The sequence below is a fragment of the Pseudomonas sp. TNT2022 ID642 genome (genome assembly GCF_028656995.1).
Classification (GTDB): Bacteria; Pseudomonadota; Gammaproteobacteria; order Pseudomonadales; family Pseudomonadaceae; genus Aquipseudomonas.
The window spans coordinates 1-230,686 of the sequence record NZ_JAMDGW010000001.1 but is presented as its reverse complement, the minus strand read 5'-3'; the positions used below and the strand labels follow the sequence as shown (position 1 = coordinate 230,686).

General features: G+C 59.2%; 204 protein-coding genes and 2 pseudogenes (1 of these 206 cut by a window edge). 104 read left to right on the top strand and 102 right to left on the bottom strand.

The genetic code is table 11. The features are described from left to right. Positions 1-3,490 carry the 5' portion of a phosphoribosylformylglycinamidine synthase gene (gene purL, locus M5G26_RS01030; protein ID WP_150691928.1) on the bottom strand. Its footprint begins 407 nt before the window's first position, so the window shows 3,490 of its 3,897 coding nt (coding positions 1-3,490); its start codon is at positions 3,488-3,490; the stop codon falls past the left edge of the window. Positions 3,491-3,775: 285 nt separating this feature from the next. Here purL and mltF point away from each other — a divergent pair, with 285 nt between their 5' ends. Then, positions 3,776-5,236 (top strand): membrane-bound lytic murein transglycosylase MltF, encoded by a 1,461-nt coding sequence (mltF, locus tag M5G26_RS01025; protein WP_134174774.1) that lies wholly within the window; start codon positions 3,776-3,778, stop codon positions 5,234-5,236. An 83-nt stretch (positions 5,237-5,319) separates the two neighbouring features. On the opposite strand, the gene pdxJ is transcribed toward mltF, so the two are convergent. From pdxJ to lptF, 8 genes are all read right to left on the bottom strand, one after another. Then, complete coding sequence (pdxJ, locus tag M5G26_RS01020; RefSeq protein WP_047292711.1) at positions 5,320-6,066, bottom strand: pyridoxine 5'-phosphate synthase; 747 nt, start codon at positions 6,064-6,066, stop codon at positions 5,320-5,322. A 207-nt stretch (positions 6,067-6,273) separates the two neighbouring features. Further along, positions 6,274-6,963, bottom strand: coding sequence for a DNA repair protein RecO (gene recO, locus M5G26_RS01015; protein WP_038357692.1), 690 nt, complete (start codon positions 6,961-6,963; stop codon positions 6,274-6,276). Between the two features lie 166 nt (positions 6,964-7,129). Then, positions 7,130-8,032, bottom strand: a complete 903-nt coding sequence (gene era, locus M5G26_RS01010) for a GTPase Era (RefSeq protein WP_007909024.1) — start codon at positions 8,030-8,032, stop codon at positions 7,130-7,132. Then, a complete protein-coding gene (gene rnc / locus M5G26_RS01005; RefSeq protein WP_016986099.1) occupies positions 8,025-8,714 on the bottom strand; it encodes a ribonuclease III in 690 nt (229 codons plus the stop codon). Before rnc ends, era begins: the two co-directional genes overlap by 8 nt. Positions 8,715-8,883: 169 nt before the next feature. Then, positions 8,884-9,738: a signal peptidase I gene (gene lepB, locus M5G26_RS01000; protein WP_038357688.1), complete on the bottom strand. Its 855-nt coding sequence runs from the start codon at positions 9,736-9,738 to the stop codon at positions 8,884-8,886. A gap of 5 nt (positions 9,739-9,743) precedes the next feature. Beyond that, the gene (gene lepA, locus M5G26_RS00995) at positions 9,744-11,543 is read right to left on the bottom strand and encodes a translation elongation factor 4 (RefSeq protein WP_038357686.1); all 1,800 of its coding nucleotides are present in this window, start codon (positions 11,541-11,543) and stop codon (positions 9,744-9,746) included. 172 nt (positions 11,544-11,715) lie between these two features. Then, on the bottom strand, positions 11,716-12,777 hold the full coding sequence (lptG, locus tag M5G26_RS00990) for an LPS export ABC transporter permease LptG (protein ID WP_273914233.1): 1,062 nt from the start codon (positions 12,775-12,777) through the stop codon (positions 11,716-11,718). Then, a complete protein-coding gene (gene lptF, locus M5G26_RS00985) occupies positions 12,770-13,891 on the bottom strand; it encodes an LPS export ABC transporter permease LptF (protein WP_007909044.1) in 1,122 nt (373 codons plus the stop codon). Before lptF ends, lptG begins: the two co-directional genes overlap by 8 nt. A 576-nt stretch (positions 13,892-14,467) precedes the next feature. On the opposite strand from lptF, the gene M5G26_RS00980 reads away from it, so the two are divergent. The 5 genes from M5G26_RS00980 to rlmF all read left to right on the top strand — a co-directional run bounded on the left by M5G26_RS00980 (position 14,468) and on the right by rlmF (position 21,133). Next, positions 14,468-15,958: a leucyl aminopeptidase gene (locus M5G26_RS00980; protein WP_077571238.1), complete on the top strand. Its 1,491-nt coding sequence runs from the start codon at positions 14,468-14,470 to the stop codon at positions 15,956-15,958. A gap of 57 nt (positions 15,959-16,015) precedes the next feature. Next, the gene (locus M5G26_RS00975; RefSeq protein WP_064118423.1) at positions 16,016-16,444 is read left to right on the top strand and encodes a DNA polymerase III subunit chi; all 429 of its coding nucleotides are present in this window, start codon (positions 16,016-16,018) and stop codon (positions 16,442-16,444) included. Between the two features lie 8 nt (positions 16,445-16,452). Continuing rightward, complete coding sequence (locus tag M5G26_RS00970) at positions 16,453-16,848, top strand: DNA polymerase III subunit chi (RefSeq protein ID WP_134174766.1); 396 nt, start codon at positions 16,453-16,455, stop codon at positions 16,846-16,848. A gap of 194 nt (positions 16,849-17,042) precedes the next feature. Further along, the gene (locus tag M5G26_RS00965; RefSeq protein ID WP_273914232.1) at positions 17,043-19,889 is read left to right on the top strand and encodes a valine--tRNA ligase; all 2,847 of its coding nucleotides are present in this window, start codon (positions 17,043-17,045) and stop codon (positions 19,887-19,889) included. A 224-nt stretch (positions 19,890-20,113) separates the two neighbouring features. Continuing rightward, complete coding sequence (gene rlmF / locus M5G26_RS00960) at positions 20,114-21,133, top strand: 23S rRNA (adenine(1618)-N(6))-methyltransferase RlmF (protein ID WP_007909052.1); 1,020 nt, start codon at positions 20,114-20,116, stop codon at positions 21,131-21,133. A 197-nt stretch (positions 21,134-21,330) separates the two neighbouring features. On the opposite strand, the gene M5G26_RS00955 is transcribed toward rlmF, so the two are convergent. Beyond that, on the bottom strand, positions 21,331-21,612 hold the full coding sequence (locus tag M5G26_RS00955; protein WP_003221909.1) for an HU family DNA-binding protein: 282 nt from the start codon (positions 21,610-21,612) through the stop codon (positions 21,331-21,333). A gap of 486 nt (positions 21,613-22,098) precedes the next feature. Here M5G26_RS00955 and yejK point away from each other — a divergent pair, with 486 nt between their 5' ends. Both yejK and M5G26_RS00945 read left to right on the top strand, forming a co-directional pair. Next, positions 22,099-23,103, top strand: coding sequence for a nucleoid-associated protein YejK (yejK, locus tag M5G26_RS00950; RefSeq protein WP_273914230.1), 1,005 nt, complete (start codon positions 22,099-22,101; stop codon positions 23,101-23,103). Continuing rightward, the gene (locus M5G26_RS00945; protein WP_008083649.1) at positions 23,103-23,453 is read left to right on the top strand and encodes a glutaredoxin family protein; all 351 of its coding nucleotides are present in this window, start codon (positions 23,103-23,105) and stop codon (positions 23,451-23,453) included. Before yejK ends, M5G26_RS00945 begins: the two co-directional genes overlap by 1 nt. A gap of 83 nt (positions 23,454-23,536) precedes the next feature. Here M5G26_RS00945 and M5G26_RS00940 read toward each other — a convergent pair whose 3' ends face one another. The 5 genes from M5G26_RS00940 to M5G26_RS00920 form a co-directional block, all read right to left on the bottom strand. Then, on the bottom strand, positions 23,537-24,472 hold the full coding sequence (locus tag M5G26_RS00940; RefSeq protein WP_273914229.1) for a glutathione S-transferase family protein: 936 nt from the start codon (positions 24,470-24,472) through the stop codon (positions 23,537-23,539). A gap of 84 nt (positions 24,473-24,556) precedes the next feature. After that, positions 24,557-24,859, bottom strand: a complete 303-nt coding sequence (locus tag M5G26_RS00935) for a GIY-YIG nuclease family protein (protein ID WP_008083651.1) — start codon at positions 24,857-24,859, stop codon at positions 24,557-24,559. Positions 24,860-24,898: 39 nt separating this feature from the next. Beyond that, positions 24,899-25,369 (bottom strand): nuclear transport factor 2 family protein, encoded by a 471-nt coding sequence (locus tag M5G26_RS00930; protein WP_134174760.1) that lies wholly within the window; start codon positions 25,367-25,369, stop codon positions 24,899-24,901. A gap of 207 nt (positions 25,370-25,576) precedes the next feature. After that, a complete protein-coding gene (locus tag M5G26_RS00925; protein WP_273914228.1) occupies positions 25,577-26,881 on the bottom strand; it encodes a CynX/NimT family MFS transporter in 1,305 nt (434 codons plus the stop codon). After that, positions 26,871-27,530 (bottom strand): FadR/GntR family transcriptional regulator, encoded by a 660-nt coding sequence (locus M5G26_RS00920; protein ID WP_273914227.1) that lies wholly within the window; start codon positions 27,528-27,530, stop codon positions 26,871-26,873. Before M5G26_RS00920 ends, M5G26_RS00925 begins: the two co-directional genes overlap by 11 nt. Positions 27,531-27,696: 166 nt before the next feature. Between M5G26_RS00920 and M5G26_RS00915 the strand changes: the two are divergent. Then, positions 27,697-28,007, top strand: a pseudogene (locus tag M5G26_RS00915) (type II toxin-antitoxin system MqsR family toxin). Next, a complete protein-coding gene (locus tag M5G26_RS00910) occupies positions 28,004-28,489 on the top strand; it encodes a type II TA system antitoxin MqsA family protein (RefSeq protein ID WP_134174754.1) in 486 nt (161 codons plus the stop codon). The pseudogene M5G26_RS00915 and the gene M5G26_RS00910 overlap by 4 nt, the downstream one beginning before the upstream one ends. A 52-nt stretch (positions 28,490-28,541) precedes the next feature. Here the strand turns inward: M5G26_RS00910 and M5G26_RS00905 are convergent, their stop codons facing one another. From M5G26_RS00905 to M5G26_RS00890, 4 genes are all read right to left on the bottom strand, one after another. Further along, entirely contained in the window at positions 28,542-29,306 is a 765-nt protein-coding gene (locus tag M5G26_RS00905; RefSeq protein ID WP_038357653.1) for an amino acid ABC transporter ATP-binding protein, read from the bottom strand. Positions 29,307-29,317: 11 nt separating this feature from the next. Further along, positions 29,318-30,412, bottom strand: coding sequence for an amino acid ABC transporter permease (locus M5G26_RS00900; RefSeq protein WP_273914226.1), 1,095 nt, complete (start codon positions 30,410-30,412; stop codon positions 29,318-29,320). A 10-nt stretch (positions 30,413-30,422) separates the two neighbouring features. Then, positions 30,423-31,604, bottom strand: coding sequence for an amino acid ABC transporter permease (locus tag M5G26_RS00895; protein WP_007914329.1), 1,182 nt, complete (start codon positions 31,602-31,604; stop codon positions 30,423-30,425). Positions 31,605-31,670: 66 nt separating this feature from the next. Then, complete coding sequence (locus M5G26_RS00890) at positions 31,671-32,702, bottom strand: amino acid ABC transporter substrate-binding protein (protein ID WP_007914328.1); 1,032 nt, start codon at positions 32,700-32,702, stop codon at positions 31,671-31,673. 468 nt (positions 32,703-33,170) lie between these two features. On the opposite strand from M5G26_RS00890, the gene M5G26_RS00885 reads away from it, so the two are divergent. The 5 genes from M5G26_RS00885 (at position 33,171) to M5G26_RS00865 (ending at position 38,437) form a co-directional block, all read left to right on the top strand. Continuing rightward, entirely contained in the window at positions 33,171-33,827 is a 657-nt protein-coding gene (locus M5G26_RS00885) for an alpha/beta hydrolase (RefSeq protein WP_273914225.1), read from the top strand. 97 nt (positions 33,828-33,924) lie between these two features. Further along, complete coding sequence (rhlB, locus tag M5G26_RS00880) at positions 33,925-35,403, top strand: ATP-dependent RNA helicase RhlB (RefSeq protein WP_150691920.1); 1,479 nt, start codon at positions 33,925-33,927, stop codon at positions 35,401-35,403. 134 nt (positions 35,404-35,537) lie between these two features. After that, positions 35,538-36,482, top strand: coding sequence for an ornithine cyclodeaminase family protein (locus M5G26_RS00875; protein WP_273914224.1), 945 nt, complete (start codon positions 35,538-35,540; stop codon positions 36,480-36,482). A 107-nt stretch (positions 36,483-36,589) separates the two neighbouring features. Beyond that, a complete protein-coding gene (locus tag M5G26_RS00870) occupies positions 36,590-37,717 on the top strand; it encodes an NAD(P)/FAD-dependent oxidoreductase (protein WP_273914223.1) in 1,128 nt (375 codons plus the stop codon). A gap of 93 nt (positions 37,718-37,810) precedes the next feature. Next, complete coding sequence (locus M5G26_RS00865; protein WP_007914317.1) at positions 37,811-38,437, top strand: helix-turn-helix transcriptional regulator; 627 nt, start codon at positions 37,811-37,813, stop codon at positions 38,435-38,437. Between the two features lie 84 nt (positions 38,438-38,521). On the opposite strand, the gene M5G26_RS00860 is transcribed toward M5G26_RS00865, so the two are convergent. From M5G26_RS00860 to M5G26_RS00835, 6 genes are all read right to left on the bottom strand, one after another. After that, positions 38,522-39,298 (bottom strand): ABC transporter substrate-binding protein, encoded by a 777-nt coding sequence (locus tag M5G26_RS00860; protein WP_095112611.1) that lies wholly within the window; start codon positions 39,296-39,298, stop codon positions 38,522-38,524. A gap of 301 nt (positions 39,299-39,599) precedes the next feature. Then, positions 39,600-40,052, bottom strand: coding sequence for a molybdopterin synthase catalytic subunit MoaE (moaE, locus tag M5G26_RS00855; RefSeq protein ID WP_038357637.1), 453 nt, complete (start codon positions 40,050-40,052; stop codon positions 39,600-39,602). Between the two features lie 3 nt (positions 40,053-40,055). Further along, on the bottom strand, positions 40,056-40,298 hold the full coding sequence (moaD, locus tag M5G26_RS00850; protein WP_134174740.1) for a molybdopterin converting factor subunit 1: 243 nt from the start codon (positions 40,296-40,298) through the stop codon (positions 40,056-40,058). After that, positions 40,295-40,768 carry a cyclic pyranopterin monophosphate synthase MoaC gene (moaC, locus tag M5G26_RS00845; protein ID WP_016985015.1) on the bottom strand — a complete coding sequence of 158 codons (474 nt, stop codon included), beginning with the start codon at positions 40,766-40,768 and terminating at the stop codon, positions 40,295-40,297. Before moaC ends, moaD begins: the two co-directional genes overlap by 4 nt. 228 nt (positions 40,769-40,996) lie before the next feature. Continuing rightward, positions 40,997-42,391, bottom strand: coding sequence for a PhoH family protein (locus M5G26_RS00840; RefSeq protein ID WP_007914309.1), 1,395 nt, complete (start codon positions 42,389-42,391; stop codon positions 40,997-40,999). A gap of 337 nt (positions 42,392-42,728) precedes the next feature. After that, the gene (locus M5G26_RS00835) at positions 42,729-43,868 is read right to left on the bottom strand and encodes a polysaccharide deacetylase family protein (RefSeq protein ID WP_443218370.1); all 1,140 of its coding nucleotides are present in this window, start codon (positions 43,866-43,868) and stop codon (positions 42,729-42,731) included. A 244-nt stretch (positions 43,869-44,112) separates the two neighbouring features. Here M5G26_RS00835 and yaaA point away from each other — a divergent pair, with 244 nt between their 5' ends. The 15 genes from yaaA to M5G26_RS00760 all read left to right on the top strand — a co-directional run bounded on the left by yaaA (position 44,113) and on the right by M5G26_RS00760 (position 64,164). Further along, positions 44,113-44,892, top strand: coding sequence for a peroxide stress protein YaaA (gene yaaA, locus M5G26_RS00830; RefSeq protein ID WP_273914221.1), 780 nt, complete (start codon positions 44,113-44,115; stop codon positions 44,890-44,892). Between the two features lie 810 nt (positions 44,893-45,702). Then, positions 45,703-47,019, top strand: coding sequence for a nucleotide sugar dehydrogenase (locus M5G26_RS00825; protein WP_273914220.1), 1,317 nt, complete (start codon positions 45,703-45,705; stop codon positions 47,017-47,019). Between the two features lie 178 nt (positions 47,020-47,197). Then, positions 47,198-48,679, top strand: coding sequence for a mannuronan synthase (gene alg8 / locus M5G26_RS00820; protein WP_443218369.1), 1,482 nt, complete (start codon positions 47,198-47,200; stop codon positions 48,677-48,679). A gap of 35 nt (positions 48,680-48,714) precedes the next feature. Then, a complete protein-coding gene (locus tag M5G26_RS00815) occupies positions 48,715-49,884 on the top strand; it encodes an alginate biosynthesis protein Alg44 (protein WP_273914219.1) in 1,170 nt (389 codons plus the stop codon). Positions 49,885-49,899: 15 nt separating this feature from the next. Further along, the gene (algK, locus tag M5G26_RS00810) at positions 49,900-51,405 is read left to right on the top strand and encodes an alginate biosynthesis TPR repeat lipoprotein AlgK (RefSeq protein ID WP_273914218.1); all 1,506 of its coding nucleotides are present in this window, start codon (positions 49,900-49,902) and stop codon (positions 51,403-51,405) included. Continuing rightward, the gene (locus M5G26_RS00805) at positions 51,402-52,883 is read left to right on the top strand and encodes an alginate export family protein (RefSeq protein WP_095119394.1); all 1,482 of its coding nucleotides are present in this window, start codon (positions 51,402-51,404) and stop codon (positions 52,881-52,883) included. Before algK ends, M5G26_RS00805 begins: the two co-directional genes overlap by 4 nt. Positions 52,884-52,909: 26 nt before the next feature. Next, entirely contained in the window at positions 52,910-54,481 is a 1,572-nt protein-coding gene (algG, locus tag M5G26_RS00800; protein WP_273914217.1) for a mannuronan 5-epimerase AlgG, read from the top strand. Between the two features lie 10 nt (positions 54,482-54,491). Continuing rightward, positions 54,492-55,952, top strand: a complete 1,461-nt coding sequence (locus M5G26_RS00795; RefSeq protein ID WP_273914216.1) for an alginate O-acetyltransferase — start codon at positions 54,492-54,494, stop codon at positions 55,950-55,952. An 8-nt stretch (positions 55,953-55,960) separates the two neighbouring features. Further along, positions 55,961-57,085: a mannuronate-specific alginate lyase gene (locus M5G26_RS00790; RefSeq protein ID WP_273914215.1), complete on the top strand. Its 1,125-nt coding sequence runs from the start codon at positions 55,961-55,963 to the stop codon at positions 57,083-57,085. 436 nt (positions 57,086-57,521) lie between these two features. Beyond that, entirely contained in the window at positions 57,522-59,087 is a 1,566-nt protein-coding gene (locus M5G26_RS00785; RefSeq protein ID WP_007914295.1) for an MBOAT family O-acyltransferase, read from the top strand. A gap of 10 nt (positions 59,088-59,097) precedes the next feature. Further along, positions 59,098-60,273, top strand: a complete 1,176-nt coding sequence (locus M5G26_RS00780; RefSeq protein WP_273914214.1) for an alginate O-acetyltransferase — start codon at positions 59,098-59,100, stop codon at positions 60,271-60,273. Positions 60,274-60,287: 14 nt separating this feature from the next. Next, a complete protein-coding gene (locus tag M5G26_RS00775; RefSeq protein ID WP_007914291.1) occupies positions 60,288-60,944 on the top strand; it encodes an alginate O-acetyltransferase AlgF in 657 nt (218 codons plus the stop codon). A 207-nt stretch (positions 60,945-61,151) separates the two neighbouring features. Then, the gene (locus tag M5G26_RS00770; RefSeq protein ID WP_007914094.1) at positions 61,152-62,603 is read left to right on the top strand and encodes a mannose-1-phosphate guanylyltransferase/mannose-6-phosphate isomerase; all 1,452 of its coding nucleotides are present in this window, start codon (positions 61,152-61,154) and stop codon (positions 62,601-62,603) included. 236 nt (positions 62,604-62,839) lie between these two features. Beyond that, a complete protein-coding gene (locus M5G26_RS00765) occupies positions 62,840-63,304 on the top strand; it encodes a multidrug transporter (protein WP_134174724.1) in 465 nt (154 codons plus the stop codon). Positions 63,305-63,339: 35 nt separating this feature from the next. Beyond that, entirely contained in the window at positions 63,340-64,164 is an 825-nt protein-coding gene (locus M5G26_RS00760; protein WP_273914213.1) for an SDR family oxidoreductase, read from the top strand. A 94-nt stretch (positions 64,165-64,258) separates the two neighbouring features. Here the strand turns inward: M5G26_RS00760 and M5G26_RS00755 are convergent, their stop codons facing one another. Next, positions 64,259-65,140 carry a LysR family transcriptional regulator gene (locus M5G26_RS00755; protein WP_273914447.1) on the bottom strand — a complete coding sequence of 294 codons (882 nt, stop codon included), beginning with the start codon at positions 65,138-65,140 and terminating at the stop codon, positions 64,259-64,261. Positions 65,141-65,249: 109 nt separating this feature from the next. On the opposite strand from M5G26_RS00755, the gene M5G26_RS00750 reads away from it, so the two are divergent. Together M5G26_RS00750 and M5G26_RS00745 are read left to right on the top strand one after the other, a co-directional pair. Further along, positions 65,250-66,620 (top strand): MFS transporter, encoded by a 1,371-nt coding sequence (locus M5G26_RS00750; RefSeq protein WP_273914212.1) that lies wholly within the window; start codon positions 65,250-65,252, stop codon positions 66,618-66,620. Continuing rightward, entirely contained in the window at positions 66,617-67,015 is a 399-nt protein-coding gene (locus tag M5G26_RS00745; protein WP_273914211.1) for a DUF4440 domain-containing protein, read from the top strand. Before M5G26_RS00750 ends, M5G26_RS00745 begins: the two co-directional genes overlap by 4 nt. Before the next feature lie 131 nt (positions 67,016-67,146). On the opposite strand, the gene M5G26_RS00740 is transcribed toward M5G26_RS00745, so the two are convergent. The 4 genes from M5G26_RS00740 to M5G26_RS00725 all read right to left on the bottom strand — a co-directional run bounded on the left by M5G26_RS00740 (position 67,147) and on the right by M5G26_RS00725 (position 72,048). Beyond that, positions 67,147-68,013 (bottom strand): efflux RND transporter periplasmic adaptor subunit, encoded by an 867-nt coding sequence (locus M5G26_RS00740; RefSeq protein WP_134174716.1) that lies wholly within the window; start codon positions 68,011-68,013, stop codon positions 67,147-67,149. 10 nt (positions 68,014-68,023) lie between these two features. After that, complete coding sequence (locus M5G26_RS00735; protein ID WP_007914106.1) at positions 68,024-68,224, bottom strand: DUF1656 domain-containing protein; 201 nt, start codon at positions 68,222-68,224, stop codon at positions 68,024-68,026. Next, a complete protein-coding gene (locus M5G26_RS00730; protein ID WP_273914210.1) occupies positions 68,214-70,406 on the bottom strand; it encodes an FUSC family protein in 2,193 nt (730 codons plus the stop codon). The genes M5G26_RS00735 and M5G26_RS00730 overlap by 11 nt, the downstream gene beginning before the upstream one ends. Positions 70,407-70,548: 142 nt before the next feature. Further along, a complete protein-coding gene (locus tag M5G26_RS00725; RefSeq protein ID WP_273914209.1) occupies positions 70,549-72,048 on the bottom strand; it encodes an efflux transporter outer membrane subunit in 1,500 nt (499 codons plus the stop codon). Between the two features lie 275 nt (positions 72,049-72,323). On the opposite strand from M5G26_RS00725, the gene M5G26_RS00720 reads away from it, so the two are divergent. The 4 genes from M5G26_RS00720 to M5G26_RS00705 all read left to right on the top strand — a co-directional run bounded on the left by M5G26_RS00720 (position 72,324) and on the right by M5G26_RS00705 (position 76,504). After that, positions 72,324-73,292 (top strand): LysR family transcriptional regulator, encoded by a 969-nt coding sequence (locus M5G26_RS00720; RefSeq protein ID WP_007914118.1) that lies wholly within the window; start codon positions 72,324-72,326, stop codon positions 73,290-73,292. Positions 73,293-73,699: 407 nt separating this feature from the next. Further along, positions 73,700-74,074: a DUF6124 family protein gene (locus M5G26_RS00715; RefSeq protein ID WP_273914208.1), complete on the top strand. Its 375-nt coding sequence runs from the start codon at positions 73,700-73,702 to the stop codon at positions 74,072-74,074. A gap of 797 nt (positions 74,075-74,871) precedes the next feature. Beyond that, positions 74,872-75,846, top strand: coding sequence for a 2-hydroxyacid dehydrogenase (locus M5G26_RS00710; protein ID WP_273914207.1), 975 nt, complete (start codon positions 74,872-74,874; stop codon positions 75,844-75,846). Positions 75,847-75,994: 148 nt separating this feature from the next. Next, the gene (locus M5G26_RS00705; RefSeq protein ID WP_122605946.1) at positions 75,995-76,504 is read left to right on the top strand and encodes a DUF2165 family protein; all 510 of its coding nucleotides are present in this window, start codon (positions 75,995-75,997) and stop codon (positions 76,502-76,504) included. Positions 76,505-76,523: 19 nt separating this feature from the next. Here M5G26_RS00705 and M5G26_RS00700 read toward each other — a convergent pair whose 3' ends face one another. Beyond that, positions 76,524-77,426 carry a DMT family transporter gene (locus M5G26_RS00700; protein ID WP_122605948.1) on the bottom strand — a complete coding sequence of 301 codons (903 nt, stop codon included), beginning with the start codon at positions 77,424-77,426 and terminating at the stop codon, positions 76,524-76,526. 139 nt (positions 77,427-77,565) lie between these two features. Here M5G26_RS00700 and M5G26_RS00695 point away from each other — a divergent pair, with 139 nt between their 5' ends. Further along, positions 77,566-78,441 (top strand): AraC family transcriptional regulator, encoded by an 876-nt coding sequence (locus M5G26_RS00695; protein ID WP_273914206.1) that lies wholly within the window; start codon positions 77,566-77,568, stop codon positions 78,439-78,441. A gap of 200 nt (positions 78,442-78,641) precedes the next feature. Here M5G26_RS00695 and M5G26_RS00690 read toward each other — a convergent pair whose 3' ends face one another. The 6 genes from M5G26_RS00690 to M5G26_RS00665 form a co-directional block, all read right to left on the bottom strand. Then, positions 78,642-81,071, bottom strand: a complete 2,430-nt coding sequence (locus M5G26_RS00690; RefSeq protein ID WP_273914205.1) for a TonB-dependent siderophore receptor — start codon at positions 81,069-81,071, stop codon at positions 78,642-78,644. Positions 81,072-81,269: 198 nt separating this feature from the next. Next, positions 81,270-82,259, bottom strand: a complete 990-nt coding sequence (locus M5G26_RS00685; RefSeq protein ID WP_273914204.1) for a FecR family protein — start codon at positions 82,257-82,259, stop codon at positions 81,270-81,272. Next, on the bottom strand, positions 82,256-82,822 hold the full coding sequence (locus M5G26_RS00680; RefSeq protein ID WP_093436192.1) for an RNA polymerase sigma factor: 567 nt from the start codon (positions 82,820-82,822) through the stop codon (positions 82,256-82,258). The genes M5G26_RS00685 and M5G26_RS00680 overlap by 4 nt, the downstream gene beginning before the upstream one ends. Position 82,823: 1 nt before the next feature. Continuing rightward, positions 82,824-83,150, bottom strand: a complete 327-nt coding sequence (locus M5G26_RS00675; protein WP_273914203.1) for a DUF3325 domain-containing protein — start codon at positions 83,148-83,150, stop codon at positions 82,824-82,826. After that, the gene (locus tag M5G26_RS00670) at positions 83,150-84,736 is read right to left on the bottom strand and encodes a PepSY-associated TM helix domain-containing protein (RefSeq protein ID WP_273914202.1); all 1,587 of its coding nucleotides are present in this window, start codon (positions 84,734-84,736) and stop codon (positions 83,150-83,152) included. Before M5G26_RS00670 ends, M5G26_RS00675 begins: the two co-directional genes overlap by 1 nt. Beyond that, positions 84,733-85,038, bottom strand: a complete 306-nt coding sequence (locus tag M5G26_RS00665) for a DUF3649 domain-containing protein (RefSeq protein ID WP_016986986.1) — start codon at positions 85,036-85,038, stop codon at positions 84,733-84,735. The genes M5G26_RS00670 and M5G26_RS00665 overlap by 4 nt, the downstream gene beginning before the upstream one ends. Before the next feature lie 190 nt (positions 85,039-85,228). Here M5G26_RS00665 and M5G26_RS00660 point away from each other — a divergent pair, with 190 nt between their 5' ends. From M5G26_RS00660 to M5G26_RS00645, 4 genes are all read left to right on the top strand, one after another. Continuing rightward, positions 85,229-85,717 carry a sigma-70 family RNA polymerase sigma factor gene (locus M5G26_RS00660; protein WP_273914201.1) on the top strand — a complete coding sequence of 163 codons (489 nt, stop codon included), beginning with the start codon at positions 85,229-85,231 and terminating at the stop codon, positions 85,715-85,717. Continuing rightward, a complete protein-coding gene (locus M5G26_RS00655) occupies positions 85,714-86,646 on the top strand; it encodes a FecR domain-containing protein (protein WP_273914200.1) in 933 nt (310 codons plus the stop codon). Before M5G26_RS00660 ends, M5G26_RS00655 begins: the two co-directional genes overlap by 4 nt. 121 nt (positions 86,647-86,767) lie before the next feature. Further along, the gene (fecA, locus tag M5G26_RS00650; protein WP_273914199.1) at positions 86,768-89,101 is read left to right on the top strand and encodes a TonB-dependent Fe(3+) dicitrate receptor FecA; all 2,334 of its coding nucleotides are present in this window, start codon (positions 86,768-86,770) and stop codon (positions 89,099-89,101) included. Between the two features lie 336 nt (positions 89,102-89,437). Continuing rightward, the gene (locus M5G26_RS00645; RefSeq protein ID WP_150730101.1) at positions 89,438-89,806 is read left to right on the top strand and encodes an endonuclease domain-containing protein; all 369 of its coding nucleotides are present in this window, start codon (positions 89,438-89,440) and stop codon (positions 89,804-89,806) included. Positions 89,807-90,290: 484 nt separating this feature from the next. Here the strand turns inward: M5G26_RS00645 and M5G26_RS00640 are convergent, their stop codons facing one another. Further along, the gene (locus tag M5G26_RS00640) at positions 90,291-90,695 is read right to left on the bottom strand and encodes an HPF/RaiA family ribosome-associated protein (RefSeq protein WP_116029519.1); all 405 of its coding nucleotides are present in this window, start codon (positions 90,693-90,695) and stop codon (positions 90,291-90,293) included. A 200-nt stretch (positions 90,696-90,895) separates the two neighbouring features. Beyond that, positions 90,896-91,843: a LysR substrate-binding domain-containing protein gene (locus tag M5G26_RS00635; protein WP_007914183.1), complete on the bottom strand. Its 948-nt coding sequence runs from the start codon at positions 91,841-91,843 to the stop codon at positions 90,896-90,898. A gap of 135 nt (positions 91,844-91,978) precedes the next feature. On the opposite strand from M5G26_RS00635, the gene M5G26_RS00630 reads away from it, so the two are divergent. From M5G26_RS00630 to M5G26_RS00620, 3 genes are all read left to right on the top strand, one after another. Then, entirely contained in the window at positions 91,979-93,355 is a 1,377-nt protein-coding gene (locus tag M5G26_RS00630) for an L-serine ammonia-lyase (protein ID WP_273914198.1), read from the top strand. Positions 93,356-93,441: 86 nt separating this feature from the next. After that, on the top strand, positions 93,442-94,743 hold the full coding sequence (locus M5G26_RS00625; RefSeq protein ID WP_273914197.1) for an HAAAP family serine/threonine permease: 1,302 nt from the start codon (positions 93,442-93,444) through the stop codon (positions 94,741-94,743). Between the two features lie 239 nt (positions 94,744-94,982). Beyond that, positions 94,983-95,300 carry a DUF3509 domain-containing protein gene (locus M5G26_RS00620; protein ID WP_134174680.1) on the top strand — a complete coding sequence of 106 codons (318 nt, stop codon included), beginning with the start codon at positions 94,983-94,985 and terminating at the stop codon, positions 95,298-95,300. Here the strand turns inward: M5G26_RS00620 and M5G26_RS00615 are convergent. After that, positions 95,297-95,797: a phosphate-starvation-inducible protein PsiE gene (locus M5G26_RS00615; protein WP_053117232.1), complete on the bottom strand. Its 501-nt coding sequence runs from the start codon at positions 95,795-95,797 to the stop codon at positions 95,297-95,299. The two genes, M5G26_RS00620 and M5G26_RS00615, sit on opposite strands and share 4 nt — an antisense overlap. A 327-nt stretch (positions 95,798-96,124) precedes the next feature. Here M5G26_RS00615 and M5G26_RS00610 point away from each other — a divergent pair. Next, a pseudogene (locus M5G26_RS00610) lies at positions 96,125-96,379 on the top strand (YebG family protein); the annotation flags it as partial. Between the two features lie 174 nt (positions 96,380-96,553). On the opposite strand, the gene M5G26_RS00605 reads toward M5G26_RS00610, so the two are convergent. Further along, positions 96,554-97,573 (bottom strand): Glu/Leu/Phe/Val dehydrogenase family protein, encoded by a 1,020-nt coding sequence (locus tag M5G26_RS00605; RefSeq protein WP_134174678.1) that lies wholly within the window; start codon positions 97,571-97,573, stop codon positions 96,554-96,556. A gap of 185 nt (positions 97,574-97,758) precedes the next feature. On the opposite strand from M5G26_RS00605, the gene M5G26_RS00600 reads away from it, so the two are divergent. Then, positions 97,759-98,562, top strand: a complete 804-nt coding sequence (locus M5G26_RS00600) for a SirB1 family protein (RefSeq protein ID WP_273914196.1) — start codon at positions 97,759-97,761, stop codon at positions 98,560-98,562. Positions 98,563-98,649: 87 nt separating this feature from the next. Here M5G26_RS00600 and M5G26_RS00595 read toward each other — a convergent pair whose 3' ends face one another. The 4 genes from M5G26_RS00595 to hmgA form a co-directional block, all read right to left on the bottom strand. Then, entirely contained in the window at positions 98,650-100,005 is a 1,356-nt protein-coding gene (locus tag M5G26_RS00595) for an MFS transporter (RefSeq protein ID WP_273914195.1), read from the bottom strand. A gap of 148 nt (positions 100,006-100,153) precedes the next feature. Next, positions 100,154-100,789 carry a maleylacetoacetate isomerase gene (gene maiA / locus M5G26_RS00590; RefSeq protein ID WP_134174672.1) on the bottom strand — a complete coding sequence of 212 codons (636 nt, stop codon included), beginning with the start codon at positions 100,787-100,789 and terminating at the stop codon, positions 100,154-100,156. Positions 100,790-100,801: 12 nt separating this feature from the next. Further along, positions 100,802-102,106, bottom strand: coding sequence for a fumarylacetoacetase (fahA, locus tag M5G26_RS00585; RefSeq protein ID WP_273914194.1), 1,305 nt, complete (start codon positions 102,104-102,106; stop codon positions 100,802-100,804). Positions 102,107-102,109: 3 nt separating this feature from the next. Beyond that, complete coding sequence (hmgA, locus tag M5G26_RS00580) at positions 102,110-103,414, bottom strand: homogentisate 1,2-dioxygenase (RefSeq protein ID WP_273914193.1); 1,305 nt, start codon at positions 103,412-103,414, stop codon at positions 102,110-102,112. A 164-nt stretch (positions 103,415-103,578) separates the two neighbouring features. On the opposite strand from hmgA, the gene M5G26_RS00575 reads away from it, so the two are divergent. Beyond that, the gene (locus M5G26_RS00575; protein ID WP_273914192.1) at positions 103,579-104,367 is read left to right on the top strand and encodes an IclR family transcriptional regulator; all 789 of its coding nucleotides are present in this window, start codon (positions 103,579-103,581) and stop codon (positions 104,365-104,367) included. Between the two features lie 52 nt (positions 104,368-104,419). Here M5G26_RS00575 and M5G26_RS00570 read toward each other — a convergent pair whose 3' ends face one another. The 4 genes from M5G26_RS00570 to M5G26_RS00555 all read right to left on the bottom strand — a co-directional run bounded on the left by M5G26_RS00570 (position 104,420) and on the right by M5G26_RS00555 (position 113,987). After that, positions 104,420-107,929, bottom strand: coding sequence for a dermonecrotic toxin domain-containing protein (locus tag M5G26_RS00570; protein WP_273914191.1), 3,510 nt, complete (start codon positions 107,927-107,929; stop codon positions 104,420-104,422). 175 nt (positions 107,930-108,104) lie between these two features. Next, on the bottom strand, positions 108,105-110,663 hold the full coding sequence (locus M5G26_RS00565) for a helix-turn-helix transcriptional regulator (RefSeq protein WP_273914190.1): 2,559 nt from the start codon (positions 110,661-110,663) through the stop codon (positions 108,105-108,107). Positions 110,664-110,802: 139 nt separating this feature from the next. Next, positions 110,803-112,170, bottom strand: a complete 1,368-nt coding sequence (locus M5G26_RS00560; protein WP_038357570.1) for a DUF1329 domain-containing protein — start codon at positions 112,168-112,170, stop codon at positions 110,803-110,805. 23 nt (positions 112,171-112,193) lie between these two features. Then, positions 112,194-113,987: a DUF1302 domain-containing protein gene (locus tag M5G26_RS00555; protein ID WP_134174660.1), complete on the bottom strand. Its 1,794-nt coding sequence runs from the start codon at positions 113,985-113,987 to the stop codon at positions 112,194-112,196. Between the two features lie 721 nt (positions 113,988-114,708). Here M5G26_RS00555 and M5G26_RS00550 point away from each other — a divergent pair. Together M5G26_RS00550 and M5G26_RS00545 are read left to right on the top strand one after the other, a co-directional pair. Then, positions 114,709-117,093 carry an S-type pyocin domain-containing protein gene (locus M5G26_RS00550; RefSeq protein ID WP_273914189.1) on the top strand — a complete coding sequence of 795 codons (2,385 nt, stop codon included), beginning with the start codon at positions 114,709-114,711 and terminating at the stop codon, positions 117,091-117,093. Then, the gene (locus M5G26_RS00545) at positions 117,086-117,355 is read left to right on the top strand and encodes a bacteriocin immunity protein (protein ID WP_038357567.1); all 270 of its coding nucleotides are present in this window, start codon (positions 117,086-117,088) and stop codon (positions 117,353-117,355) included. Before M5G26_RS00550 ends, M5G26_RS00545 begins: the two co-directional genes overlap by 8 nt. A 42-nt stretch (positions 117,356-117,397) precedes the next feature. On the opposite strand, the gene M5G26_RS00540 is transcribed toward M5G26_RS00545, so the two are convergent. From M5G26_RS00540 to M5G26_RS00520, 5 genes are all read right to left on the bottom strand, one after another. Next, positions 117,398-118,309 carry an SDR family oxidoreductase gene (locus M5G26_RS00540; RefSeq protein ID WP_134174656.1) on the bottom strand — a complete coding sequence of 304 codons (912 nt, stop codon included), beginning with the start codon at positions 118,307-118,309 and terminating at the stop codon, positions 117,398-117,400. A 200-nt stretch (positions 118,310-118,509) separates the two neighbouring features. After that, on the bottom strand, positions 118,510-119,412 hold the full coding sequence (locus tag M5G26_RS00535; RefSeq protein ID WP_134174654.1) for an alpha/beta fold hydrolase: 903 nt from the start codon (positions 119,410-119,412) through the stop codon (positions 118,510-118,512). Then, positions 119,412-120,194 (bottom strand): class II aldolase/adducin family protein, encoded by a 783-nt coding sequence (locus M5G26_RS00530; RefSeq protein ID WP_134174652.1) that lies wholly within the window; start codon positions 120,192-120,194, stop codon positions 119,412-119,414. Before M5G26_RS00530 ends, M5G26_RS00535 begins: the two co-directional genes overlap by 1 nt. Positions 120,195-120,325: 131 nt before the next feature. Continuing rightward, positions 120,326-121,012 (bottom strand): LrgB family protein, encoded by a 687-nt coding sequence (locus tag M5G26_RS00525; RefSeq protein WP_273914188.1) that lies wholly within the window; start codon positions 121,010-121,012, stop codon positions 120,326-120,328. Next, positions 121,002-121,388, bottom strand: coding sequence for a CidA/LrgA family protein (locus tag M5G26_RS00520; RefSeq protein WP_273914187.1), 387 nt, complete (start codon positions 121,386-121,388; stop codon positions 121,002-121,004). Before M5G26_RS00520 ends, M5G26_RS00525 begins: the two co-directional genes overlap by 11 nt. 95 nt (positions 121,389-121,483) lie before the next feature. Between M5G26_RS00520 and M5G26_RS00515 the strand changes: the two genes are divergently transcribed. Then, positions 121,484-122,371, top strand: a complete 888-nt coding sequence (locus M5G26_RS00515; protein WP_273914186.1) for a LysR family transcriptional regulator — start codon at positions 121,484-121,486, stop codon at positions 122,369-122,371. Here M5G26_RS00515 and M5G26_RS00510 read toward each other — a convergent pair. Continuing rightward, entirely contained in the window at positions 122,361-122,816 is a 456-nt protein-coding gene (locus tag M5G26_RS00510; RefSeq protein WP_102900668.1) for a flavodoxin, read from the bottom strand. The genes M5G26_RS00515 and M5G26_RS00510 overlap by 11 nt on opposite strands. Before the next feature lie 153 nt (positions 122,817-122,969). Here M5G26_RS00510 and M5G26_RS00505 point away from each other — a divergent pair, with 153 nt between their 5' ends. Further along, on the top strand, positions 122,970-123,446 hold the full coding sequence (locus M5G26_RS00505) for a PAS domain-containing protein (RefSeq protein ID WP_273914184.1): 477 nt from the start codon (positions 122,970-122,972) through the stop codon (positions 123,444-123,446). Positions 123,447-123,500: 54 nt separating this feature from the next. After that, entirely contained in the window at positions 123,501-124,106 is a 606-nt protein-coding gene (locus M5G26_RS00500; protein ID WP_016987019.1) for a hypothetical protein, read from the top strand. Positions 124,107-124,109: 3 nt separating this feature from the next. Here M5G26_RS00500 and M5G26_RS00495 read toward each other — a convergent pair whose 3' ends face one another. Further along, entirely contained in the window at positions 124,110-125,069 is a 960-nt protein-coding gene (locus M5G26_RS00495) for a MerR family transcriptional regulator (RefSeq protein WP_273914183.1), read from the bottom strand. Between the two features lie 213 nt (positions 125,070-125,282). On the opposite strand from M5G26_RS00495, the gene M5G26_RS00490 reads away from it, so the two are divergent. From M5G26_RS00490 to M5G26_RS00465, 6 genes are all read left to right on the top strand, one after another. Then, positions 125,283-125,849, top strand: coding sequence for an antibiotic biosynthesis monooxygenase (locus M5G26_RS00490; protein ID WP_038357558.1), 567 nt, complete (start codon positions 125,283-125,285; stop codon positions 125,847-125,849). A 133-nt stretch (positions 125,850-125,982) separates the two neighbouring features. Further along, entirely contained in the window at positions 125,983-126,693 is a 711-nt protein-coding gene (folM, locus tag M5G26_RS00485; RefSeq protein WP_273914182.1) for a dihydromonapterin reductase, read from the top strand. 20 nt (positions 126,694-126,713) lie between these two features. After that, a complete protein-coding gene (folE, locus tag M5G26_RS00480; protein WP_273914181.1) occupies positions 126,714-127,274 on the top strand; it encodes a GTP cyclohydrolase I FolE in 561 nt (186 codons plus the stop codon). Continuing rightward, positions 127,275-127,646, top strand: coding sequence for a dihydroneopterin triphosphate 2'-epimerase (folX, locus tag M5G26_RS00475; protein ID WP_103305134.1), 372 nt, complete (start codon positions 127,275-127,277; stop codon positions 127,644-127,646). Positions 127,647-127,766: 120 nt separating this feature from the next. Next, positions 127,767-128,063, top strand: coding sequence for a DUF1244 domain-containing protein (locus M5G26_RS00470; RefSeq protein ID WP_016987026.1), 297 nt, complete (start codon positions 127,767-127,769; stop codon positions 128,061-128,063). Next, positions 128,056-128,394: a HopJ type III effector protein gene (locus M5G26_RS00465; RefSeq protein WP_134174640.1), complete on the top strand. Its 339-nt coding sequence runs from the start codon at positions 128,056-128,058 to the stop codon at positions 128,392-128,394. The genes M5G26_RS00470 and M5G26_RS00465 overlap by 8 nt, the downstream gene beginning before the upstream one ends. Positions 128,395-128,585: 191 nt before the next feature. Here the strand turns inward: M5G26_RS00465 and trxB are convergent, their stop codons facing one another. Then, positions 128,586-129,548: a thioredoxin-disulfide reductase gene (trxB, locus tag M5G26_RS00460; protein ID WP_134174636.1), complete on the bottom strand. Its 963-nt coding sequence runs from the start codon at positions 129,546-129,548 to the stop codon at positions 128,586-128,588. Positions 129,549-129,859: 311 nt separating this feature from the next. Between trxB and cysZ the strand changes: the two genes are divergently transcribed. Both cysZ and M5G26_RS00450 read left to right on the top strand, forming a co-directional pair. Beyond that, on the top strand, positions 129,860-130,612 hold the full coding sequence (gene cysZ / locus M5G26_RS00455) for a sulfate transporter CysZ (RefSeq protein WP_038357552.1): 753 nt from the start codon (positions 129,860-129,862) through the stop codon (positions 130,610-130,612). A gap of 52 nt (positions 130,613-130,664) precedes the next feature. Beyond that, entirely contained in the window at positions 130,665-131,864 is a 1,200-nt protein-coding gene (locus M5G26_RS00450) for a glycosyltransferase family 4 protein (protein WP_273914180.1), read from the top strand. A 136-nt stretch (positions 131,865-132,000) separates the two neighbouring features. Here the strand turns inward: M5G26_RS00450 and M5G26_RS00445 are convergent, their stop codons facing one another. The 3 genes from M5G26_RS00445 to M5G26_RS00435 form a co-directional block, all read right to left on the bottom strand. After that, positions 132,001-133,104 carry an NADH:flavin oxidoreductase gene (locus M5G26_RS00445; protein ID WP_007912361.1) on the bottom strand — a complete coding sequence of 368 codons (1,104 nt, stop codon included), beginning with the start codon at positions 133,102-133,104 and terminating at the stop codon, positions 132,001-132,003. A 195-nt stretch (positions 133,105-133,299) separates the two neighbouring features. Then, positions 133,300-133,782: a glutathione peroxidase gene (locus M5G26_RS00440; protein WP_095119462.1), complete on the bottom strand. Its 483-nt coding sequence runs from the start codon at positions 133,780-133,782 to the stop codon at positions 133,300-133,302. A gap of 123 nt (positions 133,783-133,905) precedes the next feature. Further along, on the bottom strand, positions 133,906-134,391 hold the full coding sequence (locus M5G26_RS00435) for an FKBP-type peptidyl-prolyl cis-trans isomerase (RefSeq protein ID WP_007912368.1): 486 nt from the start codon (positions 134,389-134,391) through the stop codon (positions 133,906-133,908). Between M5G26_RS00435 and M5G26_RS00430 the strand changes: the two genes are divergently transcribed. Genes M5G26_RS00430 through M5G26_RS00420 form a run of 3 tightly spaced genes read left to right on the top strand, consistent with a single transcriptional unit; the run spans position 134,360 to position 137,749 of the window. Then, positions 134,360-134,686, top strand: a complete 327-nt coding sequence (locus M5G26_RS00430; RefSeq protein WP_080750706.1) for a DUF3565 domain-containing protein — start codon at positions 134,360-134,362, stop codon at positions 134,684-134,686. The genes M5G26_RS00435 and M5G26_RS00430 overlap by 32 nt on opposite strands. Before the next feature lie 60 nt (positions 134,687-134,746). Then, positions 134,747-136,846, top strand: coding sequence for a phosphate acetyltransferase (gene pta / locus M5G26_RS00425; protein ID WP_150730088.1), 2,100 nt, complete (start codon positions 134,747-134,749; stop codon positions 136,844-136,846). Then, on the top strand, positions 136,847-137,749 hold the full coding sequence (locus M5G26_RS00420; protein ID WP_034154496.1) for an acyltransferase: 903 nt from the start codon (positions 136,847-136,849) through the stop codon (positions 137,747-137,749). It begins immediately after the preceding gene. 250 nt (positions 137,750-137,999) lie between these two features. Here M5G26_RS00420 and cysN read toward each other — a convergent pair whose 3' ends face one another. The 3 genes from cysN to M5G26_RS00405 all read right to left on the bottom strand — a co-directional run bounded on the left by cysN (position 138,000) and on the right by M5G26_RS00405 (position 141,830). Further along, the gene (gene cysN, locus M5G26_RS00415; protein ID WP_122843151.1) at positions 138,000-139,898 is read right to left on the bottom strand and encodes a sulfate adenylyltransferase subunit CysN; all 1,899 of its coding nucleotides are present in this window, start codon (positions 139,896-139,898) and stop codon (positions 138,000-138,002) included. Positions 139,899-139,907: 9 nt separating this feature from the next. Continuing rightward, positions 139,908-140,825, bottom strand: a complete 918-nt coding sequence (cysD, locus tag M5G26_RS00410; RefSeq protein WP_007912374.1) for a sulfate adenylyltransferase subunit CysD — start codon at positions 140,823-140,825, stop codon at positions 139,908-139,910. 246 nt (positions 140,826-141,071) lie between these two features. Continuing rightward, on the bottom strand, positions 141,072-141,830 hold the full coding sequence (locus tag M5G26_RS00405; RefSeq protein ID WP_273914179.1) for a Nif3-like dinuclear metal center hexameric protein: 759 nt from the start codon (positions 141,828-141,830) through the stop codon (positions 141,072-141,074). 103 nt (positions 141,831-141,933) lie between these two features. Between M5G26_RS00405 and algW the strand changes: the two genes are divergently transcribed. The 3 genes from algW (at position 141,934) to M5G26_RS00390 (ending at position 146,017) form a co-directional block, all read left to right on the top strand. Continuing rightward, the gene (gene algW / locus M5G26_RS00400; protein ID WP_038357545.1) at positions 141,934-143,091 is read left to right on the top strand and encodes a Do family serine endopeptidase AlgW; all 1,158 of its coding nucleotides are present in this window, start codon (positions 141,934-141,936) and stop codon (positions 143,089-143,091) included. A gap of 88 nt (positions 143,092-143,179) precedes the next feature. Then, positions 143,180-145,285 (top strand): TonB-dependent siderophore receptor, encoded by a 2,106-nt coding sequence (locus M5G26_RS00395; RefSeq protein WP_273914178.1) that lies wholly within the window; start codon positions 143,180-143,182, stop codon positions 145,283-145,285. Between the two features lie 12 nt (positions 145,286-145,297). After that, a complete protein-coding gene (locus tag M5G26_RS00390; protein WP_273914177.1) occupies positions 145,298-146,017 on the top strand; it encodes a DUF4198 domain-containing protein in 720 nt (239 codons plus the stop codon). Positions 146,018-146,240: 223 nt separating this feature from the next. On the opposite strand, the gene hisC is transcribed toward M5G26_RS00390, so the two are convergent. The 10 genes from hisC to M5G26_RS00340 all read right to left on the bottom strand — a co-directional run bounded on the left by hisC (position 146,241) and on the right by M5G26_RS00340 (position 154,194). After that, on the bottom strand, positions 146,241-147,293 hold the full coding sequence (hisC, locus tag M5G26_RS00385) for a histidinol-phosphate transaminase (protein WP_273914176.1): 1,053 nt from the start codon (positions 147,291-147,293) through the stop codon (positions 146,241-146,243). 3 nt (positions 147,294-147,296) lie between these two features. Then, complete coding sequence (gene hisD, locus M5G26_RS00380; RefSeq protein ID WP_122597946.1) at positions 147,297-148,634, bottom strand: histidinol dehydrogenase; 1,338 nt, start codon at positions 148,632-148,634, stop codon at positions 147,297-147,299. A gap of 125 nt (positions 148,635-148,759) precedes the next feature. Beyond that, entirely contained in the window at positions 148,760-149,395 is a 636-nt protein-coding gene (gene hisG, locus M5G26_RS00375) for an ATP phosphoribosyltransferase (RefSeq protein ID WP_007912384.1), read from the bottom strand. A gap of 124 nt (positions 149,396-149,519) precedes the next feature. After that, the gene (murA, locus tag M5G26_RS00370) at positions 149,520-150,785 is read right to left on the bottom strand and encodes a UDP-N-acetylglucosamine 1-carboxyvinyltransferase (RefSeq protein WP_007912385.1); all 1,266 of its coding nucleotides are present in this window, start codon (positions 150,783-150,785) and stop codon (positions 149,520-149,522) included. Between the two features lie 22 nt (positions 150,786-150,807). Further along, positions 150,808-151,047, bottom strand: coding sequence for a BolA family protein (locus M5G26_RS00365; protein ID WP_007912386.1), 240 nt, complete (start codon positions 151,045-151,047; stop codon positions 150,808-150,810). A gap of 115 nt (positions 151,048-151,162) precedes the next feature. Continuing rightward, entirely contained in the window at positions 151,163-151,468 is a 306-nt protein-coding gene (locus tag M5G26_RS00360) for an STAS domain-containing protein (RefSeq protein WP_034154488.1), read from the bottom strand. Beyond that, positions 151,465-152,109, bottom strand: a complete 645-nt coding sequence (locus tag M5G26_RS00355; protein ID WP_150691865.1) for an MlaC/ttg2D family ABC transporter substrate-binding protein — start codon at positions 152,107-152,109, stop codon at positions 151,465-151,467. Before M5G26_RS00355 ends, M5G26_RS00360 begins: the two co-directional genes overlap by 4 nt. A gap of 11 nt (positions 152,110-152,120) precedes the next feature. Then, positions 152,121-152,588: an outer membrane lipid asymmetry maintenance protein MlaD gene (gene mlaD, locus M5G26_RS00350; protein ID WP_007912400.1), complete on the bottom strand. Its 468-nt coding sequence runs from the start codon at positions 152,586-152,588 to the stop codon at positions 152,121-152,123. Continuing rightward, entirely contained in the window at positions 152,588-153,385 is a 798-nt protein-coding gene (gene mlaE, locus M5G26_RS00345) for a lipid asymmetry maintenance ABC transporter permease subunit MlaE (RefSeq protein ID WP_007912402.1), read from the bottom strand. The genes mlaD and mlaE overlap by 1 nt, the downstream gene beginning before the upstream one ends. Continuing rightward, positions 153,385-154,194, bottom strand: a complete 810-nt coding sequence (locus M5G26_RS00340; RefSeq protein WP_007912403.1) for an ATP-binding cassette domain-containing protein — start codon at positions 154,192-154,194, stop codon at positions 153,385-153,387. The genes mlaE and M5G26_RS00340 overlap by 1 nt, the downstream gene beginning before the upstream one ends. A 275-nt stretch (positions 154,195-154,469) precedes the next feature. On the opposite strand from M5G26_RS00340, the gene M5G26_RS00335 reads away from it, so the two are divergent. The 10 genes from M5G26_RS00335 (at position 154,470) to M5G26_RS00290 (ending at position 161,494) form a co-directional block, all read left to right on the top strand. After that, positions 154,470-155,444: a KpsF/GutQ family sugar-phosphate isomerase gene (locus M5G26_RS00335; protein WP_016984151.1), complete on the top strand. Its 975-nt coding sequence runs from the start codon at positions 154,470-154,472 to the stop codon at positions 155,442-155,444. Further along, positions 155,444-155,968: a KdsC family phosphatase gene (locus M5G26_RS00330; RefSeq protein ID WP_038357538.1), complete on the top strand. Its 525-nt coding sequence runs from the start codon at positions 155,444-155,446 to the stop codon at positions 155,966-155,968. The genes M5G26_RS00335 and M5G26_RS00330 overlap by 1 nt, the downstream gene beginning before the upstream one ends. Before the next feature lie 8 nt (positions 155,969-155,976). Next, positions 155,977-156,549: an LPS export ABC transporter periplasmic protein LptC gene (gene lptC / locus M5G26_RS00325; protein ID WP_038357537.1), complete on the top strand. Its 573-nt coding sequence runs from the start codon at positions 155,977-155,979 to the stop codon at positions 156,547-156,549. After that, positions 156,536-157,081, top strand: a complete 546-nt coding sequence (gene lptA, locus M5G26_RS00320; RefSeq protein ID WP_134174608.1) for a lipopolysaccharide transport periplasmic protein LptA — start codon at positions 156,536-156,538, stop codon at positions 157,079-157,081. The genes lptC and lptA overlap by 14 nt, the downstream gene beginning before the upstream one ends. Continuing rightward, on the top strand, positions 157,081-157,806 hold the full coding sequence (lptB, locus tag M5G26_RS00315; protein ID WP_008085069.1) for an LPS export ABC transporter ATP-binding protein: 726 nt from the start codon (positions 157,081-157,083) through the stop codon (positions 157,804-157,806). Before lptA ends, lptB begins: the two co-directional genes overlap by 1 nt. 187 nt (positions 157,807-157,993) lie before the next feature. Next, complete coding sequence (locus M5G26_RS00310; RefSeq protein WP_150691864.1) at positions 157,994-159,484, top strand: RNA polymerase factor sigma-54; 1,491 nt, start codon at positions 157,994-157,996, stop codon at positions 159,482-159,484. A 73-nt stretch (positions 159,485-159,557) separates the two neighbouring features. Then, positions 159,558-159,866 carry a ribosome hibernation-promoting factor, HPF/YfiA family gene (hpf, locus tag M5G26_RS00305; protein WP_007912419.1) on the top strand — a complete coding sequence of 103 codons (309 nt, stop codon included), beginning with the start codon at positions 159,558-159,560 and terminating at the stop codon, positions 159,864-159,866. Between the two features lie 12 nt (positions 159,867-159,878). Beyond that, complete coding sequence (gene ptsN, locus M5G26_RS00300; protein WP_038357534.1) at positions 159,879-160,343, top strand: PTS IIA-like nitrogen regulatory protein PtsN; 465 nt, start codon at positions 159,879-159,881, stop codon at positions 160,341-160,343. 2 nt (positions 160,344-160,345) lie between these two features. Then, complete coding sequence (rapZ, locus tag M5G26_RS00295; RefSeq protein WP_273914175.1) at positions 160,346-161,203, top strand: RNase adapter RapZ; 858 nt, start codon at positions 160,346-160,348, stop codon at positions 161,201-161,203. A 15-nt stretch (positions 161,204-161,218) separates the two neighbouring features. Next, the gene (locus M5G26_RS00290; protein ID WP_134174602.1) at positions 161,219-161,494 is read left to right on the top strand and encodes an HPr family phosphocarrier protein; all 276 of its coding nucleotides are present in this window, start codon (positions 161,219-161,221) and stop codon (positions 161,492-161,494) included. Between the two features lie 79 nt (positions 161,495-161,573). On the opposite strand, the gene M5G26_RS00285 is transcribed toward M5G26_RS00290, so the two are convergent. From M5G26_RS00285 to pmbA, 6 genes are all read right to left on the bottom strand, one after another. Further along, complete coding sequence (locus M5G26_RS00285; protein ID WP_273914174.1) at positions 161,574-162,467, bottom strand: ZIP family metal transporter; 894 nt, start codon at positions 162,465-162,467, stop codon at positions 161,574-161,576. Between the two features lie 30 nt (positions 162,468-162,497). Continuing rightward, positions 162,498-163,109 carry a superoxide dismutase gene (locus M5G26_RS00280; protein WP_273914173.1) on the bottom strand — a complete coding sequence of 204 codons (612 nt, stop codon included), beginning with the start codon at positions 163,107-163,109 and terminating at the stop codon, positions 162,498-162,500. 1 nt (position 163,110) lies between these two features. Then, positions 163,111-163,551 carry a hypothetical protein gene (locus tag M5G26_RS00275; RefSeq protein WP_122606059.1) on the bottom strand — a complete coding sequence of 147 codons (441 nt, stop codon included), beginning with the start codon at positions 163,549-163,551 and terminating at the stop codon, positions 163,111-163,113. A gap of 27 nt (positions 163,552-163,578) precedes the next feature. Then, the gene (locus tag M5G26_RS00270) at positions 163,579-164,955 is read right to left on the bottom strand and encodes a class II fumarate hydratase (RefSeq protein WP_273914172.1); all 1,377 of its coding nucleotides are present in this window, start codon (positions 164,953-164,955) and stop codon (positions 163,579-163,581) included. Next, on the bottom strand, positions 164,936-165,343 hold the full coding sequence (locus M5G26_RS00265; protein ID WP_134174596.1) for a FagA protein: 408 nt from the start codon (positions 165,341-165,343) through the stop codon (positions 164,936-164,938). Before M5G26_RS00265 ends, M5G26_RS00270 begins: the two co-directional genes overlap by 20 nt. A gap of 249 nt (positions 165,344-165,592) precedes the next feature. Then, complete coding sequence (pmbA, locus tag M5G26_RS00260; protein ID WP_150691857.1) at positions 165,593-166,939, bottom strand: metalloprotease PmbA; 1,347 nt, start codon at positions 166,937-166,939, stop codon at positions 165,593-165,595. A gap of 108 nt (positions 166,940-167,047) precedes the next feature. Here pmbA and yjgA point away from each other — a divergent pair, with 108 nt between their 5' ends. Continuing rightward, a complete protein-coding gene (yjgA, locus tag M5G26_RS00255; protein WP_007915377.1) occupies positions 167,048-167,572 on the top strand; it encodes a ribosome biogenesis factor YjgA in 525 nt (174 codons plus the stop codon). A gap of 91 nt (positions 167,573-167,663) precedes the next feature. Here the strand turns inward: yjgA and tldD are convergent, their stop codons facing one another. The 8 genes from tldD to mreB form a co-directional block, all read right to left on the bottom strand. After that, positions 167,664-169,106: a metalloprotease TldD gene (gene tldD / locus M5G26_RS00250; protein WP_034154473.1), complete on the bottom strand. Its 1,443-nt coding sequence runs from the start codon at positions 169,104-169,106 to the stop codon at positions 167,664-167,666. A 4-nt stretch (positions 169,107-169,110) separates the two neighbouring features. Next, the gene (locus M5G26_RS00245) at positions 169,111-169,971 is read right to left on the bottom strand and encodes a carbon-nitrogen hydrolase family protein (RefSeq protein WP_273914171.1); all 861 of its coding nucleotides are present in this window, start codon (positions 169,969-169,971) and stop codon (positions 169,111-169,113) included. Between the two features lie 125 nt (positions 169,972-170,096). After that, positions 170,097-173,903, bottom strand: a complete 3,807-nt coding sequence (locus tag M5G26_RS00240; protein WP_273914170.1) for a YhdP family protein — start codon at positions 173,901-173,903, stop codon at positions 170,097-170,099. A gap of 75 nt (positions 173,904-173,978) precedes the next feature. After that, a complete protein-coding gene (rng, locus tag M5G26_RS00235) occupies positions 173,979-175,436 on the bottom strand; it encodes a ribonuclease G (RefSeq protein WP_034154470.1) in 1,458 nt (485 codons plus the stop codon). Between the two features lie 58 nt (positions 175,437-175,494). Then, positions 175,495-176,091, bottom strand: a complete 597-nt coding sequence (locus tag M5G26_RS00230) for a Maf family protein (protein ID WP_273914169.1) — start codon at positions 176,089-176,091, stop codon at positions 175,495-175,497. Positions 176,092-176,128: 37 nt separating this feature from the next. Further along, positions 176,129-176,620, bottom strand: coding sequence for a rod shape-determining protein MreD (gene mreD, locus M5G26_RS00225; protein WP_034154468.1), 492 nt, complete (start codon positions 176,618-176,620; stop codon positions 176,129-176,131). Further along, a complete protein-coding gene (mreC, locus tag M5G26_RS00220) occupies positions 176,620-177,762 on the bottom strand; it encodes a rod shape-determining protein MreC (protein WP_273914446.1) in 1,143 nt (380 codons plus the stop codon). Before mreC ends, mreD begins: the two co-directional genes overlap by 1 nt. 141 nt (positions 177,763-177,903) lie before the next feature. Further along, entirely contained in the window at positions 177,904-178,941 is a 1,038-nt protein-coding gene (gene mreB, locus M5G26_RS00215) for a rod shape-determining protein MreB (RefSeq protein WP_002555108.1), read from the bottom strand. A 211-nt stretch (positions 178,942-179,152) separates the two neighbouring features. Here mreB and gatC point away from each other — a divergent pair, with 211 nt between their 5' ends. The 6 genes from gatC to M5G26_RS00185 all read left to right on the top strand — a co-directional run bounded on the left by gatC (position 179,153) and on the right by M5G26_RS00185 (position 184,367). After that, complete coding sequence (gene gatC, locus M5G26_RS00210) at positions 179,153-179,440, top strand: Asp-tRNA(Asn)/Glu-tRNA(Gln) amidotransferase subunit GatC (protein WP_007901429.1); 288 nt, start codon at positions 179,153-179,155, stop codon at positions 179,438-179,440. Between the two features lie 16 nt (positions 179,441-179,456). Continuing rightward, the gene (gatA, locus tag M5G26_RS00205; RefSeq protein ID WP_273914168.1) at positions 179,457-180,908 is read left to right on the top strand and encodes an Asp-tRNA(Asn)/Glu-tRNA(Gln) amidotransferase subunit GatA; all 1,452 of its coding nucleotides are present in this window, start codon (positions 179,457-179,459) and stop codon (positions 180,906-180,908) included. 10 nt (positions 180,909-180,918) lie between these two features. Further along, positions 180,919-182,364 (top strand): Asp-tRNA(Asn)/Glu-tRNA(Gln) amidotransferase subunit GatB, encoded by a 1,446-nt coding sequence (gene gatB / locus M5G26_RS00200; protein ID WP_123451664.1) that lies wholly within the window; start codon positions 180,919-180,921, stop codon positions 182,362-182,364. A gap of 149 nt (positions 182,365-182,513) precedes the next feature. Further along, the gene (locus M5G26_RS00195; protein ID WP_150691853.1) at positions 182,514-182,885 is read left to right on the top strand and encodes a septal ring lytic transglycosylase RlpA family protein; all 372 of its coding nucleotides are present in this window, start codon (positions 182,514-182,516) and stop codon (positions 182,883-182,885) included. 46 nt (positions 182,886-182,931) lie between these two features. Then, on the top strand, positions 182,932-183,993 hold the full coding sequence (locus tag M5G26_RS00190; RefSeq protein WP_273914166.1) for a calcium/sodium antiporter: 1,062 nt from the start codon (positions 182,932-182,934) through the stop codon (positions 183,991-183,993). Then, a complete protein-coding gene (locus M5G26_RS00185) occupies positions 183,990-184,367 on the top strand; it encodes a carboxymuconolactone decarboxylase family protein (RefSeq protein WP_134174580.1) in 378 nt (125 codons plus the stop codon). Before M5G26_RS00190 ends, M5G26_RS00185 begins: the two co-directional genes overlap by 4 nt. 84 nt (positions 184,368-184,451) lie before the next feature. On the opposite strand, the gene M5G26_RS00180 is transcribed toward M5G26_RS00185, so the two are convergent. The 5 genes from M5G26_RS00180 to kdgD form a co-directional block, all read right to left on the bottom strand. Next, positions 184,452-185,393: an AEC family transporter gene (locus M5G26_RS00180; RefSeq protein ID WP_038357517.1), complete on the bottom strand. Its 942-nt coding sequence runs from the start codon at positions 185,391-185,393 to the stop codon at positions 184,452-184,454. 385 nt (positions 185,394-185,778) lie between these two features. Further along, positions 185,779-187,332, bottom strand: coding sequence for a galactarate dehydratase (gene garD / locus M5G26_RS00175; protein ID WP_273914164.1), 1,554 nt, complete (start codon positions 187,330-187,332; stop codon positions 185,779-185,781). Between the two features lie 11 nt (positions 187,333-187,343). Then, complete coding sequence (locus M5G26_RS00170) at positions 187,344-188,705, bottom strand: MFS transporter (protein WP_007915342.1); 1,362 nt, start codon at positions 188,703-188,705, stop codon at positions 187,344-187,346. 147 nt (positions 188,706-188,852) lie between these two features. Beyond that, positions 188,853-190,298, bottom strand: coding sequence for an aldehyde dehydrogenase family protein (locus M5G26_RS00165; RefSeq protein ID WP_273914163.1), 1,446 nt, complete (start codon positions 190,296-190,298; stop codon positions 188,853-188,855). A 75-nt stretch (positions 190,299-190,373) separates the two neighbouring features. Continuing rightward, positions 190,374-191,285: a 5-dehydro-4-deoxyglucarate dehydratase gene (gene kdgD / locus M5G26_RS00160; protein WP_273914162.1), complete on the bottom strand. Its 912-nt coding sequence runs from the start codon at positions 191,283-191,285 to the stop codon at positions 190,374-190,376. 297 nt (positions 191,286-191,582) lie between these two features. Between kdgD and M5G26_RS00155 the strand changes: the two genes are divergently transcribed. Together M5G26_RS00155 and M5G26_RS00150 are read left to right on the top strand one after the other, a co-directional pair. Next, on the top strand, positions 191,583-191,963 hold the full coding sequence (locus M5G26_RS00155; protein WP_273914161.1) for a hypothetical protein: 381 nt from the start codon (positions 191,583-191,585) through the stop codon (positions 191,961-191,963). Positions 191,964-192,115: 152 nt separating this feature from the next. Continuing rightward, positions 192,116-192,472, top strand: a complete 357-nt coding sequence (locus tag M5G26_RS00150) for a hypothetical protein (RefSeq protein WP_273914160.1) — start codon at positions 192,116-192,118, stop codon at positions 192,470-192,472. Between the two features lie 3 nt (positions 192,473-192,475). On the opposite strand, the gene M5G26_RS00145 is transcribed toward M5G26_RS00150, so the two are convergent. The 4 genes from M5G26_RS00145 to M5G26_RS00130 form a co-directional block, all read right to left on the bottom strand. Beyond that, positions 192,476-193,225, bottom strand: coding sequence for a FadR/GntR family transcriptional regulator (locus M5G26_RS00145; protein WP_273914159.1), 750 nt, complete (start codon positions 193,223-193,225; stop codon positions 192,476-192,478). Positions 193,226-193,400: 175 nt separating this feature from the next. Then, positions 193,401-195,128 carry an ABC transporter ATP-binding protein/permease gene (locus tag M5G26_RS00140; protein WP_273914157.1) on the bottom strand — a complete coding sequence of 576 codons (1,728 nt, stop codon included), beginning with the start codon at positions 195,126-195,128 and terminating at the stop codon, positions 193,401-193,403. 96 nt (positions 195,129-195,224) lie between these two features. Then, a complete protein-coding gene (locus tag M5G26_RS00135) occupies positions 195,225-195,785 on the bottom strand; it encodes a response regulator transcription factor (RefSeq protein ID WP_003221630.1) in 561 nt (186 codons plus the stop codon). Further along, complete coding sequence (locus M5G26_RS00130) at positions 195,778-197,040, bottom strand: ATP-binding protein (protein WP_134174566.1); 1,263 nt, start codon at positions 197,038-197,040, stop codon at positions 195,778-195,780. The genes M5G26_RS00135 and M5G26_RS00130 overlap by 8 nt, the downstream gene beginning before the upstream one ends. A 301-nt stretch (positions 197,041-197,341) precedes the next feature. Between M5G26_RS00130 and M5G26_RS00125 the strand changes: the two genes are divergently transcribed. After that, the gene (locus M5G26_RS00125; protein WP_137219250.1) at positions 197,342-198,058 is read left to right on the top strand and encodes an SIMPL domain-containing protein; all 717 of its coding nucleotides are present in this window, start codon (positions 197,342-197,344) and stop codon (positions 198,056-198,058) included. A gap of 172 nt (positions 198,059-198,230) precedes the next feature. Here M5G26_RS00125 and M5G26_RS00120 read toward each other — a convergent pair whose 3' ends face one another. Further along, a complete protein-coding gene (locus M5G26_RS00120; RefSeq protein WP_273914156.1) occupies positions 198,231-198,596 on the bottom strand; it encodes a DUF6124 family protein in 366 nt (121 codons plus the stop codon). 906 nt (positions 198,597-199,502) lie between these two features. Between M5G26_RS00120 and M5G26_RS00115 the strand changes: the two genes are divergently transcribed. The 9 genes from M5G26_RS00115 (at position 199,503) to M5G26_RS00075 (ending at position 212,152) form a co-directional block, all read left to right on the top strand. After that, positions 199,503-201,104 carry an ABC transporter substrate-binding protein gene (locus tag M5G26_RS00115; protein ID WP_273914155.1) on the top strand — a complete coding sequence of 534 codons (1,602 nt, stop codon included), beginning with the start codon at positions 199,503-199,505 and terminating at the stop codon, positions 201,102-201,104. A gap of 260 nt (positions 201,105-201,364) precedes the next feature. Next, positions 201,365-202,990 carry an ABC transporter substrate-binding protein gene (locus M5G26_RS00110; RefSeq protein ID WP_127925815.1) on the top strand — a complete coding sequence of 542 codons (1,626 nt, stop codon included), beginning with the start codon at positions 201,365-201,367 and terminating at the stop codon, positions 202,988-202,990. A 300-nt stretch (positions 202,991-203,290) separates the two neighbouring features. Next, positions 203,291-204,889, top strand: coding sequence for an ABC transporter substrate-binding protein (locus M5G26_RS00105; RefSeq protein WP_150691847.1), 1,599 nt, complete (start codon positions 203,291-203,293; stop codon positions 204,887-204,889). 176 nt (positions 204,890-205,065) lie between these two features. Continuing rightward, positions 205,066-206,502 (top strand): OprD family porin, encoded by a 1,437-nt coding sequence (locus M5G26_RS00100; protein WP_123594510.1) that lies wholly within the window; start codon positions 205,066-205,068, stop codon positions 206,500-206,502. A 77-nt stretch (positions 206,503-206,579) separates the two neighbouring features. After that, positions 206,580-208,175: an ABC transporter substrate-binding protein gene (locus M5G26_RS00095; protein WP_095049735.1), complete on the top strand. Its 1,596-nt coding sequence runs from the start codon at positions 206,580-206,582 to the stop codon at positions 208,173-208,175. Positions 208,176-208,248: 73 nt separating this feature from the next. After that, positions 208,249-209,259: an ABC transporter permease subunit gene (locus tag M5G26_RS00090; RefSeq protein ID WP_007917620.1), complete on the top strand. Its 1,011-nt coding sequence runs from the start codon at positions 208,249-208,251 to the stop codon at positions 209,257-209,259. 10 nt (positions 209,260-209,269) lie between these two features. Beyond that, entirely contained in the window at positions 209,270-210,193 is a 924-nt protein-coding gene (locus M5G26_RS00085; protein ID WP_134174556.1) for an ABC transporter permease subunit, read from the top strand. A 10-nt stretch (positions 210,194-210,203) separates the two neighbouring features. Further along, positions 210,204-211,172 carry an ABC transporter ATP-binding protein gene (locus tag M5G26_RS00080; protein ID WP_134174554.1) on the top strand — a complete coding sequence of 323 codons (969 nt, stop codon included), beginning with the start codon at positions 210,204-210,206 and terminating at the stop codon, positions 211,170-211,172. Continuing rightward, positions 211,172-212,152, top strand: a complete 981-nt coding sequence (locus M5G26_RS00075) for a peptide ABC transporter ATP-binding protein (protein ID WP_007917625.1) — start codon at positions 211,172-211,174, stop codon at positions 212,150-212,152. The genes M5G26_RS00080 and M5G26_RS00075 overlap by 1 nt, the downstream gene beginning before the upstream one ends. A 209-nt stretch (positions 212,153-212,361) precedes the next feature. On the opposite strand, the gene M5G26_RS00070 is transcribed toward M5G26_RS00075, so the two are convergent. Both M5G26_RS00070 and M5G26_RS00065 read right to left on the bottom strand, forming a co-directional pair. Next, positions 212,362-212,619, bottom strand: a complete 258-nt coding sequence (locus M5G26_RS00070; RefSeq protein ID WP_273914154.1) for a hypothetical protein — start codon at positions 212,617-212,619, stop codon at positions 212,362-212,364. Positions 212,620-212,775: 156 nt separating this feature from the next. Next, the gene (locus M5G26_RS00065) at positions 212,776-213,969 is read right to left on the bottom strand and encodes an MFS transporter (protein ID WP_273914153.1); all 1,194 of its coding nucleotides are present in this window, start codon (positions 213,967-213,969) and stop codon (positions 212,776-212,778) included. Positions 213,970-214,422: 453 nt separating this feature from the next. Between M5G26_RS00065 and M5G26_RS00060 the strand changes: the two genes are divergently transcribed. After that, positions 214,423-214,836 (top strand): helix-turn-helix transcriptional regulator, encoded by a 414-nt coding sequence (locus M5G26_RS00060; RefSeq protein WP_273914152.1) that lies wholly within the window; start codon positions 214,423-214,425, stop codon positions 214,834-214,836. 1 nt (position 214,837) lies between these two features. Further along, positions 214,838-216,163 (top strand): type II toxin-antitoxin system HipA family toxin, encoded by a 1,326-nt coding sequence (locus tag M5G26_RS00055; protein ID WP_273914151.1) that lies wholly within the window; start codon positions 214,838-214,840, stop codon positions 216,161-216,163. A gap of 114 nt (positions 216,164-216,277) precedes the next feature. On the opposite strand, the gene M5G26_RS00050 is transcribed toward M5G26_RS00055, so the two are convergent. Continuing rightward, complete coding sequence (locus tag M5G26_RS00050) at positions 216,278-217,861, bottom strand: peptide chain release factor 3 (RefSeq protein WP_007915312.1); 1,584 nt, start codon at positions 217,859-217,861, stop codon at positions 216,278-216,280. A 438-nt stretch (positions 217,862-218,299) separates the two neighbouring features. Here M5G26_RS00050 and M5G26_RS00045 point away from each other — a divergent pair, with 438 nt between their 5' ends. The 5 genes from M5G26_RS00045 to M5G26_RS00025 all read left to right on the top strand — a co-directional run bounded on the left by M5G26_RS00045 (position 218,300) and on the right by M5G26_RS00025 (position 223,521). Beyond that, a complete protein-coding gene (locus tag M5G26_RS00045) occupies positions 218,300-218,989 on the top strand; it encodes an ABC transporter permease (RefSeq protein ID WP_169844036.1) in 690 nt (229 codons plus the stop codon). 20 nt (positions 218,990-219,009) lie between these two features. Continuing rightward, entirely contained in the window at positions 219,010-219,903 is an 894-nt protein-coding gene (locus M5G26_RS00040) for a glycine betaine ABC transporter substrate-binding protein (RefSeq protein ID WP_273914150.1), read from the top strand. Between the two features lie 12 nt (positions 219,904-219,915). Beyond that, positions 219,916-220,569: an ABC transporter permease gene (locus tag M5G26_RS00035; protein WP_007915307.1), complete on the top strand. Its 654-nt coding sequence runs from the start codon at positions 219,916-219,918 to the stop codon at positions 220,567-220,569. Beyond that, the gene (locus M5G26_RS00030) at positions 220,566-221,723 is read left to right on the top strand and encodes an osmoprotectant ABC transporter ATP-binding protein OsmV (RefSeq protein WP_150691842.1); all 1,158 of its coding nucleotides are present in this window, start codon (positions 220,566-220,568) and stop codon (positions 221,721-221,723) included. The genes M5G26_RS00035 and M5G26_RS00030 overlap by 4 nt, the downstream gene beginning before the upstream one ends. Before the next feature lie 634 nt (positions 221,724-222,357). Then, positions 222,358-223,521 (top strand): type III PLP-dependent enzyme, encoded by a 1,164-nt coding sequence (locus M5G26_RS00025; RefSeq protein WP_007915304.1) that lies wholly within the window; start codon positions 222,358-222,360, stop codon positions 223,519-223,521. A 252-nt stretch (positions 223,522-223,773) separates the two neighbouring features. Here the strand turns inward: M5G26_RS00025 and M5G26_RS00020 are convergent, their stop codons facing one another. Then, positions 223,774-224,526: a tetratricopeptide repeat protein gene (locus M5G26_RS00020; RefSeq protein ID WP_273914149.1), complete on the bottom strand. Its 753-nt coding sequence runs from the start codon at positions 224,524-224,526 to the stop codon at positions 223,774-223,776. After that, the gene (locus tag M5G26_RS00015) at positions 224,523-225,203 is read right to left on the bottom strand and encodes a Fe2+-dependent dioxygenase (RefSeq protein ID WP_273914148.1); all 681 of its coding nucleotides are present in this window, start codon (positions 225,201-225,203) and stop codon (positions 224,523-224,525) included. The genes M5G26_RS00020 and M5G26_RS00015 overlap by 4 nt, the downstream gene beginning before the upstream one ends. 207 nt (positions 225,204-225,410) lie before the next feature. Here M5G26_RS00015 and M5G26_RS00010 point away from each other — a divergent pair, with 207 nt between their 5' ends. Together M5G26_RS00010 and M5G26_RS00005 are read left to right on the top strand one after the other, a co-directional pair. Further along, positions 225,411-227,720, top strand: coding sequence for a TonB-dependent receptor (locus M5G26_RS00010; protein WP_273914147.1), 2,310 nt, complete (start codon positions 225,411-225,413; stop codon positions 227,718-227,720). Between the two features lie 235 nt (positions 227,721-227,955). Next, entirely contained in the window at positions 227,956-230,484 is a 2,529-nt protein-coding gene (locus tag M5G26_RS00005; protein ID WP_273914445.1) for a sulfite reductase flavoprotein subunit alpha, read from the top strand. Positions 230,485-230,686 lie beyond the last annotated feature (202 nt).

The following is a 230,686-nucleotide window of genomic DNA, read 5'->3' as shown; positions in this document are numbered from 1 at the left end:
GGTTGCGCACGAAGTGCGGCCAGAACTCGCTACCCGGGATCAGCTCGTGCAGGTTGGACATCATCTGGCAACCGTTGCACACGCCGAGGGTGAAGCTGTCGTTACGCTCGAAGAAGCCCTGGAACGCATCGCGGGCGCGGCTGTTGAACAGTGCCGACTTGGCCCAGCCCTCACCGGCGCCGAGAACGTCGCCGTAGGAGAAACCACCGCACGCCACCAGACCTTTGAACTCGTTCAGGTCGACACGGCCAGCCAGAATGTCGCTCATGTGCACGTCGATCGCGTTGAAACCGGCGCGGTCGAACGCGGCAGCCATTTCCACCTGACCGTTGACGCCCTGCTCACGCAGCACGGCAACCTGAGGGCGGATGCCTTTCTTGATGTAAGGCGCGGCGATGTCCTGGTTGACGTCGTAGCTGAGCTTGACGCTCAGGCCCGGGTTGTCCTCTTCCAGCAGCACGTCGAACTCTTGCTCGGCGCAGTCGGCGTTGTCGCGCAGACGCTGGATCTGGTAGCTGGTTTCAGCCCAGGTACGTTGCAGCAGACGACGCTGGCCTTCGAACACGGTGTCACCGTTGAAGGTGATGTTGATCTGGCCATTGTTGATCGGCTGACCGATCACCGACACGCAGTCGCCCAGACCGGCCGCGCTGAATTGCGCGAGGATGTCTGGCGTGGCGTCCTGACGAACCTGGATCACTGCGCCCAGTTCTTCGTTGAACAGGATTGCAGCGATTTCCGCCGAGGACTCGGCAACGCTGTCCAGATTCAGGCTAAGACCGCAGTGACCGGCGAAGGCCATTTCCACTACAGAAGTCAGCAGACCACCGTCGGAACGGTCGTGGTAAGCCAGCAGGTGACCGTCGGCGTTGAGGCCCTGGATCACCGCGAAGAAGGCTTTCAGGTCTTCGGCGTCATCGACGTCCGGCGCGTGTTTGCCGAGTTTGCCGTGTGTCTGAGCAAGGATCGAAGCACCCATACGGTTCTGACCGCGACCGAGGTCGATCAGGATCAGGTCGGTGGTGCCCTTGTCCATGCGCAGTTCCGGGGTCAGGGTCTGACGGATGTCAGCCACTGGCGCGAAACCGGTCACGATCAGCGACATCGGCGAGGTCACGGTTTTTTCTTCGCCGTTATCGTTCCAGCGAGTGGCCATGGACATCGAGTCCTTGCCCACCGGAATGGTGATGCCCAGCTCAGGGCACAGTTCCATACCGACCGCTTTCACGGTGTCGTACAGACGCGCGTCTTCGCCCGGGTGCCCGGCAGCGGACATCCAGTTCGCCGACAGTTTGATGTCGGAGATCTTGTTGATGCGCGAAGCAGCAATGTTGGTCAGGGTTTCGCCGATGGCCATACGGCCCGACGCCGGAGCGTCCAGCAGTGCCAGCGGAGTGCGCTCGCCCATCGCCATTGCTTCACCGGTGTAAACGTCGAAGCTGGTGGCGGTGACGGCAACGTCGGCCACTGGAACCTGCCATGGGCCAACCATCTGGTCACGGGCCACAAGGCCGGTGATGGTGCGGTCGCCGATAGTGATCAGGAAGCTCTTGCTGGCCACGGCCGGGTGATGCAGAACGCGCTCGATGCTTTCGGTGATGTCGAGGTTCGACGGATCGAAGTCATCGCCCAGCTCGGCTTCGCGAACCACCGAACGGTGCATGCGCGGGGCTTTGCCCAGCAACACTTCCAGTGGCATGTCCACCGGGTTGTTGCCGAAGTGGCTGTCGGTCACGGTCAGTTGCGGCTCGGCGGTGGCTTCACCGACTACTGCAAACGGGCAACGCTCGCGTTCGCAGATCGCCTGGAAGCGCTCGAAGTCTTCAGGACCGACGGCCAGAACGTAACGTTCCTGGGATTCGTTGGACCAGATTTCGTGCGGGGCCATGCCCGGCTCGTCGTTTGGAATGTTGCGCAGTTCGAAACGGCCACCGCGGTCGCCGTCGTTGACCAGCTCAGGGAAGGCGTTGGACAGACCGCCCGCACCCACGTCGTGGATGAAGCTGATCGGGTTCTTGTCACCCAGTTGCCAGCAACGGTCGATGACTTCCTGGCAGCGACGCTCCATTTCAGGGTTTTCACGCTGTACGGAAGCGAAGTCGAGATCCGCCGAGCTGGTGCCGGTGGCCATCGAGGAAGCGGCGCCGCCGCCCAGACCGATGAGCATCGCCGGGCCGCCGAGGACGATCAGCTTGGAGCCGACCACGATCTCGCCCTTCTTGACGTGTTCTTCACGGATGTTGCCCATGCCGCCAGCCAGCATGATCGGCTTGTGGTAACCGCGAACTTCGTCACCGTGCGGGGTGGTGATCGACTGTTCGAAGGTACGGAAGTAGCCAGTCAGGGCCGGACGACCGAATTCGTTGTTGAACGCGGCGCCGCCGAGCGGGCCTTCGATCATGATGTCCAGCGCGGTGACGATGCGCTCAGGCTTGCCGTACGGCACTTCCCACGGCTGTTCGAAGCCCGGGATCTGCAGGTTGGAGACGGTGAAACCGGTCAGGCCAGCCTTTGGCTTGGCGCCGCGACCGGTTGCACCTTCGTCACGGATCTCGCCACCGGAACCGGTGGACGCGCCCGGGAACGGAGCGATCGCGGTCGGGTGGTTGTGGGTTTCAACCTTCATCAGGATGTGCACCGGCTCCTGCACCGCGCCGTACTGGCGGGTCTCAGGGTTCGGGAAGAAACGGCCGGCAACGTTGCCGACGATCACCGAGGCGTTGTCCTTATAAGCCGACAGAACGCCTTCGCTGTGCATCACGTAGGTGTTCTTGATCATGCCGAACAGGCTTTTTTCCTGGTTCTCGCCATCAATATCCCAACTGGCGTTGAAGATCTTGTGGCGGCAGTGCTCGGAGTTGGCCTGGGCGAACATCATCAGTTCGATGTCGTGCGGGTTGCGCTTGAGACCGTTGAAGGCGTTGACCAGATAGTCGATTTCGTCTTCAGCCAGGGCCAGGCCCAGCTCGGTGTTGGCTTTTTCCAGCGCGGCGCGACCGCCACCGAGGATGTCGATCGCGGTCAGCGGTTTCGGTTCGGCGTGGCTGAACAGACCGGCGGCCTGTTCGAGATTGGCCAGAACGATTTGCGTCATGCGGTCATGCAATACATCGGCAATCTGCTGGGCTTCGGCTTCGCTGAACTGACCGGCCACGTAGAACGCGATACCGCGCTCCAGACGCTGGATCTTGCTCAGGCCGCAGTTGCGGGCGATATCGCTGGCCTTGCTCGACCATGGCGAGATGGTGCCGAAACGCGGCAACACCAGAAACAGACGACCGGTCGGCTCTTGTACCGGAACGCTTGGACCGTACTTCAGAAGGCGCGCAAGCACCTGCTGTTCGTCGCCGGTCAGGACGCCGGTGACTTCGGCGAAGTGAGCGAATTCAGCATACAGGCCACTGACAGCTGGAACCTTCTGGCTCAGTTGCTCAAGGAGTTTGCTGTGGCGAAAGGCAGAAAGGGCAGGAGCGCCGCGCAGGATCAACATCTTCGGGACAGCCTCGGGAAGGGGTGTGCTTTGAGGCCGTGCATTCTAGCCTAAACCGCCCTCAACATCACCCGAAACGCTACGCACGGTTGCACTCGGACACCAATCTGTGTTTCTGCCTCGAGAGTCAGGTAAATCGACGATGTAACGACGGCTTATTTTTACTGTAACAAAAAGCCGCACAAGCCCATTCCTGTGGGGTTTCGCTCGGTTTTGTGATCTCTAGCAGACTCGTCCTGCGCTGTCGAGATATGGCGCCCGTGGCCGTTTGCGTATACTGCGCAGATGTTTTTTCCAACGGCTTTGCGTCCGCGGTACGCCAAATGGCTGATCGCAACCGGACTCTTCCTGATGCTCAGTGGCTGTGTTGATAAACCCAACACACTGGAGCGCATAAAGGAGGATGGTGTGCTGCGGGTGATTACCCGTAACAGCCCCGCCACCTACTTTCAGGATCGCAGCGGTGAAACCGGCTTCGAATACGAGCTGGTGAAGCGCTTCGCCGACGATTTGGGCGTAGAACTCAAGATCGAGACCGCCGACAACCTCGATGACCTTTTCGATCAGATCGGCAAACCCAACGGCCCGGTGTTGGCTGCCGCCGGTCTGGTCAGCAGCGATCAGCGCAAGCAGCAGGTGCGGTTCTCGCACTCCTACCTTGAAGTCACCCCGCAGATCATCTATCGCAACGGCCAGTCGCGGCCGACCGATCCTGGTGATCTGGTCGGCAAGAAGATCATGGTGCTCAAAGGCAGTACCCATGCCGAACAACTGGCGGAGCTGAAAAAGAAATTCCCCGGCATCGACTATGAAGAGTCCGATGCGGTTGAAGTGGTCGACCTGCTACGCATGGTCGATGAAGGTCAGATTGACCTGACCCTGGTCGACTCCAACGAAGTGGCGATGAACCAGGTTTACTTCACCAATATTCGCGTGGCCTTCGACCTTGGCGATGCGCGCAGCCAGAGCTGGGCGGTCGGCCCGGGCGAAGACAACAGCCTGCTCAACGAAATCAACGCGTATCTGGACAAGGTGCAGAAGAACGGCACCTTGCAACGCTTGAAGGATCGTTATTACGGTCACGTCGATGTGCTTGGCTATATGGGCGCTACGACCTTCGCCCAGCACTTGCAGCAGCGCCTGCCGAAATACGAACAGCACTTCAAGAACTACGCGAAGAAAGAGAAAGTCGACTGGCGCCTGCTGGCGGCGATCGGTTATCAGGAATCATTGTGGCAACCGACCGTCACCTCGAAAACCGGCGTGCGCGGGCTGATGATGCTGACCCAGAACACCGCGCAGGCGATGGGCGTATCCAACCGCCTCGACCCCAAGCAGAGCATCATGGGCGGCGCCAAGTACCTGGCTTACATGAAGGACCAGCTCGACGACTCGATCAAGGAGCCGGATCGCACCTGGTTCGCGCTGGCGGCGTACAACGTCGGCAGCGGCCATCTGGATGACGCGCGCAAGCTGACGGCCAAGGAAGGGTTGAACCCGGACAAATGGCTGGATGTGAAGAAGATCCTGCCGCGCCTGTCGCAAAAGCAGTGGTACAGCAAAACCCGTTATGGCTACGCCCGTGGCGGCGAGCCGGTGCACTTTGTGGCGAACATTCGTCGCTACTACGACATTTTGACCTGGGTGACCCAGCCGCAACTTGAGGGCGACCAGGTGGCTGAAGGCAATTTGCATGTGCCGGCCATCGACAAGTCAAAACCCGCTCAAGAACCTGCCCCGCTTTAAAGCAAAAGATCGCAGCCTTCGGCAGCTCCTACAGGGATACACATTCCAATGCAGGAGCTGCCGAAGGCTGCGATCTCTTGATCTTAACCCTTGAGAGCAGCCGCCAGAATCAGCGCTTTCATCTCGGACACGGCAGACTTGAAGCCGACGAACAACGCATGCGCCACCAGCGCATGGCCGATGTTCAGCTCGTTGATCCCCTTGATCGCCGCCACCGCCTCAACGTTGTGATAGTGCAGGCCATGACCGGCATTGACGATCAGACCTTGGGCCAGACCAAACGCCACACCGTCCGCCACACGCTTCAATTCTTCAGCCACTTCGGTCGGGGTTTCAGCATCGGCATAACGACCGGTGTGCAGCTCGATGGCTGGCGCACCAACACGCTTCGACGCAGCAATCTGGCGCTCGTCGGCATCGATGAACAGCGACACTTCGCTGCCGATCTTCGACAGACGCTCGACCGCTGCCTTGATGCGTTCCTCCTGCCCCGCTACATCCAGACCACCTTCAGTGGTCAGCTCCTGACGGGTTTCCGGTACCAGGCAAATGTGCGCCGGACGGATGCGTTCGGCGAACGCCATCATTTCTTCGGTGACGCCCATTTCGAAGTTCATGCGGGTTTGCAGCACGTCCTTGAGCAGCAGAACATCGCGCTCCTGAATGTGTCGGCGGTCTTCACGCAGGTGCACGGTGATGCCATCGGCGCCCGCCTCTTCCGCGTCCAGTGCAGCCTTGACCGGATCCGGATAGCGCGTGCCACGGGCCTGACGCAGGGTGGCGACGTGGTCGATGTTCACGCCAAGAAGAATGCGATTGCTGGTGGTCACGGATGCGCGCTCCTGAAGGAAAAGATTCGGCGCACAGCATACACGGTGAAGGGTCTGTTTACGTCTGGGCGCGGCGGCAACGGGATGCTGGCTGAGTGCAGGGCAAGGCGCGAGGAACGAAGTTTGGTTGCGCCAAATGAGTTCCGAGCAACGCGGCCCTGCGCGCAGCCAGCGCCCGTTGCGCCACGTCCAGACGTAAACAGACCCTTAGGGCTTGCGAAACAGCTCACGACTGACGAGAGGACGACCGCCCAAATGAACGGCCAATGCCTGGCGCATCAAGCGCTTGGCGGCGGACAGCGCACCGGGCGCGGTCCAGTCGGCTTCGGCCATGGCCAGTAGCTCAACGCCGTTGAACAGGCCCGGTTGCAGCAGGAAGACTCGCTCAAGACCGGCATCCACTTGCAGACGATAGAGACCGTCCGGCGCGACGGGTTCGCCATGGACATCAGTGTTCAACGAAAAGCCGTAACCAAGATCATCCAGCAGCCGCCATTCGAAGGAGCGCAGCAATGGCTCCAGCGGTCGCCCCTCGGCCAGTGCCAGCAAAGTCGCGGCGTAGTGATCAAAGACCCCCGGGTGCGGGTCTTCGGCAGGCAGCAGGCGAATCAGCAATTCATTCAGGTAGAGACCGCTGAACAGCGCCTCGCCATTGAGCCACGCCGAAGTGCCAGAACTCTCCATGCGCCCGACATTCTTCAACTCACCCTTGCCACGGAATTCGACTTCCAGCGACACGAACGGCCGCGCCAATGTCCCGGCCTTGCCCCGCGCACTGCGCAACACCGCCCGCAGCCGCCCTTGCGGCGTGAGGAAATCCACCAACGCACTGGTTTCGCGGTAGGCGCGACTGTGCAGGACGTAGGCGGGTTGGGCGGGAGGCGGGTTTTGCGACATTGAGTTCTCGATGAAGAAACGCAGATTTACACACAACCCAAAACCACTGTGGGAGCGAGTCTGCTCGCGAAAGCGGAGTGACAGTCAACATCAATGCTGAATGTTACATCCTCTTCGCGAGCAGGCTCGCTCCCACAGTGGGTATCGGTGTTCTCTGGAACGGTGATTACAGGTCGCCGTAACCCAGCGAACGCAGCGCACGCTCGTCGTCGGACCAGCCGCCCTTCACCTTGACCCACAGGTTGAGCATGATCTTGGAGTCGAACAGCAGCTCCATGTCCTTGCGCGCTTCGGTACCGATGCGTTTGATGCGCTCGCCCTTGTCGCCAATGATGATCTTCTTCTGGCCGTCACGTTCAACGAGGATCAAAGCGTGGATGTGCAGGGTTTTACCCTGCTGCTTGAACTCTTCGATCTCGACGGTGATCTGGTACGGCAGCTCGGCGCCCATCTGGCGCATGATTTTCTCGCGCACCAGCTCGGCGGCGAGGAAGCGGCTGCTGCGGTCAGTGATCTGGTCTTCCGGGAAGAAGTGATCGTTCTCCGGCAGATGGTCAGCGATGACCTTTTCCAGCGCGTCGAGGTTGTGCCCGTGCTGCGCGGAAATCGGAATGATCTGCGCGTTCGGCAGCTGTTCCTGCAACCAGCTCAGGTGCGGCATCAACTCGGCTTTGTCTTCGATGCGGTCGGTCTTGTTCAGCGCGACGATCAGCGGGCCAGTTACGTATTGCACGCGCTCGAGGACCATCTGGTCTTCGTCGGTCCACTTGGTGCGGTCAACGACGAAGATCACCACGTCGACGTCTTTCAACGCGGCCGAAGCGGTCTTGTTCATGTAACGGTTGAGGGCCTTTTCGCCACCCTTGTGCATGCCCGGGGTGTCGACGTAGATTGCTTGCACGTCACCCTCGGTTTTGATCCCGAGCATGTTGTGGCGAGTGGTCTGCGGCTTGCGCGAAGTGATCGCGAGCTTCTGGCCAAGGATGTGGTTCAGCAGCGTCGACTTACCGACGTTGGGACGGCCGACGATGGCAACATAGCCACAGCGAGTTGCGTTTGTATCAGTCATTGCCATTCTCCACGCCCAGGGCAATCAGTGCTGCGGCGGCCGCTACCTGTTCGGCAATACGACGGCTCACACCCTGACCTCGGCTTTTTTCATTCAGTAAGACAACTTCGCACTCGACGAAGAAGGTTCGGCAGTGCGGCTCGCCCTGGATATCCACCACTTCATAGCGTGGCAGATCGCAACCGCGCGATTGCAGGTGTTCCTGCAGACGGGTTTTCGGGTCCTTGTTGGTGTCGACCAGCGTCAAGCCTTCGAACTCACCAGCCAGCCAGGCCAGTACACGCTCGCGCGCCATATCCATGCCGGCGTCGAGATAGATCGCACCGATCAAGGCTTCGAGGGCATCGGCCAGAATCGATTCACGACGGAAACCGCCGCTCTTCAGCTCACCGGAACCCAGTCGCAAGTAATCACCAAGGTCAAAACCGCGCGCCAGTACGGCCAGCGTCTCACCTTTTACCAAACGTGCGCGCAAACGCGACAACTGGCCTTCGCGGGCCAGCGGGAAGCGATCGAACAGCGCCTCGCCAGCGACGAAGTTGAGGATGGCATCGCCGAGGAATTCCAGGCGTTCGTTGTTGCGCCCGGCAAAACTGCGGTGCGTCAGGGCCAGCAGCATCAGCTCCTGATCCTTGAAGGTGTAACCGAGCTGGCGCTCGAGACGGCTTAGAGAAACGCTCACGGTTTACCCACGCTGAGTTCGTGGCTGGATTCCACTGCCATCGCCGGGATGCGGCGCAGGCCTGGGACAATTAACGCTGTGTTCAAAAATTAAATCCTGGCGATTGCGAAGCCGATTGTGCCGGCTCCAGAAATGCATTCGGCGCTGTGGTCAACAGCGCCGTGTGTAATTACTTGATCAGGCCAACCCGCGAAAAATTCGGCAGGTGACTGAGTTTCGGTTCCGGCCAGCTCATCCAGACCGCGAAGGCCTTGCCGACGATATTCTGGTCGGGAACCATGCCCAGCAGATCCTTGGGAATGTTCGGATCATCCCAATAGCGACTGTCGTTCGAGTTGTCGCGGTTGTCGCCCATCATGAAATAGTGCCCGGCAGGCACTGTCCACGAGCGATCCGGCGTGGCGCGGTAGCGGCTCATTTCCTTGCGGATCAGATGCTCGGCGGCGCCCAGTTTCTCTTTGTACAGTTCGGCGCTGCCCAGTGTGCCCGGCTCGGCGCCGACCATTTGCTCGGCAATCGATTCGCCATTCACAAACAGACGCTTGTCAGCGGTGTAACGCACCGTGTCGCCCGGCAGGCCAACCACACGCTTGATGTAGTTGACGTTCGGATCGCTCGGGTAGCGGAACACCATCACATCGCCACGCTGTGGATCACCGACTTCGATGATTTTCTTGTCGATCACCGGCAGGCGGATCCCGTAAGAAAACTTGTTCACCAGAATGAAGTCGCCGACGTCCAGGGTTGGCTTCATCGAACCGGACGGGATCTGGAACGGTTCCACAAGGAACGAACGCAGCACCAGCACGATGAACAACACCGGGAAGAACGACTTGCCGTATTCAACCAGCAGCGGCTCTTTGTTCAGTTTCTCGACCACCACGACATCGGGCTGACTGACACTGCCTTGATAAGAGGCAATGGCAGCACGCCGACGCGGCGCCAGGATCAACAGATCAAGCAACGCCAACAGGCCGCAGACGAACACGGCGATGACCAGCAACAGCGGGAAATTTAGTGACATAGGACCTAACTATCCAACCTGAGCACTGCAAGGAAGGCTTCTTGTGGAATTTCCACGTTGCCGACCTGCTTCATGCGTTTCTTACCGGCCTTTTGCTTCTCGAGCAGTTTCTTCTTACGGCTGACGTCACCGCCGTAGCATTTGGCCAATACGTTCTTTCTGAGTGCCTTGACGGTGGTCCGGGCAACGATCTGACCACCAATGGCGGCCTGGATGGCTACGTCGAACATCTGACGAGGAATCAGTTCTTTCATTTTCTCGGTCAACTGGCGACCTTTGTAGTGCGAGTTGTCACGGTGCACGATCAACGCCAGGGCATCGACCTTGTCGCCGTTGATCAGCACGTCCAGTTTCACCAGATTAGCCGATTGGTAACGGTCGAAATGGTAATCCAGCGAAGCATAGCCACGGCTGGTGGATTTGAGACGGTCGAAGAAGTCCAGGACCACTTCGTTCATCGGCAGGTCGTAGGTGACTTGCACCTGATTGCCGAGGAACAGCATGTCGACTTGAACGCCGCGCTTCTCGATGCACAGGGTGATGACGTTGCCCAGGTGTTCCTGCGGCACCAGAATGTTGGCGCGCACGATCGGCTCGCGCATGTCTTCGATCGACGAGACATCCGGCAGCTTGGACGGGTTGTCGACGTAAATCGTTTCACCGGTTTTCAGCACCAGTTCGAAAATTACCGTCGGTGCCGTGGTGATCAGGTCCAGGTCGTACTCGCGCTCGAGACGTTCCTGGATGATTTCCATGTGCAGCATGCCGAGGAACCCGCAACGGAAGCCGAAGCCCAGTGCATCGGAGCTTTCCGGGGTGTATTGCAGCGACGAGTCGTTGAGGGTCAGCTTCTGCAGCGCTTCGCGGAAATCCTCGAAGTCGTCGGAGCTGACCGGGAACAGACCGGCGTAAACCTGTGGCTGGATGCGTTTGAAGCCGGGCAGCACTTCAACGTCCGGGGTCGAGCTCAGGGTCAGGGTGTCACCGACCGGTGCACCGTGAATGTCCTTGATGCTGGCGATGATAAAGCCCACTTCACCGGCCTTGAGGTCAGACGTGGCAGTGTGTTTCGGGTTGAACACGCCAACGCTGTCGACCAGATGGATCTTGCCGGTGGACTTGACGAGGATCTTGTCACCCTTCTTCACGCGACCATGACGCACGCGTACCAGGGAGACAACGCCCAGGTAGTTGTCGAACCAGGAGTCGATGATCAACGCTTGCAGCGGATCTTCGATATTGCCGGTCGGCGCAGGAATGGTGTGCACCAGACGCTCGAGCACTTCGTCGACACCCAGGCCGGTCTTGGCGCTGCAGGTGACGGCGTCGGTGGCATCGATGCCAATGATCTTCTCGATTTCGTCTTTGACGCGATCAGGGTCGGCCTGCGGCAGGTCGATCTTGTTCAGCACCGGCATGACCTCAAGGCCCTGCTCGATCGCGGTGTAGCAGTTGGCTACGGACTGAGCTTCAACGCCCTGACCGGCATCCACTACCAGCAAGGCACCTTCACACGCGGCCAGGGAACGGCTGACTTCGTAGGTGAAGTCGACGTGGCCCGGGGTGTCAATGAAGTTCAGCTGATACTTGATGCCATCTTTGGCCGTGTAATAAAGGGTGACGCTGTGGGCCTTGATGGTGATCCCGCGTTCACGCTCCAGATCCATGGAGTCCAGTACCTGGGCTTCCATTTCACGCTCGGCCAGGCCGCCGCACATCTGGATGAAGCGATCGGCCAGCGTCGACTTGCCATGGTCAATGTGGGCGATGATGGAGAAATTGCGGATATGACTCAAATCACTCACGGATCAACACTCAAAAAGGCTGCAGGCATGGCCCGCCGAAAAATAGCCGGGAATTGTACCTGATACACGGCGCAAGCGTCACGTTCGCCTGTCATCCGGATTGCATGCAAAAACGCCCCGATCTGTCGACCGGGGCGTTTTCAAGTTCAAAGCGCGGGTAAAAAAGCGCGCATCAACCGGCTCTTCGCAGCAGCCAGACACCCGCCAGCGCACAGACACCGGCCGGTACCAGCACCGCAAACAGCGGCGAGAAACCGAACACCAGGCTCGACGGGCCGAGCAAATCCTGGACGATACGGAAGGTGAAGCCCACCAGCACGCCGGTGAACACCCGCTGACCGAGGGTCACCGAACGCAGCGGGCCGAAGATGAAGGAGATCGCCATCAGAACCAGCGCGGCAGTGACCAGCGGTTGCAACACCTTGACCCAAAATGCCAGCCAGTAGCGACCATTGCTCAAGCCCTGCTCGGACAAATAGTGGATATAGCCCCACAGACCGCTGATCGACAGCGATTCCGGGGCCATGACCACGGTGCTGAGCAGTTGCGGGCTCAACGCCACGTCCCATTGCTCGCTCGGGGCATTGACGACTTCAGTACTGCGCTCATGGAACAGCGTGGTGGCAACGTCGGTGAGCTGCCATTTATTGCCATCGAATTCGGCCTTCTTGGCGAAGCTCGAACTCAGCAGGTGGCGCTCTTTATCGAAGTGATAGCGCGTCACACCATACAACAGGCCGTTCGGTTGCACGGCGTTGATGTGAATGAACTCTTCTCCCTGACGGTGCCACATACCGTGCTTGGCGCTTTGCGCGTCGCCGCTGCCCTGCGCCAGCGAGCGATTGGCCTGGGCCATGCTTTCGGTCGCTGGAGCGACGTATTCGCCGATCAGCACGCCGGCCAGCATCAGCACCAGCATTGGCTTCATTACAGCCCAGACGATACGGCCGATGGACACGCCCGCAGCGCGCATGACCGTCAGCTCACTGCTGCTGGCCAGACTGCCGAGGCCGATCAGGCAACCGATCAATGCGGCCATTGGCAACATTTCGTAGAGACGGCGCGGCGCGGTCAGCAACACAAAGCTCAGAACATCGACCAGCGTGTAGGTTTCGCTGACGTCACCCATCTCATCGATAAAGGCAAACAAGGTCGCCAGACCGAGAATGATTGCCAGCACAGCAATGATCGCCATGAACACGCTGCTGCCGATGTAGCGATCGAGTTTAACCACGGGCCACCTCCAGCGCTGCGGAGCGACGGCTGGCCATCTTCAGGCGTAGCGGCTCCCAATAGAGCAGGCCAAGGCCGATGAACAAGAAGATCGCATGCACCCACCACAGACCTAGGGCCGGCGGGATCTTGCCCTTCTCGAGGGCACCGCGGGCGGCAATCAGAATGGTCAGGTAAGCCATATAAAGGAGAATCGCCGGCAGCAACTTGAGGAAACGCCCTTGGCGCGGATTGACGCGCGACAGCGGCACCGCCATCAGGGTCACGATAAATACCAGCAGCGGCAGGGACAAACGCCATTGCAGTTCGGTTTTCGAGCGGATGTCATCGCTGCCCAGCAGAGACGAGGTCGGCATGGCGTCACGGTCGGTGACTTCTTCGCTGACGTCCGGCTTGGGCAACAGCACGCCGTAGGTTTCGTAATGAATGGCACGGTAATCGGCCTGACCCGGGCTGCCGTCGTAGCGGTAGCCGTTATCGAGGATCAAATAGCGGTTGCCGTCGGGGCGCACTTCCTGGCGACCGCTTTCGGCCACCAGCACGGAAATCCCGCGATCCTTTTGATCGGCACCGAGGTTCTTCTGCGAAATGAATACGCTGCCCAGATTGACGCGATCGTCACTCAGGGTTTCGGTGTAGGTCACCCGAGTACCGTCACGCAGGGCCTGGAAACGCCCCGGCTCGAGGGTATCGAATTCGGTCAGCGCGTCCTGCTTGTTCAGCAGTAACTGGAACTGGTTGGCGCCTTGCGGGGCCAGGCCCAGACTCAGCCACGCCACGACCAGCGCAACCAGGGTCGCTGGGAACAAGGTCATGCGAAACAGCTTCTGCTGGCTCATGCCGGTGGCCGAAAGCACTGTCATCTCGCTTTCCAGGTACAGGCGACCGTACGCCAGCAGGATCCCGAGGAACAGGCCGAGCGGCAGAATCAGTTGCAGGAAACCCGGCAGACGAAAGCCCATGATCAGGAACAGCGAGCCCGGATCGAGCTGGCCGGCAGCGGCCTGAGCCAGATATTTGATGAAGCGACCGCTCATGATGATGACCAACAGCACGGCACTCACGGCGCTGAGGGTCAACAGGACTTCGCGGGACAGATAACGGAAGACGATCAAACCAGACACTCCAGGGTTGTCAGGCTAAGGCGGCCAAACAAGCAAACACATCGACCGGCCCGCAACGCAGAGCCGTCGAAAAAAGATGCGGCATTATCCTGTGATTGGGGGCGCCTGTCACTGCGCACACTCATCCATGCATGCAATACGTTGAAGATCGTACAACCTAGGGGGAGTTCTCAATTAGTTTTCACACCGCGCCGGGTCTGCTGTTGTGCAGGGCAAGGCGCGAGAAGCGTGGTTTGGTCATTCCAAATAAGCTTCGAGCAACGCAGCCCTGCACAACAGCAGGCCCGGCCCTTCGGGTTGTGCCTTAAAGCCGGCCAGTCTGCGTTGCAGGCATTGGAAAGGGAACAACCATTCCCAGCGGCCTGCGCCTTGCCTGGCTGGCTTTAAGGCGACAACGCGGTGTGAAAACCAATTGAGAACGCCCCCTAGGGTTGTCAGGTGCGGGGAGCGGGGTTCAAACTGCGGCCCTTGTCGCAGGCTTTGGCCTGCGCCTCTTCTATCTATAAGCAGGCGACTGCGGACACCGTCGAACGCCTGCGTGTTGACCATTCATTCAGGGATCCGGACATGGAACTGGTTGTAAAAAGCGTTAGCCCAGAAACGTTGAAAACCGCCACCCTGGTGGTTGCTGTCGGCGAAGGCCGCAAACTCGGCGTCGCCGCCAAACAGGTCGACGAACTGAGCGGTGGCGCGATCAGCGCCGTACTCAAGCGTGGCGACCTGGCTGGTAAAGTCGGTCAAAGCCTGCTGCTGCACAGCCTGCCGAACCTGAAAGCCGAGCGCGTGCTGCTGGTCGGTGTGGGCAAGGATGAAGAACTGGGCGACCGTCCGTTCCGTAAAATCGTGGCCGGCATCCTCAACACCCTGAAGGGTCTGGGCGGCAGCGACGCCGTGCTGGCGCTGGATGAAGTTATTGTCAAAAACCGCGACAGCTACGGCAAAACCCGTCTGCTGGCAGAAACCCTGGTCGATGGCGAATACACCTTCGACCAGTTCAAGAGCCAGAAAGCCGAACCGCGCGCCCTGAAGAAAATCACCCTGCTGACCATCAAGGCCGCCCAGGCCGAAGTGCAACGCGCCGTGAACCACGCGACCGCGATTGCCAATGGTATGGCCTTCACCCGCGATCTGGGCAACCTGCCGCCGAACATCTGCCACCCGACCTTCCTCGGCGAACAAGCGAAGAACCTCGGCAAAGAGTTCAAGGATCTGAAAGTCGAAGTCCTCGACGAGAAGAAGATCAAATCCCTGGGCATGGGCTCGTTCTACGCCGTCGGCCAGGGCAGCGAGCAGCCGCCGCGCCTGATCGTCATGCAATACAACGGCGGCAAGAAATCCGAAAAGCCGTACGCACTGGTCGGTAAAGGCATCACCTTCGACACCGGCGGCATCAGCCTGAAGCCAGGCGCCGGCATGGACGAAATGAAATACGACATGGGCGGCGCTGCCTCCGTGTTCGGCACCCTGCGCGCCGTGCTTGAGCTGAAACTGCCGATCAATCTGGTGTGCATCCTCGCTTGCGCGGAAAACATGCCGAGCGGCAACGCGACCCGTCCGGGCGACATCGTCACCACCATGAGCGGCCAGACCGTGGAAATCCTCAACACCGACGCCGAAGGCCGTCTGGTGCTTTGCGATGCGCTGACCTACTCCGAGCGCTTCAAGCCACAAGCCGTGATCGACATCGCCACCCTGACCGGCGCATGCGTCGTTGCACTGGGCGCGCACACCTCGGGCCTGCTGGGCAACAATGACGAACTGATCGACCAACTGCTCAGCGCCGGTAAAGCCGCTGACGACCGCGCCTGGCAATTGCCGCTGTTCGACGAGTACCAGGAACAACTGGACAGCCCGTTCGCCGACATCGCCAACATTGGCGGGCCGAAAGCCGGCACCATCACGGCTGCATGCTTCCTGTCGCGCTTCACCAAGAACCTCAACTGGGCGCACCTGGACATCGCGGGCACCGCATGGACCAGCGGCGGCAAGGACAAGGGCGCCACTGGCCGTCCAGTACCGCTGCTGACCCAGTACCTGCTGGATCGTGCCAAAGCCTGAACCCGCTGATGGGCGGCGTCACTTTCGGGTGACGCCGCCTGCTGCTCTGGAACCGCAATGACCAAAGTCGACTTCTATATCCTGCCCAGCGCCGATCCGTCGGCTCGCCTGGACTTTGCCTGCAAGCTCACCGAGAAAGCCTGGCGCATGGGGCACCGCATCTACCTGCATTGCAGCGATGCAGCTCAGCGCGACGATCTCGATGCGCGCCTGTGGGCATTCAAGGGCGAAACGTTCGTGCCGCATGGCCCTGCCGACAGTGAGCCGGACGGTTTGATTGTTTTGGGCCTGGGTGACGACTGCGGTCAGCATCAGGATTTACTGGTCAATCTCGACCTGAAAGTCCCGGCCTTCGCCAACAAATTCGCCCGAGTGGCGGAAGTGGTGGTCGAGGACCCGACGATTCGAGCGGCCGCGCGGGAGAGTTTCCGTTTCTACCGCGAACAGGGCTATCCTCTGCAAGATCACCGTTTACAGCGACTCTGAGCATTCCAATGGACACTCCGAAACCGCAGCAAAAGCCAACTCACCTGCTGGACGATCTTGAATCGATCCGCCAGTTGCTCGGCGATGACAACCTGCAACCACCTCTGTTGACCGATACGGTCGACGATGGCGAACAGGAACAGATTCCGATGTTGTTCGATTCGGTTGGCAACGAGCCGGCCGCTGTCGAACCACCACCCGCGCCAGCCCCGACACCCGCCGCCCCCCCGGCTGCGACCGCCGCCAAAGGCCCGGACGCCCTGCTCCACCTCGACAGCGAACTGCGCGCCGCCGCGCAATTGATCATGCAGGACGTGATCGACGACTTCGCGCCGCACATCGAAACCGAAATCAAACGCCGCCTCGATGCACGGATGGAACGGCTGCTCAGCCAGTACGAATAACGCACCCCGTGTAGGAGCTGCCGCAGGCTGCGATCTTTTGACCTTTGTTTTTTAAAGACAAGATCAAAAGATCGCAGCCTGCGGCAGCTCCTACATTTAGATCTCCATCCGGCCCGCCCCGCTCGCCCTCGGCCCCATGCCCCGCTATACTTCCCGGCTTTTCCTGAATAAATGCCAATAGGGTCCCGCCGCGCATGGATAAGACCTACCAGCCGCACGCCATTGAAACTTCCTGGTACAACACCTGGGAGTCCGAGAACTACTTCGCCCCGCAAGGCGCGGGCGACTCCTACACCATCATGATCCCGCCGCCGAACGTCACCGGCAGCTTGCACATGGGTCACGGTTTCAACAACGCGATCATGGACGCCCTGATCCGTTTCCGCCGCATGCAGGGTCGCAACACCCTGTGGCAGCCGGGCACCGACCACGCCGGTATCGCCACGCAGATGCTGGTGGAGCGTCAACTCGAAGCCCAGGGCCAGAATCGCCACGATCTGGGCCGCGAAAAATTCCTCGAGAAAGTCTGGGAATGGAAGGATCAGTCCGGCGGCAACATCAGCCGTCAGATCCGCCGCCTCGGCTCGTCCGTTGACTGGAGCCGCGAGCGCTTCACCATGGACGACGGCCTCTCGGAAGCGGTTAAAGAAGCGTTCGTGCGCCTGCACGAAGACGGTCTGATCTATCGCGGCAAGCGTCTGGTCAACTGGGACACCAAGCTGCACACGGCGATTTCCGACCTCGAAGTGGAAAACCACGACGAGAAAGGTTTCCTGTGGAACCTGAAGTACCCGCTGGCTGACGGCGTGAAAACCGCTGAAGGCAACGATTTCCTGATCGTCGCGACCACCCGTCCGGAAACCATGCTCGGCGACTCCGCCGTTGCGGTGAACCCGAACGATGAGCGCTACCAGGCCCTGATCGGCAAGTTTGTCGAGCTGCCACTGGTTGGCCGCCGCATCCCGATCATCGCCGACGATTACTGCGATCCTGAATTCGGCACCGGTTGCGTGAAAATCACCCCGGCCCACGATTTCAACGACTACGAAGTCGGCAAGCGCCACAACCTGCCGCTGCTGAACATCTTCGACAAGAATGCCAACGTGCTGCCGGCAGCCCAGGTGTTCAACCTCGACGGCACGCTCAACGACAGCATCGACGGCGCGATTCCAGCTGAGTACGCCGGTCTCGAGCGTTTTGAAGCGCGTAAGCAAATCGTTGCTGCGTTCGACGCCGCCGGCCTGCTGGTCAGCGTCAACGACCACGGCCTGAAAGTACCGAAAGGCGATCGCTCCGGCACCATCATCGAGCCGTGGTTGACCGACCAGTGGTACGTGTCGACCAAGCCTTTGGCCGAGCCTGCGATTGCCGCGGTTGAAGACGGTCGTATCCAGTTCGTGCCGAAGCAGTACGAAAACATGTACTTCTCGTGGATGCGCGACATCCAGGACTGGTGCATCAGCCGTCAGCTGTGGTGGGGCCACCGGATTCCGGCCTGGTACGACGAGTCGGGCAAGGTCTACGTCGGTCGCGACGAAGCCGAAGTGCGTGCCAAGCACAACCTCGGTCCGGACGTTGCCCTGCTGCAGGACAACGACGTACTCGACACCTGGTTCAGCTCCGGCCTGTGGACCTTCTCCACCCTCGGCTGGCCTGAGCAGACCGAGTTTCTGAAGAAATTCCACTCCACCGACGTACTGGTGACGGGCTTCGACATCATTTTCTTCTGGGTTGCCCGGATGATCATGCTGACCATGCACCTGATCAAAAACGAGGACGGCACCCCGCAAGTGCCGTTCAAGACCGTTTACGTGCACGGCCTGGTGCGCGATGGCCAGGGCCAGAAGATGTCCAAGTCCAAGGGCAACGTCCTTGACCCGCTGGACATCATCGACGGTATCGAACTGGAAGAACTGGTGCAGAAGCGCACTTCCGGCATGATGCAGCCGAAACTGGCGAAGAAGATCGAGAAGCAGACCCGCGACGAGTTCGCCGACGGCATCGCCAGCTACGGCACCGACGCCCTGCGCTTCACCTTCTGCTCGCTGGCCTCGACCGGTCGCGACATCAAGTTCGACATGGGCCGCGTTGAAGGCTATCGCAACTTCTGCAACAAGATCTGGAACGCAGCGCGCTATGTTCTGGACAAGGGCGAAGACTGCGGCCAGAACGGCGAAGCCTACGAGCTGTCGCTGGCCGATCGCTGGATCATCTCGCAGCTGCAACGCACCGAAGCCGAAGTGACCCGTCAACTCGATCAGTTCCGGTTCGACCTCGCCGCGCAAGCGCTGTACGAATTCATCTGGAACCAGTACTGCGACTGGTACCTGGAACTGTCCAAGCCTGTGCTGTGGGACGAGAACGCACCGGTTGAACGTCAGCGCGGCACCCGCCGTACGCTGGTTCGCGTACTGGAAGTGGCGCTGCGTCTGGCGCATCCGTTCATGCCGTTCATCACTGAAGAAATCTGGCAGCGCATTGCGCCGCTGGCCGGTATTCAGGGCAAGACGATCATGCTGCAAGCGTGGCCAGTGGCCAACGAAGAGCGCATTGATCCGGCCGCCGAAGACGATATCGAATGGCTCAAGGAACTGATGCTCGGCACGCGTAACATCCGTGGCGAAATGAACATCGGCCCGGGCAAGCCGTTGCCGATCTACTTGAAGAACGTCAGCGCTGAAGACCAGCGCCGTCTGACCGAGAACGAAGCGCTGCTGAAGAAACTGGCGCGTCTGGAATCGATCACTGTTCTGAAGGCTGGCGAAGAAGCACCGCTGTCCGCCACCGCACTGGTTGGCGAGATGGAAGTGCTGGTGCCGATGGCCGGCCTGATCGACAAGGGTGCCGAACTGGCACGCCTGGACAAGGAAATCCTGCGTCTGCAGGGCGAAGTCCAGCGCGTTGGCGGCAAACTGTCCAACGCCGGTTTCGTCGACAAGGCCCCGGCCGAAGTCATCGAGAAGGAACGCGCCAAATTGGCCGAGGCGGAACAAGCCTTGGGCAAACTGGCCGAGCAGCACGCGCGGATTGCCAGCCTGTAAGGGCAAATCGCAATGAAAAAGGGAGGCCCCGATGGCCTCCCTTTTTTATGCCCACCACATTTCCCCTGTAGGAGCTGCCGAAGGCTGCGATCTTTTGATCCTGCTCTTGAAAAACAAGATCAAAAGATCGCAGCCTTCGGCAGCTCCTACATGGGTTCGGCGCATGGCCCATCAATGTGGGACAATACCCGCCACTTTCAGCCATACCCGAATCGACCACGCCCATGAACGCCCCCCGCACACCCAAACCTGCGCGCAAGAAGCCTGACTCCGCGACCCCGGCCAAAACCGTCGAGCCGCGTGAAAAGGCCAGCCTGCACCCGCGCAATCGCCACCAGGGTCGTTACGACTTCCCGGCGCTGATCAAGACCACGCCGGAACTGGCGAAGTTCGTGATCACCAACCCGTACGGCAAGGAAAGCATCGACTTCGCCAGCCCCGACGCGGTACGCGTGTTCAACCGGGCGCTGCTCAAGTCGTTTTATGGCATCCAGCATTGGGACATTCCGGCGGACTACCTCTGCCCACCAGTACCGGGCCGTGCCGATTATGTGCACTTCCTCGCTGACCTGCTGGCCAGCATGAACGACGGCAAGGTCCCGCGCGGCGCGATCGTCAACGTGCTGGACATCGGCATGGGTGCCAACTGCGTGTATCCGCTGATCGGTAACAGCGAATACCGCTGGCACTTCCTCGGTTCGGAGATCGATCCGACCGCCGTGGCCGCAGCCAAAGCCATCGTCCAGTCCAACGATCTGAGCAAGGTGATCCAGCTGCGCCAGCAGGAAAACCGCAAGCACATCCTGATCGGCTTGCTGGAGCCGGGCGAGCGCTTTGACCTGACCATGTGCAATCCGCCGTTCCACGCCTCGATGGACGAAGCGACCAAGGGCAGCGAGCGCAAATGGCGCGCACTGGGCAAGGCCGACCCGAAACGCAAACTGCCAGTGTTGAACTTCGGCGGGCAGTCGGCAGAGCTGTGGTGTGAAGGTGGCGAAGCGCGATTCGTGACGCAACTGATCGCCGAGAGCGCGAACTTTCAGCATAAGGTGCTGTGGTTCAGCACCTTGGTGTCGAAAGCGTCGAACCTGCCGGCCATCGAAACCGCGCTGAAAAAGGCCGGCGTGCTGGAGAGTCAGGTCGTGGAGATGTCTCAGGGCCAGAAGCAAAGCCGTTTCGTCGCCTGGACTTTCCAGACCAAGTCCGAGCAGCAGATCTGGCGCCGCGAGCGCTGGGTTCGCTGATAGCTGCGCAGATGCCCCTGTAGGAGCTGCGGCACGCTGCGATCTTTTGATCTTGATCCTGTGAAGAACAAGATCAAAAGATCGCAGCCTCGTTTCACTCGACAGCTCCTACAAGGCGGTGTTATTCCTCGCCAAATCGCAGACACAAAAAAACCGTGCCCGGATCGCTCCGGAGCACGGTTTTTTTTCGCAGCGTCTTACTTGTTCACAGCGTCGGTCAGGCCTTTGGCCACAACCAGCTTGATCACTTTCTTCGCAGGGATTTCGATGGCAGCGCCAGTCGAAGGGTTACGGCCAGTGCGGGCAGGACGCTCGGTCACTTTCAGCTTGCCGATACCTGGCAAGGTGATTTCGCCGCCGTTTTCCAGCTGATCGGCAACGATTTGGCCCAGTTGGTCCAGAGCGTTACGCGCGGTGGTTTTCGGCGCGTCGATAGCTTCAGCGATGTCGGCGATCAGTTGGTCTTTAGTAAGAGCCATGTAGTGTTCCTTCCCTATCAAATTCATATGGATTGCAGAGTGCAGTGTCAGCCATCGAGCCCGATCTTCTGGATCTGGCACCCTCGGCGATAACCACGACGAGTCGGGTTATAGATACCGAAATCAGGGTTTGGTTCGACCTGACAAATGCTGATTGCACGCTTAACGCAGTGACTTCGCGTAAGACCGGGCAAAACTAGCACAGAGACGGGGAAATATCCGCCTCTAGCTACCCATTTGGTCAGCTTTATTGCGCTAAATCGGTAAAAAACTGCATATGCGTCAGTGCGCGCCCCGGTTTTGCCCTACAACCCCCTGTAGGAGCTGCCGAAGGCTGCGATCTTTTGATCTGGCTTTTCAAGAAAACAAGTTCAAAAGATCGCAGCCTTCGGCAGCTCCTACGGAGAGTCTCGACCGGAGATTCGGGTACACTTAGCGCTTTTTCGGGGGAGCCTGCCCTCCTCCCTTCCAACAGCCGAGAAGCCCATGCCGATCCGTCATTGCATCGTCCACCTGATCGACAAAAAACCCGACGGCACACCCGCAGTTCTGCACGCCCGTGACACGGAACTGGCCGAGTCTGCAGCCATCGAGAACATGCTCGCCGACCTCAACGAGAGCTATAACGCCAAACAGGGCAAAGCCTGGGGCCTGTTCCATCCGGAATCCGGCGCGTTCCCGTTCAGCGGCTGGCTGAAGGAATACATGGAAGGCAGCAAGGATTTCACCGCGTTCAGCAAAGTCGCGGTCGAACATCTGCAAAAACTGATGGAAGAGTCGAATCTGTCGGTCGGCGGACACGTGCTGTTCGCTCACTATCAACAAGGCATGACCGATTACCTGGCGATCGCCCTGCTGCACCACAGCGAAGGCGTGGCAGTGACCGATGAGCTGGACGTGACCCCGTCGCGCCACCTCGACCTCGGCCAATTGCATCTGGCGGCGCGGATCAACGTTTCCGAGTGGCAGAACAACAAGCAATCCAAGCAGTACATCTCGTTCATCAAGGGCAAGAACGGTAAAAAGGTTTCGGAATACTTCCGCGACTTCATCGGCTGCCAGGAAGGCGTCGACGGCCCGGGCGAGACGCGCACGCTGCTCAAGGCTTTCAGCGACTTCGTAGAAAGCGAAGACCTGCCGGAAGAATCCGCCCGCGAAAAGACCAAGACCTTGGTGGATTACGCCAGCAGCCAGGCCAAACTCGGCGAGCCGATGGGTCTGGAAGAACTCTCGGAGCTGATCGACGAGGAGCGCCCGAAAGCCTTCTACGATCACATCCGCAACAAGGACTACGGCCTGTCGCCGGAAATTCCGGCGGACAAACGCACCCTCAACCAGTTCCGCCGCTTCACCGGACGCGCCGAAGGCCTGTCGATCAGCTTTGAAGCGCACCTGCTGGGTTCGAAGATCGAGTACGACGAAGAAGCTGGGACCTTGGTAATCAAAGGCCTGCCAACGTCGCTGACCGATCAGCTGAAGCGGCGCAACTGATGCTCGGCAATGTGCTGAAGAAGGTGGCGCTGGTTCTGCTGGTGGTCGTGGTCTATCAGAACTGGGGCAAGATCGAGCGGGTGTTCAATCCGTCGCAGATGGTTGCAGAGCAGACACGCGCGCAGGCGAATGTCGTGCTCTACGCCACCGACTGGTGCGGCTACTGCAAGCAGACCAAACGTTTTCTCGACAGCAAAGGGATTGCGTTCAAGGAGTTCGATATCGAGAAGGATGCCGAAGCGCGCAAGGCGTATGAGGCATTGGGTGGGCGCGGGATTCCGCTGATTGACGTGAATGGCACGTTGATTCGCGGTTTTGACCCGGACGAAATCCTCGCCGCCCTGAAGTAACAACAAGATCAAAAGATCGCAGCCTGCGGCAGCTCCTACATGAGATTTGTGTAGGAGCTGCCGCAGGCTGCGATCTTTTGCTTTTAGCGGGCTTCGATGCGGAAACCAAAACGCGGGAAGTGCACATGCACCACGCCACCGCGCTCGTCTTCACGACGAATGATCAGCTCTTCACTGCCGGCAAACAGCAACTCCCCCACCACCGGATCAACTCCATAATCCGTCGCGGCAATCGCCACTTGCTGGCCAGCCTTGAAGCCGTTCGGATCAACAAACTGCTCATCCGGCAATGCCGCCGGTGTCGCGTTGCGTGCAACCTCAAGCGCCTCTTCCGACGTCATCGCACTGGCTGCGCCATGGCCAAAGCCCAGCACTCGGCCCAACCAGGCCGAGATAGCCGGATACTCATCCACCAGCGGTGCAGTGACGTGAGTGGCCTTGAGGAACCACAGCGGATGCGCCAGCGCGAAGTCGGCAATCGACGGCTCGCCGAACAGGTAGTCGCCCTGTTCGCGCTGCAACTGCTGCTCAAGGCGGGCCATGATCGTCGGCCATTGATGCTTGGCCTGTTCGGCAGACAAACGCGTGGCGCTGCCACCACTGAACAGACCGGCGCGGTCGGCGATAAAAGCTTTGATCGCTTCCGGCGGTAACTTGGCAAAACGCACCGCCACCGATTCCGGTTGGAACACCAGACTAACGGCATGCTGGAACACCACCGAATCAGCCCATGTGGCAAAACTCGCTGCGGTGAATTCCTGGCCCTCGGGAAAGAACGCCGGCAAGGCCTTTTCCTGCTCCAGGCGACGGGCGATTAAAGATGTGTCGCAATAGATATCAGCGCCAATCTGCAGCACCGGGGTTTTGCGATAGCCGCCAGTGAGGGCGGTCAGATCCGGTTTCGGCATCACCGGCGAAATATGCACCGAGCGCCACGACAAGCCTTTGAAGCCCAGTAGCAGACGGGCCTTCTCGGCAAATGGGGAGGTCGGGTAGTGATGCAGAATCAACTCGGACATGCTCGGCTCCGCCGCTCAGATAGTGAGCCAGCAGCTTAGCGTGCATTTGCTTAGCAGCCTACAGATCTGCCTGATGGGAACCAATCAGTCAGATTGATAAGACGCTACCAGACATTCCTTGGCGCTCTTCCTGAGTTTTTTGATTAACCGTTCCTGGCGCAACGCATCGCTCTTGTCGCGACACAGTTCGGTGTAGACCAGCGCCATCGCCGGGCTGGAGAGGAAGAACCGTGCGCCTTTGCCGCTTTGATGCTTGGCGAAACGACGCACCGGGTCATCGCTGATCCCGCAGTACAACGAACCATTGGCGGCGCGAACGAGGTAGACGAACCAGGACTTGCTCACCGGTTCGGCCACATCGACAGATTTTTCGCTAAGGCTGGTCACTTCGGGATTAAGACGTGTAGGAAACATGCGGCGATCTTATCAGCGACCGGCCTGAAATGCCTTCAGTCCCTTCAATGCCTGAGCGCGTACGGCGTTGCGCACCAGCGGTGTCCAGCCCAGCAGCAGGCCCTTGAAACCCAGCGCCTGACGCGACCAGCGCCACAGGTCAAAGTGGTCGTGGTGCTCGCAGATCTTGCCGTCACGGAACACGAAGCGGGCCTGGATATCGTTGATGACGATGTTGCCGGTCTGGCTGAACAGATAAGTCGCGACCCAATGCGCGCCGCCGCTGCGCTCGTCGGCGCGAACGTTGTCGAAGGTCAGCGAGAAGTCTTTGGCGCGGGTGGTGAGCATGCGCCACATGTCGCCGGCATCGCGCCCGCGCAGCTCACCGAAGGCCGGGTCGCTGAATACGATGTCGTCGGTGTAGCAGGCGGCCATGGCTTCGGCGTCCAGGCGCTGGAAGGCCTGGTAGAAGCGGGTGATCAACGCGGCGTGGGCTTCGCTCATGGGCAATCTCCAAGATAGGTACAGATTGCCAGCACGATAATCTGCAATGCGCAGAAACACTATCGGCATTCGCAGAACGAATACCGGCAACACACGAAACCAATGTGGGAGCGAGCCTGCTCGCGAAAGCGGAGTGTCAGCCAACACAGATGTTGAATGTTCAATGGCCTTCGCGAGCAGGCTCGCTCCCACAGTCATAAGCGGTGTTTAGATCTTCTCGCTTTGCACTTGCACGTACAGCGCACGCCCGGCGCCAAGCCCGGCGATGATCGCGCCTGTACCAATGATGCCGAAGATCCAGCCCACGGCATTCCAGCCGCCGGTCCAGTCATGCACCACGCCGACCGCAAACGGCCCCATCGACGCCAGCGTGTAGCCGAAGCCCTGAGACATGCTCGACAGGTTCGCCGCGACATGTGAATCCCGCGAACGCAGCACAATCAACGTCAACGCCAGACTGAACGTACCGCCCTGCCCCAGACCCAGCAAGATAGCCCAGCCCCAAAGCCCTTCGATCGGCGCATACAGGCAGCCGAACAGACCGCCGAGGGTCAGCGCCATGACCACGACGATGGCCAGACGCTGATCCTTGCCACGCGTCGCCAGCCACGGCGCAGCCAACGAGCTGGCCAGTTGAATGATCACCGAACCGGACAACACCAGACCGGCCTGCGTCGGCGTCAGGCCACGACCGATCAGGATCGACGGCAACCAGCCGAACACGATGTAGGCCAGCGACGATTGCAGGCCCATGTACAAGGTCACCTGCCAGGCCAGCGGATCACGTAATAACCCGCGAACGCGATAGGCGACGTTGTGCGCGCCATGCTTCTGCCCGACTTGCGGCAACCAGAACACCGCCGCAACCAACGCCGGAATGACCCAGAAGCCCAGGCCCATCGCCCAGCTACCACCGAAGTGCTCACTGAGCGGCACACTGGAACCCGCTGCCATCGCCGCGCCCAGACACAGCGCCATGGTGTAGACGCCGGTCATGGTGCCGGCATGTTTAGCGAAATCGCGTTTGACGATCCCCGGCAGCAGAACACCGATGATGCCAATGCTCGCGCCGCCCAATACGCTACCGGCGAACAAGCCGATCTCGCCAAAGTTGCTGCGCAAAATGATTCCGCCTGCCAGTGTCAGCAGAATCCCCAGCACCACCCGCTCAGCGCCAAAACGCCGCGCCAGAATCGGCGCCAGTGGTGCGAACAAACCGAGGCACAACACCGGCAGTGTGGTCAGCAAACCGGCCTGGGCCGCCGACAAGCCAAGACTTTTCGACACATCGCTGAGCAACGGCGCCATGCTCGACAACGCCGGACGCAAGTTCAGCGCCACCAGAATCAGCCCCAGCAGCAACAGCCACGGCCGGCGCACCAGCGGATGGCTTTGTTGCACTTGTTCGTCATCGGCCTCGGCGTCGATCAGCAGTTCTTCAAGCTCTGCCGTGCGCTTCGGGGCTGTGGATATCTTACTGCGGGACATGGTTTTCTCGGTTTCAAGGTTCATTGATCAACTGCCTCGACAAGGCTTTGGCCCGTTCCGGGTCGCGTTGCTCGACCGCATCGAGCAACGCGATGTGCAGGTCGAACACTTCCTGACGGCGCGGGACGATGTTCAGCGTCTGGCGCAACTGCGCGCCGACGATGCTGGAGAAATAGCGATACAACTCGCTGAGGGTCGGGTTGTGCGCGGCGTCGACCAAGCGACGGTGGAACACCAGATCGCAGGCGATGTAGGTGTCGAGATCGCCGTGGTAGTGAGTGCCGCTGGTGCCGAGCGCCTCGCGCAATGCGACGAGGTCTTCGTCGGTGCGGCGTAGCGCTGCCAAGCCGATGGCCTCGACTTCGAGGATGTGCCGGGTTTCCCGTGCCTGCTCCAGCGAGCAGCGTGACAACGCCTTTAGCGTATCGAGCGGATCGACCACCGCGCGCAAATAACTGCCGTCGCCCTGGCGAATTTCGATAAGTCCGGAAAACGCCAGCACGCGCATGGCTTCGCGCACGGTGTTGCGGCTGATGCCCAGCTCGGCGCAGAGCTCGGGTTCGGTCGGCAACCGCTCGCCAACCCGCCAGGCGCCGCTGTTGATGCGCTGACGGAGTTGATCCAAGGCCTGATCGACCAGGGATCGTTTAATGAGTGGAGAAATGTCTGACATAGGATTCGCCCTTTCATCCAATCATAGGATGAATTTCCTGGCATGTTAGTCAGACCCGTGTAGGACGGCAACCACCTAGGGTCAACCGGAGACACATGAAGCGGTATTTTCGATTGGTGAAAATTACCCTTTAAGGGTAATTTCAGGGACAGGGTTTTGGTTTCTTATGGAAAAGAACACACCCCATTACGACTTGGCGGTGATCAAGGCGGATGTCAGGCGACTTGGCTGGAGGGCTTTCACGCACACGACAAGAAAAACGGGCACTGCACTCAAACTCACTCTCGAAGAGTGCAAGAAATCGTTCTCAAGCTGCAGCGCGGCATGTTGTACAAATCGATGACGACTTATGACGATCACCGTATTTGGCAAGACGTCTATCACATCCAATCACATGGTTTGGAGATTTACATCAAGGTGTCATATCACTACGACAGGCGCCCACCCGTGATCTCTTTCAAGGAGAACCATTCATGAATACGCAGCAGTGTGTCAGTTGCGGCGCTCCGGAAGGCATGGTGCATTTCAAGGGTCGAGGCGAAACCGTGAGCGCCAAGGGAATGGAGCGTCGGATCGACGATTTGTCGGGCTGGGAGTGCCAGAAGTGCGGTGAGGTCGAATTGGACGATGAGTGCGGGCAGCGATATTCCGACGCATGCGATGAACTCGTTATCGCCTGTAGAAAAATGGTAGGTGACGAAATGAAAAAGATCCGTCGCAAACTGCACCTGACGCAAAAGGAAACGGTGCAATTGCTTTCAGGGGGCGGGCACAACGCATTTTCACGATACGAGCGCGGCGAGGTACTTCCGCCGAAAGCATTGATGCTGCTTATGCGTCTGCTGGATCGCTATCCACACTTGCTTGCCGACGCGAGAGTCTTGGCTGAAGGGGCTGATTTAAGAGGCGCATTCAAGTTCACTGAGCACAAAGAACAAGAACCTCTCACCGCCTCCTGACCCACAAAAAACAAACCCGGCACAAGGCCGGGTTGTTTTTACACACAAACCATCAATGCAAAATCTGACTCAAGAACAACTTCGTCCGCTCATTCTGCGGATTATCGAAGAAGTCATTCGGCGCCGCCTGCTCAACGATTTCACCTTTATCCATGAAGATCACGCGGTTCGCCACGGTGCGGGCAAAGCCCATTTCGTGAGTCACGCACAGCATGGTCATGCCGTCTTCAGCCAGACCGATCATGGTGTCGAGCACTTCCTTCACCATCTCCGGATCGAGCGCTGAAGTCGGCTCATCGAAGAGCATGATTTTCGGCTTCATGCACAGGGCTCGGGCGATCGCCACACGCTGTTGCTGACCGCCGGACAGTTGCCCCGGGAATTTATGCGCCTGCTCCGGAATGCGTACGCGTTCCAGGTAGTGCATGGCGATTTCCTCGGCCTTGCGCTTGGGCATCTTGCGCACCCACATCGGTGCCAGGGTGCAGTTCTGCAAAATGGTCAGGTGCGGGAACAGGTTGAAATGCTGGAACACCATGCCGACTTCACGGCGGATCGCTTCGATCTGCTTGAGGTCGTTGGTCAGTTCCACGCCGTCGACGACGATGCGGCCCTGCTGGTGTTCTTCCAGACGATTGAGGCAACGAATCGTTGTCGACTTGCCGGAACCCGACGGCCCGCACAGGACGATACGCTCGCCCTGTTTGACGTTGAGGTTGATGTCTTTGAGCACGTGGAACTGGCCGTACCACTTGTTGACGCCCTGCATCTGAATAATGCCTTCAGGACCTGCAGGCTTTTTGATTGCTTCACTCATTTACAGAACTCCTAACGCTTGTGGCCAGTGTCGAGCTTGCGTTCCAGATGCATGGAATAGCGCGACATACCAAAACAGAAAATCCAGAACACCAGGGCGGCGAACACGTAGCCTTCGGTGGCCATGCCCAGCCATTTCGGATCGGCAGCGGCTTGCTTGACGCTGTTGAGCAGATCAAACAGGCCGATGATGATCACCAGACTGGTGTCCTTGAACAGCGCAATGAAGGTGTTGACGATGCCGGGAATGACCAGCTTCAGGGCTTGCGGCAGAATCACCAGGCCCATCGAGCGCCAGTAACCGAGGCCCATCGCCGCCGCCGCTTCGTACTGACCTTTAGGGATCGCTTGCAGACCGCCGCGCACCACTTCGGCGACATAGGCCGACTGGAACAGGATCACGCCGATCAGCGCCCGCAGCAGCTTGTCGAAGTTCATGCCTTCAGGCAGGAACAGCGGCAGCATCACCGAAGACATGAACAGCACCGTGATCAACGGCACGCCGCGCCAGAATTCGATAAAGGTCACGCAGACCACACGAATTGCCGGCATGTTCGAGCGACGACCCAGCGCCAGCACAATCCCCAGCGGCAAAGCACCGGCGATACCGACGGTGGCGATCACCAGGGTCAGCATCAGGCCGCCCCACTGGCTGGTTGCTACCGGGGTCAGACCGAAACCGCCGTGCAGCAGGGTGAAGGCAATGATCGGGTACAGCACCAGAAAGCTCAGCCCGTACACCGCTTTACGCGGCACGCGCGAGATGAACAATGGCGCCGCGCCGATCACCGCCAGCCACACGGTCAGGTCGACACGCCAGCGCAGTTCCGTCGGGTAGTAGCCGTACATGAACTGGCCGAAACGCTGCTGAATGAACACCCAGCAGGCGCCCTCCTTGGTGCAGTCGGCGCGGGTGGTGCCGACCCAGTTGGCATCGACAATCGCCCAACTGAGGATCGGTGGCACCACGAGATAAATCAGGTAAAACGCAAACAGCGTCAGCAGGGTGTTGAGCCAGCTGGAGAACATGTTCGCGCGCATCCACGCCACCACGCCGATGCTGCTGTTCGGTGGGGGCATGTCGGGTTTGAAAGTATGAGTACTCATGCGCTTTTCCTTACCGCTCGATCAGCGCAATGCGCTTGTTGTACCAGTTCATCAGCAGGGAAATGCTGATACTGATCGCCAGGTACACGCTCATGGTGATGGCAATCACTTCGATCGCCTGACCGGTCTGGTTAAGCACGGTGCCGGCGAACAGCGAAACCATTTCCGGGTAACCGATACCGGCTGCCAGCGAGGAGTTCTTCGCCAGGTTGAGGTATTGGCTGGTCAGCGGCGGAATGATCACGCGCAGGGCTTGCGGAATGATCACCTTGCGCAGGGTCGGGCCGTTGCGCAGGCCGAGCGAACGCGCCGCTTCGGTCTGGCCGTGGCTGACCGACTTGATCCCGGAGCGCACGATCTCGGCGATAAACGCCGCGGTGTACACCGTCAGGGCCAGAGTCAAGGCGAGCAGTTCCGGGATCAGCACCCAGCCGCCAACAAAGTTGAAGCCTTTGAGCTCAGGCATTTCCCAATGCAGCGGAGCGCCGAAGATCAGTGCGCACAAGGTCGGGATCACCAGCAGAATCGCCAGACCGACCCAGAACTTGTGGAACGGCACGCCGGTTTCTTCAAAGCGCTTGTTGGCCCAGCGGGTCATCAGCACGATGCCGACGATGGCCACCACGATGCTGATCACGAACGCCCAGAAACCATCAGCCGCCAGCGCGGCCGGCATGTTCAGGCCACGGCTGCTGACGAAGAAAGTGTCGCCGAAGTTATGGCTGTTGCGCGGCCCCGGCATGGTCAGGAAAACCGCGAAGTACCAGAACAGGATTTGCAGCAGCGGCGGAATGTTGCGGAACACTTCCACATACACAGTCGCCAGTTTGCTGATGATCCAGTTCTGCGACAGCCGCGCTACACCGATGATGAAACCGAGGATCGTCGCCAGAACCACGCCGATGACGGTCACCAACAAGGTGTTGAGCAGGCCGATGACAAAGACGCGGGCATAGCTGTCCGCTTCGGTGTAGTCGATCAGGTGTTGAGCGATGCCGAACCCGGCACTGCGCTCCAGAAAGCCGAAACCGGAGGTAATGCCCCGGTGCTGAAGGTTGGTTTGCGTGTTGTCGAACAGGTACCAGCCCAGCGAGACCACCGCCACAACGGTGATGATCTGAAATAGCCACGCACGCACTCGTGGATCGCTGAGGCTGAGCCTCTGCTTTGGTGCGCCGATTGAATTTTGCATGAAGTGCCCCGGAAAAAATGGAACAAGAACATCACCCGGCGGTTGGCCCGCCGGGCGATAGAACCATTAGCGCACTGGTGGTGCGTACTGAATGCCGCCGTTGTTCCACAGGGCGTTCAAGCCGCGGTCGATTTCCAGCGGAGTGCTCTTGCCGAGGTTTTTCTCGAAGATTTCGCCGTAGTTGCCGACTTGTTTGACGATCTGCACCACCCAGTCTTTCGGCAGTTTCAGGTCTTTGCCGTACTCGCCGTCAGCGCCGAGCATACGGGCCACGTCCGGGTTCTTGGTCGACTTGGCTTCAGCTTCGACGTTCTTCGACGTGATGCCGGCTTCTTCGGTGTTGAGCAGCGCGTAGCCAACCCAACGCACGATGGCCAGCCACTCGTCGTCGCCATTACGCACGACCGGGCCCAGCGGTTCTTTGGAAATGGTTTCCGGCAGAACCACGTAGTCCTTCGGCGATGCCAGCTTGGAGCGCTGGGCGAACAGCTGGGACTTGTCGGAGGTCAGCACGTCGCAACGACCGGATTCCAGCGACTTGGCGCTTTCATCGGAGGTGTCGAAAGTGATCGGGGTGTATTTCAGACCGTTGCCACGGAAGTAGTCGGAAACGTTCAGCTCGGTGGTGGTACCGGCCTGGATGCAGATGGTTGCACCGTCCAGCTCTTTGGCGCTTTTCACGCCCAGCTTGTTGTTCACCAGGAAGCCGATGCCGTCGTAGTAGGTAATGAAGCCCGGGAATTTCAGGCCCATGCCCGCGTCACGCGAACTGGTCATGGTGGTGTTGCGCGACAGGATGTCGATCTCGCCCGATTGCAGCGCGGTGAAGCGCTCTTTGGCGTTCAACTGACTGAACTTGACCTTGGTCGCGTCGCCGAATACGGCAGCGGCCACAGCGCGGCAGACGTCAGCGTCGATCCCGAGGATCTTGCCGGTAGCGTCCGGTACCGAGAAGCCCGGCAGACCGTCGCTCACGCCACACTGCACGAAACCTTTCTTCTGCACTGCATCCAGGGTTGCACCCGCCTGAGCGAACCCGCTGACACCGAGTACTGTTGCTGCAGTCACGATGGCCAGGGTGGATTTCAACATCTTCATTCAAACCTCCAGTTTTGCTCTTGTTGTGTCGGAGCTTGAGTCCAGTCGCACCCTTTTGAGGCGTTGTTGACCCGTGTTGGCTTTTTTTGGGGTCAACCGACGTAAGACCTTCGCTATGAGTCTAGTAGGAGAAAATCCACATCATGGACAACTCACTTCTCACCAATCGGCCGAACGGGCTGTAGCCCTTTCACGTTCGCTGAGCCCGTAGCGGCCATTGGCGAACATCCATCACCGGATTCTTTGTCATCCCGTCGCGGGTCGTACACTGATAGTGTTACCGCCACGCGTAGGATGCTTCGTACAGAACCTTCCATAGCAAAGCCCGTACCACACCTGTCGCGGAATCGATTCGGCGACAGGTCAATAGCAAAACTTGTAACCTTGCGACATCTTCTTAACGGATCAACCGGGCGCGCACTCGAATCACGCACTCAATGAGAGCGCCCGCACATATTTGGAGCAGACATGACCGAGCCCTTGATTCTTCAGCCTGTTAAGCCCGCAGACGCCTGCGTGATCTGGCTGCACGGCCTCGGCGCCGATCGCTACGATTTCTTGCCGGTGGCCGAAGCGTTGCAGGAAAGCCTGCTCAGCACACGCTTCGTGCTGCCGCAGGCGCCCACACTTCCAGTGACGATAAATGGCGGATATGCCATGCCGAGCTGGTACGACATTAAAGCCATGAGCCCGGCGCGGGCGATTGACCTTGACCAGCTGGAAGCGTCGGCGGATCGCATCATCGAATTGATCGAAAACGAGCGCGCCAGCGGAATAGACGCCTCGCGGATTTTCCTTGCCGGTTTTTCCCAGGGTGGCGCTGTCGTTCTGCACACCGCTTTTGTGAAATGGCAAGGCGCACTGGGTGGCGTACTTGCTCTGTCGACGTATGCGCCGACGTTCAGCGATGACATGCAGCTTTCAGCCAGTCAGCAGCGAATTCCGGCGCTGTGTCTGCACGGCCAGTTCGATGGCGTGGTGCAGAACTCGATGGGCCGCAGCGCCTACGAGCATTTGCTGAAGCATGGTGTCACCGTGACATGGCAGGAATACCCAATGGAGCACGAAGTGTTACCCGAGGAAATTCGCGATATCGGCGTCTGGTTGAGCGAACGTCTGCGCTAAGCGTCGAGATTAAAATCGCCCTTTGATCCCTCCCCCTACGCCGCGCCCGTTTCTTGCATTACACTGGCCGGCGTACATTCCTTAACCAATTGATGAGATGACCGTGCTCAAAGCACTCAAGAAAATGTTCGGTAAAAGCGAGGCTGAGCAGCTCGCGCCAGTTCCCAGTGCGCCGTCGCACGCCCCCGGTCATCGCAACGATGCGCCCCAGGCCGACCGCCCCGCTCACGTAGCGGCACCGAAGGCAGAACCGCAACCGGCACCGGCCGCGTCAATCGCCGCCGAACCTGCCCGCAGCGAAACGCCGAAACCGGCCAGACCGCGCCGCGAACCGAAGCCCAAGGCGCCGGTTATTCCGTGGAAACTCGAAGATTTCGTCGTCGAGCCACAGGAAGGCAAAACCCGCTTCCACGATTTCAAGCTGTCTCCAGAACTGATGCACGCCATTCAGGACCTGGGCTTTCCTTATTGCACGCCGATCCAGGCGCAGGTGCTGGGTTTCACCCTCGCTGGCAAAGACGCCATCGGCCGCGCACAGACCGGCACCGGTAAAACCGCCGCGTTCCTGATCTCGATCATCACCCAGCTGTTGCAAACGCCGCCGCCGAAAGAACGCTACATGGGCGAACCCCGTGCGCTGATCATCGCGCCGACCCGTGAGCTGGTGGTGCAGATCGCCAAGGACGCCGCTGACCTGACCAAGTACACCGGCCTCAACGTCATGACGTTCGTCGGCGGCATGGACTTCGACAAGCAGCTCAAGCACCTCGAAGCGCGCCACTGCGACATTCTTGTCGCTACCCCGGGCCGCCTGCTCGACTTCAACCAGCGCGGCGACGTGCATCTGGACATGGTCGAAGTGATGGTGCTGGACGAAGCCGACCGCATGCTCGACATGGGCTTCATCCCTCAAGTACGCCAGATCATTCGCCAGACGCCGCCGAAGTCCGAGCGCCAGACCTTGCTGTTCTCCGCGACCTTCACCGAAGACGTGATGAACCTCGCCAAGCAGTGGACCACCGATCCTGCGATCGTCGAAATCGAAATCACCAACGTGGCCAACGAAAACGTCGAGCAGCACATCTATGCGGTGGCCGGTGCCGACAAATACAAACTGCTCTACAACCTGGTCAACGATAACGGCTGGGAACGCGTGATCGTGTTTGCCAACCGCAAAGACGAAGTGCGTCGCATCGAAGAGCGTCTGGTGCGCGACGGCATCAACGCCGCGCAACTGTCCGGCGATGTGCCGCAGCACAAGCGCATCAAGACCCTGGAAGGTTTCCGCGAAGGCAAGATTCGCGTGCTGGTCGCCACCGATGTGGCCGGTCGCGGCATCCACATCGACGGCATCAGCCACGTGATCAACTTCACCCTGCCGGAAGTCCCGGACGACTACGTGCACCGCATCGGCCGGACCGGTCGTGCTGGCGCCGATGGCGTGTCGATCAGCTTCGCCGGTGAGGACGACTCCTACCAGTTGCCGTCCATCGAAGAGAAGCTCGGTCGCAAGATCAGCTGTGAAACGCCGCCGACGCATCTGTTGCGCGCGGTTGAGCGCAAGCGTCCGCAGTAAGCGACGCGATCAAAAAAGCGCAGCCGGCAACGGACTGCGCTTTTTTTTGCCTGGCATTTGTTCAGATGCTTGCGAGAGAAAACTAAAAGTCCATAATGGACAAATTAGTTTAAATGCAGACTCCGGAGCCAGACATGTCCAGTACGCCCTACGTGATCGATCAACATCAGGCCCGCGAGCTGCTGGCGCGCATCGATGTGCCGCAGATCCTGCGCAAGCTGTTCCGGGATCTTGCGGCGGGTAATGCTGTGCAACCGGCGCAACAATTGGTGGAATTCCCCCAAGGTGCCGGCGACTTCATCAATTATCTGGGTGTGCTGGCTGAGGACGGCGTGTACGGCGTAAAGACTTCGCCGTACATCGTTCGCGAGCAAGGTGCGCTGGTGACGGCATGGACCTTGTTGATGTCGATGAAAACCGGTCAACCGCTGCTGCTCTGCGATGCGGGTGAACTGACCACCGCGCGCACCGCCGCGACCACGGCCGTGGCGGTCGACGCCCTCGCTCCGGTGAATGCCACGCGACTGGCAATCATCGGCAGCGGCAAGGTTGCCCAGGCGCATTTGCATTACGTCAGGTCGCTGCGTGACTGGCAGAGCATCAGTTTGTACTCGCCGAGCTTGTCCGCCGACGCGCAAACCCAATCCCTGTTGAAAGCCATCACGCCCAATCTGAAGATCGCTGACAGCCGCGAAGCCGCCCTCGCCGAGGCTGACGTGATCATGCTCTGCACCTCGTCCGCAGGGCCGGTGATCGATCCGGACACATTGAGCAAGCCGGCCCTGATCACCTCGATCAGCACCAACGCCCCACGCGCCCACGAAGTCCCGCCGCAGAGCCTCAACGACATGCAGGTGTTCTGCGACTATCGTCTGACCACGCCGGGGTCGGCGGGTGAGATGTTGATTGCCGCGGAACAGCATGGCTGGAGCAAGGATTCGATTGTTGGTGACCTCGCCGACTTGCTCAGCGAGAAAGTCCAGCGCCCGGGTTACAACCGTCACGTGTTCTTCCGTTCAATCGGCCTGGGCCTGGAAGACATCGCCCTCGCCAATGCGATTTATCACTTAACCCACTAACACCACCAATCCCCTGTAGGAGCTGCCGAAGGCAGCGCTCTTTTGTTCGGGTGTTTTAATGCCAATGACAGATCCCCAGAGAACCCCGATAATTTTGGAGTTTTTCCATGAGCCAGGCAGATTTCATCATCATCGGCGGCGGGATTGCCGGCGCTTCCACCGGTTTCTGGCTGTCGCCGCACGGCAAAGTGATCGTGCTCGAACGTGAATCCCACCCGGCCTATCACTCCACCGGCCGCTCCGCCGCGCTGTTCACCGCGGCGTACGGCACACCGCAAGTACGCGCGCTGACCCAGGCCAGTCGTGAGTTTTTCGACCATCCGCCTGCCGGTTTCTGCGAACACCCACTGCTGACCCCGCGCGGCGAAATGACCGTGGATTTCACCGGCGACGCTGCCGAACTGAACAACCAATACCTCAGCGCCAAAGCCACCGTGCCGCAGATGCAACTGCTCAGCGCCGACGAAGCCTGTGCGCGACTGCCGATCCTGCGTCGGGAAAAAGTCCACGGCGCGATCTACGACCCGAGCGCCAGCGACATCGACACCGATGCCTTGCATCAGGGTTACCTGCGCGGAATCCGCCGCAACAACGGCGAAGTGCACACCGATTGCGAAGTGCTCGGCCTGAGCCGCGATGCCGAAGGCCATTGGCACGTGCAGACCAACGGCCAGACCTTTAGCGCCCCCGTGATCATCAACGCCGCCGGGGCCTGGGCCGACAAGATCGGCGCACTGGCCGGCGCCAAGCCGCTGGGCCTGCAACCGAAACGCCGCGCCGCATTCATCTTCGCCGGCCCCGAAGGCGTCGATATCCATCACTGGCCGATGCTGGTCAGCCTCGACGAATCCTTCTATATGAAGCCTGACGCCGGCATGTTCCTCGGCTCGCCCGCCAACGCCGACCCGGTTGAACCCCACGATGTGCAGCCGGAAGAACTGGACATCGCCATGGGCATTTACCAGATCGAAGAAGCCACGACGCTGACCATCCGCCGCCCGACCCGCACCTGGGCCGGCCTGCGCAGTTTCGTCGCCGACGGTGATCTGCTCAGTGGTTTCGATCAGCAGGTGCCGGGGCTGTTCTGGGTCGCGGCGCAAGGTGGTTATGGCATCCAGACTTCGCCAGCCATGGGCCAGGCCAGCGCGGCATTGGTGCGCGGCGAGCCTTTGCCCGAGCACTTGCGTGACTTCGGCCTGAGCAGCGCCATGCTCTCCCCTGCCCGCCTCGCCTGAACGTCCGCCCGGATGACGCGCCCAACGGATTGCGGCACACTCGCACCGCCTCCTGATCACGGGGGCGTTGACGCTGCCTGGAGCTCCACTGTCATGACCGCCCCTGAATTCGACCCGGCGCTGGATAACTTCCGTGCCATCGCCGATGCCATCGCCACACTGTTCTTTCCCCACGCCGAAGTGGTGCTGCACGACCTGCGTACGCAGAAGGTCGATTACATCGCCAACAACCTGTCCAAGCGTGAAATCGGTGACGACTCCTCACTGGAGGACATGCTCAGCGAGGATGTCAGTGACCGCAATATCGGTCCGTACGAAAAGCTCAATTGGGACGGCCAGAAGATTCGCAGCCTGAGCAGCGTCCTGCGCGACAGCGAAGGCCTGCCGCTGGCGGTGCTGTGCATCAATCTGAATATTTCGCTGTTCGAGAATGCCAAGGCAGCGCTGGACCTGTTCCTCTCACCGAGCAAACTGATACCGCAACCGGATTCACTGTTTCGCGATGACTGGCAGGAACGCATCAACACCTTCCTCCACGCCTGGCTGCGCGAGCGGCAACTGAGCCTGAATGTGCTGACTCGCGATCACAAGCGTGAACTGGTGCTGGCGCTGCACGCCGAGGGTGCGTTCAAGGGCAAGAGCGCCTCGAACTATGTGGCCAATGTGCTGAACATGGGGCGGGCGACGGTGTACAAACATTTGAAAGAGCTGAAGGGCTGAAGATCAAAAGATCGCAGCCTGCGGCAGCTCCTACAGGAGCACGCATTCCCCTGTAGGAGCTGCCGAAGGCTGCGATCTTTTCTATCAGTCGCCGTAGATATCGGACTTGAAATACTTCTCGGAAATCTTCTGGTACTCGCCACTCGCGCGAATGCCATCAATGGCGCCATTCAACTGGCTGACCAGTTCGGCATTGCCCTTGCGCACCGCAATCCCCGCACCCTCGCCCACGTATTTGGGATCCTTCAACTCAGGCCCGACAAACGCGTAACCCTTGCCACGCGGCATCGACAGGAAATCATTCAGCGGAATGGTGTCGGCAAAAATCGCATCGAGCCGTCCCGCCGCCAGGTCCATGTAGATCTCTTCGTTGTTGCTGTAGCGCTTGACGTTGATGCCCTTCGGCTCGAACACCTCAGTGGCATAACGATCGGTCGTGGTCGCACGCTGCACGCCGACATTCTTGCCCTTGAGGCTGGCGTATTGATCGTCGACGGTGGCGCCTTCCTTCATCACCAGTCGTGACGAAGTGAAGTAGTACTTGTGGGTGAAATCCACCGACTTCTTGCGGTCTTCGTTGATGGTCATCGATGACAGCGCCATGTCGATCTTCTTCACTTTCAGCGAAGGAATCAGACCGTCGAACTCACCTTCGACCCACACACACTTGACCTTCATCTGCGCGCACAGGGCGTTGCCGATGTCGTAATCGAAACCGACTATTTCACCTTTATCGGTTTTCGAGGCGAATGGCGGGTAAGCGGCTTCGATACCGATGCGCAGGGTTTGCTCAGCGGCGAACACGCTGGCGGAGGCCAACAGGCTGAAGGCCAGACCGGTGATGAGGGGGAGTTTCTTCATGTTCGTTCTCTCGCGGGTTGTTGTTGGTTTGGCAAGATGAAGAAGAGCAGCTGCTAGCGGGGCGCTACGAGCGGCAAGACTGAAGCTGTTTTTTTGTACTTGGAAATCCATATTGGACTTATAGGTACAAGCCGTCAATCCGCGAGAAGAGAGTGCCTGCGCGTTTTTTGCTGTTGCAGATGGCCTCATCGCTGGCAAGCCAGCTCCCACAGTTTCAGTGGTGCACAAAAATATGTGCACGACGCAAAACCCTGTGGGAGCTGGCTTGCCAGCGATGGCGGATTGGAAGGCTCTAGAGAACTTATTTCTTCCAGCGATCCGCGGCGGCATGATCACTGTCCCGCCCTTCAACCCATCGCGGCCCGTCGCTGGTGTTTTCCTTCTTCCAGAACGGTGCGCGGGTTTTCAGGTAGTCCATGACGAAGGCGCAGGCATCGAAGGCAGCCTGGCGATGGGCACTGGCGGCGCCGACGAACACGATCGGCTCGCCCGGTTCCAGCGCGCCGATGCGGTGCAGCACTTCCAGCTTCAACAGTGGCCAGCGCTGTTCGGCTTCGATGGCAATCTTGCCGAGGGCTTTTTCGGTCATGCCCGGATAGTGCTCGAGGAACATCCCCGCTACATCCAGTCCGTCGTTGAAGTCGCGCACGTAGCCGACAAAACTCACCACCGCGCCGACGCCGACATTGGCCGCGTGCATCGCGTTGACTTCAGCGCCCGGATCGAACGGCGTGGCCTGCACGCGAATCGCCATGGCTCAGCCTCCGGTCACGGTAGGGAAAAACGCCACTTCGTCGCCGTCGACCACCGGCTCGTCGAGCTGGCAGAGGTCTTCGTTGCGTGCGCACATCAGGTTCTGCTCGCTCAGCACTTCAGCGCCATCACGTTGCGCCAACAGCGCACGCACGTCGTCAACAGTGGCGAAATCGCCCTCAACCTTCAGCGAATCCACACCCAGCGCTTCACGGTAACGGGCAAAAAACTTCACTGTCAGGTTCATGGCTGCTCCGCCTGAAAGTGCCCGCTCTTGCCACCGACTTTCTCCAGCAGGCGCACGCTTTCGATGGTCATGCCGCGATCGACGGCTTTACACATGTCGTAAATGGTCAGGGCGGCGACGCTGGCAGCGGTCAGCGCTTCCATCTCGACGCCGGTCTGCCCGGAGAGTTTGCAGCGGGCGACGATGCGTACGGTGTCTTCACCGTCGGCACTGAGTTCGACTTTGACGCCGGTGAGCATCAGCGGATGGCACAGGGGAATCAGATCACTGGTTTTCTTCGCCGCTTGAATGCCGGCAATGCGCGCCACGGCAAACACGTCGCCCTTGGGATGGCCGCCGCTGACGATCATCTGCAGCGTTTCGGGGAGCATGCGCACCAGCGCTTGGGCCGTCGCTTCACGGAACGTCACAGCTTTTTCGGTGACGTCGACCATGTTGGCGCGACCTTGGGAATCGAGATGAGTCAGCACGGGATTACTCCTGATCAGGAGCGTGGATTGTAAACCTGCGGGTCAAATTTCCGCACGCACGAATATGGTGTTCATCGTGTAGGAGCTGCCGAAGGCTGCGATCTTTTGACTTTGATTTTTAAAAACAAGATCAAAAGATCGCAGCCTTCGGCAGCTCCTACATTGGGATTTGTGCAGGGGCATAAAAAACCGGACGGCTTTTGGGGCCGCCCGGTTTTGGGTGAAGGGTTACAAATGCGATTCGGCGTATTCAGCCAGAATCGAGCGAGGCACCCCTTGCAGGGTGATGTGCACACCGTTGGGGAAATCCTTGAAGCGTTCGGTCAGGTAGGTCAGCCCGGAGCTGGTCGCGGACAGGTAAGGGGTGTCGATCTGTGCGAGGTTGCCCAGGCACACCACTTTGGAACCGGCGCCGGCACGGGTGATGATGGTTTTCATCTGGTGCGGCGTGAGGTTCTGGCATTCGTCGATCAGGATCAGGCTCTGCTGGAAGCTGCGACCGCGAATGTAGTTGAGCGATTTGAACTGCAACGGCACTTTGCTGAGGATGTAATCGACGCTGCCATGGGTGTTTTCGTCATCCATGTGCAAGGCTTCGAGGTTGTCGGTGATGGCGCCCAGCCAAGGCTCCATTTTTTCCGCTTCGGTGCCGGGCAGGAAGCCGATTTCCTGGTCCAGACCCTGCACGCTGCGGGTGGCAATGATGCGGCGATAACGCTTGCTGACCATGGTCTGCTCGATCGCCGCGGCCAGCGCCAGAATGGTTTTACCGGAGCCTGCGGCCCCCGATAGATTGACCAGATGAATGTCCGGATCCAGCAACGCGTACAGCGCCAGACTCTGATAAATGTCGCGAGGCTTGAGACCCCAGGCTTCTTGATGCAGCAGCGGTTCCTGATGCAGGTCGAGGATCAGCAGCTTGGCCTCATCGATCTCCTTGATCCAGCCGACAAAGCCCTGTTCGTCAATGATGAACTCGTTGATGTGCACCGCCGGCAGGTTGTCGATCAGTTGCACTTGATGCCAGGTGCGGCCGTGATCCTGACGGGTGTCGACCTTGCTCACGCGGTCCCAGAACGAGCCGGTCATGTTGTGGTAGCCGTTGGGCAGCAGGGACACGTCATCGACCAGTTGGTCGGTGCTGTAATCCTCGGCATCGATGCCGCAGGCGCGCGCCTTGAGGCGCATGTTGATGTCTTTGGTGACCAGCACCACCGGTTTTTTCGGGTCGCGGGTGTGCAGATCGATCAGTTGGTTGATGATTTTGTTGTCGTTCAGATGCTCGGGCAGAATCAGGTTCGATTCGGCCTGTTTGCTCATCAGAATCGACAGCAAGCCCTTCGGCCCGCCTTTACCGCGCTGGATCGGCACGCCCAGTTCGACATCTTCCGGGGACGCATCGCCCAGGGTCTTGTCGATCAGCCGGATGGCCTGACGGCATTCAGCGGCCACGCTGTGATGCCCGCTCTTGAGCTTGTCCAGCTCTTCAAGCACGGTCATCGGGATCGCGACGTGGTGTTCTTCGAAATTCAGCAGGGCGTTTGGATCGTGAATCAATACGTTGGTATCGAGTACATAAAGGATTGGCTGGTTGGAGGAAGGGCTACGTCCGTGATCATCCATACTCGGTCACCTTTGTCAGAGCCAGTAGACGCAATACCTGAGCGGTGCTGCGCCTCGAAGTGACTGCCGAAATCTCACCTGCGGAGATTCAAGTGACTGCAAACAAACGGGTCTTGGAAGACGCCACCTGTGTTGCAGGTTTCGGCGGTCTGTCTTCGTAATACTCCAAAACCGATGACATAAAAAAGTACTTTGACGGTTTTTTTAAGTTTATTTTGCAGAGTGACGAAAAGCCCTTGGCGGACTGTCCATAGCCCGCTAAAGTCGGAAGTCCGCCTGCACCGAAATCCCGTAAAAAATCGCCCCAAGCCCAATGTTTCCGGGCTTTTGCCGTTTCTCAGCGAAACGCGTCCTGACAGTCTTCCCAGCCGATACCGCTCTGCGCGGTTTGCGTGATCAACCACGGCAACGAAGTCTTCACCGCGTCCTGTTTCATGTTGAAATTGATCACCCCGTGCCGCCACAACAGCATCAGGGTCAGCACCCGCTGCGCGCTCGCTGAGCCCTTGAGTTTGCCCGCGCCGTCCTGGGCGTCTATGTCCCATAACGCGACGTGCAAGCCTTGGGTGTTGAAGAAACCTTGGGCGTCGCTGCGCCGCTGTCCTTCCGGCGGGCGGAACAGCGGCACATAGTTTTCCGGCAACTTGTTCTTCACCAGATCAGCGCTGCGCCGCACCGAATCCTGCCAGTCCTGCCAGTGGCTGTGGGAACGGAACTCCCAACCCTGCACGCCGACGCACTGTTTCGAGAACCCGGCTTGCAGGCTGCTGACCGAACGATCGGCCAGCCGCGCCTGAATATCCTTGCCCAACACGAAGAACGTGCCGCTCAGGTTCGACTTGCGCAGGTATTCGGTGAGCCAGTCGGTGTTGTCCGGTTGCACGTTGGCGGCGCTGTCGAAGGTCAGCAGAAACAGCCGGTCATGCATCTCGTCGCCATTGCGCTCGTAGTCGCCGAAACGATCGACTTCGCTGCTGGTCTGCGGGAACAACGCGGCCTTGCGCATCAATTCGTCCAGATACTGCAGATGGAAGATCCGGCTCGGCTCGGCCCACTTGGTGTAATAGCTGTCGTCACTGACCACGAACTTGGCAGCTTGCTCACGCAGGGTCGGCAGGTCTTCGACGAGGAAACAGAACGAGGCGTCCTGATCGCAGCTTTGCTGGGCGTAGTTGTAGTTCGCCAACAGCCGCTGCCAGAGACGCTGGCGCAGGCTGTTGATCGCGTCGATGTTGATCGTGCGCAGGCCCAGACGCTGGGCCAGTGCGGCTTCGTCCATCGATTCGGTGCCGAGCAGGCCACGGGCGAACATAAGGATTTCCGCCCGTGAGGCGACGTCAAACAGCGTCGGATTGCTGAGCTGCTCTGGCCAGGTGCTGCGATCCAGCGTCGCCACATCACCCGGCGCCGCCACGGCACCAAAGCTCAACAGCCACGCGGTGAATAAAAGAACAATGCGCAAAAGGGATGTCTCCATAACAAAACCCGCGCGGCACTATATCGCGGGTGGATCAAAAGAAAGATCAAAAGATCGCAGCCTTCGGCAGCTCCTACCTGTGCCTCCATTGAATCATTGCGATTTCATGTCGAGCACAATCTGTAGGAGCTGCCGAAGGCTGCGATCTTGTTCCATGACACCACCGATCACCTATCACGCTCATAGCTGGAGTCAACACCGACAACCCCCTAGAATCGCCCCCACGATTAAAGGAGACGACTTCATGCTGATGGTGATTTCCCCCGCCAAGACCCTCGATTACGAAACACCGCCGGCGACCCAGCGCTTCACCCAGCCGCAATACCTCGACCATTCCCAGGAACTGATCCAGCAACTGCGCGACCTGACGCCGGCGCAGATCAGCGAACTGATGCACGTGTCAGACAAGATCGGCGGGCTCAACGCCGCGCGTTTCGGCAGCTGGACGCCTGCGTTCACCCCGGACAACGCCAAACAGGCGCTGCTCGCCTTCAAGGGCGACGTCTATACCGGCCTCGACGCACAGTCCTTCAGCGAAGCCGATTTCGACTACGCGCAAAAACACCTGCGCATGCTCTCCGGTCTGTACGGCTTGCTGCGCCCGCTCGACCTCATGCAACCGTACCGTCTGGAAATGGGCACCAAACTGGCCAACGCTCGCGGCAAAGACCTTTATGCCTTCTGGGGCACCCGCATCAGCGAATGGCTGAACGAAGCGCTGGTCGATCAGGGCGACGATGTGCTGCTCAACCTGGCCTCCAACGAGTACTTCTCGGCGGTCAAACGCACGGCATTGAACGCACGAATCATCAACACCGAGTTCAAGGACCAGAAGAACGGCCAGTACAAGATCATCAGCTTCTACGCGAAGAAAGCGCGGGGCCTGATGAGCCGTTTCGTGATTCAGGAAAAGATCAACGATCCGGCCCTGCTCAAGCAGTTCGATGTACAGGGTTATCGCTACAGCGCCGAACAGTCGAAACCGGACAATCTGGTGTTTTTGCGCGACCACGCCCCCGAATAAAGCATGCCCAATGCACGACTCTTTCTATAAAGAGTCGTGCAGCTCGCACGATGTCAAAAAACCCTCGCTACATTTCGCCATTTTACTGGCGCCAGAAAAACCTCCCTGCCTTTTCTAAGATTAGTTTCACTCGACACTGATCATTTTTTTCAGTAGTGGCACCTAAATTTTTTCACCGTAGTGGCACAAAACTATCTAACGTGATTTTTCGCCTGTTATTAAAGGTCGAAAACGAAAGTGCTATCAAATTGAGACTAGTGCCATCTCTGACAATATTTCAAGAAATTTCAGATTTCGCGATGAGCGGACAGGAACTTCGTCCGAATGCATAGCTCATACCACCGGTAACGATTCTCGCCGAGTTTGTACGAGATAACTTACGCAGAGCAGATAGCCATGTAACCAAGTTGTCACAGCAACTTGCCTAGATGACTAACTAGTCTCAAAACAGACGATGGACAGGAGATACGCACCATTTATATCCCCTACAAAGGCCATGGCCGCGCCCTTATAAACGTGCTCGCCTGAGCACCCAACCGCTTGATTCACAGGACTTTCATCCTGACATCGAGCGCGCAAGACGATTGCACAAGAGTCTTCTCCAAAGAAGATCGGCTGCATAACAGGGCAAGTCATAACAACAAGGCCTGGTTGCGCACATCTTGAGTGCACTTATTTAGACACTCGGAACTTAGTATGCCTGCACACGGCATTGTGGCGCCTGTATGCCGCACTTTCGAGTGCACTAATGAACGCTGAACACCATTAACTCCGGCTTTCTAAGGCCTGATATATACAGAGGTAATTGCGATGCGCATCAGCATATTTGGTTTGGGTTACGTTGGCGCAGTATGTGCCGGTTGCCTGTCTGCACGGGGCCATGACGTAGTTGGCGTCGATGTTGCCAAAGACAAGATCGACATGATCAACGCCGGCAAGTCGCCAATTGTTGAACCGGGCCTGGGCGAACTTCTGCAACAGGGTATCCAGACCGGTCGTCTGCGTGGCACGACCAACTTCGCCGAAGCGATTCGTGACACCGACCTGTCGATGATTTGCGTCGGCACGCCGAGCAAGAAGAACGGCGACCTCGAACTGAACTACATCGAAGCGGTATGCCGCGAGATCGGTTTTGTTCTGCGTGAAAAAACCACTCGCCACACCATCGTCGTGCGCAGCACCGTGTTGCCGGGTACCGTGGCCAACGTGGTGATCCCGATTCTCGAAGACTGCTCGGGCAAGAAGGCCGGTGTCGACTTCGGCGTTGCGGTCAACCCGGAATTCCTGCGTGAATCCACCGCCATTGCCGACTACGACCTGCCACCGATGACCGTTATCGGCGAGTTCGACAAGGCCTCGGGCGACGTTCTGCAATCGCTGTACGAAGAACTCGACGCACCGATCATCCGCAAGGACATCGCCGTTGCCGAGATGATCAAGTACACCTGCAACGTCTGGCACGCGACCAAAGTGACCTTCGCCAACGAGATCGGCAACATCGCCAAAGCGGTCGGCGTCGATGGCCGTGAAGTGATGGAAGTGGTCTGCCAGGACAAGACCCTCAACCTGTCCCAGTACTACATGCGCCCGGGCTTCGCCTTCGGCGGTTCGTGCCTGCCGAAAGACGTGCGTGCCCTGACCTACCGCGCCGGTTCGCTGGACGTCGAAGCGCCGCTGCTCAACTCGCTGATGCGCAGCAACGAATCGCAAGTGCAGAACGCCTTCGACATCGTTGAAAGCCACGACAAACGCAAAGTCGCCCTGCTCGGCCTGAGCTTCAAGGCCGGCACCGATGACCTGCGCGAAAGCCCGCTGGTGGAACTGGCCGAGATGCTGATCGGCAAGGGTTACGACCTGAGCATCTACGACAGCAACGTCGAGTACGCCCGTGTTCACGGCGCGAACAAAGACTACATAGAGTCGAAAATCCCGCACGTGTCGTCCCTGCTCAATTCGGACTTCGATTCGGTGATCGACAACTCCGACGTGATCATCCTCGGCAACCGCGACGAGAAATTCCGCTCGCTGGCTCAACAAGCGCCGCACGGCAAACAGGTCATCGACCTGGTCGGCTTCATGGCCAAAGCCACCGACGCTGGTACTCGCACCGAAGGTATTTGCTGGTAAAGCAGCCCTGTAGGAGCTGTCGAGTGAAACGAGGCTGCGATCTTTTCGGGAACTCCAAAATCCCAAGCGAAAGATCAAAAGATCGCAGCCTTCGGCAGCTCCTACATGTCCTTGCAAGTTTTTGTAAGCCTGCCTTAACCCCATCGGGCCCGGCCCGAGATACAGACGGATGCAGATTATGCACAGGCTAAAACACGGCCTACTTCAGGCCGCCGGTTGGCTGTTCTACCTAAGTTTGTTGATGGGCCTGGCCTTGATGCTGCCCACGTCCACATTCGACTCCGAGTCGAAGGACTTCATTTTCCTGATTGGCGCCGTGGGTATCTGGCGCTACTCGATGGGTGCAACGCACTTTGTGCGCGGCATGATTTTCCTCTACATCGTTTACCCGCACCTGCGCCGCAAAGTGCGCAAGCTGGGTAAAGCGGCGGACCCGTCGCATGTGTTCCTGATGGTCACCAGTTTCCGTATCGACGCGCTCACCACCGCGCAGGTCTACAGCTCGGTGATCCGCGAAGCCATCGACTGCGAACTGCCAACCACCGTGGTCTGCTCGATCGTCGAAATGTCCGATGAGCTGCTGGTCAAGGCGCTGTGGGCACGGATGAATCCGCCCGACCGCGTGAAGCTCGACTTCGTGCGCATTCCCGGCACCGGCAAACGTGATGGCCTGGCCTACGGTTTCCGCGCGATCTCCCGCCACCTGCCGGACGACCGCGCCGTGGTGGCCGTGATCGATGGCGACACCGTGCTCGGCGAAGGCACCGTGCGCAAGACCGTGCCGTGGTTCCAGCTGTTCGGCAACGTCGGCGGCCTGACCACCAACGAATTCTGCGAAGTGCGCGGCGGCTACATCATGAGCGAATGGCACAAGCTGCGTTTCGCCCAGCGCCACATCAACATGTGCTCGATGGCCCTGTCCAAACGCGTGCTGACCATGACTGGCCGTATGTCGGTATTCAAAGCGTCTGTGGTCACCAACCCGGAATTCATCGCCGACGTTGAAAGCGACTCGCTGCAACACTGGCGTCTGGGCCGCTTCAAGTTTTTGACCGGCGACGACAAGTCGAGCTGGTTCAGCCTGATGCGCCTCGGTTACGACACCTTCTACGTGCCTGACGCGGCGATCAACACCGTTGAACACCCGCCGGAAAAGAGCTTCATCAAGGCCAGCCGCAAACTGATGTTCCGCTGGTACGGCAACAACCTGCGGCAGAACTCGCGAGCGCTGGGCCTGGGTGTGAAACGTCTCGGCGCGTTCACCTCGGTGGTGCTGTTCGATCAACGCGTATCGATGTGGACGTCCTTGCTCGGCCTGACCGTGGCGCTCATCGCCAGCTTCAAATACGGCACCGCGTTCATCCTCGTTTACCTGCTGTGGATCGGCATCACCCGCCTGATCCTGACCTTGCTGTTGTCGTGTTCCGGTCACCGCATCGGCCCGGCTTACCCAGCGATTCTGTATTACAACCAGATCGTCGGTGCGCTGGTGAAGATCTACGTGTTCTTCCGCCTCGACCAACAATCCTGGACTCGCCAACCCACTTCCCTGACCCGTGATCTCGCCAGCTTTCAACGTTGGTTCAACACCTGGTCGTCTCGGACCATGACCTTCTCCGCCGGCAGCATTTTTGTCGCCGTGCTGCTGATGATGGTCTGACCCGCCCCTATTGAATTAACAAGGAAATCGCCCCTATGAATACCGCCGTCAACGCCAACGTAGTGCATGAATCCGAAGCCCAGCGCCAACACGCCCGCGTGAAAATCCCGGCCAAACTGCGCTTCTTCGGCCCCGACCGGACGCCGGTCGAAGCGCGGGTCCTGGACCTCTCGGCCGGTGGTCTGGCGTTCAACGCCGGGCAAATGCCACTGACCATCGGCGAGGTGTACAAGGCGCGCCTGCAATTCGTCATCGACAACCTCGGCCTGGCCATGGACGTTGAACTGCAAGTGCGCTCCTACGACCGCCAGACTGGCCGCGTCGGCTGCCAGTTCCAGAACCTCGAGCAGCAGGACATTTCCACCCTGCGCCATCTGATCACTTCGCACCTGGCCGGCGACATCGTCAGCATCGGCGAAGTGCTGGCGACCCTGCAGCGCGACAACTTCACCAAGGCGCGCAAGGTCAAGGACGGCGGCTCCGGCATGACCCCGTTCGGTCGTTTGAAGGCCGTGACGTTCAGCGCCGGCATCTTCGCGGTTGGCCTGGTCGCGGCGGGTTTCATTTTCAAATCGGTGTATGGCATGTACTTCGTCAGCCACGCGCAGGCCGGTCTGGTCAGCGTGCCGGGGATGAACATCACCATGCCGCGCGACGGCACCGTGCAGAGCCTGATCAAGTCCGACGGCGTGGCTGCCAAAGGCGCGCCACTGGCGACCTTCAGCACCAGCATGCTCGACGTGCTCAAGGGCCATCTGGAAGAAGATCAACTGTCGCCGGCCAAGGTTGAAGAACTGTTCGGCAAGCAAATGACCGGCACCCTGACTTCGCCGTGCGATTGCACCGTGGCCCAGCAACTGGTGGCTGACGGTCAATACGCGAGCAAAGGCGATGTGATCTTCCAGCTGGTACCGCGCAACACCCAGGCCACCGTCGATGCGCGCTTCTCCTATCGCCAGTTCGGCGACGTGCGTCCGGGCACCCCGGTGAGCTTCCAGATTGCCGGCGAAGACAAGACCCGCACCGGCAAGATCGTCAGCAGCACCAGCCTGAAAAGCGCCGACCTGTCCTCCGACATCCGCGTGCAGATCCAGCCTGACGAGCCGCTCGACAGCAGCCTCGCCGGCCGCCCGGTGGAAGTGAACAGCGACCGTGGCCCGAACCTGAACTGGCTGATCGACAAAGCCATGGCTGCCGGTCTTTAAGTCGAGGACATGCCTGTGACTACTCCACCCATCCTGAAAACACCGCGATCCCTGTGGGAGCTGGCTTGCCAGCGATTGGATCACAGTGGTTTTACTGGAATACCGAGTCGCCTGAATCGCTGGCAAGCCAGCTCCCACAGAGTTCATGTGGTGTGCTCGCTGGCGCTGGCAGTGTCTCTGGCCGGTTGTGCCGGCCTGCCCGATCAGCGTCTGGCCAACGAAGCGCTCAAGCGTGGCGACACCGCCACCGCCGCGCAGAACTATCAGCAACTGGCCGATCTGGGTTACAGCGAGGCGCAAGTCGGTCTCGCCGACATCCAGGTCGACAGCCGCGATCCTGCGCAAATGAAACAGGCCGAGGCGACTTACCGCGCCGCCGCCAGTGTTTCGCCGCGCGCGCAGGCGCGTCTCGGCCGCTTGCTGGTGGCCAAGCCGGGTTCCACCGAAGCCGAGCACCACGAAGCCGAAACCCTGCTGAAAAAAGCCGCCGCCAATGGCGAAGGCAACACGTTGATCCCGCTGGCGATGCTGTACCTGCAATACCCGCACAGCTTCCCGAATATCAACGCACAGCAGCAGATCGATCAGTGGCGCAAATCCGGCTACCCGGAAGCAGGTCTGGCGCAAGTGCTGCTGTATCGCACCCAAGGCACCTACGACCAGCACCTGGATGACGTGGAAAAAATCTGCAAAGCCGCGCTCAACACCACCGATATTTGCTACGTCGAACTGGCCACTGTTTACCAGAAACGCGCGCAGCCTGAGCAACAAGCCGAGTTGATCAAGCAGATGCAGGCTGGTTACAGCCGTGGCACCGTCACCGCACAGCGCGTCGATTCCGTGGCCCGTGTATTGGCCGATTCAACCTTGGGCAAGACCGACGAGAAAACCGCGCAGTCGCTGCTCGAGCCGATCGCTCCAGGCTATCCGGCATCGTGGGTAACCCTCGCGCAATTGCTTTACGACTACCCGGAACTGGGCGACGTCGACCAGATGATGAAGTACCTCGACAACGGCCGCGCCGCCGACCAGCCGCGCGCCGAGCTGTTGCTGGGCAAGCTCTACTACGAAGGGAAAATGGTCCCGGCCGACGCGAAAGTCGCCGAAGAACATTTCCAGAAAGCCGTTGGCCGCGAAGTCGCCGCCGACTACTACCTCGGCCAGATCTATCGCCGTGGTTACCTGGGTAAGGTCTACCCGCAGAAGGCCCTCGACCACCTGCTGACCGCTGCGCGCAACGGCCAGAACAGCGCCGACTTCGCCATCGCCCAACTGTTTTCCCAAGGCAAGGGCACTAAACCCGACCCGCTCAACGCCTACGTGTTCAGCCAATTGGCCAAGGCGCAAAACACCCCGCAAGCCGATGAGCTGGCGACCACCCTCGCCGCGCAACTGCCGCCCGAGCGCCTGGCCGAAGCCCAACGTCTGCTGCAACAAGAGCAAGCCAGCCGTGGCGCTCTGAACCCGAACACGCTGCAACTGCACGCCCTGCAAGAAGAAGACGGCGAGGAAAAATTATGAAGTTGAATCCATTCGTGAAGGCCGGCATTGGCCTTTCGTTCGCGCTGATCTGGTCTTGCCCGACACTGGCCGCGATGACTGAAACCAAGAACTTCGGCCTCGAAGTGAAAGTCACCGGCCAGTCCGAAGACGACCGTGACCTCGGCACCGCCAGCGGCGGCGACGTCAACGGTGTCGGCCTCGACCTGCGTCCGTGGATCTATGGTGAAAGCGGCGCGTGGAGCGCCTACGCCATGGGCCAGGCCGTGACCTCGACCGACATCATCGAAACCGACACCCTGCAACAATCCGACGGTGAACAAGCCACCGACAACAGTGATCGCAAAACCAAGAAAAACTACCTGGCGATGCGCGAGTTCTGGGTCGGTTACAGCGGCCTCACCCCGTACCCGGGCGAGATGCTCAAGTTCGGTCGTCAGCGTTTGCGCAATGACGATGGCCAGTGGCGCGACACCAACATCGAAGCGCTGAACTGGACCTTCGACACCACCCTGTTGCGCGCCAACGCCGGTGTCGCCGAACGCTTCAGCGAATACCGCACCGACCTCAAAGAGCTGGCGCCGAAAGACAAGGATCGCCTGCATGCCTACGCCGATGCCGCCTACCAGTGGACGCCGGGCAACTGGGTCGGCATTCGTGGTCACCACACCCACGATGACGGCAAGCTCGATTACGCCGAACCGGGCGTGCCGCGCGACTCGCTGGACAAGACCGAGAATGGCGACATCAGCTGGATCGGCCTGACCGCCGACAGCGACGCCTACAACTGGCGCAACACCAACACCGTCAACTACTGGGGCAGCATCACCGGTATGAGCGGCGACCGCGACACGGTCAACGCGCTGAACGCCGATGGCTCGCGCCCGGCGCAAGCCAAGCGCAGCGATGACGTCAACGGCTGGGCCACCGACATCGGTGTACGTCTGCGCCTCGATCCGCAATGGCAAGTCGGCGGTGCCTATGCCCGCGCCAGCGCTGATTACGAGCAGACCGGTCTGGAGAGCAACCGCTCCAACTACACCGGTACCCGCTCGCGGGTTCACCGTTTCGGCGAAGCCTTCCGTGGCGAAATGAACAACATGCAGACCGCGACCCTGTTCGGTTCGTGGATGGTCAACGACGAGTACGACGCCAGCCTGATCTACCACAAGTTCTGGCGCGTCGACGGCAATAAGCCGGTGGGCAGCAACGGCATCAACGCCGTGGAAAACAACACCGACGACGCCACCGGCGCGATCCTTTCCAGCACCTCGCTGCCGCTTGAAGACGGCAACAAGGATCTGGGTCAGGAGATGGACCTGGTCGTCACCAAGTACTTCAAGCAAGGCCTGTTGCCGGCGGCGTTGAGCCAGTCGATCGACGAGCCTTCGGCCCTGGTGCGCTTCCGTGGCGGTGTGTTCAAACCGGGCGATGCCTACGGCAAGCAGGTTGATTCGTACATGCACCGCGCGTTCATCGACGTGATCTGGCGCTTCTGATGCAAACCGCCAAGGGAGTGCCCGACATGATCAGCACCAGGACAGGCTCACTCAGCCTGCTGGCCGGCGCGATGCTGCTGGCCAGCGCCAGCGCCTTCGCGACTGTGGAGCCGGTTAAACCGGTGACCACCGCCAAAGAGCTGCAACAAGCCAAGACCTACACCGTCAGCAGCGCGCCGACCGAAGCGCTGAACCTGGCCGCGCCGAAACTGCCGGACATTTCCGGCTACACCGCCGAAGCCGCTGCGGCGAAAATCAACCGCAGCAAAGCGGGCAAGATCAGCGTGCGCCGGATGATGCAGGAAGACGCGCTGAAGGACTTCATCGGCGGCGACAACAAGATGGCCGAATGGGTGGTGCGTCAGCACGGCATCCCGCAGGCGATCTTCGTCGATGACGGCTACATGAACCTCAAGGACCTGGCGCAGAAACTGCCCAAGCAGTATTTCAGCGAGACCTCGCCGGGCGTGTACCTGTCGAAGCTGCCGATCGTGGTTGGCCGTAAAGGCATCCTCGAAATCGACGGCCAGACCCAGGAACTGCGCCTGTCGCAAGAGGCCGGTGCGTTCATGGTCAACGACGGCCAACTGTTCGTGCGCGACACCAAAGTCACCGGCTGGCGCGAGAAGGAAAACGGCCCGGCGACCTTCCGTTCGCCGAAGGAATTCCGTCCGTTCCTGCTCGCCTGGGGCGGCACCGAGACCTACATCGTCAACAGCAAGATGGCCAGTTTCGGTTACGCCAACAGTAAGTCGTACGGGGTGAGTATTTCCCAGTACACGCCGAACATGGCCAAGGTCCTCAAGCGCTCTGAACCGACTGGCTGGATCGTCGGCTCCGAGTTCTCCGACATGTGGTACGGCTTCTACTGCTACGAGACCCGCGACTTCGTGGTCAAGGGCAACACCTACAAAGACAACATCGTCTACGGCATCGACCCGCACGACCGTTCCCACGGTCTGATCATTGCCGAGAACACCGTTTACGGTACGAAGAAGAAGCACGGGATCATTATTTCCCGTGAGGTCAACGACAGCTTCATCTTCAACAACAAGAGCTTCGACAACCACCTCTCGGGCCTGGTGATCGACCGTAACAGCGTCAACAACATCATTGCCTACAACGAGATCTACAAGAACCACACCGACGGCATCACCCTCTACGAGTCCGCCGACAACCTGCTGTGGGGCAACAAGGTCATCAGCAACAAGCGCCACGGCATCCGCATTCGTAACAGCGTGAACATCCGCCTTTACGAGAACGTCGCCATGGCCAACGGTTTGACCGGCGTCTACGGCCACATCAAGGACCTCACCGACACCGACCGTGACATCAAGCTCGACCCGTTCGATGCCCAGGTGTCGCTGATCGTCGTTGGCGGTGAACTGGCGGCCAATGGCAGCGGCCCGCTGTCGATCGATTCGCCCTTGAGCGTCGAGCTGTATCGCGTGTCGATGCTGGCGCCGACCAAATCAAGCGGCATCAGCTTCAACGGCATCCTTGGCGAGCGCCAGGATGAAATTCTCGACCTGCTGGTGCGCCAGCAGAAAGCCGTGCTGATCGACCCTGTCGAACGCCAGACCGAAATGCAGGACTGAGGATAATTTTATGCACCCACACTTGATCAAATTACTCAGCCTGTCGGCCCTGACCGTGGGCATTCTCGCGGCCAGCAACGGTGCGCGCGCCGATGAAGGCGCCGCTGCCACGCCACCGAAGTTCAGCGCCGAACCGTGCTGCAACCTGTGCCCGGCCGCCCATGACGCGAAGAACTACACCACGCGTTATCAGCAAAACTTCACCACCCTGGTGCAGGCGCAAGGTGACTGGCTGTTCCGGACGCAGGAAGACCTGCGCACCGAGTTCAACACAACCCCGGCCGGCTACAAACGTCTGCAACAACTGCACGATGCGTTCAAGGCCAAAGGCGTTGAGCTGGTGATCGTTTACCAGCCGACCCGTGGTCTGGTGAACCGCAACAAGCTCAACCCGCAGGAAAAAGCCGCGTTCGATTACGAGAAAGCGCTGGGCAACTACAAGACCATGCTCGGCCGTTTCGCCAAGATGGGTTACGTGGTGCCGGACCTGTCGCCGCTGACCAACGAATCGCTGCCGGACACCCTGCCCGCCCACGATTTCTACTTCCGCGGCGACCAACACTGGACGCCATACGGTGCACAGCGCACGGCGAAAATCGTCGCCGAGAAGGTCAAGCAGATCCCGGCCTTCGCCGACGTGCCCAAGCGTGAATTCGAGACCAAGCGCTCCGGGCGCATGGGCAAGACCGGCACCCTGCACAACATGGCCGGGCAACTGTGCGGCACCAGTTACGCGATCCAGTACATGGATCAATTCACCACCGAGCCTAAGGGCGAGGCCGGTGACGGCGACCTGTTCGGTGATTCCGGCAATCCACAAATCACCTTGGTCGGCACCTCGCACAGCGGCAAGAACTACAACTTCGCCGGCTTCCTCGAAGAAGCCATCGGCGCTGACATTCTCAACGTCGCCTTCCCCGGCGGTGGTCTGGAAGGTTCGATGTTGCAGTACCTGGGCAGCGACGAATTCCAGAAGACGCCGCCGAAAATTCTCATCTGGGAATTCTCGCCGCTGTACCGCCTCGACCAGGAAACCATCTATCGCCAGATGATGTCTCTTCTCGACAACGGCTGCGAAGGCAAAGACGCGCAAATGTCCGCGAGCACCACGCTCAAGCCGGGCAGCAAACAAGAACTGCTGGTCAACAGCAAGAACCTGAACCTGCAGAACAGCAGCCATCAGGTCGACATCCGCTTCGCCGACCCTTCGGTGAAAACCCTGCAAGCCACCCTCTGGTACATGAACGGTCGCCACGAGGACATCAAGATCGAGAAACCGGAAACCTCCGACACCGACGGTCGTTTCGCCTTTGAGTTGCGCACGGACGAAGACTGGGCCTCGCAAAACCTGCTGGCGGTCGAAGTCCAGGGCCCGGAAGCGGGCACCGCGCCACAGAAAGTCGAAGCGAAAATCTGCAAACGCAACGTATTCCCGGGCGCTGGGCAACAAACCGCTCAGGTCGGGCAATGAGGTCTGCTATGCGAAACTCGAAACTGAAAACCCTTTTAGCGCCGACGCTGCTCGGGCTGGCGATCTTCGCCGGCACCGCGCAGGCCGCCGCACCACTGCGTCCACCTCAGGGCTATTTCGCGCCTGTGGATAAATTCAAGACCGGTGACAAAAGCGAAGGCTGCGATGCAATGCCGGCGCCGTACACCGGGCCGCTGCAATTTCGCAGCAAATACGAAGGTTCGGACAAGGCCCGTTCAACCCTGAACGTGCAGTCGGAAAAAGCCTTCCGCGACACCACCAAAGACATCACCACGCTGGAACGCGGCACCGCCAAACGGGTGATGCAGTTCATGCGCGACGGTCGTCCGGAACAGCTCGAATGCACGCTGAACTGGCTGACCGCGTGGGCCAAGGCCGATGCGTTGATGTCGAAAGACTTCAACCACACCGGCAAATCGATGCGCAAATGGGCGCTGGGCAGCATGGCCTCTTCGTACATTCGCCTGAAGTTCTCTGACTCGCATCCGCTGGCGCAGCATCAGCAGGAAGCGCAGTTGATCGAGGCGTGGTTCAGCAAAATGGCCGATCAGGTGGTCAGCGACTGGGACAACCTGCCGCTGGAAAAAACCAACAACCACTCGTACTGGGCAGCGTGGTCGGTGATGGCGACGTCGGTCGCGACCAACCGCCGCGACCTGTTTGACTGGGCGGTGAAGGAATACAAGGTTGGCGTCAATCAAGTCGATGCCGACGGCTTCCTGCCGAACGAACTCAAGCGCCAGCAACGCGCCCTCGCCTATCACAACTACGCCCTGCCGCCGCTGGCGATGATCGCCAGTTTTGCTCAGGTCAACGGCGTGGATTTGCGTCAGGAAAACAACGGCGCGCTGAAGCGTCTGGGTGATCGGGTGTTGGCGGGGGTGAAAGACCCGGATGAATTCGAGAAGAAGAACGGCAAAGAGCAGGACATGACCGATCTGAAAGAGGACATGAAATTCGCCTGGCTCGAACCGTTTTGCACGCTCTACACCTGCCCGGCGGATGTGATCGAGAAGAAGCGCGGCATGCAGCCGTTCAAGACCTTCCGCCTCGGTGGCGACCTGACCAAGGTCTACGACCCGTCGCATGAGAAGGGCAACAAAGGCTCATAAAGCAAAAAGCCCCTCACCCTAACCCTCTCCCAAAGGGAGAGGGGACTGACCGAGGTGGCTGTACGAGTTACGCCGAAATGAAATACCGAGTTGATCTCAGGTGTTGAAAAACAATCGAGATCAGGCTGCACAGAAATACCGAGCCGATCTCAGGTGTTGAAAAACAATCGAGATCAGGCGGCACAGCAATACCGAGTTGATCTCAGGTGTTGAAAAACAACCGAGATCAGGCTGCACGGAAATATCGGGTCGATCTCCTTTTCTGAAAACCATGGAGATCAGGCTCCCTCTCCCTCCGGGAGAGGGCGGGGGGTGAGGGCAGGTTTTCAAGGCCCGGCACAACCCTGACAGAAACACCGTTTCACCCCTCCACTACCACGGGGGGTTTGGGGGGGCTTTGGCCCTTGACTGTTGGTTCAAACATGGAGAGATCGGGATGGTATTTTCATCCAACGTGTTCCTGTTTCTGTTCTTGCCGATCTTTCTCGGCTTGTACTACTTGAGCGGGCAACGCTATCGCAACCTACTGCTGCTGATCGCCAGCTACGTGTTCTATGCCTGGTGGCGCGTGGACTTCCTCGCGCTGTTCGCGGCCGTCACGCTGTGGAACTACTGGATCGGCCTCAAAGTCGGTGCCGCCGGCGTCAGAACCAAACCGGCCCAGCGCTGGCTGTTGCTCGGTGTGGCAGTCGATTTGTGCATCCTCGGCTACTTCAAGTACGCCAACTTCGGCGTCGACAGCATCAACGCGATGATGACGTCGGTCGGTCTCGAACCGTTCATCCTCACCCACGTGCTGCTGCCGATCGGGATCTCGTTCTACATCTTCGAGTCGATCAGCTACATCATCGACGTGTATCGCGGCGACACCCCGGCGACGCGCAACCTGATCGACTTCGCGGCATTCGTGGCGATCTTCCCGCACTTGATTGCCGGCCCGGTTCTGCGTTTCCGTGACCTCGCCGACCAGTTCAACAACCGCACGCACACCCTCGATAAATTCTCCGAGGGCTGCACGCGGTTCATGCAGGGTTTCATCAAGAAGGTCTTTATCGCTGACACCCTCGCGGTGGTCGCCGACCATTGCTTCGCCCTGCAAAACCCGACCACCGGCGATGCCTGGCTCGGCGCACTGGCCTACACCGCGCAGCTGTATTTCGACTTCTCCGGTTACAGCGACATGGCCATCGGTCTGGGCTTGATGATGGGTTTCCGCTTCATGGAAAACTTCAAACAGCCGTACATCAGCCAGTCGATCACCGAGTTCTGGCGCCGCTGGCACATCAGCCTTTCCACCTGGCTGCGTGACTACCTGTACATCACCCTCGGCGGTAACCGTAAAGGCACGCTGATGACCTATCGCAACCTGTTCCTGACCATGCTCCTCGGTGGTCTGTGGCACGGCGCGAACATCACCTACATCGTCTGGGGCGCCTGGCACGGCATGTGGCTGGCGATTGAGAAAGCGCTGGGCCTGAACACTTCGCCGCGCAGCCTCAACCCGATCCGCTGGGCGCTGACCTTCCTGCTGGTGGTCATGGGCTGGGTGATCTTCCGCGCCGAGAACCTGCACGTTGCCGGCCGTATGTACGGCGCGATGTTCAGCTTCGGTGAATGGTCGTTGTCGGAACTCAATCAGGCCAGCCTCACCGGTCTGCAAGTCGCAACTCTGGTGGTGGCGTACGTGACGCTGGCGTTCTTCGGCCTGCGCGATCTGTACACCAATCAGCCGCCGGCCAAGAGCAAACCTGAAGTCAACGTCGAGGCCAATGGCCCTGCCACCGCGACCCCGGGAATGATCAAGGCAGCACCCGGCGAAAACCCGGCGAGCATCCATGAGCCTGGCTACACCGTCGGCGTCGAAGCCCAGGTGCAACCGGCCTATTGGAGCGCGGACTGGTCGCGCTACGTGATGCGCGGCTTGATCCTGCTGCTGTTCATCGCCTCGATTCTCAAACTCTCGGCGCAAAGCTTCTCGCCGTTCCTTTACTTCCAGTTCTGAGGGATCTGACATGACCCGCTCATTACGCATCTTCTACATCGCCCTGTTCCTGGTGACCCTGTTGGTCCTCGGTCTGTGGTCGGTTCGCAGCTTCTTCGGCTTCAGCACCAACGCCGATGCGACGGTACTCAACGGCCGCTGGACCAAGGCTGTGGAAACCCATTACGACGAAGAATTCCCGATCAAGCGTCTGGGCACCAACCTCTGGGCCGCGCTGGATTTCAAACTGTTCAACGAAGGTCGTCCGGGCGTGGTGCTCGGTCGCGATCAGTGGTTGTACAGCGACGAGGAATTCAACCCGATCGTCAACGAAGAGCTGAACCTGCAAGGCAACTACGCGCTGGTCGAAGGCGTGCGCCAGACCCTGAAAGCGAAAGGCGTGAAACTGGTGATGGCGATCGTGCCGGCCAAGGTTCGCCTGTACCCGGAGCATCTGGGTGAAGTGAAACCGGCGAGCATCCACGAAAACCTTTATGAGGATTTCCACCACCGCGTCGCGGCCGACAAGATCCTCGCCCCTGACCTGCTCAAGCCATTGCAACAGGCCAAGCAGAACGGTCAGCAAGTGTTCCTGCGCACCGACACGCACTGGACGCCTGAGGGCGCCGAGATCGCCGCCAACACCCTGGCGAAAACCATCGCCGACAAGTTCCCGCTCAGCGGCGAGCCACAGCGTTTCGTTACCACGCCAGCGGAGAAGGTCACGCACAAGGGCGATCTGCGCTTGTTTCTGCCGCTCGATCCGTTGTTCGAAAACCTGATGCCGGCGCAAGAGCCGCTGCAAAAGCGCAACACCGTCGCGGCCGGCGAGCAGCCTGCCGGTGACGACGCACTGTTCGCCAGCAATGAAGTGCCGGTGGCACTGGTCGGCACCAGCTACAGCGCCAACCCCAACTGGAACTTCGTCGGTGCACTGAAACAAGCGCTGCACAGCGACGTGGTGAGCTACGCCGAAGACGGCCACGGCCCGATCCTGCCGATGCTCAGCTACCTGAAAAGCGATGACTTCAAGAACAGCCCGCCACAGGTGCTGATCTGGGAGTTTCCTGAACGTTATCTGCCTGTGAACAACGAAATCGGCGACGCCGACCCGCAGTGGGTCGCAGAGCTTAAACAAGCCGGCGCGCGCCAACAAAACGTAGCAATCAACACTAAATCCGAGACGCCCGATCGGGCGCAAAACTGAAAGAGAGGTACACCATGACTTTCACTACTACTCCTCGTCGTCTCGCTAAAAGCTTCGCTCTGGTTGCTGGCCTCAGCGTGCTTTCCGTGCCTGCCTTTGCCGGTGGCGACGCCGCGCTGTACGGCCCGACCGCACCGAAAGGCTCGACCTTCGTGCGTGTCTACAACGCCAGCAACGCTGAAGTCAGCGCGACTGTCGGCAGCACCAATCTGAGCGACGTTGCGCCACTGGCCAGCAGCGACTTCAGCTTCATGCCGGGCGGCGATTACAGCGCCAAGGTCGGCAGCCAGACCCTGCCGGTGAAACTCGCCGGTGACCACTACTACACCCTGGTCAACAACGCGTCCGGCGCGCCGCAACTGATCGAAGAGCCGCCGTTCAAGAACAAGCAGAAATCCCTGGTGCGCGTGCAGAACCTCAGCGACAAGCCGCTGACCCTGAAGACCGCCGACGGCAAGACCGACGTGGTGCCGAACGTGGCCGCCAAGGGCCGTGGCGAACGTGAAATCAACCCGGTGAAAGTCAGCCTGGCGCTGTACGAAGGTGACAAGAAAGTCGGCGACGTAAAACCAGTCGCCCTGGAACGCGGTGAAGCCGCAGTGCTGTACGTCACCGGCAGCGGCAGCAGCCTGTCGCCAGTCTGGGTGAAACGCCCGGTATCGACTCGCTAACAAATTTCCCGAAGAGACGCTGACCCCTGTAGTAGCTGCGGCACGCTGCGATCTTTTGACTTTGTTTTTGAAGATCAAGATCACCAGATCGCAGCCTTCGGCAGCTCCTACAGGGGAATGCGGCGGCCTCTCGGTACGAGACAAAAACAAGAGTGAAACGACACAGCGTTCGTGCCTCTAACCAATCGATTTTATGGAGTAAACATTATGATTCCGGTGATCTTGTCAGGTGGTAGCGGTTCGCGTCTCTGGCCGCTTTCGCGTAAGCAGTTCCCTAAACAGTTCCTCGCCCTGACCGGCGAACACACTCTATTCCAGCAGACCCTCGAGCGCCTGGTGTTCGAAGGCATGGACACCCCGATCGTGGTCTGCAACAAGGATCACCGCTTCATCGTCAACGAGCAGTTGGCCAATCGTAAGCTGGAATGCCAGCGCATCCTCATGGAACCGTTCGGCCGCAACACTGCGCCAGCCGTAGCGCTGACCGCGATGATGCTGGTCAATGAAGGTCGTGACGAGTTGATGCTGGTGCTGCCGGCCGACCACGTGCTGGAAGACCAGAAAGCCCTGCAGCGCGCATTGGCTCTGGCCACCGTCGCTGCCGAAAACGGCGAAATGGTCCTGTTCGGCGTGCCGGCGACCAAACCGGAAACCGGTTACGGCTACATCAAATCCACCGGCGATTCGCTGCTGCCCGAAGGCGTCAGCCGCGTCTCGCACTTCGTCGAAAAACCTGACGTCAAACGTGCCACCGAGTACGTCGAATCCGGCGGTTACTACTGGAACAGCGGCATGTTCCTGTTCCGCGCCAGCCGCTTCCTTGAAGAGCTGAAAAAGCACGATCCGGACATCTACGACACCTGCCTGCTGACCCTCGAGCGCAGCCAGCAGGACGCCGACACCATCACCTTCGACGAAGCCACCTTCGCCTGCTGCCCGGACAATTCCATCGACTACTCCGTCATGGAAAAAACCCAGCGCGCCTGCGTGGTGCCGCTGACCGCTGGCTGGAGCGATGTCGGTTGCTGGTCGTCGCTGTGGGAAGTCAACGAGAAAGACGCCAACGGTAACGTCACCAAAGGCGACGTGGTCATCCAGGACAGCAAGAACTGCATGATCCACGGCAACGGCAAACTGGTGTCGGTGATCGGTCTGGAAAACATCGTCGTGGTCGAAACCAAAGACGCCATGATGATCGCCCACAAAGACAAGGTTCAGGGCGTCAAGCAAATGGTCAACACGCTCAATGAGCAGGGCCGCAGCGAAACCCAGAACCACTGTGAAGTCTATCGTCCGTGGGGCTCGTATGACTCGGTAGACATGGGCGGGCGTTTCCAGGTCAAGCACATCTCGGTAAAACCGGGCGCGTGCCTGTCGCTGCAGATGCACCACCACCGCGCCGAACACTGGATCGTGGTCAGCGGCACTGCTGAAGTGACCTGCGATGAAAACGTGTTCCTGCTCTGCGAAAACCAGTCGACCTACATCCCGATCGCCTCGGTGCATCGCCTGCGCAACCCGGGCAAGATCCCGCTGGAAATCATCGAAGTGCAATCGGGCAGCTACCTGGGTGAAGACGATATCGAACGTTTTGAAGATATCTACGGCCGCTCCACCCCGATCGAACGCGGCGTGTCGGTGAAAACCATCGCGCAGTAACTGATCGATAAAACAAGAAGCCCCCGTCCAGCCCGCTGCGTCCCCTATCCGCAGCGGGTTGGGCGGGGGCTTTTTTTTAGAATCAGAAGATCGCAGCCTGCGGCAGCTCCTACAGGACAAACGCGTTCCAACTGTAGGAGCTGCCGCAGGCTGCGATCTTTTGACTTTGCCCTGCCCATCGCCAAGCTCACCTACGCTTAGGTAGGATGACCCTCTCTCTCCTCGAGGTTGTGCGCATGTTCATCGGCATTCTGCTGGTCATCACCTGGTTGATCCTGCTGCTGCGCTATCCGGCCAAGGCCTTGCCGGTTTCGGTGGCGGCGGCGATTGGCCTGGGTTTTGTCGCCATGTGGGTGGTGTGGCTGGACAACCGCGAGGTCAAGCAACTGGCGCGTCTTGAGATGCGTATCGCTTACGCCCCGGAACAATGCCCGGCCGATCGTCCGCTGCAACTGAAAATGAAAAACGGCAACGACGTTCCGCTGACTGAACTGCGCTGGCGCATCGCTGCCTACGCGCCGGGCGACACGGTCAATCTGGCCGACAACCAATACACCGCCCCGCGCTATCGCGGCCCCGGCGAATTGCAGGCCGGCGGCGAATGGGAAGACTGCCTGCCGATACCGCCGCTGCGCCCCGGTTATCGCCCGCAAACCCTGGAGTTTCGCGCCGAGCGATTGCAGGGTAGTTTCTCCGACTGATCCCCCTCCCCCATTTGTTGCACAAGGAATGCGCCATGCCCGTTGCGTTGATTACCGGTTGTTCCAGCGGCATCGGCCGCGCCCTCGCCGATGCGTTCAAAGCCGCCGGTTACGAAGTCTGGGCCAGTGCGCGCAAGGCTGAAGATGTCGCTTTGCTGGCGTCAGCCGGGTTCTCCGCCGTGCAACTCGACGTCAACGACAATGCGGCGCTGGAGCAACTCGGCGAGCGGATCAACCAGCAACACGGCGGCCTCGATGTGCTGATCAATAATGCCGGCTACGGCGCCATGGGGCCGCTGCTCGATGGCGGTGTTCCGGCGATGCAACGGCAGTTCGAAACCAATGTGTTTTCGATTGTCGGCGTCACCCGCGCACTGTTTCCGGTATTGCGCCGGGCCAAGGGGCTGGTGGTGAATATCGGCAGTGTGTCCGGGGTTTTGGTTACGCCGTTCGCTGGTGCGTATTGCGCATCGAAGGCGGCAGTGCATGCGTTGAGCGATGCCTTGCGCATGGAACTCGCGCCGTTTGGTGTACGCGTCATGGAAGTTCAACCGGGGGCGATTCAATCAAGTTTCGCCAAGAACGCCGGGCATGAAGCCGAACAGTTGATCAATGAACAATCACCGTGGTTTCCGCTGCGTGAAGGCATCCGCGCACGGGCCAAGGCGTCGCAGGACAAACCGACGCCGGCCAGTGAGTTTGCGGCGGTGTTGCTCAAGGCTGTGCAACAGAGCAAACCGCCGCGGTTGATCCGCATTGGTAATGGCAGCCGGGCATTGCCGTTGTTGGCGGCGTTGTTGCCCAAGGGCTTGCTCGAATCGACGTTGATGAAGCGGTTCGGATTGCGCGCAAAGCTCTGAGACCGGGTTGACGCTTTCGCGAGCAGGCTCGCTCCCACATTGGATCTCTGTGTGGGAGCGAGCCTGCTCGCGAAGAGGCCAGATCAGCCAACACTCATCCCCAGCCCTTCATGAAATCAATGAACGCCCGCACTTTCAGCGGCAAATGCCGGGTGTCCGGGTACAGCGCATACACGCCTTGCGGCGCAAACCGGTAATCCACCAGCAAACGCTGTAGCCGCCCCGCATCAAGATCGTCCTGAATCAGCCATTGCGGCAAAATCGCCACGCCTTGCCCGGTCAACGCAAATGCCCGCAGCGTCGCCGAGTTATCCGCGACGATGGCGTTGGTTCCCGGTTTCGGCTGGTAGAAATGCTCCACGCCGTGCGGATCGGTCACGGTCATTTCCGGCACCCGCCCATGCCCTAACGTCGGCATCGACTCCAGGGTTGCCAACGTGGCCACCGGTGCAAAGCGTTCAACCAACCCCGGCGCCGCCACGGCAAATACCTCGAACGTCGACAACTGCACCGCACGCAGATTGGAGTCGTGCATGCGCCCCAGCCGAATCGCCATGTCAAAGCGCTCGGAAATCAGATCGGCATGGGTCGAAGACGTCGACAAATGAATGTTCAGCTGCGGTTGCTGCTGGCGAAACACTTCCAGCGCCGGCACCACCTGGGCCAGGGCAAACTCGACCGTCGTGGTGATGCGCAATGTGCCTTTGAGCTGTGCGTGCTCCGAACGCGCCTCTTCGATGGCCAGCCGCGCCTCATCCAGTGTGCGCAAACAGCGTCGATAAAAGCGCTCACCGGCATCGGTCAGCGCCAGTTGCCGGGTATTGCGCGTGAGCAAGGTCACGCCCAGTTCTTCCTCCAGGCGCTTGAGGTTGAAGCTGACCACCGCGCGCGTCTGCCCCAGCGTATCGGCAGCAGCGGTCAACGAACCGGCCTCGACCACGGCTTTGAAGGTGTCAAAACGATCCAGGCTGACCATATCCACGGCACTCTTTGTCAAAATAATTTTGACAAACTAGCAGCCAAACCAGTGTTTTTCTATGACCAGAAGCGCCCTACCCTGCACGTCTCATCACAGGGAAGCTGCCATGGCTTATCGCTCGAAAGTCGCGCTGGTGTATTTGTTGGGCTTCGCGCTCGACCTGCTGAACATGTTCGTCGCCAGCATCGCTTACCCCGACATCGCTCAACAACTGCACGCCTCGGTGACGCAACTGGCGTGGATCAGCAACGCCTACATGCTCGGCCTGACGCTGATCATTCCGCTGAGCGTGTGGCTGGCGACCCGGGTCGGTGAGCGGCGGCTGATTCTTGCTTCGCTGTTGTTGTTCGGGATTGGCTCGGCACTGGTGGCGCAGGCGGGATCGATTGAAAGCCTGATTGCCTGGCGATTGTTGCAAGGGCTCGGTGGCGGATTGTTGCTGCCAGTGGGTCAGGCGTTGGCGTATCGACAGTTTCCGCCGACGCAACGCGCGCACTTCACCGGTGTGGTGTTGCTGGTGGCGCTGCTGGTGCCGGCACTGTCGCCGGCGGCCGGCGGGTTGATCGTTCAGGCGTTGTCGTGGCGCTGGATTTTTTACCTGAATCTGCCGCTGACACTGCTCGCATTCGGGCTCGGCCTGCTCTGGTTGAAAGCCGATCAACCGTTGACTGAACGCCCGACGCTGGACGCGCGCGGCCTGCTGCTGGCAGCCTCGGCGCTCAGTTTACTGTTGATCGCCATCAGTCTGTTGAGCGACGCCGACACCCGTAACCTCGGCATCGCTGGCCTGCTGCTGAGCCTTCTGACCCTGTGCATTTACCTGCGCGATGGCTGGCGCAAACCCGGCGCGATTCTCGACCTGCAACTGATCAAGCACCCGTCGCTGCGCCTGGCGATGCTGATCTACCTGTGCGTGCCGGGGGTGTTCACCGGCACCCACATGATTGCCGTGCTGTACCTGCACAACCTCGGTGTCGGCGCGGCGCAGACCGGCGCATTGATGCTGCCATGGGCCGTCGGTTCGGGGGTGGCGATCATGCTTGGCAAACGCAGTTTCAACCGCATCGGCCCCAAGCCATTGCTCAGCGCCGGCATGCTCCTGCAATGCGTCGGCATCGTGTTGCTGATGCGCATCGAACAACCGGCGAGCACGCCGCTGATCATCGCCTACGCCCTGATGGGGCTGGGCGGCAGCCTGTGCAGCGTCACCGCCCAGACCTTGGCCTTCGTCGGCATTAAGCCAGAAAAAATGGGCCACTCCAGCGCCCTGTGGAACATCAATCGCCAACTCGGTTTCTGCCTCGCGGCGGCGCTGCTCAGTTCACTGCTGGGCGCGTTGGGTGGTGACGGTTTCAGTGCCTGCTTTATCGCCGCCGCGCTGCTGACCCTGTTGCCAATGGTCGCCGTCCTGGGTTTCGACTCGACCCACGTGCTCGCACTATTGAACCCACCTGCCCTTGAGGAAAAAACCGCATGAATGACGCCACGCCCTACCTGGACGAAGTGATCCAGGCGCACGAAGCCATCGAACGATGGTTTGCCGTCGAAGAAGATGACGCCGCGCTGCAGCGATTGCTGGCGCGTTTTTCACCGCGTTTCTCCATGGTGACGCCGTTGGGCCGAGCGCTGGATATCGATGCCTTGCGCCTGCTGTTCCGAGCCGCAGGCGGGCAGAAGAAAGGTTTCAGAATCCAGCTCAGTGAGTTACGCGTGATTGCCCTGCATCAGCGCGGCGCGACCGTGAGTTACCGCGAACAGCAGAGCGATGCGAGCGGTGTGCACACGGATCGGCGCTCGACGGTGGTGTTTGAAAAACTCGAATCCGGGCGGGTGTTCTGGCTGCATTTGCAGGAGACGTTTTGCGCTGAGTGAGTGCTTACGGTATTGGTCTGATACACCGGGTTGTCCTTATCGCGAGCAGGCTCACTCCTACAGGGGATCTCCGGTGTGACACAGATCCAGTGTAGGAGTGAGCCTGCTCGCGATGCAGACGACACGGTCTGTCAGTTATCCACCGTGCTCTGATTCACCACCACCGTGCAAGTAATCCCCGCCGCCAAAAGAACACCTTCCGGCACTTCATCAATATGAATCCGCACCGGCACCCGCTGCGCCAGCCGCACCCAGTTGAAGGTCGGATTCACATCGGCAATCAGCTCGCGGCTTTCCGGGTTGTCGCGGTCGTAGATGCCGCGGGAAATGCTTTCCACATGGCCCTTGAGCACTTCGCCGCTCATCAACTGCATATCGGCCTTGTCACCGACTTTCACGTGGGGCAGTTTGGTCTCTTCGAAGAAGCCGTAGACCCAGAACGAGTTCATGTCGACCACGGCCATTTTTGCCTCGCCGATGCGTGCGTAGTCACCGCGATGCACGTTGAGGTTGGTCACATAACCGTCGACCGCCGCGCGCACTTCGGTGCGTTTCAGGTTGAGTTCGGCAGCTTCCAGTTGCGCCTGCGCGTGTTGGTAATCGGCCAGGGCGGCGTCGGCGATGTTGCTGGCGTCGTCGCGGTTTTCCTTGGAGATCACCAGGTTGTCCAGATCAGCGCGGCGATGGGCGTTGACCTTGCGCATCTCCCACGTCGACTTGCGCGAGGCGACCAGCGACTGCGCCTGCTTCACCGCGATGCGGTAGTGCTCGGGGTCGATCTGCATGAGCAAATCGCCTTTCTTGACCAGTTGGTTGTCACGCACCGGCACGTCGATCACTTCACCGGTAACATCGGCGGCAACGTTGATAATGTCGGCGCGCACGCGGCCATCGCGGGTCCACGGCGTATTCATGTAGTGCTCCCACAACGTGCGGCCGATCCACAACGCCAGGGCCAGCACCAGCAGGGTCGCGAGCAGGCTGAAAAACTTTTTCATCGGGACGTTCTCAACGGTAGACAGTCAGCGCCATGGCGCCGAACAGACAGGTAAACAGACTCAGACGCAGCAGCGCCGGGTGCCAGAAGAAGCGGTACAGATCGAACCCGGACAAGAACCGGTCCACCGCCCAGGCCAGTGCCGCAGCGATGAAAAACATCAGGGTCATGGTCGGCATGTACACGCCGTGGAAGGCGATTTCACGAGGCATGGGCAAGTCCTTCGGGCTTGGCGATGGCGTAGGCAGCAAGCGGTGATTGCGGGTCGAGCAGCGAAGTGCGGATGAAGTGCAGATAGCTCTTCACCCGGCGCAAGGCCGAGGTATCGAAGTGCGGCGCGAACGGCTCATCGGTGGCCGCGACACGGCTGATCGCGTGATCAACGGCGACCAGTGCGCGCTCGAGATTGCTGGAGTTCGGCTGCAAAAACAGTCGCACCAACGCGCGGCCCATCACACGGATTGCCTGGCGCCACGGCTGTGATTCGGCATAGGCCGGGTGCACCGGCAAAATCGCCTGCTCTTTGCGCAGCTCGATGATCGCGTGGCCGACTTCCAGTACCACGAACATCCAGCGCAGCAGGTGCTTTTGCACCTTCGGCTGCCCGGCCGCGAGACCGTAGGCCTGATGCAGCAAATCGCGGGTACGGCTCTCGAAGCTCGAAGCGAGGCCTTTGAGCTTGCCACTGATCGCGTAGACCACTTGCCCGCGCAGATCCTGCTCCAGACGTTTCCACAACCAGCGGCTGTTCGGCGGCAGAATAATCGCCCCGGCAGCCGCGCAGACCAGCATGCCCATGACCATGGCGATGTAGTCGTTGATGAAGGTGTAAGGGTTGTAAATGGTCAGGTTGTCCGGCACCGAACCAGTGCTGAAGAAGATCAGTAAACCCAGACCAACACCGGCGTATTGCGGCCGTGACGTGAGAAACGAACCAAGCACGATCACCGGCGCGAGCATCACGCACAGCAGCGGAAAACCATCGATCCACGGGAAGATGAAAAACATCTCGACGAAGCCGATCAGCGCACCGAGGAAGGTCCCGCACGCCATCTGAAAGGCCATGCGTTTCGGGTTCGGTGTGGCGGCGGAGAGGCCTACGGTGGCGGCGGCGATCAGGGTCATCGTCGCGCCGCTTGGCCACGCTGTCGCGACCCAGTAACTGCCCAATACAACGAGGATGAACGAGGCGCGAATGCCCGAGGCAGCGGCGGCCCACCAGTTGGTTTGCGGGGTGAACGGCTCGTCCCAGCGCTCGCGTTCGTGGCGGTGATCGGCCAAGGATGCGTGGGTCTGTGCATAACTGTGCAGGTCGTCGACGAAGCGATAGAGCAATTCATACGCGGTGTGAAAATCCAGCTGTTCGGCGTCGCTCGGCTCGCTCTCCTGGAAGATGGCGCGCAGGCTGCGCACGCGAGCCGGCAGGCCTTCCTTATAGCTCGCCAGCGCAGTCGCCAAGCGCGCGGCATCGGGGCTGGTCAGGGCGCGGCCACTGAAGCCGTCGAGTACTTCGGCCAAGTCCTGCAAGCCCGGTCTGATCGCCGCGACCACATGTTCTTCGCCATTGCCGCGCAATCGTTCGAGTAATTGATGCAGGGCGTTGAACCGGGTGGTGATGCCCATGAACTCGCTGTTCAAACGACGCAGGCGACCGTTGCGCCGACGCATGTGCGGGTCTTCGAACACGGTGACGCTGCGCAGCCCTTCCAGCCCCACGGCCTCAGCAATGAAGCGCACGTTGCTCGCCTCGAAAGACTCGGCTTTGCTGCGTCCGCGCAAGCCATCGGTAACGAACAGCGCGAACACGCCGAAGCGCTGATACAAGGCATTGCGCATGGCGGCGCTGGCGGTTTGCGGCAAGATTGCGGCGCTGATCAGGGTCGAGCAGAGAATCCCCAGCGAGATTTCCAGCACCCGCCACACCGCCGCCATAAATGCGCCGTCCGGGTGCGCCAGCGCCGGCAGCCCGACCATCGCCGCGGTGTAGCCCGCCAGCACAAAACCGTAAGCGCGAAAGTTACGGCAGCGCGCAGCACCGGCCGAGCAGATGCCGACCCAAATCGCCAGTGAGCCGAGGAACAGTTCGGTGTTCTGCGCGAACAACGCGATCAGCGTGACCATCATCGCCGACCCGGCCAGCGTGCCGAGGAAGCGATAGAAACTCTTGGCAAACACCTGGCCGCTCTGCGGCTGCATGACGATGAACACGGTGATCATCGCAGTACGCGGTTGCGGCAGTTCCAGACGCATGGCCAGCCACAGGGTGAGGAATGCGGCGAGCAACACCTTGAAGATGTAGACCCAGGTCACGCCATCGCTGCGCGCCCAGTCGAAGAAGCCGCGGCGCCATTCCAGGGAGTAGAGCCAGCGCAGCGGTGCGGGCAAGGGAGTCATTCAAATGTGCTCAATGAGATTCGGTCTGGTCGCAGAACCTGTGGGAGCGAGCCTGCTCGCGAATGCGTTTTCATATTCAACGTTGATGTCGACTGATAAACCGCTTTCGCGAGCAGGCTCGCTCCCACATTGGGTTGTGTGTTCAACGCAGGAGTGCCGGGGTTTTCGGCGCTTGGGTTTTCTCGGCCGCCGGCACATCGTTGCCAGCGCCGAGGCCACCACCCAGCGCAGTCACCAGCTCGGCATGCGCACTCAACCGCGCCGCCTGCACCTGCTGCTGCACCTGCTGCTGCTTGAACAGCAACGTCTGCGCATTGAGCACGTTGAGGTAATCGGTGAGGCCGCGCTGATACGCGATCATCGCGATGTCGTAGGTCTTCTGCGCCGTGGCCACCGACTCGGCGGCAAAACCTTGCTGTTTGTCCATCGACTCGCGGCGGATCAACTGGTCGGAGATATTCTTCAGCGCATTCACCAGCGTCTGGTTGTAATGCGCGACAGCGATGTCGTAACCGGCGGAGGCTTCACCCAGCTCTGAGCGCAATCGACCACCGTCGAAGATTGGCAATGAGATCGCCGGGCCGACGTTGTAGTTGAGTTTCTTGCCGGTCAAAAACTCCAGCGCGCCACCGCCGGTGGCCATGTAACCGAGGCTGCCCACCAGATCGACGTTGGGGTAAAACCCGGCGTGCGCCACATCAATCCCACGCGCCTGCGCCGCTACCTGCCAGCGACTGGCAACCACATCGGGACGCTGGCCAAGCAACTCGGCGGGCAATGCCGATGGCAGTGTCAGCGCAGCACCGAGGGACAATGTCGGGCGCTGCAACTGTGCGCCCTCGCCTGGCCCTTTACCCGCCAGAGCGGCAAGCTGATTGCGGCTCAGGGCAATTTCTTCATCCAGCGCATCGATCTGGCGGTGGGTTTCCGGCAACGGCGTTTCGGCCTGACTGACTTCGAAATGTGTGCCGATGCCACCATTCAGACGCTTCTGCGCCAGATCGAGAATCTGCTGTTGCTGCTTGAGCGTCGCCGCGACGATGTCGCGTTGCGCGTAATGCAGCGACAATTCGATGTAGGCGCGAACGATGTTGTTCTGCAATTCAAGCTGCGCCAATCGCGCCTCGGCCGCGCTCATGTGCGCAAGATCCACCGCACGTTCGCTGGCGTTGCTTTCACGGCCCCAGAGGTCGAGGGCGTAACTGAAACCCAGCGCCGCGTTGTTATCCCAAGTGGTGGTGTTGGCCAGCTCGCCGGGGCCGTAGAACTGATCGGTCGGCCAGTTGTGCCGCTTGAGTGTCGACTCGCCATTGATCTGCAATGACTCGGCGGATTCGGCGACGCCGGCCATGGCTTTGGCTTGACGCACTCGAGCAGCGGCCATGGCCATGGTCGGGCTGCCTTGCACGGCGAGGTCGATCCAGCGATTGAGTTGCGGGTCGCCGTAGGCTTGCCACCATTGCGCGGTAGGCCAGTTGGCGTCACGGGCGGCGTGGGCGATGGCGTCATCGGTGGCCAGTGAATTGGCCTCCATTGCCGTGCCCTGTGGGGCAATTCCGTCCGTTGAGATGCAGCCGCCAAGACCCAGGGTAAAAGCCAGAACACTGAGCGGCAAAAGCGCTCTGTTGATGCGACGCGGCACAGCTGCGAATTCCTGAGAGAGGGGTAGATCGAGGACCCGTGCAGGAGCTGCCGCAGGCTGCGATCTTTTGATCTTGATTCCCTTAAAACAAAATCAAAAGATCGCAGCCTTCGGCAGCTCCTACCGGGATCGGCGCAATTCTATGGAACGCCCTGTACGGCGATAAGCTGGGATTTCTGTGAATCTTTGTTACGGTTAACGAGATAATCCCTTGGTCGGGGGTCTCGCCCCCGAAACTTCGTGTCACAATTTGCCATCTCCCTTGAGAGCACCCCATGGACACTTTGCAAAACATGCGCGCCTTCAGTTGTGTCGCCGAAGCCGGCAGCTTCACTGCCGCCGCCGTGCAACTCGACACCACCACCGCCAACGTCTCGCGCGCGGTCTCCAACCTGGAAGCCCACCTGCAAACCCGCTTGCTCAACCGCACCACGCGGCGCATTGCCCTGACCGAAGCGGGCAAACGCTACCTGCTGCGCTGCGAACAGATCCTCGCCTACGTCGAAGAGGCCGAAGCCGAGGCCAGCGACGCCCACGCGCGCCCGGCCGGGCAACTGAAAGTGCACACTATGACCGGCATCGGCCAGCACTTCGTTATCGACGCCATCGCCCGCTACCGCAAAACCCACCCGGACGTCACCTTCGACCTGACCCTGGCCAACCGCGTGCCGGACCTGCTCGACGAGGGCTACGACGTGTCCATCGTGCTCGCCAGCGAATTGCCGGACTCGGGTTTCGTCTCGCAACGGCTGGGCATCACCTACAGCATCGTCTGCGCCTCACCCGCCTACGTGAAAGCCAACGGCGCCGCGCAAAAACCCAGCGACCTGCTCAACCACGCCTGCCTGCGCCTGGTCAGCCCGGTGATCCCCCTGGAAAAATGGGCCTTCGACGGCCCGGAAGGCCAGGAAATGGTCACCATCAACAGCTCACCGTTTCTGGTGAACTCCGCCGACGCGATGAAAACCGCGATCACCAGCGGCATGGGCGTGGGCGTGTTGCCGGTGTATGCCGCGATCGAAGGTCTTCGCAACGGCACGCTGGTGCGGGTCATGCCGAACTACCGCTCGCAAGAGCTGAACCTGTATGCGATCTACCCGTCGCGGCAATATCTGGACGCGAAGATCAAGACGTGGGTTGAGTATTTGCGTGGATCGTTGCCAGAGATTCTTGCGGCGCATCAAGCCGAATTGGCCGCCTATGAGTTAAGTGGCAGCCTCGCCGGCGCGCGCGTCGCCAACTGATTTTTAAACACAATGCGTCTTCTGTAGGAGCTGCCGCAGGCTGCGATCTTTTGATCTTGCTGTTTAAAAATCAAAAGATCGCAGCCTACGGCAGCTCCTACAGAATGGGGATTTCGCGGATGTTTCCGACAGGTTTTGCAGGTTGTCCGTCGGAAGTGCGCTGGCTAGGATTTGGGTGTCGCTGACGCATCAGCGACCGGGTCTGGAAAACCCGCAGGATCACAGCACATGACATAATGCCGCGCTTTTCTCGGCGCCGAAGTTTTGTTATGGCGGCTGTACGTTGGAGACCTTCGGGTCTGCCGGGTTTGATCCTTTGCCGGTTTTTCCAGTCCGCGTACAGCTGCCACCCCTTTCGCCTGGAAAACGAAACATGGCAGCTCCATTTTCTTAAAAGGATATTTGCCATGATCAAACACAGTCCCAATCCGCCCGAAGCGGATGACACCACCCCCTACGAATTCCCCGGCTCGAAGAAATTTCACGAAGCCGCCGAACGCGCCCTCGACCACTACCTCAAACCCAACGCCCTCACCCTGCGCTTCCACAAACCCAGCACCATGTTCCAGGTCGCCCCGGAACAGGACAGCGAAAGCCTGCTGGTCCACGCCTGCGAATCACTGGCACAAGCCAGCCTGATGACCAGCGACATCGCCGCCTACATCGACCTGCCGCAACGGCGGACGATCTTGGCGATTCAGCAGATCATCATGCTGGCTGAACTGGCGGTGAATCGCGTGCTGGATAACCACGAAATCCCGAAATCCCCGGCACACAGCTAAAAGCCCCTCACCCTAGCCCTCTCCCAGAGGGAGAGGGGACTGATCGAGGTGTTTGGGTGAGCTACGCCGACGTGCGATACCGAGTCGAATTCAGATTTTTAATCAGATCAAAAGCCCCTCACCCTAACCCTCTCCCGGAGGGAGAGGGGACTGACCGAGGTGTTTGGGAGAGTTACGCCGACGTGAAATACCGAGGCGAACTCAGGTTCTGAAACAGATCAAAAGCCCCTCACCCTAGCCCTCTCCCGGAGGGAGAGGGGACTGACGGTGGCGTTTGGGAGAGTTACGCCGACGTGCAATACCGCGTTGAACTCCGGCCTTGATAAGACCACAAATCGGCTCCCTCTCCCTCGGGAGAGGGCTGGGGTGAGGGGCAGCAACAACGCAAATCAAAAGCCGAACACCCACGCTCTTCACCACTCAATAGGCCGAGTGCCAGCTCGCCTGCTCTTGATCTTGATCCACGGGCGACGTCGGAAGGCTGAGTGGAGGGATTGATGCGGGCGTGGGAGCGCAGCGACCGCGTAGGCGCTGCGCCCGGATCGATCCCGCAGCGAAGGAACCCCGAGCCCCAGCGAGCGGGCCGCACGTAGGAGCAAGCGTTTTTTTGCTTACTTTTTTGAGGCGTTTGTCAAAAAAGTGAGTCGCCGTAAGGGCGAAACCCTAAGCCGCCGTTACCGCAGCGACGGATATACACCCAAAACCCCAAGAACATGGCCGGCCCAAAGGCCGCCAAGACACCCCAAAACAAAAATGTTAGCTTGCTAGGTATCAAGCCCGAACAAGAGCCAAAAACGATGAAAAAGACTGTCCTGGCCTTCAGCCGCATCACCCCGCCCATGATCGAAAACCTGCAACAGGAATTCGACGTCATCGTCCCCAACCCAAAAGCCGGCGACATCAACGCCCAATTCAACGAAGCCCTGCCCCACGCCCACGGCCTCATCGGCGTCGGCCGCAAACTCGGCCAGGCCCAACTCGAAACCGCGACAAAACTCGAAGTAGTCTCCAGCGTCTCCGTCGGCTACGACAACTACGACCTCGACTACTTCAACCAACGCGGAATCATGCTCACCAACACCCCGGATGTGCTCACCGAAAGCACCGCCGACCTCGCCTTCGCCCTGATCATGAGCAGCGCCCGCCGCGTCGCCGAACTCGACGCCTGGACCAAGGCCGGGCAATGGCAAGCCAGCGTCGGCGCGCCACTATTCGGCTGCGACGTCCACGGCAAAACCCTCGGCATCGTCGGCATGGGCAACATCGGCGCCGCCGTCGCCCGCCGTGGCCGCTTCGGTTTCAACATGCCGATCATCTACAGCGGCAACAGCCGCAAGACCGACCTGGAGCAAGAACTCGGCGCGCAATTTCGCAGCCTCGATCAACTGCTCGCCGAAGCCGATTTCGTCTGCCTGGTGGTGCCACTCAGCGACAAGACCCGCCACCTGATCAGCCATCGCGAACTGGCGCTGATGAAACCCGACGCCATCCTGGTGAACATCTCACGTGGCCCGGTCGTCGATGAACCGGCCCTGATCGAAGCCCTGCAAAACAAGCGCATTCGTGGCGCTGGTCTCGACGTCTACGAAAAAGAACCGCTGGCCGAATCGCCGCTGTTCCAATTGAGTAACGCCGTGACGCTGCCGCACATCGGCTCGGCGACGAATGAAACCCGCGAAGCCATGGCCAATCGTGCGCTGGCCAATCTGCGCAGCGCCTTGCTCGGTGAACGTCCGCAGGATCTGGTCAACCCGCAAGTCTGGCGCGGATAAAAAAGTACGGGCAAGTGCAACATCGTACTTGCCCGTTAGTTATTGCCATACACAACTTGAAATTGAACAACAAACCAATTTAAACAACAGCATTATAAGCTCTGCCTGGCTGCCGAATAATCGACAAGCGCTATGGAGAGCCAAAACATTGAACACCCTGACCACCGACAAACTTATCCGATACAGCAAAGTTATATTGATGGCCTACATCAGTTTCTTTGGCCTGCTGGTGATGATCCACAACTTCACCGACTATGACTCAAACTACACTTACGTGGCGCACATCCTGAGCATGGACACCACCACTGCCAGTGAAACCATCAAGTATCGGGCCATCGAGTCGCCGATGATTCATCACCGGATCTACTGGTTTATCATCACCCTTGAAGTTACATACACAGTGTTGTGCCTGATCGGCACCTATCAGCTGTATCGCAATATCAACGCCTCCGCAGAAGCATTTCACGAGGCGAAGAAGTTTTCGATCATGGGCATACTCGCAGCCATCTTCATTTATTACGTGTGCCTGCAAACCGTAGGTGTGGAGTGGTTTGATATGGACACTTCGCAATCATGGAATGCCAAGGACTGGGCACGGCATATTGTTGATTTCATCTTCCCTGTGATGATCTACATCACCTTGAAAGTCGAGCGCTGAAGTTCAGCGCTCGTTTATTTCAAGCCAACTTTCCCTGCACCGGCGCCGCCACTGCTTTCGGTTTACGAAAAACCAGTACATTGCCCAGCATCACTAACACCAGCCCGACCAGAGCCGGCGCTGTCCATTGGTAACCTTCAGCAAACGCCGAGACGTTCAGCGCCACCACTGGAAACAACACCGTGCAGTAAGCCGCCCGCTCCGGCCCCATGCGCCCGACCAGCGTCAGATACGCGGTGAAACCAATGACGGAACCGGGGATCACCAGATACAGCAGCGCACCGACGTAACGCGGGCTCCAATCCATGTCGAATGGAATGCCTTTGAACAGGCACCACACCGACAACATCGCCGCGCCATAGGCCATGCCCCAGGCGTTGGTGGTCAGCGGCTTGAGACCGGCCTTCTGCTGCAGACTCGAGAGCATGTTGCCCGCCGAGAAACACAAGGTGCCGCACAAGGCCAGGCCGAGACCGAGCAAGGTTTGCGGGCTGGCCTGATGCCCGGCCAATTCCGGCCAGAACAGCATGCCCAGGCCAAACAGGCCCAATGCACCACCCATCAGCACATTGCGCGCGATGCGCTGGCCGAAGAACACTCGCGCATTCAGCGCGTTCCACAGGGTTGCGGTAGAAAACACCACCGCGACCAGACCACTGGGGATCCACTGACTGGCGGTCAGGAAGCACATGAAGTTGACGCAGAACAGACACAAACCCTGAGCCACGCAGATCAAATGCCCGCGACGGTTCATCGGTTGCAGACGCCGGCTGAGCAGCAACAACGCAAACAGCACCAGTGCGGCAAGGCCGAAGCGATAGACGATCGACACCGGAATAGCCACCACGCCCAGCTGCCATTTCAGGGCAATCCAGGTGGTGCCCCAGATCAGCACGGTCAACAAATACAACGACAGGTTCATGGCACACACTCCTCGGTAGGCCTTGAGTGTCTGCCCGGGCCTGGCCTGTGCGCTTGCAGATTCTTGCGCTTTTGTCTGGCGGGAGGCTGGCAGCGCGGCGCCCACGGAGTAGGATGCAAGGCGTTGAAGAGAACCGACCATGGCCGCCATCGATACCCTGCAAGTCTTTCAAGCGTTGAACAGCTCGCCAAACGCACGCCTTGTGCACAGCGCCGAGCTCGGTGACGGCTTGTCTGCCGCTTTGTGGACCAATCACCATGATGCGCAGGATTATGAAGCGCCGAGCCACCACACGTTGTCCTGCTACATCGCCGGTGGCACCGGTACCTTTCGTCGCGATCAACCCGGTCAGAAAGGCGGGCCGGACAAGCTGTGCATCCTGCCGGCCGATCATGAATCGGGCTGGGTGATCAACGGCGATATCCGCCTGGCGCATCTGTATTTCAGCGCCGAACAATTTGCCCTCGGTTGCGTCACCTTGCTCGATCGTGAACCGCGTGAGATGCAGTTGCGCGAGCAGACGTTTCTCGAAGACCCACAACAGGCGCAGCGCTTTCGGCAATTGCTGACGCTGAATTGGGACGAGCCTGCTGAACGTTTGCTGACCAGCAGCATTGCTCACGAATTGATCAGCCACACCTTGCTCAGCCAGGTCGGCGCGCGTCAGGGTCTGCGTTTGAAGGGCGGATTGGCGCCGCACCAGCGTCGGCAACTGGTGGATTTTATCGACACCCAGTTGGCCGAGCCGATCAGCCTGGGTCAATTGGCCGGATTGTGTGCGCTTTCGGAATACCATTTTGCGCGGATGTTTCGCGTGAGCTTCGGCCTGCCGCCGCATCAGTATGTGCTGGCGCGGCGCTTGAGCCGGGCACGGGAGTTGTTGCGCGGGACGGCGTTGCCATTGGGTGAGATTGCGCTGGCGTGCGGGTTTGCCAGCGCGAGTCATTTCACTAATCGGTTCAAGCAGGTGTTGGGCGGGACGCCGGGAGAGTATCGGCAGGCGTTTTTGCGTTGAGCCCTTTTTCCCTCACCCCAGCCCTCTCCCAGAGGGAGAGGGGGCCGACCGAGGTGTCTGGCGCTATACGTCGACCTGAATGACCGAGTCGATTATGGATTCGGTAAAGATCGATCACGTCGGCGGAGCTCTCCAATATCCCCCGGTCAGTCCCCTCTCCCTCGGGGAGAGGGTTAGGGTGAGGGGCTTCTGATCTTGCCTTAAAACTCCAAAGTGCTGGACAGCGACACCTGCCGCGAATCCCCCATCGACACAAAGAACCGGCTCGCCGCCGAGGTGTAGTAAGTGCGATCAAACAGGTTTTTCACATTGAGCTGAAACTTGACCTTCTGCCCCTCAACCCTGGTGTCGTAAGTGGCAAACGCATCCGCCACGGTGTAGCTCGGCAGATCAAAATCATTCACCGCGTTACCCGCGCGCTCACCGACATAACGCGCTCCAGCCCCCACGCGCAACTGGTCACCACCGATCACACTGCCGAAGTCATACACCGCCGACAACGAACCGGAATTCTTTGCCACGTTTTGCAGACGCTTGCCTTTGTAATCCGGGTCTTCAGTCACCTCCGCGTCGGTGTAGGCGTAGCTGCCGATCATGCTCCAGTGATCGCTCAACTGCCCGGTCAGGTCCATTTCCAGACCGCGCGAACGCACCTCGCCGGCCGCGCTGTAGATCGTCGTCGGGCCTTCAGAGTTGGCCACCAGCACATTACGTTTTTTGATGTCGAACAACGCGATGTTGCCAGTGACGCGCCCCGGCATGTCCAGGCGCGCGCCGAGCTCCCATGACTTGGCTTCTTCCGGCGCGATGCTGCCGTCGAGCACGGTGCTGCTGCCGCTCAGCGGGGCGATGGTCGAGTTGGGTTTGAACGATTCGGTGTAGCTGCCGTAAAACGACAAGGCGTCGGTATAGCGATACACCAGACCGGCGCGCGGCACCCACTTCTGCCCGTTGCTGTCGGTGTTGGCCTTGAACGGCACGCCTTTGCCGGCGTACTGGTCGTACTCCTGGAAGCGCCCGCCGGCGACCAGAATCCACTGGTCGTTGAGGTGAATCGAGTCCTGCATGAACACCGAATCGCTGCGCAGTTCATCGGTCTGCGCGCTGTCGGAGGCGCTAACGGTGGTGCCGGCGACTTCGCGGCCATACACCGGATTGACGTAGCTGAAGGTGGTCAGGCTTTTCTGCCGGATCAAGTCCTCGCGGTAGATCTTGCGGTACTCGTCATCGACGCCGAACACCAGGTCATGCTGCATGCCCAGCACGTTGACCTTGCCTTCGAGACTGGCGGTGGTGAAACGGTCGGTGCTGATCGCGTTCTGGGTACCGTCCATGCTGCGGGTCAGCGTGCCTTTTTTGGTGTCGATGGCGGTCACGCGAACCTGGCTGGCGTCGTAGGTTTCGCGGTTCCAGCTGTAGCCGAAGTGCGCTTTCCAGTCGTCGTTGAGGTCGTGGTCGGCTTCAAAGTGGTACAGATCCGAGCGGCCTTCCATGTTGTTGAACGGCTCGTCCAGACGCTCCTTGCGCGAGATATCCAGCGGGTGATTGGTGCGCGGATCGATCAGCGTGCCACGGTCGAACGGCGTGAGAAATTCACGGTGCTCGTAGGCGAACAACAGCTTGGTGCTCTCGCCGAACCAGGCCAGCGACGGCGCGATCAGGGTTTCACGGTGGGTGCCGAAGTTGCGCCAGTAATCTTCGTCTTCGTGGTCGAGCACCATGCGATAGGCCAGCCCGGAATCGCCCAACGGGCCGGTGCTGTCAAGGGTGCCGCCGCTGCCGTTCTTGCCGTCACCGTAGGTCGAACCGCGCAAGGTCAGGGCATTGTATTGCGTCAGTTCAGGCTTCTTGCTGACCAGGTTGACCACGCCGCCCGGGTCTTGAATGCCATACAGCAACGAGGCCGGGCCTTTAAGCACTTCGACGCGATCCACCGTGGCGTTCATGCCGCGCCCCTGCACGATCGGCATGCCGTCGCGCATGATCGAGCCGTTACGGTTGTCACCGAAACCGCGGGTCATCACCGAATCCTGAGTGCTGCCCAAGGTGTTGCCTTGGGTGATGCCGCTGACATTGGCCAGCGCGTCATCCAGATTGCGCGGCGCCTGATCGCGGATGACCTGCGCCGGGATAACGTTGACGGTCTGCGGGACTTCCTGCAACGACGCCGAAGAGCGCATCACCGAACTGGTTTCCGGCGGCTGGTAGCTCATCGATTCGTCGCGCATCGAAGTGATGGTCGTGGCGCCGAGGTTCAGCGCGCCTTCGGTGGGTTTTGGCTCCAGCGCCAGCGTGTGGCTATCGGTGCGGCGGAAATTGAGGCCGGAGCCACTGAGCAGACGTTGCAGCGCCTGTTCGGCACTCATCTGGCCATTGACGGCCGGCGCGGTGAGGCCGTACGGCGCTTCGTCGGTGTAGACCACGCTCTGCCCGGTGACGCGGCTGAAGTCGCTCAAGGCTTGCGGCAGCGGTTTGGCGGCCAGGGAAAAATTGAACTGCTTTTGCGCCTGGCTGCTGACGGTTTCAGCGGCCAGAGACACGCTTATCGGCAGCAATGCCAATGCCGAAAAACTCAATGCCGACATGCCCAACCACTGTTTGACCGAACCCGATTTTGCCCTGGACTTCATGACTCAATGACCTGTGTAGAACCGCAACGGATGCGAATGAATCGCAGTTTCAGTCACTACACGGATGGGGCTCGGGTTTACCTCACCACAAATCTGAAAATATTTTTGCAGATCAAAAGATCGCAGCCTTCGGCAGCTCCTACACTGGAATGCGATCCCTGTAGGAGCTGCCGAAGGCTGCGATCTTTTGACTTTGCCTCAACGCAAAATAATCAGATGCCCCAACACCTGATGCTGCTCAAATCCCATCACCCCTTGCAGGGAACTGAGCACCGCCTGCGGATCCTTGCTCGGAAAACTGCCACTGACCTTGCGCGCCGCCAGCTCATCGTTGAGCAACATAATCCGTCCCGGGTAGTAACGGCGCAGATCCTCCACCACATCGGCCAGCGTCGACTTGTAGTAAGTCAGCCAGCCCTGACGCCAGGCCAACTGCGCCTCACTGTCCACCGCATGGAGTTTTTCTGCCGTGCCTTCAGCGTAAGCAACTTGCTGGCCGGCGCTTAGAATCTGTTGTTCACCACCACGCTCCGCCGTCACCCCGACGCGCCCGGACAACACCGTCACCTGCGCGCCATGGGGTTGCAGTCGCACTTCGAATTGCGTGCCGAGCACCCGCGCCTGACCTTTCTCGGCCTCGACCACAAACGGCTCGCCGGTGTGCGTAACCGTGAAAAATCCGGCACCGCGACGCAACTGGACATGCCGCTCGCCACGGCTGAAATCCACGGCAATCGCACTGTCAGCATCCAGCGTTACTTGCGATTGATCAGCCAAGGTCACGGTGCGAATTTCCCCCGGCGCTGAAACGTAATCCGCGCCCAGATCATCGATCCAGCGCTGCGGCTGCCAGCCGGTGCCGAGGCTGACCATCAACAACAGACACGCCGCCATCGCCAGCGCCCCCGACCATCGCAACAGCGCTGGACGACGCGGGTGATCCATCGCATCGAGATAACCCTGCAACGCCACAGCCTCTTCATCGGCCAGCGTGCGCGCCGGGCCTTCGCTCAATTCCCAGACCACTTGCGCCTGCGCATAGGCCTCGGCATGCGCAGGATCGGCGCGCAGCCATTGGCTGAAGGTCAGTTGGTCACCCGTGCTCGGCCGGTCATGCAGCAGGCTCAGCCAAGCAAATGCGGCCTGTTCTTGAGCGGGCGTCGGGGTGATGGAGTCGGATGGCTTCACGGTGCTTTCCCTGGCAGGCGTGGCGCGGGTTCGCGCAGGCTGGCCTTGCAGGCCTCGAGGGCGCGCATCATATGTTTTTCCACGGCACTTTGGGACAGGCCCATGGCTTTGGCGATTTCCGCATACTTGCGGCCGTGAATGCGATTGAGCAAAAAGATCTGCCGGGTGCGCTCGGGCAAGGCGCGCAACGCCGCTTCGACATGCTTCAGATCATTGCCCGCTTCCAGCGCTGCTTGTGGTTCGCTGCCGTGGCTGTGCGGCTCGTCCGGTTGCCAGCCTTCGTTGACCCGCGTGCGCGTGCCTTCGCTGCGCAAATGGTCGATGGCGATGTTGCCGGCGCAGCGCAAAAGATAGGTGCTGAGTTCTTCGACCTGCACCAGCGGTCGCCGCCAAAAACGCAGAAACAGATCCTGGACCAGATCCGCCGCCGTCGCCCGACAACCGACGCGGCGGTTCACCAGCGCTTCCATTTGCGAACGCTGGGACAGGAACACCTGCAGAAAATGCGCACGCGCCCCGCGCGGCTCGTCGTCGCGGGATTCCGGCGGCAGACCGATCAGCACCTCAGCACTGCGCCCATGCGGCGACCGGGCTGGCCAACAGGCTGACCCCGGCCAGCGCCAACGCCAGACGCGGGCGATACGGCAGCAGCAATACCAACGCCAGGGCGCTGAGCATCAGTACGGCGAACCAGTCGACCAGACCGAAGCTCCAGCCATTGGCAGAAACGGCAGCCCACAGCGACAAACCCAATAAAAACCACCCGGCCAGTTTCAGGCACTGACGACGACGCGTGGAAACTTTGCGGCTGAGCAATTCATCGTGGTGCCGAGGCATCGACAGGCACAACGCGGTGAATCCGGCGTATGTGAGCAACAGTGCCAGCAGCATCAGTTAACCCCTTGCTCAAGAATGATCGGCCGAGGCGTTTCGCGCCGTGGCTTTTTAACGCTGACGGTGCTGCCGGCGCGCTGCATTTTCCATGCGGCCCACGCCAGAAACAGACCTGTGGCGAGGCAGGTCAGATCAAAACCGGCCAACGCCCAATCGCCCTCCATCAAAGCCACGCCGAGGTTCCAAGGGGTGGTCAGCGCATTGATCAGCGGCACCGCAACAAACAGCGCAGCACCGAAAACAAGCTGTTCAACCCAGGCTTTGCGCCCCGGTCGCAACATCGCGTGCAGCACGCTCAAGCCCCAGGCCATGAAGAACGCGTTCACTTCCCAATCTGCACGTTCGGCAAGGCTCACCGGCAACAGACGATTGGCCAGGAAAAATACCGCCACCGCAGACACCAGCCCGGCCATGCTGGCGATATTCAGTACTTCCACCAGCCGCAGTTCGAACGGCATCACGCCGCTCTTGGCATGTTTGAGTTGCCGCTTGCCGAGCCAGATAACCAGCCCGGTGCCGATCATCGCGGTGCCGGCCAGCCCACAGATGAAATACAGCCAGCGCAACACCGACCCGGCAAAGTGGCCCATGTGCAAACCATAGAACGCGCCCCCCACCGCCATCGCCAGCGGTTGCTCCGGTGTGCTGCCGAGCATCTGCCCGGTCACACCGTTGAAGGTCACGGCGCGGCCGAAATCATGCACCACACGGTCACCAGCACGGGACAGCACCACCGTCGCATTGGCATCGCCCGGATTGCTCACCGACAGGCGCGCCGTGTGGCCGCCCGACCATTGCTCGCTGGCCTTGCTCAACAGCGGTGCCATGGCCGACAGCGGTGCCGCAATGTCGGCGCGCTCCGGTGTTTTCGATGCCGGGAAAACTTCGTCATAGAACTTGCGCACGTCACTGCCGTATGAAGCGACGATGCTCGCCGGCATGACCATCGACATGAAAATCACCAGGCTGCTGTAGGTGATCATCAAGTGAAACGGCAACACCAGCACACCCACCGCGTTATGCCCGTCGAGCCAGGAGCGCTGGCCCTTGCGCGGGCGGAAGGTGAAGAAGTCCTTGAAGATTTTCTTGTGGGTGATGATCCCGGTGATCAGCGCGACAAACATCACCATGGCAGCGATGGTCGATAGCCAACGGCCCCACGGGTAAGGCATTTGCAGCTGAAAGTGGAAGCGATAAAAGAACTCGCCGCCCATGCTGTCGCGGCCCTGCACTTCGGCGCCGGTTTGCGCATCAAGGGTTTTCGCTTCGAAGCGGCCGCGCTCGCCGGGATTCGCTGGTGCTTGCTGCCAGCGCACGGTCAGGCCCGGGTCGCGGGCATCAGGCAAATCGATCAGCCAGCGTGAGGCGCCCGCAGCGTGTTGCTGCAGATAATTCTGGGCCAGCGTCAGGCTCGTCTCGGCACTCACCGAACGCGCGTGGATTTCCGGCTGCATCCAGTGGCTGATCTCATCCTTGAAGTACGCCAGCGTCCCGGTCAGAAAAATCGCGAACAGCAACCAGCCGAACACCAGTCCGGTCCAGGTGTGCAGCCAGGCCATCGCCTGACGAAAGCCCTCTTTCATGCCAGGCCCAAGCCGCGCGCCGCGCCGGAAATGGTCGCCAGAATCACACTCGGCACCAGCAATCCGACCCAGGCCGACCACGCCGTACGACAGGCGAAACACCAGAGCACGGCCACCAGATAGACCAGAAACGAGATGGTCATGCCGGTCACCACCGCTTCGGCACGGCTCAACGGCAGCCACAGCGTCAGGGTGACACTGGCCAGCGCCGCGACCAGATAGCCGCCAAACACCGCGGCCAGCACCCGTGAGGTGACGGCCAGACGATAGGACATGGGAAGTGTGGCGAGTTTGCCTTTCATGTTTCGACCCTGAAACGAAAAACGTCCGACCGATCAGCCGAACCTATAGGCGAGCAATATTAATGATAAATATTCTCATACGCAAAAGCATCTGATTGCCGGTTGAGCACTTCGCCCCCTACAATGCGAACAGTTCTTGTTCTCTAACGCACACTCTCTACCGCGTCAAGAAAGCGCCCGGAGTTCACCGTTGTCGTCCGCCCATCCCGTCGAATCGCTGTATCAGGCCCATCACGGCTGGCTCACTGGCTGGTTGCGGCGCAAACTCGGTTGCCCGGACAGCGCGGCGGACTTGGCCCAAGACACCTTCATCAAGGTGCTGACCGCCCGCGAACCGCCGGTGATTATCGAGCCGCGCGCCTTTCTGACGACGTTGGCCAAGCGCGTTCTGTTCAATCATTACCGCCGTCAGGATCTGGAACGCGCTTACCTCGATACCCTGGCGCAGATGCCGGAAATGGTTGCGCCGTCGGAAGAAGACAAAGCGATCATCCTGCAGACCCTGATGGAACTGGATCAGTTACTCGACGGTTTGCCGCGTCAGGTCAAACGCGCCTTTTTGCTGGCGCAGGTCGATGGCCTGACTTATCCACAGATCGCCGCTGAACTGGGTATATCCGTGGCCACGGTCAAACGTCACCTGAATAAAGCCGCCATGCGCTGCTACTTCGCCCTATGAGCCGCGCACCGGATTTCTCCTCTCAGGTTGCCGAGCAGGCGGTGCACTGGCTGATGGAAATGCAGCAAGGCGCACTGTCACCACGCCAGCGATTGGCAATGCAACAGTGGCTGGATGCGCACAGCGAGCATCGGCGGGCGTGGGAGCATATTCAGCGGGTCAACCAGAGGTTGCGCGGCGTGTCTTCGCCGCTGGCACACGCGGCGTTGAACGGGCCGAAGTCCGGCAGCCGTCGTCAGGCAATGAAACTGCTGCTGATTCTTGGCGCGGGCACGGCGGTCACTTGGGGCATGCGCGAGCACAATCCTGTGCCGTCGCTGCTCGCCGATTACCGCAGCCCGCTGGGGCAGCGACGCAAAATTTCCCTGGGTGGCGGTGATAAGTTGCAACTCAATACCGCCAGTGCCGTGGACGTCGACGGTGCGCAGCGATTGATCCGCTTGCTCGAAGGCGAAATCCTCCTGACGGCCGCGCAATCTTTCGAAGTGCACACGGCTCAGGGCCTGCTGAAAACTCAGGGCGCGCGCCTCAATGTGCGCCAGTTTGCCGATCGCACGCAGATTGCGCTGTTCGACGGTCGAGTCGAACTGAACAGCAATGGACGCGCGCCGCTGTTGCTGCCGCTCGCGCGTCAGTTGAGTTTCACCTCGACGTCCGTCAGCGCAGCCAAACCTCTGGACGCGAACAGCGGCGCCTGGGCTGACGGCATGCTGGTGGCGGCGCACATGCGTCTCGGCGATTTCCTCGATGAACTCGGCCGCTATCGTCGCGGCCAGCTCAATTGCGACCGGAAAGTCGCCGATCTGCTGATCTCCGGGACTTATCCACTGGACGACAGCGAGCGGATTCTCGATCTGCTGGAAATCAGTTTGCCGGTGAAGGTGAAGCGCTTTACCCGCTACTGGGTGAGCGTCGAAGCGCGGGTTTAAAGCAGCAGAATCAAAAGATCGGACGATCCTTTGATCTTGAAAAATAAATGAGCCGTTTTTCAGATCTGGCGTGACAGAGAAGGAAAGCCCCCTTGATTCAACCTTCTCAGGATCATCCGACATGCACTCCACCCGCCTCACGCCACTGGCTCGCACCCTGCGCAATCTTGTCCTCGGCGCCAGCCTGAGCCTCTGCGTCCTGCCCGCCGCGCTGGCCGCTGATGCCAAGGCGTACCACATCGCGCCGTCGACGCTGGAAAACGCTCTCAACCAGTTTGGCCGTGAAGCAGGCGTGCTGATTTCATTCGGTTCGCAAGTCACCAGTGGTGTGCAAAGTCGAGGTCTGGAGGGCAGCTACACGCCTGAACAGGGTTTGAATGCGCTGCTCGAAGGCACCGGCCTGCAAGCGCGCGCCGAGGGCAACAATGCGTTCAGTCTGCAACCGGTGGCGGATGCCGCGCTGGAGCTGGACACTTCGAAAGTCGTCGGCGACTGGCTGGGCGACGCCGCGCAAATCAACGTGTTTGAACATCCCGGTGCTCGCGACGTGATCCGCCGCGAAGAATTCGAACGTCAGGGCGCGACTCAGGCGCGCGATGTGCTCAACCGTATCCCCGGCGTCAACGCCCCGGAAAACAACGGCACCGGCAGCCACGATATGGCGCTGAATTTCGGTATCCGTGGCTTGAACCCGCGACTGGCCGCGCGCTCGACGGTGCTGATGGACGGGATTCCGGTGCCGTTCGCGCCTTATGGCCAACCGCAGTTATCGTTCGCGCCGATCAGCATGGGCAACATGGATGCCGTGGACGTGGTGCGTGGCGGTGGCGCAGTGCGTTACGGGCCGCAGAACGTCGGCGGCGTGGTCAACTTCGTGACGCGGGCCATTCCCGACGAGCCAACGGTCAAGGGCGGCTTCCAGACCGAAACCAGCCCATCCTCGAGCCACGACGGCTTCAAGACCAGCGCCAACCTGCTGGCCGGCGGCACCAATGAAAATGGTCTCGGCGGCGCGTTGCTCTACTCCGGGACGCGCGGCGGCGACTGGCGTGAACACAGCGACACCGAGATCGACGACCTGATCCTCAAGGGCCAATACCAGCTCGACGAGGCCAACAGCTTCAACGCCATGGCCCAGTATTACGAAGGCAAGGCCGACATGCCCGGCGGTCTGAATGTTGCCGATTACGACGCCGATCCGTACCAGTCGACACGGCCAAAAGACCAGTTCTGGGGCCGTCGCACGATGTTCAATTTCGGCTATCGCTATCAGGATGATCGCCGCGAATTCACCGCCAACACTTTCTTCACCAAGACCTTGCGCAGCGGTTATCTCGATCAGGGCACGTTCCTCTCGCTGTCGCCGCGCGAGTATTGGGTGCGCGGTCTGGAAACCCGCTTCGCCCAAGGCTTCGACCTCGGCCCGACCAGCCATGAAGTCGGCGTCGGCTATCGCTACATCAACGAGGCTGGCCACGAACTGCGCTATCGCACGCCGATCAGCAGCAACGAATACCCGACCACCGCCAGCCGCAATGACCGTGATACCCGTGGCGGCACCGAAGCCAATGCGTTCTTCGTCGACGACCGCATCGACATCGGCAAATGGACAATCACCCCGGGCGTGCGCTACGAGATGATCGAGTCGCAGCAGACCAACAACCTGACCAACGTCAAATACAAGGGCGATTACAACACCGCGTTGCCGGCGCTGAACGTGCTCTATCACCTGACCGACAGCTGGAACCTGTACGCCAACACCGAAGGCTCGTTCGGCAGCGTGCAGTACAGTCAGATGCCCAACCGTGTAACCAGCGGTGAAGTGAAACCGGAGAAGGCGCGCACCTGGGAGCTCGGCACGCGCTATGACAATGGCGCATTGCGCGCGGAGATCGGCGCGTTCCTGATCAACTTCGACAACCAGTACGAAAGCAACCAGACCAACGACTCGGTGATCGCCCGTGGTGAAACCCGTCATCAGGGTATCGAGACCAGCGTCAATTACGCACTGGATGACTTGAGCCCGGCGCTCGCCGGTTTCGATGTCTACGCCAGCTACGCCTACGTTGACGCGACCATCCGCGAAGACGGACCGAACAAAGGCAATCGCGTGCCGTTCTCGTCGAAACACAAAGGCACGATTGGCGTCGGTTACACCGAAGGCCCGTGGAAGCTGAATCTGGACAGCAGCTTCCAGAGCGACCAGTTCGCCGACAACGCCAACACCTCGAAGGAAAGTGCCGATGGCAGCACCGGCAAGATCCCCGGGTACATGCTGTTCAGCAGCCGTGCGGGTTACGACTTCGGGCCGCAGTTGTCGGATCTGAACGTGGCGGTGGGCGTGAAGAACATCTTCAACACGCAGTACTTCACGCGTTCGTTTGATGACAATAACAAGGGTAAGTATGTGGGTGAGCCGCGGACGGTTTATGTGCAGACTTCTGTGGCGTTCTGAGGATTGAAAAAACCCTCACCCTAACCCTCCCGAAACGTCGGACCGCCCAGAGGGAGAGGGGACTGATTGGGGGATGCTTGCGAAGTACGCCGACCTGAACGTGCTGTGCCGAATCCATAATCTACTCGACCTGAAACCGCTTCGCCGAATCTATAATCGACTCGGTCTTTCAGGTCGATGTACCCCGCAAGACACCTCGGTCGGCCCCCTCTCCCTCCGGGAGAGGGCTGGGGTGAGGGTCAGCAGGTCAGCAGGTCAGCAGGTCAGCAGGTCAGCAGGTCAGCAGGTCATGGTCTAAAGTAAAACTTCAAACCAACTTCACAAGGATCGTGAAGCATGCAAACCCGCCCCACCCTCGCCCAATTCGCCCGCCAGCTCCGCGTCAACCAAACCGATTGCGAACAGCTGCTCTGGCAAAAACTCCGCTCCCGCCAAATCGCCAATCTGAAATTTCGCCGGCAGTTTCCGTGTCCGCCTTACGTGCTGGATTTTTACTGTGCGGAGCTGAAATTGGCGATTGAGCTGGACGGTGGGCAGCATTTTGAAACAGCGGGATTGATTCATGACCAGCGCCGGACACGCTATCTGAACCAAAAGGGCATTGAAGTCGTGCGTTTCAGTAATCTTGAGGTAGCTCAGCAGATGGATGACGTACTGGAGCAGATCATAAGAATTGCGGCGAATCGAAAAATGCCCTCACCCTAACCCTCTCCCAAAGGGAGAGGGGACTGATTGTGGGATGCTTGAGAAATACATCGACCTGAAATTATTGGGCTGAATCCATAACCGACTCGGTCAGCGTTCTCCCGGAGAGAGGAGGAACTGATTGGGAGATGCTTGCGAGGCACGCCGACCTGAAGCTGCTTTGCCGAATCCATAATCGACTCGGTCGTTCAGGTCGGTGTACCCCGCAAGACACCTCGGTCGGCCCTCTCCCGGAGAGTGGCGGGACTGATCGGGGAATGCCTGAGAAATACACCGATCTGAAAGTACTGTGTCGAATCCATAATCGAATCGGTTTTCCAGGTCGATGTACCCCGCGATACCCCTCGGTCGGCCCCCTCTCCCTCCGGGAGAGGGCTGGGGTGAGGGGCCGCGATCTTGTGCCCGGCGCAAAAAATTGCCACAAACAAAAACGGGCCTGCTTCCGCAGGCCCGTTCTCATTGGGTGGTTTATAAAGTCAGCGCATCAACTGTTGATCGCTGCCTGTTCGTTCTCAAGAAATTCTTCCTCCAGCAGAGCGTCATTCGCCTTGCTAAATGGCACCACAGCGGCACGTGGCTTACCTCGCAGTTTGCCAAAAAGGTGCTCAAGAGCGTGCTCGAGTTTTTCGGCTGCACCGTCGATCGCCTGTTCCAGCGAATCGGCCTTGTGGGTCACGGAAATCGGTTGATGGCCTTTTGGCCGCGCTTCCAGTTGGCAGCGCATGTCATGGGGACCTGGTTTGTCACCGTTCTCGTCAGCCAGATGGACTTCGACGCGGGTCAGGTCTTCTTCATAACGTTCGAGCGTGCTCTCAATGGTTGTACGTACCCACTCCTCCAGTCGTTGACTACTTTGAATATGGTTATCGCTGTTGACTTGGATTTGCATAGTTCATCCCTTATTTCAGCTAGCTCGTGAGAGGCCTTGAGTTGAATTTCCTGACCTCCTGGTTACAACAATCGGCCCGACTGACGAACATTTCAACCCCTGAAAAAAGATAAATATTCATTCGCAAAAAAAGCCGGACAATCGAGCAAAGCACTGGTAAGGTCGGGAGTTGGGTCGCCTCGCAACCCGGCAAAATCTGCTCACAATTGCCCGTCATTCAACGGGTGCAAGCTGCGAAAAATCCCCGCTTCCTCCACCAGCCAGTCATGCACCGCACGCACGCCCGGATGGCTCAGCGCCCCCGGCGCATATAGCAACACATAGCGTTTGTGATTGGGCACCGACAGGCCAAATGGCACGATCAACGTTCCCCGCTCCAGCTCATCGTTGAGCAATGTACGACGGGCAATCGCCACGCCCATGCCGGCAATCGCCGCTTCGATGGTCAGGTGATTGCGATTGAAGGTATGCCCACGCCGTACGTCGGCGCCTTCAAAGCCGATCGCGTTTAAATAGAACTCCCACTCCGCGTATTCATAACTGCCACGCCAGGCGGTGATGTCGTGCAGCAGCGGAAAATGCACCAGATCCGCCGGGCCATGCAGTGGCGGCCGCCCGCGCAACAGGCTCGGCGCACACACCGGGAAAATCTGCTCATCGAGCAAGGCTGTGGATAACAATCCCGGGTAACTGCCGTCGTTCAAATCGATCGCCAGATCAAAGTCGCCTTCGTGCAACGGCACGCTACTGTCCTCGGCGACCAGCCGCAGCTGAATATCCGGATAGCGCTGTTGCAGGCGCGGTAGACGCGGCGTCAGCCACTTGCTGAGAAACGACGGAATCGAACGCACGCGCAAAATCCCGCTGATCATTCCCGCGTCCAGTCGACGCAATTCGGCATCGATGCTGCCGTACGCCTCGTTGACGGTGATCGCCAACCGCTGCCCTTCTGCGCTCAACTCGACGCCCCGCGCGCGCCGGTGAAACAGGCGAAAACCCAGGCGCTCTTCCAACTGACGAATCTGCTGACTGACCGCCCCCGGGGTGATGTGCAGCTCTTCGGCACAACGGGTGAACGACAGGTGCCGCGCGGCACAGGAAAACACCTGCAGCCAGACGTAGGTCTGGGCATGCAATTGACGACTCATTGTTTAGTCCTGCTAAAGGCTTACTTAGGAAGTTTCGTTAGTCACGTAGGACCGAGGTAGGCAGTATCGCCGACATTGCGCTTGTCCTACAAAAAATGGCAGCGATTCGTACTCCATTGCTTGTAAGGGTTTAGCATGGCTATCAGTGTTTTCGATCTATTCAAAGTCGGTATCGGTCCGTCCAGTTCCCACACCGTCGGCCCGATGCGGGCGGCAGCGACCTTCGCTCAGGCGCTCATTGATCAGCATTTGTTGAACGATGTGCGTCGTGTGGAAATCCGTTTATATGGCTCGCTGTCAGCCACCGGCGTCGGTCACGCCACCGACCGCGCCACGGTCATGGGCCTGATGGGCGAATGGCCGGACAGCATCGATCCGGCGACCATCGATCCCCGCATCCAGCAACTACGCGAGACAGGCCAACTGTCCCTCGCCGGTCAGAGAGAAATTGCCTTCGACTGGCAGCGTGATCTCCTGCTGCTGGACGAGAGCCTGCCCTACCACCCCAACGCCATGTCGCTGACAGCCTTTGGCGAAACCGCCGAGTTGTTCGAGCAGACGTACTACTCGGTTGGCGGCGGTTTCATCATCGAAGCGGCGGAAGCCGAGTCCGGTGTCGCACCGGCCGGCGACGTGGTGTTGCCGTACGATTTCTCCAGCGCCGCCGAACTGCTGTCGCTGTGCAAACAGCACAACCTGCGCGTGTCCGAACTGATGATGGCCAACGAGCGCGCCTGGCGTAGCGACGCCGAAATCCGTCAGGGTCTGCTGCACATCTGGTCGGTGATGCGTGAGTGCGTCGAACAAGGCCTGCGCCATGAAGGCATCCTGCCCGGCGGTCTGAATGTGCCACGCCGCGCCGCGAAATTGCATCGCAGCCTGCTGGAAATCGGCAAGCCCAACGTGATCAGTTCGACGCTGTCGGCAATGGAATGGGTCAACCTGTTCGCCCTCGCCGTCAACGAAGAGAATGCTGCAGGCGGGCGCATGGTCACTGCGCCGACCAACGGTGCAGCCGGGATCATCCCGGCGGTTCTGCACTACTACATGAAATTCAATCCCGACGCGTCTGACGATGACGTGGTCGCTTTCTTTCTCGGTGCGGCCGCCGTAGGCATTCTGTGTAAGAAAAATGCCTCGATCTCCGGCGCCGAAGTCGGCTGTCAGGGTGAAGTCGGTTCGGCCTGCGCAATGGCGGCGGCTGGCTTGGCCGACGTGCTCGGCGCCACCCCTGAGCAATTGGAAAACGCCGCCGAAATCGGCCTGGAACACAACCTTGGCCTGACCTGCGACCCGGTCGGAGGCCTCGTACAAGTGCCGTGCATCGAGCGCAACGCCATCGCCGCCGTGAAAGCGATCAACGCCACACAAATGGCCCTGCGCGGCGACGGCAACCATTTCATTTCCCTCGACCGGGTGATCCGCACCATGCGCGATACCGGCGCCGACATGCATGACAAATACAAAGAGACTTCACGGGGCGGCCTGGCTGTGAACTGGGTGGAGTGCTGACGCGCATTCCCTGACCGCCCCGGCAGACCGCACAGAGCGGTCTGCCAACCGTGAGCCCGAGCAAAAATAATAACGAGGCGATACCGATGACCGATGTACGTACACCTGCTGCCGAAAATCCCGCTGTAGACCGCACACGCAATCAAGAAACAGCCCACAAGGGCTGGAGCAAATTCGACACCACCTGGATGCTTGGCCTGTACGGCACGGCCATCGGTGCCGGGACATTGTTCCTGCCAATCAACGCCGGTGTCGGTGGTTTCTGGCCGTTGCTGATTCTCGCCGTACTGGCCTTCCCGATGACGTTTTTTGCCCACCGTGGCCTGACCCGATTCGTGCTGTCCGGGCGCTCCGGGGATATCACCGAAGTGGTCGAAGAACACTTCGGCATCGGTGCCGGCAAGCTGATCACGCTGCTGTATTTCTTTGCGATCTTCCCGATCCTGCTGGTGTACAGCGTGGCGCTGACCAACACCCTGAGCAGCTTTCTCGAACACCAATTGCACATCGCCCCGCCGCCTCGGGCGATCCTTTCGCTGGCGCTGATCCTCGGTTTGATGGCGATTGTTCGTTGCGGTCAGAGCGTGATCGTCAAAGCCATGAGCGTGTTGGTGTATCCATTCGTCGCCGCATTGCTGCTGCTCGCGGTCAGCCTGATTCCGAACTGGAACGGCGCGTTTTTCGCCAGTGCTCAAGAAGCCATGCCAATGTCCGTATTTCTCAAGACGCTGTGGCTGGCAATCCCGGTGATGGTGTTCTCGTTCAACCATTCGCCGATCATCTCCGCGTTTGCGGTTGACCAAAAACAACGCTATGGCGAGCAGGCCGAACGCAAGAGCAGCGGCATCCTCGCCATGGCGCACGGCATGATGGTCGTCACGGTGATGTTCTTCTGCTTCAGTTGTGTACTGGCGTTGTCGCCGGCGGATCTGGCAGCGGCCAAGGCGCAGAACATTTCGATCCTGTCGTACCTGGCCAACCACTTCCAGACCCCGGTCATCGCTTACGCCGCGCCGCTGATTGCGCTGGTGGCGATCACCAAATCCTTCCTCGGCCACTACATCGGCGCCAGCGAAGGCTTTCAAGGCATGATCGTGAAAAGCCTGCGCAGCCGTGGCCGGGTCATGTCAGCGAGCTGGCTGAACCGCGCAACCGCCGTGTTCATGATCCTCAGCTGCTGGGCCGTAGCGACCTTCAACCCGAGCATCCTCGGGATGATCGAGGCTTTCGGTGGGCCAGTGATAGCCTGCCTGCTGTTCTTGATGCCGATGTACGCCATCCGCCGCGTGCCAGCCTTGCGCCAGTATTCGGGCCAGGTGTCCAACGTGTTTGTGGTGTTGATCGGCCTGATTGCACTGTCAGCGATCATCTACACGGTTCTGCCCTGAAAACGCGCCATAAAAAAAGGCGAGCCCTGTGGCTCGCCTTTTTTATCCCCGTGTTCATTGTTCGACAATTTTCCCGGCACAGGCCTTGCTATACCACTGCAGGAGCAGCCTCGTTTCACTCGACAGCTCCTACATGAAGCAACAAATACAGGCCACGGAATCGCCGATGATCCGGTGGGGCGAACCAACCCGATCACGGCCGGTCAACAACTGCACGTTCAATCAGGCGGTGACGCATCATGGACAATCCTTTTCAGATCATTACCGATGCCTTTGCGCCGGACTATCAGATCAACCTGAGCATTCAGGGCCTGGACGGCAGCATCATGCTGACCCTGTCCAACAGCGGCCGAATCGTGGCCAAACGCATGATCAGTGCCGAACAACGCAATGACCCCGCGCGTCTCAAGCGCCTGGTGCAAAGCATTCAGTTCGGCATCGCCATCGAACAGGGCCACAGCGCCATGGCGATCCTCGAAGCCATGACCAGCGGCAGCGGGCTGACGCCGCCACCGCCACGTGTCAGCGGTCAGCCACGACCAGCGGCCGGGCTTTAAAGCTCACCCTTCTCGACTTCAGGATGTTCGCTGGAACCCGTGCCCAGCGTGCGCTGTGGTTTTTCGATCTTCACCGACGGAAATTGTGACGAGGCGTAACGCACCACCAGAATCGCCAGCGCCAGCAGCAGAATCCCGCCGCACAGGTAGATAATGCCCATGTCCGGCGGGTTGTGGTGCGAGACGTTGGAGATCAGCAGACGGGTCAACGCGGTGATCGCCACGTAGATCAGGAAGCGCACCGGCATGTGGTTGGTCTTGAAATAAATCCCGACCATCGCCCCCAGTTCGAGATAGATGAACAGCAGCAGAATGTCATCGATCTTGATGTGGCCTTCCTCGAGCATCCCGAGAAACTCCATCACCGCCGCGTATGCCGTCACCGCACCGATGGCAAACAGCGCCAGATAGTGGAAGGTTTCGACGAACAGGTTGCCCAGGGACTCGGCCAGTTGATGCACGTTTTGCCGCAGTTTCTCGGCCCAGTTTATTTTCACGATGATGTTCCTTAGCTCGAATGCGAGCGGATGATGCGTGTTGGACGTGACGGTTTTCTGCACGTAACGGGTTTTCATGCAGAAAAGAGGCCACGCCATCATGGCGAGACGCCGCCAAACCCGCGCCGTGGCGTTTGGTCGCACCGCTGTGCTTTTGTGGGAGCGAGCCTGCTCGCGAATGCAGCAACACGATCTCCTGACAAACCCGAAATCCGGTCTACATTGAAAAGCCACTACCCATGGCGCAGGGATTCGCTTATCCTTTTCGCTGTATATGGATACAGTAGTCGTCAAGACAACTTAATGTGAAGGCATGTGAGGTGGTGAATGGCCGTCGAAGTGGTATACCGCAGCAGCCGAGATCTGGAGCGCTTGTTCATGGATAAAGCCGAAGCTGACCGTCATGACAAAATGCTCGAACTGGCCGAATATCTGGCCGATGTGCTGCAAAAAGCCGTTCCGTCCCTGACTGAGCAGCAAGTGGAAGAAGCCGGGATCTACATGGCGAAGAATCGCGATGTGTTCGCCCGGGCGTTCAAGAGCCAGCCGGATGCACTGTCCGAGCTGCTCAATGCACCGGCAGAACCGGTCGATAATGCGGAAGCAGCGGAACCTGCTGAAACGCCAGCGAAGCCAGCCAAAGCGGCAAAAGCTGCGAAGTAAGCAGCGCCCTAAAAGATCGCAGCCTTCGGCAGCTCCTACATTGGAATACGTATTTCCTGTAGGAGCTGCCGAAGGCTGCGATCTTTTGCTTTTTCAGCGATACAAAACTTTTTCTGCCAACTCATCCGCCACCCGCGCTGGCGAGCGTTTTTCCGCCTGCGCGTGAGCGAATACTTCGGTCAGCCGTGAACTGATCTTCGACAAATGCGCGGTAATGGTGGTCAGTTCTTCGCCGCGATGCTTGAGCGAGACATAGATCAAGCCCCCGGCATTGATCACATAATCCGGCGCATACAGAATCCCGCGCCGCTCCAGTTGATCGGCGACATCCAGATGCGTCAGTTGATTGTTCGCCGAACCCGCCACGGCCGAACACCGCAGTTGCGTGACGCTGTGGCTGTTCAGCACACCGCCCAGACCGCACGGTGCAAGGATGTCGCACGGGGTGCTGAGTAACGCGTCGTTGGCGATCGGATGGGCGTTGAGTTGCTCCATCGCCAGTTGCACCTTGCCGTGGTCGATATCGCTGACCAGCAGTTCAGCACCGGCAGCGTGCAGTTGCTCGGCCAAGGCAAAACCGACATTGCCCAGGCCCTGAATAGCAATGCGCAAGCCTTCGAGATTATCGCTGCCCAGCCGGGCCATCGCCGTTGCGCGAATGCCGGCAAACACGCCCATTGCCGCGTGCGGTGCCGGGTCGCCGGCCGAGGTGGTGCTGGTGACATGTTGGGTCTGCTGGGCGATGCAATCCATGTCCGCCACCGAGGTGCCGCTGTCGATGGCGGTGATGTAGCGACCGTCAAGCTGATCGATGCAGCGGCCAAAGGCCTCGAACAGCGCGCCACGACTCTCCACATGGACCGGACGCACGATCACCGCGACGCCACCGCCCTGAGCCAGCCCTGCCAGTGCGGCTTTGTAGCTCATGCCCTGAGCAAGGCGAATGGCATCTTCGACGGCGGATTCGTCATTGGGATAGGCAAGATAACGACATCCGCCCAAGGCTGGCCCGAGGCGACTGTTATGGATGGCAATGACCGCCTTCAACCCGGTGACCGGATCAACGCTAAGGTGCAGCGATTCCAGGCGAGTGCTTTGCATGAGCGCAAACATCGTTGGGCTCCCGAATCACTTCTTGTAGAACGCCAGTATAGGCCTGCGCCTGAAAATTGCTGGAGCGCACCGGAATAAGCGCCCGCGCAGACAACGGCTTTACGGCATAACCCGACACCTGCGCAGCGGGACACTGGACGAATCTCGCGGAGCGGGCTAAAACGAGGCATTCCCCGGAGATTTCGATGAGTGCGCGTCAACGTTTTTTCGAATGCCTGCACCGCTCACCGCCCGCGCTGTTCGAAGCCGCGCTGTGGATGGCGGCCGAGCACGAAAAAGCGGTCGACCCCGACGCGCTGTTGGAGGAATTCAAAGAGCTGCAACAGCGGGTCAGTTACGGTTTGCCAATGCTGCCGGTGAGTGAGCTGGCGCAACCGTTGTTACGCCGCATGACCGATCTGGGTTTTGCTCAGGACGATTTTCTGCCACTGCGCCCGCAGGCTGCGCTGCTGCACAAAGTGTTGCAGACCCGGCGCGGCCAGCCGCTGGCATTGGCGCTGATTGCTCTGGAGTTGGCGCGACGGCTGGAGATCCCGCTGGTCGGGGTCAACTTCCCCGGGCACTTCCTGCTGCGGGTGCCCGGCGCCGATCACCTGCTTGATCCCTGTGGTGGCCGGCGGTTGTATCCCAATGATTGTCGCGAGCTGTTGCAGCGCCAATACGGGCCGAACATGAAGCTCAATGCCGAGCATCTGCTGACCGCCACACCCCAGCAGATGCTCCAGCGCCTGTCGCGCAACCTGCGCCAGTTGTACCTGACCCATGATGACTTCATCGCCGCGCTGATCGACGCCGAACGCGTGCTCGAGCTGGGTGACGCCGGCGCCGCCGATTACTTGGCCCGGGCCAGTCTTTATCAGCGGCTCGACTGCCCGAACGCCGAGCGCTTTGATCTGGAGCATGCGCTGATGCTCAGCGACGATCCGATTCAACGCCTGCGCCTGACCGAGCGCCTCGGGCACCTGCCGCCCAATTCAGTCGTCCATTAAACGCAAAAGATCGCAGCCTTCGGCAGCTCCTGCATTGAAATATGCATTCCCATGTAGGAGCTGCCGAAGGCTGCGATCTTTTGCTCTTCAGGATTTCACAGATATCCCCATTCCAACTGTCGAATTTCCTTCGGAGGGCGAACGCACCTGAATGATCAGCAGCGCGGCAATCACCGCCGGGATCGCGCAGAAGAAGAAAATCTGTGCCACCGGAATGTGCATCGCCAGCAGCAGGCTGCCAAACAGCGGCCCGAGAATCGAACCAAAACGCCCCACGCCCAACGCCCAACCCGTGCCAGTCGCGCGGACATGCGCCGGGTAGAAATTACTGGCAAACGCATTCAGCGTCAGTTGCCCGCCGATGATGCAGAACCCGGCGGCGAACACGCAGGCCACCAGATAACGCGGATTGTCGTGATTGAGCCCAAGCAGAATCGTGCACAACGCCGCACCTGCCAACACCGCCGACAGCAAACGAACCTTGCGTTTCAAACGGTCGGCAAACCAGGCCATGCAGATCGCGCCGAGGGTGCCGGCGAACAGGAACATCGACGTCACCAGATTGGCTTCGTTGAGTTTCAGGCCACTTTCCAGGAGCAGGGTCGGCAGCCAGCTGATCATGAAATACAACAGAATCAGGCTGACGAAAAACGTCGCCCAGATCAGCAAGGTCGGCCGTGCGTAGCCATTGCGGAACAGCTCGACCACGGTCAGTTTGCTGCCCTGCTCGCGTTCGTTCTGTTCGACGCTGGCAACGGGCGGCTGCCAATCCGGCAGCATGCGCGCGGTGACTTTGCGCAGTCGTGCATACGGCGGTGCATCACGCAGCAGACGCGGCAGCGATTCCGGCAGCATCCACCAGAGAAACGGAAACAGCAGCAGCGGCGTGACGCCACCGGCGAGGAACACCGCCTGCCAGCCGAACCGGTCGATGAACCCGGCGGCGACAAAACCACCCGCTGCCCCGCCGAACGAGAAGCCACAGGCCGCCAGCGTCACCATCAAAGTGCGCAAACGCGGTGGCGAGTATTCCGACATCAACGCCATGGCACTGGGCATCGCTCCACCCATGCCGATGCCGCAGATGAAACGCGCGATCATCAGTGTGTTCAGCGAATCGGCGAAGACCATCAGCACCGTCAGTGTGGCGTAGATCAATACGCAGGCGAGCAGAATCCGGCGCACGCCAAAGCGGTCAGCCAGCGGCGTGACCGCCAGTGAACCAAGGGTGAGACCGAGCAGATTGGCGCTGAACACAGGCCCGAACGCAGACTTTTCCAGGCCCCAGTCCTGCGCCAGCGCGGGCACCACGTAACCGAGCACCTGGGCGTCGTAGCCGTCGGTGACCAGCAGCAAGGCAAGCAGGATCAAGAGTAACCACTGATAGCGGGACACAGGACGGGCGTCGAGTGCCGCGCGGAAGCTGGCAATCTGGTTGTGCATCGCAAGGTACCTGTTTTGTTTTTATGATTTTTAGGAGGCTCAACGCCGAACCTTGTGGGAGCGAGCCTGCTCGCGAATGCGCTGTGTCAGCCAAATGAATGGTGACTGACCCTCAGCCTTCGCGAGCAGGCTCGCTCCCACAGGGGAATTACGGGGTATCGGGTTGGTTGGCAGGATGGGCCTTGATGAACGCTGGATGTTCAGCCGCCAGTGCGGCGACCCGACGAATGTTCGGATACGCCTCAAGGCTGACGTTAAAGCGCTCAGCCGCATACAACTGCGGAATCAGGTACACATCCGCCACACACGGCCACTCGCCGAAACAAAAGCCCTCATCGCCAATCAACTGCTCCACCGTCGCCAGTCCTTGGCTGATCCAGTGACTGATCCACTCCACCACCTGCGGCTCGTCGTGCCCCAGTTGGCGCAGACGATTGAGCACGCTGACGTTGTGCAGCGGATGCACGTCGCAACCGATCACCGCCGCCACACCGCGCACCTGCGCACGGGCGAGCAGATCTTCAGGCAGCAGCGGCACCTGTGGATAACGTTCTTCCAGATACTCGATGATGGCCGGCGACTGAATCAGCAAACCGCCTTCGTCAGTGCGCAGGGCCGGCACCCGCCCCTGTGGATTGATCGCCAGATACGCCGCTTGCCGATGCTCGCCACCCGGCGGCGCGATCAAGTTGACCGGCAGCGCCTGGTAGTCGAGACCCTTCAGCGCCAGCGCGATTCGCACCCGGTACGACGAGGTCGAACGATAGTAGGTATACAGATCCATAAGCCGCTCCTGTCAGCGCGCCGGCAACACTTTGCCGCGGCATTCGCCGAAGCCGATCGAAGCAAAACCATCACGAGCACAGCGCGCGCGCAGGATGATTTCGTCGCCGTCCTCAAGGAATTTACGCACCTCGCCAGAGGCCAGTTCGATCGGCTTTTTGCCGCCCTCGGTGATTTCCAGCAGGCTGCCGAACTGACCGCTCTCAGGGCCGGACAAAGTGCCCGAACCGAACAGGTCACCGGCCTGCAACTGGCAGCCGTTGACGCTGTGGTGTGCGACCATTTGCGCGACGGTCCAGTACATGTAGCGGGTGTTGCTCAGGGTCAGACGATGAGCCGGCAGGTTCTGCTCGCGCATGGCTTCGGTGAGCAGCAGCACTTCCAGTTCGATGTCAAAGGCTCCGCCGTCCTGATCACGCTTGTCGAACAGATACGGCAGCGGCTGCGGATCACCTTCAGGGCGCGCCGGTTGCGCGGTGCGGAACGGCTCCAGAGCTTCCGCCGTGACCACCCAAGGCGACACGCTGGTGATGAAACTCTTCGACAGGAACGGACCCAGCGGCTGGTATTCCCAGGCCTGAATGTCGCGCGCCGACCAGTCGTTGAGCAGGCAGAAACCGGCGATGTGATCAGCGGCGTCACCGATGGCGATCGAATCGCCCATCTCGTTGCCCTGACCGATCCAGATGCCCAGCTCCAGTTCATAGTCCAGGCGTGCGCACGGACCAAAAGTGGGTTCGGTCTGACCGGCCGGCAAGGTCTGGCCTTTCGGACGCCGCACGTCGGTACCGGAGGCGCGCACAGTGGAAGCGCGACCGTGATAACCGATCGGCACGTGCTTGTAGTTCGGCAGCAACGGGTTATCCGGACGGAACAGTTTGCCGACGTTCTGCGCGTGCTCGATGCCCACGTAGAAGTCGGTGTAATCGCTGATGCGTGCCGGCAGATGCAGTTGGCAATCGGCGGCCAGTGGCAGCAGTTTCGCGCCTTGGGCTTCGATGTTGCCACGGTGAGTGCTGCCTTCAATGAACAGTTCCAGCAGACGCGAACGCAGAGCCACACGTGCCTCGCGACCGAGTTCGAAGAACGCGTTCAACTGGCCGCCGTGCATGGCTTCGACCGCACTGCGCGCGACGCCGTCGAACAGCCCGGCTTCCAGCGCCACTTGCAGATCGAAGATGTGTTCGCCAATCGCCACGCCAGCGCGCGGCGCCGCACCGTTGCTGCTGAACACACCCAGCGGCAGGTTCTGCAGCGGGAAATCAGCGTGGCCATTGGCCGAAGCGACCCAACTGCGGGTGATGGAATTCTGCGTCATGGGTTATCTCCGGGTCGGGTCGAACGTGGCGGGCAGCGTGGCCCAGCAAGCGTCGTAAGTGGATTGCAGTTGCGGGCAGTCGAGGGCGAAGCGGCTTGGGCGCAGCACCTGACTGGTCTCAAACATGAAGGCCATGGTGTTGTCGATTTTTGCCGGTTTGAGTTCGGCATTGACCGCTTTGATGCAGGTCTCGCCATCCGGGCCGTGGGCGCTCATGCAGCTGTGCAGCGACGCACCGCCGGGCACAAAACCTTCGGCCTTGGCGTCATATTCGCCCTGGATCAGGCCCATGAATTCATTCATCAGATTGCGGTGAAACCACGGCGGACGGAAGGTGTTCTCGGCGACCATCCAGCGCGGCGGGAAAATCACGAAGTCGAGGTTGGCCAGGCCGTGCACGCTGGTCGGCGAGGTCAGCACGGTGAAGATCGACGGATCCGGGTGATCGAAACTCACCGTACCGATGGTGTTGAAACGGCGCAGATCGTATTTGTACGGCACGTTGTTACCGTGCCAGGCGACCACGTTCAGGGGCGAGTGATTGAGTTCGGTGGCCCACAACTGGCCGAGGAATTTCTGCACCAGTGTGGTCGGTTGCTGCAGGTTCTCGTAAGCGGCGACCGGGGTCAGGAAGTCGCGCGGATTGGCCAGACCGTTACTGCCGATCGGCCCCAGATCCGGCAGGCGCAGCGGCGCGCCGTGGTTCTCGGCGACGTAACCGCGGGCTTGCGGGTCGAGCAATTCAACGCGGAATTTCAGGCCACGTGGCAGCACGACGATTTCCAGCGGTGCCACGTCCAGCACACCCAATTCGGTAGCAATGCGCAGACGCCCGAGTTGCGGCACCAGCAGCAGTTCGCCGTCGGCGTTGAAGAATACGCGCTCCATCGAACGGTTGGCGACGTAGTTGTAGATGCTGATGCCGGACGGCTTTTCCGCGCCAGCGTTGGCGACCATGCTCACTAGACCGTCGATGAAATCGGTCGGCTCGGCCGGGATCTCCAGCGGATTCCAGCGCAGGCGATTAGGCGTCACTTCGCCCAACGGGCCACCGGCCAGTTGCCGTTCCAGTTTGACGAAGGCCGGGTGATTGGCCGACGGCTGAATGCGGTACATCCAGGTGCGCCGCGCTTCACTGCGGGTCATGGTGAACGCGGTACCGGAAAACAATTCGGTATAGAGGCCGTACGGAGCTTTTTGCGGCGAGTTCTGGCCGACGGGCAGCGCACCGGGCAACGCTTCAGAGCTGAATTCGTTACCGAAACCGGACTGATACGCCAGCGCCTGAGCGGTTGAATCGAGGTTCATGGAGCCTCCTGAACAGGGAGTCGGCAGTGGCCCATCGCTCTGGCTCAGAGGTTTCGGCACGCCGGGTTTGTTTTTATCGTAATTCGATTACGCATAACGTAATTTGCTCGCTATCCAGCGTCAAGCTATAAAGACGCCCAATCGTTTCGGAACCCGGCCGCACCATGGAAAAAACCAGCGACAGCAACGGCAAACAGAAAGTCCGCTCCGCCGAAGTCGGCACCGACATCCTCAAGGCCCTGGCTGAGTTGTCGCCGTCCACTTCGTTGTCGCGTCTGGCCGAACATGTGCAAATGCCGGCGAGCAAGGTTCATCGCTATTTACAGGCGTTGATCGCCTCGGGATTTGCCGAGCAGAACACCGCGACCAACCATTACGGCCTCGGCCGGGAAGCACTGCGCGTGGGCCTCGCCGCACTCAACAGTATGGACGTGCTGAAAGTCGCCGCACTGCCACTGGCCGAACTGCGCGACGAACTCAACGAAACCTGCTTTCTGGCGGTGTGGGGCAACCAGGGCGCAACCGTTGTGCACATCGAACCGGCGGTGCGTGCAGTGACGGTGGTGACGCAATTGGGTTCGGTACTGCCGTTGCTCAGTTCATCAACCGGGTTGGTATTCAGCGCTTATCTGCCACATCGCGAAACCGATGATTTGCGCGTCCAGGAGATTGCCGCTGCCGACCATCCGCTGAAAGACGAGAAAACTTACGCAACGCTGTGCGAACAGATTCGCGAACGCGGTCTGCATCATGTGCATGGTTTGCTGATGCCGGGTGTGGACGCGTTGTCCGCGCCGGTATTCAACGCCGTCGGCCAGGTCGCCGCCGTGCTGACCATTGTGGGGCCGACCTCTCTGTTCCACGCCGACGAAAACGGCCCGGCGGCGCAGCGGTTGCTGGCGGCGACACGGGCCGTGAGTTGGCGGATGGGTTATGAGCCTCTGCAGGCCTGAACTGCGCCAATCGAGCGAGTAACGAGGGCCGTTACTCGCGCGGTTTCACCTGTCAGTTGAGCAGGCGAGTGGTGCTGTTCACGACCGCAGGACGTGCCGTGACTGCGGTCACGTAGCTGATGCTGACTTCAACGCCGGTGACGCCTTTCACCACGTCAGCAAAGTCCCTGACGCTCGATAGCAGCGCAATCGGGTTGACGGGCGCGCCGATCGCCGCCACTTTGCCAACGTACAACAGAATCGCCCCTCTCCACGCCGATGCAAAGTGTGCTTTCGCAGCCTCATCGGAACCCTGACTGGAAGCCACAATGCCCTGCACAACCGACTGAGTAATGCGCAATACGGTCAGTGCGAGACCAAGTGGCGCAATGAACATCGAAGCCACATCCAGGGCAAATTCGGCCAGTACCCTCACATCTTTCCACAGCGCTTCCAGATAACTGGTTGTCTGGAAACCCACATCGGCGACGAGCTGCCCGATTTTAGCCAGGTACTCCTTTTTGAAAGCCAGTATTGGATAACTGTTGGTCAATTCCGGAGTGCCGGTCGCTACCGGGATCGAGTCCCAGTAAGTGTCCAGGAGATTTTTCACTTCCTGCTGATGTTCCAGACGAGCGAGGCTCAAGACCTTTTTGTTGAAGGTCACGCTTTTCAACCGACCCGCAAGTTCCTGCACAGGGAAGAAATCCTTGCCATCAGGCGTGTCGGGAATATAGACAAAAAACTCATCACGCCCGCTGACTTTGCGCCCAAAAACGTAAGCGCCGACAAGGGCGCGTCCCCTAAGGGTGAACTCATAAACACCAATGCCCGGCTTACCACCCGTGGTGACGGTGCCCTGACGAGGCAGATCCCGATCAAATCCGTTAATGAGTCCCTGCAACCAGTTGTATTGGTCGACCGACAGTTCGCCTTTGATTTTCTGTATCAATGCAGCGCGAAGCATTTCGTTTTGTTTTGTTTTTCGATACAGGTTTGACTTCAGGTCAACATCGGACGCATTGAGGAATTTGTCCTTCAGATATTGAAGATACTTTTCACCGGGTCTCAGATCGATCAGATTATTGATAACACTGGCATTCAGCTGGTCAATGCGCTGACCGGTAAACGTCCAGAAAGTGGCTTTTCTGAGCTGCTCTCTCAATTCACCAGGCCCGGCCAACAGAGGGTTCACCCAAGTGAAAAATTTCTCAAACGCGCTTACGTCACTGCGCCACGTTTGCCACTGAATAAACAGATCGGTGAGGCTGATTTTCGAATCGGCGTGAAAGTTGACCCAGATCTCATCAGGGTTAATGTCCACAGATGAACCTGTCCGAGCAAAATATTGCTTCAGCTCCTTCTTCACCAGCTGACTGGCAAACTGTTTGAACGGCTCGACCGCCAGTGTCTCCCGGGAATGATGATGAATAGCCTTGAAATCATGATTCAGACGATTGAGTAGTTGCTGATCGCTCGAATTAGCCTTTCTGTACCATTGGGGGGTAGCGACTTCGGTTTGATCGATATTCCACATGATGTGATTTTCAACGGCGCCGAACAAAGGCCCCTTCTCGGCTAAATCAACCAGCTTAATCTTCGACCACCACCGTTCGTCCAGCATCTCAAAGGGTTTTTTGCTTAGATAATCACGTTGCAACTCGGCACTGTCGCTGGCGTGTGCCTGACTCAGCATGTACGCCCAGGTTTCAGGTTTGGCCGCCCATTGCGCCAACTTGTTCTGCAAGCTTTTCAGGTCAGCGAATTCGAACCAGTCCTGCCCGACTGGCGAACCCGGCATATGAAGGACATGAGCGCTACGATCGGCTGCCACACCTTTCCTGCGATAAACCAGCAAACCATTGAAGGGTTTGAACCAGTTTTTGAGTGCCACGCCCAGCGTTTCAATCGAAACGTCACCGAGGTTGTAACGCGTCACCAGATCCTGCGCAGCCGGACTCACGTGCTTCTGCAGGATCGCCGAGAACATGGATAGCGCAGTTCGGCGACCAAAGACCTCTCGAAGAGATTCGGAAAACTCTTCTGTCGAATGAAGAAGGCGTTGCGCCGAAGTATAAGCAACACGAACATTCAACGTCTGGATGGCACGGAGGATGCTGGAAGGGCTCAGTTTTGGAAGACTGCTGGGGACTTCCGGAACGATCTGATATTGCCCTGCCAAATCGTGAGTACCGTGCATAAAGGCCTGAGTCAGTGTTTTGCGCTCGATGAGCTCCACTTTCTTGCCATCCGCCAGAGGCACGGTATGGGTGACCTTCACGAATAAGGTGTCCGGGTCGATTCGTTCATCTTTACCCGGCGATATGAAGTCCTCTACGACTAACCGCGCATAGTCTTTCAGGGAAGAAACACCGTGAGTGACATCGTGGTGTTTGACCTCGGATTCCAGCAACTGCTTTTTCAGAGAAACATAGACTTCCTGATTGACATCGGAGCTACTCTTCAACCAGTGAGGCCAAGCATTGCGGTCTATATGCTTTAGCAGTTGTATCTGGCGTTGCTTCGCTTGGCGAATAACAGCTGGCAAGGATTGTGCGTTTTCTACAGCGACAACAACTTTATCAAAATCCGTACTTGGCATACCGACGGATTGAAGATACCCAGTGACGTCGCTGTACATCGTCTGAAGCCTTTTATCCACGAAGCGCTCAAACAAATTCGCGCGGACTTTCAAAAAGCGAATGGCGGGAACATAGGCAAATCCCGCTCGTTCACTAAGCGGTAGCGCTTGCAGAAATTCATCCTGAGTCTCCAGAGTGCCCAGTCGTTTTAGTAGCGTCTGTTCGAGTGTTGACGTGGAGGAAAACACCTCAAGACCGCGACTTGCGCTATACAGCACAACAGCGCCCTGCTCACCTGAAACCAATTGTTCGTAAACAGGTTTTTTAAGGGGCAGTACAAACATCGCGTTCTGCTCAATGTATTTGCCATTCTGGCCTTCAATAAAAACCCCGTAACAAGTGCCTGTCAGACCAGCTTGCACTGTTGTACTGATTAGCGCCCTTTCTTGCGCAGTGATGAGGCCCTGAATCGCCAACGCCTCCAGCTCGCGAGTGAAAAGGCCAGCTTCGAGAACACCCAGAGCAGACTTGCGCGATAACTGGGGATAAGCCCCGCCAGCTTTTTGAACAGTCGGGTTTTCCCAGTACTTGCGCACAGAAGCCGTGTAATCAACTGCAAGCTGCTTCAGCAAATCTGCTAGCAGTTTTTCAACTGCCAGGATCGGCACTTGCGCAAGCAAGTCTTCACGACGGGTAAAACTCGGGTGATCGAAAACGCCATAATCATTGACATCATAGTTTGGCGCCCGACCTCTTCGCAGGCACTCAAGCGCGACATCCAGCAAACGTCCGACTGGCTGTTTATTTTTCGGCCTGGCGCCCGCCACGACATTGACAAACAGGCTGCTTAGTCGCGCGCCTTCCGAGAATTTCCATAACGCTTCACGCAAAGTGTCCTGCAGTACTACCGAGAATGACGGAGCAAGCTTCAACTCTTGCGAGATACTTTCCAGGGCTTTCCCCACTTCACGCAGACTTTCACCTTCGACTTCTTTATTCATTTCCACAATAAAATCTCTATCAGCTTGATTATGACAAGTGACCAACTACAACTTGCCTCGCCAAATCAAACTAATTCAGATGCAGAGCAGAAAGATACCCACCGCACTGTTTCCAACAGTGTTTAACCACAACAGCAACAACCCCTGACGTTACAACCACAAATACTTAACAACCTCACACCAACATCAAACCCAATGTTCTAGCCTTCGCCACCGCATGAGTTCTACGCACCACCCCCAACTTTATATAAATCCTTCGGACATGTGTTTTAACGGTATGCAATGAAAGGAAAAGTTTTTCTGCGATCTGTTGATTGGAGTCACCTGTCGCAATTAACGCCAACACCTGCAACTCTCGCTGACTCAGTGAACTTTCAGCTTCAGATCCAGCTATGACTTGCTGCTTTTCGTCCGGAATAATTGTCGGATCAAATATTTTCGGTGAGCGCAGGGTGACCTGACGTATCAGCCATTGCGCCCCCGAGCGCCGGACGATCTTCAATGCGGATTCCACATGATCAACTACCCGTAGCAAATCATTGTGCAGCAATGCCACCTCGGCCAAGGCGAAATGCAGCTCTGCCTCGAGTGTCTGCGCCCCGCACTTGCGTGCTTTATCCAGTAACACCTGAAGTTGCTCTGGCAGATCACTACCCCGTTGCAAAGATGCCGCGGCCAATATCAGCAAATACTGGATACGTGCAATCAATTGAACTGTCGCCGGCGGTGCCTGCAAGGCGTTCGGGGCTTGATAGTGGCGCAGCACCCGGCTCAGCGCCTCATGAGCCAATTGCGCCCGCCCCTGTTGCAGCCAGATCTGACTACTGATCTGTAACAACACACCGCGATAAACCGTATCCGGGATGCGTCGCTGCTGCATCAACCGTTCAGCCTCGTGCAAGCGCTCAAATGCCTGCGCATATTCACAATGATTGGCCTCAATCTGTGCCAGCCCCAAATAGCCGTACAGCACACGTTTATCGTGACTGCGCAGACAATCCTCCAGGCCACGCTTGAACAGCGCAGCAGCTTGCTCCTCCAGCCCCATGCTCAAGGTCAACTGGCCACGGCGTAAAGCGATACGCCCCAATAGCGGTGATGGCCGCTCGGCGCGCTGGCCGAGCAATTGCTCGACGCTCATCAACAGATTGTCAGCGCGGGCGGGAGCACCACGCTGCTCTAGCAACTGCGCGTGATCCAGTTCCAGCAAGCCTTCAAACAGCAAGGAGCCTTGTGCTCGCGCCAGACACAACGCTTCGCGACTGATGGCGTGCGCTTGTTCGAGTTCATCACAAAGCAAGGCTTGTTGCGTCAGCCCTGACAGGCACAACAGTCTTATGGCCCAGGCATCGCCATCAAGGACGCTCAGCGCTTGTTGAAAGAATTCGCGCGCAGGCGTCATACGCCCCTGCAAATGCATCAGCCAACCTTGTTGCGCTTGCCAGCGCGCAATCAGTTGTCGCTCCAGTGCCGCCGAAGGTTGCGGCATGAATCTCACCAAGTGCGCGATGCACTGCGTGGCCTGTTCGAACCGCCCGGCGAACAGCAGCGCTGCGGTAATCAACCCGACCAATTGCGGTGAAGCCAGGGTCACTCCTTCGCCCTGAGATTCATGCAGGCGCAACAACAGCACAACGGTCTGCTCTTCAAAAAGATGTTCGAAGTTGAAGTGTTGCAACAGACTCACTGCCGTTTCGAACTCCTCGGCAAGCAGCGCTTGCTCGAAAGCCGAGCGCCAGTCCTCGGCAGCTGCGAACCATTGGCACGCCCGACGGTGCCATGAACGGGCTGCGGGCCAGCGCTCATCGCGCATCACCTGGGCCAGAGGTGCAAAGATCTGCAACCACTGCGACGAGTCGTTCCATGGCTCGATAAAACAACCCAGCGTTTGCAGGGTCCGCAGGTAATCCGCCCCCTCTCCGGCCCCAAACAAGTGCTCACACAGCTCAGCGTTGAAGCGCGGCAGATTCGCCAAAACCCGCCAGACTTCCGCCAACTCCGGCGTCAGACCGCTGAACAATTCGTGCTGCAGATAATCCAGCAACGTTTCCACCCGTTGCTGCGGTTGGGTGCTTTGCGACCAGTCGCATTTTTGCATCAAGGCCATGCGCACTCCGGCGCACCAGCCACCGGTTCGATGGACGATCCGCGCAGCAACACTGGCAGCCTGCTCCGCTGACAAGTGCTTCAACGCTTGGGCGATTTCGTCCGGAGCCAGTGCCAGCGTAGCGCTCTCGCATTCATACAATTCGTCGTCGAGCAGCAACCGCGGCCAATTGCATTGCGGCCGTCGACGCGTGCCGATCCACCAGACCAATGTCGGGCTGCTGAGCGCCAGCAAGCGGTCGAGCAATGCATCGAGTGCCGGCGCGGGGAGCCGGCAGTAATCGTCGATAAACAGCCAGGTCGGTGTCGACCAGCGAGCCAACACCGCAGCCAACTGCGCTTCATCCATCTCTGCCAGCCCCAACGCCTGACTCAGCCGCCGACAGAACGCCTCGCTACTCAACGACACGCCCATCAGTGGCAGCCAGTGCACTACACAGTCTGCCGGTGCCTGTGACAGGCATTCGGAGAGCAACGCGCTTTTGCCACTGCCGGCCGGTGCGCAGACCAGCCTGATCCGCGCCACAGCCGTCAGTAGCGGCTCACTCAGTCGAGGGCGAAGTTGATGATGGGAAGAAAGCCTGGGCAAAAATCCGGGTCGATCCAGGCACGGGGTCATGGCAGTCATCGAGTGAGCCTTCTTATCGTTGTGCGCTCACCCTAGCCCTCTCCCGCGCGCTTGTTGACGAGTATTCAGCGCGCTGATTGACGCCCATAAAAAAGGCGACCGAGCGGTCGCCTTTTGCCCTGCCGATGTATCAGAACCGTTACCGCACGCCCTCGGCGCGCAAGGCCGATGGTGTGTAATCGGCAGCCTTGGCTTCGAAGCCGAATTCGAAGCTGTGCTTCTCTTCGTTCTTCATGCCCAACGCAATGTAGCGACCGGCGATGATGTCGTAGAGCGCTTCCAGCGTGTAGGCCTGGGCCTGGTGATCGTAGTAGTACTGCGCGTGACCTTCGGCGACGCGCCAAAGTTGTCCGCGACCGTCATAGTGATCGGCCAGCGCTACTTGCCAGCTGTCCTCGTCGATGTACATGTGGCGCTTGGCGTAGATGTGCCGCTCGTTCGGTTTCACCGTGCCGATCACTTCCCACACCCGGTGCAGTTCGTAACGTGTCAGGTCCTGATTGATGTGTCCGGCCTTGACGATGTCGTCGTATTTGAGCTTCGGTGAGTCGAGCTTGTAACTGTTGTAGGGAATGTACATTTCCTTTTTGCCGACCAGTTTCCAGTCGTAGCGATCCGGAGCGCCGGAGAACATGTCGAAGTTGTCCGACGTGCGCAGGCCATCGGCGGCGGTGCCCGGGCCGTCATAGGCCACTTGCGGCGCGCGACGTACGCGACGCTGGCCGGCGTTGTAGATCCACGCCAGACGCGGTTCCTTCACTTGATCGAGGGTCTCGTGCACCAGCAACACGTTACCGGCCAGACGCGCTGGCGCAGTCACCGATTGCTTGAAGAAGGTCAGCACGTTGGCAGCTTTTTCCGGGTCGAGATCTTTCATCAGTTGCGGCACGGCGATCTCTTCTTCGAAGCGGATCGGCGTGTAGCTGCCGTTGGTCTGCGGCGTGACCTGGGTGATGATGCGTTTGACGTTGCCGCCGTGATAACGGGTGATGTGGTTCCACAGCACTTCAACGCCGTTCTTCGGAATCGGAAAAGCGTAGTAGCGATTGCCAGTGAAATTGGCCAGGCCGTTACCGTCGTTGATGGTGGTCACGTTGAGCGCACTGCGTTTGGCCGACTCATAGATCTCCGCCGGTGCGGCGACCGTGCGGTGGGTCGGGTAGACCGGGATCTTGTAGGTTTCCGGGTAGCGTTTGAACATCGCCACCTGGCCGTCTGAGAGCTTGTCCTTGTACTTGTCGACGTTGGCCGCAGTGATGGTGAACAGCGGTTTTTCATTGGCGAACGGGTCGGCGAGGAAGCCTTTGCTGTCCACCGCCCCGGCATTTTTCGGGATGCCGCCAGTCCACGCCGGAATCGAACCATCAGCGTTGCCAGCCTTCTCGGCCCCCAGCGGCGTCAGGCTGGTGCCGAGCTTGTTGGCCTCGTCCGGCGACACCGCCGCCATCACGTTGGCTGCCAGCAGACTCAGGGCCAGCACACCACATTGCAGAATCATTTTGCGCATTGCAGTCATCCTTCTCGGGCAGATCAGAAGTTCACGCCGAAGCTCAGTGCGACGAAGTCACGGTCTTCGAGGACGTTGTAGTCGCCACCGAAAAAGTCGGTGTAACTGAGGCTCGCGGTGTAGGTATTGCGGTAGTCGGCATCGACGCCGAGGCTGATCGCTTTCGCGCCTTCATTGAACAGACCGTTGGGTCCGTAACCGGCGACGTCGTGCGACCACGACAGGTTGGGTTTGAGGTTGATCCCGCCGATCACGTTGGCGTAATCAAGGATCGCCCGGGCGCGGTAGCCCCAAGAGGTCGAGGTGACAAAGCCGTCGGTGTCGCCGCCGAAACCGTATTGGCCATACACCGAGTCGCGGCCATAACGCAGCTTGTCGCGCGACTCCAGACCGCCGACCCGCACCACCGCCGCTTCACCGACCAGAGTCAAACGCTGAGCGCCCCAGACCTGATCGAAGAAGTGCGTGAGGGTGCTCTGGATTTGCGTAACTTCTTTGCGCCGATAGCCTTTGTTGTCCGCACCCGGTGACGTCGTCAGTGGCGAAGCAGCGCCGCCGGCAATCGGGTTGAGCAGCGCCAGCGTCAGATCGTTGGTATTGACCTGCACCGGAGCGTTCGGTCGGTAGCTGATCTCACCGGTCCACGCGGTACCGGTGGGCAATGTGGTGGAAAAACTCGCGCCGTACAGACGGATGTCTTCCGGATATTCGAGGTAGTACTGACCGCGTCCGAGCATGACGCTCTGCGCCAGACCGGAACCGCTGCCGGGTGCCAGGCCATTGGCGATCCCGACCATGCCCGGCAATGCAGCCAGCGTCGACAGGCCGGCCGTGGTGGTGCCGACGGTCGGCGTACGGCTGTGGTAGTTCATGAAGTAGAGACCGTATTCAGTGTCGTCACCGAGCCAGCGCAACGCCGTACCCCACTGCCCGGAGTCCCGTGCATCGCGGTCGCCACCACGGGGGATCACCACGCCTTCGCGAGTCACCTGAATGCCTTGGCCAAAGGCCTGAGTCAGCGGGACAAACGGTGCGATCGCCGGGTTGCCGACGGTGTAGCCGTTGTTGCACCCGTCCGCCGCCACATCGACGCCGAAGAAGGTGCCGCAGTTGTCGAGAACGGTCTGGTCCCATTCCAGTTGATAGAAACCTTCAACGGTCAGTTGATCGGTCAGGCCTTGCGAGCCAAACAGCATGTTGACCGGAATCAGACCCTCCTTGATCTCCGCTCCGGGGCGACGAAACGCTGAAACGTCGATCGGGTTGATGCTGTTGATCGAGTTGCCGATAAACGTACTTTCGCCCCAGCTCACCACTTGTTTACCGGCGCGCACGGTGCCCGGCAGATCGGCGATGGAATAGTTGTGATAGACGAACGCATCGAGAATTTGTGCGCCGGAGGATTTCGCTCCTTCCTTACGCCCGCTGTCGCTGATCGGCTTGAACTCGCGGTCTTCGTCCTTCAGCTCGAAGTCATACCAGTACTTGCCGCGCACGAAGACACCGGTGTCGCCGTACTTGAGTTCGAGGTCGTGAATGCCTTTGAAGATCTTCGAAAACGTCTCACCCTTCTTGAAATTCAAACGCCCGTCATCACCGGTCGAAGATTGCCCGGTACCACCATTGACCGTGCCGACCAGCGACTTGTCGGCATCGCGCATGCCCCAGCTCGCACCGATCGACAGCGATGAGTCGAAGGTGCCCTCGATCTCGCCAATGTTGAACGCAACCGCTTGCGCCTGGGCGCAGCAACCCAGAGCCACCGCGGCTGCCAGCGCCTGCGGTGTGAAGATGGCGCGCATTGTTGTTTTTGTCATGCGTCTTCCCCGGTGAGTGACAGAAGGCCCCACCCTACTGCCGGGCAACCGCGTCGATAAGCGCACCAAGGAGGTATTCGTGTTGTCGCTCGAAAGGATGAATAGCCTTGCGGGACGGGGCTTTGCGCCGTTCATGGATCGGCTGGATGGAGGATCATCAGTGCAGCGCATGGCGTACATCGGATCACGGGACTGTTGCATGCCCCGCAACAGTGCATGTCCGGAATCGGTATTTTTCCTACGCGTTCAAGACCTTATTCTGAACGCGCTTTCACGGGACACGCCGCAAAGCACGAAGCACTGGCCTTTGAGCAACTCAGGCCATTGCTGACAGATTTCAGATAAATCGAAGACTTCGGTTTATCGCCCCGATGTTCACTGACGTTGATTTGTAGCTCCTTGATCCAACGTCTTACCTTGGCCGCTGCGTTTGCAGCGGCCTTTTTTATGGCTGTTGAAAAGTCCCCCCTCACCCTGCAATCAACTTCCTAGAACAGCGTCGGACGTTTCCTGGTGTTTAGAAGATTTCTCCGCGCTTTGTTATTAATCGGCGAAACCCCTCTCAAAACAACGCCCTGTTACTGACGGGCTTCTCGGATTTTGCAACAGCAAGTCTGTTGTAACTTGAAACACCTCAACCCTTCGCTGGCGACACGGACGTCACCAACCGGCCGTGCTGACTTGCCAGCGATTTATCACGCACATTCAAAAGGACATGAATATGCAAAAGCCTCCACCCTTTGTGTTAACCGAAGCTGTTCATACGACAGCAACAGCGCCTCCAAACACAACGTTAATCAGGGGAACCGCTACCAACCTCCCCAACAGCGGCACGTTTGGCATTCCCAACAATGTGGGAGCAATTTCCCGGGCATTTACTGCTCACAGCGTGAAAACTGCTCACGAATTTCAAACCCGTGTTGAACAACTACCCCAAACAATTGAACAGGAGCTGGCTGCAATACGTCTGGAAGGGTCCAGTCATCCGCTACCTCCTGCTGAAACCGTCACCCGAGAATTGGGAGTACGCCATACGCTAATTCTTAGAAAAACCGCTCAACACCGACAAAAAACTCTAAATTCCAATCAATTTTTCGGAGCTTCCCCGCTCAATAAAAGCTTTCACGATTTTTTTCAAAGAGCACAACGCATCGATAGCTCGGTCCATCCGCACGGATTGGCTATGCAGGCTTGGGGCGCTTCATACCGAGCGGCTCACGAAGCGAATTTGCTTTCGCAGTCAATTCAGATACTCAACCAACAGCAGGTCGAAGTGCACAAGTGGCTGGCTTTGGTGCAAACCAATGATCAAGCGCATGCAGCAGCGGCAGAAGCTCAGCGACTGGCTGACGAACGAGCACGGATCGCGGCCGAACAACAACAACAACAACAACAACAACAACAACAACAACAACAACAACAACATCAGAGAGACATTGCCGAAGCTGCACGTGCGGAGCAGGTACGACTAGCTGAAATGGCTGAGAGTCAGCGCTTGGCTCAAGAACGTGCTCGTATCTCATCCGAGCAACATTTGAAGGAACTCGCTGGCGCCGCGCAGCGCGAACATGGACATCACTGGGCACGGAAAAAAGCACGGATCGCAGCATTGGCAAAGTCTCGGCGCTCAGCGGCCGAACAGGCTCGGATAGCTGTCGATGCTGCAGCAAAACGAACGGGCGCAGAACGTGCACGGTTTGAAGCAAAAGCAGAAACATTACGCCGTACTGAGGCCGCAAGAGTACTTGATGAAAAAGCGCACCGTACCCAAAAGCAAGAGCAGTGGCGCCTGCGCGAAAGAGCGTTGCGCGCAGAGGAGGCGTTGTATCGCGCATACGCTGCAAAAGCGCGCCGCGAGAGGATATTGCAAGGCGTTTTAGAGGCTCAGGAAAAAAACCGCCAACAAGCATTGCTGGATGCTCAGACTGAGCCCGCGCGACGAGTAGAGAATGCTCGCTTGAGAGCCCAGTGGCAGGCGCAAACAGAGGAACGCTGGAAAAACCCTATATTTGCCAACGTGGGCTCAACGGCCGCGTTTGGCCCGACGTTCGCCGGAACACTCGGCGCTTTAGGCAGCAACCCTACGACCGCTCTGGCACTCAAGACCGCCCTTCGCTCAGCGGTATCCATTGCCGTCGCAACGATTTCGACCGCCGCTGCCCCCGTCCTCGTGGGCTTCGCGGCTCTGCTGGTTCCCTCAGAGCTGGGGAATGGTGACCTTTACTCCGCAAGCGTTCCACTGTCAGACCTTGCGCCCGTTCTGGAAGCAGATCTGTATGAGTTGGCAGCCGCCGAGGCTGAAGTCGATCTGCCAGTCAGACTCGGCTCCAGAGCCGTAGGAAACCGCGTAGAAATTGCCGTCGTCACCACTGATGGCGTAACAGTCCCCAGCAATGTGCCGGTGAGACTTGCCCGTTTCGACGCTCGGAAAAATGTTTACGTTTCCACGACAACGGACCCCGGCTCCAGAGGCCCTGTCGTCACCTGGACACCACTGGTTGAACCGCAGAATCCCTCAACCGATTTCCCGTTGGCAGACACTGATTTACCGTTTTATGACGGTGCCGAGGTAAGACCAGATAGCGGACGGATTGATCCCCATCCGCAGTTGGATCTATACGGGTTTGGCGGATGGATCACAGTCTTTCCAATCGAATCCGGAATACCACCGGTCTTCACGATGTTTCGGGATCGACGGCAAGATCCCGGCGTTGCGAGCGGGATGGGGCAGCCGGTTTCAGGTAGGTGGTTAGGAGCAGCTGCCACGGCGGAAGGCGCGCCGATTCCTGAGCAGATTGCGGATAAACTTCGGGGGAGGGAATTTTCGAGCTTTAAAGCGTTTCGAAGAGCGTTCTGGAAAGCGGTAGCAGGTGATGAGGATTTATTTCAGCTATTCAACCGCGTCGATCAGACAAGCCTACGCCGAGGATTGTCACCAAAGCCTCATCAATCCGAGCACGTCGGTCAACGGCGAAAATACGAACTGCATCATGTAGAGCCTATTGAGCTTGGCGGAGCGGTTTACGAAATGGACAACCTGAAAATACTTACTCCTAAGCGACACATTAAGATCCATCACCCAAAAAAGGCGCAGGGGAATGAATAAAAATCTTAAAGCAAGATTTGAAGACTACACCGAGCGCGAATATATAGAGCTCATAAATTCCTTATTCGAAGGTGACTACTCATCTGAGTACGAACATGATCGTATTTTTGAAACGATCATCAGCACTTCCGAGCATCCAAATGCTTCTGATGTCTTATGCCATCCGGAAGAAGGCGTTGAAGACAGTCCGATAGGCGTGATCGGCATTTTCAAGGAATGGCGAGCAGCCAACGGAAAAGCCGGATTCAAAATCGAAGAGTAAAAAAGCGAGCAGGCATTCATGCCTGCTCGCTTTTCTTTGCTGTTACAACGAATACTTCTGCAAATTCGCCATCATTTCCTTCAGCGCCTCGATATTGTCCTTCGGATGCGCCGCCCCTTCGAAATCACAAATCTGCTGCCAGTGCGCCGCGACATCTTCCGGCGAGAAACCCGCCCGTGGATCAAACCCGGCGCCGAGGCTGCGCTCCCAACGCACCTTGCCCATCCAGCCACCACCGACCTCGAACAACCCGGAAGTCTCCTGGCATTGTTCGCTGGCCAGATACACCACCAGCGGACTGACCAGCTCCGGCTTCAATTGCTCGAAGACTTGCGGTGGGATCAGGCCCTCAGTCATGCGTGTGCCGCCAGTAGGTGCAATGGCATTGACGAGGATGTTGTTCTTGCGGCCTTCGATGGCCAGAGTGCGGGTCAAACCGTAAAGACCCAGTTTGGCCATGCCGTAGTTGGACTGGCCGAAGTTGCCGTAGATGCCGGAGGTCGAGGCGGTGAAGATCACTCGGCCGTAGTTTTGCTCACGCAGGTGTGGCCACGCGGCGCGGGTGACTTTGTAGGCGCCTTCGACGTGGACGCGGTAAACCAGGTCCCAGTCGGCGTCGTCCATTTTGTGGAAGGTCTTGTCGCGCAGGATGCCGGCGTTGTTGACGACGACGTCGACACGGCCGAAGACGTCGAGGGCGTTCTGCACCAGTTTGTCGCCGTCGGTGACCGAGTCGTGGTTGGCTTCGGCGATACCGCCGGCTTCGCGGATTTCCGCCACCACGCGATCAGCGGCGGAGGCGTTGGCGCCTTCGCCCTGGGTCGAGCCGCCGAGATCGTTGACCAGCACTTTCGCGCCGTGTCTGGCGAACAACAATGCGTGGGCGCGTCCGAGGCCACCACCGGCTCCGGTGACGATGACGACTTTATCTTCGAAACGCACAGACTCATTCATCGCAGCAACTCCAGCAGGCCAGTAGTGATCCCGAGTGTCAGGCACAGGGCTTTGAGTCACAACGAACACGGCTGAGGCTGAATGGTGTGCAATAAGGTTGCGCGATGATGAGGGCGTCAAAGAAACAAAAGATCGCAGCCTGCGGCAGCGCCTACATTGGATTTGTGTAGGCGCTGCCGCAGGCTGCGATCTTTTGATCTTCAGGAGCAGGCGACTTTGCGCGGCGGCAATACAAACCGCTCACGAAACTCCAGGTAATGCTTGAGCACCTGTACCGGCGCTTCGGTCTGTGGATAGTGGCCGATGCCCGGCAGCAACACCGTGTCGGCGTCGGGGATCAATTCACGGTAACGCTCGACCATGTGCGCCCCGGAAATCGGATCGACTTCGCCATCGATCACCCGTAACGGGATTTCGCCGCGCTGCATCGCCGTCACCCAGCGATCACGCTGCACCCGGCGTTCGGGAATGTAGCTGATCAATTTATGCATGATCCGAGGCCCGCGATTGCTGTCGACCAGGCTCCAGAAATCATCCAGTTCGCTTTCGCTCGGCCGGGTTTGCGGACCGAAGATCTGCCGGAAGCTTTTCACCAGCGCATCGCGAGTGAACGCACGACCGATCATCCAGCCCAACGGGCTGAGCAGGAGTTTCTGCATCAACACGGGACGATGAGTTTCCGGGAACAATCCACCGTTGAGAAACACGCAACTGGCGACCTCGATCTTGTCTTCGTAGTGCCGGGCGAGCAGTTCCTGCGCAACGCTGTCACCGTAATCATGCGCCAGCACATGCACGGGTTGTTCGACCTGCAGATGCGCGAGCAACGCCTGCTGTAGATCAGCCTGTTCCAGCAGGCTGTACGTGTGATTGAGCGGTTTCGCCGAATCGCCAAAGCCGAGCATGTCACAGGCAATCACGCGATAACGCTGGGCCAGTGGTTGCCACAGGTAATGCCAATCCCAACTGGCGGTCGGGAAACCGTGGATCAGCAGCAGCGGCTCACCCTGCCCGGCCGTCCAGTAACGGATCGGCTGGCCACGAAAGACAAACGTCTGGCTGCGTTTGCGCCAGACACACAGAGGAATCTCGGCAAGAGGCATTAGAGTTTATATCCGGGGTCTTGTTTATCGAGTTTGCGCAGCAACGCCGGCCAGGCCAGCGCACCACCCATGCCTTGAGCACTTTTGGTGACGCCGGCGATCATCGCTTTGGCGCCCGCCAGAATTTGCGGTTCGATGGCGATGAGTTCAGCGCCACCGGTTTGCGCCATGACCTGAATGTCGCAGGCGCGCTGGAAGGTGAACATCATCAGAAACGTGTCGGCGATGGTGCCGCCACAGGTCAGCAGACCGTGGTTGTGCAGCATCAGGAAATTGTTCTCGCCAAGGTCGGCCTGCAGGCGCGCTTTCTCTTCGTGGTTCAGCGCCACCCCTTCATAGGCGTGATAAGCCAGGCTCGAGAGCACGAACAGCGACTGCTGACTGATCGGCAACACACCCTGCTTTTGCGCCGACACCGCGACACCGGAAGCGGTGTGCGTATGCAGCACGCAAACCACATCGTGCCGCACTTCGTGCACGGCGCTGTGGATGGTGTAGCCGGCGGGGTTGATTTCGTAAGGGCTGTCCATGAGTTTGTTGCCGGCCTGATCGACTTTCACCAGGCTCGACGCGGTGATCTCATGGAACATCAGACCGAACGGATTGATCAGGAAATCTTCGGTGCCCGGCACCTTGGCGGAAATATGCGTGAAAATCAGATCGTCCCAGCCATGCAGCGCGACCAGACGATAACAAGCGGCGAGATCGACACGGGCCTGCCACTCTGCGGCGCTGACCTGGTCTTTGACATTAAGGGACGATTGGACGGGGGCTACGCTCACTGTATGCACCTCTGCGTTCTTATTGTTCTGCTCGTGTCAGCAGTCTAGTCAGGCGCAGAGGATCGCGTAGTTGCATTGGCAGCCAGCTTGATGACTGACCGAGTCAGCGATGCAAACAGCTTGGATCCATGTCAAAGCAACGACGCCAACAAAGGCGCGGCAAACAGATTGAGCAACCCGGTCAAGACCATCACCAGCCCGGCGACCGAACCTTCTTCGCCGCCCACTTCATGGGCGCGACTGACCCCGGCGCCATGCGCGCCAACCCCGAACAGCGCACCGCGGGCCAAGGCACTGCGTAGCGGCAACCACTTCAACAACATGCCGCCGAGCATCGCGCCAAACACACCGGTGAACATCACGAAGACTGCCGTCAATTCCGGCACACCGCCGAGATTTTGCGCCAGCGGCATGGCGAATGGCGTGGTGATCGAGCGCGGCACCAGTGACATCGTCACGGAGCTGTCGAGCGCCAGCGCCTTGGCCAATCCGAAGGACGTGCCGATCGACGCTGCGCTGCCGGCAATCATCCCCAGCAGGAGTGCCGACCAGTGCCGCATCAACAAACGGCGTTGCTGCCAGATCGGCACGGCAAAAGCCACGGTGACCGGGCCGAGTACCAGCATCAGCCAGTGGGTGTTGCTGGAATATTCGGCATAGGCAGTGTGCAGGGGCACGGCGAGCGCCAGCAGCAACGCCGGCACCAGAATCAATGGTGACAAGACGTAGCGCCCGGTGCGCCGATACAACCAGCGGCTGAACAGATACGCCAACAGGGTGAAGGCCAGCCAGAACATCGGCATCCATTCAAGCTTCATGGGACCGCCTCATGCGCACCGCAAGCTCGACGGTGAACGCCGTTACCAGCATCACCATCAAGGTGCTGGCAGCAATCACCAACAAGATCCGCCAGCCGTCATTGCGCAACAGCGCGCCGTAATCGAGCAGACTCATCAGCGCCGGGATGAAGAACAACAGCATCTCGGCCATCAGCAGTCCCGCGCCCATTTGCAGGGCTGCCGGTTTGACCCAGCCAAAGGCAAATGCCAGCAGCAACAGCGCCATACCGATGACGCCGCCGGGGATTGGCCACACCAGCCAGGCCGCCAGTTGGCAGCCGAGCAGGTAGAGACCGAGCAGTACCGCGAGTTCGGCGAATAAACGAGAAAGGTGCTTGAGGGTGACGGCGTTCATGATTTTGCTCCTGACAGGGGCTTATTTTACGAAGCACCCTGCCATCGCCGAAGCGAATTGTTAGACTCAAAGCCATTCCAAAATGGAATCAGGCAATGGAATTCAAACAGCTGCGCAGTTTTGTCGAAGTCATGCATCAGGGCGGTTTCACCCAGGCCGCAAAAACCCTGCACATCAGTCAATCAGCGGTCAGCAAACAGATCGCGCAACTTGAGCAGAGTCTCGGCACACCCTTGCTCGAACGGCTCGGCTCGCAATTGCGCCTGACCGCCGCGGGCAGCGTGGTATTGCAACGGGCCGAGGGCATGCTGCGTTTGCGCAACGAACTGCTCGCGGAGCTGGACGACCTCAGTCATATAGCTCGTGGAGAGCTGCGCCTCGGCCTGCCATTACTCGGCAGCGACGCGCTATTCGCCGAACTGTTTGCTGAATACCGGCGGCGCTATCCGAATATCAGTATCCAGTTGCTCGAGGGCGGTAGCCGCAATATCGAGCAGGCTGTGCTGAGCGGCGAACTGGAGTTGGGCGGCAGTCTGTTGCCAAAGGATCCGCAATTCGACTGTCAGCCGTTTTGCGATGAGCCACTCGACGCCCTGCTACCGGTGGATCATCCACTGGCCGAGCGGGGTGAGATCGGTCTGGAGGAGTTGGCCGAGACGCCCTTTCTGCTCTATCAGCGCAGCTTCGTGCTCAACGACCGCTTGCTGCAGGCATGCCAGCAAATGGGCTTCACGCCGAAGGAAGGCGGACGCAGCGGTCAGGCCGATTTTCTTGCGGCGCTGGTCGCCGCCGGGCAAGGCGTGGTGCTGTTGCCCAGCGTGGTCGCACGCGGACTGGTACGGCCAGGCGTGGTTCGCCTGACCTTGCGCGCGCCGGACTATCTGCGTTGGGACATCGCCTTCATCTGGCGTCGCGGCGCCTATCTGTCGAAAGCGGCACAGGCATGGCTGGCGCTGTTGCGCGAGCGCGGGATCAGCCCTTGAGGGCTTCGATCAACTGCGCCAGCCAAGGCTCGGCGTCGGTTTCCGGGGTGACGCTTTCGCTGGCGTCGATGCGCAGCATCTCTTGCACTTCACGTACGCCCAGTTCGCCAAACAGTTCCCGCATTTGCTCGCCACCGCCGCAGAAGGTGTCGCCATAACTGGCGTCGCCCAAGGCAATCACTGCGCCCGGCAAACCGAGCAATGCCGCTGGCAACTGGTCGCGAATCGCCGAATACAGCGGTTGCAGGTTGTCGGGCAATTCGCCCATGCCGGTGGTCGAGGTCACTGCGAGCAATGCTTCGGGGCCGAACGCCTGAATGTCGGCGAGGCTCGCACGCGAGTTGTAGAAGGTTTCGAAGCCGGCGGCTTTCAACAGGTTCTGGGCGTGACGGGCGACTTCTTCGGCGGTGCCGTAGACCGAACCGGAGAGGATGGCGACTTTCATCAATCTGATCCTGAAACTGAAAAAAAGAGCGGCGATAGTAACAGCCTCCAGCGCAAAGCTGCGATTGGATCTCAATTGGCGGTAATGGCCAGTAGACAGCGCCTACGGTTCTTCTAGAATGCGTGCCACTGACAACTCTGAAAGGATTCAAAGATGATCAACGCCAGCCTGCTGCAAATGGTGATCAACGCGTCGAATGACGGCATCGTGGTCGCCGAAAAGGAAGGTGAACAGAACGATATCCTGATCTATGTGAACCCGGCCTTTGAACGACTGACCGGCTACACCAGTGAGGAAATCCTCTATCAGGACTGCCGCTTTCTGCAGTCTGGAGACCGAGATCAGGACAGCCTGAAACTGATTCGCGAAACGCTGGATAACGGCGGCTCGTGCCGGGAAATCCTGCGCAACTATCGCAAGGACGGTACGCCGTTCTGGAATGAACTGTCGATTTCGACGGTGAAAAACGTTGACGACGGGCAAACGTATTTCGTTGGCGTGCAGAAGGACGTCACCGTTCAGGTCAAGGCGCAACAGCGCGTTGTTCAACTGGAAGCTGAAGTCGCTGCCCTCAAAGCAGAATTGGCTGCACTGAAAGCGACAAACGGTCAAAACAAAATCGCGAACTAAGTGTCATTAACTACAATCACCAATGACTTTGTATCTATATCTTTCGAGTTAGCCATGCAGCGCGACGCCCTCCTCACTCAGGATGAGCTGGATTTCATCCAGACCATGCAGCACAACCCGCAACTGAACGTGCGGGATGCGACGTCGAGTCTGCTGGTTAATGGCGGTTCGCAGATCCGTGATTTGCTCACGCGCCTGGCCGCTCATGAACAAGTGACCATTCAGGCCAACTTCGAAAATCAGCAGATGACCTTTCCGTTGCATCTGGTGGAGGACGAGTTTCACGCGCTGCATCTGCGCCTCGGCGTGCCAAGCATTTATGAAGACGGCCCGATGGTGCGGCCATGGCGACTGACTCTCGAAGAGCCGGTAGCCCTGGAAAACGCCAAGGGTCAGCCGGGCACGTTGTGGGTCCACGAGGTTTCGCACAAAGGCGTGTTGCTGGAAGTACGCAACAAGACCAAACCACCCAAGCATTTCGCGTTGTGGTTCAGCCCTTCGGGTTACGAGCGGATTTCACTGCGCGGCAATTTCGAACGGGAAACCGAGAGCGGTTTCTACGCCTACGAACTGAGCCAGACCGACACCGATGAAACCGAGCGCCTGCGCCAGTTCATCCTGCAGCAACATCGCCTCACGCATCCCGCCCTTCACACCTGAGTTTCAGGTATCCAGATTGCCGGCCAGAAACTGCAACATGCGCTGACGCATGTTCGCCCCTTCATTGCCCAGACAAGCAACAGAGGATCCGGCCAGGCTGTCCTGCGCCAGATCTGAAGCATCGCCCGCCAGCATCAACTGACAATCGAGGCTCAACGCCAACCGGTTCAGACGTCGAGGCAATTCGGTGCTGGGCGCGTGATTGGAAAACAGGACGAGTGCATCAGGTTTGATCTTTTCGCACACCAACGTCAGCTCATCGAACGGCTGACCTGTCGTCAGCACGCGAACACCGGAATTGCTGTCGCTGAGAAACAGCGCCGCCACCAGCAACTCCAGCTCTCGACATTGCCCGGCCAGCGCGCTGACGATCACACGGCGCGGTTGGGTGCCACGCAGCATGACGATCCGTTGCAACACCCGCGCCCGCAGGAATCCATCGAAGAACAGCCATTCGCTGGTTTGCCCGAACGCCTCCTGGCGCTGCAACAATTGCAGCCACAGCGGCATGAGGATGTCCTGAAACACCACCGGCAATGAGTAACAAGAGAAAATCTGGCCATAGACGCGGTCCAGTTGCTGATCATCGAATGCGCTGACCGCCTGCTGAATCTGTTCCTGCCACTGCAGGTAATCAGCCTGCACCAGATCATCGGGGATGATGTGCGCCAGCACTTTCATCGGTTCGGTCTTGGCGAGGATCTTGCCGACTTTGCTCACGGCGACACCGCGATCAATCCAGTCGACGATGCTGCGCACCCGCTCGATATCGGTCATCGAATAGAGCCGATGCCCACTTTCGGTGCGTGTCGGCTGAATCAAACCATAGCGGCGCTCCCAGGCGCGCAAGGTCACCGGGTTTACACCGGTGAGGCGCGCAACCTCGCGGATCGGGAACAGATCGGCGCGCTCAAGCGCGACAGATGCCTCCAAAGCAGGGCTTGCGTCGGTGATCACAGGCATATGGCGCTCAACTTCCATGTCGGTTCAATTGGATCCCATTCTAACGCTTATGCCCCGATCGGTTTCAAGTGATGAAATGCGACGAAAGTCGCTGGTTTAATCGTGAAAAACCGGAATAATCCTTGCTTGTTGAAAAACGCAGGCCTCTACCCCGGCCCTGCGTCAGGCGAAACTCCTACCCGGAGCAACGCAATAGAAATACGGAGATACATAATGTCTACTTCCCCCGTCACGCTGATGGTAGCGCGTCGCGTCGCCGATGGTCGCTATCAGGATCTGATCGCCTGGCTGCGCGAAGGCGAACAACTGGCCACAGATTTCCCCGGTTACCTGGGTTCTGGCGTGCTTGCACCGCCACCCGGCGATAACGAATTCCAGATCATTTTCCGCTTTGTCGATGAGCAGACGTTGCATGCGTGGGAGCATTCGGTTTCACGCACCGCGTGGTTGAGCCGTGGCAGTGATCTGTTTGCCCACCCGAAAGAGCATCGGGTCAGTGGCATCGAAGGCTGGTTCGGCGCCGCCGGTCAGCGTCCACCGCGCTGGAAGCAGGCTGTCGCGATCTGGCTGGCGTTTTTTCCGGTGTCACTGTTGTTCAACTTTGTCCTCGGCCCGTTGCTCGCTGACATGAGTTTGTTGCCGCGCGTACTGATCAGCACGGCGTGCCTGACGCCGCTGATGGTTTACTTCTTTATTCCGCTGTCGACGCGCTTGCTGGCGAACTGGCTGAACAGCACCCCGGTGCGCCTGCCTGTTTCGGCGACACCTCAGAAACATTAAAGATCGCAGCCTCCTTGCACTCGACAGCTCCTACAGGACTGAACACAGACCAGGGTAGGAGCTGCCGCAGGCTGCAATCTTTTCAGGCTCGTCGCTGTTATAGTTTTTGCTCCCACCGCGATGCGAGCCGTTCATGCCTGATTCCTCAGCCCCGATCCTCATCACCGGTGCCGGCCAGCGTGTCGGCCTGCATTGCGCGCAGCGGTTACTCGAAGAAGGCTATCGCGTCATCTTCACCTACCGTAGCGAACGCCCCGGCGTGCAGACACTGCGCGATCTGGGCGCCATCGGCCTGTTCGCCGACTTCTCCAGCGAAGCCGGGATTCTCGCCTTCATCGAAACACTGAAAACCCACACCGAGAGCTTGCGCGCCATCGTGCACAATGCTTCCGAGTGGCTGGCCGAAACCCCGGACAGCGAGGCCGAAGCCTTCACGCGCATGTTCAATCTGCACATGCTCGCGCCGTACCTGATCAACCTGCACTGTGGCGAATTGCTGCAACGCTCGACGCCCGCCGACATCATCCACATCAGCGACGATGTCACCCGCAAAGGCAGCAGCAAGCACATCGGCTATTGCGCGACCAAGGCCGGGCTCGACAACCTGACGTTGTCCTTCGCCGCCCGCTATGCGCCGGCCATCAAGGTCAACGGCATCGCCCCCGCCCTGCTATTGTTCAATCCCGACGACGACGCGGCGTACCGCGCCAAGGCCCTGGCCAAATCCGCGCTGGGCATCGAACCCGGCAGCGAAGTGATCTATCAAAGCCTGCGCTATCTGCTCGACAACCCTTATGTCACTGGTACGACCCTGACCGTCAACGGCGGACGGCACGTCAAATAAGCCGATTCGCGAGGATTTCCATGACCCGTTCACTGCCCGAGAACTACCGCGAAATCCTCATCGGCCTTGGTGAAGACCCAGACCGTGAAGGACTGCTCGATACGCCAGTGCGCGCGGCCAAGGCCATGCAATACCTGTGTCATGGCTATGAGCAGAGCGTCGACGAGATCGTCAATGGCGCGCTGTTTGCCTCGGACAGCGACGAGATGATCATCGTCGCCGACATCGAGTTGTACTCGTTGTGCGAACATCACCTGCTGCCCTTCATCGGCAAGGCCCATGTGGCTTATATTCCGACAGGCAAGGTGCTGGGCCTGTCGAAAATCGCGCGACTGGTGGACATGTTCGCCCGGCGCCTGCAGATTCAGGAAAACCTCACCCGGCAAATCGCCGACGCAGTGCAAAAAGTCACCGATGCTGCGGGCGTCGCGGTCGTCATTGAGGCCAGACACATGTGCATGATGATGCGCGGTGTCGAAAAACAGAATTCGACCATGAACACCTCGGTCATGCTCGGCGCCTTTCGCGAGTCGAGCAACACCCGTCAGGAGTTCCTGCAATTGATTGGACGGAGCAAATAAATGTCACAACTTCAACCGGGAATGGCGCGCATCCGGGTCAAGGATCTGCGCTTGCGCACCTTTATCGGGATCAACGAGGACGAAATCCTCAACAAACAGGATGTGCTGATCAACCTGACCATTTTGTATGCCGCGCAGGAAGCGGTGCGTGACAACGACATCGACCACGCGCTGAATTACCGCACCATCACCAAAGCGATCATCGCGCACGTCGAGGGCAACCGCTTTGCGCTGCTCGAACGGCTGACTCAGGAATTGCTCGATCTGGTGATGAGCAACGGTTCGGTGCTGTACGCCGAAGTCGAAGTCGACAAGCCCCATGCGCTGCGTTTTGCCGAATCGGTGTCGATTACGCTCGCGGCAAGCCGCTGAGCTTCAAGCTTCAAGCTTCAAGCTTCAAGCTTCAAGCTTCAAGCGGTAAGCTAACGGCCGACCCCGATCCAATCTTGCAGCTTGAAGCTTGCCGCTCAAAGCTGTCTCGCAGAGACCCCCATGACTGATCAACAACGCCTCGAACTCGAAGCCGCCGCTTTCCGCCGGTTGGTCGCCCACCTGGACAGCCGCAAGGATGTGCAGAACATCGACTTGATGAACCTCGCCGGGTTCTGCCGCAACTGCCTGTCGAAGTGGTACAAGGCCGAAGCCGACGAGCGCCAGATCGAGGTCAGCCTCGATGACGCCCGCGAAGTGGTTTACGGCATGCCGTACGCCGAGTGGAAAGCCCAATATCAGCAAGAAGCCAACGCCGACCAGCAAGCGGCGTTCGCCAAAGGAAAAACCCATGAGTGACCTGAACACCCTGCGCGCCAGCCTCAACAGCGGCGAACACGCTTTCGCCGACACCCTGGCGTTCATCGCCGCCGGTTACGACTACCAGCCGCAAGCCTTCAACAACGGTGGCGTGGAAAACGCCGCCGGGCAGAACGAAGGCTCGTGCAAGACGCTGGGTCTGGCGTTGCTGGAAGGTCTGAGCGACGAAGAAGCGCTGTTGGCGTTCGGCGAGCATTACCGCTCGGTAGTGGCAACGCCTGAGGGCAGCGATCACGGCAACATTCGTGCGTTGATCCAGCATGGCCTCGCCGGCGTGAAGTTCACCACCCAGCCCCTGACCCGCCGCTGATTCCATAGCCAACCACAATCCCCTGTGGGAGCGAGCCTGCTCGCGAATACGGACTGACATTCAACATTGATGTCGATTGATATACCGCTTTCGCGAGCAGGCTCGCTCCCACATTCGATGTGTGATGGCTGTGAATAATGGGCACAAAAAAACCGGCCAATCTCTGGCCGGTTTTTTTTATGCCTGCAATCTTAGAACGAAGCGTTCTGCAGACCGTCTAGGTAACGCTCGGTGTCCAGTGCCGCCATGCAGCCCGCGCCGGCCGAGGTGATCGCCTGGCGGTAAACGTGGTCAGCCACGTCACCGGCGGCGAAGATGCCTTCGACGCTGGTCGCGGTAGCGTTGCCGTCACGGCCGCCGTGCACCACCAGATAACCGTCTTTCAGGGTCAACTGGCCTTCGAACAGCGAGGTGTTCGGGGTGTGGCCGATGGCGATGAATACGCCGTCGACGGTGATTTCGTCGAAGCTGCCGTCGTTGTTCTTCAGACGCGCACCGGTCACGCCCATGTTGTCGCCCAGCACTTCGTCGAGGTTGGCGTTCAACTTGAGGATGATCTTGCCCTCGGCGACGCGAGCGTTGAGCTTGTCGATCAGGATCTTCTCGGCGCGGAAGGTTTCGCGACGGTGGATCAGGGTCACGGTGCTGGCGATGTTGGCCAGGTACAGCGCTTCTTCAACGGCAGTGTTGCCGCCGCCGACCACTGCAACAGGCTTGTTGCGATAGAAGAAACCGTCACAGGTCGCGCAGGCCGAAACGCCTTTGCCCATGAACGCTTCTTCCGACGGCAGACCCAGGTAACGCGCGCTGGCGCCGGTGGCGATGATCAGGGCGTCGCAGGTGTAAGTCGCGCTGTCACCGGTCAGGGTGTAAGGCTTGGCGGCGAAGTCGACGGCGTTGATGTGATCGAAAACGATCTCGGTTTCAAAACGCTCGGCGTGCTCGCGCATACGCTCCATCAGTGCAGGACCGGTCAGGCCATGGACGTCGCCCGGCCAGTTGTCGACTTCGGTGGTGGTGGTCAGTTGACCGCCAGCCTGCATGCCGGTGATCAGCAGTGGCTTGAGGTTGGCGCGGGCCGCGTATACCGCAGCGCTGTAACCGGCAGGGCCGGAACCGAGAATAATCACTCGCGAATGACGGACTTCAGACATGACCTGCTCCTGTTGACCGGGCCGAAAAACAGGCCCGGATCGCCGGACTGCCGGCGGGAATAAAAAAGGACCGTGGAAAACCTTGGGGAAGGCTTGAGCTCGACAGTCCTGTAAAAAGTTGGGTGCAGCGTATCGAGGGGGGCAAGATTAAGGAAATACGGTTTAACAATCCAGCTCATAGGTGGTCTCTATGCCGACACACTGACGAGATGGACGTCTTTGTTACAGTGAATGTCGATCGCTCTACCGCGCTTTCGCCGCCGTGGCAAAGTCGGTAAGGTCGGCGCGTTTTCCCTTGCTCGGAGCACCTTATGCCCGCCCCCGTTCTGTCCGGCCCGCAATACCTGCGCGAAGGCCTCAAACTGGTTCTCAGCCCTGGCTTGCGCCTGTTCGTGTTATTGCCGCTGGCGATCAACCTGGTGCTGTTCGTCGGATTGATCTATCTGGCCGGCCATCAGTTCAGCCTGTGGGTCGACACGCTGATGCCGTCGCTGCCGGAATGGCTGAGTTTCCTCAGCTACGTGCTCTGGCCGTTGTTTGTGGTGCTGGTGGCGTTGATGGTGTTCTTCACCTTCACCATGCTGGCCAACGTGATCGCCGCACCGTTCAACGGCTTCCTCGCGGAAAAAGTCGAAGTAGTAGTGCGCGGCACTGATGACTTCCCGGCGTTCAGTTGGGGAGAATTGATCGCGATGGTCCCGCGCACCCTCGCCCGGGAAATGCGCAAACTCGGTTACTTCCTGCCCCGCGCCATCGGCCTGTTCATCCTCTCGTTCATCCCCGTGGTTAACATCATCGCCGCGCCACTGTGGCTGCTGTTCGGTGTGTGGATGATGGCGATCCAGTACATCGACTACCCGGCGGACAACCACAAACTCGGCTGGAACGAAATGCTCGCCTGGCTGCGCCAGAAGCGCTGGCAGAGCATGAGTTTTGGCGGGATCGTCTACCTGGTGCTGCTGATTCCGGTGGTCAACATCCTGATGATGCCGGCCGCCGTGGCCGGGGCAACGTTGTTCTGGGTGCGTGAGCGTGGCGCCGAGAATCTGGTAACGCAACGCTAGGCCGCTGACCAGGCGCGTCACAAATCCATCATCCGAACGTCACAAGCACGACATGGCCTCAGCCGACACTGAGGCCATGACGACAGCTCTAAACATCACTCTGATCAGCGAAACCTTTCCACCGGAAATCAACGGCGTGGCCAATACCCTTGGCCGCTTGTGCGATGGACTGCGCGCGCGCGGGCATCAGGTGGAACTGGTGCGCCCGCGTCAGCCCGGTGATCCGCAGCGCAGCGAAGATGATGCGCTTCTGCTGTGCCGAGGCTGGCCGCTGCCGGGGTATCCGGGGCTGCAATGGGGTCAGTCGTCGATGCACAAACTGCTGCGACGCTGGAAACGTCAGCGTCCCGATGTGCTGTACATCGCCACGGAAGGCCCGCTCGGGTTATCGGCCCTGCGTGCGGCGCGGCGTCTGGGCATTTCGGTGGTCAGCGGGTTTCACACCAACTTTCAGCAATACACCAGTCAGTACGGTCTGGGCCTGCTGACGCGGATGCTCACGCACTATCTGCGCTGGTTTCACAATCGCTCGGCGCTGACGTTAGTGCCGAGTGTCAGTCAGCGCCTGGAGCTGGAGCGGCGGCATTTCGAGCGGTTGGCGTTGTTGTCGCGAGGTGTGGACAGTCAGTTGTTTCATCCAAGCAAACGGTTGAATGCCTTGCGTGAGCAATGGGGACTGAGCGAGCGCGACGTCGCCGTGATTCACGTAGGACGTTTGGCTCCGGAGAAAAACCTGGGCCTGCTCAAGCGCAGCTTTGCAACCCTGCGCGAGACTTATCCACAGCGTAATCTGAAACTGATCGTGGTCGGTGACGGGCCGCAACGGCTCGCGCTGGAAAAGGAATTGCCCGAGGAAATCTTCTGCGGCGCACAGCGCGGTGAGGCGTTGGCGGCGCACTACGCATCAGGCGATGTATTTCTGTTTCCGAGCCTGACCGAAACCTTCGGCAATGTCGTGCTCGAAGCTTTGGCGTCGGGCCTCGGTGTGGTGGCTTACGATCAAGCGGCAGCGGCGCAACATATTCGCCATGGCTACAACGGCGTGCTGGCGATGCCCGGTGATGAACAGGCGTTTTGCGAGGCGGCGGCGTGGTTGCTGGAAGAGGACGAGACCTTGCGTTGCGTGCGTTTGAATGCGCGGCAGCATGCGAGTCGCCAAGGCTGGCCGGCGGTTATCGAGCAGTTTGAAAAACACTTGCGCGGGGCTTGTGTAGGCGAGCAGGTTGTCCCGAATGCGCAGACATTGCCTTGAATCCTTGCTGACCTTAGACGCGCTTTCGCGAGCAGGCTCGCTCCCACAGGGGATCTTCGGTGAACACACATTTTGTGAACACCAGAGATACCGGTGGGAGCGAGCCTGCTCGCGAAGGGGCCAGTGAAAGCGCTGCTTAAACCAGCGTCATCAACGCCTCACGGCTGAACGGCAGAATATCCTGCTCACGCCCTTCGCGGACTTTCTGCGCCCAGTCCGGATCGACCAGCAGCGCGCGGCCCACCGCGACCAGATCAAATTCCTCTTTGTTCAAACGCTCCAGCAGGTTTTCCAGACTGGCCGGTTGCGCGACCTTGTCGGTGTTGACCATGAATTGCAGAAACTCACCATCGAGACCGACGCTACCGACGGTGATGGTCGGCTTGCCGGTGAGCTTGCGGGTCCAGCCTGCCAGGTTCAGCTCGGAACCATCGAACTCCGGCTCCCAGAAACGCCGCGTCGAGCAGTGGAAAATATCCACGCCAGCGTCGGACAGCGGCTTGAGAAACTCACCCAACGCTTCCGGGGTTTGCACCAGACGCGCGGTGTAATCCTGCTGCTTCCACTGCGAGAAACGGAAGATGATCGGGAAACCTTCGCCTACGGCCGCACGCACCGCTTGAATCAGCTCGATGGCGAAACGCGAACGGTTAGCCAGGCTGCCGCCGTATTCGTCGCTGCGCTGGTTGCTGCCTTCCCAGAAAAACTGGTCGATCAGGTAACCGTGCGCACCGTGGATTTCCACGCCGTCCATGCCGATGCTTTGTGCGTCTTTGGCCGCTTGAGCGAAGGCTGCGATCACGTCCTGGATGTCTTGCTTGGTCATGCCGTGCACCACGACCTGACCGTCCTTGAGTTTTTCCGACGGGCCGTAAGCCGGCACGCTGGCGTCCGGCTCGGTGCCGATGCGGCGTACGCTACCCACGTGCCAGAGTTGCGGCACGATCTTGCCGCCTTCAGCGTGAACAGCGTCGACAACTTTTTTCCAGCCGGCCAATGGCGCGTCACCAAAGAACTGCGGCACGTTCGGATAACCGTTGGAGGCGATGTGGCCGACGGTGGTGCCTTCGGTGATGATCAGGCCAACGCCGGCTGCTGCGCGACGACGGTAGTACTCGATGACTTTCGAATTAGGCACGCCGCCCGGGGAAAACGAGCGGGTCATTGGTGCCATGACCACGCGGGTCGGCAGTTCGAGGGCACCGAGGTGGAACGGTTTGAACAAGGCTTGAACGGGCATCGAAGGGCTCCACAGAGAAGGCTTTATGACGGCGATAATATGGAGGCGCGCACCCTTTGAACAGCACTATTGATTTGGGTGATTAAGGATTAAAAGACGCCAAGCAAAAGATCGCAGCCTTCGGCAGCTCCTACATGGGGTTTTGAGGCCACCTGTAGGAGCTGCCGAAGGCTGCGATCTTTTGATCTTGCTGTTTCAGCTCAGCGCTTTTTCAATCGCATGCACAATGGTCGGATCATCCGGTGCCGTGCGCGGAGAGAACCGGGCCAGCACACGGCCGTCCTTGCCGAGCAGGAACTTCTCGAAATTCCAGGTGATGTCACCGGGAAACTCCGCGCCCTCGCCCGCCAGCAGACGGTAGAGCTGATGACGATCATGACCGTTGACTTCGAGCTTGCTCGACAACGGAAACGTCACGCCATAGTTGAGGCTACAGAAATCCTGAATTTCCTGTTCGCTGCCAGGTTCCTGGCCGGCAAACTGGTTGCACGGCAGGCCCAGCACACTGAAGCCTTTGCCTTTGAACTGCTGATAGAGGTTTTCCAGCGCCGCGTACTGTGGGGTCAAGCCGCATTTGGAGGCGACGTTGACCACCAGCACGACTTGGCCCTTGAACGGCGCCAGCGGTAGCTCCTGACCATCCAGGGCTGTCAACTTAAGGTCGTGAAAAGCACTCATGACGAACTCCAAGATTCCCGTGTTCTACTCGAAACAGCCACTTGGCGAAGTCACCAAGGACAGCCGCGGACTAAAAAGGCGCCCGCAGGCGCCTCTCCAGTACTCGAAGCTTAGCGCAGAAAATCAGTGGTGATGGCCACCTTCGCCATGGACGTGGCCATGAGCGATTTCTTCCTGGCTGGCGTCACGGATGTCAACGATCTTCACTTTGAAGTTCAGGCGCTGACCGGCCAGTGGGTGGTTGCCGTCGACTGTTACGTCGTCGCCGTCGAGGTCACGGATGGTGACGATTTGCATCTGGCCGTCCGGCGCCGAAGCGTGGAACTGCATGCCGACTTCCAGCTCGTCAACGCCTTCGAACATGCTGCGGCTCAGGGTGCTGACCAGCTCGGCGGCGTATTCGCCGTAAGCGTCTTCCGGTTCAACGGAAACTTCCAGCTCGTCACCAACAGCTTTGCCTTCCAGAGCTTTTTCCAGGCCCGGGATGATGTTGCCTGCGCCTTGCAGGTAGACCAGCGGAGCGCCGCCGGCGGAGCTGTCGATGACCTCACCAGCGTCGTTGGTCAGGGTATAGTCGATGGAGACAGCCTTATTGGCGGCGATCAGCATGGGGCGAGACCTTTTGCATAAGAATATAGAAAGGCCAAGTTTAGCGAAGCAATCGCGCGAAAGCGAACACAACCCGGACAAACGGGTTTCGACGATCACCGGCTTCCATCAGGACGAAGAAGGTCATTGGGTCGCCGAGCTTTCCTGTGGCCACACCCAGCACCTGCGCCATCAACCGCCATGGCAATCACGCGCCTGGGTGCTCGACGCGGCGCAACGTATTGAAAAAATAGGCCAACCCTTTGCCTGCGGTTGGTGCGCACAAGGCTCGGTTAGCGATAACCTTGGCGACTGAATTTCGGTAGTCAGCCAGACATAAGCTGACACCATTGCCATGCAACTTTAGAGAATTCGCATGCAAACTTTTTTTATCGCACCCACCGATTTTGGTGTGGGTCTGACCTCCATCAGCCTCGGACTGGTACGTACGCTTGAGCGCGCCGGGCTGAAAGTCGGTTTCTTCAAACCGATTGCGCAGCCGCATCCGGGTGACACCGGCCCTGAGCGTTCCACCGAACTGGTGGCGCGCACCCACGGTCTGAAACCGCCGCAACCGCTCGGCCTGGCCCACGTCGAGCGGATGCTCGGCGATGGTCAGCTCGATGAACTGCTCGAAGAAATCATCACTCTGTATCAGCAAGCGGCCATTGGCAAAGACGTGCTGGTCGTCGAAGGCATGGTGCCGACCCGCAGCGCCAGTTATGCCGCACGGGTCAACCTGCACTTGGCCAAGAGCCTCGATGCCGAGGTGATTCTGGTCTCGGCGCCGGAAAACGAAGTACTCGCCGAACTGTCCGGCCGGGTTGAATTGCAGGCGCAATTGTTTGGCGGGCCGAAAGACCCGAAAGTCCTCGGGGTGATCCTCAACAAGGTCAAGACCGACGAGAGCATGGACGCCTTCGCCACGCGTCTGAAGGAACATTCGCCGTTGCTGCGCAGCGGTGATTTCCGCTTGCTCGGCTGCATTCCCTATCAGCCGGAACTCAACGCACCGCGCACCCGCGACGTCGCCGATCTGATGGGCGCGCAAGTGCTCAATGCCGGTGATTACGAAACCCGGCGCATGACCAAAATCATCATCTGCGCGCGGACCATGCGCAACACCGTCGAACTGCTCAAGCCCGGTGTGCTGGTGGTGACCCCGGGCGATCGCGACGACATCATCCTCGCCGTCAGCCTCGCGGCGATCAACGGCGTGCCGCTGGCCGGCCTGCTGCTGACCAGCGACACCCTGCCGGATCCGCGCATCATGGATCTGTGCCGTGGCGCATTGCAGGCCGGTTTGCCAGTGCTGTCGGTGAGCACCGGTTCCTACGACACCGCCAACCTGCTCAATGGTCTGAACAAGGAAATCCCGATCGACGACCGCGAACGTGCGGAAATCATCACCGACTTCGTCGCCAGCCACCTCGACGCCAAGTGGCTGCACCAGCGCTGTGGTACGCCTCGGGAAATGCGCCTGTCGCCGGCAGTATTCCGCTATCAGTTGATTCAGCGCGCGCAGGCGGCGAACAAGCGCATCGTCCTGCCCGAAGGCAGCGAGCCGTTCACCGTGCAAGCGGCGGCGATCTGTCAGGAACGCGGGATTGCCCGCTGTGTGTTGCTGGCCAAACCGGAGGACGTCGAAGCGGTGGCCCGCGCTCAAGGCATCGTGTTGCCGCCGGGCCTGGAAATTCTCGATCCGGACCTGATCCGCGAGCGCTACGTCGAGCCGATGGTCGCCCTGCGCAAGACCAAAAGCCTCAATGCGCCAATGGCCGAGCAGCAACTGGAAGACACCGTGGTGATCGGCACCATGATGCTCGCGCTGGATGAAGTCGACGGATTGGTCTCCGGCGTGATCAACACCACCGCCAATACCATCCGCCCGGCTCTGCAATTGATCAAGACCGCGCCGGGCTGCACGCTGGTGTCGTCGGTGTTCTTCATGCTCTTCCCGGAGGAAGTACTGGTCTACGGCGACTGCGTGATGAACCCGCATCCAAGCGCCACCGAACTGGCCGAGATTGCCCTGCAAAGCGCCGACTCGGCCGCAGCGTTCGGCATCACCCCGCGCGTGGCGATGATCAGTTACTCCAGCGGGGAATCGGCCACCGGCGAAGAAGTCGAGAAAGTGCGCGAAGCCACCCTGCTCGCCCACGAACAACAGCACTCACTGCTGATCGACGGCCCGCTGCAATACGACGCCGCGGCCAACGCCGAAGTCGCCCGGCAACTGGCACCGAACAGTCAGGTGGCCGGACGCGCCACCGTGTTCGTGTTCCCGGATCTGAACACCGGCAACACCACGCACAAAGCCGTGCAACGGAGCGCTGATTGCGTCAGCCTCGGCCCAATGCTGCAAGGCCTGCGTAAACCGGTGAATGACTTGCCGCGTGGTGCGCAAGTCGATGACATCGTCTACACCATCGCCCTCACCGCGATTCAAGCCGCCAACCGACCTATGGATGTGTAAATGCTGGACTTTCTACCTGCACCGTTGCGCGGCGTGATCGCCTCGCTGCTGTTGGCACTCAACACCATTCTGCTGTGCTCGTTTCTGTTCTGCGTAGCGTTGATCAAAGTGCTGCCGTTCGACCTCGCCCGACGCGCCTCGCTGTGGCTGATGAGCCACACCCACGAAGCGTGGATCAGCAACAACAAGGGCTGGATGAATCTGGTGCGGCGCACGCGCTGGCACATCAGCGGTCTGCAAGGCCTCGACTATCAGCACTCGTACCTGATCACCAGCAACCACCAGAGCTGGGTCGATATTCTGGTGCTGCAGTACGTGCTCAACCGCCGGATTCAGCCGCTGAAATTCTTCCTCAAGCAGGAGCTGATCTGGGTCCCGGTGATTGGTCTGGCCTGGTGGGCGCTGGGCTTTCCGTTCATGAAGCGTTACTCCAAGGCCTACCTCGCCAAGCACCCGGAGAAGAAAGGCAAAGACCTCGAAACCACGCGCAAGACCTGCGCGAAGTTTCGCAATAATCCGGTGGGGATTTTCAACTTCGTCGAGGGCACGCGCTTCACCGAAGGCAAGCATGCGCAGCAGCAGTCACCGTTCAAATATCTGCTCAAGCCCAAAGCGGGCGGCATTGCCTTTGTGCTGGATGCGATGGGTGAACAGCTGGAGTCGATCGTCAACGTGACGATTCACTACCCGGCCGGACGTCCGGGGTTCTGGGATTTGCTCTGCGGCAATGTGCGCGATGTAGTGGTGCACTTTGAAGAGCTGAAGATTCCGCAGCAGTTCATTGGCAAGAATTACGATCAGGACGGCGAGTATCGATTGCAGTTTCAGGGCTGGATCAACCAGCTGTGGCTGGACAAGGATGCGTTGCTCGAACAGATGCACCGCGAATATCCTTCCGTATGATCGTTCCCATGCTCCGCGTGGGAATGCCTCACTGGACGCTCTGCGTCCGCTTTAGATGGGACGCGGAGCGTCCCGGGCTGCATTCCCACGCAGCGGCAGCTCCTACATTGGATCGACGTACATCCTGTAGGAGCTGCCGAAGGCTGCGATCTTTTGACTTTTAAAGGTCACAAAAAAGCCCGCCGATGATCACTCATCGGCGGGCTTTTTCTTGCAGCTTGAAGCTAGAAGCTTGCCGCTGCTTCAGTGCTTAGATCGCGCCACGCTTGCGCAGCAGATCCAGCACTTGCTTGACGCTGTCTTCCAGACTCAGCGTCTGCGTGTCGATCACCAGATCGGCATTCAGCGGCACGTCGTACGGGAAGGATTCGCCCGGGATGTTGTCGCCAGCGGCGGCATACAGACCTTGCGGATCACGCTCGGCGCAAACAGCCGGCGAGGCCTGCACGTAGACCGTCAGCAGACGATCCTTGCCGATCAGTTCCCTGGCCTGCTCGCGCCCTTCAGCACTTGGTGCGACGAACGCGGCCAGAGTCAGCAGACCGGCTTCGTTGAACTGACGCGCAACATGCGCGGCACGACGCCAGTTCTCGGTACGCCCGGCGCGATCCTGTGGCAGACCTTTGTTGAGGTCGTGACGCAGGTTCTGGCCATCCAGCACAAACACCGCACGGCCCAGGTCGAACAGCTTGCGCTCGACCGCATAAGCCAGGGTGCTTTTGCCAGCACCCGACAGGCCGCTGAACAACACGGTAGCCGGTTGCTGGCCGAAGCGCTGGGCGCGCTCTTCAGTGGCCACGTGCGCCAGTTTGCCGTGATGCGTAGCGGTGCCGTGGGTCACTGGCTGGGCGACGATCATGCCTGCGCCAACGGTGCCGTTGGTCAAACGGTCAATGACGATGAACGCGCCGGTGGTGCGGTTGCTCTCGTAACCGTCGAGGGCGATCGGCGCGTCGAGCGCGATCTTCACCTTGCCGATTTCGTTGAGCTGCAACGCGCTCGCCGGGCCTTCTTCGAGGGTATTCACATCGACCTTGTTGACGATGCTGGCGATCGAGCCCGGCACGTAACTGGTGGCGCGTTTGATGTCGTATTTCTTGCCCGGCAGCATCGGCTCTTCAGCCATCCACACCAGCATCGCTTCAAAGCTGTCGGTAACCGGCGGCACGTTGTCGGCATGCACCAACAGGTCGCCACGGGAGATGTCGATTTCGTCTTCCATGGTCAGCGTCACAGCCTGACCTGGACCGGCGTGCTCCAGCTCACCTTCGAAGGTGACGATGGACTTCACGCGGCTGCTCTTGCCCGACGGCAGCACCACGACTTCGTCGCCCTTGTGCACGATGCCGCTGGCCAGGGTGCCGGCGAAACCACGGAAGTTCAGGTTCGGACGGTTGACGTACTGCACCGGGAAACGCAGATCGGTGAAGTTGCGGTCACCCGCGACTTCCACGGTCTCGAGGATTTCCATCAGCGACTGGCCTGTGTACCAAGGCGAGCGCTCGGACTTGTTCACCACGTTGTCGCCCTTGAGGGCAGACATCGGCACGAAGTGCATGCTGGTCGGCTTCATCTTCAAGCCTTCAGCGAACTTCAGGTAGTCAGCCTTGATCGACTCGAACACGCCTTCATCGAAGTCTTTCAGGTCCATCTTGTTGATGGCGACGACGATGTGTTTGATCCCCAAAAGGGAGGCGATGAAGCTGTGGCGACGGGTCTGGGTCTGCACGCCATAACGCGCGTCGACAAGGATGATCGCCAGGTCACAGGTGGATGCACCGGTGGCCATGTTGCGGGTGTACTGCTCATGGCCGGGAGTGTCGGCGATGATGAATTTGCGCTTGGCGGTGGAGAAATAGCGGTAGGCGACATCGATGGTGATGCCCTGCTCACGCTCGGCCTGCAGGCCGTCGACCAGCAACGCCAGGTCGATGTCGTCACCGGTGGTGCCGACTTTTTTCGAGTCGCGGGTGATCGCTTCGAGGTGATCTTCGTAGATCATTTTCGAGTCGTGCAGCAGGCGCCCGATCAGGGTGCTCTTGCCGTCGTCGACGTTACCGCAAGTCAAAAAGCGCAGCAGTTCTTTACGTTCGTGCTGGCCCAGGTAGGCGAGGATGTCCTCGCTGATCAAATCAGATACGTGCGACATGACAACCCCTTAGAAATAACCCTGACGTTTTTTGTCTTCCATCGAGCCGGCACCATCGTGATCGATGACACGGCCCTGGCGCTCGGAAGTTCGCGTCAGGAGCATTTCCTGGATGATGTCCGTAAGGCTTTCGGCTTCGGACTCCACGGCGCCCGTCAACGGGTAGCAGCCAAGGGTGCGGAAACGCACTTTCTTTTTGACGATCCGCGCTTTGTCTTCATCGGACAGGTGCTCGAGGATGCGCTCGTCGTCGATCATGATCAGCGTGCCGTTCTTCTCGATCACTTCGCGTTCGGCGGCGAAGTACAGCGGCACAATCGGGATGCCTTCGAGGTAGATGTACTGCCAGATGTCCAGTTCGGTCCAGTTCGACAACGGGAATACGCGGATGGATTCGCCCTTGTTGACCTTGCCGTTGTAGACGTTCCACAGCTCTGGACGCTGGTTTTTCGGGTCCCAGCGGTGCTTGCTGTCGCGGAACGAGTACACGCGCTCTTTGGCACGGGATTTCTCTTCATCGCGACGGGCGCCGCCGAACGCTGCGTCGAAACCATGCTTGTCGAGTGCCTGTTTCAGGCCCTCGGTTTTCATGATGTCGGTGTGCTTGGCGCTGCCGTGGGTGAACGGGTTGATGTTCTGCGCCACGCCATCGGGGTTGATGTGGGTGATCAGGTCCAGGCCCAGTTCTTCGACCATCTTGTCGCGGAACTTGTACATCTCCTGGAATTTCCAGCGGGTGTCGACGTGCATCACCGGAAACGGCAGTTTGCCCGGGAAGAACGCCTTGCGTGCCAGGTGCAGCATCACGGCGGAGTCTTTACCGATGGAGTACAGCATCACCGGGTTATCGAACTCGGCGGCCACCTCGCGGATGATGTGGATGCTTTCCGCCTCCAGCTGTTTCAGATGCGTCAGTTTGTCGACCATGGCTACTCACGAAAACTTTCTTATGAACGGCCAGCGGGCCGTGTTCGAGCGGGAAATCCTAGCACAGCGGCCTCTTCTAATCAGGACGCCAACTAGATCGAAAGGGTATATGAATATGCCCACTCGTTTGGGCGCCGCCTCCTGTAGGAGCTGCCGAAGGCTGCGATCTTTTTGATCTGGTCTGTTAAAAAACAAGATCAAAAGATCGCAGCCTTCGGCAGCTCCTACACAGGGAACGGCGTGGAGTCAGATCGGGTTCGGGCAGTCGATGAAGATGTGTTCGACGGCAAAGCGTTTCGCCAGGTAGTCGCCCAGCGCCTGTACGCCGTAGCGCTCGGTGGCGTGGTGGCCGGCGGCGATGAAGCTGATGTCGTTCTCACGGGCGCTGTGGAAGGTCTGCTCGGACGCTTCACCGCTCAGGTACAGATCGACGCCTGCAGCAACGGCTTGATCGATATAACCCTGACCGCCGCCGGTGCACCAGCCAACCCGACGAATCATCGGATTACCCTCAATCAGCAACGGTTCGCGGCCCATGACTTCCTGCACCTTGCGGGCGAAATCGCGAGCGGTCAGCGGTTCTTTCAGCGAACCGACCAGACCGACGATTTTCAGATTATCCGGGGCCAGCGGGCCTTCAACAGTGATGTCCAATTGCCGAGCAAGCTGCACGTTATTGCCAACGTCCGGGTGCAGATCCAGCGGCAAGTGATAGGCCAGCAGACTGATGTCGTGTTTGAGCAAGGTCTTCAGTCGACGTTGCTTCATGCCGGTGACGCACGGGTTCTCGCCCTTCCAGAAGTAACCGTGGTGCACCAGCACCAGATCGGCCCCGGCCTCGACGGCGGCATCGAGCAAGGCCTGACTGGCCGTGACGCCGCTGACGATGCGCATCACTTGCGGACGGCCCTCGACCTGCAATCCATTCGGGCAATAATCGGCAATTTTTGCACTGCCAAGGTAACGGTCGGCTTCTTCGACGAGGGTGCTGAGGGCAACGGCCATGAAAGACTCCTAAATATCCCGTTCAGAGGCACGCGCGGCCTCGTATAATGCGCGACATTATGGGCGGTCTGACCCCGCCTGCAACTTTTCCAGGACGTGCTTAATGCTCAAGGCGCTGCGTTTTTTCGGCTGGCCGTTGTTGGCCGGTGTGCTTATCGCTCTGTTGATTATTCAGCGTTACCCGCAATGGGTGGGGCTTCCGAGCCTCGACGTCAACCTGCAACAGGCCCCGCAAACCACCAGCGTGCAGCAGGGGCCGGTGTCCTATGCGGACGCGGTGACCATTGCCGCGCCTTCGGTGGTCAACCTCTACACCACCAAAGTCATCAACAAACCGGCGCATCCGCTGTTTGAGGATCCACAGTTCCGCCGTTTCTTTGGTGACAACTCGCCGAAGCAGAAACGCATGGAATCGAGCCTCGGCTCCGGCGTGATCATGAGCCCGGAAGGCTACATTCTGACCAACAACCACGTAACCAGCGGCGCGGATCAGATTGTCGTGGCGTTGAAGGATGGCCGCGAAACCCTCGCCCGCGTCATCGGCAGCGACCCGGAAACCGACCTCGCGGTGTTGAAGATTGATCTGAAAACCCTGCCAGCGATCACCGTTGGCCGCTCTGACAACATTCGCATCGGCGACGTCGCACTGGCCATCGGCAACCCGTTTGGCGTCGGCCAGACCGTGACCATGGGCATCATCAGCGCCACCGGGCGTAATCAGTTGGGCCTGAACAACTACGAAGACTTTATCCAGACCGACGCGGCGATCAACCCGGGCAACTCCGGCGGTGCGCTGGTCGATGCCAACGGCAATCTGACTGGCATCAACACGGCGATCTTCTCCAAGTCCGGCGGCTCGCAGGGCATCGGTTTTGCCATTCCGGTGAAACTGGCGATGGAAGTGATGAAGTCGATCATCGAACACGGTCAGGTGATTCGTGGCTGGCTGGGCATTGAAGTGCAGCCGCTGACCCAGGAACTGGCTGAGTCGTTTGGTCTGTCCGGGCGTCCGGGAATTGTCGTTGCGGGGATCTTCCGCGATGGCCCGGCACAGAAGGCAGGCCTGCAATTGGGCGACGTGATTCTGAGCATTGATGGCGAGCCTGCGGGCGATGGCCGTCGTTCAATGAATCAGGTTGCACGGATCAAACCGACGGACAAAGTGACGATTCAGGTGATGCGCAACGGCAAAGAGCTGAAGCTCACGGCTGAAATCGGCCTGCGCCCACCACCGGCGCCGGTGAAAGAAAAAGAAGAATAAAACTTTTTTCGCGCCAAGCGCGCGAATAAAAGACATTCTCAACAGGCATGTTATATTGTTTCAATTCTAAGAATTGGAACAACATAACATGTCGTCTCGAACAAAGGCTTCCCTGCTCGGCCTCAGCCTTGGCTTGCTGGCCGATCCAGCCTTCGCCGAAGAACCCAAACCCCTCGAACTCGACGCCATCAGCGTCGTCTCCGACTACGAATCGCCGACCGGACCGGTCAAAGGCTACCGCGCCACGCGCTCGTCCAGCGCGACCAAGACCGACACGGCGATCCGCGATATCCCGCAGGCGATCAGCGTAGTGCCCGCCAGCGTGCTCAAGGATCTGGGCAGCACCAGTGTCGAGCGCGCGCTGGATTTCGCCGGTGGCGTGTCGAAGCAGAACAACTTCGGCGGCCTGACGCTATACGAATACAGCGTGCGCGGCTTCACCACCTCGGAGTTCTACAAGGACGGTTTCAGCGCCAATCGCGGTTACCCGAGCACACCCGACGCGGCCAACATCGAGCGCATCGAAGTGCTTAAAGGCCCCGCCGCCAGTCTGTACGGCCGTGGCGACCCCGGCGGCACAGTGAACATCGTCACCAAGAAACCGCAGCCCGAAGCCTTCACCACGTTGCAAACCAGCGCCGGCAGCTGGGACAGCTATCGCACTGCACTGGACGTCAACACACCGCTCGACGAACAGGGCGATGTGCTCTCGCGAATCAACCTCGCAGTCGAAGACAACAACAGTTTTCGCGACCACGTTGACAGCAAACGTGTGTTCGTCGCGCCGTCGATCAGTTGGCAATTGAACCCGGACACTTCGCTGTTGGTGGAAAGCGAAATCGTCCGTCACAGCTCCACGTTCGATCGCGGCATCGTCGCCCCCAACAATAAATGGAGCGGCGTGTCGCGCTCGACCTTCCTCGGCGAACCCAACGACGGCAACATCGACAACCACAACAATCTGCTCCAGGCCACGCTGGAACATCATCTCAACGACAACTGGAAGTTGCGCCTGGCCAGCCATTACAAGGAAGGCAAACTCTGGGGCGACGCCTCGGAACAACGAGCGCTGAACGCCGACGGGCACACGGTCAACCGACGCTATCGCGAACGCGATACCAACTGGCATGACAGCATCACCCAACTGGAACTGCGCGGTCTGTTCGACCTCGGCCCGTGGCAGCACGAACTGCTGATCGGCAGCGAATACGAAAACTTCCGCAAGAACGAGCGCGTCACCACGATTGCTGGCGGCCCGTACGCCATCGACATCTATAAACCGATCTACGGTCAGCCGAAACCCAACGGGGCACGCTCGGGTACCGACACTTTCGAACACGTCGAAAGCCACGCGCTGAACCTGCAGGATCAAATCATCTTCACCGACAAACTGCGCGGGATGATCGGCGCGCGCTTCGAGCATTTCGACCAGCGCATCGACGATCACAGCCGTAATGCGAAAAGCCAGCAGCGCCACGACGCTCTGACTCAACGCGCCGGACTGCTCTATCAACTGACGCCAGACACCGGCCTGTTCGCCAACGCCTCGACCTCATTCAAACCGAACAATGGCCTCGACGCCGCCGGCAAATCCTTCGATCCGGAGGAAGGCGTCGGCTATGAAGTCGGGATCAAGAACGAACTGTTCGACGAGCGCCTTAGCAGCACCCTCGCCTTCTTCCACATCGACAAGGAAAACGTCCTCGCCCTCGACCCGGCCACCGACACCAGCCGCGCCATGGGCAAGGCACGCAGTCGTGGTTTCGATTGGCAGGTCAGCGGGCAAGTCACCGATGCGGTGCGAGTCATCGGCGCCTTCGCCTACATCGACGCCGAAGTGACCAAGGGCGACGCGGTGATTGCCACCGGCAGCCGCATCCTCGGCGTGGCCAAACGCAGCGGCAGCCTGCTCGGCGTTTATGAGTTTCAGGATGGGCATTTACGCGGCTCGGACGTTGGTGCGGCGTTCACCTATGTCGGTGATCGCTCGGGAGAATCCGGCAGCGACTTCGAATTGCCGGCCTACCAGACCGTCGACCTGCTCGCGCATTACAAGGCTAGCGACAACGTCACCGTCGGCCTGAACCTGAACAACCTCTTCGACGAGAAGTATTACGAGCGCTCCTACAGCAACTACTGGGTCAATCCCGGCGAGCCGCGCAATTTCACTGTCAGCCTGACTCTCAACCTGTAAAAGGACGTCACCATGCAATACGGCAAATCCATTGTGCTTATCGCCGCGCTGTTCGCCGGTCAGGTCTCAGCCCATGGCCTGTGGACAGAACAACGGCGCGGCAATATCGAAGTGGTCTACGGCCATGGCGCTGAGGACAACGCGTTCAAAGCGCAGAAGGTCAGCGGTGCCTGGGCCTACGACGTTGCTGGCAAGATGATTCCGGTGAGCGTCGAGCGCCTGGCGGATCACGCGCGCTTGAAACCACTGAAAACCCCGGCCGTATTGGCCGTGGCGCTGAACAACGGCATGTGGTCGCAGACCGCTGACAAGAAGTGGATCAACCAAGGTCGCAGCAAAGTGCCGGGCGCCATTGAGGCCACCGAGACGTTCAAGTACAGCCTGGCGATTTATCAGCCGGGGGCGAAGTTGCCGAAGCTCGATCAGATCAAGTTGCTGATTCTGCCGGAGGTCGATCCGCTGACCGTTGGACCGGGCAAGTCATTGCCGGTGCGGGTATTGCTCGATGGCAAACCGGCGGCGGGTGTGAAGTTGATTGGCGATTATCGCAGTGCGCCGAACACGTTGAGCACCGAGACTGACAAGGAGGGTCGGGCGCAGGTGTTGGTGAGGAATGAAGGGTTGAATGTGATTGCGGCGCAGGTTGAAGTGCCGGTGAAGGACAGTGTGGATGTGGATAGTCGTGGGTTGTTTACCTCACTGACGTTCCTCGGCGAACCGCATCACGAGTAAAAGCGCACCCTCATCGGAAACGCCGCCCGCCCAGCCCTCTCCCGGAGGGAGAGGGGGCCGACCGAGGTGTCTTGTGAGGTACATCGACCTGAAAGACCGAGTCGATTATGGATTCGGTAAAGCAGCATCAGGTCGGTGCAGTTCAACAGCATCCCCCATTCAGTCACCTCTCCCTTTGGGCGGTCCGACGTTTCGGGAGGGTTAGGGTGAGGGGCTTTTGTTTTTAGAGGTCGTCAAGCCCGTCGATCAGCGCCTGATTCTGCTCCGGCGTACCAATCGAAATCCGCAAAAATTGCGCAATCCGCTCCTGCTTGAAGTGCCGCACGATCACGCCCTGCTCACGCAATTTAGCCGCCAGCCCTGCCGCATCATGCTGCGGATGCCGGGCGAAAATGAAGTTCGCCGCCGACGGCAGCACTTCAAACCCCTTGGCCTGCAACTGTGCAATCACCCACTCACGGCTCTCGATGACCAGACGGCAAGTCTTGTCGAAATACTCACGATCTTCGAACGCCGCTGCCGCACCGACAATCGCCAGACGATCCAGTGGATAGGAGTTGAAGCTGTTCTTGATCCGCTCCAGCGCCTCGATGAGATCGGGATGGCCGACCGCAAAACCAACGCGCAAACCAGCCAGCGAACGCGACTTGGACAACGTCTGCGTCACCAGCAGGTTCGGATAACGGTCCACCAGACTGATCGCCGTTTCGCCGCCGAAGTCGATGTACGCCTCATCCACAACCACTACCGAATCCGGGCTGGCCTTGAGGATTTGTTCAACCGCGTCCAACGCCAGCAGGCAACCGGTTGGCGCATTCGGATTCGGGAAAATGATCCCGCCGTTCGGCTTGGCGTAGTCGGCCGGGTCGATCTGGAACTGCGCGTCCAGCGGCACCGCATCGAACTTGATGCCGTACAAACCGCAGTAAACCGGATAGAAGCTGTAGCTGATGTCCGGGAACAACAACGGCTGATCGTGTTGCAGCAAACCGTGGAAAATGTGCGCGAGCACTTCATCCGAACCGTTGCCGAGGAACACCTGATTGCTCTGCACGCCGTAATACTGGGCGACGGCGGTTTTCAGCAGATCGCTGTTCGGGTCCGGGTACAGACGCAGGTTGTCATTCAGTTCGGTCTGCATCGCTGCCAAGGCTTTTGGCGACGGGCCGTACGGGTTTTCATTGGTGTTGAGCTTGACCAGTTTGGTCAGCTTCGGTTGTTCGCCCGGCACGTAGGGCACCAGATCCTTGACGAACGGGCTCCAGAATTTACTCATCGCTCAGTTCCCCTGCCCTTTTAGAAAGTCTTCGTCTTTGATGCGGTATTCGGCACTGCGCGCGTGAGCGCTCAGCGATTCGCCACGGGCCAATACCGATGCCGTTTTACCCAGCTCGGAAGCACCGGCCTCGGAGCAAAAGATGATCGACGAACGCTTCTGGAAGTCGTACACGCCCAGCGGCGAGGAAAACCGCGCGGTGCCCGAGGTCGGCAGCACGTGATTCGGGCCTGCGCAGTAATCGCCCAAGGCTTCGGAGGTGTGACGGCCCATGAAGATCGCACCGGCGTGGCGGATTTGCGGCAGCCAGGCTTGCGGATCAGCCACCGACAACTCCAGGTGTTCCGGGGCGATGCGGTTGGCGACTTCGATGGCCTGCGCCATGTCCTTCACGTGAATCAGCGCACCACGGCCATTGATCGAGGTTTCGATGATGGTCGCGCGATCCATGGTCGGCAGCAGTTTGTCGATGCTCGCCGCAACCTTGTCGAGGAACTCGGCATCCGGGCTGACCAGAATCGCCTGGGCGTCTTCGTCGTGCTCGGCTTGCGAGAACAGGTCCATGGCGATCCAGTCCGGATCGGTCTGGCCGTCGCACACCACGAGGATTTCCGAAGGGCCGGCGATCATGTCGATACCGACCTGACCGAACACGTGGCGCTTGGCAGTGGCGACATAGATGTTGCCCGGGCCAACCACTTTGTCGACTTTCGGCACGCTTTCGGTGCCGTAAGCCAAGGCAGCGACAGCTTGTGCGCCACCGATGGTGAACACCCGGTCGACGCCAGCGATGCACGCAGCCGCCAGCACCAGCTCATTGATTTCACCGCGTGGTGTCGGCACGACCATGACCACTTCGGTCACGCCGGCGACCTTGGCCGGAATCGCGTTCATCAATACCGACGACGGATACGACGCCTTGCCGCCCGGCACGTACAAACCGGCGCGATCCAGCGGTGTGACCTTCTGGCCGAGCACGGTGCCGTCAGCCTCGGTGTAGCTCCAGGAATCCTGCTTCTGTTTTTCGTGGTAGCTGCGCACGCGAGCAGCGGCTTTTTCCAGTGCTTCGCGCTGTGGCACAGTGATGCGGGTCAGCGCCAGTTCCAGGCGCTCGCGCGGCAGGATCAGGTCAGCCATCGACGCGACTTCGAGGCCGTCGAATTTCTGGGTGAACTCGACCAGCGCCGCGTCACCGCGCTCGCGCACAGCCTTGATGATGTCCAGCACGCGCTGATTGACCGAGTCGTCAGACACACTTTCCCAGCTCAGCAGATGATCCAGATGATGCGCGAAATCCGGGTCAGCAGCGTTGAGTCGGCGAATTGCAGTCGGTGCGGTCATAGCGAGAGCCTCATAGGAATGGCAAAAAACTCAGGCGCCCGAAACTATCATTCGATCCGCTTAGGCACCTGAGAATTCTGGCTATGAGGCGGATAGACGGCGCGACCTGGGGCCGCGCAGGTAAATCAGCCGCGGTGTCGCGATTCCACTGCGTTGCGCAGGGTATCGATCAACGCCTGGATTCGGGCGTGTTGCATTTTCATCGAAGCTTTATTGACGACCAGGCGCGAGCTGATCGTGGCGATCAGTTCCTGAGGTTCCAGGCCGTTGGCGCGCAGGGTGTTGCCGGTGTCGACCACGTCGATGATCTTGTCGGCCAGACCGATCAGCGGCGCCAGCTCCATCGAGCCGTAGAGCTTGATGATATCGACCTGACGGCCCTGCTCGGCGTAGTAGCGCTTGGCGACGTTGACGAACTTGGTCGCCACGCGCAAGCGGCCCTTGGGCTCAGGCGCGCCGATTTTGCCGGCGGTCATCAGCTTGCACTGGGCGATCTGCAGATCCAGCGGCTCGTACAGGCCCTGGCCGGTGTATTCCATCAACACGTCTTTACCGGCAACGCCGAGGTCAGCCGCGCCATGCTCGACGTAAGTCGGCACATCGGTGGCACGCACGATCAGCAGACGGACGTCGTCCTGCGTCGTGGGAATGATCAGCTTGCGGCTCTTGTCCGGATTCTCGGTCGGCACGATGCCCGCTTCGGCGAGAAGCGGCAGGGTGTCGTCAAGGATGCGGCCCTTGGACAGTGCGATGGTCAACATGGGAAACGTCAGTCCTTATCAAGGTACTCATGTCCGGTCGCAATCGGCGCCGGACACACATCGAGCCGGAAACCGGCTCGACTCTTAAAATCAGTGGACACGTCCCTGTGTCCCAATGCAGCAATCAGCCCGGAACGCGACGGATCTTGGCGCCCAGCATCTGCAGTTTTTCTTCGATGCACTCGTAACCACGGTCAATGTGGTAGATGCGGTCGATCAGCGTGTCGCCTTCGGCAACCAGTGCCGAGATCACCAGGCTGGCCGAAGCCCGCAGGTCGGTGGCCATGACTGGCGCGCCCTTGAGGACTTCAGTACCGGTAACGATGGCAGTGTTGCCTTCGACCTGGATCTTGGCGCCCATGCGGTGCAGTTCGTATACGTGCATGAAACGGTTTTCGAAGATCGTCTCGATTACCGCACCGGTGCCTTCAGCAATGGCGTTGAGCGAGATGAACTGCGCTTGCATGTCGGTCGGGAATGCAGGGTACGGCGCGGTGCGCACGTTGACTGCTTTCGGACGCTTGCCGTGCATGTTCAGCTCGATCCAGTCTTCACCGCAGGTGATTTCTGCACCGGCTTCACGGAGTTTTTCCAGAACGGCTTCAAGGATGGTCGGATCAGTGTCCTTGACCTTGACGCGACCACCGGTAACGGCAGCGGCAACCAGGTAGGTGCCGGTTTCGATACGGTCAGGCATGACCTTATAGAAAGCCGAACCCAGACGCTCGACGCCATCGATGGTGATGGTGTCGGTGCCAGCACCGGAAACCTTGGCGCCCATGGCGTTGAGGAAGTTCGCCAGGTCAACCACTTCTGGTTCACGGGCGGCGTTCTGCAACACGCTGCGGCCCTTGGCCAGAGCAGCGGCCATCATGATGTTCTCGGTACCGGTCACACTGACGGTATCGAAGAAGAAGTGCGCACCGCGCAGGCCGCCTTCAGGCGCCTTGGCCTTGATGTAGCCGCCTTCGACGTCGATGACCGCGCCCATGGCTTCGAGGCCACGGATGTGCAGGTCGACCGGACGCGAACCGATGGCGCAACCGCCAGGCAGTGCCACTTCGGCTTCACCGAAACGGGCAACCATCGGGCCCAGTACCAGGATCGACGCACGCATGGTTTTCACCAGTTCGTACGGCGCGATCAGGGTCTTGATGGTGCGCGGGTCGATTTCGACGCTGAGTTTCTCGTCGATCACCGGCTCAATGCCCATGCGACCGAACAGCTCGATCATGGTGGTGATGTCGTGCAGGTGCGGCAGGTTGCCAACGGTCACCGGGCCATCGCACAGCAGGGTGGCAGCCAGGATCGGCAGGGCAGAGTTCTTTGCCCCGGAAATGCGGATCTCGCCATCAAGACGAGCGCCACCGGTAATAATCAATTTATCCATAAGAATCTCGACGCCCTTAGGCTCAGGTGCGCTCGGCCCAGGCCGCGCTGCTGAAAAATTTCATAGTGACCGCATGGATGCTGCCATCGGTGATCCATGGGTTCAAATGGGCATAGATCTGCTGCTGACGCTTCACCGGGCTCAACGCCGCCAGTTCATCGCTAATCACGTTCAGCTGGAAATTGCAGCCTTCGCCCTCAACTTCTACCAACGTTCCGGGCAGCTTTCCTTCAAGGAAGCTCTTCACTTCTACGGCCTGCATGCTCAACCTCAATCGGCGCCCTGTGCGCACGGGTCGGACATCATACAAAAAAGCCCCGCGCCTGCGAACCCCGCATGGCAGGACTCTGACGGGGGGCTTCTTTATAGATGTGGGTTCAGGGGTGCGCCAACAGTTCGGTCAATTCGCTGACCTGAGCAATTTCGCGCATGTCTTCGGGCATCGCGCGGATGCTCACAGCCTTTCCGGCCGCGTTGGCATCGCGCATGAAGCACAGTAGCAACGACAAGCCGACGCTGCTGGACTTCTTCACCGCCGAGCAGTCGATCACCAGCGAAGAGGCTTTGCTGGACTTGATCAACGCCTGACCTTGCTTGCGCAGGTCTGCGCCGGTGCGATAGTCCAGCACTCCGCTAAGCAGAAGCTCGTCGACATCACTCATACGAACTGCGGCCTCATTCATTGCGCGGGGTTCTTTTCGGTGGCTTCTTTGGCCTTGGCCACTTCCCCGGCCCAACCATTGATGGTCTTGTCCAGATCGTTGCCATTGCGCTGCATCGCGTCGGCGAACTGATCACGGAACAGTTTGCCGATGTTGATGCCGTTGATGATCACGTTGCGCAGTTTCCACTCGCCGTTGATCTTCTCCAGCGTGTACTGCACAGGATAGATTGCGCCGCTGCTACCCTTGACGGTCATGTTGACGCTAGTGCGGTCACCCGATTCGTCCTTGGCAGGGTCAACGGTAATGCCCTGGTTGTTGTACTCGAGCAAGGCGTTGCCGTAGAACTGGAACAGGCCTTTTTTAAAGTTTTCCTGGAAGGTCTGCATCTGCGCTGGCGTGGCCTTGCGCGAGTACTTGACCGTCATGATGCTCTTGGAAATGCCTTCGGCATCCACCACTGGCCCGACAATGTTGTTGAGGGCCGTGTAGAAGTCGGTCGGGTCCTGCTTGTATTTCTCTTTGTTGGCAGCCAGATCGGCCAGCAACCGGGTGGTTGTGTCCTGCACCAGATCATGCGCGGATTGCCCAGGCGCAGCGTTAGCCATCAGTGGCAATGCCGCGAGCAACACCAACAGGCCACGTCGCAAGGTAGAAATCATTCAAAAGCTCCTCATTTGGCGTCTTTGCTAACGGTATTGAGCAGGAATTTACCGATCAGGTCTTCCAGTACCAGTGACGACTGGGTGTCGTGAATGGTTCCACCATCCTTCAGCGGCTTGTCTTCCCCGCCTACGCTGATACCAATGTACTTCTCGCCCAGCAGACCAGCGGTCAGAATAGACGCTGTGGAGTCGGTCGGCAGGTTGTCGACCTTTTTATCCACTTGCAGGGTTACCCGACCGGTGAAGCTGTCGCGATCCAGATCGATTGCCGTGACCTTGCCGATGGTCACACCGGCCATGGTCACCTTGGCTCTGACCGTCAAACCGGCGATATTGTCGAAATAGGCATACAGTTTATAGGTGTCGGTGGTCGACGTCGGAGACAGACCACTGACCCGCAAAGCAAGCAGCAACAAAGCCAGGATCCCTGCCAGCAGGAACAGGCCGACACCGATTTCCAGGGTGCGGTTTTGCATCAGAAATCTCCAAACATCAAAGCGGTCAGAATAAAGTCCAGACCGAGCACTGCCAGTGAGGCAAACACCACGGTCTTGGTGGTGGCACGACTGATCCCCTCGGAAGTGGGCTCACAGTCATAGCCTTGGAATACGGCGATCCAGGTCACTACAAAGGCGAAAACAATACTTTTGATCACGCCATTGAGCACGTCACTGGTGAAGTTCACGCTGTTCTGCATGTTCGCCCAATAAGAGCCTTCATACACACCCAGCCAGTCGACAGCCACCCACGAACCACCCCAGATGCCCACGACGCTGAAGATCATCGCCAGCACCGGCAGGGAAATGAAGCCGGCCCACAGGCGCGGGGCAATAATGTATTTGAGCGGATCGACGCCGATCATTTCCAGGCTGGAAAGCTGTTCGGTGGACTTCATGTTGCCGATCTCTGCGGTCAGCGCCGACCCGGCACGACCGGCAAACAACAGCGCAGTCACCACCGGCCCCAGCTCACGCAACAGGGTCAGCGCAACCATCTGCCCCACCGCCTGCTCCGAACCGTAGCTCGACAGGATGCTGAAGCCCTGCAGCGCCAGCACCATGCCGATGAAAATCCCGGAAACGACGATGATCACCAGCGACATGACGCCGACCGAGTGCAACTGTTTGACCAGCAGACTGAAACCGCCGCTGATCCCGCCACGCCCCAGCAAGGCATGAAACAGGAACAGCGTTGCACGACCGAACACCGCGACGGCGTCGATCGCCGCCTCGCCGAACCGGCGCACGCGTTCTATTAATGAAATTCTGCGCATCAGCGCTTCCCCAGAAGATCTGCGCGGTAATCCGTCGCTGGAAAATGGTACGGCACCGGGCCATCGGGATCGCCGGTCATGAACTGACGGATCCGCGGCTCGTCCGAGTTCATCAACTCGTCCGGCGTACCCTGCCCCAGCACCTGACCATCACCGACCACATAGATGTAGTCGGCGATGCTCGCGGTTTCAGCCAGATCGTGGGACACCACGATACTGGTGATCCCCAGCGCATCATTGAGCAGACGGATCAGACGGACCAGCACACCCATGGCGATCGGATCCTGCCCGACGAACGGTTCGTCGTACATGAGAATCTGCGGATCGAGCGCAATCGCCCGCGCCAGTGCGACGCGGCGCTTCATGCCACCGGACAGCTCATCCGGCATCAACTCGATGGCACCGCGCAGACCGACCGCCTGCAACTTGAGCAGGACGATGTCGCGGATCATTTCTTCCGGCAAATCGGTATGAACACGCAGAGGGAAAGCCACGTTCTCGAACACATCGAGATCGGTGAACAGCGCGCCGCTTTGAAACAGCACACCCATGTGCTTTCGCGCATCGAACAGATCGCTGCGCGAAAGCGCAGGCAAATTCTGGCCGTTGACCCAGACTTCGCCGCTGGCAGGACGCAATTGTGCGCCCATCAATCGCAGCAGCGTGGTCTTGCCACACCCGGAAGGCCCCATGATACCGGTGACCTTGCCGCGCGGTATGCGAATATCGACGTTATTGAAAATGCTGCGCGCACCGCGCTTGAAGGAGACTCCCTTCAGCTCGACCGCGTAGGCGTTATCGGCACTCATCTAAACTCCTTGCGATGCAGCCTCTCACTCGGACGCCTGTCTTTACTTGAAAAGTACGTACATCCCGGGCAGGCCGAACTGGCGGCGAACTATATCACTGCAAAGGCTACGCGCCCAAGGCTTGTACCAGCCTGAGTTCGGCGATATGACAGGTGCGCAGGGTCTTTTCCCGGGTTTTGGTAACGAGGAATGACAAAGCACGACGAACTAGCGTGAGGCTTTGCAACATAACCGCTATAATCGCCGCCTTTTCATCGGGCTATACGATTTCTGACATGAGCCAATCCAGCGACCTGATTCAATCGGCACAACGCACCATCCAACTCGAAGTGGAAGCCGTACAAGGCTTGTTGCCCCATATCGACGCCGATTTCGTACGCGCTTGCGAGATGATTCTGGCCAGTAAAGGCCGTGTAGTCGTGGTCGGCATGGGCAAATCCGGGCACATTGGCAACAAGATTGCCGCGACCCTGGCCAGCACCGGCACCCCGGCATTTTTTGTCCACCCGGCCGAAGCCAGCCATGGCGACATGGGCATGATCACTCGCGATGATGTGATCCTTGCCCTGTCGAACTCCGGCTCGACCAACGAAATCGTCACCTTGCTGCCGCTGATCAAACGTCTGGGTATCCAGTTGATCAGCGTCACCGGTAACCCGCAGTCGCCACTGGCCAAGGCTGCCGAGGTCAATCTCAACGTTCACGTCGAGCATGAAGCCTGCCCGTTGAACCTGGCGCCGACTTCCTCGACCACCGCGGCACTGGTCATGGGTGACGCGCTGGCCGTGGCACTGCTGGAAGCACGCGGCTTCACCGCCGAAGATTTCGCCTTTTCTCACCCGGGCGGCGCTTTGGGCCGTCGTCTGTTGCTGAAAGTGGAAAACGTCATGCACGCGGGCCAGGAGTTGCCGCAAGTACAACGCGGTACGCTGCTCAAGGATGCGCTGATGGAAATGACCCGCAAGGGTCTGGGCATGACCGTGATCCTTGAAGCCGATGGCAAACTCGCCGGGATCTTCACTGACGGCGACTTGCGCCGTACGCTGGACCGCAGCATCGACATTCGCAGCGCCACCATCGACCAGGTGATGACGGCCCACGGCAAGACTGCCCGCCCGGAAATGCTGGCCGCCGAAGCCCTGAAAATCATGGAAGACCACCGAATCAACGCATTGGTAGTCGTAGACGAGGAAGATCGCCCGGTCGGCGCCTTCAACCTCTCCGATCTGCTGCGCGCAGGAGTCATGTAATGAGCAACGATCTGCTGCAACGCGGCAAAGCGGTCAAACTGGCGGTTTTCGACGTCGACGGTGTCCTTACCGACGGGCGCCTGTACTTCCTCGAAGACGGCAGTGAGTTCAAGACCTTCAATACCCTCGATGGCCAGGGCATCAAGATGCTGATGAACGCCGGCGTGCAGACCGCTATCATCAGCGGTCGCAAGACCCCGGTGGTCGAGCGTCGCGCGAAAAACCTCGGCATCCCGCACCTGTTTCAGGGGCGCGAAGACAAATTGGTCGTTCTCGACGGTCTTCTCGAGCAACTGGGCCTAAGCTATGAACAGGTCGCCTATCTCGGTGACGACCTGCCTGACCTGCCGGTGATTCGCCGCGTAGGCCTGGGCATGGCCGTGGCCAACGCTGCCGACTTCGTCCGCGAACACGCCCATGGCGTTACCCGCGCCCGTGGTGGCGAAGGCGCCGCCCGCGAATTCTGTGAATTGATCCTGCGCGCCCAGGGCCGCCTCGATGCGGCCAACGCCGCGTACCTGTGAGCCAAGCCATGTTCAGCAAAAAATTTCGTAACTTCCTGCTGTTCGGCTGCATCGCTGCGATTTTCGCAGCGGTCGGCTACTGGAATATCAGCCCGGAACGCTTTCTCGACAAACCACCGGTCACCTCGGTGGAAACGCCTATCGACTGGTATGCAACCAACACGCATACCCTGCAATACCTGCCGGATGGCAAGGTGCAGTATGAAATGACGTCCGAGAAAGCCGAGCACGTTAAGGCAACCGACGTCACGCTCGTGACCAAACCCGACCTGAACATGTATCGCGGAACAGAATTCCCGTGGCACGTGACCAGTGAGCGCGGTGAAGTGAATTCAGGCGGCACCGAAGTCGAACTGATCGATTCGGTACGCGTTGCGCGCACCGATGAAAAGAAGCGTGACATCCTGATCACTTCCACTCGCATGACCGTGTTCCCGCAGCAGGAATATGCGCAGACCGAGCAACCCGTTAGAATCGACGGCGCTGGCGGTGTATCGACTGGCGTTGGAATGAAAGCGTACCTGAAGGAAAGCAGGATACACCTGCTATCGAACGTAAGAGGACAGTATGAGGCTCGTTAAAACCCTCCCTATTTTGCTCAGTCTGGGCGCAGCACTGGGAAGCGTGAGCGCCTGGGCTCTGCCGAACGATCAGCAGCAACCTATCCGCATTCAAGCCGACGACGCCCAACTGGACGACAAGAACGGCATCGCCACCTATAAAGGTGATGTAATCATCACCCAGGGTTCGATGATCGTTAAAGGCAACACGGTGACCATGACTCGCGCGCCGAATGGCGATATCGACGTAGTGACCTCCGTGGGCAACCTGGCTTACTTTGAACAGTTGCAAACCCAGGGTGACACCAAACCGGTTCAAGGCTACGGCGTGACGATTCAATACCACGCCCAGCAAAACCGCGTCGTACTGATCGACAAGGCCAAGGTCGTCGACAAAGACGGCAACGTCACTCAGGGCGAGAAAATCGTCTACGACACCGTGAAGAAACTGGCCAGCGCCGGTCGCGCTACCGGCAACAAGGTCACCGAGTCGCGTCCGCGCATCGACATGGTGATCCAGCCGAAGAAGAAAACCGACGAGAAAACCCAGTAATGGCAACTCTGAAAGCTCAGCACCTGGCCAAGGCCTATAAAAGCCGCCAGGTCGTGCGTGACGTCAGCCTGTCGATCGACAGCGGCCAGATCGTCGGTCTGCTCGGCCCGAACGGTGCCGGCAAGACCACTTGCTTCTACATGATCGTCGGCCTGGTACAGGCCGATCAGGGCCGCGTACTGATCGACGATCTGGACGTCAGCCACCAGCCGATGCACGGTCGTGCAAAGGCCGGCATCGGCTATCTGCCGCAAGAAGCGTCGATCTTCCGCAAACTGTCGGTGGCTGACAACATCATGGCCATCCTCGAGACCCGTCAGGAACTCGACAAGGCCGGTCGCCGCAAAGAGCTGGAAAGCCTGCTGCAGGAATTCCACATCAGCCACATCCGCGACAACCTTGGCATGAGCCTGTCCGGTGGTGAACGCCGCCGAGTGGAAATTGCTCGCGCGCTGGCAACGGCACCAAAATTCATCCTGCTCGACGAACCGTTCGCCGGCGTCGACCCGATCTCGGTCGGCGACATCAAGCAGATCATCCACCACCTCAAGGCCAAGGGTATCGGTGTATTGATCACCGACCACAACGTCCGCGAGACGCTGGACATCTGCGAAACCGCTTACATCGTCAACGATGGTCAACTGATCGCTGAAGGCGATGCAGAAACCATCCTGGCCAACGATCTGGTCAAGGAAGTGTATCTGGGTCACGAGTTCCGCCTGTAAGCGTAACAGTGCCCGGTGCGCCGCCCGGGCGCTGTATCGATTCAAGCAGGAATTAATACGCTTTAATTGTTACAGCGCTCTAGGCAAACACTTCAGTTTCAGGCATATAATTTGCTTAAGTTTGGCGCTCCGGCGCCCTGTAGTGGATGGCGCATAGCGCCGGCGAATAAGGTGTTAAGCCCCTGCCATGAAACCATCGCTAGTCTTGAGAATGGGCCAGCAGCTGACGATGACACCGCAGCTGCAACAGGCCATCCGCCTGCTCCAATTGTCGACCCTGGATCTGCAACAGGAAATCCAGGAGGCTCTGGAATCCAATCCGATGCTCGAACGCCAGGAAGAAGGCGACGACTTCGACAATTCCGACCCCATGGCCGACAACGCCGAACAGAAGCCCATCGAAATCCAGGAACCCTCCTATCAGGAAACCGCACCCACGGTGGACAACCTTGAGGAAGGTGACTGGAGCGAGCGTATCCCCAACGAACTTCCCGTCGATACCGCGTGGGAAGACGTTTACCAGACCAGCGCCAGCAGCCTGCCCAGCAGCGACGATGACGAATGGGACTTCACCACCCGCACGTCCGCCGGCGAGAGCCTGCAAAGCCACCTGCTGTGGCAACTGAACCTCGCACCGATGTCCGACACCGATCGCCTGATCGCCGTGACCCTGATCGATTGCATCAACAATCAGGGCTACCTGGACGAAACCCTCGAAGAGATCCTTGAGGCGTTCGACCCGGAACTGGACATCGAACTGGACGAAATCGAAGCGGTCCTGCACCGCATCCAGCAGTTTGAACCGGCCGGCATCGGCGCGCGCAATCTCGGCGAGTGCCTGCTGCTGCAATTACGCCAGTTGCCAGCCAAGACGCCTTGGCTGGCTGAAGCCAAACGCCTGGTCACCGATTACATCGACCTGCTCGGCAGCCGCGACTACAGCCAGTTGATGCGGCGCATGAAACTCAAGGAAGACGAACTGCGCCAGGTCATCGAACTGGTGCAAAGCCTCAATCCGCGTCCGGGCTCTCAGATCGAGTCCACTGAAGCCGAATACGTCGTCCCTGACGTGATCGTGCGCAAGGACAACGAGCGCTGGCTGGTCGAGCTGAATCAGGAATCGGTGCCGCGCCTGCGCGTCAACGCCCAATACGCCGGTTTCGTCCGTCGCGCCGACACCAGCGCCGACAACACTTTCATGCGCAATCAGTTGCAGGAAGCCCGCTGGTTCATCAAGAGCCTGCAAAGCCGCAACGAAACCCTGATGAAAGTAGCCACCCAGATCGTCGAGCATCAACGCGGTTTTCTGGAGTACGGCGACGAAGCCATGAAGCCGCTGGTCCTGCACGACATCGCCGAAGCGGTCGGCATGCACGAATCAACGATTTCACGGGTGACCACACAGAAATTCATGCATACCCCGCGCGGTATTTATGAGTTGAAATACTTTTTCTCCAGCCACGTCAGCACCTCCGAAGGCGGCGAATGCTCGTCCACAGCGATCCGCGCGATCATCAAAAAACTGGTTGCAGCGGAAAATCAGAAAAAGCCGTTGAGTGACAGCAAGATCGCTGGTTTACTGGAGGCACAAGGCATTCAGGTGGCTCGCCGCACCGTCGCCAAGTACCGCGAATCTCTCGGGATCGCGCCTTCGAGCGAACGCAAGCGGTTGATGTAAGCCACGTTACAGCGTTCCAGTGGCAGGCTATCCAGCCTGCCGCTTTATGCACTGGCAACGAAGGAGAAGCTGTATGCAAGTCAACATCAGTGGACACCAACTGGAAGTGACCCAACCTCTGCGTTCCTATATCGAGGAAAAACTCCAACGACTGGAGCGCCATTTCGACAAGATCACCAACGTGCAAGTCACGATGTGCGTCGAAAAGCTGAAGCAGAAAATCGAAGCCACCTTGCATATACCCGGCAGCGAAGTGGTCGCCAACGCAGAAGATACTGATATGTATGCTGCGATCGACTCACTGACCGACAAGCTGGATCGCCAACTCAAAAAGCATAAGGAAAAGACCCAGAGCCTCCTTCAGGGCGCTACCGGTCGATAACCCCCCCACCCCATGATCCGACTTGAAAACATCCTGACCCCCGGCCGTTCCCTCGTGAACGTGCCGGGCGGCAGTAAAAAGAAAGCCCTCGAACAAATTGCCAACCTGATCGCCCGCGAAGTGCCGGATCTGGAGATGCAAGATGTCTTCGAGGCGTTGATTGCCCGTGAAAAACTCGGCTCCACCGGTTTTGGTAACGGCATCGCCATTCCTCACTGCCGTCTCAAGGGTTGCCAGTCGCCTATCAGCGCCTTGATGCACCTTGAAGCGCCAATCGATTTCGACGCCATCGATGGCGCCCCGGTTGACCTGCTGTTCGTATTGCTGGTCCCGGAAGCCGCCACCGATGCGCACCTGGAGTTGCTGCGTCAGATCGCCAGCATGCTCGATCGCAAGGACGTGCGCGATAAACTGCGCAGCGCTGCGAGCAACGAAGCCTTGTATCAGGTTGTCCTGGACGAGCAGAACGGGCACTAATCATGCGCTTGATCATCGTCAGTGGCCGCTCCGGCTCGGGTAAAAGTACCGCACTGGATGTCCTTGAGGACAACGGTTACTACTGCATCGACAACCTGCCGGCAGGCTTGCTGCCGGAACTGGCCGAACGTGCGCTGATTCACACTGAACTGGCGCAGCCGCTGGTGGCCGTGTCCATTGATGCGCGCAACCTGCCGAGCCACCTGTCGCGCTTTCCCGAGCTGCTTGAAGATGTGCGCAGCAAGCACATCCAGTGCGATGTCCTGTATCTGGATGCCGACGAGGAAACTCTGCTCAAGCGTTTCTCCGAAACCCGCCGTCGCCATCCGCTGAGCAACGCCAACCGCTCGCTGGCCGAAGCTATCCAGGATGAAACCGCCCTGCTCGGCCCGATTGCCGACCTCGCCGACCTGAAGATCAACACCACCAATCTGAACCTGTACCAGTTGCGCGACACCATCAAGCTGCGTCTGCTGAACCAGCCGGAGCCAGGCACCGCGTTTCTGGTCGAGTCATTCGGCTTCAAACGCGGCATGCCGGTGGATGCGGATCTGGTGTTCGATGTGCGCTGCCTGCCTAATCCTTACTGGAAGCCGGAACTGCGTGCGCAATCGGGTCTCGATGCGCCGGTGGCCGAATACCTGGCGGCACAGCCGGAGGTCGAAGAAATGTTTCAGGACATCTTCACTTACCTGCACAAATGGCTACCGCGTTTCGCCGCGAGCAACCGCGCCTACGTCACCATTGCCATTGGCTGCACCGGCGGGCATCACCGCTCCGTCTACCTGACCGAACGCCTGGGTCAGGCCCTGCAGAAAACCCTGAAGAACGTCCAGGTTCGCCACCGCGACCTCACTTAAAGGATTCACACCGCGATGCCTGCTCTGGAAATCGAAATCATCAACAAGCTGGGCCTGCATGCCCGCGCATCGGCCAAATTCGTTGGCGTGGCCGGGCAGTTTCCGGACTGCTCGATCAGAGTGGGCCGTACGCCAGAGACAACGGTCGATGGCAAAAGCATCATGGCGATGATGATGCTGGCGGCAGGCAAGGGCACCAAGATCTATTTGAGTACTGAAGGGCATCAGGAACAGGAAGCGCTGGATGCGCTGGTGGCGTTGATCAACAACTACTTCGATGAAGGTGGCTGACAGCCAAAATCAAAAAGTCGCAGCCCATGTCGCACCAATCCCCTCGTAGGAGCTGCCGCAGGCTGCGATCTTTTGATCTTCAACCCAACGCCGTATCCATCACCATCATCAGACAAAACCCGATCAACAGACCAAGACTGGCCAGTTTGTCATGACCATTGCGTCGCGACTCGGGAATCACTTCGTGGGTCACCACCAGCAGCATCGCCCCCGCCGCCAGTGCCAGACCTAACGGCAACAACACCTGCGCCAGACTGACCAGCCACGCGCACAACAGCGCAAACACCGGCTCGACCAGACCTGACGCCGCGCCGATCAGAAACGCCTTGACCCGCGACATCCCCGCCCCGGCCAACACCAGCGCAATCACCAGGCCCTCCGGCACATCCTGCAAAGCGATGCCCATGGCCAGACTGTCCGCATCCGGCATGCCACCGCCAGCAGAAACGCCGACGGCCATGCCTTCAGGGATGTTATGGGCAATGATGGCGAACACGAACAGCCAGATCCGCGGCGGTATCACCGGATGCTCGACGGTGCCGACGAGCATTTCCGGGGACGCACCCGACACCTTGCGATCAACCAGATACAGGCCAAACGCCCCGAGCATGATGCCGAAGCAGATCAGGCCACTGGCGCCCCACGGCGTCAGGCCGAGGCTTTCGGCGGCAGCGATGCCCGGCACGATCAGCGAAAACGCCGTCGCCGCCAGCATCACCCCGGCACCAAAACCCAGCAAAGTATCGCTGAGTGCCTGCGGCATGCGCCGAATCACCAGCACCGGGACGGCGCCAAGCGCCGTGCCGAGAGCGCAGATCGCACCGCCCTGCAATGCCCGCGACAGCCTCGGCTCAAGGTTCAGCCATTCCAGTCCGTGGGCAACCAGCAAGGTCATGCCCGCCAACAGTAATAGCGATCCCACTGCGTAACGAAACATACGCCCACTTCCGATCGCCAGTGTTTCAGTGCCCATAGTCAGCCTTGGATTGTTTTTATAGAAGACTTAAACCAGTGCGGCCTGATAGCGCGCAGCGACTTCAGGCCAATTGATCACGTTGTAAAAGGCGTTGATGTATTCCGGTCGACGGTTCTGATAGCGCAGATAATAGGCGTGCTCCCAGACGTCGAGACCGAGAATCGGCGTATTGCCGTTCATCAACGGACTGTCCTGGTTGCCGCTGCTTTCCACGATCAGCGTCTTCTCAGGGGTCACGCTGAGCCAGGCCCAGCCGCTGCCGAAACGGGTCAGTGCAGCTTTGGTGAAGGCCTCCTTGAAGCTGTCGAGACCACCCAGATGTTCATCGATGGCCTTGGCCAGCGCGCCATCCGGCTTGCCGCCACCGTTGGGCACCATGACTTCCCAGAACAACGAGTGGTTGGCGTGACCGCCGCCCTGATTGATCACCGCCGCACGGAGCTTTTCCGGCAATTGCTGAACGCTGGCGACCAGTTTTTCCACCGGCCACTCAGCGTATTCAGTGCCTTCTACGGCGGCGTTGAGGTTGTTGATGTAGGTCTGGTGATGCTTGGTGTAGTGAATCTCCATGGTCTGCGCATCGATATGCGGTTCCAGGGCATCGTAGGCGTAAGGCAAGGCAGGCAAGGTAAAAGCCATTTCAATGGACTCCATGGTAATGGGGGGCAGGCGCACGGCGCGCATTGCCGGTGTCGGGGTGCAATAAGCGCTGGGTGCGCGGATATTCGCCGTGCTCACTGATGAAATTCAGCAGTTCGACATAGGTCTTGCTGCTCTGGCGCAACGCCGCTTCACGCAAGGCCAGGCGCTGACGTTCGTCCTGCATGGTCTGCAACAAGCGTTGATGGATGGCGCAGAGGTATTCGGCGCTTTCCTCCGGCTGATTCAGGCGCAGGTGCAAGTCCGCCAGGTTGTGGTGGGAGATCACGCAAGCCGCCACCGCTTCATCAGCATCTGCCCAGCGTTCGAACAACACTTGCGCGAGGGCCAGGGCTTGCAGGTACGCCTCACGGGCGTCGATCAGCTCGCCCAACATGAAGCAGCGATTGGCCCGTTCGATCGTGCGTTTCCAGTGCTCCATGGTGAGCCTCCAAAGCGGTTGCGGGGTTTACACGCCGCCGGCGGTGAGTTTCTCGGGATTGAGCAACTCTTCCAGTTGGCTGCGCGACAGGTCGGTATGTTCCAGGGCGACGTCGATCACCGCGCGACCTTCCTTGTAGGCCTGCTTGGCGATTTCGGCGGCTTTCTGGTAACCGATGATCGGGTTGAGCGCGGTGACCAGAATCGGATTGCGCGACAGCGCTTCTTTCAAGCGCGATTCGTTGACCTTGAAGCTGGCGATGGCTTTGTCACCGAGCAGGCGGCTGGAGTTGGCCAGCAGTTCGATGCTGCTCAACAGGTTCTGCGCGATGATCGGCAGCATCACGTTGAGTTCGAAATTGCCCGACTGACCAGCGATAGTGATCACCGAATCGTTGCCGATCACTTGCGCGGCGACCATGGCGGTGGCTTCGGGAATCACCGGGTTGACCTTGCCCGGCATGATCGACGAGCCCGGCTGCAGGGCTTCCAGTTCGATTTCGCCGAGGCCGGCGAGCGGACCGGAGTTCATCCAGCGCAGGTCGTTGGCGATTTTCATAAGCGATACCGCGATGGCCTTGAGCTGGCCGGAGACGGCGACGGCGGTGTCTTGCGAGCCGATCAGCGCAAACAGATCCTTGCCCGGGGTGAATTGCACGTCGGTCAACTGGCTCAACTGACGACTGAAACGTGCGGCGAACTCAGGATGCGCGTTGATCCCGGTGCCGACCGCCGTGCCGCCCTGCGCCAGCGATTGCAGGCTCGGCAGCAAATCCTGCAAATGCGCGATGTTGGCTTTGAGCTGCTGCGCCCAGCCATTGAGTACCTGGCTCATGCGCACCGGCATCGCGTCCATCAAATGTGTGCGGCCGGTTTTGACGTGATGATGCACCTGCCCGGCTTTCTGCTCGATCACTTGCACCAGGTGCAGCAGCGCCGGCAGCAGTTGTTCGTGCAGGGCCAGCGCAGCGCTGACGTGGATGGTGGTCGGGATAATGTCGTTGCTGCTTTGGCCGCAGTTGACGTGATCGTTGGCGTTGACCGGTTCGCCGAGCAAACGGCTGGCCAGGGTGGCAATCACTTCATTGGCGTTCATGTTGGAACTGGTACCGGAACCGGTCTGGAAGATATCCACCGGGAAATGCTGCATGAAATCGCCTTCGAGCAAACCTTGCGCGGCGTCGTTGATGGCTTTGCCCTGAGCGGCAGTGATTTGGTTGAGTTCGACGTTGGCGCGGGCTGCGGCGGCTTTGGCGAGGATCAATGCGCGAATGAATTGCGTCGGCATTGGTTTGCCGCTGATCGGGAAGTTATCCACTGCGCGCTGGGTTTGCGCGCCGTAGAGAGCGTCCACCGGCACCTGCAGTTCGCCCATGCTGTCGCGCTCAATACGAGTCTTGGTCATCTGAAAATCCTTGCACCAGTTCAATAAGAGGAATCGAGGGAAGCAGATCGCAAGTGGCGAGCTGCCAGGTGTAGCGTTGCCAGCGCTTGAGCCGGCATTTGCACAGGGACAGGCGCTCCATTTCACGCAACGGGCGCCAGGCTTGATCGAGGCAGAGGCTGCGCCAGTGCCACGGCAAGGCGATGTCGGTGGCGGTGTCGAGCAGCAAATGGAAAGAGGTTTCGGCGACCATCCAGGGCGAGGTCGCGGTGCAACAAGACAGATACCGGCCTTCGGCCAGGTAATGTTCGATCAGGCGCGGTTCGTCAGGATCCATCGCGCAGCGGATCTGGCGACTCATCCAGCGCCAGCTTTCGAGGTAAGGCTGCTCGTGCAAGGCAGAACTCATGATCCGGGGCTCATCCGATAATGAGATTTATTATTAGATGATAATGAGAACCAAAACAAGAGCACCTGGTTACACAGACCCCATTGTGGGAGCGAGCCTGCTCGCGAAGGCGTCGGGTCAGTCACCATGAAGGTCGGCAGTTAAATCGCTTTTGCGAGCAGGCTCGCTCCCACATGGGTTTCGTGGGGAGCCAATAAAAAAGGCGCGCTACCCGATGGGGTGGCGCGCCTTTTGTGTGACAGTTGCGGTTTAGCTGCCCGCGACAGTCATCCGCTCGATCAACACCGAGCCGGTGCGAATGTTGCTGCGCAACTCCAGATCATTACCCACCGCGACAATCTGCTTGAACATGTCACGCATGTTGCCGGCGATCGTCACTTCCTGCACCGCGAACTGGATTTCACCGTTCTCGACCCAGAACCCCGCCGCCCCGCGCGAATAGTCGCCGGTAACCATGTTCAAGCCATGGCCCATCAACTCAGTGACCAACAAGCCACGGCCCATGCGTTTCAACAGCGCCGCCTGGTCTTCGTCGCCGTGGGTGACGAACAGGTTATGCACGCCACCCGCGTTAGCGGTGCTTGGCATTCCCAGTTTGCGGCCGGAGTAGGTACCGAGAATGTACGAGACCAATTCGCCCTTTTCGACGAACGGTTTGGCATACGTCGCCAGGCCATCACCGTCGTATGAAGCACTGCCCATTGCGCGCATTAGATGCGGACGCTCGTCGATGGTCAGCCATTCCGGGAACAGCTTCTGCCCCAGCGAGCCCTCAAGGAACGACGATTTGCGGTACAGGCTGCCACCGGATACCGCCGAGAGGAAACTGCCAAACAACCCGCCCGCCAGCTCTGCGGAAAACAGTACCGGCACCTCACAGGTCGGTACCGGACGCGCGCCCAGACGACTCGCCGCTCGTTGCGCAGCACGCTGACCGATGCTCACCGGATCGGCGAGCAATTCGCCCTGACGGCTCACGTCATACCAGTAATCGCGCTGCATCTGGCCATCAGCCTCAGCAATCATCACGCAGCTCAGGCTGTGCCGGGTCGATGCGTAACCACCGATAAAACCGTGGCTATTGCCGTAAACGCGGCAGCCCTGATGGGTGCTGAGCGTGGTGCCATCGGCGTTCTTGATCCGTGCATCGGCGTCGAATGCTGCTGCTTCACAGAGCAAAGCCTTCTCGATGGCCTGCTCCGGGGTGATGTCCCATTCGTGGAACAGATCGAAATCCTGCTGCTCGCGGGCCATCAGCGCGGCATCTGCCAGGCCCGAGGCCTCGTCTTCCGAGGTGTGTTTGGCAATCGCCAGTGCGGCGGCGACGGTCTCGCGAATGGCGTCCGGGCCGGTGGCGGAGGTGCTGGCCGAGCCTTTGCGCTGGCCCACATACAGCGTGATGCCAAAGCCCTGATCACGGTTGAATTCAACCGTTTCGACTTCGCGCTGACGCACCGACGTCGACAGGCCCTGCTCCAGCGACACGGCTACTTCGCAGGCGCTGGCGCCCTGACGCTTGGCTTCGGCGATGATCTGCTCGACCTGTTCCTGCAGTGCCGGCAATGCCTGCGGGCCGACGCTTTGAACTGCACTCATGCTCATCTCCACTCAAATGCTGCTTTCGGCTGGGGTCATCGAGCGACCGGGCCGGACAAGCGGCCCCCGACTGGTTATCATGGCGGCGTTTCTTTGCGGACTGCCACCATGGTTGATTCTTACGACGACTCCCTCGATACGGGAGAAAAAAGCAAATCTCAGGTCAAACGCGAGCTGCATGCTCTGGTTGACCTTGGCGAGCGCCTGACAACACTCAAGCCAGACTTGATCGCAAAACTGCCGCTGACCGACGCCATGCGCCGGGCTTTGGCCGATGCGCCCAAGCACACCGCGAACATCGCGCGTAAACGGCACTTGCAGTTCATCGGCAAACTGATGCGCGATCAGGACACTGACGCGATTCTCACGCTGCTCGATCAACTCGATGCCTCGACTCGTCAGTACAACGAGCGTTTCCATAACCTGGAGCGCTGGCGTGATCGCCTGATCGCAGGCGACGATGCCGTGCTGGAGAAATTCGTCGTCGAGTACCCGGACGCCGATCGCCAGCAATTGCGTTCCCTGATCCGTCAGGCTCAGCACGAGGTTGCGCAAAACAAACCTCCTGCTTCCAGCCGCAAGATCTTCAAGTACATCCGTGAGCTGGACGAGACTCAACGCGGCCTGCGTTGATATTCGCCACTTGTAGGAGCTGCCGCAGGCTGCGATCTTTTGATCTTAAGAGCAAAGATCGCAGCCTGCGGCAGCTCCTACACACGTTTATTTATGCGCCCGTGCCACCCACGGTGATCGCATCGATTTTCAGCGTTGGCTGACCGACGCCTACCGGCACCGATTGCCCATCCTTGCCGCAAGTACCCACACCACTGTCCAGCGCCAGATCGTTACCGACCATCGACACCCGGCTCATCGCCTCGGGGCCGTTGCCGATCAACGTCGCGCCTTTGACCGGCGCAGTGATCTTGCCGTCCTCGATCAGGTACGCCTCGCTGGTGGAGAACACGAACTTGCCGCTGGTGATGTCGACCTGACCGCCGCCGAGGTTGGCGCAGTAGATGCCCTTCTTCACAGAGGCGATGATTTCTGCCGGATCGCTTTCGCCACCGAGCATGTAAGTGTTGGTCATGCGCGGCATCGGCAGATGCGCATAGGACTCACGACGCCCGTTACCGGTGCGGGCCACGCCCATCAGGCGCGCGTTGAGCTTGTCCTGCATGTAGCCTTTGAGTACGCCATTTTCGATCAGCGTGGTGCACTCGGTCGGCGTGCCTTCGTCGTCGACGCTCAGCGAACCGCGACGGCCGCTCAAGGTGCCGTCATCGACGATGGTGCACAGCTTGGAAGCAACCATTTCCCCCATGCGACCGCTGTAGGCCGAACTGCCCTTGCGGTTGAAATCGCCTTCCAGACCGTGGCCGACCGCTTCGTGCAACAGCACGCCAGACCAGCCCGAACCCAACACCACCGGCAGAGTACCGGCCGGCGCGGGGATCGCTTCCAGATTCACCAGCGCCTGACGCAGCGCCTCACGGGCATAGCCCATGGCGCGGTCTTCGGCGAGGAAATAACGGTAGTCGGTACGCCCGCCGCCGCCATGACCGCCGCGCTCGCGACGGCCATTCTGCTCAACGATCACACTGACGTTGAAGCGCACCAGCGGGCGCACATCCGCCGCCAGCCCGCCGTCGGTGGACGCCACCAGAATGCGCTCCCAAACCCCGGCCATGCTCACGCTGACCTGCTGGATACGCGGGTCGAGCGCGCGGGTGGCGACGTCGATGCGTTTGAGCAGCTCGACTTTCTCGGCGCGGCTCAGCACTTCCAGCGGGTTGTCCGGCGCATACAGTTGCGCGACATCCTGCGTGGTGAACGCCTGCACCGTGCCGTTCTGCCCGGCCCGGGAGATCGAACGCGCGGCACGGGCCGCTGCGCCGAGCGCTTCGAGGGTGATCGCGTTGCTGTAGGCGAAACCGGTTTTCTCACCGGACTGCGCGCGCACGCCGACACCCTGGTCGAGGTTGAAGCTGCCTTCCTTGACGATGCCGTCTTCCAGCGCCCAGGACTCGGAAATCTGGCCCTGGAAATACAGGTCGGCCGCATCGATGCCAGGACCGGCCAGATCACCGAGCACGCCTTGCAGGCTCTCGATCGTCACGCCGCCGGGCGCCAACAGGTGATCACTGACTGAGGACAACAACTCGCTCATAGGTTTACGCCTTAAATTCGTGTTCTGAAGCAGGCCGCTGTGCGCCCTGCGAGAAAAACCGCCGATGACTCGTCACCGGCATTCGCGCCCTGATGGACGCTTGTTCATTGCTATCGCGCTCGGCCAACAACACCGCTTCGCCTTGATCCTGATTCGCCAATACGCGGCCCCATGGGTCGATGATCGCCGCGTGACCGAAGGTTTCCCGCGGCCCCGGGTGGGTCCCGCCCTGCGCTGCGGCCAGCACATAACACTGTGTCTCGATGGCCCGTGCACGAATCAGCACATCCCAATGCGCTGCGCCGGTCACCGCAGTAAACGCCGACGGTGCGGTAATCAATTCAGCACCGGCGGCACGCAATTCGCTGTACAGCTCGGGAAAGCGCAAGTCGTAACACACGCTCAGACCGAGTCGGCCCACCGGCGTATCGGCAACCACGACGCCACTGCCATAAGCATAGTCATCGGATTCGCGGTAACGGCCGCGATTGTCTGCCACGTCGACATCGAACAGATGCAACTTGTCATAGCGTGCAACGATTTCGCCCTGCTCATCGACCAGCAGCGAGCAGGCATTGACCTTGGCCGTCGGCTGATCCACTGGAGGCAAGGGCAAAGTACCGGCCACTATCCATAACTTGAGGTCGCGGGCGGTCTGTTTCAACCACGGCAGGATCGGTCCTTCGCCCAATGCTTCGGCGCGGCCGATATCAGCGATGTCACGACGGCCCATGGCGGCGAAGTTTTCCGGCAGCACCGCCAGCTTGGCGCCACCGGCCGCAGCCTGTTCGAGCAGGCGCCGGGCCTGAGCCAGATTGGCCAGCACGTCGCTCTGGCTGACCATTTGAATCACCGCTAAAGACATGGCCGCTCCTCGGAATCTGCACATAAATCTGTAGGAGCTGCCGCAGGCTGCGATCTTTTGATCTGACTCTTAAAACAAAAGATCGCAGCCTTCGGCAGCTCCTACCAAGGCGTAGTGTCTGCTAGTTAAAAAGGCTTGTCGAAGGTGATTTTCGGCTCTTTCCATGGGCCTTTGACGGTGTACTTCACACTGGCAAAGCGCGCCACGCGGTCACCGATCAGCTTGTCGATCAGGAACAAAGCGCCACCAACCGCCGGTGCGCCGACGATCAGTGCGGCGATCGGCAGGTTGTTGGTCACCGGCAACGTCACCAGCAACTTGGCGTCGACCTTGTCACCGACCAGATCCAGCGTACCGTCCAGCTCAAGGTTACTCGAAGGGCCGGTCAGGCGAATCGGCTCGCGGGTGACATACACCCCATTGTTTGCCACCAGCAGACCCTTGACCCGGTCGTAACTCAAGCCTTTGCCGAACAGATCAGAGAAGTCCAGACGCAAACGCCGGCCGATGGAATTGAAGTTGAGCAGGCCAAACACGCGCAACGCCTGTGCGCCACCCTCCACCTCAACAAACTGGCCTTTGTTCAGCGACGCATCAAGGGTGCCGGAGAAGCGCTTGGTCGCCAGCCAGGCCGGCGAGCCAGGCCAACGGCCATCGACGTCCATATGAAATTCTTCGCTGGTCACGCTCGGAGCAAAGCCCCAGCCCTTGAGGACATCAGCGAGGTTCTTGCCGCCAATCCGGCCTTTGAACCAGCTGTTGGTCGCACCCGGCGTGCCTTCCCAGCCGCCGTTGCCCTGCAACAGGATGCCTTTGAGGCCCATGTCGAGGTTGTTCAGGGCGATGCCTTTCGCGGTCGGTCGCACTTTGAGCGACCAGCCGCCGACCAGATCCGGCCCCAGAAACAGTTGATTGACGGTGATATCCAGTGCCGGAATTTTCGTCGGGTCGACCGATACCAAAGGGTCCGGCGAATTCTCGTCAGCCTGCACAGTCGGGTCCGGTGCCGGCAGTTTCACGTATTGCAGATTGACCGCAATCGGTACGCCCTTGGCGTCCGGCAGGCTCGCCGAGCCTTTGGCCTGCTGGCTGTCGAGGGTCAGATTCCACGCGCCCGGCTTGCGATTGACCTGAACCGACGCCTGATCCAGCGTGGTCCCGAATGCCGTGAGCTTACCGATCTTGAAATCAGCGCTGTTGAGCAATTGCTTGGCGCTGCCGCCCGGATCCTGTCCAGCGTACTTGTTGAGCAGATCCTGCCACGGCGCGACGTCCAGTTCCGAGAGCACCCCGCGAATCCGCAGGCCTTTGGCGCCCGGCAGCACCGCTTCGCCGGCACCGAGGAACAACTCGCCACGGCCCTCGGCAAAATTGCTCGGCGGCGCGGCAAAAGTGAAATTGGCCAGTTGGTCGTAATTGACCCAGTAACGCCGCTCCTGCCCCTGCAAGGTCATGCGGAACACGGTATCGCGCCCGACATCCGCCGCCATGCCGAACGGCGCGGGCAAGTCCACCGCAACGCCTTTCATGCTGGAGCTGACCATCAACTGGCTGTCGGCGCCGTCCAGATTCAATTGCAATTGATAGGGAATGGTCCCGGAGACCGGCAGTGGTTGTGTCACGCCCAGCCAGTCAGTGAGTTTCTTGACCTCAACCTGCCCGGATGCCGCCACCCGAGTCCTGAGTTTGCCAGGGCTGCCATCGGCGAAAATCTGCGCCGTGACCGGTTTGTCGAAGGCGCGCGCTGCGATGTTCTGCCCGCTGAGCCCTTTGGCACTGTCAAAACGGAAATCGCCTTTGAGCTGAGTCAGCTCCAGTTTCGGCTCAGCCAGTTTCAGCCGCGCATTGGCGGTTTTGAAGTCGACAAGGATTTTCGGCTGGTCGCCCCCCTTGTCCAGCGGGATATCGAGCTTGAGCTTGCCTTGCAGATCCCCGGCCCCTTCCCAACCGGCAAAAGTTTCACCGGTGCCGATCGGTGCGTCCTGCAGAATTTTCAGGCCATCACCGAGGCCGCCGGCAAACCCGCCATCGAGATACATGTGCGTGTGTTGTCCGGCCGGCACATGGGGAATATTGACGAAGACATCGCTGACCTGCGTGTCGAGCAACTGGCCCTTGTCGGCCCAGATCCGCACACCGCTGTCTTCGATGAACACATCGCCACTGACCTTGCTCACGTGCGGCCAGCCCGGCTGGAAGGCCAGTTCAGCGTCGTGCACTTTGAAGAACAGGCTGATGCTGCGGTCGGCCTCCCCGGCATTTTTGCTCAGCGAGCCCTGATACTGGAAGAAACCCTGATCGACCGCACCTTTGAGGATTGCCGTGCGCAGCCACTCGTCGAGCGCCGGGCTGAGCACCTCGGGCAGGTATTTGGCTGTATAGCGACCATCGCCATCGACCAGTCCGACTCGCAGGTCCATGTAGTCTTCCTGGCTATGGTCGAAATGCAGACGAATCAGGAAGTCGCCGGCAATCTTGCCCTCCTCGCCAAGCACCTTCAGGTATGGAGCGATCAGGGTGAAGCCGTCTTTATCGAGCTTCCAGGTCAGTTGTGCGTTGGCCTGAATGTACTGCCATGGCTTGGCGAAAATCGGGTCGAGGTGCAGGACAAAGTCCTTGCTGTCCATGCGCAACTCGCCACCGTCGAGGTTGCCGCTGAGGCTGCCGCTGACGTTTCGAGCCGCCGGTGCGCCGTGATAAGCGTCGAAACCGACGTTATCCAGATTGGTGGCAAAACTGAATTTGTTGCCGTCGGTGGCGTTGGGGCGAAAAACCAGTAACACATTGCGCAGACCACCGGTGACCTTCAGATGATCGACGGCCGTGGCGAAACCCTGCGGCAGCGGCCCCAAGGCATTGAGCAGTGGAGTGATCGGGGTCAGATCGAGGCGATCCGCCTGCAAGTGCCACAGCTCTTCGACCTTGTCGGTCGCGCGCGTCTGTTTCAGCTGTACATGTGTTTCCCAACGGTTTTCGCCGAAATTCATCGCCAGTGAATCGAGGGTAATGGTCGCACCCTCATCACTGTTCTCGTAGTAGGCGTTAAGCGCCAGATTATTGATCTGGATCGGCTTGCGATCGGCATAGGCGCCGGTCAGTTGCGGAGCATTCAAGCGTAACGCGGCACTCTCCAGCGTGCCCTTGGCCCAATTCACCCAGAGTTCGCCGCCGGCCTTGATCTCGGAAAAATTCCATTGTTGGGTCAGACGCTCTGGCAGCCACTTCGACCAGTCGCTTTGCGGCAGGCTGGCATAACCGTCCACCACACTGTCCTGCCATTGCTCCGGGCGAATCCGCGTGCGCAGGCTCAGTGCAACGGGCTGGCCATCCGGCAAGGTCAAACGCGCATCGAGCCGCTGACGGCTGGCGCCGGTTTTCAGATTGAGGCCGACATAGGTGAGAGTCAGTGGTGGGTGATCCTGTGGCTGCAAGGTCACCTGACTGTCGAGCACTGACAGTTGCTGAATCATTTGCGAGCGATTGAACAGTTGCTGCGGATCGAGCGGCTGATCGTTCTGCACCGGCAGACCTTCCAGTGCCCAAGTGCCGTCCTCGGCTTCCTTGAGGCTGATTTTCAGGCCGTTGAGTTCAAGGTGGGCAATGCGCACTTCGCGCGCCAACAGGCTGGCCCACAAATCCGGCACCGCGCGCACCCGATCCAGACGCAAGGCATTGGCGCCACTGCCGACCATCACGTCGTGGGCCAGCAGGATCGGGGCAAAACCGCTCCAGTTGCCCTCCAGTTCGCCGATCTGCAACGGCATGCCGAGGGCGGCACTGGCCTTGTCTTCAATGTCGGTGCGATATTCAGCCACCAGCGGGGTCAGTTCGCGGCCAAGACTGACATACAACGCCATCAACACCAGAACCAACGCGCACAGGCCCAGCCCCCAGCGGGTGAGTGCGGCCAAAATGCGTGTCAGACGCTCCATGTCAGTCGGCTCCCATGGCAAAAATACTGCGAAAAGCTGAGGCCAGCCGCGGTGGAATAAAAGTGACGCAGGGGATCAGAGCAACACCACGTCATATTGTTCCTGGGAATACATGGTTTCCACCTGGAAGCGTATGGTGCGCCCGATAAACCCTTCAAGCTCGGCGACGTTACCGGATTCTTCGTCGAGCAAGCGGTCGACCACTTTCTGGTTCGCCAGTACCCGGTAACCCTCGGCCTGATAGGCCCGCGCTTCACGGAGGATCTCGCGAAAAATCTCGTAACAGATGGTTTCCGCAGTTTTCAGTTTGCCGCGGCCCTGGCAGCTGCTGCACGGTTCGCACAGCACTTGCTCGAGACTTTCGCGGGTACGCTTGCGGGTCATCTGCACCAGGCCCAACTCGGTGATGCCGATGATGTTGGTCTTGGCGTGATCGCGCTCCAGCTGTTTTTCCAGAGTGCGCAGCACTTGGCGCTGATGCTCTTCATCTTCCATGTCGATAAAATCGATGATGATGATCCCGCCCAGATTGCGCAGGCGCATCTGCCGGGCAATCGCCGTGGCCGCTTCGAGATTGGTCTTGAAGATGGTTTCTTCGAGATTGCGATGCCCGACGAACGCGCCAGTATTCACATCAATGGTGGTCATGGCTTCTGCCGGATCGACCACCAGATAACCGCCGGACTTCAGCGGTACCTTGCGCTCGAGGGCTTTCTGGATTTCGTCTTCGACGCCGTACAGGTCAAAAATCGGCCGCTCACCCGGGTAATGCTCCAGACGATCGGCGATTTCCGGCATCAGTTCGGCGACGAACTGCGTGGTTTTCTGAAAGGTTTCCCGGGAATCGATGCGGATCTTCTCGATCTTCGGGTTGACCAGATCACGCAGCGTACGCAACGCCAGACCGAGGTCTTCGTAAATCACGCTTGGCGCGGAGATGGTTTTGATCTGTTCGTTGATCTGGTCCCACAGGCGACGCAGGTAACGGATGTCCATGAGGATTTCATCGGCGCCAGCGCCCTCGGCGGCGGTGCGCAGAATGAAACCGCCCGCCTCCTTGATGCCTTCTTTGGCCACGCAATCGCTGACCACTTGCTTGAGGCGCTCGCGTTCGGCTTCGTCTTCGATTTTCAGCGAAATGCCAACGTGGGCGGTGCGCGGCATGTACACCAGATAGCGTGACGGAATCGACAGCTGCGTGGTCAACCGCGCGCCTTTCGACCCGATCGGATCCTTGGTGACTTGCACCACCAGGCTTTGACCTTCGTGCACCAGCGCACTGATACTTTCGACCGCAGGACCTTCACGCAGAGAAATTTCGGCAGCATGAATGAACGCGGCGCGATCCAGGCCGATGTCGACGAATGCCGCCTGCATACCCGGCAGCACCCGGACGATCTTGCCTTTATAGATGTTGCCGACGATTCCGCGTTTTTGCGTGCGCTCAACGTGGACTTCTTGCAGCACACCGTTTTCGACCACCGCCACGCGCGACTCCATCGGCGTGATGTTGATCAGAATCTCTTCACTCATGGCAGGATCTCGTTCAGGCGTGTTCACGATAATGGCCGCATCTGGATTCGTACGACGCTTATTGCGCGTTCAGGTTTTGCCAACAGGGTATGCCGAAATGGCCTAACAGTTCTGCGGTTTCGCAAACTGGCAGCCCGACCACCGCCGAATAACTGCCATTGAGCCCGGCGACAAACACTGCGCCGAGCCCCTGAATGCCATATCCGCCGGCCTTGTCCCGCGGCTCGCCGCTGGCCCAATAGGCAGCAGCTTCTTCAGCGCTGATCGGACGGAACCGCACCAGACTGCGCACCACCCGTGACTCGCAGCGCTCGCCCTCGAGCACGGCGATGGCGGTCAGCACTTCATGCTCCTTGCCAGACAACATCATCAGCATGGCGCATGCATCGGCTTCGTCCACCGGTTTGCCAAGAATTTTGCCGTCCAGCACCACGGCGGTGTCGGCACCCAGCACGCAAAATGGCTGAGTGGACACTACCGAGCGCCGACCAGCCTCAGCCTTGCCGCGCGCCAGACGCTCGACATAGGCCGATGGGGATTCTTCATTTAAAGGCGTTTCGTCGATGTCCGCGCTGATGGCGGTGAATGGAACGCCGATCTGTGTGAGCAACTCACGTCGACGCGGCGATCCGGAGGCGAGGTAAAGCAGCTTCATCAAAACTTCTCCCTGTTCAGTGCCCTGCTTCACCGGCTCAATTGATTTTGTAGCGTCGGCGCAATCCGCGGAGGGCAAAGCTGACCCAAGGCCAGAGCAAGGCGCTGACCAGTGCTGGTAGAACCAGCGCCAGAGTGGGTTGACGATTACCGGTCAAGGCACTGAGCCACAGTTGCACCAGTTGCGCGAGGCCGAAAATTACCAGGATCACCAGACACTGCTGCCACATCGGAAACATCCGCAGGCGTTGCTGCAATGACAATACGAGGAAGGTGATCAGTGTCAGGATCAGCGCGTTCTGACCGAGCAGATCGCCCTGCAGCACGTCTTCGGCCAGGCCCAGGCAAAACGCCGTGACCATGCCCACTGTGTGCGGCATATACAAAGCCCAGAATGTCAGGAGCAAGGCCAGCCATAGCGGGCGCAGGATTTCCATGAAAATCGGCAATGGCGACACGCTCAGGAGTATGCCGACAACAAACGTCAGCCAGACAATCCAGCCGTTACGCGATGCAGTAGCCCCGACCATTATTCTTGTCTCCCGGTTGTCACTGGTGCATTCACGGGCGGTTTGGCCGCAGGTCGCGCAGCAGGCTGGGCAGTTGGAGGTTTGGCCGCCGCTGGCGTCGCTGCCGGTGGCTTGCCCGCCGCTGGCGGTTTGCTTGCCGCGGGTTTGGCCGGTGTGGCGCTAGCGGCGGCGGTCGGTGCGGCAGGCGTCGCGGGCGTCGTAACCGCTGCGGCAGGCGAGGTCACGGTTTTCGGTACAGTGGCCGGAATAATCGGGCCGCCGCCAAAGGCATCAAGATTTTCCTGCGCTTGCGCCGCATCGTTGGCACGTTCTTCGGCGGTGCGGTTATCGCTGAACACCAGCAACATGTAACGGCTGCGATTCAGCGCGGCGGTTGGCACGGCGCGGACGATGGCAAACGGCTGACCGGAATCGTGGATCACTTCCTTCACGGTCGCGACCGGATAGCCTGCCGGGAAACGCTGGCCAAGGCCGGAACTGACCAACAGGTCGCCTTCCTTGATATCCGCCGTGTCGGCGACGTGGCGCAATTCCAGGCGCTCAGGGTTGCCGGTGCCGCTGGCAATGGCCCGCAGCCCGTTGCGATTGACCTGTACGGGAATGCTGTGTGTGCTGTCAGTGAGCAGCAAGACACGCGAGGTGTAAGGCATCAACTCGACCACCTGGCCCATCAGGCCACGCGCATCGAGCACCGGTTGACCGAGCACCACGCCGTCGCGCTCACCTTTATTGATGATGATGCGATGGGTGAACGGGTTGGGGTCCATACCGATCAACTCGGCCACTTCGACCTTTTCGTTGACCAGTGCAGAAGAATTGAGCAACTCGCGCAGCCGAACGTTCTGCTCGGTAAGGGCGGCAAGCTTTTGCATGCGACCCTGCAACAGCAGGTTTTCGGTCTTGAGTTTTTCGTTTTCGGCGACCAGTTCGGTGCGACTGCCGAACTGACTGGCGATCCCTTCCCACAGCCGTCCGGGCAGGTCGGTAATCCAGTAGGCGTCCATCAACACCAGCGACGCTTGTTTGCGCGCGGGCTTGAGCAGGTCGAAGCGGGCATCGACCACCATCAGCGCGACCGATAGCACGGCCAGCACCAACAGGCGCACACCCAACGAAGGGCCTTTGGCGAAAAGCGGTTTAATAAGCCGCTCCTCCCAGGCAAATGTTCTGTTTATTCATACGGCATCAAACCGGCCTGGATGAAGACTGACAGAAGATAAACGCCAACAGGCAGCACTGCAAAGTGCTGCCTGCGCGCTCACCCACGTATTGCACCCGGCGACTTATTCGCTCGAGAGCAGATCCATGGTGTGCTTATCCATCATTTCCAATGCACGGCCACCGCCGCGAGCAACACAAGTCAGCGGATCTTCGGCAACGATGACTGGCAGACCGGTTTCCTGAGCCAGCAACTTGTCGAGGTCACGCAGCAATGCGCCACCACCGGTCAGCACCAGGCCACGCTCGGCGATGTCGGAAGCCAGTTCCGGCGGCGATTGCTCCAGGGCGCTTTTCACAGCCTGAACGATGGTCGCCAGAGACTCTTGCAGAGCTTCCAGCACTTCGTTGGAGTTCAGGGTGAATGCGCGTGGAACGCCTTCGGCCAGGTTGCGACCGCGAACGTCGACTTCGCGAACTTCGCCGCCCGGGTAGGCGGTGCCGATTTCCTGTTTGATGCGCTCAGCGGTGGACTCACCGATCAGGCTGCCGTAGTTACGACGCACGTAGGTGATGATCGCTTCGTCGAAACGGTCGCCGCCAACACGCACGGATTCGGCATAGACCACACCGTTCAGGGAGATCAGCGCGATTTCGGTAGTACCACCACCGATATCCACGACCATCGAGCCGCGCGCTTCTTCTACCGGCAGGCCGGCACCGATCGCAGCAGCCATTGGCTCTTCGATCAGGAACACTTCACGGGCACCGGCACCGAGGGCCGATTCACGGATGGCACGACGCTCAACCTGGGTGGATTTGCATGGAACGCAGATCAGCACACGAGGGCTAGGCTGCAGAAAGCTGTTTTCGTGAACCTTGTTAATAAAGTATTGCAGCATCTTTTCGCAGACGCTGAAGTCGGCGATCACGCCGTCCTTCATCGGACGAATGGCAGCAATGTTGCCCGGCGTACGGCCGAGCATGCGCTTGGCCTCGGTGCCGACAGCAACGACACTTTTCTGGTTACCGTGTGTCCGAATGGCCACAACCGATGGCTCATTCAGGACGATACCGCGCTCGCGCACGTAAATAAGGGTGTTGGCAGTGCCCAGGTCAATGGAAAGATCGCTGGAAAACATGCCACGCAGTTTCTTGAACATGGGAAAGGGACCCTAGGCAACGCGTGGGTAAAAAAGTGCGGCAAACTCTAACAACGACAGGGATTTTGGGCAAGGCGCCAATATGTTAAATTGGCCGCTTTTCTGTGCACCAAGCCCCACAATCGCGGCCTTATGACCGTAGAAGTGCGGTAGTGTTCCGACAATCTAACACACGGACGCCGTCCGTTCTGTTTTCCACAGGAGAATCCCGATGGCGCTAGAACGCTCCGACGTGGAAAAAATCGCTCATCTGGCCTGCCTTGGCCTCAATGATGCCGATCTTCCACACATTACTTCCGCTCTCAACAGCATTCTCGGTCTGGTCGACGAAATGCAGGCTGTTAATACCGACGGAATCGAGCCTCTGGCCCACCCGCTGGAAGCCAGTCAGCGCCTGCGCGCCGACGTTGTGACCGAGACCAATCACCGCGAGGCCTACCAGTCCATCGCACCAGCGGTCGAAAACGGCCTGTATCTGGTTCCGAAAGTCATCGACTAAAGGGAAAGAGCCTGCAATGCATCAAATGACTCTGGCCGAGATCGCCCGCGGTCTCGCCGATAAAAAGTTTTCCTCCGAAGAGCTGACCAAAGTCCTGCTGGCGCGCATTACCCAGCTCGATCCGCAGCTCAACAGTTTTATCAGCCTCACCGAAGCGCTGGCCCTCGAGCAGGCGAAAGCCGCCGATGCCCGCCGCGCCAACGGTGAGAGCGGCGCCCTGCTCGGCGCGCCGATCGCTCACAAAGACCTGTTCTGCACCCAGGGCATTCGCACCAGCTGCGGCTCGAAGATGCTCGACAACTTCAAAGCCCCGTACGACGCCACCGTGGTCGCGAAACTGGCGGCTGCCGGCGCGGTGACCCTGGGCAAGACCAACATGGACGAATTCGCCATGGGTTCGGCCAACGAGTCGAGCTGGTACGGCGCGGTGAAAAACCCGTGGAACCTGGAACACGTGCCTGGCGGTTCGTCCGGCGGTTCGGCGGCAGCAGTTGCCGCTCGTCTGTTGCCAGCGGCGACGGCCACCGACACCGGCGGTTCGATCCGTCAGCCGGCGGCATTCACCAACCTCACCGGCCTGAAACCGACCTACGGTCGCGTTTCGCGCTGGGGCATGATCGCTTACGCCTCCAGCCTCGATCAGGGCGGCCCGTTGGCGCGCACGGCCGAAGACTGCGCAATTTTGTTGCAAGGTATGGCTGGCTTCGATCAGAACGACTCCACCAGCATCGATGAGCCGGTGCCGGATTACTCCGCAAGCCTGGGCGACTCGCTGCAAGGCCTGCGCATCGGCGTGCCGAAGGAATACTTCAGCGCCGGTCTCGACCCGCGCATCGCCGAGCTGATCCAGAACAGCATCAAAGAGCTGCAGAAGCTCGGTGCGGTGATCAAGGAAATCAGCCTGCCGAACATGCAGCACGCGATTCCTGCGTACTACGTGATCGCCCCGGCAGAAGCGTCTTCCAACCTGTCGCGTTTCGACGGCGTGCGTTTCGGCCATCGCTGCGAGAACCCGGAAAACCTGATCGACCTGTACAAGCGCTCCCGTGGCGAAGGCTTCGGCCCGGAAGTCCAGCGCCGGATCATGGTCGGTGCCTACGCGCTGTCCGCCGGTTACTACGACGCCTACTACCTGAAAGCGCAGAAGATCCGTCGCCTGGTGAAGAACGATTTCATGGCTGCCTTCAATGAAGTCGACATCATCCTCGGCCCGACCACGCCGAACCCGGCCTGGAAGCTTGGCGCGAAGAACAGCGACCCGGTTGCTGCCTATCTGGAAGACGTCTACACCATCACTGCCAACCTCGCAGGCCTGCCGGGCCTGTCGATGCCGGCCGGTTTTGTCGACGGTCTGCCGGTGGGCGTGCAGTTGCTCGCGCCGTATTTCCAGGAAGGCCGTTTGCTCAATGTTGCGCACCAGTATCAGCTCAACACTGACTGGCACACCCGCACCCCAACCGGCTTCTGAGGAGACACACATGCAATGGGAAGTCGTGATCGGGCTGGAGATTCACACTCAGCTCACTACCCGGTCGAAAATCTTTTCCGGTAGTTCCACCACATTCGGTTCCGAGCCGAACACTCAGGCCAGCCTGATCGACCTGGGCATGCCCGGCGTTCTGCCGGTGCTGAACCAGGAAGCGGTGCGTATGGCGGTGATGTTCGGTCTGGCGATTGACGCCGAGATCGGTCAGCACAACGTGTTCGCCCGCAAGAACTACTTCTACCCGGACCTGCCGAAGGGCTATCAGATCAGCCAGATGGAATTGCCGATCGTCGGCAAAGGCCACCTGGACATCGCCCTGGAAGACGGCACCGTCAAACGTGTCGGCATCACCCGCGCGCACCTGGAAGAAGACGCCGGCAAGAGCCTGCACGAAGAATTCAACGGTGCCACCGGCATCGACCTGAACCGTGCCGGCACGCCGCTACTGGAAATCGTTTCCGAGCCGGACATGCGCAGCGCCAAGGAAGCCGTGGCTTACGTCAAGGCGATCCACGCGCTGGTACGTTATCTGGGTATCTGCGACGGCAACATGGCCGAAGGCTCGCTGCGTTGCGACTGCAACGTGTCGGTACGTCCGAAAGGTCAGGTTGAGTTCGGTACGCGCTGCGAGATCAAGAACGTCAACTCGTTCCGTTTCATCGAGAAGGCGATCAACACCGAGATCCAGCGTCAGATCGAGCTGATCGAAGACGGCGGCAAAGTGATCCAGCAGACCCGTCTGTACGATCCGAACAAGGACGAGACCCGTCCGATGCGTTCGAAAGAGGAAGCCAACGACTACCGTTACTTCCCCGATCCGGACCTGCTGCCGGTAGTCATCGAAGAGTCGTTCCTCGGCGAGGTGCGCGCCACTCTGCCGGAACTGCCACCGCAGAAACGCGAGCGCTTCCAGAGCCAGTTCGGTCTGTCGGCCTACGACGCCAACGTGCTGGCCACCAGCCGTGAGCAAGCCGATTACTTCGAGAAGGTTGCGGCCATCGGCGGCGACGCCAAACTGGCGGCGAACTGGGTGATGGTCGAGTTGGGCAGCCTGCTCAACAAGCAAGGCCTGGACATCGACGAGTCGCCGGTTTCGGCTGAACTGTTGGGCGGCATGCTGCAGCGCATCAAGGACAACACCATCTCCGGCAAGATCGCCAAAGTGGTGTTCGAAGCGATGGCCAACGGCGAAGGCAGCGCGGACGAGATCATCGAAAAACGTGGCCTGAAGCAAGTTACCGACAGCGGTGCTATCTCGGCGGTACTGGACGAAATGCTCGCGGCCAACGCCGAGCAGGTTGAACAATATCGTGCGGCGGATGAAGCCAAGCGCGGCAAGATGTTCGGCTTCTTCGTCGGCCAGGCGATGAAAGCGTCGAAAGGCAAAGCCAACCCGCAGCAAGTGAACGAACTGCTGAAAAGCAAGCTCGAAGGCTGACCACAATGGAGCCAGATCCAAAGCCTGGCTCTATTCCCTGTGGGAGCGAGCCTGCTCGCGAAAGCGTCATGACATCCAATAGAGATATTGAATGTGACGGCCTCTTCGCGAGCAGGCTCGCTCCCACATTGTTATTTGGGAGCTTTCGAATGAAACGTCTGCTCGGCGCCTGCGCCCTGCTCTCCTTGCTGGCCGGTTGCGCCAGCACCGACACCATCGACCCGCACGGTTACGACCAGACCGGCGTCGCCTCTTATTACGGTGCCAGGCACCACGGTAAACGCACCGCCAGTGGCGAGCCGTTCAACCAGAATTCCCTGACCGCCGCCCACCGCCAGCTACCCTTCGGCACACGGGTGAAGGTCACCAACCTGAAAAACGATGAATCTGTCGTGGTCCGTATCAATGATCGTGGCCCGCATACCCGTGGACGCCTGATCGACGTCTCCCGCGAGGCCGCCGAACAGCTCGGCATGCTGCGCAGCGGTACCGCACGGGTTCGCGTGCAGGCCCTCGACTGATGGAGCGCTGACCATTTTCGGATTAGCCGATTTACCCCTGCTCAGCGTGATCGAACTGCTGGCCGGTCTGTGCCTGCTGATCTTCGGTGCCGAACTGATGGTGCGTGCGGCGGTGCGTCTGGCGGCGCGTCTGCATGTGCGGCCGCTGATCATCGGTCTGACCATCGTCGCCCTCGGCAGCAGTGCGCCGCAAATGGCCGTCAGCCTGCAAGCCGCATTGGCGCACAACCCCGACATCGCGGTCGGCAGCGTGGTCGGCAGCAGCATTTTCAATATCCTCGTCACCCTCGGCTTGTCAGCGCTGATCATTCCTCTGCGCGTCTCACGGCAATTGGTGCGGCTGGATATTCCGCTGATGATCGGCGCCAGCCTGCTGGTGTTCGTATTGGCCTGGAACGAAGAGATCGGGCGTTTCGACGGCATCCTGTTGTTGGCCGCGTTGGCGCTGTATCTCGGCTTATTGTTGCGCCAGTCACGGCACTCGACGCGGCCGCACACGGACCGCGTTGAAACAAGCCAAGCGTCGTGGATCGGCAGTTCGCTGATGATCATCGTCGGTTTGGCGATGCTGGTATTTGCCGGGCACCTTTTGCTCGGAGCTGCCGTGGTGGTGGCAACTGATCTTGGATTTTCCGAGCGTGTCATTGGCCTGACCGTTGTCGCTGTCGGCACCTCCCTGCCGGAACTGGCGACCTCACTGATCGCCGCACTGCGCGGGCAACGGGATATTGCCGTCGGCAACGTGATCGGTGCCAACCTGTTCAACCTGCTCGGAGTGCTGGGTCTGACGGCGTTGATCGCGCCGACGCCGCTGTCGGTGTCGCCTAATGCACTGGATTTCGACCTGCCGGTGATGCTCGGCGTCGCCGCGTTGTGCCTGCCGGTGTTCTATTCCGGCTACCGCGTGACCCGTGCAGAAGGTTTGCTGTTGCTCGGTTTGTATTTGGCGTACGGGCTGCACGTGGTGTCGTTCACCACCGGTATGCCGCTGGCCGGCAAGCTTGAGCGGCTGATGCTGTTTTATGTCTTGCCGACGCTGTTGACGTTCCTGCTGTTCACGTCGATCCGCGCCTGGCGCCGCCAACACCACAAGAGTGATATGCCATGACCGAATCGAAGCAGTCCGGGGTAGAAATCCGCCGTCAGGTAATGGGCGATGCGTTTGTTGATCGCGCCTTGGGCAACGCTACCGAGTTCACCCAACCGTTGCAGGATTTCGTCAATGAACATGCCTGGGGTGGCGTGTGGAATCGTGAAGGTCTGCCGTTGAAGACCCGCAGCCTGATTACTCTTGCAGCACTGACCGCATTGAAGTGCCCACAAGAGTTGAAAGGCCATGTGCGCGGTGCGCTGAACAATGGCTGCACCGTGGACGAGATTCGTGAGGCGTTGCTGCATTGCGCGGTGTATGCCGGCGTGCCGGCGGCGATCGATGCGTTTCGTGCGGCGCAGGAAGTGATCGACAGTTACGAGAAAAGCTAAAAGATCGCAGCCTTCGGCAGCTCCTACATGGAAATGCGGTCTCCTGTAGGAGCTGCCGCAGGCTGCGATCTTTTGATCTTGCCTTTATATCCACCCACCCCACTGCAAAACGAAAATCCCGACATTGGTGGTAATCGCCGCCATCAATGTGGTCATCACGATAATCGCCGCCGCCAGTTCATGATTGCCCTGCGCCGCCCGGGCCATGACAAAACTCGCCGCCGCCGTCGGGCTGCCGAAGTACAAAAACAGAATCCCCAACTCCGCGCCGCGAAAGCCCCACAACCAAGCCCCCAGCGTCGCCAGCACCGGCAAACCGATCATCTTCACCAGGCTGGAGCTGAGCGCCATGCTGCCGCTCTTGCGCAACGCTGCCAGTGACAGCGTGCCGCCAATGCAGATCAACGCCAGCGGCAAGGTGGTCTGCGCCAGATACTGACCGGAGGTTTCCAGCCATCCCGGCAAACCGATCTTGAAATAGGCAAACGGCGCCGCCGCTATCACGCTGATGATCAGCGGATTGCTGAATACGCTTTTGCAGATGCTCCACGGATCGGACTTGATCACCGGGCTGTACACCGCCAGCACGATGGTCGACAGCGTGTTGTAGAACAGGATCACCAGCGCCGCGAGAATCGCCCCGAGGGAAATCCCGTAATCACCGTACATGCTCGCGGCCAGCGCGAGACCGATCACACCGTTATTGCCGCGAAACGCGCCTTGGGTGTAGATGCCGCGATCTTCACGCGGGCATTTGAAAATCGCCCAGCCCCAGGCCACGGCAAAACTCACCAGCGTGGCGAGCGAGAAGTAGATCAGCAGGGACGGTTGCAACGCGGCGTGCAGGTCGGCATGCAGAATGCCGAGGAACAGCAACGCCGGCATGGTGACGTTGAACACCAGCGACGAAGCAGTGTGGATGAAGTTGTCGTTGATCCAGTCGATGCGCTTGAGCAGCACACCGAGAAACAGCATGGCAAACACCGGCGCGGTGATGTTCAGGGTTTCGAGGAAGATTGCCAGCATGCCGGGGAGCCTTGGGTGAGCGTCGTTAGTGGCCAATGATAAAGCAAAAGCCCCTCACCCTAGCCCTCTCCCAGAAGGAGAGGGAACCGATCGGGGGATATTGCAGAAATCCATCGACCTGAAATGACATCGCTGAATCCATAATCAACTCGGTATTTCAGGTCGATGTATAGCGCCAGACAACTCGATCAGCCCCTCACCCTAATCCTCTCCCCGAAGGAGAGGGAACCGATCGGGGGATAGTGCAGAAATCCATCGACCTGAAATGACATCGCTGAATCCATAATCAACTCGGTATTTCAGGTCGATGTATAGCGCCAGACACCTCGGTCGGCCCCCTCTCCCTCTGGGAGAGGGCTGGGGTGAGGGCCAAGCCGATCACGCATCAAGTAATCGGCGCCGGGTTGAACAACGTAATGTCGTTATGCAGCTTGTGCTTCTCCGCCCACGTCTGCTGCTTGCCGCTCGCAACATCCAGGTAATAGTGGAACAGCTCCCAACCCAACTCCTCGATGGTCGCGCGCCCGGTAGCAATTCGCCCGGCGTCGATATCGATCAGATCCGGCCAGCGCTGCGCCAACTCCGTACGCGTCGAGACCTTAACCACCGGCGCCATCGCCAAACCATACGGCGTACCCCGCCCGGTAGTGAAAACATGCAGGTTCATCCCCGCCGCCAACTGCAACGTGCCGCAGACAAAATCGCTCGCCGGCGTCGCACAGAAAATCAAACCCTTCTGCTTGAAACGCTCGCCCGGGCCAAGCACGCCATTGATCGCGCTGCTGCCGGATTTGACGATCGAACCCAGCGACTTCTCGACAATGTTCGACAGCCCACCCTTCTTGTTGCCCGGCGTGGTGTTGGCACTGCGATCCGCCTCGCCTTTGGCCAGGTAGCGGTCGTACCAGTCCATCTCGCGCACCAGTTCCTCGGCGACAGTTTTGCTTTCGGCGCGTGAAGTCAGCAGGTAAATCGCATCGCGCACTTCGGTGACTTCGGAAAACATCACCGTCGCCCCCGCACGCAACAACAAGTCCGAGGCATAACCCAGCGCCGGGTTCGCGGTGATCCCGGAGAACGCATCGCTGCCACCACACTGCATGCCGAGAATCAGCTCGGATGCCGGCACGGTTTCGCGGCGACGCTGGTCGAGCTTCTTCAAACGGACCTCAGCCAATTCCATGATCTGCTCGATCATCTCGGTGAAGCCGTGACTGGAATCCTGCAAGCGATACAGCCATGGATCGCTGAGATCGACCGACGCATCGTCTTCGTGCATCACCTGCCCGGCCTGCAATTTCTCGCAGCCCAGACTGATTACCAGCGCTTCACCACCGAGATTCGGGTTGCGCGCCAGATTGCGCACGGTGCGAATCGGGATGTAGGCGTCGGTCGCGGTAATCGCCACGCCGCAGCCGTAACTGTGAGTCAGCGCCACCACGTCATCGACGTGCGGATACTTCGACAGCAGCTCTTCCTTGATGCGTTTTACCGCGTGATCAAGCACGCCGGTGACACACTGCACCGTGGTGGTGATGCCGAGAATGTTGCGCGTACCGACGGTGCCGTCGGCGTTGCGATAGCCCTCGAAGGTGAAACCTTCCAGCGGTGCCTGCGCGTCCGGCACCTCGGTGGACAGCGGCAAGCTGTCCAGCGGCGGCGCGGTCGGCATGCGCAGTTGATCTTCCTTGACCCAACTGCCACGGCGAATCGGCTGCAACGCGTAGCCAATCACCTGACCGTAGCGAATCACCTGGCCGCCCTCGGGAATGTCTTCGAGGGTGACCTTGTGGCTCTGCGGCACAAATTCCAGCGTCACCAGGCCATCGGCAAACTCAGTGCCGGCCGGTGCGCCCTGATCGTTGACCACGACCACCACATTGTCCCGCTCGTGCAGGCGGATGTGGCGCGGCGAGTCGGAATGTTCAATCAACTGCATGACGCCGCTCCTCAGGAATGCGCTTGGGACAATTTACCGCTGGCTTCAACACCGCCGTTGGTTGGTGGCTCTTTGAGTACCACACGTTTGATCGGGCCAACGATGACCAGATAGCTGAACACCGCGACCAGTGCGTTGGCACCGACGAACACCAACGCCCATTTGAACGAGCCAGTGGAGCTGATGATGTAGCCAATCACGATCGGCGTGGTAATCGAGGCGATGTTGCCGAAGGTGTTGAACAGGCCACCGCTCAGACCGGCGATCTGTTTAGGCGAAGTGTCGGAAACCACCGCCCAACCCAGTGCGCCAACGCCTTTGCCGAAGAAGGCCAGGGCCATGAAGCCAACGACCATCCATTCCACTTCAACATAGTTGCAGGCAACGATGCTGCTGGAAACCAGCAGACCGGCAATGATCGGCGCTTTGCGAGCGAAGGTCAGCGAGTGGCCCTTGCGCAGCAGGTAGTCGGAAATCACCCCGCCAAGTACGCCGCCGATAAAGCCGCAGATTGCTGGCAACGAGGCGATGAAACCAGCCTTGAGAATGGTCATGCCACGCTCTTGCACCAGGTACACCGGGAACCAGGTCAGGAAGAAATAGGTGATGCCGTTGATGCAGTACTGGCCCAGATACACGCCGAGCATCATGCGGTTGGTCAGCAGTTGACGGATGTAATCCCACTTCGGACCGTCGGACTTTTTGCCCTTCTGATCCATGTCGACCATGCCGCCGTTTTCAGCGATGTGTTTGAACTCGGCTTCGTTGATACGCGGGTGTTCACGCGGACTGTAGATCACTTTCAGCCAGACCAGCGAGAAGATGATCCCGAGAATCCCCATAACGATAAACACGTGCTCCCAACCGAAGGAATACACGATCCAGCCCATCAGCGGTGCGAACAACACGGTGGCAAAGTATTGCGCCGAGTTGAAGATCGCCGAAGCGGTGCCGCGTTCAGCGGTCGGGAACCATGCGGCGACGATACGCGCGTTGCCGGGGAACGAAGGCGCTTCAGCCAGACCGACGAGGAAGCGCAGCATGAACAGCGCAACGATGGCCGTGGACATGCCGAATTCACCGACAAAGCCTTGCAGCACGGTGAACAGCGACCAGGTGAAAATGCTCAGGGCATAGACTTTTTTCGAGCCGAAGCGATCGAGCAGCCAGCCACCGGGGATTTGCCCGGCCACATAGGCCCAACCGAATGCGGAGAAGATGTAGCCGAGGGTGACTGCGTCGATGCCCAGATCTTTTTGCAGGCTGGAGCCGGCAATGGCGATCGTGGCACGGTCGGCGTAGTTGATCGTGGTCACCAGAAACAGCATGAGCAGGATCAAATAGCGGACGTGAGTCGGCTTGGACGATTGCATGTAGATGTACTCCCACTGATTATTTTTATGCGCGGGTGAATCTTCTTTGGTCTTGCATCTATTCCCTGTAGGAGCTGCCGAAGGCTGCGATCTTTTGATCTTAAAAGATCGCAGCCTTCGGCAGCTCCTACAGGGTTATTGCGTCTATCAGGAACCGATGTAACTGGTCTTCACGACCGTGTAGAACTCTTGCGCATAGCGGCCTTGCTCACGTGATCCATAGGATGAACCTTTACGGCCACCGAACGGAACGTGGTAATCGACGCCGGCGGTCGGCAGATTGACCATGACCATCCCGGCCTGCGAATGACGCTTGAAGTGGTTGGCGTACTTCAGCGAGGTGGTTGCAATACCCGCCGACAGACCGAATTCGGTGTCGTTGGCCATCGCCAGCGCCGCGTCGTAATCGGCCACGCGAACGATGTTGGCCACCGGGCCAAAGATTTCTTCGCGGCTGATGCGCATCGACGCTTCACTGTCGGCAAACAGCGTTGGCGCGAGGAAGTAGCCTTCGGTGTCACAGGTCACCAGACCGCCACCGCTGACCAGACGCGCACCTTCGGACTGGCCGATGTCGATGTACTTCATGTCCTGTTCCAGCTGCGCTTGCGAAACCACTGGACCAATATCGGTGCCGGATTTCAGCGCGTGGCCAACCTTGATCGACTTCATGCGCTCGGCCATGGCTTCAACGAACTTGTCGTGAATCCCGGCAGTGACGATCAAGCGACTCGACGCGGTGCAACGCTGGCCGGTGGAGTAGAACGCGCTCTGCACCGACAGCTCGACCGCTTGTTTGAGGTCGGCGTCGTCGAGAATGATCTGCGGGTTCTTGCCGCCCATTTCCAGCTGAACCTTGGCCTGGCGCGACACGCAGTTGACCGCAATCTGACGACCCACGCCGACAGAACCGGTGAAGCTGATGCCATCGACTTTCGGGCTCTGCACCAGTGCATCGCCGACTACGCGACCGCTGCCCATCACCAGGTTGAACACGCCGGCCGGGAAGCCTGCGCGGGAGATGATTTCCGCCAGTGCCCAAGCGCAGCCCGGAACCAGATCGGCGGGCTTCAACACCACGCAGTTGCCGTAGGCCAAGGCTGGCGCGATTTTCCACGCAGGAATCGCGATCGGGAAGTTCCACGGAGTGATCAGACCGACCACGCCCAGTGCTTCGCGAGTCACTTCAACATTGACGCCCGGACGCACTGACGGCACGTAGTCGCCGGACAGGCGCAGGCATTCACCGGCGAAGAACTTGAAGATGTTACCGGCGCGGGTCACTTCGCCGATGGCTTCAGGCAGGGTCTTGCCCTCTTCCCGGGCCAGCAGGGTGCCAAGTTCTTCGCGACGGGCGAGAATTTCCGTACCGACTTTATCCAGCGAATCGTGACGGGCCTGGATACCCGAAGTCGAATAGGCCGGGAACGCGGCGCGGGCAGCGTCGATGGCGGCGTGAACCTGAGTCAGGTCAGCCTTGGCGTAATCGCCGATGGTGTCGCTCAGCTCGGATGGGTTGATGTTGGCCAAGTAGTCGGCACCGGCAACCCATTCGCCGTTGATGTAGTTGTCGTAGCGTTTTGCATTTGTCACAGGGGCAGCCCTCAAAACTAAAAGCCTTTACGCAAAAAGCCGCTGATTACTCAGCGGCCGCGTTTTTGTCGGGTGTTACTGCGCACCTTGCTTGTCGATCAGCGCAGCGAGCATTTCGTACTCTTCGCCAGTCAGATCGGTCAGCGGCGCCCGCACCGGGCCTGCGTCATAGCCGGCGATTTTGGCGCCTGCCTTGACGATGCTCACGGCGTAACCAGCCTTGCGGTTGCGGATGTCGAGGTACGGCAGGAAGAAGTCGTCGATGATCTTGCCGACGGTGGTGTGATCTTCACGGGCGATCGCGTGGTAGAAGTCCATCGCGGTTTTCGGGATGAAGTTGAACACCGCCGATGAGTAGACCGGCACGCCCAAAGCCTTGTAGGCAGCGGCGTAGACTTCGGCGGTCGGCAGACCACCCAGGTAGCTGAAGCGATCACCGAGGCGGCGACGGATCGACACCATCAACTCGATATCGCCCAGACCATCCTTGTAGCCGATCAGGTTCGGGCAGCGCTCGGCCAGACGTTCCAGCAGCGGCGCGGTCAAGCGGCAAACGTTGCGGTTGTAAACGACTACGCCGATGTTGACCGATTTACACACGGCTTCAACGTGAGCGGCAACACCGTCCTGGCTCGCTTCGGTCAGGTAGTGCGGCAGCAGCAACAGACCTTTGGCGCCCAGACGCTCGGCTTCCTGAGCGTATTCGATGGCCTGACGGGTCGAACCACCGACACCGGCAAGGATCGGCACGCTGGCTTCGCAAGTGTCGACGGCAGTCTTGATGATTTCCGAGTATTCGCTGGCGGCAAGGGAGAAGAACTCACCGGTGCCGCCGGCGGCGAACAAGGCTGAAGCGCCATACGGAGCCAGCCATTCCAGGCGTTTGATGTAGCCCGCGCGGTTGAAATCGCCCTGCGCGTTGAAATCGGTCACCGGGAAAGACAGCAGGCCGGCAGAGAGGATGGACTTCAGTTCTTGTGGATTCATTATTCGAACACCCTGGTAGCAACGTTTTTTTGTGATTGGTCCGTTCAGCCTTCGCTGAAGTTGTAGGTCATCGTACAACTTAAATAATAACCGTCAACTGCATTTCATCGTTGTGGGTGTTTTTTTGTCGGACAAAGCTGCGCAAGGCTTGGTAAAACTCGTCGCAAAGGCGCGTGTTTAAAGGGTTCTAGCGCGGAAATGTCTGGTCAAGATTCGTTTACTGAGCGCTGGAGAAACGCCGGGTAAGGTGTGACGACTGCCACGAAGGATCGTGGCGGACCTTCGAAGGAAGCCAAAATGTTTGTGAATTATGCTGCACCGACCCTCGCGCAAGTCGCCTCTTCCGCCTCTGACACCCTCACCCTTCAGTTGTCCGTGCTACCCGATGTATTGATCGTACAAGTCCCGGACTCCAGCGATTTTCCGGCGAACTGGAGCGTTTACCCTATTCTCGGTGACGACCCGGAAGAGCCGGAATGGGCAGGCGAAGAAGTGGACACCGGCACTTGGGACGATACCGAAGACGAGATGGAGAAACTGACGGGGATCGAGTTGCAGTTGCCTAAAGAGGTGCTGCGTCCGTACCTGAACAGGGAGGTTGAATTGCGCTACAAGTTTTGTGATGAGTCGAGTATGGAGCCGTTTTCGCAGGTGTTGAGGTTGCGGATCGAGGGCTGAATCTTGTCGTGCGGGAGCGGTGACCGTTCGTCGGAACTGGTATTTCTTACAGGTGTGTAAGAGGGCTTCGCGCTTCTTAAATAGCAGCGCGCGGGTGACATCAATGCGCCAGCGCTTTCGATAACCAAAAGCTCAATAGAAGGATCTTGACCATGAACGCACAAACTCAAACCTTGCCAGCCCCGACTCTTGAGCAAGCCGAAAAAGGCACAGTCTACATTAGCCGACTTTCCGACCCGACAGATGCCTTAGTCCCTGCAGGACATGACGCCTCTGTAGGTGACCAATTGCAGCTATCCCTCGAGAGAACTCAAGGCGCTCCCTGGAATAGCAAACTATTCGTTATTACTCATCACCATGTCGGGAAGCCCATTGCGTTTGCGATCCCGAAGAGTGCGTTTGCAGTAGGTGTGGTAGCGGGTGAACAAGCCACCTTAACGTACAAAATCACCAAACCGTCTGGTATTGAAGTGATCTCTTCAGAAGCCAAATTCAAACTGGAGCCTTAACCCTCAGCCCCTCTGCGCCTGCGCCTCTTCATGGGCCTGGCGCAGTCTTTCACGGCTGTTGGTCAAATGCAGACGCATCGCGGCGCGCGCTGCATCGGAATCCTGACGGGCAATCGCGTCGTAGATTTCTTCGTGCTCACGGCTCAGGCGACCCATGTAGTGCTGTTGATCATCATGAGCCAGTCGCGCCGAGTTCAGCCGCGTACGCGGAATGATGCTGGTGCCCAGGTGGGTCATGATGTCGGTGAAGTAGCGATTGCCGGTGGACAGGGCGATTTCCAGGTGGAAAGCAAAGTCTGAAGCCACAGCATCGCTGGCGTGGGCGGCGCTTTCGTTGAGCGCATCGAGGGCGGCGCGCATGGTTGCCAGTTGTTCGGCGCTGCGACGTTGCGCGGCAAGGCCGGCAGACTCGACTTCGAGGCTGATGCGTAATTCGAGAATGGCCAGCACATCACGCAGGGTGACCACAGTGGCCGGGTCGATGCGGAAACCGCTCGGGCTCGGTGTGTCGAGTACGAAGGTGCCGATGCCGTGGCGGGTTTCAACCTGCCCTGCAGCCTGCAAACGGGAAATTGCCTCGCGCACCACGGTGCGGCTGACGCCATGGGCTTCCATGATCGCCGACTCGGTGGGCAGTTTGTCACCGCGCTTGAGCAGGCCATCGCGGATCTGCTCGCTCAGCACCGTCACCAGTTCCTGGGCCAGGCTGCGGCGCTTGCGCGGGAGACGCGGGGTTTCGATCAGGTTTTCCATGGTGTGCATCTTGTCTCGAAAATTCGGCTTGGAGGCATGATAGCTCAAGCGGGTTGTACGATCACTGCCAACACGACGTTCCTGTAGGAGCTGCCGAAGGCTGCGATCTTTTTATTTTGATCTTTAAAATCAAAAGATCGCAGCCTTCGGCAGCTCCTACAAGGGATCCGTGGCGTCAGGCAGTCACGGTCTGTTCAACCAAATGACCGCTGTCGATCCGCACATGCCGTGGATGGAAGCGTTTCAAACTGCTGCGATGGCCGACGCTGACAATGCTCAGCCCCGGTATCTGATCAATCAACGCCTGATACAGCGTCGCTTCGTCTTCCTCATCCATCGCCGAAGTGGCTTCGTCCATGTACAGCCATTGCGGCGCGTAAAGCAGTGCGCGAGCGAAGGCCAATCGTTGCTGCTCGCCCGGCGAGAGCATGCGTTGCCAGTGATTGGCTTCGTCCAGCCGCGCGACCAGATGCGGCAAGCGGCAGGTTTCCAGCACTTGTGCATAACGTTCCGATGCGTAGGTGTCGCCCGGTTGTGGATAACTCAAGGCTTCACGCAGGGTGCCGATTGGCAGATACGGTTTCTGCGGCAGGAACAGGTAACGCGCCGCCGGCAAACGGATATTGCCGTGCCCCGCCGGCCACAAATGCCCCATCGCTCGCAACAGCGTCGACTTGCCGCTGCCAGAGCGACCGCTGAGCATCACGCGTTCACCCGGCTCCACAGTCATGTCGGCATTGGTCAGCAGATGACGACCATCGGCCAGATCCAGCCCGAGGTTGTGCACCTGCAATTCGCTGCCCTGATTCTGCACATCGATGGCCGGCGTACGCTCTTCATTGTCGGTCATGGCCTGACGGAAACTCAGCAGACGATCAGTGGTGGCCTTCCAGTTCGCCAAGGACGCATAGGCGTCGATGAACCAGCTGAAGTTCTCCTGCACGTTGCCGAATGCCGAGTTGATTTGCATCAGTTCGCCCAGCTCGATCTTGCCCGAGAGGTAACGCGGCGCGGCGACGATAAACGGGAAAATGATCGCGATCTGGCCGTAGCCCGAGGTGAAGAACGTCAGACGCTTGGACACGCGCATGATGTCCCAGAAGTTGTGCCAGACCAGCCCGAAACGGCTGCTCAAACGACGATTTTCGTTCGGTTCACCGTTGTACAGAGCAATGCTCTCGGCGTTCTCACGCACGCGCACCATGGAGAAACGCAGGTCAGCTTCGAAGCGTTGTTGTTGGTTGTTCAAGCCGATCAAGCGTCGACCGATCAGGTGCGTCAGCCAGCTACCGACAGCGGCATAAATCAGCGCACACCAGAACATGTAGCCGGGGATCTCGATGCCAAACACCTCGATACTGCCGGAAACGCCCCACAAAATGATCGAGAACGACACCAGACTGACCACGGTACGAATCAGCCCGAGGCCCAGGCTCAGCGTGTTGGCGGTAAAGGTATTGAGGTCTTCGGAAATCCGCTGGTCGGGGTTATCGGTGTAACCGCCTTGCTCCAGCTGATAGTAGTTCTTGTGACCGAGCCAGCGCTTGAAGTGGTTTTCGGTCAGCCATGCCCGCCAACGGATGGTCAGCATCTGCGTCAGATAGAGGCGATACACCGCCCCAAGGATTGCCACCGTAGCAATGCCGCAGAAGTACAGAATCAACTGCCAGAACGCCGCTTCGTCCTTCTTTTGCAGGGCGTTGTAAAAATCCTTGTACCAACTGTTGATCCACACCGAGATCGCCACGCTGAACAGTGACAGCGCGATCACGGCAATCAGCAATATCCAGGCCTTGCCCTTCTCTTCGCTGCGCCAGTACGGCGTGATCATCGCCCACGCCTTGCGAAAAAACTGCCCGCGCACAGCATCGTTGACCGCGGAATATTCAGCGTTCTGATTCATGGATAAGGCTCGATATAGAAAAGAACAGACACGCACCGATCATAGATGATCGGTGCGTTTTATCGCGAGGGCTGGCGATAGTCGTTCAGCGCAGGTTCAGCGACGAACCGGGCGCTTCTGCAGTTTGCGCTGCAGAGTGCGGCGGTGCATGCCCAGGGCACGGGCAGTGGCGGAGATGTTGCCTTCGTGTTCGGTGAGCACGCGCTGGATGTGTTCCCACTGCAGACGGTCAACCGACATCGGGTTTTCCGGCACCAGACTGTCGAGGTCGGCGTGCTCGGACAGCAACGCGGCCAGCACGTCGTCGGCATCGGCCGGTTTGCATAGGTAGTTGCAGGCGCCGCGCTTGATCGCTTCGACCGCGGTGGCGATGCTCGAATAACCGGTGAGGATCACCACGCGCATTTCCGGGTCCAGCTCCAGCAGTTTGGGCAGCAGCACCAGACCGGAATCGCCGTCCATTTTCAGGTCGAGCGCGGCGTAATCAGGCAGATCGGCCTGGGCAATGGTCAGGCCTTCTTCGGCAGAACCGGCGGTGCTGACGCGAAAGCCACGGCGAGCCATGGCGCGGGCCATTACTCGGGTAAACGTTGCGTCGTCGTCGACCAGCAGCAAATGCGGCAGTTCTTCGCCTTCGACTTGGATTTCGTCACTCATGTTGGTCTCCTCGGGCGCCGTGGGGCAGGCGCAGCTCGGTGAGCGTGCCGCCTTCCTCATGACTATAGAGTTTCACTGAGCCGCCGGCGCGTGTCACGCTGGCCTTGCTCAAAAACAGGCCCAGGCCGAAACCTTTGCCCTTGGTGGTAAAAAACGGTTTGCCGATCTGTTCGGCGATGGCCAGCGGCACGCCGGCGCCGTGGTCACGAATGCTGATGGTCACGGTTTCCGCGTCCCAGTCCAGGGTCACCTTGAGGTTTTCCGGGCAGGCATCGGCGGCGTTGTTGAGCAGATTCAACAGCGCCTGAGTCAGATCCGGCGGCGGCGCCATGCGCGGCACGGTGCCTTGGCCGAGGCGATGGAAACGGTAGCTGGCCTCCGGACGCATCAGGTGCCAGCGGTTCAGCGCTTCGTCGAGCCAGTCGGTGACGTCCTGCATCTCGACAGCCAGACGCCGGTTGGCCTCGGCGGCGCGCACCAGTTGTTGCAAGGTCTCTTTGCACAACTTGACCTGATCCTGCAGCACCTTCAGATCGTCCTGCAACATCGGGTCGTGGTGATCCTGCTGCATCTCTTTGAGCAGCACACTCATGGTCGCCAGCGGCGTGCCCAGTTCATGGGCGGCACCAGCGGCTTGCGTGGCGACGGCGAGCAATTGCTGGTCACGCAGGCCTTCTTCACGACGGATCGCGCGCAATTCTTCCTGACGGCGCAACTCTTCAGCCATGCGCGCCGCGAAGAAGGTGATCACCGCAGCGGCCAGCGCGAAGCTCAGCCACATGCCGTAGATCTGCAGGTTCTCGCGAGCGACCGGCAAGGTTTCCAGCGGATAGAACCGCGTCAACATCACGGTGTACAACGCCAGCGCGATGCCGGACAAGATCACCGAATAACGCCACGGCAGCGTCACCGCGGCGATGGTCAGCGGCACCAGATAATAGGAAACAAAGGGATTGGTCGAACCGCCGGAGAAGTACAGCAGCGCACTGTGGATCACCAGATCACAGGCCAGTTGCAGGGCGTATTCGAGTTCGGTCACTGGCCACGAGGTTCGCAAACGCACCGCGGTGAACACGCAGAGCAGCGTCGAGCAGCCGAGGGTCATCGCCAGTTGCACCCACGGCAACGGCAACAATTGCAGCCAGTAGGCCAGGCCAACGGAGCCAGCCTGCGCGGCGAGCACCAGGGTGCGGATGAAAGTCAGTCGCCAGAGGTTCTGGCGAGTGGCGGAAGTCAATTGTACGGGGGCGAGCATGAGCTCTCCTGATGAGCGCTCCAGGCGGATCGCACGGAGTATAACCAAGCCGCGGGCTTGAGAGGCGAAAGTGCGGCAAACAACCACATGGCAAAAACATTATCGGCGGCTATAAGGACGTCTTCGCGAGCAGGCTCGCTCCCACCTTTGAAATGCATTCCCCTGCTCGCGAATGGCTTCGCAGCCGCTACGGTCATCTGTATAGAAGTTGTAACTGGGCGAACCGGATCATAAAAGCTAGAGTCTGATGGTTTCACGCAGGCCCCCGAACCATCACCTGCGCCCTCATCAAGGAGCTTTCATGCACACATTCCGCCGCAGCGCCGCCCTTCTCGCCCTGACCGTCGGCAGCATCGCCAGCCTTCCGGCGCTGGCCGCCGATGAGCTGCACTACAACCAGATTTCCCTGCGCGCCGAAGTCAGCACGGAAGTCGCTCGCGACCTGATGATCGTCACCCTTTACACCGAAGAACAAAACACCGACCCGGCGAAACTCGCCGCCGACGTCAGCACCACCATGAACAAGGCCTTGGCCCAGGCCAAGCAAGTCAAAGACATCACCCTGCGCCAAGGCAGCCGCAACAGCTACCCGATCTACGACACCAAAGGCCAGAAGATCACCGGCTGGCGTGAGCGCGCCGAACTGCGCCTGGAAAGCGCCGACTTCGCCGCCCTGTCCAAACTCACCGGCGAACTGCTGGGCGACCTGAAAATGGGCGGCATGGACTTCGCCATCGCCGACCCGACCCGCAAATCCAGTGAAGACGCCCTGCTCAAAGAAGCCGTAACCGCCTTCAAGGCCCGCGCGCAACTGGCCACTGATGCACTGGGCGGCAAGGGTTACAAAATCGTCAACCTGAACCTCAACAGTAACGGTTATCCACAGCCGTACCTGCGCGCACCGATGATGATGAAAGCGGCGGCGATGGATTCGGCACCGGTTACGCCGGAAGTTGAAGCGGGCACCAGCCAAGTCAGCATGACGGCTGATGGCTCGATTGAAGTGTTGATGCAGTGATTTGATCTAGGCTGAATAAAAAACCGCCGATCGGTGAATGATCGGCGGTTTTTTTGTGCCCGCAAATTTTGTGTTGAATGTTCCGTCGCCATCGCGAGCAGGCTCACTCCTACAATTTGGAATGCATTCCCCTGTAGGAGTGAGCCTGCTCGCGATGAACGATAACGCGGTATCAAGTCTGCGGATCAACCCGATCCAGCGCCCGATTCACCGCCATCTCGGCCAGCATGATGATCTGCTGAATCGCCAACGCCGTATTACGCTCAGGCCGGCCAAGCTGATCGGCAAAGTTACCGGTTAACGTGTTCGCCGATGCCAGTGACTCACAGGCATGCGCCAGCAGACTTTCGGTGTCGATGTTCGGCTGGATCAGGAACATTGTGCTGGGTTGCCGGGGTTTGAGGGGCTCGGGGCTGAGGTAGAAATCCAGGGCGCGTTTGATGGCTTCGCGGGTTTTGATCTGATCGTCGGCGCGGATGGCGTCTTCGAGTGGGGTTGTGGATTCGAGGGGTGGATCGGGGACAATTTTATCTTTCATGAAAATCTGCTCGTCATTCGAGCCGCCCTCAGCCATTTCTCACGTGGCAAAGGGTGGCAGCTATGTGCGGAGTGAGAAACCGGTGAGCAGAAAACCGGCCAGACCGAAGTCTGCCCGCACACAGCCGCCATAAGGCATTGCGACAGCGAATAAGCCGGCCGCAATTATGGTCTTACTGGTGCTAGTTTCAAGCTCGGCGGGTTCTCACACCCGATCACTGAACATTCAGCGACAACCAGAGCCTAGAGAGCGCACGTCCGACGGACAACCTGAAAACCTTGTGGGAAGGTTCTGGTTATTTGACACAAATTTAAACAGCCAAAAGCCAACCCTCACCCTAGCCCTCCCGAAACGTCGGACCGCCCGTAGGGAGAGGGGACTGACCGAGGTGTTTGGCAGAGCTACGCCGACGTGCGATACCGCGTTGAACTCAGATTCTGAGAGGCCCACCATCGGCTCCCTCTCCCTCGGGAGAGGGCTGGGGTGAGGGGCAGCAACAACGCAAATCAAAAGCCGCACACCCACGCTCTTCACCACTCAATAGGCCGAGTGTCAGCTCGCCTGCTCTTGATCTTGATCCACGGGCGACGTCGGAAGGCTGAGTGGAGGGATTGATCCGGGGGTGGGAGCGCAGCGACCGTTTGGCGCGAAGGAACCCCGAGCCCCAGCGAGCGGGCCGCACGTAGGAGCAAGCCTTTTTGGTTACTTTTTCGGCGTCTGGAAAAAGTGACCCGCCGTAAGGGCGGAACCCTAAGCAGCCATAACCGAAGCAACGGATATGCACCCAATAAAAAACGCCCAGATATACCGAGATAGACACTCCCCCGAGAAAAACGATATTTCCGATACCCCGCTATTCCCCGCTAACCTCAACCAACAACCACCTCCAATCTTCCCGGGGATTCCATGCCAAGATTCACCCTAAAACCGCTCCTGATCTCCCTGGCCCTGGCCACAACCGCCCCACTAGCCAACGCCGCCACAACCCTGGTCTACTGCTCCGAAGCCAGCCCCGCCGGCTTCGACCCCAGCCAATACACCAGCGGCACCGACTTCGACGCCTCCGCCGAAACCGTCTTCAACCGCCTCACCCAATTCAAACGCGGCGGCACCGACATCGAACCCGGCCTGGCGACAAAATGGGACATCTCCCCGGAAGGCCTGCAATACACCTTCCACCTGCGCCAAAACGTAAAATTCCACACCACCGACTACTTCAAACCCACCCGAGACTTCAACGCCGACGACGTGCTCTTCACCTTCCAGCGCCTGCTCGACCCGGACAACGCCTTCCGCAAGGCCTACCCCGCCGAGTCCCCCTACTTCACCGACATGGGCCTCAACACCACGATCAAATCGGTCGAAAAACTCGACGACAACACCGTGCGCTTCAACCTCAACAACGTCGACGCCGCCTTCGTGCAAAACCTCGCCATGAGCTTCGCCTCGGTGCAATCGGCCGAATACGCCGCCCAACTGTTGAAGGAAGGCAAAGCCGCCGACCTCAACCAGAAGCCGATCGGCACCGGCCCGTTCGTGTTCAAGCGCTATCAGAAGGATTCACAAATCCGCTACGCCGCCAACACGGCCTACTGGAAACCCGAAGACGTCAAAATCGATAACCTGATTTTCTCGATCACTCCCGACGCCGCCGTGCGCCTGCAAAAACTCAAGGCCGGCGAATGCCAGGTCAGCGGCTATCCACGCCCGGCCGACATCGAAGTGATGGAAAAAGACCCGAACCTGCGCGTGCTCAAACAAGCCGGTTTCAACCTCGGCTTCCTCGCCTACAACACCACCCATGCACCTCTCGACCAGCTCAAAGTGCGGCAGGCGCTGGACATGGCTATCGACAAACCAGCGATCATCAAAGCCGTCTACCAAAGCGCCGGCCAGTTGGCCCAAAACGCCTTGCCGCCGGCGCAATGGTCGTATGACCCGAACATCAAGGACGCGCCCTACGACCCGGCAAAAGCAAAGGTGCTACTGAAAGAAGCAGGGGTTGCGCCGGGTACAACCATCAACCTTTGGGCGATGACAGTGCAGCGCGCTTCGAACCCGAATGCGCGCATGTCGGCGCAGATGATCCAGCAGGATTGGGAGAAAATCGGCATCAAGGCCAACATCGTCAGCTACGAATGGGGCGAGTACATCAAACGCGCCAAAAATGGCGAACACGACGCCATGATCTATGGTTGGACAGGTGACAACGGTGACCCGGACAACTGGCTTGGCGTGCTCTACAGCTGCGCGGCGGTAAAAGGCAGCAACTACGCCAAATGGTGCGATCCGGCCTACGACAAACTGGTGCAACAGGCCAAGTTATCCACGGATAAAGAGCAACGGGTAAAACTGTATCAACAGGCGCAACTGATCCTTAAACAGCAAGTGCCGATCACACCGATTGCCAACTCCACGGTGTTCCAGCCGCTGCGCAAGGAAGTCACCGACTTCCGGATCAGCCCCTTCGGTCTAACCCCCTTCTATGGCGTGGGTATAAATAAGTAACACCAAGCCCCAAGGCGGCGCGCACAAGGTGACCAGCGCACCGTTTTGGGGCTTCATTTGCACCGTAAAAACCACTCGCAAACGGTCAAATGCGTCAGAAGTTATACAGATGCGACATTAAGGTACGTTCGTGCCACGCTTTGAGGCCGGCAGTCACTCTGGATCTTGCAATGGGTATGGCCCCTGCATAAGTATCCGCAGGCACGACTCACGAGGTCGTACCTCACAACTAAAAAATGACAACAAATCATGAGGCCAACATGCTTAAACACGCGGTCATTCCGTTTTTAGTCGGCGCAGGCTTGTTAGCCTCCGCACCTTTCGCATCCGCTGCGACTAACCTGGTGTTCTGCTCCGAAGGCAGCCCGGCCGGTTTCGACCCAGGCCAGTACACCACCGGAACCGACTTCGACGCCTCAGCCGAAACCATGTTCAACCGTCTGACCCAGTTCGAGCGCGGCGGCACCGCCGTGATTCCTGGTCTGGCGACCAAGTGGGACATTTCCGATGATGGCCTGACTTACACCTTCCACCTGCGTGAAGGCGTCAAGTTCCACACCACCCCGTATTTCAAGCCGACTCGTGAGTTCAACGCCGACGACGTGCTGTTCACCTTCAATCGCATGATTAACAAGGATGACCCGTTCCGTAAGGCGTACCCGACCGAATTCCCGTACTTCACCGACATGGGGATGGACACCAACATCACCAAGATCGATAAAGTCGACGACCACACCGTCAAGTTCACTCTGAAAGAAGTCGACGCTGCGTTCATCCAGAACATGGCCATGAGCTTCGCCTCGGTACAATCCGCCGAGTACGCAGCGCAGCTGCTGAAAGAAGGCAAGGCTGCCGACATCAACCAGAAGCCGATCGGCACCGGCCCGTTCGTGTTCAAGAGCTATCAGAAAGATTCCAACATCCGTTACACCGGCAACAAGGACTACTGGAAGCCGGATGACGTGAAGATCGACAACCTGATCTTCGCCATCACCACCGACCCGTCGGTACGTATTCAGAAGCTGAAAAAGAACGAGTGCCAGGTCACCCTGTTCCCGCGTCCGGCCGACCTGAAAGCGCTGAAAGAAGACAAATCCCTGAAGATGCCTGACCAGGCTGGCTTCAACCTGGGCTACATCGCCTACAACGTGATGGACAAGGTCAAGGGCAGCAACGAGGCGAACCCGCTGGCTGACCTGCGTGTACGTCAGGCGCTGGACATGGCGGTGAACAAGCCACAGATCATCGACTCGGTTTACCAGGGCGCTGGCCAACTGGCCGTCAATGCCATGCCGCCGACCCAATGGTCTTACGACACCACCATCAAAGATGCCAAGTACGATCCCGAGAAAGCCAAACAGCTGCTCAAGGAAGCCGGCGTCAAGGAAGGTACCGAGATCGTGCTGTGGGCGATGCCGGTGCAGCGTCCATACAACCCGAACGCCAAACTGATGGCTGAAATGCTCCAGTCCGACTGGGCCAAGATCGGCTTGAAAGTGAAGATCACCAGCTACGAGTGGGGCGAGTACATCAAGCGCTCCAAAGGTGGCGAGAACCAGGCCATGATCATTGGCTGGAGCGGTGACAATGGTGACCCGGACAACTGGCTGAACGTGCTGTTCGGTTGCGACTCGCTCAGCGGCAACAACTTCTCCAAGTGGTGCGACAAAAAGTTCGACGGCCTCGTCAAAGAAGCCAAGCGCACAACCGACCAAGGTAAGCGCACCGAACTGTACAAAGAGGCACAACACGTCCTCAAAGATGCAGTCCCGATGACACCTATCGCTCACTCGACGGTGTACCAACCCATGCGCGCCAACGTGCAGGACTTCAAGATCAGCCCATTTGGCTTGAACTCCTTCTACGGCGTCAGCGTCAGCAAATAAGGCACTGCAACGGCGACGTTTTTGACGTCGCCGTTGTTTTACCTGCCGGGAAGTTAGGAAATTGCCTACAGCCAATTCCGCTGCGGATTACCACAGTGGTATAGGACGCGTCGCCTTTTCCTACGAGCTTTAAGGCATTTACGCATTTACTGCCAGGACCGCGGCCCCTACCGTCGGGTACTGACCAGTTTCTGTGTGGGCCACCGGTTTGCTGCACGTACTGGATTGAGCTAAATGCTGCCAAAACGTCTCCGGATGAGACGACGGCGCATTGAACAACACTAAAAAAGAGGGAGCGTCATGCGCCATACCTTGATTTTTTCCGCATTGCTGGGCGCCGGCCTGTTGGCCGCCTCGTCCGCCAGTTTCGCCGCCAGTAAAAGTCTGGTGTTCTGCTCTGAAGGCAGCCCGGCGGGTTTTGATACCGCGCAGTACACGACAGCGACCGATAACGACGCCGCCGAACCGCTGTACAACCGCTTGGTCGAGTTCGAAAAAGGCGCGACCAATGTCGTACCTGGCCTGGCAACCACGTGGGATATTTCCGAGGATGGTCTCAAGTACACCTTTCACCTGCGTGAAGGTGTGAAATTTCATACAACGCCGTACTTCAAACCGACCCGCGATTTCAACGCCGATGACGTGCTGTTCACGTTTAATCGCATGCTCGATGCACAGCAACCTTTCCGTAAGGCTTATCCAACCGAGTTCCCGTACTTCAACGGGATGAGCCTGAACAAGAACATCGCCAAGGTCGAGAAGACCGGGCCGCTGACCGTGGAGTTCACGCTCAACAGCGTCGACGCCGCGTTCATTCAGAACATCGCCATGAGCTTCGCCGCCATCCTGTCCGCCGAATACGCCGACAAACTGCTGGCCGAAGGCAAGCCGAGCGACATCAACCAGAAACCGATCGGCACCGGGCCGTTCGTGTTCAAGAGTTATCAGAAAGACTCGAACATCCGTTACACCGGTAATAAACATTACTGGGATCCGAGCCGGGTCAAACTCGATAACCTGATCTTCGCGATCAACACCGACGCCTCGGTACGTGTGCAGAAGCTCAAGGCCGGCGAATGCCAGATCACCCTGCATCCGCGCCCTGCCGATGTTGAAGCGCTGAAGGCCGACCCGAAACTGCAACTGATCTCCAAGCCGGGTTTCAACCTCGGCTACATTGCCTACAACGTCCGCCACAAGCCATTCGACCAGCTCGAAGTGCGCCAGGCGCTGGACATGGCGGTGAATAAACAAGGAATTCTCAACGCTGTTTATCAAGGCGCCGGCCAACTGGCCGTCAACGCCATGCCACCGACCCAGTGGTCCTACGACGACAGCATCAAAGACGCCGCCTACAACCCGGAAAAAGCCAAAGAGCTGCTCAAGGCTGCCGGTGTCAAAGAAGGCACCGAGATCACCCTGTGGGCGATGCCGGTGCAGCGTCCATACAACCCGAACGCCAAACTGATGGCCGAAATGCTTCAGGCGGACTGGGCCAAGATCGGTCTGAAGGTGAAGATCGTCAGCTACGAATGGGGCGAGTACATCAAGCGCACCAAAAATGGCGAGCATGACATCAGCCTGATCGGCTGGACCGGTGACAATGGCGATCCGGACAACTGGCTCGGCACGCTGTACAGCTGCGATGCCATCGGCGGCAACAACTACTCCATGTGGTGCGATCCGGCTTACGACAAGCTGATCAAACAGGCCAAGGTCGTCACCGACCGCGACCAGCGCACCGTGCTCTACAAACAGGCCCAGCAATTGCTTAAACAGCAAGTGCCGATCACGCCTGTCGCCCACTCGACGGTCAACCAACCGTTAAGCGCCAGAATCGAGGGCTTCAAAGTCAGCCCGTTCGGTCGCAACGTGTTCTCGGGTGTCGGTATCGATTAAACCAACCGTTTTAGCCGCAACGCTGGGGGGCACTGTCTAGCCCCTCACGCAAGCGCTTTGCCGAAATTCGCCAATCCGGCCTTTGGCAAACGTTTGCGATGTGTGAATGAGTTCTAAACCAATAACCGGCATACCAAAAAAAGCCGGCATAAAAAGAAAGTAAAGGAGCTTCACCCATGAAACTGAGCAGCACCGCGATACTGGCCCTGGCCATCAGCAGCATCACCGCCACGGCTTATGCGGAAACCCAAAGTCAGGCGTTCACCCCGGTGACCGTCAACACCAAGAGCGCCCAGGCTGAGGCCACCGGCTTCGTCGAAGGACAGTCGATCACCGGTACCACGCGTAACTGGTACGCCAACGAACAACTGAAGCGTGGCGGCAAGTTCGCCTACAAGAAGAATGGTTCGCTGGCCGAAACCGACCGCCGGATCAACTGGGTTCAGGGCACCATCGTCAAGTACAACTCGGGCTTCACCGAGGGCACCGTAGGTTTCAGCACTGAAGTGGCAGCCTATAACGCGATCGCCCTGGAGCGTGACCGCGAGAACCTCGCGGCCGGTAACGGTGGCGCGCCAAAAACTGGCACGGCGTCGGGTAACAACCGTACGCTGACGCACAAGGGCAGCGGTGATGCGGTCGATCAGTGGAGCAAGCTGGGCCTGGCCAACATCAAGGCCCGCGTTTCCAACACCACTCTGACCGCCGGCCGCATGGGCTTCAGCAGCCCGCAAGTCGACGTGATCGGTAACCGTGCACTACCATCGAGTTTCGAAGGTATTTCCCTGCACAGTGAAGAACTGAACAACCTGTCTTTCGACCTAGCCACTTTCGACCGTGTTTCGCCACGTTCGGAACAAAGCCTGCAGAAATTCCGTGCTGAATATGCCAACGGCCGTGTCGAATCCGACCACGTAAACACCGCCGGCATCACGTATCAGCCGCTCGAAAGCCTGAAAACCAGCCTGTGGGGCACTCAGGTCGAAGACCTGTGGAACCAGTACTACTTCGGTGCCACCCATGAATTGGGTGACAGCAGTGTCCTCGCCCTGACCACCGGCCTGAACTACTACAAGACCGTGGATGAAGGCAAAAAGCTGCTGGGCGATATCGACAACGATACTTACTCGCTGTCGTTCGGCCTGACTCACCAGGCCCACAACCTGACCTTCTCCTACCAGCAAGTGAACGGTAACGAGTACTTCGACTACCTGCACGAAACCAACGGCATCTACCTGGCCAACTCCCTGCTGTCGGACTTCAACGGCCCGAACGAGAAATCCTTCCAGGTTTCCTACGCCATCAACATGGCTGAATACGGCGTTCCAGGCCTGAAGTTCAACATCTACCAGGCGCGTGGCTGGGGCATCGACGGCACCCACTACAACGGCAACAAAGGCGTGGCAGGCAAGGGTTATGACGGCATCCAGGAACAGGATGGCGAACACCACTATGAATACGGTATCGGGGCGACCTATGCCGTACAAAGCGGTCCTCTGAAAGCCACCACCATTCGCGGCACTTACACCGCGCACCGTGCGAGCGAATTCCAGTCCGACGGCAGCATCAACGAGTTCCGTCTCGTGACCACGATTCCATTCAACATCCTGTAAAAACGCCAACCGACGGCTGACTCATGATGAGTCGGCCGTTCGGTTTTTTGTCTTCAACCGATTGCAGAGGGTTATCGATGAAAATGCTTCCCCTACGTGCGGCCATCGCGGCTGCGTTGCTGAGTGTCGCTGTTGGCGTCTCGGCCAAACCCTTGGTGGTCTGCACCGAAGCCAGCCCGGAAGGCTTCGATATGGTCCAGTACACAACTGCAGTCACGGCGGACGCTGTGGCCGAAACCATCTTCAACCGCCTGGCCGACTTCAAGCCCGGCACCACTGAAGTGATCCCGGCTCTCGCCGAGTCCTGGGACATCAGCGAAGACGGCCTGACCTACACGTTCCACCTGCGCAAAGGCGTCAAGTTTCACACCACCGAATATTTCAAGCCGACCCGCGACATGAACGCCGACGACGTGGTCTGGAGCTTCCAGCGTCAGCTGGACCCGAATCACCCATGGCACAAACTGTCGAGCGTGGGCTTCCCGTACTTTGAAAGCATGGGCTTCAAGGAACTGCTGAAAAACGTCGAAAAAGTCGACGACAACACCGTCAAGTTCACCCTGACCCGCCGCGAAGCGCCGTTCCTGGCCGACATCGCGATGGCGTTCTCCTCGATCTACCCGGCCGAATACGCCGATCAGTTGCTCAAGGCCAACAAGACCGGCGACCTCAACAACAAGCCGATCGGCACCGGCCCGTTCATCTTCCAGCGCTACGCAAAAGACGCTCAGGTGCGCTTCAAGGCCAACCCGGATTACTTCCGAGGCAAGGCGCCGGCTGACGCGTTGATCCTGGCCATCGCCACCGACAACAACGTGCGCCTGCAAAAGCTCAAGGCCAACGAGTGTCAGATCGCCCTGTATCCAAAACCGGACGACATCCCGAGCATCAAGAAAGACAGCAACCTGAAAGTCGATGAACTGGACGCGATGACCGTCTCGTACATCGCCATGAACACCCAGCACAAGTACATGAGCGACGTGCGCGTGCGCAAAGCCATCGACATCGCGTTCGACAAGGAAGCCTATGTCAACGCGCTGTTCGGCAAAGGCAATGCGTCGGTCGCGGTCAACCCGTACCCGCCGACCCTGCTCGGCTACAACCACGACCTGAAGAACCCGCCACGTGACCTCGACGCCGCCCGCAAGCTGCTCAAGGAAGCCGGGGTTCCGGAAGGCACCGTGTTTACCCTGTTTACCCGCAACGGTGGCGGTCCGACCAACCCCAACCCGATGCTCGGCGCGCAAATGATGCAGGCCGACCTGGCGAAAGTCGGGATCAAGATCGACATCCGCGTGATGGAATGGGGCGAAATGCTCAAACGCGCCAAGGCCGGTGAGCACGACATGGTGTCTGCCGGATGGGCGGGCGACAACGGCGACCCGGATAACTTCCTGACGCCTATGCTCAGTTGCGAAGCTGCCAAGAACGGCGAAAACTACGCACGCTGGTGCAACGAGAAATTCCAGGCACTGCTCGACGAAGCACGGGCTAAAGTTGATCCGGCCGAACGCGCGAAACTCTATGAGCAGGCTCAGGTCCTGTTTAATCAGGATCAACCGTGGATCAGCATGGCCCACACCAGGATGTTTACCGCAATGCGTAACAATGTAGAGGGCTATCACATCAGTCCTCTCACCACTAATAACTTCGCCACCACCCAGGTGAAGTAGATAAGAAACTCCCGGTGTCCCTGACCCCAGGGATGCCGGGTACGCCTAACCGGCTGATGAGGTACCACACACGATGTTTAGTTTTATTGCCCGCCGACTGGGGTTGTTGATCCCCACGTTTTTCGGCATCACCTTGCTGACTTTCGCGTTGATTCGCATGATTCCGGGCGACCCCGTGGAAGTGATGATGGGCGAACGTCGGGTCGACCCCGAAATGCACGCTCAGGCAATGGAACGCCTAGGTCTGAACAAGCCACTGTATGCCCAGTATCTGGACTACATCGGCAAACTGGCTCAAGGCGATCTCGGCGAATCCCTGCGTACGCGTGAAAGCGTGTGGACCGAGTTCACCTCTCTCTTCCCGGCGACCCTGGAACTGTCCATGGCCGCCCTGCTGTTCGCCGGCATTCTGGGGCTTCTGGCCGGGGTGATTGCGGCACTCAAGCGAGGATCATTGTTCGACCACGGGGTGATGGGCATCTCCCTCGCGGGCTATTCGATGCCGATCTTCTGGTGGGGCCTGATCCTGATCATGTTCTTCTCGGTGAGCCTGGGCTGGACCCCGGTTTCCGGGCGGATCGATTTGCTCTACGACATCGAGCCGCGCACCGGCTTCATGCTGATCGACACGCTGCTGGCCGATGACGTCGGTGCGTTCTTCGATGCCCTGCATCACCTGATCCTGCCGGCCATCGTGCTCGGCACCATTCCGCTGGCAGTGATCGCGCGGATGACCCGCTCGTCGATGCTCGAAGTGCTGCGCGAAGACTACATCCGCACCGCCAAGGCCAAGGGCCTGTCGCCGTCGCGCGTGGTGTTCGTCCACGGCCTGCGTAACGCACTGATTCCGGTACTCACCGTGGTCGGTCTGCAAGTCGGCACCCTGCTGGCCGGTGCGGTCCTGACTGAAACCATCTTCTCCTGGCCCGGCATCGGTAAATGGCTGATCGAAGCCATCGGCGCCCGGGACTACCCGGTTGTGCAAAACGGCATCCTGTTAATCGCCTGCCTGGTGATTCTGGTCAACTTCGTAGTGGACATCCTCTACGGCTTTGCCAACCCACGCATCCGTCATCAGCGCTGAGGTCCATACCATGAGCACTCCAACATCCTCAGTAGCCACCGCCGCCAACGCGGATCAAAGTCTGCTGTACCCGTCGCCGTACAAAGAATTCTGGCAAGCCTTCTCGAAGAACAAGGGCGCAGTTGCCGGCCTCATGTTCATGCTGCTGATCATCTTCTGCGCGCTGTTCGCGCCGTGGGTGGCGCCGCACAACCCGAGCGAGCAATACCGCGACTTCCTGCTGACGCCGCCGGCGTGGCTGGAAGGCGGGCAGATGCAATTCCTGCTCGGCACCGATGAACTGGGGCGTGACCTGCTGTCGCGTCTGATCCAGGGCTCGCGCCTGTCGCTGCTGATCGGTTTGTCGTCGGTAGTCATGTCGCTGATTCCGGGGATCCTGCTCGGTCTGTTCGCCGGTTTCTTCCCGAAGATGATCGGCCCGACCATCATGCGTCTGATGGACATCATGCTGGCCCTGCCGTCGCTGCTGCTGGCGGTGGCGATTGTCGCCATCCTCGGCCCTGGCCTGATCAACACCGTGATTGCGATTGCTGTGGTGTCCTTGCCGTCCTACGTGCGTCTGACCCGTGCTGCCGTGATGGGTGAACTGAACCGCGACTACGTGACCGCCGCCCGCCTGGCCGGTGCCGGTCTGCCACGTCTGATGTTCATCACCGTGCTGCCGAACTGCATGGCGCCGCTGATCGTTCAGGCAACTCTGAGCTTCTCTTCGGCGATTCTCGATGCCGCTGCACTGGGCTTCCTCGGCCTTGGCGTACAACCGCCAACCCCTGAGTGGGGCACCATGCTGGCCTCGGCCCGCGACTACATCGAACGCGCCTGGTGGGTGGTGAGCCTGCCTGGTTTGACCATTTTGCTCAGCGTGCTGGCAATCAACTTGATGGGCGACGGCCTGCGCGATGCGCTCGACCCGAAACTCAAGAACGCCGCCTGAGGAGATTCCCATGTCACTGCTAGAAATCAAGAATCTCAACGTTCGCTTCGGCGACAAGACCGCGACCCCGGTGGTCGACGGCCTCGACCTGAAAGTCGACAAAGGCGAAGTACTGGCCATCGTTGGCGAGTCGGGTTCGGGTAAATCCGTGACCATGATGGCGCTGATGGGCCTGATCGAGCACCCCGGCATCGTCACCGCCGACGCGCTCAGCTTTGACGGCAAAGACATGCTCAAGCTGAGCAACCGTCAGCGTCGGCAGATCGTCGGCAAAGACCTGTCGATGGTCTTTCAGGATCCGATGACTGCGCTGAATCCGAGCTACACCGTCGGTTTCCAGATCGAAGAAGTGCTGCGTCTGCACCTGAAAATGTCCGGCAAGCAAGCGCGCAAACGTGCGATCGAACTGCTGGAAAAAGTTGAAATCCCGGGCGCCGCGAGCCGCATGGACGCCTACCCGCACCAACTGTCCGGCGGTATGAGCCAGCGTGTTGCGATCGCCATGGCGATTGCCGGCGAGCCGAAACTGCTGATCGCCGACGAACCGACTACTGCGCTGGACGTGACGATTCAGGCACAGATCATGGATCTGCTGCTGGCATTGCAGAAAGAACAGAACATGGGCCTGGTGCTGATCACTCACGACCTCGCCGTCGTGGCTGAAACCGCCCAGCGCGTCTGCGTGATGTACGCAGGGCAAGCCGTTGAAGTCGGTCAGGTGCCGCAACTGTTCGACATCCCGGCGCACCCGTACAGCGAAGCGCTGCTCAAGGCGATTCCCGAGCACAGCCTCGGCGCCGCACGTCTGTCGACCCTGCCGGGCATCGTTCCGGGCCGCTACGACCGGCCGCAGGGTTGCCTGCTGTCGCCGCGCTGCCCGTACGTGCAGGACAGCTGCCGCGCGCAGCGTCCAGGCCTTGATCCGAAAAGCCACAGCCTCGCCCGCTGCTTCTTCCCGCTGAACCAGGAGGTGGCGTAATGGCCGTCGTACTTACCGCCCGCGACCTGACCCGTCACTACGAAGTCTCCCGTGGCCTGTTCAAGGGCCACGCGACCGTACGCGCACTCAACGGCGTGTCGTTCGAACTGGAAGCCGGCAAGACTCTCGCCGTAGTCGGCGAGTCGGGCTGCGGCAAATCCACCCTCGCCCGTGCTTTGACACTGATTGAAGACCCGTCGTCCGGCTCCTTGAAAATCGCCGGCCAGGAAGTCGCCGGCGCCGACAAGGCCCAGCGCAAGCAACTGCGCAAAGACGTGCAGATGGTCTTCCAAAGCCCGTACGCCTCGTTGAACCCACGGCAGAAAGTCGGTGACCAGCTCGGCGAACCGCTGCTGATCAACACCAACCTGAGCGCTGCCGAACGTCGCGAGAAAGTCCAGGCGATGATGAAGCAGGTCGGCTTGCGCCCTGAGCACTATCAGCGCTATCCGCACATGTTCTCCGGCGGTCAGCGTCAGCGTATCGCCTTGGCCCGGGCGATGATGTTGCAACCGAAAGTGCTGGTGGCGGACGAACCGACTTCGGCATTGGACGTGTCGATTCAGGCGCAGGTGCTGAACCTGTTCATGGATCTGCAGCAGGAGTTCAACACCGCTTACGTGTTCATCTCGCACAACCTCGCGGTGGTGCAACACGTGGCCGATGACGTGATGGTGATGTACCTCGGTCGCCCGGTGGAGCTGGGGCCGAAGAACGACATTTACGAGCGTCCGTTGCACCCTTACACCCAGGCGCTGCTGTCGGCGACCCCAACCATTCACCCGGACCCGAACAAGCCGAAAATCAAGATCGTCGGCGAACTGCCTAACCCGCTGAACCCGCCACCGGGCTGTGCTTTCCACAAGCGCTGCCCGTATGCGACCGAGCGTTGCAGCACGGAAGAGCCGGCGTTGCGCCAGCTCGACAGTCGGCAGGTGGCTTGCCACTACGCCGAGCAGTTCCTCGACGGCGCGGCGTAGGCAAATCTGGAGAGCGACACGAAACCTGTAGGAGCTGTCGAGTGAAACGAGGCTGCGATCTTTTGATTGTCAGAATCAGAATCAAAAGATCGCAGCGTGCCGCAGCTCCTACAGGGATCGGGTTTATTCAGGGATAAAGTGTTGAGCAAACCCCTTCCACCTCGACTGCGCATCAGTCGAGGCAGAAGGGGTTTTCTTTTGCCTGCGATTTACGTCTGGGTGTCGCCGTCTTCATCGTCAGTATCCGGCTCATCGGTCGTCGAGTCGTCATCATCGGCACTGCCACCCTGCCCCTGATCGCCCGGCTCGGATTCCGACTTGGCAAGCATCAAGCCGCTGTGCCCGACCTGTCCGTTGAACGCCTGAGAATCGTGATCCTCGCACTCGGCCCAGGCCGTTGCGGTGCCGAGGGACAGCATGACCATCACTTTCAACAGCAATAAAACCCGTAGCAACCTGCTTTTCATAGCTGACTCCATCCATTTTCAGGTGAGACATTCGTGCCTGACTGGCGCTGTGTGAAATCTAGTTCCGATCCATCGGGTTCACCAGATAGGACGCCAACGGGCAGGCAGAAATGCCCTTCGCCGACAGACGGGTTTCGAATAATCTCTATCGCCGGATCAGCTAAGCGGGCGGGTGGCTTGCCATGTCAAAGGAATCGACATCAGCACCAGGACGGTGCTGGCCAGCCAGACACTGTGGCCACCGAAATTGCCGTACAACTGACCGCTGAGCACCGGTGACAACAATGCGCTCGCACTCCAGCTCATAAAGAACAGGCCAAAGTACTGACCGCTTTTGCCACTCTGCGCAAACTGCATCGCCAGCACATTCAGCGGCGGCATGAACAACGCCTCGCCCAACGTCCAGATCAGCGTCGACAGACAGACGAACGCCAGCCCGGAACCGAACGGCAACATGCCCAGCCCGCACGCCAGCAGCAAACTACCCGCGAGCATCTGCCGACGCGTGCCCCAACGCTCGCCCCAGTGCGACAGAGGAATCTGCAGGGCGATCACCAGCAACGCATTGAGCCCGAACTGCCAGCCGATCGCCTCGGTGCTCAACTGATAGTAATCACGCAGATAGTTGCCCAGCGTGCTGTAGACCGTGTCGAACGCGATGCCAAGCACAGCCGTCGCCGCCAGCAACCAGAGGAACGGTTTGTCGCGATACGGCACGCCCGATCCACCTGTGCCGCTCGTTGATGGCTCATCATTGATCAACACCGGCCGCTGCCACGTGGTGCGAACAAACCACAGCAACGCCAGCAACGTCATCGCCGCACTGCCGAAAAATACCCAGCGAAAATCGCTCTGCGCCAACACCCCGCCCGCCACCCCGGCAGCGGCCATGCCGAGATTACGCGCCACCCGACTCAAGGCCTGCGCGCGCGAGCGATGAGCGACTTCACAATATTCCATGATCAGCCGCTGATGCAGGGTGCGGATGGCCCCATCGATCGTCCCGCTAAGCAACAGTAATGCAGCGAGCAACGGCACTTGCGTGACCAGCCCCAGCAGGATCAGCACCCACACCGAAACGAAGAACAACGCCGCCGTCAGCCGCGCCGTGCGCACATGATCACTGAGCCAGCCACCGAGCATCGAACCGACCAGCAAACCCGCACCGTACGCCGACAGCAACCAGCCAACCGTCTCGATCGCCAGCCCCAGCTCCTGACGCAAGTACAACGCCATGAACAGCTTGACCATGCTGCTCAGGCGATTGATGAACAACAGCGCCGCGAGCACCCAGGCCATCACGCCGAAATAGCCGTCCAGTCGTAGCAGGTGAGTCAGGCGACTCGTCATTCAATTGATCCTTGAAGGCTGCGTGAGCTTCGAACCCTAGCCGTCAGGAGGTCATTCGTCACGAGTGAAATACACGCTCCGAGTTTGCCTACCGAAGGACAGGAAAGTGCTTACATGAAAGCTCGCGTGTTTTTTGTCTACTGCGCGTAGCATCTGAATTGAATCGGCAAGATTGCTCGAAGCCTGGCGGACTGAATTTCACAGCGCGAGTGCCGTCAAGAATTGCAGCGTTTTTAGTCCATATTTTTGAAAACCCATTTTCAGGGCTGCAAATAGAGTGCGGAAACCATCCCGCCATAACCTAAAGAAATATTTGCGTTAGCGCCGAATTAATCCTGCAATACAAAAAAATTTGCTTTCCTCTCAAAATCATCAAAACTACAAAGCAACAATACAAAGAATATTTTTCCTTTGGCGCTAAATTTAGCAATAAAGAAAAGGAATGTTTGCATTATGCGTATACAACGTAAAAGCGACGATGCTATCTCAGCTCAGCTGGGTGAAGCGTTACGCGAACGCCGCGTACGCAAAGACATCACACAAGATCAGCTGGCAGCACAGGTCGACGTCAGCACCCCAACGATTCAAAAGCTGGAAAAAGGACGAGGCACCCTGCAGCTCCTGATCGCCGTGCTCCGGGAACTTGATTCTCTCGACCTGATTTCTGGATTGATCGAGCCGCCCCGTGCGAGCCCGATTGCTGCGGCTCAGACAGGCAAAACGGGGCGCGTTCGTGCGCTGGGAGTCGTTCGAACGAGTGATGGTCGAATTCGCGCTTATCAAAGCACTCCATTGGAAACGGGCCAGAAAAGCAAAGGCAATGACCAAGGCGCAGCCAAACCACTACTGATTCCAAGGAAGAAATGAATTGCCAATAACTGCAGAGGTCTGGATGTGGGATGTCAGGGTCGGGGCCGTGCTTTGGGATGAAAGTCAGGCCCCGGCGACTGGAACATTTGAGTTTGATCCAGCGTTCACTGAAATCGGGCTTGAAATTGCGCCTCTGACCATGCGAGCCGTCACTGGTGAAATCTACGCCTTCCCTTCGCTGAACGATCAAGCCTTCAAGTCTCTCCCACCATGTCTTTCGGACTCGCTGCCGGATGACTTCGGTAACGCGGTGATCGATGCCTGGCTAGCTAAAGAAGGGCGTGACCCCAGAAGCTTCTCTCCTGTCGAGAGATTGCTCTATATCGGCGCCCGAGGCATGGGCGCGCTGGAGTTCCGTCCAGCCGTGGACAAGGTCAAAACCAAGATCGAAAAACTGGAACTGGAGTCTTTGGTAGAACTTGCCGGACAAATTCTAAACCAGCGCCAGCAACAGTTCTCCGGGCTGCAATTGGGTCATGACAATAGAAAGGATGAGGAAGCTCTCAAGCATATGTTTCAGGTCGGCTCATCCGCTGGCGGGCAGCGACCCAAGGCAATCATTGCAATCAACGAGAAGACCGGTGAGCTCTGCTCAGGACAAATCACAGCGCCGGAGGGCTACAGCTATTGGCTGTTCAAGTTTGACGTGCTTAAAGGAGCTGAATCGCTAGGTGACCCCGCAGGCTTCGGCCGAGTGGAGTTCGCCTATCATCTGATGACCTTGGCCTCGGGCATCACCATGACTGAGTGCCGCTTGCACATTGATGGCCCTCGCGCACATTTCATGACACGCCGGTTCGACCGAATGGATGATGGTGACAAGATTCATGTGCAAACATTGTGCGCCATGGACATTGCTGACTACACCAAACCTGGTGCGTACTCCTATGAACAAGCGCTGTTGGTAGCAAGGGACCTCGGTTTGCCCAGGGAGGACCACGTTGAGCTCTTTCGGCGCGCGGTGTTCAACGTTATTGCGCGCAATCAAGATGATCACACTCGCAATATTGCTTTTCAGGTATGGCGTGACGGGGTTTGGCGGCTTACTCCGGCGTATGACATGTGCTGGGCTTATCGCGTCGACTCTCCGTGGGTATCCAGCCACCAGATGACAATCAACGGGAAAAGGGATGATTTCATTGTTGATGACCTTCTAGCGCTGGCTAGACAGATACCCAGGTTGCAGGGAAAGAAAATCATCAGCGAAGTAGCCGCCGCAGTTAGCCGCTGGCGAGAGTTCGCAAGCACTGCCGGCATTGAAAATGAAGCCCTGATTGAACAAATCGAGAGCACTCACAGACTCTATCTTGCCGAGGATCTGTAAAACTCAAATCGGAAAACGATCAAGGCCCTGCAAGCAACGCTTGCAGGGCCTTTCGAGACCATTTGGAAGAATCCCGCTGCTTACGCAACGGAATCATCCATACCATGGCTCAGCTTAATGATGCTCACGCGTCGCGCGGAACTTCACATCCGGCCAACGCTCTTCCATCAACGCCAGGTTAACCCGCGTCGGCGCCAGGTAAGTCAGGTGACCACCGCCATCGACCGCCAGGTTCTCCACAGCCTTGTTGGAAAACTCCTCAAGCTTCTTCTTGTCGCTGCACTCAATCCAGCGAGCGGAATACACAGTGATCGGCTCATACGAGCACTCAACCTTGTATTCCTCCTTCAAACGGCTAGCGACCACATCAAACTGCAGCACACCCACGGCGCCAAGAATGATGTCGTTGCTGCGCTCCGGGAAAAACACCTGCGTTGCGCCCTCTTCGGCCAACTGCTGCAGACCCTGACGCAACTGCTTGGACTTCAGCGGATCACGCAGGCGCACACGACGGAACAGCTCCGGCGCAAAGTGCGGAATACCGGTGAAACCAAGGGTTTCACCTTCACTGAAGGTGTCGCCAATCTGGATCGTGCCGTGGTTGTGCAGACCAATGATGTCGCCGGCGAACGCTTCTTCCAGCTGCTCACGCTCGGAGGAGAAGAACGTCAGGGCGTCGCCGATGCGCACGTCCTTGCCGGTGCGCACGTGGCGCATCTTCATGCCTTTTTCGTACTTGCCGGAGCAAATACGCATGAAGGCGATACGGTCGCGGTGCTTCGGGTCCATGTTCGCCTGGATCTTGAAGATGAAGCCCGAGAACTTCTCTTCGACCGGCTCAACGGTACGCTCGTTGGCCACACGGGCCAGCGGACGCGGCGCCCAATCAACGACGGCGTCCAATACGTGGTCAACACCGAAGTTGCCCAAAGCAGTACCGAAGAACACCGGAGTCAACTGACCGTCGAGAAATTCCTGCTGGTTGAATTCGTGGCAGGCGCCCTGAACCAGCTCCAGTTGCTCGATGAAACGCTCGTACTCGTCGCCCAAGTGCGCGCGCGCCTCGTCGGAGTCGAGTTTCTCGATGATCTTGGTTTCGGTGCGTTCGTGACCGTGACCGGCGGTGTAGACAATGATGTAGTCGTCAGCCAGGTGGTACACGCCCTTGAAGTCGCGGTAGCAACCGATCGGCCAGGTGATCGGCGCGGCCTTGATCTTCAGCACGGCTTCGATCTCGTCGAGCAGTTCGATCGGGTCGCGGATGTCACGGTCGAGTTTGTTGATGAAGCTGACGATCGGCGTGTCACGCAGACGGCAGACGTCCATCAGCGCAATCGTACGCGGCTCGACACCTTTACCGCCGTCGAGAACCATCAATGCCGAGTCCACCGCCGTCAGGGTGCGGTAGGTATCTTCGGAGAAGTCTTCGTGGCCCGGGGTGTCGAGCAGGTTGATCATGTGTTCGCGATACGGGAACTGCATGACCGACGTGGTAATGGAAATACCCCGTTGCTTCTCCATCTCCATCCAGTCGGATGTCGCATGGCGATCGGATTTACGGGATTTCACCGTACCGGCCACTGCAATCGCCTTGCCCATCAACAGGAGCTTTTCGGTGATCGTGGTTTTACCGGCATCGGGGTGGGAAATAATGGCGAAAGTGCGGCGTTTCGCGACTTCGGCGGCCTGGTTGGTCATGGGAAATCGCCTGGCGGTGATTCAAAAAAGGGCGGCGAGTATAGCTTAAAAAGTAACCGCCGAACCACCGTCCCTCGGGCCCGCAAAACCCTGTAGGAGCTGCCGCAGGCTGCGATCTTTTGCTCTGTTGCGCTAGAAGATCGCAGCCTTCGGCAGCTCCTACAGGTGGCCAGATGGCATCTTATGTGGGAACCTTTCAGCGCTCGGAGACGTCCATCCCCTGTTACGAATTTTCGTCAGGGGCTGAAAAATCAGCAAGTTAGCCTGACGAGGCTGCGCTCATGGCTCGCTTTCAGACCGCTTTTTGCCGGTGCTGAGGGAGCTGCTTCTCGCGAACGTTTATTCCCGGCAGCCATGTATGGCATGCCACACGGGAGGGCGTTCGCCGACTACAAAAAAAGGAGTCCGCCTGTGGCTATCCGCTATGGCAAAGGGCTGATGGGAGGTGCGGTGGTGATCGCGCTCCTGGCCCTGCTGGTCCACTGGATCGGCATCAACACGATCGAACACTACCGCGACGATTTGTTGTTTTACCTGCAAGCTCATCTGATTCTCGTCCTCGCTTCAATGCTGGCCGCCCTTGTCGTGGGCATCCCCGCCGGCATCTTCCTCAGTCGCCCGACAATGGTCGGCCGTGCTGAACGCTTCATGCAGATCTTCAATATCGGTAACACCGTGCCCCCGCTGGCCGTGCTTGCGATCGCCCTGGGCGTCCTAGGCATCGGCAGTGGCCCGGCGATCTTCGCGTTGTTCCTCGCTTCCTTGTTGCCGATTGTGCGCAACACCTACGAAGGCCTGAAAAATGTCCAGGGCTCGCTGAAAGAGGCGGCCGTCGGCATCGGCATGACCCCGCGCCAAGTGCTGTGGAAAGTCGAATTGCCCAACGCTGTGCCGATCATTGTCGGTGGTGTGCGCGTGGCGTTAGCGATCAACGTCGGCACCGCGCCGCTGGCCTTCCTGATCGGCGCCAACAGCCTTGGCAGCCTGATCTTCCCTGGCATCGCCCTGAACAATCAGCCGCAACTGCTGCTCGGCGCCGCGTGCACCGCGCTGCTGGCCTTGCTGCTCGATGGCGTCGTCACCCTCGCCAGCCGTCTCTGGCTGGAACGCGGTTTGCGCCCGTCTTAAGGCTTTGTGAAGGAATACCTATGAAACGATTGAGCTTGATTCTGGGCTGTATCCTGCTGTTCGCAGGCATCGCCCAAGCCGCTGAAAAACCGGTTATCCGCCTCGGCGCACGTGTATTTACCGAGCAGACTCTGCTCGCGGAAATCACCGCGCAATACCTGCGCAGCAAAGGCTACGACGCGCAGATCACCGGTGGTCTGGGCAGCAACCTCGCCCGCAGCGCCCACGAAAGCGGGCAGCTGGACATGCTCTGGGAATACACCGGCGTGTCGCTGGTGGCCTACAACCATGTCACCGAAAAACTCGACAGCGCCCAGTCCTACGCCCGGGTGAAAGAACTCGACGCGAAAAAAGGCCTGGTCTGGCTGACGCCATCGAAATTCAGCAACACCTACGCTCTCGCCTTGCCGAAGAAAGTCGCCGAGGAATATCCGCAGATCAACAACATCAGCCAGTTGAACGAAGTGCTGCGCGCCGAGGCCAAGACCAATCACCTGGTGGCGCTGGACACCGAGTTTGCCAACCGCTCCGACGGTCTGATCGGCATGGTCGATCTTTACGGCATGAACCTGACCCGCAAGAACATCCGCCAGATGGACGCGGGCCTGGTTTACACCGCGTTGCGCAACGGCCAGGTGTTTGCCGGTCTGGTCTACACCACCGACGGTCGTCTCAACGCCTTCGGCCTGAAACTGCTGGAAGACGACAAGCACTACTTCCCCGACTACACCGCTGCGCCGGTGGTGCGTCAGGCCTACCTCGACGCGCACCCGCAATTGGCCGAGCAACTCAAACCGTTGGCCGAACTGTTCGACGACGAAACCATGCGCCAGCTCAACGCGCGGGTCGACGTCGATCACGAAAGCCCTTCGAAAGTGGCCGCCGATTTCCTGCGCCAGCACCCACTTAACTAAGGAGGAAAAGTCATGGAATTTCTGAACGCCTTTTCCCACCTCGACTGGCAGCAGGTGATGCACCTGACCTGGCAGCACATCACCCTCGTCGGCATCGCCGTGACCCTGGCGATTGTCGTTGGCGTGCCATTGGGCATTCTGATGACGCGATTTCCGACTCTCGCCGGTCCATTGCAAGCCAGCGCCACGGTGCTGCTGACCGTGCCGTCGATTGCTCTGTTCGGCCTGCTGCTGCCGTTCTACTCCAAGTTCGGCCAGGGCCTCGGGCCGATGCCGGCGATCACCGCAGTATTTCTCTATTCATTGCTGCCGATCATGCGTAACACCTACCTCGCCCTCACTGGCGTCGAACCGGGCATCCGTGAAGCCGCGCGCGGCATCGGCATGACCTTCGGCCAGCGCCTGCGCATGGTCGAGTTGCCGATTGCGGTGCCGGTGATCCTCGCCGGCGTGCGCACCGCCGTGGTGATGAACATCGGCGTGATGACCATCGCCGCGACCATCGGCGCCGGTGGCCTCGGTGTGTTGATCCTCGCTTCCATCAGCCGCAGTGACATGTCGATGCTGATCGTCGGCGCACTGCTGGTCAGTCTTCTGGCCATTTTCGCTGACCTGTTTCTCCAATGGCTGCAACGCTCGTTGACTCCAAAAGGATTACTCAAATGATCGAACTTCAAAACCTCAGCAAAACTTTCCAAAGCAACGGCAAAGATGTCAAAGCCGTGGACTCGGTGAGCCTGACCGTCAATGAAGGCGAAATCTGCGTGTTCCTCGGGCCATCGGGTTGCGGCAAAAGCACCACGCTGAAGATGATCAATCGCCTGATCAAACCGACTTCGGGCAAGATCCTCATCAACGGCGAAGACACCACCGATCTCGACGAAGTGACCCTGCGCCGTAACATCGGTTACGTGATCCAGCAGATCGGCCTGTTCCCGAACATGACCATCGAAGAGAACATCGTCGTCGTGCCGAAACTGCTCGGCTGGGACAAACAGAAATGCCACGACCGCGCCCGCGAATTGATGAGCATGATCAAGCTGGAGCCCAAGCAGTATCTGCATCGTTATCCGCGCGAATTGTCCGGTGGCCAGCAACAGCGCATCGGCGTGATCCGCGCACTGGCCGCTGATGCGCCGCTGCTGTTGATGGATGAGCCGTTCGGTGCGGTCGACCCGATCAACCGCGAGATGATCCAGAACGAATTCTTCGAGATGCAGCGTGCGCTGAACAAGACCGTGATCATGGTCAGCCACGACATCGACGAAGCGATCAAACTCGGCGACAAGATCGCGATCTTCCGCGCCGGCAAACTGCTGCAGATCGATCATCCGGACACGCTGCTCGCGCACCCGGCGGACGACTTTGTCAGCAATTTCGTCGGCCAGGACAGCACGCTCAAGCGCCTGTTGTTGGTGAAGGCTGAAGACGCGGCGGACAACGCGCCGTCGGTGAGCCCGGAAACCCCGGTGGCCGATGCGCTGGAATTGATGGACGAGCATGACCGTCGCTACGTCGTGGTCACCTGTGCCGAGAACAAGGCGTTGGGCTATGTGCGTCGTCGTGATCTGCACCGTCAGACCGGCACCTGCGCGCAGTTCCTCCGTGAGTTCAACGCCACGGCGGCGTACGACGAGCATTTGCGCATCCTGCTGTCGCGCATGTACGAGTTCAACCGTTCGTGGCTACCGGTGATGGATGCCGAGCGGGTGTTCCTCGGTGAGGTCACGCAGGAGTCGATTGCCGAGTATCTGAGCTCCGGCAAATCTCGCGGCGGCAAGACCAGCATCGTCTCGCCAGCTGAGGCCGTAGTCGCATAAAACACGAAACCTGTGGGAGCGAGCCTGCTCGCGAAAGCGCAATATCAGTCAACAATGATGTTGGCTGTGAAAATGCCTTCGCGAGCAGGCTCGCCCCCACAGGATCTGCGTAATTTTTTCTTCATTCGCCTAGCGGAAAAGAATCTCAACACCTGCGGATCGGACAGCATGTATGAGACAACCCGCGAAACAGCCAAAATCCCCTTCACCCTCTCCCCTCGCAGCCAACGTCGCCGATATTGCCGCCATCACACTTACCCGCGACTTAGCCGACATAATCCACGAACGTGCAGGTATTTTTAACACTCGAAAATTCTCGGGGAACATCTGCCCGTCATCTCGGTCGGCTACAAAGAGAGATGAATGCGACGTACGTCAGAAGCGTGCAAAAACGCGACATTTTTAGTTGATCTCAGGCCCCTCACGCCCTAAAGTTCGCGCCGAACGTCCATGCTGGAAACGATCCATCCGGCTCAAGTACTGACGACGAGACAGCAAGGCCAAGGGTAAAACCACCCGTGGCCTTTTTGCTTTCGGCGACATGCCTTGGGAAGTAGGCGAACCAAAGTGGGGATACGGAGGGCGTTCATTTGCACCCATTGATTTTTCGAGTTTGCCCATAGGAGCTCCCAGTATGTCGATCCAGGTCGAAGACTATTTCGCGCGCGCTACATTCGACAAAATGAAGGCGTTCGCCGACAAACAGGAAACCCCGTTCGTGGTGATCGACACCGCGATGATCGCCCAGGCCTACGATGACCTGCGCGCCGGTTTCGAATTCGCCAAGGTCTACTACGCGGTCAAGGCCAACCCGGCCGTCGAGATCATCGATCTGCTCAAAGAGAAAGGTTCGAGCTTCGACATCGCCTCTATCTATGAGCTGGACAAGGTGATGGATCGTGGCGTCAGCCCGGACCGCATCAGCTACGGCAACACCATCAAGAAATCCAAGGACATCCGCTACTTCTACGAGAAGGGCGTGCGTCTGTTCTCCACCGACTCCGAAGCCGACCTGCGCAACATCGCCAAGGCTGCCCCGGGTTCGAAAGTCTATGTGCGCATCCTCACCGAAGGCTCGACCACGGCTGACTGGCCTTTGTCGCGCAAATTCGGCTGCCAGACCGACATGGCCATGGATCTGCTGATCCTCGCTCGCGACCTCGGCCTGGTGCCTTACGGCATCTCCTTCCACGTCGGTTCGCAACAGCGCGACATCAGCGTCTGGGACGCAGCGATCGCCAAGGTCAAAGTGATCTTCGAGCGTCTGAAAGAAGAAGACGGCATTCATCTGAAGCTGATCAACATGGGCGGTGGCTTCCCGGCCAACTACATCACCCGCACCAACAGCCTGGAAACCTACGCCGAGGAAATCATCCGCTTCCTCAAGGAAGACTTCGGTGATGATCTGCCGGAAATCATTCTTGAGCCGGGCCGTTCGCTGATCGCCAACGCCGGTATTCTGGTCAGCGAAGTGGTGCTGGTTGCACGCAAGTCGCGCACCGCTGTTGAACGTTGGGTTTATACCGATGTGGGCAAGTTCTCCGGCCTGATCGAAACCATGGACGAAGCGATCAAGTTCCCGATCTGGACCGAGAAGAAAGGCGAGATGGAAGAAGTCGTCATCGCTGGACCGACTTGCGATAGCGCCGACATCATGTACGAGAACTACAAGTACGGCCTGCCGCTGAACCTGGCGATCGGTGATCGTCTGTACTGGTTGTCGACCGGTGCTTACACCACCAGTTACAGCGCGGTTGAGTTCAATGGCTTCCCGCCGCTGAAGTCGTTTTACGTGTAAGAGCAGCTGCGAGTTTCAAGCTGCTAGCTGCAAGTGAAAAGCCCATGACGTGTCATGGGCTTTTTTGTGTCTGGCTTTGAGATTTGTGGTGTGCTTTCGATCTATCCCCCTCACCCAGCCCTCTCCCCCAAGGGGGCGAGGGGGAAAGGGAGCAGATCGGGGGCCTTTCAAAAGCTGAGTTCGACCTGATATCTCAGGTCGGTGTATCCGGAACATCCAACTCGGTCAGTCCCCTCTCCCTCTGGGAGAGGGTTAGGGTGAGGGCTCTTGGCACCGAAGCGCATACCGCTCAGCCAACGCCTGAATCCTCAGATCAACAGCACTCGCCAGCGTCTGACTCGCCACCCGCAAGAAATTCAGATTGCCGCCGGCCAAAGCTTTCTCAAGCCAATCGACCGCCTCATCAATCCGCCCCTCATCCGCTAAAACTGCAGCGAAACTGAACTGCCCACGAAAATCCCCACCCTCGGCCGAACGCCGATACCAATCACGCGCCGCAACCGGATCCGCCGGGCACACCTGCCCTTCCTCCAGATACCGCCCCAGCAGATTCATCGACTTCGCATGGCCCAATTCAGCCGCACGCCGATACAGCGCCAACGCCTGTTGATGATCCACCGCCACACCGCGCCCGGTCGCGAGCAGATTGGCGAGGTTGTACATCGCCCAATCCAGCCCGGCATTCGCTGCAATCCGGTAGTGCTGCGCAGCGATCGAAGCATCGGCGGTAATCCCCCAGCCATGCTCATGACAGCGTCCAAGCATGTTGCGCGCCATCAGATGCCCGCGCCCGGCGGCGATGCCGAACCAGCGCAGCGCCAGCGCTTGATCCTGCGCGATGCCTTGGCCGTCCAGAAGAATCTGCCCAAGCAACGCCTGCGCTTCGACTTCGCCCTCACCCGCCGCCAGCAGAATCGCCTGCGCCGCGCGTGCCGGGCTTTCTACAAGCATGGCGCTGAGTTGTTCGCCGTTGAGGACTTCCTCGCGACGCAGCAGGAAACTCATACCTCGACCCAGCGCCGCAGCAGGTTGTGATACGTACCGGTGAGGCGGATCAGCGATGGATGATCTGGCATGTCTTGAGTCAGTTGCTGAATCGCCCCGTCCATCTCGAACAGCAACGCGCGCTGGCTGTCCTCACGCACCAGACTCTGTGTCCAGAAAAACGACGCATAGCGTGTGCCGCGAGTGACCGCGTTGACCTTGTGCAAACTGGTGCCGGGGTACAAGACCATGTCGCCGGCCGGCAACTTCACCTGTTGCGTGCCGTAGGTGTCCTGGATTTCCAGTTCGCCGCCGTCGTAATCCTCAGGCTCGCTGAAGAACAGCGTCGCCGACAGATCGGTGCGCACCCGCTCGATACTGCCCTTGGGCTGGCGCACGGCGTTGTCGATGTGGAAATCGAAACTGCCACCGGCCGTGTAACAGTTCACTAACGGCGGGAAGACTTTGTGCGGCAGCGCGGCGGACATGAACAGCGGATTTTTCCACAGCCGTTCAAGCATCGCCGCGCCGATTTCCTTGGCCAGCGGATGACCTTCTGGCAGTTGCAGATTGTGCTTGGCCTTGGCCGATTGAAAGCCGGCGGTGATTTTGCCATCGGCCCAATCGGCCTGCTCCAGCGCCTCACGAATGCGCTGCACTTCGTCTTTTGCGAACAGTCCGGGGATGTGCAGCAGCATGGCGATGTCACCTGATGGCAAAGAGGCGGCAATGGTATTGATTCTTATTGACCGTGTAAAACCCGAGAGACGAATGAACTGGCAAAAACCGTAAGGTTAAATTGTAAAGAATGTAAATTCAGCGCGAATAACAATGTTTCGCAATTGATACGAATACTTGTTTAACCTATATTCCGCCGCCTCAAATCCTTGGGGAGGGGAATAAAAATGGCACGTCAACACGAACAATTACCGGTAAGTTCACCACGTCTGCTCGCCTCTGCAATCGGTGTGGCAATCACCGCCGGCTCCGCTGGCCAGATGGTCTTCGCCGCGGAAAAAACCGACAGCAAAGCCACCGGCAATGCCATCGCCCTGGACGCCACCGCCATCACCGGCGAAGCCCAGGACTCAACGTCCTACCAGGTCGAAAAAGCCTCCTCGCCCAAGTACACCGCGCCGCTGGTCGACACGCCGCGCTCGGTCACCGTTATTCCGCAACAAGTCCTCAAAGACACCGGCGCCCTGAACATGCAGGACGCGCTGCGCACCGTGCCGGGCATCACCTTCGGCGCCGGTGAAGGCGGCAACCCACAGGGCGACCGTCCGTTCATTCGCGGTTTCGACGCCCAGGGCGACACCTACCTCGACGGCGTGCGCGACACCGGTTCGCAGAGCCGCGAGATCTTCGCCGTGGAAAACATCGAAGTCAGCAAGGGCCCGAACTCCGCCATCGGTGGTCGTGGCGCGGCAGGCGGCAGCATCAACCTGGTGAGCAAGAAAGCCCACCTGGGCAACTCGTTCGACGGTGGTTTCACCTGGGGCTCCGACCAGACCCAGCGTTACACCCTCGACGGCAACTACCAGTTCAGCGACACCGCTGCTGGCCGTCTGAACCTGATGAGCCATGAGAGCAACGTCGCCGGTCGCGACAAAGTCGATTACGACCGCTGGGGCATCGCGCCGTCTCTGGCGTTTGGCCTGGGCACCGACACCCGCGTCAACCTCGACTACTACCATCTCGAAAGCAACGACACCCCGGATTCGGGCGTGCCGTACACACTGTCCAGCCCACGCACCAAATCCAGCCCGGACAAACCGTACTCCGGTGGCGATCACAGCAATTTCTACGGTCTGGATCGCGATTTCCGCAAGGGCCGCACCGACACCGCGACCTTCGCCATCGAGCACGATCTGAGCGACTCGCTGACGATCAAGAACACCCTGCGCCACGGCACCAGCATGCAGGATTACATCCTGACCCAGCCGGACGACAGCAAGGGCAACGTCAACAATGGCAGCCTCTGGCGTCGTGCCAATACTCGGGTGAGCAACACCGAGACCACCACCAACCAGACTGACCTGTTCGGCAACTTCTACGTTGCCGGCTTCAAGAACAGCTTCTCCACCGGTGTCGAATACACCCGTGAGGAAAGCCAGAAGTCTTCGTACAACGTCAACACCGACACCACGCCGCGCACCACTAATGTGGCCGCGAGCAGCAACTGCACGCCGTCGATGATCGGCGCGTCGAGTAACTACAACTGCACCTCGCTGTCGAACCCGAATCCGAACGATCCGTGGAACGGCGCGATCTCGCGCAACTACGCCGGCACCGATACCAAGGCCAACACCTACGCGCTGTATGTGTTCGATACGCTGGAGCTGAACGAGCAGTGGCTGGTGAACATGGGGCTGCGTTACGACCACTTCGACACTGACTACAAGACCTACAACGCTGCCGGCACCACCACGTCCAAGGGTGATGACACCAGCGAGTTCGTCACCGGTCAGTTCGGCGTCGTCTACAAGCCGGCGGAAAACGGCAGCATCTACGCCTCCTACGCCACCTCGGCCACGCCGCCGGGCAACACCTTGGGCGAAGGTCAGGAAGGCAACCCGTTGGGCGGCACGCCGGATCGCAGCGGCAACCTGCTGAGCAGCGACATGGAGCCGGAAACCACCAAGAACTATGAAATCGGCACCAAGTGGGATCTGCTCAACGATCGCCTGTCGCTGACCGCTGATATCTTCCGCACCGAGAAAGAAAACGCCCGTGTGCAAGTCGACACCACGTCGTACGAAAACGCCGGCAAGACCCGTGTGCAAGGTGTCGAACTGTCGGCCAGCGGCAAGATCACCGACAAGTGGCAAGTGTTCGCCGGTTACGCCTTCATGGACAGCGAACAAGTCGACGGCGGCCCGATGGGCAAGGCCAACGATGGCAACGAACTGCCGAACACGCCGAAAAACAGCGCCAGCCTGTGGACCACTTACCAGGTCACGCCGAAGCTGACCATCGGTGGCGGTGCGTTCTACGTCGACGACGTGTACGGCAGTGTGGCCAACACCACCATGGTCGATTCGTACGTTCGCTACGACGCAATGGCCGCGTACAAGCTGACCAAGAACGTCGACCTGCAACTCAACGTGCAAAACCTGACCAACGAAACCTACTACGACAAAGCCTTCTCGACCCACTTCGCCAATCAGGCGGCGGGCCGTACGGCACTGTTGAGCACTAACTTCCACTTCTGACCGATGTGGAAACCTGTGGGAGCGAGCCTGCTCGCGAAAGCGCTGGGTCAGTCAAGTAGAGGCTGACTGACACGACGCCTTCGCGAGCAGGCTCGCTCCCACAAGGTATGCGCCGCAAGGCTTGGCCCCGTTCATTCAATTGAACGGGGCTTTTGTGCGTAAGAAAGAACGCTTCTCGATAACCCACGGCATAATGCGCGCCGTGAAGACAATTTCCGAATGGACGGCGAGTGACGTGTTGAAGAAAACCCTGTTCCAGTTGCACTGGTTTTTTGGCATCACCGCAGGCCTGGTGCTGGCGTTGATGGGCATCACCGGCGCGGCCTATTCGTTTCAGGACGAAATCCTGCGGGCGCTGAACCCGTCCGTCCTGCAAGTAGAAAAACAGGTCGCCGGTGTCTTGCCACCCGTCGAACTGGTCGAGCGCATCGAAGCCACGTCGGGCAAAAAGGTTTCGATGCTCTGGGTCGAAACCGACAGCGGTAACGCGGCTCGCGTCTACTTCACGCCGCCCAAAGGCGAGCGTCGCGGTGAGATGCGTTATTTCGACCCGTACACCGCCGAGTTCATGGGCGATGCCGTCGGCCAGGATTTCTTCGGCCTGATGCTGCAGTTGCACCGTTTCCTCGCGATGGGCGATACCGGCCGCAACATCACCGGCGCCTGCACGCTGATTCTGTTGTTCTTCTGCCTCTCCGGCCTGTACCTGCGCTGGCCGCGTCAGTGGAACAGCTGGCGCGTCTGGCTGACGCTGGACTGGAAGAAAAAAGGCCGCGCCTTCAACTGGGATCTGCATTCGGTAGCGGGCACCTGGTGCCTGCTGGTGTATCTGCTGCTGGCGTTGACCGGGTTGTCGTGGTCGTACGAGTGGTACAACAAAGGCCTGACCAAATTGCTCTCCGACGCGCCGCAAAACGAGCGCGTGCGCGGTGGTCGCGGCCCGGCGCCGGAAGGTCCGGCGCCGACTGCCGATTACGCAGCGATGTGGAGCAGCATCTACAGCGCTGCCGGCCCGGGGCTCGCGGCGTACAACATCCGTATGCCGGCCGTCGCTGGCCAACCGGCGACGGTGTTCTATCTGCTCGACAGCTCGCCGCATGACCGGGCGCTGAATCAGATCACCCTCGACCCGGCCACCGGCATCGTCAAACGCGTCGATCGTTACGCCGACAAGAGCTTCAAGGCGCAATTGCTCACCAGTATTTACGCGCTGCACGTCGGCAGTTATTTCGGTCTGGTCGGGCGGATCATCATCACCGTTGCGGCGGTGTGCATGCCTTTGTTCTTCATCACCGGCTGGCTGCTGTACCTCGATCGTCGACGCAAGAAAAAGCAGATCAAGGATGCGCGCAAAGGCCTCGCTCAACCGGCCGGCGATGCCTCGGCCTGGCTGATCGGCTTCGCCAGCCAGAGCGGTTTTGCCGAGCAACTGGCGTGGCAGACCGCCGGGCAATTGCAAGCCGCCGGATTGCCGGTGAAGGTGCAGCCACTGGCGAATGTCAGCGAACAGGATTTGCATGATTCCAGCAATGCACTGTTCGTCGTCAGCACCTTCGGCGACGGCGAAGCACCGGACAGCGCACGCGGATTTGAGCGCAAGGTGTTGAGCAAGGCTGCAACGCTCGACAGTCTGAATTACTCGGTGCTTGGCCTCGGCGATCGTCAGTATCAGCACTTCTGCGGTTTCGCCAAGCGCCTGCACCAATGGTTGGCGGAGCACGGCGGCAAGACATTGTTCGCGCCGGTGGAAGTCGACAGCGGTGATCCCTATGCCCTGCGTCACTGGCAAACCCAACTCGGCCTGCTCACCGGGCAAGCCCCCATCGATACCTGGCAAGCGCCGAGCTACGACAACTGGACGCTGCTGCGCCGTGAGCTGATGAACCCGGACAGCAGCGGTGCGCCGGTTTACCTGCTGGGTTTGAGCGCACCGAACACCAGCAGTTGGCTGGCCGGCGACCTGGTCGAAGTACTGCCACGCAACTGCCCGTGGGCCATCGAACACTTCCTCGACGGCCTCGGCATTCGTGGCGAGACCACAGTGAAAATCAACGGTCTCGACGAGCCGCTGGAAGTCGCGCTGGCGTCGCGGCAATTGCCCGAGCACCGCGCCCATCTGGTCGGTTTGCATGCGCAATCGCTGGTCGATGCGATGGTGCCGCTGGCCATGCGCGAATACTCGATCGCCTCGATTGCCGCCGACGGCGTGCTGGAGCTGATCGTGCGTCAAGAGCAGCATGCCGATGGCACCCTCGGCATCGGTTCCGGCTGGCTGACCGAGCATGCGCCAGTGGGCGGCAGCATCAGTTTGCGGGTGCGGCGTAACAGTGGCTTCCATCTGCCGAACGAACCAGTGCCGATGATTCTGCTGGGTAACGGTACGGGTCTGGCGGGGTTGCGCAGTTTGCTCAAGGCGCGGATTGTCGATGGTCAACAGCGGCAATGGCTGCTGTTTGGCGAGCGCAATCGTGAGCACGATTTCCTCTGCCGTGCGGAGCTGGAAGAGTGGTTGATCAATGGTGATCTGGAACGGCTGGATCTGGCGTTTTCGCGGGATCAGGCGGAGAAGGTTTATGTGCAGGATCGTTTGCGTGAATCGGCTGATGAGCTGAAGAAATGGCTGGCGGACGGGGCGGTGATTTATATCTGCGGCAGCCTTCAGGGGATGGCTTCGGGGGTTGATCAGGTGCTAAACGACATTCTCGGTGCCGCTGAAGTCGAACGCCTGATCGAGCAGGGCCGCTACCGGCGTGATGTCTATTAAAAGCCCCTCACCCTAACCCTCTCCCGGAGGGAGAGGGGACTGATTGGGGGAGATTCACGCAATACGCCGACCTGAACGTGCTTCACCGAATCCATAATCGAGAAAGGCTTCGTGCTGATCTTATAATCAACTCGGTCTTTCAGGTCGACGTACCTCTTGAGACACCTCGATCGGCTCCCTCTCCCTCCGGGAGAGGGCTGGG

Bases quoted from the DNA above. Each gene is read 5' to 3' on its own strand.
- mltF (WP_134174774.1), top strand. From the start codon at position 3,776: ATGTTTTTTCCAACGGCTTTGCGTCCGCGGTACGCCAAATGGCTGATC.
- recO (WP_038357692.1), bottom strand. From the start codon at position 6,963: ATGTCGCAAAACCCGCCTCCCGCCCAACCCGCCTACGTCCTGCACAGT.
- era (WP_007909024.1), bottom strand. From the start codon at position 8,032: ATGACTGATACAAACGCAACTCGCTGTGGCTATGTTGCCATCGTCGGC.
- lepB (WP_038357688.1), bottom strand. From the start codon at position 9,738: ATGTCACTAAATTTCCCGCTGTTGCTGGTCATCGCCGTGTTCGTCTGC.
- M5G26_RS00980 (WP_077571238.1), top strand. From the start codon at position 14,468: ATGGAACTGGTTGTAAAAAGCGTTAGCCCAGAAACGTTGAAAACCGCC.
- M5G26_RS00975 (WP_064118423.1), top strand. From the start codon at position 16,016: ATGACCAAAGTCGACTTCTATATCCTGCCCAGCGCCGATCCGTCGGCT.
- M5G26_RS00970 (WP_134174766.1), top strand. From the start codon at position 16,453: ATGGACACTCCGAAACCGCAGCAAAAGCCAACTCACCTGCTGGACGAT.
- M5G26_RS00965 (WP_273914232.1), top strand. From the start codon at position 17,043: ATGGATAAGACCTACCAGCCGCACGCCATTGAAACTTCCTGGTACAAC.
- rlmF (WP_007909052.1), top strand. From the start codon at position 20,114: ATGAACGCCCCCCGCACACCCAAACCTGCGCGCAAGAAGCCTGACTCC.
- M5G26_RS00955 (WP_003221909.1), bottom strand. From the start codon at position 21,612: ATGGCTCTTACTAAAGACCAACTGATCGCCGACATCGCTGAAGCTATC.
- yejK (WP_273914230.1), top strand. From the start codon at position 22,099: ATGCCGATCCGTCATTGCATCGTCCACCTGATCGACAAAAAACCCGAC.
- M5G26_RS00945 (WP_008083649.1), top strand. From the start codon at position 23,103: ATGCTCGGCAATGTGCTGAAGAAGGTGGCGCTGGTTCTGCTGGTGGTC.
- M5G26_RS00940 (WP_273914229.1), bottom strand. From the start codon at position 24,472: ATGTCCGAGTTGATTCTGCATCACTACCCGACCTCCCCATTTGCCGAG.
- M5G26_RS00930 (WP_134174760.1), bottom strand. From the start codon at position 25,369: ATGAGCGAAGCCCACGCCGCGTTGATCACCCGCTTCTACCAGGCCTTC.
- M5G26_RS00925 (WP_273914228.1), bottom strand. From the start codon at position 26,881: ATGAACCTTGAAACCGAGAAAACCATGTCCCGCAGTAAGATATCCACA.
- M5G26_RS00920 (WP_273914227.1), bottom strand. From the start codon at position 27,530: ATGTCAGACATTTCTCCACTCATTAAACGATCCCTGGTCGATCAGGCC.
- M5G26_RS00910 (WP_134174754.1), top strand. From the start codon at position 28,004: ATGAATACGCAGCAGTGTGTCAGTTGCGGCGCTCCGGAAGGCATGGTG.
- M5G26_RS00905 (WP_038357653.1), bottom strand. From the start codon at position 29,306: ATGAGTGAAGCAATCAAAAAGCCTGCAGGTCCTGAAGGCATTATTCAG.
- M5G26_RS00900 (WP_273914226.1), bottom strand. From the start codon at position 30,412: ATGAGTACTCATACTTTCAAACCCGACATGCCCCCACCGAACAGCAGC.
- M5G26_RS00895 (WP_007914329.1), bottom strand. From the start codon at position 31,604: ATGCAAAATTCAATCGGCGCACCAAAGCAGAGGCTCAGCCTCAGCGAT.
- M5G26_RS00890 (WP_007914328.1), bottom strand. From the start codon at position 32,702: ATGAAGATGTTGAAATCCACCCTGGCCATCGTGACTGCAGCAACAGTA.
- M5G26_RS00885 (WP_273914225.1), top strand. From the start codon at position 33,171: ATGACCGAGCCCTTGATTCTTCAGCCTGTTAAGCCCGCAGACGCCTGC.
- rhlB (WP_150691920.1), top strand. From the start codon at position 33,925: ATGACCGTGCTCAAAGCACTCAAGAAAATGTTCGGTAAAAGCGAGGCT.
- M5G26_RS00875 (WP_273914224.1), top strand. From the start codon at position 35,538: ATGTCCAGTACGCCCTACGTGATCGATCAACATCAGGCCCGCGAGCTG.
- M5G26_RS00870 (WP_273914223.1), top strand. From the start codon at position 36,590: ATGAGCCAGGCAGATTTCATCATCATCGGCGGCGGGATTGCCGGCGCT.
- M5G26_RS00865 (WP_007914317.1), top strand. From the start codon at position 37,811: ATGACCGCCCCTGAATTCGACCCGGCGCTGGATAACTTCCGTGCCATC.
- M5G26_RS00860 (WP_095112611.1), bottom strand. From the start codon at position 39,298: ATGAAGAAACTCCCCCTCATCACCGGTCTGGCCTTCAGCCTGTTGGCC.
- moaE (WP_038357637.1), bottom strand. From the start codon at position 40,052: ATGGCGATTCGCGTGCAGGCCACGCCGTTCGATCCGGGCGCTGAAGTC.
- moaD (WP_134174740.1), bottom strand. From the start codon at position 40,298: ATGAACCTGACAGTGAAGTTTTTTGCCCGTTACCGTGAAGCGCTGGGT.
- M5G26_RS00840 (WP_007914309.1), bottom strand. From the start codon at position 42,391: ATGGATGATCACGGACGTAGCCCTTCCTCCAACCAGCCAATCCTTTAT.
- M5G26_RS00835 (WP_443218370.1), bottom strand. From the start codon at position 43,868: ATGGAGACATCCCTTTTGCGCATTGTTCTTTTATTCACCGCGTGGCTG.
- yaaA (WP_273914221.1), top strand. From the start codon at position 44,113: ATGCTGATGGTGATTTCCCCCGCCAAGACCCTCGATTACGAAACACCG.
- M5G26_RS00825 (WP_273914220.1), top strand. From the start codon at position 45,703: ATGCGCATCAGCATATTTGGTTTGGGTTACGTTGGCGCAGTATGTGCC.
- alg8 (WP_443218369.1), top strand. From the start codon at position 47,198: ATGCACAGGCTAAAACACGGCCTACTTCAGGCCGCCGGTTGGCTGTTC.
- M5G26_RS00815 (WP_273914219.1), top strand. From the start codon at position 48,715: ATGAATACCGCCGTCAACGCCAACGTAGTGCATGAATCCGAAGCCCAG.
- M5G26_RS00805 (WP_095119394.1), top strand. From the start codon at position 51,402: ATGAAGTTGAATCCATTCGTGAAGGCCGGCATTGGCCTTTCGTTCGCG.
- algG (WP_273914217.1), top strand. From the start codon at position 52,910: ATGATCAGCACCAGGACAGGCTCACTCAGCCTGCTGGCCGGCGCGATG.
- M5G26_RS00795 (WP_273914216.1), top strand. From the start codon at position 54,492: ATGCACCCACACTTGATCAAATTACTCAGCCTGTCGGCCCTGACCGTG.
- M5G26_RS00790 (WP_273914215.1), top strand. From the start codon at position 55,961: ATGCGAAACTCGAAACTGAAAACCCTTTTAGCGCCGACGCTGCTCGGG.
- M5G26_RS00785 (WP_007914295.1), top strand. From the start codon at position 57,522: ATGGTATTTTCATCCAACGTGTTCCTGTTTCTGTTCTTGCCGATCTTT.
- M5G26_RS00780 (WP_273914214.1), top strand. From the start codon at position 59,098: ATGACCCGCTCATTACGCATCTTCTACATCGCCCTGTTCCTGGTGACC.
- M5G26_RS00775 (WP_007914291.1), top strand. From the start codon at position 60,288: ATGACTTTCACTACTACTCCTCGTCGTCTCGCTAAAAGCTTCGCTCTG.
- M5G26_RS00770 (WP_007914094.1), top strand. From the start codon at position 61,152: ATGATTCCGGTGATCTTGTCAGGTGGTAGCGGTTCGCGTCTCTGGCCG.
- M5G26_RS00765 (WP_134174724.1), top strand. From the start codon at position 62,840: ATGTTCATCGGCATTCTGCTGGTCATCACCTGGTTGATCCTGCTGCTG.
- M5G26_RS00760 (WP_273914213.1), top strand. From the start codon at position 63,340: ATGCCCGTTGCGTTGATTACCGGTTGTTCCAGCGGCATCGGCCGCGCC.
- M5G26_RS00755 (WP_273914447.1), bottom strand. From the start codon at position 65,140: ATGGTCAGCCTGGATCGTTTTGACACCTTCAAAGCCGTGGTCGAGGCC.
- M5G26_RS00750 (WP_273914212.1), top strand. From the start codon at position 65,250: ATGGCTTATCGCTCGAAAGTCGCGCTGGTGTATTTGTTGGGCTTCGCG.
- M5G26_RS00745 (WP_273914211.1), top strand. From the start codon at position 66,617: ATGAATGACGCCACGCCCTACCTGGACGAAGTGATCCAGGCGCACGAA.
- M5G26_RS00740 (WP_134174716.1), bottom strand. From the start codon at position 68,013: ATGAAAAAGTTTTTCAGCCTGCTCGCGACCCTGCTGGTGCTGGCCCTG.
- M5G26_RS00735 (WP_007914106.1), bottom strand. From the start codon at position 68,224: ATGCCTCGTGAAATCGCCTTCCACGGCGTGTACATGCCGACCATGACC.
- M5G26_RS00730 (WP_273914210.1), bottom strand. From the start codon at position 70,406: ATGACTCCCTTGCCCGCACCGCTGCGCTGGCTCTACTCCCTGGAATGG.
- M5G26_RS00720 (WP_007914118.1), top strand. From the start codon at position 72,324: ATGGACACTTTGCAAAACATGCGCGCCTTCAGTTGTGTCGCCGAAGCC.
- M5G26_RS00715 (WP_273914208.1), top strand. From the start codon at position 73,700: ATGATCAAACACAGTCCCAATCCGCCCGAAGCGGATGACACCACCCCC.
- M5G26_RS00710 (WP_273914207.1), top strand. From the start codon at position 74,872: ATGAAAAAGACTGTCCTGGCCTTCAGCCGCATCACCCCGCCCATGATC.
- M5G26_RS00700 (WP_122605948.1), bottom strand. From the start codon at position 77,426: ATGAACCTGTCGTTGTATTTGTTGACCGTGCTGATCTGGGGCACCACC.
- M5G26_RS00695 (WP_273914206.1), top strand. From the start codon at position 77,566: ATGGCCGCCATCGATACCCTGCAAGTCTTTCAAGCGTTGAACAGCTCG.
- M5G26_RS00690 (WP_273914205.1), bottom strand. From the start codon at position 81,071: ATGAAGTCCAGGGCAAAATCGGGTTCGGTCAAACAGTGGTTGGGCATG.
- M5G26_RS00675 (WP_273914203.1), bottom strand. From the start codon at position 83,150: ATGCTGCTGGCACTGTTGCTCACATACGCCGGATTCACCGCGTTGTGC.
- M5G26_RS00670 (WP_273914202.1), bottom strand. From the start codon at position 84,736: ATGAAAGAGGGCTTTCGTCAGGCGATGGCCTGGCTGCACACCTGGACC.
- M5G26_RS00665 (WP_016986986.1), bottom strand. From the start codon at position 85,038: ATGAAAGGCAAACTCGCCACACTTCCCATGTCCTATCGTCTGGCCGTC.
- M5G26_RS00655 (WP_273914200.1), top strand. From the start codon at position 85,714: ATGAGCCGCGCACCGGATTTCTCCTCTCAGGTTGCCGAGCAGGCGGTG.
- fecA (WP_273914199.1), top strand. From the start codon at position 86,768: ATGCACTCCACCCGCCTCACGCCACTGGCTCGCACCCTGCGCAATCTT.
- M5G26_RS00645 (WP_150730101.1), top strand. From the start codon at position 89,438: ATGCAAACCCGCCCCACCCTCGCCCAATTCGCCCGCCAGCTCCGCGTC.
- M5G26_RS00640 (WP_116029519.1), bottom strand. From the start codon at position 90,695: ATGCAAATCCAAGTCAACAGCGATAACCATATTCAAAGTAGTCAACGA.
- M5G26_RS00635 (WP_007914183.1), bottom strand. From the start codon at position 91,843: ATGAGTCGTCAATTGCATGCCCAGACCTACGTCTGGCTGCAGGTGTTT.
- M5G26_RS00630 (WP_273914198.1), top strand. From the start codon at position 91,979: ATGGCTATCAGTGTTTTCGATCTATTCAAAGTCGGTATCGGTCCGTCC.
- M5G26_RS00625 (WP_273914197.1), top strand. From the start codon at position 93,442: ATGACCGATGTACGTACACCTGCTGCCGAAAATCCCGCTGTAGACCGC.
- M5G26_RS00620 (WP_134174680.1), top strand. From the start codon at position 94,983: ATGGACAATCCTTTTCAGATCATTACCGATGCCTTTGCGCCGGACTAT.
- M5G26_RS00605 (WP_134174678.1), bottom strand. From the start codon at position 97,573: ATGTTTGCGCTCATGCAAAGCACTCGCCTGGAATCGCTGCACCTTAGC.
- M5G26_RS00600 (WP_273914196.1), top strand. From the start codon at position 97,759: ATGAGTGCGCGTCAACGTTTTTTCGAATGCCTGCACCGCTCACCGCCC.
- M5G26_RS00595 (WP_273914195.1), bottom strand. From the start codon at position 100,005: ATGCACAACCAGATTGCCAGCTTCCGCGCGGCACTCGACGCCCGTCCT.
- maiA (WP_134174672.1), bottom strand. From the start codon at position 100,789: ATGGATCTGTATACCTACTATCGTTCGACCTCGTCGTACCGGGTGCGA.
- fahA (WP_273914194.1), bottom strand. From the start codon at position 102,106: ATGACGCAGAATTCCATCACCCGCAGTTGGGTCGCTTCGGCCAATGGC.
- hmgA (WP_273914193.1), bottom strand. From the start codon at position 103,414: ATGAACCTCGATTCAACCGCTCAGGCGCTGGCGTATCAGTCCGGTTTC.
- M5G26_RS00575 (WP_273914192.1), top strand. From the start codon at position 103,579: ATGGAAAAAACCAGCGACAGCAACGGCAAACAGAAAGTCCGCTCCGCC.
- M5G26_RS00570 (WP_273914191.1), bottom strand. From the start codon at position 107,929: ATGAATAAAGAAGTCGAAGGTGAAAGTCTGCGTGAAGTGGGGAAAGCC.
- M5G26_RS00565 (WP_273914190.1), bottom strand. From the start codon at position 110,663: ATGACTGCCATGACCCCGTGCCTGGATCGACCCGGATTTTTGCCCAGG.
- M5G26_RS00560 (WP_038357570.1), bottom strand. From the start codon at position 112,170: ATGCGCAAAATGATTCTGCAATGTGGTGTGCTGGCCCTGAGTCTGCTG.
- M5G26_RS00555 (WP_134174660.1), bottom strand. From the start codon at position 113,987: ATGACAAAAACAACAATGCGCGCCATCTTCACACCGCAGGCGCTGGCA.
- M5G26_RS00550 (WP_273914189.1), top strand. From the start codon at position 114,709: ATGCAAAAGCCTCCACCCTTTGTGTTAACCGAAGCTGTTCATACGACA.
- M5G26_RS00545 (WP_038357567.1), top strand. From the start codon at position 117,086: ATGAATAAAAATCTTAAAGCAAGATTTGAAGACTACACCGAGCGCGAA.
- M5G26_RS00540 (WP_134174656.1), bottom strand. From the start codon at position 118,309: ATGAATGAGTCTGTGCGTTTCGAAGATAAAGTCGTCATCGTCACCGGA.
- M5G26_RS00535 (WP_134174654.1), bottom strand. From the start codon at position 119,412: ATGCCTCTTGCCGAGATTCCTCTGTGTGTCTGGCGCAAACGCAGCCAG.
- M5G26_RS00525 (WP_273914188.1), bottom strand. From the start codon at position 121,012: ATGAAGCTTGAATGGATGCCGATGTTCTGGCTGGCCTTCACCCTGTTG.
- M5G26_RS00520 (WP_273914187.1), bottom strand. From the start codon at position 121,388: ATGAACGCCGTCACCCTCAAGCACCTTTCTCGTTTATTCGCCGAACTC.
- M5G26_RS00515 (WP_273914186.1), top strand. From the start codon at position 121,484: ATGGAATTCAAACAGCTGCGCAGTTTTGTCGAAGTCATGCATCAGGGC.
- M5G26_RS00510 (WP_102900668.1), bottom strand. From the start codon at position 122,816: ATGAAAGTCGCCATCCTCTCCGGTTCGGTCTACGGCACCGCCGAAGAA.
- M5G26_RS00505 (WP_273914184.1), top strand. From the start codon at position 122,970: ATGATCAACGCCAGCCTGCTGCAAATGGTGATCAACGCGTCGAATGAC.
- M5G26_RS00500 (WP_016987019.1), top strand. From the start codon at position 123,501: ATGCAGCGCGACGCCCTCCTCACTCAGGATGAGCTGGATTTCATCCAG.
- M5G26_RS00495 (WP_273914183.1), bottom strand. From the start codon at position 125,069: ATGCCTGTGATCACCGACGCAAGCCCTGCTTTGGAGGCATCTGTCGCG.
- M5G26_RS00490 (WP_038357558.1), top strand. From the start codon at position 125,283: ATGTCTACTTCCCCCGTCACGCTGATGGTAGCGCGTCGCGTCGCCGAT.
- folM (WP_273914182.1), top strand. From the start codon at position 125,983: ATGCCTGATTCCTCAGCCCCGATCCTCATCACCGGTGCCGGCCAGCGT.
- folE (WP_273914181.1), top strand. From the start codon at position 126,714: ATGACCCGTTCACTGCCCGAGAACTACCGCGAAATCCTCATCGGCCTT.
- folX (WP_103305134.1), top strand. From the start codon at position 127,275: ATGTCACAACTTCAACCGGGAATGGCGCGCATCCGGGTCAAGGATCTG.
- M5G26_RS00470 (WP_016987026.1), top strand. From the start codon at position 127,767: ATGACTGATCAACAACGCCTCGAACTCGAAGCCGCCGCTTTCCGCCGG.
- M5G26_RS00465 (WP_134174640.1), top strand. From the start codon at position 128,056: ATGAGTGACCTGAACACCCTGCGCGCCAGCCTCAACAGCGGCGAACAC.
- trxB (WP_134174636.1), bottom strand. From the start codon at position 129,548: ATGTCTGAAGTCCGTCATTCGCGAGTGATTATTCTCGGTTCCGGCCCT.
- cysZ (WP_038357552.1), top strand. From the start codon at position 129,860: ATGCCCGCCCCCGTTCTGTCCGGCCCGCAATACCTGCGCGAAGGCCTC.
- M5G26_RS00450 (WP_273914180.1), top strand. From the start codon at position 130,665: ATGGCCTCAGCCGACACTGAGGCCATGACGACAGCTCTAAACATCACT.
- M5G26_RS00445 (WP_007912361.1), bottom strand. From the start codon at position 133,104: ATGCCCGTTCAAGCCTTGTTCAAACCGTTCCACCTCGGTGCCCTCGAA.
- M5G26_RS00440 (WP_095119462.1), bottom strand. From the start codon at position 133,782: ATGAGTGCTTTTCACGACCTTAAGTTGACAGCCCTGGATGGTCAGGAG.
- M5G26_RS00430 (WP_080750706.1), top strand. From the start codon at position 134,360: ATGGAGACAGCCTTATTGGCGGCGATCAGCATGGGGCGAGACCTTTTG.
- M5G26_RS00435 (WP_007912368.1), bottom strand. From the start codon at position 134,391: ATGCTGATCGCCGCCAATAAGGCTGTCTCCATCGACTATACCCTGACC.
- pta (WP_150730088.1), top strand. From the start codon at position 134,747: ATGCAAACTTTTTTTATCGCACCCACCGATTTTGGTGTGGGTCTGACC.
- M5G26_RS00420 (WP_034154496.1), top strand. From the start codon at position 136,847: ATGCTGGACTTTCTACCTGCACCGTTGCGCGGCGTGATCGCCTCGCTG.
- cysN (WP_122843151.1), bottom strand. From the start codon at position 139,898: ATGTCGCACGTATCTGATTTGATCAGCGAGGACATCCTCGCCTACCTG.
- cysD (WP_007912374.1), bottom strand. From the start codon at position 140,825: ATGGTCGACAAACTGACGCATCTGAAACAGCTGGAGGCGGAAAGCATC.
- M5G26_RS00405 (WP_273914179.1), bottom strand. From the start codon at position 141,830: ATGGCCGTTGCCCTCAGCACCCTCGTCGAAGAAGCCGACCGTTACCTT.
- algW (WP_038357545.1), top strand. From the start codon at position 141,934: ATGCTCAAGGCGCTGCGTTTTTTCGGCTGGCCGTTGTTGGCCGGTGTG.
- M5G26_RS00395 (WP_273914178.1), top strand. From the start codon at position 143,180: ATGTCGTCTCGAACAAAGGCTTCCCTGCTCGGCCTCAGCCTTGGCTTG.
- M5G26_RS00390 (WP_273914177.1), top strand. From the start codon at position 145,298: ATGCAATACGGCAAATCCATTGTGCTTATCGCCGCGCTGTTCGCCGGT.
- hisC (WP_273914176.1), bottom strand. From the start codon at position 147,293: ATGAGTAAATTCTGGAGCCCGTTCGTCAAGGATCTGGTGCCCTACGTG.
- hisD (WP_122597946.1), bottom strand. From the start codon at position 148,634: ATGACCGCACCGACTGCAATTCGCCGACTCAACGCTGCTGACCCGGAT.
- hisG (WP_007912384.1), bottom strand. From the start codon at position 149,395: ATGTTGACCATCGCACTGTCCAAGGGCCGCATCCTTGACGACACCCTG.
- murA (WP_007912385.1), bottom strand. From the start codon at position 150,785: ATGGATAAATTGATTATTACCGGTGGCGCTCGTCTTGATGGCGAGATC.
- M5G26_RS00365 (WP_007912386.1), bottom strand. From the start codon at position 151,047: ATGCAGGCCGTAGAAGTGAAGAGCTTCCTTGAAGGAAAGCTGCCCGGA.
- M5G26_RS00360 (WP_034154488.1), bottom strand. From the start codon at position 151,468: ATGAATGAGGCCGCAGTTCGTATGAGTGATGTCGACGAGCTTCTGCTT.
- M5G26_RS00355 (WP_150691865.1), bottom strand. From the start codon at position 152,109: ATGATTTCTACCTTGCGACGTGGCCTGTTGGTGTTGCTCGCGGCATTG.
- mlaD (WP_007912400.1), bottom strand. From the start codon at position 152,588: ATGCAAAACCGCACCCTGGAAATCGGTGTCGGCCTGTTCCTGCTGGCA.
- mlaE (WP_007912402.1), bottom strand. From the start codon at position 153,385: ATGCGCAGAATTTCATTAATAGAACGCGTGCGCCGGTTCGGCGAGGCG.
- M5G26_RS00340 (WP_007912403.1), bottom strand. From the start codon at position 154,194: ATGAGTGCCGATAACGCCTACGCGGTCGAGCTGAAGGGAGTCTCCTTC.
- M5G26_RS00335 (WP_016984151.1), top strand. From the start codon at position 154,470: ATGAGCCAATCCAGCGACCTGATTCAATCGGCACAACGCACCATCCAA.
- M5G26_RS00330 (WP_038357538.1), top strand. From the start codon at position 155,444: ATGAGCAACGATCTGCTGCAACGCGGCAAAGCGGTCAAACTGGCGGTT.
- lptC (WP_038357537.1), top strand. From the start codon at position 155,977: ATGTTCAGCAAAAAATTTCGTAACTTCCTGCTGTTCGGCTGCATCGCT.
- lptA (WP_134174608.1), top strand. From the start codon at position 156,536: ATGAGGCTCGTTAAAACCCTCCCTATTTTGCTCAGTCTGGGCGCAGCA.
- lptB (WP_008085069.1), top strand. From the start codon at position 157,081: ATGGCAACTCTGAAAGCTCAGCACCTGGCCAAGGCCTATAAAAGCCGC.
- M5G26_RS00310 (WP_150691864.1), top strand. From the start codon at position 157,994: ATGAAACCATCGCTAGTCTTGAGAATGGGCCAGCAGCTGACGATGACA.
- hpf (WP_007912419.1), top strand. From the start codon at position 159,558: ATGCAAGTCAACATCAGTGGACACCAACTGGAAGTGACCCAACCTCTG.
- ptsN (WP_038357534.1), top strand. From the start codon at position 159,879: ATGATCCGACTTGAAAACATCCTGACCCCCGGCCGTTCCCTCGTGAAC.
- rapZ (WP_273914175.1), top strand. From the start codon at position 160,346: ATGCGCTTGATCATCGTCAGTGGCCGCTCCGGCTCGGGTAAAAGTACC.
- M5G26_RS00290 (WP_134174602.1), top strand. From the start codon at position 161,219: ATGCCTGCTCTGGAAATCGAAATCATCAACAAGCTGGGCCTGCATGCC.
- M5G26_RS00285 (WP_273914174.1), bottom strand. From the start codon at position 162,467: ATGGGCACTGAAACACTGGCGATCGGAAGTGGGCGTATGTTTCGTTAC.
- M5G26_RS00280 (WP_273914173.1), bottom strand. From the start codon at position 163,109: ATGGCTTTTACCTTGCCTGCCTTGCCTTACGCCTACGATGCCCTGGAA.
- M5G26_RS00275 (WP_122606059.1), bottom strand. From the start codon at position 163,551: ATGGAGCACTGGAAACGCACGATCGAACGGGCCAATCGCTGCTTCATG.
- M5G26_RS00270 (WP_273914172.1), bottom strand. From the start codon at position 164,955: ATGACCAAGACTCGTATTGAGCGCGACAGCATGGGCGAACTGCAGGTG.
- M5G26_RS00265 (WP_134174596.1), bottom strand. From the start codon at position 165,343: ATGAGTTCTGCCTTGCACGAGCAGCCTTACCTCGAAAGCTGGCGCTGG.
- pmbA (WP_150691857.1), bottom strand. From the start codon at position 166,939: ATGAGTGCAGTTCAAAGCGTCGGCCCGCAGGCATTGCCGGCACTGCAG.
- yjgA (WP_007915377.1), top strand. From the start codon at position 167,048: ATGGTTGATTCTTACGACGACTCCCTCGATACGGGAGAAAAAAGCAAA.
- tldD (WP_034154473.1), bottom strand. From the start codon at position 169,106: ATGAGCGAGTTGTTGTCCTCAGTCAGTGATCACCTGTTGGCGCCCGGC.
- M5G26_RS00245 (WP_273914171.1), bottom strand. From the start codon at position 169,971: ATGTCTTTAGCGGTGATTCAAATGGTCAGCCAGAGCGACGTGCTGGCC.
- M5G26_RS00240 (WP_273914170.1), bottom strand. From the start codon at position 173,903: ATGGAGCGTCTGACACGCATTTTGGCCGCACTCACCCGCTGGGGGCTG.
- rng (WP_034154470.1), bottom strand. From the start codon at position 175,436: ATGAGTGAAGAGATTCTGATCAACATCACGCCGATGGAGTCGCGCGTG.
- M5G26_RS00230 (WP_273914169.1), bottom strand. From the start codon at position 176,091: ATGAAGCTGCTTTACCTCGCCTCCGGATCGCCGCGTCGACGTGAGTTG.
- mreD (WP_034154468.1), bottom strand. From the start codon at position 176,620: ATGGTCGGGGCTACTGCATCGCGTAACGGCTGGATTGTCTGGCTGACG.
- mreB (WP_002555108.1), bottom strand. From the start codon at position 178,941: ATGTTCAAGAAACTGCGTGGCATGTTTTCCAGCGATCTTTCCATTGAC.
- gatC (WP_007901429.1), top strand. From the start codon at position 179,153: ATGGCGCTAGAACGCTCCGACGTGGAAAAAATCGCTCATCTGGCCTGC.
- gatA (WP_273914168.1), top strand. From the start codon at position 179,457: ATGCATCAAATGACTCTGGCCGAGATCGCCCGCGGTCTCGCCGATAAA.
- gatB (WP_123451664.1), top strand. From the start codon at position 180,919: ATGCAATGGGAAGTCGTGATCGGGCTGGAGATTCACACTCAGCTCACT.
- M5G26_RS00195 (WP_150691853.1), top strand. From the start codon at position 182,514: ATGAAACGTCTGCTCGGCGCCTGCGCCCTGCTCTCCTTGCTGGCCGGT.
- M5G26_RS00185 (WP_134174580.1), top strand. From the start codon at position 183,990: ATGACCGAATCGAAGCAGTCCGGGGTAGAAATCCGCCGTCAGGTAATG.
- M5G26_RS00180 (WP_038357517.1), bottom strand. From the start codon at position 185,393: ATGCTGGCAATCTTCCTCGAAACCCTGAACATCACCGCGCCGGTGTTT.
- garD (WP_273914164.1), bottom strand. From the start codon at position 187,332: ATGCAGTTGATTGAACATTCCGACTCGCCGCGCCACATCCGCCTGCAC.
- M5G26_RS00170 (WP_007915342.1), bottom strand. From the start codon at position 188,705: ATGCAATCGTCCAAGCCGACTCACGTCCGCTATTTGATCCTGCTCATG.
- kdgD (WP_273914162.1), bottom strand. From the start codon at position 191,285: ATGAATCCACAAGAACTGAAGTCCATCCTCTCTGCCGGCCTGCTGTCT.
- M5G26_RS00155 (WP_273914161.1), top strand. From the start codon at position 191,583: ATGTTTGTGAATTATGCTGCACCGACCCTCGCGCAAGTCGCCTCTTCC.
- M5G26_RS00150 (WP_273914160.1), top strand. From the start codon at position 192,116: ATGAACGCACAAACTCAAACCTTGCCAGCCCCGACTCTTGAGCAAGCC.
- M5G26_RS00145 (WP_273914159.1), bottom strand. From the start codon at position 193,225: ATGGAAAACCTGATCGAAACCCCGCGTCTCCCGCGCAAGCGCCGCAGC.
- M5G26_RS00140 (WP_273914157.1), bottom strand. From the start codon at position 195,128: ATGAATCAGAACGCTGAATATTCCGCGGTCAACGATGCTGTGCGCGGG.
- M5G26_RS00135 (WP_003221630.1), bottom strand. From the start codon at position 195,785: ATGAGTGACGAAATCCAAGTCGAAGGCGAAGAACTGCCGCATTTGCTG.
- M5G26_RS00130 (WP_134174566.1), bottom strand. From the start codon at position 197,040: ATGCTCGCCCCCGTACAATTGACTTCCGCCACTCGCCAGAACCTCTGG.
- M5G26_RS00125 (WP_137219250.1), top strand. From the start codon at position 197,342: ATGCACACATTCCGCCGCAGCGCCGCCCTTCTCGCCCTGACCGTCGGC.
- M5G26_RS00120 (WP_273914156.1), bottom strand. From the start codon at position 198,596: ATGAAAGATAAAATTGTCCCCGATCCACCCCTCGAATCCACAACCCCA.
- M5G26_RS00115 (WP_273914155.1), top strand. From the start codon at position 199,503: ATGCCAAGATTCACCCTAAAACCGCTCCTGATCTCCCTGGCCCTGGCC.
- M5G26_RS00110 (WP_127925815.1), top strand. From the start codon at position 201,365: ATGCTTAAACACGCGGTCATTCCGTTTTTAGTCGGCGCAGGCTTGTTA.
- M5G26_RS00105 (WP_150691847.1), top strand. From the start codon at position 203,291: ATGCGCCATACCTTGATTTTTTCCGCATTGCTGGGCGCCGGCCTGTTG.
- M5G26_RS00100 (WP_123594510.1), top strand. From the start codon at position 205,066: ATGAAACTGAGCAGCACCGCGATACTGGCCCTGGCCATCAGCAGCATC.
- M5G26_RS00095 (WP_095049735.1), top strand. From the start codon at position 206,580: ATGAAAATGCTTCCCCTACGTGCGGCCATCGCGGCTGCGTTGCTGAGT.
- M5G26_RS00090 (WP_007917620.1), top strand. From the start codon at position 208,249: ATGTTTAGTTTTATTGCCCGCCGACTGGGGTTGTTGATCCCCACGTTT.
- M5G26_RS00085 (WP_134174556.1), top strand. From the start codon at position 209,270: ATGAGCACTCCAACATCCTCAGTAGCCACCGCCGCCAACGCGGATCAA.
- M5G26_RS00080 (WP_134174554.1), top strand. From the start codon at position 210,204: ATGTCACTGCTAGAAATCAAGAATCTCAACGTTCGCTTCGGCGACAAG.
- M5G26_RS00075 (WP_007917625.1), top strand. From the start codon at position 211,172: ATGGCCGTCGTACTTACCGCCCGCGACCTGACCCGTCACTACGAAGTC.
- M5G26_RS00070 (WP_273914154.1), bottom strand. From the start codon at position 212,619: ATGAAAAGCAGGTTGCTACGGGTTTTATTGCTGTTGAAAGTGATGGTC.
- M5G26_RS00065 (WP_273914153.1), bottom strand. From the start codon at position 213,969: ATGACGAGTCGCCTGACTCACCTGCTACGACTGGACGGCTATTTCGGC.
- M5G26_RS00060 (WP_273914152.1), top strand. From the start codon at position 214,423: ATGCGTATACAACGTAAAAGCGACGATGCTATCTCAGCTCAGCTGGGT.
- M5G26_RS00050 (WP_007915312.1), bottom strand. From the start codon at position 217,861: ATGACCAACCAGGCCGCCGAAGTCGCGAAACGCCGCACTTTCGCCATT.
- M5G26_RS00045 (WP_169844036.1), top strand. From the start codon at position 218,300: ATGGGAGGTGCGGTGGTGATCGCGCTCCTGGCCCTGCTGGTCCACTGG.
- M5G26_RS00040 (WP_273914150.1), top strand. From the start codon at position 219,010: ATGAAACGATTGAGCTTGATTCTGGGCTGTATCCTGCTGTTCGCAGGC.
- M5G26_RS00035 (WP_007915307.1), top strand. From the start codon at position 219,916: ATGGAATTTCTGAACGCCTTTTCCCACCTCGACTGGCAGCAGGTGATG.
- M5G26_RS00030 (WP_150691842.1), top strand. From the start codon at position 220,566: ATGATCGAACTTCAAAACCTCAGCAAAACTTTCCAAAGCAACGGCAAA.
- M5G26_RS00025 (WP_007915304.1), top strand. From the start codon at position 222,358: ATGTCGATCCAGGTCGAAGACTATTTCGCGCGCGCTACATTCGACAAA.
- M5G26_RS00020 (WP_273914149.1), bottom strand. From the start codon at position 224,526: ATGAGTTTCCTGCTGCGTCGCGAGGAAGTCCTCAACGGCGAACAACTC.
- M5G26_RS00015 (WP_273914148.1), bottom strand. From the start codon at position 225,203: ATGCTGCTGCACATCCCCGGACTGTTCGCAAAAGACGAAGTGCAGCGC.
- M5G26_RS00010 (WP_273914147.1), top strand. From the start codon at position 225,411: ATGGCACGTCAACACGAACAATTACCGGTAAGTTCACCACGTCTGCTC.